The 202,364-nt window shown below is 62.1% G+C and carries 208 protein-coding genes and 2 pseudogenes (1 of these 210 only partly in view); 111 read left to right on the forward strand and 99 right to left on the reverse strand.

Annotated features, from left to right (window positions below; all coding sequences use genetic code 11):
* From NKJ93_RS16955 to NKJ93_RS16995, 9 genes are all read right to left on the reverse strand, one after another.
* Positions 1 to 1,998, reverse strand: partial view of a flotillin family protein gene (locus tag NKJ93_RS16955; protein ID WP_352590289.1) — the 5' portion only. 189 nt of this gene lie to the left of the window's left edge; 1,998 of the gene's 2,187 nt are visible here — the first part of the coding sequence; the start codon lies at positions 1,996 to 1,998; its stop codon lies off the left edge, out of view.
* 79 nt (positions 1,999 to 2,077) lie between these two features.
* Positions 2,078 to 4,333, reverse strand: coding sequence for an ABC transporter permease (locus tag NKJ93_RS16960; RefSeq protein ID WP_352493956.1), 2,256 nt, complete (start codon positions 4,331 to 4,333; stop codon positions 2,078 to 2,080).
* Entirely contained in the window at positions 4,326 to 5,111 is a 786-nt protein-coding gene (locus tag NKJ93_RS16965; protein WP_352590292.1) for an ABC transporter ATP-binding protein, read from the reverse strand. The genes NKJ93_RS16960 and NKJ93_RS16965 overlap by 8 nt, the downstream gene beginning before the upstream one ends.
* A gap of 27 nt (positions 5,112 to 5,138) precedes the next feature.
* Complete coding sequence (locus tag NKJ93_RS16970; RefSeq protein ID WP_352493954.1) at positions 5,139 to 6,386, reverse strand: ABC transporter substrate-binding protein; 1,248 nt, start codon at positions 6,384 to 6,386, stop codon at positions 5,139 to 5,141.
* Between the two features lie 46 nt (positions 6,387 to 6,432).
* On the reverse strand, positions 6,433 to 7,458 hold the full coding sequence (locus NKJ93_RS16975; protein ID WP_352590295.1) for a branched-chain amino acid ABC transporter permease: 1,026 nt from the start codon (positions 7,456 to 7,458) through the stop codon (positions 6,433 to 6,435).
* Complete coding sequence (locus NKJ93_RS16980) at positions 7,455 to 8,456, reverse strand: branched-chain amino acid ABC transporter permease (RefSeq protein ID WP_352590491.1); 1,002 nt, start codon at positions 8,454 to 8,456, stop codon at positions 7,455 to 7,457. The genes NKJ93_RS16975 and NKJ93_RS16980 overlap by 4 nt, the downstream gene beginning before the upstream one ends.
* A gap of 74 nt (positions 8,457 to 8,530) precedes the next feature.
* Positions 8,531 to 9,871, reverse strand: coding sequence for a metal-dependent hydrolase family protein (locus NKJ93_RS16985; RefSeq protein ID WP_352590298.1), 1,341 nt, complete (start codon positions 9,869 to 9,871; stop codon positions 8,531 to 8,533).
* Between the two features lie 54 nt (positions 9,872 to 9,925).
* On the reverse strand, positions 9,926 to 10,705 hold the full coding sequence (locus NKJ93_RS16990) for an alpha/beta fold hydrolase (RefSeq protein WP_352590302.1): 780 nt from the start codon (positions 10,703 to 10,705) through the stop codon (positions 9,926 to 9,928).
* On the reverse strand, positions 10,702 to 11,580 hold the full coding sequence (locus NKJ93_RS16995; RefSeq protein ID WP_023716702.1) for a fumarylacetoacetate hydrolase family protein: 879 nt from the start codon (positions 11,578 to 11,580) through the stop codon (positions 10,702 to 10,704). The genes NKJ93_RS16990 and NKJ93_RS16995 overlap by 4 nt, the downstream gene beginning before the upstream one ends.
* Positions 11,581 to 11,601: 21 nt before the next feature.
* On the opposite strand from NKJ93_RS16995, the gene NKJ93_RS17000 reads away from it, so the two are divergent.
* Positions 11,602 to 12,447 (forward strand): FadR/GntR family transcriptional regulator, encoded by an 846-nt coding sequence (locus NKJ93_RS17000; RefSeq protein ID WP_352590306.1) that lies wholly within the window; start codon positions 11,602 to 11,604, stop codon positions 12,445 to 12,447.
* A gap of 43 nt (positions 12,448 to 12,490) precedes the next feature.
* Here the strand turns inward: NKJ93_RS17000 and NKJ93_RS17005 are convergent, their stop codons facing one another.
* Complete coding sequence (locus NKJ93_RS17005) at positions 12,491 to 13,339, reverse strand: MurR/RpiR family transcriptional regulator (protein ID WP_023716700.1); 849 nt, start codon at positions 13,337 to 13,339, stop codon at positions 12,491 to 12,493.
* A gap of 216 nt (positions 13,340 to 13,555) precedes the next feature.
* Here NKJ93_RS17005 and murA point away from each other — a divergent pair, with 216 nt between their 5' ends.
* From murA to NKJ93_RS17050, 9 genes are all read left to right on the forward strand, one after another.
* Positions 13,556 to 14,812: a UDP-N-acetylglucosamine 1-carboxyvinyltransferase gene (murA, locus tag NKJ93_RS17010; RefSeq protein ID WP_352493949.1), complete on the forward strand. Its 1,257-nt coding sequence runs from the start codon at positions 13,556 to 13,558 to the stop codon at positions 14,810 to 14,812.
* Positions 14,809 to 15,699, forward strand: a complete 891-nt coding sequence (locus tag NKJ93_RS17015; protein WP_352482731.1) for a glucosamine kinase nucleotide-binding domain-containing protein — start codon at positions 14,809 to 14,811, stop codon at positions 15,697 to 15,699. The genes murA and NKJ93_RS17015 overlap by 4 nt, the downstream gene beginning before the upstream one ends.
* A gap of 186 nt (positions 15,700 to 15,885) precedes the next feature.
* Positions 15,886 to 16,791, forward strand: coding sequence for an N-acetylmuramic acid 6-phosphate etherase (murQ, locus tag NKJ93_RS17020; RefSeq protein ID WP_502896899.1), 906 nt, complete (start codon positions 15,886 to 15,888; stop codon positions 16,789 to 16,791).
* A gap of 99 nt (positions 16,792 to 16,890) precedes the next feature.
* Positions 16,891 to 18,411, forward strand: coding sequence for an ABC transporter substrate-binding protein (locus NKJ93_RS17025; protein WP_352590309.1), 1,521 nt, complete (start codon positions 16,891 to 16,893; stop codon positions 18,409 to 18,411).
* 34 nt (positions 18,412 to 18,445) lie between these two features.
* On the forward strand, positions 18,446 to 19,405 hold the full coding sequence (locus NKJ93_RS17030) for an ABC transporter permease (RefSeq protein WP_352547489.1): 960 nt from the start codon (positions 18,446 to 18,448) through the stop codon (positions 19,403 to 19,405).
* On the forward strand, positions 19,405 to 20,244 hold the full coding sequence (locus tag NKJ93_RS17035) for an ABC transporter permease (RefSeq protein WP_352482737.1): 840 nt from the start codon (positions 19,405 to 19,407) through the stop codon (positions 20,242 to 20,244). The genes NKJ93_RS17030 and NKJ93_RS17035 overlap by 1 nt, the downstream gene beginning before the upstream one ends.
* Positions 20,241 to 21,989: an ABC transporter ATP-binding protein gene (locus NKJ93_RS17040; RefSeq protein WP_352493946.1), complete on the forward strand. Its 1,749-nt coding sequence runs from the start codon at positions 20,241 to 20,243 to the stop codon at positions 21,987 to 21,989. The genes NKJ93_RS17035 and NKJ93_RS17040 overlap by 4 nt, the downstream gene beginning before the upstream one ends.
* 72 nt (positions 21,990 to 22,061) lie before the next feature.
* Positions 22,062 to 23,063, forward strand: a complete 1,002-nt coding sequence (locus NKJ93_RS17045; RefSeq protein WP_352590312.1) for a serine hydrolase domain-containing protein — start codon at positions 22,062 to 22,064, stop codon at positions 23,061 to 23,063.
* Between the two features lie 5 nt (positions 23,064 to 23,068).
* Positions 23,069 to 24,193, forward strand: a complete 1,125-nt coding sequence (locus tag NKJ93_RS17050) for an anhydro-N-acetylmuramic acid kinase (protein WP_352547484.1) — start codon at positions 23,069 to 23,071, stop codon at positions 24,191 to 24,193.
* Here the strand turns inward: NKJ93_RS17050 and NKJ93_RS17055 are convergent, their stop codons facing one another.
* Both NKJ93_RS17055 and NKJ93_RS17060 read right to left on the reverse strand, forming a co-directional pair.
* Positions 24,194 to 24,622, reverse strand: coding sequence for a GNAT family N-acetyltransferase (locus NKJ93_RS17055; RefSeq protein ID WP_352482743.1), 429 nt, complete (start codon positions 24,620 to 24,622; stop codon positions 24,194 to 24,196).
* A 49-nt stretch (positions 24,623 to 24,671) separates the two neighbouring features.
* Positions 24,672 to 25,853: an MFS transporter gene (locus NKJ93_RS17060; RefSeq protein ID WP_023716690.1), complete on the reverse strand. Its 1,182-nt coding sequence runs from the start codon at positions 25,851 to 25,853 to the stop codon at positions 24,672 to 24,674.
* Positions 25,854 to 25,901: 48 nt separating this feature from the next.
* On the opposite strand from NKJ93_RS17060, the gene NKJ93_RS17065 reads away from it, so the two are divergent.
* From NKJ93_RS17065 to NKJ93_RS17075, 3 genes are all read left to right on the forward strand, one after another.
* A complete protein-coding gene (locus NKJ93_RS17065) occupies positions 25,902 to 26,441 on the forward strand; it encodes an Lrp/AsnC family transcriptional regulator (RefSeq protein WP_352590315.1) in 540 nt (179 codons plus the stop codon).
* A gap of 138 nt (positions 26,442 to 26,579) precedes the next feature.
* Complete coding sequence (locus tag NKJ93_RS17070) at positions 26,580 to 27,119, forward strand: dihydrofolate reductase family protein (protein WP_352590318.1); 540 nt, start codon at positions 26,580 to 26,582, stop codon at positions 27,117 to 27,119.
* Positions 27,120 to 27,141: 22 nt separating this feature from the next.
* Positions 27,142 to 28,059, forward strand: coding sequence for a sigma-70 family RNA polymerase sigma factor (locus tag NKJ93_RS17075; protein ID WP_352482747.1), 918 nt, complete (start codon positions 27,142 to 27,144; stop codon positions 28,057 to 28,059).
* Between the two features lie 74 nt (positions 28,060 to 28,133).
* Here NKJ93_RS17075 and NKJ93_RS17080 read toward each other — a convergent pair whose 3' ends face one another.
* Genes NKJ93_RS17080 through NKJ93_RS17105 form a run of 6 tightly spaced genes read right to left on the reverse strand, consistent with a single transcriptional unit; the run spans position 28,134 to position 32,507 of the window.
* Entirely contained in the window at positions 28,134 to 29,393 is a 1,260-nt protein-coding gene (locus NKJ93_RS17080; protein WP_023716687.1) for an ABC transporter substrate-binding protein, read from the reverse strand.
* A gap of 48 nt (positions 29,394 to 29,441) precedes the next feature.
* Positions 29,442 to 29,870, reverse strand: coding sequence for a DUF4440 domain-containing protein (locus NKJ93_RS17085; protein ID WP_023716686.1), 429 nt, complete (start codon positions 29,868 to 29,870; stop codon positions 29,442 to 29,444).
* Between the two features lie 8 nt (positions 29,871 to 29,878).
* A complete protein-coding gene (locus NKJ93_RS17090) occupies positions 29,879 to 30,934 on the reverse strand; it encodes an aldo/keto reductase (protein ID WP_352482750.1) in 1,056 nt (351 codons plus the stop codon).
* Positions 30,931 to 31,284: a TIGR04076 family protein gene (locus NKJ93_RS17095; protein WP_352482752.1), complete on the reverse strand. Its 354-nt coding sequence runs from the start codon at positions 31,282 to 31,284 to the stop codon at positions 30,931 to 30,933. The genes NKJ93_RS17090 and NKJ93_RS17095 overlap by 4 nt, the downstream gene beginning before the upstream one ends.
* Entirely contained in the window at positions 31,285 to 31,773 is a 489-nt protein-coding gene (locus NKJ93_RS17100; protein ID WP_352482754.1) for a DUF3830 family protein, read from the reverse strand. It lies immediately after the preceding gene.
* Positions 31,770 to 32,507 carry a GntR family transcriptional regulator gene (locus NKJ93_RS17105; protein ID WP_084642406.1) on the reverse strand — a complete coding sequence of 246 codons (738 nt, stop codon included), beginning with the start codon at positions 32,505 to 32,507 and terminating at the stop codon, positions 31,770 to 31,772. The genes NKJ93_RS17100 and NKJ93_RS17105 overlap by 4 nt, the downstream gene beginning before the upstream one ends.
* 125 nt (positions 32,508 to 32,632) lie before the next feature.
* Here NKJ93_RS17105 and NKJ93_RS17110 point away from each other — a divergent pair, with 125 nt between their 5' ends.
* From NKJ93_RS17110 to NKJ93_RS17135, 6 genes are all read left to right on the forward strand, one after another.
* Positions 32,633 to 33,430 (forward strand): ABC transporter ATP-binding protein, encoded by a 798-nt coding sequence (locus tag NKJ93_RS17110; RefSeq protein WP_352590322.1) that lies wholly within the window; start codon positions 32,633 to 32,635, stop codon positions 33,428 to 33,430.
* Positions 33,427 to 34,176, forward strand: a complete 750-nt coding sequence (locus NKJ93_RS17115; protein WP_023716680.1) for an ABC transporter ATP-binding protein — start codon at positions 33,427 to 33,429, stop codon at positions 34,174 to 34,176. The genes NKJ93_RS17110 and NKJ93_RS17115 overlap by 4 nt, the downstream gene beginning before the upstream one ends.
* On the forward strand, positions 34,173 to 35,081 hold the full coding sequence (locus NKJ93_RS17120) for a branched-chain amino acid ABC transporter permease (protein ID WP_352482758.1): 909 nt from the start codon (positions 34,173 to 34,175) through the stop codon (positions 35,079 to 35,081). The genes NKJ93_RS17115 and NKJ93_RS17120 overlap by 4 nt, the downstream gene beginning before the upstream one ends.
* Positions 35,078 to 36,061 carry a branched-chain amino acid ABC transporter permease gene (locus NKJ93_RS17125; RefSeq protein WP_352482888.1) on the forward strand — a complete coding sequence of 328 codons (984 nt, stop codon included), beginning with the start codon at positions 35,078 to 35,080 and terminating at the stop codon, positions 36,059 to 36,061. The genes NKJ93_RS17120 and NKJ93_RS17125 overlap by 4 nt, the downstream gene beginning before the upstream one ends.
* Positions 36,058 to 37,350 carry an NAD(P)/FAD-dependent oxidoreductase gene (locus NKJ93_RS17130; protein WP_352590325.1) on the forward strand — a complete coding sequence of 431 codons (1,293 nt, stop codon included), beginning with the start codon at positions 36,058 to 36,060 and terminating at the stop codon, positions 37,348 to 37,350. The genes NKJ93_RS17125 and NKJ93_RS17130 overlap by 4 nt, the downstream gene beginning before the upstream one ends.
* A 76-nt stretch (positions 37,351 to 37,426) precedes the next feature.
* Positions 37,427 to 37,573 carry a hypothetical protein gene (locus NKJ93_RS17135; RefSeq protein WP_352465989.1) on the forward strand — a complete coding sequence of 49 codons (147 nt, stop codon included), beginning with the start codon at positions 37,427 to 37,429 and terminating at the stop codon, positions 37,571 to 37,573.
* 51 nt (positions 37,574 to 37,624) lie between these two features.
* Here NKJ93_RS17135 and NKJ93_RS17140 read toward each other — a convergent pair whose 3' ends face one another.
* The 6 genes from NKJ93_RS17140 to NKJ93_RS17165 form a co-directional block, all read right to left on the reverse strand.
* A complete protein-coding gene (locus NKJ93_RS17140; protein ID WP_352482761.1) occupies positions 37,625 to 38,461 on the reverse strand; it encodes a GNAT family N-acetyltransferase in 837 nt (278 codons plus the stop codon).
* Positions 38,462 to 38,466: 5 nt separating this feature from the next.
* Positions 38,467 to 39,207, reverse strand: a complete 741-nt coding sequence (locus NKJ93_RS17145) for an aspartate/glutamate racemase family protein (RefSeq protein WP_023716674.1) — start codon at positions 39,205 to 39,207, stop codon at positions 38,467 to 38,469.
* 2 nt (positions 39,208 to 39,209) lie between these two features.
* Complete coding sequence (locus NKJ93_RS17150; RefSeq protein ID WP_352482762.1) at positions 39,210 to 40,028, reverse strand: ABC transporter permease; 819 nt, start codon at positions 40,026 to 40,028, stop codon at positions 39,210 to 39,212.
* Between the two features lie 4 nt (positions 40,029 to 40,032).
* Complete coding sequence (locus tag NKJ93_RS17155) at positions 40,033 to 40,944, reverse strand: ABC transporter permease (RefSeq protein WP_352590328.1); 912 nt, start codon at positions 40,942 to 40,944, stop codon at positions 40,033 to 40,035.
* Positions 40,945 to 41,141: 197 nt separating this feature from the next.
* A complete protein-coding gene (locus NKJ93_RS17160) occupies positions 41,142 to 42,431 on the reverse strand; it encodes an ABC transporter substrate-binding protein (protein WP_023716671.1) in 1,290 nt (429 codons plus the stop codon).
* Between the two features lie 36 nt (positions 42,432 to 42,467).
* Positions 42,468 to 43,556, reverse strand: a complete 1,089-nt coding sequence (locus tag NKJ93_RS17165; RefSeq protein ID WP_352547462.1) for an ABC transporter ATP-binding protein — start codon at positions 43,554 to 43,556, stop codon at positions 42,468 to 42,470.
* A gap of 258 nt (positions 43,557 to 43,814) precedes the next feature.
* On the opposite strand from NKJ93_RS17165, the gene NKJ93_RS17170 reads away from it, so the two are divergent.
* Positions 43,815 to 44,528, forward strand: coding sequence for a GntR family transcriptional regulator (locus NKJ93_RS17170; protein WP_023676076.1), 714 nt, complete (start codon positions 43,815 to 43,817; stop codon positions 44,526 to 44,528).
* Positions 44,529 to 44,535: 7 nt separating this feature from the next.
* Here the strand turns inward: NKJ93_RS17170 and NKJ93_RS17175 are convergent, their stop codons facing one another.
* Positions 44,536 to 45,633, reverse strand: coding sequence for a lactonase family protein (locus NKJ93_RS17175; protein ID WP_352590331.1), 1,098 nt, complete (start codon positions 45,631 to 45,633; stop codon positions 44,536 to 44,538).
* A gap of 189 nt (positions 45,634 to 45,822) precedes the next feature.
* Between NKJ93_RS17175 and NKJ93_RS17180 the strand changes: the two genes are divergently transcribed.
* Genes NKJ93_RS17180 through NKJ93_RS17190 form a run of 3 tightly spaced genes read left to right on the forward strand, consistent with a single transcriptional unit; the run spans position 45,823 to position 48,701 of the window.
* A complete protein-coding gene (locus tag NKJ93_RS17180; RefSeq protein WP_352590334.1) occupies positions 45,823 to 46,374 on the forward strand; it encodes a MaoC family dehydratase in 552 nt (183 codons plus the stop codon).
* Between the two features lie 3 nt (positions 46,375 to 46,377).
* On the forward strand, positions 46,378 to 47,538 hold the full coding sequence (locus NKJ93_RS17185; RefSeq protein WP_352590337.1) for a CaiB/BaiF CoA transferase family protein: 1,161 nt from the start codon (positions 46,378 to 46,380) through the stop codon (positions 47,536 to 47,538).
* Between the two features lie 20 nt (positions 47,539 to 47,558).
* Positions 47,559 to 48,701, forward strand: coding sequence for an extracellular solute-binding protein (locus tag NKJ93_RS17190; protein WP_352590494.1), 1,143 nt, complete (start codon positions 47,559 to 47,561; stop codon positions 48,699 to 48,701).
* Positions 48,702 to 48,920: 219 nt separating this feature from the next.
* Here NKJ93_RS17190 and NKJ93_RS17195 read toward each other — a convergent pair whose 3' ends face one another.
* Both NKJ93_RS17195 and NKJ93_RS17200 read right to left on the reverse strand, forming a co-directional pair.
* Entirely contained in the window at positions 48,921 to 49,757 is an 837-nt protein-coding gene (locus NKJ93_RS17195; RefSeq protein ID WP_352590340.1) for an amidohydrolase family protein, read from the reverse strand.
* Between the two features lie 67 nt (positions 49,758 to 49,824).
* A complete protein-coding gene (locus tag NKJ93_RS17200) occupies positions 49,825 to 50,613 on the reverse strand; it encodes an IclR family transcriptional regulator (RefSeq protein ID WP_352502210.1) in 789 nt (262 codons plus the stop codon).
* A 158-nt stretch (positions 50,614 to 50,771) separates the two neighbouring features.
* Here NKJ93_RS17200 and NKJ93_RS17205 point away from each other — a divergent pair, with 158 nt between their 5' ends.
* The 8 genes from NKJ93_RS17205 to NKJ93_RS17240 all read left to right on the forward strand — a co-directional run bounded on the left by NKJ93_RS17205 (position 50,772) and on the right by NKJ93_RS17240 (position 58,104).
* The gene (locus NKJ93_RS17205; protein WP_352590343.1) at positions 50,772 to 52,091 is read left to right on the forward strand and encodes a type 2 periplasmic-binding domain-containing protein; all 1,320 of its coding nucleotides are present in this window, start codon (positions 50,772 to 50,774) and stop codon (positions 52,089 to 52,091) included.
* A 142-nt stretch (positions 52,092 to 52,233) separates the two neighbouring features.
* Positions 52,234 to 53,130, forward strand: a complete 897-nt coding sequence (locus tag NKJ93_RS17210; protein WP_352482776.1) for a carbohydrate ABC transporter permease — start codon at positions 52,234 to 52,236, stop codon at positions 53,128 to 53,130.
* A gap of 2 nt (positions 53,131 to 53,132) precedes the next feature.
* Positions 53,133 to 53,999, forward strand: coding sequence for a carbohydrate ABC transporter permease (locus NKJ93_RS17215; RefSeq protein ID WP_352590345.1), 867 nt, complete (start codon positions 53,133 to 53,135; stop codon positions 53,997 to 53,999).
* Between the two features lies 1 nt (position 54,000).
* Complete coding sequence (locus tag NKJ93_RS17220; RefSeq protein WP_023716655.1) at positions 54,001 to 55,098, forward strand: ABC transporter ATP-binding protein; 1,098 nt, start codon at positions 54,001 to 54,003, stop codon at positions 55,096 to 55,098.
* Between the two features lie 4 nt (positions 55,099 to 55,102).
* The gene (locus tag NKJ93_RS17225) at positions 55,103 to 56,215 is read left to right on the forward strand and encodes a mandelate racemase/muconate lactonizing enzyme family protein (RefSeq protein ID WP_352590348.1); all 1,113 of its coding nucleotides are present in this window, start codon (positions 55,103 to 55,105) and stop codon (positions 56,213 to 56,215) included.
* Positions 56,216 to 56,224: 9 nt separating this feature from the next.
* Positions 56,225 to 56,554: an L-rhamnose mutarotase gene (locus NKJ93_RS17230; protein WP_352590351.1), complete on the forward strand. Its 330-nt coding sequence runs from the start codon at positions 56,225 to 56,227 to the stop codon at positions 56,552 to 56,554.
* Positions 56,547 to 57,623 carry a Gfo/Idh/MocA family protein gene (locus NKJ93_RS17235; protein WP_352590354.1) on the forward strand — a complete coding sequence of 359 codons (1,077 nt, stop codon included), beginning with the start codon at positions 56,547 to 56,549 and terminating at the stop codon, positions 57,621 to 57,623. Before NKJ93_RS17230 ends, NKJ93_RS17235 begins: the two co-directional genes overlap by 8 nt.
* A 1-nt stretch (position 57,624) precedes the next feature.
* Positions 57,625 to 58,104 (forward strand): MaoC/PaaZ C-terminal domain-containing protein, encoded by a 480-nt coding sequence (locus tag NKJ93_RS17240; RefSeq protein WP_352590357.1) that lies wholly within the window; start codon positions 57,625 to 57,627, stop codon positions 58,102 to 58,104.
* Positions 58,105 to 58,342: 238 nt separating this feature from the next.
* On the opposite strand, the gene NKJ93_RS17245 is transcribed toward NKJ93_RS17240, so the two are convergent.
* From NKJ93_RS17245 to NKJ93_RS17285, 9 genes are all read right to left on the reverse strand, one after another.
* The gene (locus NKJ93_RS17245; protein ID WP_352547444.1) at positions 58,343 to 59,299 is read right to left on the reverse strand and encodes a C-terminal binding protein; all 957 of its coding nucleotides are present in this window, start codon (positions 59,297 to 59,299) and stop codon (positions 58,343 to 58,345) included.
* 12 nt (positions 59,300 to 59,311) lie between these two features.
* Positions 59,312 to 60,070, reverse strand: a complete 759-nt coding sequence (locus NKJ93_RS17250) for an HpcH/HpaI aldolase family protein (protein WP_023716650.1) — start codon at positions 60,068 to 60,070, stop codon at positions 59,312 to 59,314.
* Positions 60,071 to 60,113: 43 nt separating this feature from the next.
* Complete coding sequence (locus NKJ93_RS17255) at positions 60,114 to 60,827, reverse strand: hypothetical protein (RefSeq protein ID WP_352482785.1); 714 nt, start codon at positions 60,825 to 60,827, stop codon at positions 60,114 to 60,116.
* A 26-nt stretch (positions 60,828 to 60,853) separates the two neighbouring features.
* Positions 60,854 to 62,164 (reverse strand): TRAP transporter large permease, encoded by a 1,311-nt coding sequence (locus tag NKJ93_RS17260; RefSeq protein WP_352482787.1) that lies wholly within the window; start codon positions 62,162 to 62,164, stop codon positions 60,854 to 60,856.
* A gap of 3 nt (positions 62,165 to 62,167) precedes the next feature.
* Entirely contained in the window at positions 62,168 to 62,680 is a 513-nt protein-coding gene (locus NKJ93_RS17265) for a TRAP transporter small permease (protein WP_023716647.1), read from the reverse strand.
* Positions 62,681 to 62,759: 79 nt separating this feature from the next.
* Positions 62,760 to 63,737, reverse strand: coding sequence for a TRAP transporter substrate-binding protein DctP (dctP, locus tag NKJ93_RS17270; protein ID WP_352482789.1), 978 nt, complete (start codon positions 63,735 to 63,737; stop codon positions 62,760 to 62,762).
* Positions 63,738 to 63,829: 92 nt separating this feature from the next.
* The gene (locus NKJ93_RS17275) at positions 63,830 to 64,375 is read right to left on the reverse strand and encodes a flavin reductase family protein (protein WP_352493919.1); all 546 of its coding nucleotides are present in this window, start codon (positions 64,373 to 64,375) and stop codon (positions 63,830 to 63,832) included.
* The gene (locus NKJ93_RS17280; protein WP_023716644.1) at positions 64,375 to 65,469 is read right to left on the reverse strand and encodes an LLM class flavin-dependent oxidoreductase; all 1,095 of its coding nucleotides are present in this window, start codon (positions 65,467 to 65,469) and stop codon (positions 64,375 to 64,377) included. The genes NKJ93_RS17275 and NKJ93_RS17280 overlap by 1 nt, the downstream gene beginning before the upstream one ends.
* The gene (locus NKJ93_RS17285; RefSeq protein WP_352590360.1) at positions 65,469 to 66,185 is read right to left on the reverse strand and encodes a GntR family transcriptional regulator; all 717 of its coding nucleotides are present in this window, start codon (positions 66,183 to 66,185) and stop codon (positions 65,469 to 65,471) included. Before NKJ93_RS17285 ends, NKJ93_RS17280 begins: the two co-directional genes overlap by 1 nt.
* Before the next feature lie 483 nt (positions 66,186 to 66,668).
* On the opposite strand from NKJ93_RS17285, the gene NKJ93_RS17290 reads away from it, so the two are divergent.
* Complete coding sequence (locus NKJ93_RS17290) at positions 66,669 to 66,899, forward strand: hypothetical protein (protein ID WP_352547441.1); 231 nt, start codon at positions 66,669 to 66,671, stop codon at positions 66,897 to 66,899.
* 43 nt (positions 66,900 to 66,942) lie between these two features.
* Here the strand turns inward: NKJ93_RS17290 and NKJ93_RS17295 are convergent, their stop codons facing one another.
* The 5 genes from NKJ93_RS17295 to NKJ93_RS17315 all read right to left on the reverse strand — a co-directional run bounded on the left by NKJ93_RS17295 (position 66,943) and on the right by NKJ93_RS17315 (position 68,473).
* Complete coding sequence (locus tag NKJ93_RS17295) at positions 66,943 to 67,161, reverse strand: hypothetical protein (RefSeq protein ID WP_352482793.1); 219 nt, start codon at positions 67,159 to 67,161, stop codon at positions 66,943 to 66,945.
* A 3-nt stretch (positions 67,162 to 67,164) separates the two neighbouring features.
* Positions 67,165 to 67,344 (reverse strand): hypothetical protein, encoded by a 180-nt coding sequence (locus tag NKJ93_RS17300; protein ID WP_031193315.1) that lies wholly within the window; start codon positions 67,342 to 67,344, stop codon positions 67,165 to 67,167.
* Between the two features lie 138 nt (positions 67,345 to 67,482).
* Positions 67,483 to 67,770, reverse strand: a complete 288-nt coding sequence (locus NKJ93_RS17305; protein WP_352482795.1) for a hypothetical protein — start codon at positions 67,768 to 67,770, stop codon at positions 67,483 to 67,485.
* A 19-nt stretch (positions 67,771 to 67,789) separates the two neighbouring features.
* Positions 67,790 to 68,227 (reverse strand): GFA family protein, encoded by a 438-nt coding sequence (locus tag NKJ93_RS17310; protein WP_352482796.1) that lies wholly within the window; start codon positions 68,225 to 68,227, stop codon positions 67,790 to 67,792.
* A 27-nt stretch (positions 68,228 to 68,254) separates the two neighbouring features.
* Positions 68,255 to 68,473: a hypothetical protein gene (locus NKJ93_RS17315; RefSeq protein ID WP_352547439.1), complete on the reverse strand. Its 219-nt coding sequence runs from the start codon at positions 68,471 to 68,473 to the stop codon at positions 68,255 to 68,257.
* A gap of 145 nt (positions 68,474 to 68,618) precedes the next feature.
* Between NKJ93_RS17315 and NKJ93_RS17320 the strand changes: the two are divergent.
* Positions 68,619 to 70,922 (forward strand): annotated as a pseudogene (locus NKJ93_RS17320) (FdhF/YdeP family oxidoreductase).
* Positions 70,923 to 70,982: 60 nt separating this feature from the next.
* On the opposite strand, the gene NKJ93_RS17325 reads toward NKJ93_RS17320, so the two are convergent.
* Complete coding sequence (locus tag NKJ93_RS17325; RefSeq protein WP_352493917.1) at positions 70,983 to 71,342, reverse strand: response regulator; 360 nt, start codon at positions 71,340 to 71,342, stop codon at positions 70,983 to 70,985.
* Positions 71,339 to 74,443 carry a CheR family methyltransferase gene (locus NKJ93_RS17330; protein ID WP_352590363.1) on the reverse strand — a complete coding sequence of 1,035 codons (3,105 nt, stop codon included), beginning with the start codon at positions 74,441 to 74,443 and terminating at the stop codon, positions 71,339 to 71,341. Before NKJ93_RS17330 ends, NKJ93_RS17325 begins: the two co-directional genes overlap by 4 nt.
* Before the next feature lie 148 nt (positions 74,444 to 74,591).
* Between NKJ93_RS17330 and NKJ93_RS17335 the strand changes: the two genes are divergently transcribed.
* Both NKJ93_RS17335 and NKJ93_RS17340 read left to right on the forward strand, forming a co-directional pair.
* Positions 74,592 to 74,789 carry a hypothetical protein gene (locus NKJ93_RS17335; protein ID WP_352493915.1) on the forward strand — a complete coding sequence of 66 codons (198 nt, stop codon included), beginning with the start codon at positions 74,592 to 74,594 and terminating at the stop codon, positions 74,787 to 74,789.
* Between the two features lie 49 nt (positions 74,790 to 74,838).
* Positions 74,839 to 75,387, forward strand: a complete 549-nt coding sequence (locus tag NKJ93_RS17340; protein ID WP_352547433.1) for a response regulator — start codon at positions 74,839 to 74,841, stop codon at positions 75,385 to 75,387.
* A gap of 29 nt (positions 75,388 to 75,416) precedes the next feature.
* Here the strand turns inward: NKJ93_RS17340 and NKJ93_RS17345 are convergent, their stop codons facing one another.
* Complete coding sequence (locus NKJ93_RS17345) at positions 75,417 to 75,689, reverse strand: hypothetical protein (protein ID WP_023716631.1); 273 nt, start codon at positions 75,687 to 75,689, stop codon at positions 75,417 to 75,419.
* Between the two features lie 238 nt (positions 75,690 to 75,927).
* On the opposite strand from NKJ93_RS17345, the gene NKJ93_RS17350 reads away from it, so the two are divergent.
* Genes NKJ93_RS17350 through NKJ93_RS17385 form a run of 8 tightly spaced genes read left to right on the forward strand, consistent with a single transcriptional unit; the run spans position 75,928 to position 84,884 of the window.
* Entirely contained in the window at positions 75,928 to 77,034 is a 1,107-nt protein-coding gene (locus NKJ93_RS17350; protein WP_352493913.1) for an NAD-dependent epimerase/dehydratase family protein, read from the forward strand.
* Positions 77,031 to 78,110, forward strand: coding sequence for an NAD-dependent epimerase/dehydratase family protein (locus NKJ93_RS17355; RefSeq protein WP_352482802.1), 1,080 nt, complete (start codon positions 77,031 to 77,033; stop codon positions 78,108 to 78,110). The genes NKJ93_RS17350 and NKJ93_RS17355 overlap by 4 nt, the downstream gene beginning before the upstream one ends.
* Complete coding sequence (locus NKJ93_RS17360; protein ID WP_352482803.1) at positions 78,107 to 79,399, forward strand: TIGR04295 family B12-binding domain-containing radical SAM protein; 1,293 nt, start codon at positions 78,107 to 78,109, stop codon at positions 79,397 to 79,399. The genes NKJ93_RS17355 and NKJ93_RS17360 overlap by 4 nt, the downstream gene beginning before the upstream one ends.
* Positions 79,384 to 80,484 (forward strand): glycosyltransferase family 4 protein, encoded by a 1,101-nt coding sequence (locus tag NKJ93_RS17365; protein WP_352482804.1) that lies wholly within the window; start codon positions 79,384 to 79,386, stop codon positions 80,482 to 80,484. The genes NKJ93_RS17360 and NKJ93_RS17365 overlap by 16 nt, the downstream gene beginning before the upstream one ends.
* A 2-nt stretch (positions 80,485 to 80,486) precedes the next feature.
* A complete protein-coding gene (locus tag NKJ93_RS17370; protein WP_352590366.1) occupies positions 80,487 to 81,617 on the forward strand; it encodes a CgeB family protein in 1,131 nt (376 codons plus the stop codon).
* The gene (locus tag NKJ93_RS17375; protein ID WP_352590369.1) at positions 81,614 to 82,708 is read left to right on the forward strand and encodes a CgeB family protein; all 1,095 of its coding nucleotides are present in this window, start codon (positions 81,614 to 81,616) and stop codon (positions 82,706 to 82,708) included. Before NKJ93_RS17370 ends, NKJ93_RS17375 begins: the two co-directional genes overlap by 4 nt.
* Positions 82,705 to 83,814 (forward strand): CgeB family protein, encoded by a 1,110-nt coding sequence (locus NKJ93_RS17380; protein ID WP_352547428.1) that lies wholly within the window; start codon positions 82,705 to 82,707, stop codon positions 83,812 to 83,814. Before NKJ93_RS17375 ends, NKJ93_RS17380 begins: the two co-directional genes overlap by 4 nt.
* Positions 83,815 to 83,837: 23 nt before the next feature.
* Positions 83,838 to 84,884, forward strand: coding sequence for a UDP-glucuronic acid decarboxylase family protein (locus NKJ93_RS17385; protein WP_352547427.1), 1,047 nt, complete (start codon positions 83,838 to 83,840; stop codon positions 84,882 to 84,884).
* Positions 84,885 to 85,135: 251 nt separating this feature from the next.
* Here the strand turns inward: NKJ93_RS17385 and NKJ93_RS17390 are convergent, their stop codons facing one another.
* Positions 85,136 to 86,881 carry a hypothetical protein gene (locus NKJ93_RS17390; RefSeq protein ID WP_352590372.1) on the reverse strand — a complete coding sequence of 582 codons (1,746 nt, stop codon included), beginning with the start codon at positions 86,879 to 86,881 and terminating at the stop codon, positions 85,136 to 85,138.
* Positions 86,882 to 87,127: 246 nt separating this feature from the next.
* Between NKJ93_RS17390 and NKJ93_RS17395 the strand changes: the two genes are divergently transcribed.
* From NKJ93_RS17395 to NKJ93_RS17440, 10 genes and pseudogenes are all read left to right on the forward strand, one after another.
* A complete protein-coding gene (locus tag NKJ93_RS17395; RefSeq protein ID WP_352482811.1) occupies positions 87,128 to 88,231 on the forward strand; it encodes an inositol-3-phosphate synthase in 1,104 nt (367 codons plus the stop codon).
* Positions 88,228 to 88,824, forward strand: a complete 597-nt coding sequence (locus NKJ93_RS17400; protein WP_352482812.1) for a histidine phosphatase family protein — start codon at positions 88,228 to 88,230, stop codon at positions 88,822 to 88,824. The genes NKJ93_RS17395 and NKJ93_RS17400 overlap by 4 nt, the downstream gene beginning before the upstream one ends.
* Positions 88,825 to 88,838: 14 nt before the next feature.
* Positions 88,839 to 89,942, forward strand: a complete 1,104-nt coding sequence (locus NKJ93_RS17405; protein WP_352482813.1) for a CgeB family protein — start codon at positions 88,839 to 88,841, stop codon at positions 89,940 to 89,942.
* Entirely contained in the window at positions 89,942 to 90,742 is an 801-nt protein-coding gene (locus NKJ93_RS17410) for a nucleotidyltransferase family protein (protein ID WP_352590375.1), read from the forward strand. The genes NKJ93_RS17405 and NKJ93_RS17410 overlap by 1 nt, the downstream gene beginning before the upstream one ends.
* Before the next feature lie 2 nt (positions 90,743 to 90,744).
* Positions 90,745 to 91,506 (forward strand): TIGR04290 family methyltransferase, encoded by a 762-nt coding sequence (locus tag NKJ93_RS17415; protein WP_023716617.1) that lies wholly within the window; start codon positions 90,745 to 90,747, stop codon positions 91,504 to 91,506.
* The gene (locus NKJ93_RS17420) at positions 91,499 to 92,431 is read left to right on the forward strand and encodes a glycoside hydrolase 5 family protein (protein ID WP_023716616.1); all 933 of its coding nucleotides are present in this window, start codon (positions 91,499 to 91,501) and stop codon (positions 92,429 to 92,431) included. Before NKJ93_RS17415 ends, NKJ93_RS17420 begins: the two co-directional genes overlap by 8 nt.
* Positions 92,432 to 92,451: 20 nt before the next feature.
* The gene (locus tag NKJ93_RS17425; protein WP_352493909.1) at positions 92,452 to 93,516 is read left to right on the forward strand and encodes a glycosyltransferase; all 1,065 of its coding nucleotides are present in this window, start codon (positions 92,452 to 92,454) and stop codon (positions 93,514 to 93,516) included.
* A 7-nt stretch (positions 93,517 to 93,523) separates the two neighbouring features.
* The gene (locus NKJ93_RS17430; RefSeq protein WP_352590378.1) at positions 93,524 to 94,513 is read left to right on the forward strand and encodes a GNAT family N-acetyltransferase; all 990 of its coding nucleotides are present in this window, start codon (positions 93,524 to 93,526) and stop codon (positions 94,511 to 94,513) included.
* Positions 94,514 to 94,671: 158 nt separating this feature from the next.
* Positions 94,672 to 95,277 (forward strand): annotated as a pseudogene (locus tag NKJ93_RS17435) (class I SAM-dependent methyltransferase); the annotation flags it as partial.
* Between the two features lie 222 nt (positions 95,278 to 95,499).
* Positions 95,500 to 95,718 carry a hypothetical protein gene (locus NKJ93_RS17440; protein WP_352590497.1) on the forward strand — a complete coding sequence of 73 codons (219 nt, stop codon included), beginning with the start codon at positions 95,500 to 95,502 and terminating at the stop codon, positions 95,716 to 95,718.
* A gap of 367 nt (positions 95,719 to 96,085) precedes the next feature.
* Here NKJ93_RS17440 and NKJ93_RS17445 read toward each other — a convergent pair whose 3' ends face one another.
* Positions 96,086 to 96,670 (reverse strand): sigma-70 family RNA polymerase sigma factor, encoded by a 585-nt coding sequence (locus NKJ93_RS17445; RefSeq protein WP_036244131.1) that lies wholly within the window; start codon positions 96,668 to 96,670, stop codon positions 96,086 to 96,088.
* 290 nt (positions 96,671 to 96,960) lie between these two features.
* Here NKJ93_RS17445 and NKJ93_RS17450 point away from each other — a divergent pair, with 290 nt between their 5' ends.
* The 3 genes from NKJ93_RS17450 to NKJ93_RS17460 all read left to right on the forward strand — a co-directional run bounded on the left by NKJ93_RS17450 (position 96,961) and on the right by NKJ93_RS17460 (position 97,955).
* Positions 96,961 to 97,164 (forward strand): hypothetical protein, encoded by a 204-nt coding sequence (locus NKJ93_RS17450; RefSeq protein WP_023676144.1) that lies wholly within the window; start codon positions 96,961 to 96,963, stop codon positions 97,162 to 97,164.
* 127 nt (positions 97,165 to 97,291) lie between these two features.
* Positions 97,292 to 97,585, forward strand: coding sequence for a DUF982 domain-containing protein (locus NKJ93_RS17455; RefSeq protein ID WP_352493907.1), 294 nt, complete (start codon positions 97,292 to 97,294; stop codon positions 97,583 to 97,585).
* Positions 97,586 to 97,655: 70 nt separating this feature from the next.
* Positions 97,656 to 97,955, forward strand: a complete 300-nt coding sequence (locus tag NKJ93_RS17460; protein ID WP_352590381.1) for a DUF982 domain-containing protein — start codon at positions 97,656 to 97,658, stop codon at positions 97,953 to 97,955.
* Positions 97,956 to 97,984: 29 nt separating this feature from the next.
* Here the strand turns inward: NKJ93_RS17460 and NKJ93_RS17465 are convergent, their stop codons facing one another.
* The 4 genes from NKJ93_RS17465 to NKJ93_RS17480 all read right to left on the reverse strand — a co-directional run bounded on the left by NKJ93_RS17465 (position 97,985) and on the right by NKJ93_RS17480 (position 100,308).
* Positions 97,985 to 98,482 carry a hypothetical protein gene (locus NKJ93_RS17465; protein WP_352493906.1) on the reverse strand — a complete coding sequence of 166 codons (498 nt, stop codon included), beginning with the start codon at positions 98,480 to 98,482 and terminating at the stop codon, positions 97,985 to 97,987.
* An 85-nt stretch (positions 98,483 to 98,567) separates the two neighbouring features.
* The gene (locus NKJ93_RS17470) at positions 98,568 to 99,158 is read right to left on the reverse strand and encodes a LysE family translocator (protein WP_352494026.1); all 591 of its coding nucleotides are present in this window, start codon (positions 99,156 to 99,158) and stop codon (positions 98,568 to 98,570) included.
* A 49-nt stretch (positions 99,159 to 99,207) separates the two neighbouring features.
* Positions 99,208 to 99,393, reverse strand: a complete 186-nt coding sequence (locus tag NKJ93_RS17475) for a hypothetical protein (RefSeq protein ID WP_352482822.1) — start codon at positions 99,391 to 99,393, stop codon at positions 99,208 to 99,210.
* 84 nt (positions 99,394 to 99,477) lie between these two features.
* Positions 99,478 to 100,308: an SIR2 family NAD-dependent protein deacylase gene (locus tag NKJ93_RS17480; RefSeq protein WP_502895875.1), complete on the reverse strand. Its 831-nt coding sequence runs from the start codon at positions 100,306 to 100,308 to the stop codon at positions 99,478 to 99,480.
* A 212-nt stretch (positions 100,309 to 100,520) separates the two neighbouring features.
* On the opposite strand from NKJ93_RS17480, the gene NKJ93_RS17485 reads away from it, so the two are divergent.
* The 10 genes from NKJ93_RS17485 (at position 100,521) to NKJ93_RS17530 (ending at position 109,742) form a co-directional block, all read left to right on the forward strand.
* A complete protein-coding gene (locus NKJ93_RS17485) occupies positions 100,521 to 101,297 on the forward strand; it encodes a heme-binding protein (RefSeq protein WP_023716604.1) in 777 nt (258 codons plus the stop codon).
* 71 nt (positions 101,298 to 101,368) lie between these two features.
* Complete coding sequence (locus tag NKJ93_RS17490) at positions 101,369 to 103,162, forward strand: methanol/ethanol family PQQ-dependent dehydrogenase (protein ID WP_502904396.1); 1,794 nt, start codon at positions 101,369 to 101,371, stop codon at positions 103,160 to 103,162.
* Entirely contained in the window at positions 103,143 to 104,012 is an 870-nt protein-coding gene (locus NKJ93_RS17495) for a substrate-binding domain-containing protein (RefSeq protein ID WP_352482827.1), read from the forward strand. Before NKJ93_RS17490 ends, NKJ93_RS17495 begins: the two co-directional genes overlap by 20 nt.
* Complete coding sequence (locus NKJ93_RS17500; protein ID WP_023716601.1) at positions 104,009 to 104,542, forward strand: c-type cytochrome; 534 nt, start codon at positions 104,009 to 104,011, stop codon at positions 104,540 to 104,542. The genes NKJ93_RS17495 and NKJ93_RS17500 overlap by 4 nt, the downstream gene beginning before the upstream one ends.
* A 38-nt stretch (positions 104,543 to 104,580) precedes the next feature.
* On the forward strand, positions 104,581 to 105,555 hold the full coding sequence (gene coxB / locus NKJ93_RS17505) for a cytochrome c oxidase subunit II (RefSeq protein ID WP_352482828.1): 975 nt from the start codon (positions 104,581 to 104,583) through the stop codon (positions 105,553 to 105,555).
* Entirely contained in the window at positions 105,552 to 107,528 is a 1,977-nt protein-coding gene (gene ctaD, locus NKJ93_RS17510; RefSeq protein ID WP_352590384.1) for a cytochrome c oxidase subunit I, read from the forward strand. Before coxB ends, ctaD begins: the two co-directional genes overlap by 4 nt.
* A complete protein-coding gene (locus tag NKJ93_RS17515) occupies positions 107,525 to 108,130 on the forward strand; it encodes a cytochrome c oxidase subunit 3 (protein ID WP_352482830.1) in 606 nt (201 codons plus the stop codon). The genes ctaD and NKJ93_RS17515 overlap by 4 nt, the downstream gene beginning before the upstream one ends.
* A 1-nt stretch (position 108,131) precedes the next feature.
* Positions 108,132 to 108,473: a hypothetical protein gene (locus tag NKJ93_RS17520; protein WP_023716597.1), complete on the forward strand. Its 342-nt coding sequence runs from the start codon at positions 108,132 to 108,134 to the stop codon at positions 108,471 to 108,473.
* Positions 108,470 to 109,348, forward strand: a complete 879-nt coding sequence (locus NKJ93_RS17525) for a cytochrome c oxidase assembly protein (RefSeq protein WP_352482832.1) — start codon at positions 108,470 to 108,472, stop codon at positions 109,346 to 109,348. The genes NKJ93_RS17520 and NKJ93_RS17525 overlap by 4 nt, the downstream gene beginning before the upstream one ends.
* Entirely contained in the window at positions 109,329 to 109,742 is a 414-nt protein-coding gene (locus NKJ93_RS17530) for a c-type cytochrome (protein ID WP_352482833.1), read from the forward strand. The genes NKJ93_RS17525 and NKJ93_RS17530 overlap by 20 nt, the downstream gene beginning before the upstream one ends.
* A 3-nt stretch (positions 109,743 to 109,745) precedes the next feature.
* On the opposite strand, the gene NKJ93_RS17535 is transcribed toward NKJ93_RS17530, so the two are convergent.
* From NKJ93_RS17535 to NKJ93_RS17575, 9 genes are all read right to left on the reverse strand, one after another.
* Entirely contained in the window at positions 109,746 to 110,549 is an 804-nt protein-coding gene (locus NKJ93_RS17535) for a lanthanide ABC transporter permease protein PedC (RefSeq protein WP_023716594.1), read from the reverse strand.
* Entirely contained in the window at positions 110,546 to 111,271 is a 726-nt protein-coding gene (locus NKJ93_RS17540) for a lanthanide ABC transporter ATP-binding protein PedB/LutE (protein WP_352590387.1), read from the reverse strand. Before NKJ93_RS17540 ends, NKJ93_RS17535 begins: the two co-directional genes overlap by 4 nt.
* Positions 111,268 to 112,236 (reverse strand): PQQ-dependent catabolism-associated beta-propeller protein, encoded by a 969-nt coding sequence (locus NKJ93_RS17545; protein ID WP_023716592.1) that lies wholly within the window; start codon positions 112,234 to 112,236, stop codon positions 111,268 to 111,270. The genes NKJ93_RS17540 and NKJ93_RS17545 overlap by 4 nt, the downstream gene beginning before the upstream one ends.
* The gene (locus tag NKJ93_RS17550) at positions 112,224 to 113,402 is read right to left on the reverse strand and encodes a lanthanide ABC transporter ABC transporter substrate-binding protein PedA1 (protein ID WP_352493903.1); all 1,179 of its coding nucleotides are present in this window, start codon (positions 113,400 to 113,402) and stop codon (positions 112,224 to 112,226) included. The genes NKJ93_RS17545 and NKJ93_RS17550 overlap by 13 nt, the downstream gene beginning before the upstream one ends.
* Positions 113,403 to 113,594: 192 nt before the next feature.
* Positions 113,595 to 114,740 carry a pyrroloquinoline quinone biosynthesis protein PqqE gene (pqqE, locus tag NKJ93_RS17555; protein WP_352590390.1) on the reverse strand — a complete coding sequence of 382 codons (1,146 nt, stop codon included), beginning with the start codon at positions 114,738 to 114,740 and terminating at the stop codon, positions 113,595 to 113,597.
* Positions 114,710 to 115,006, reverse strand: coding sequence for a pyrroloquinoline quinone biosynthesis peptide chaperone PqqD (gene pqqD / locus NKJ93_RS17560; protein WP_023716589.1), 297 nt, complete (start codon positions 115,004 to 115,006; stop codon positions 114,710 to 114,712). Before pqqD ends, pqqE begins: the two co-directional genes overlap by 31 nt.
* Positions 115,003 to 115,743: a pyrroloquinoline-quinone synthase PqqC gene (pqqC, locus tag NKJ93_RS17565; protein ID WP_352493902.1), complete on the reverse strand. Its 741-nt coding sequence runs from the start codon at positions 115,741 to 115,743 to the stop codon at positions 115,003 to 115,005. Before pqqC ends, pqqD begins: the two co-directional genes overlap by 4 nt.
* A 14-nt stretch (positions 115,744 to 115,757) precedes the next feature.
* A complete protein-coding gene (gene pqqB, locus NKJ93_RS17570) occupies positions 115,758 to 116,690 on the reverse strand; it encodes a pyrroloquinoline quinone biosynthesis protein PqqB (protein WP_352482839.1) in 933 nt (310 codons plus the stop codon).
* Between the two features lie 87 nt (positions 116,691 to 116,777).
* Complete coding sequence (locus NKJ93_RS17575; RefSeq protein ID WP_352482840.1) at positions 116,778 to 116,876, reverse strand: pyrroloquinoline quinone precursor peptide PqqA; 99 nt, start codon at positions 116,874 to 116,876, stop codon at positions 116,778 to 116,780.
* Between the two features lie 342 nt (positions 116,877 to 117,218).
* Between NKJ93_RS17575 and NKJ93_RS17580 the strand changes: the two genes are divergently transcribed.
* The 4 genes from NKJ93_RS17580 (at position 117,219) to NKJ93_RS17595 (ending at position 119,458) form a co-directional block, all read left to right on the forward strand.
* Entirely contained in the window at positions 117,219 to 117,389 is a 171-nt protein-coding gene (locus tag NKJ93_RS17580; RefSeq protein ID WP_352590393.1) for a hypothetical protein, read from the forward strand.
* Positions 117,390 to 117,418: 29 nt separating this feature from the next.
* Positions 117,419 to 118,414, forward strand: a complete 996-nt coding sequence (locus tag NKJ93_RS17585) for a M20/M25/M40 family metallo-hydrolase (protein WP_352590396.1) — start codon at positions 117,419 to 117,421, stop codon at positions 118,412 to 118,414.
* Between the two features lie 9 nt (positions 118,415 to 118,423).
* Positions 118,424 to 118,855: a zinc-binding metallopeptidase family protein gene (locus NKJ93_RS17590; RefSeq protein WP_352590399.1), complete on the forward strand. Its 432-nt coding sequence runs from the start codon at positions 118,424 to 118,426 to the stop codon at positions 118,853 to 118,855.
* An 81-nt stretch (positions 118,856 to 118,936) separates the two neighbouring features.
* A complete protein-coding gene (locus NKJ93_RS17595; RefSeq protein WP_352482843.1) occupies positions 118,937 to 119,458 on the forward strand; it encodes a ferritin-like domain-containing protein in 522 nt (173 codons plus the stop codon).
* Positions 119,459 to 119,769: 311 nt separating this feature from the next.
* Here the strand turns inward: NKJ93_RS17595 and NKJ93_RS17600 are convergent, their stop codons facing one another.
* The 9 genes from NKJ93_RS17600 to NKJ93_RS17640 all read right to left on the reverse strand — a co-directional run bounded on the left by NKJ93_RS17600 (position 119,770) and on the right by NKJ93_RS17640 (position 126,184).
* Positions 119,770 to 120,684, reverse strand: coding sequence for a hypothetical protein (locus tag NKJ93_RS17600; RefSeq protein ID WP_352590402.1), 915 nt, complete (start codon positions 120,682 to 120,684; stop codon positions 119,770 to 119,772).
* Complete coding sequence (locus tag NKJ93_RS17605; protein ID WP_352590405.1) at positions 120,681 to 121,076, reverse strand: phage holin family protein; 396 nt, start codon at positions 121,074 to 121,076, stop codon at positions 120,681 to 120,683. Before NKJ93_RS17605 ends, NKJ93_RS17600 begins: the two co-directional genes overlap by 4 nt.
* Positions 121,073 to 121,801: a hypothetical protein gene (locus NKJ93_RS17610; RefSeq protein WP_352590407.1), complete on the reverse strand. Its 729-nt coding sequence runs from the start codon at positions 121,799 to 121,801 to the stop codon at positions 121,073 to 121,075. The genes NKJ93_RS17605 and NKJ93_RS17610 overlap by 4 nt, the downstream gene beginning before the upstream one ends.
* Positions 121,802 to 122,072: 271 nt before the next feature.
* Positions 122,073 to 122,546: a DUF2269 family protein gene (locus NKJ93_RS17615; protein WP_023716579.1), complete on the reverse strand. Its 474-nt coding sequence runs from the start codon at positions 122,544 to 122,546 to the stop codon at positions 122,073 to 122,075.
* Positions 122,546 to 123,832 carry an SDR family oxidoreductase gene (locus tag NKJ93_RS17620; protein ID WP_352590410.1) on the reverse strand — a complete coding sequence of 429 codons (1,287 nt, stop codon included), beginning with the start codon at positions 123,830 to 123,832 and terminating at the stop codon, positions 122,546 to 122,548. The genes NKJ93_RS17615 and NKJ93_RS17620 overlap by 1 nt, the downstream gene beginning before the upstream one ends.
* A gap of 36 nt (positions 123,833 to 123,868) precedes the next feature.
* Positions 123,869 to 124,207, reverse strand: coding sequence for a hypothetical protein (locus tag NKJ93_RS17625; protein WP_352493897.1), 339 nt, complete (start codon positions 124,205 to 124,207; stop codon positions 123,869 to 123,871).
* Positions 124,207 to 124,569 carry a hypothetical protein gene (locus NKJ93_RS17630; RefSeq protein WP_023716576.1) on the reverse strand — a complete coding sequence of 121 codons (363 nt, stop codon included), beginning with the start codon at positions 124,567 to 124,569 and terminating at the stop codon, positions 124,207 to 124,209. Before NKJ93_RS17630 ends, NKJ93_RS17625 begins: the two co-directional genes overlap by 1 nt.
* Positions 124,569 to 125,789: an NRAMP family divalent metal transporter gene (locus NKJ93_RS17635; RefSeq protein WP_352482851.1), complete on the reverse strand. Its 1,221-nt coding sequence runs from the start codon at positions 125,787 to 125,789 to the stop codon at positions 124,569 to 124,571. The genes NKJ93_RS17630 and NKJ93_RS17635 overlap by 1 nt, the downstream gene beginning before the upstream one ends.
* A complete protein-coding gene (locus NKJ93_RS17640; RefSeq protein WP_352482853.1) occupies positions 125,786 to 126,184 on the reverse strand; it encodes a hypothetical protein in 399 nt (132 codons plus the stop codon). The genes NKJ93_RS17635 and NKJ93_RS17640 overlap by 4 nt, the downstream gene beginning before the upstream one ends.
* A 218-nt stretch (positions 126,185 to 126,402) precedes the next feature.
* On the opposite strand from NKJ93_RS17640, the gene NKJ93_RS17645 reads away from it, so the two are divergent.
* From NKJ93_RS17645 to NKJ93_RS17655, 3 genes are read left to right on the forward strand one after another with little or no spacing between them, the layout of a single operon-like run.
* Positions 126,403 to 126,615, forward strand: coding sequence for a DUF2934 domain-containing protein (locus NKJ93_RS17645; protein WP_352590413.1), 213 nt, complete (start codon positions 126,403 to 126,405; stop codon positions 126,613 to 126,615).
* A gap of 6 nt (positions 126,616 to 126,621) precedes the next feature.
* Positions 126,622 to 126,750, forward strand: coding sequence for a hypothetical protein (locus NKJ93_RS17650; RefSeq protein WP_280940403.1), 129 nt, complete (start codon positions 126,622 to 126,624; stop codon positions 126,748 to 126,750).
* Positions 126,751 to 126,758: 8 nt separating this feature from the next.
* Positions 126,759 to 126,947 carry a hypothetical protein gene (locus NKJ93_RS17655; RefSeq protein WP_352590415.1) on the forward strand — a complete coding sequence of 63 codons (189 nt, stop codon included), beginning with the start codon at positions 126,759 to 126,761 and terminating at the stop codon, positions 126,945 to 126,947.
* A gap of 17 nt (positions 126,948 to 126,964) precedes the next feature.
* Here the strand turns inward: NKJ93_RS17655 and NKJ93_RS17660 are convergent, their stop codons facing one another.
* The 6 genes from NKJ93_RS17660 to NKJ93_RS17685 all read right to left on the reverse strand — a co-directional run bounded on the left by NKJ93_RS17660 (position 126,965) and on the right by NKJ93_RS17685 (position 132,742).
* Complete coding sequence (locus NKJ93_RS17660) at positions 126,965 to 127,750, reverse strand: GntR family transcriptional regulator (RefSeq protein WP_352590418.1); 786 nt, start codon at positions 127,748 to 127,750, stop codon at positions 126,965 to 126,967.
* Between the two features lie 76 nt (positions 127,751 to 127,826).
* Positions 127,827 to 128,609, reverse strand: a complete 783-nt coding sequence (locus NKJ93_RS17665) for an SDR family NAD(P)-dependent oxidoreductase (RefSeq protein ID WP_352590421.1) — start codon at positions 128,607 to 128,609, stop codon at positions 127,827 to 127,829.
* Between the two features lie 99 nt (positions 128,610 to 128,708).
* Positions 128,709 to 129,623 carry a PfkB family carbohydrate kinase gene (locus NKJ93_RS17670; protein WP_352590424.1) on the reverse strand — a complete coding sequence of 305 codons (915 nt, stop codon included), beginning with the start codon at positions 129,621 to 129,623 and terminating at the stop codon, positions 128,709 to 128,711.
* A complete protein-coding gene (gene uxuA, locus NKJ93_RS17675) occupies positions 129,620 to 130,819 on the reverse strand; it encodes a mannonate dehydratase (protein ID WP_352590427.1) in 1,200 nt (399 codons plus the stop codon). Before uxuA ends, NKJ93_RS17670 begins: the two co-directional genes overlap by 4 nt.
* 154 nt (positions 130,820 to 130,973) lie before the next feature.
* The gene (locus NKJ93_RS17680; protein ID WP_352590429.1) at positions 130,974 to 131,633 is read right to left on the reverse strand and encodes a ThuA domain-containing protein; all 660 of its coding nucleotides are present in this window, start codon (positions 131,631 to 131,633) and stop codon (positions 130,974 to 130,976) included.
* A gap of 11 nt (positions 131,634 to 131,644) precedes the next feature.
* Positions 131,645 to 132,742 (reverse strand): Gfo/Idh/MocA family protein, encoded by a 1,098-nt coding sequence (locus NKJ93_RS17685; protein WP_352590432.1) that lies wholly within the window; start codon positions 132,740 to 132,742, stop codon positions 131,645 to 131,647.
* A 265-nt stretch (positions 132,743 to 133,007) separates the two neighbouring features.
* Here NKJ93_RS17685 and NKJ93_RS17690 point away from each other — a divergent pair, with 265 nt between their 5' ends.
* Positions 133,008 to 133,916 carry a dihydrodipicolinate synthase family protein gene (locus NKJ93_RS17690; RefSeq protein WP_352590435.1) on the forward strand — a complete coding sequence of 303 codons (909 nt, stop codon included), beginning with the start codon at positions 133,008 to 133,010 and terminating at the stop codon, positions 133,914 to 133,916.
* On the opposite strand, the gene NKJ93_RS17695 is transcribed toward NKJ93_RS17690, so the two are convergent.
* The 6 genes from NKJ93_RS17695 to NKJ93_RS17720 all read right to left on the reverse strand — a co-directional run bounded on the left by NKJ93_RS17695 (position 133,917) and on the right by NKJ93_RS17720 (position 136,397).
* Positions 133,917 to 134,318, reverse strand: coding sequence for a DUF1801 domain-containing protein (locus tag NKJ93_RS17695; protein ID WP_352482862.1), 402 nt, complete (start codon positions 134,316 to 134,318; stop codon positions 133,917 to 133,919).
* Between the two features lie 89 nt (positions 134,319 to 134,407).
* Positions 134,408 to 134,878: a DUF1801 domain-containing protein gene (locus NKJ93_RS17700; protein ID WP_023716564.1), complete on the reverse strand. Its 471-nt coding sequence runs from the start codon at positions 134,876 to 134,878 to the stop codon at positions 134,408 to 134,410.
* Between the two features lie 4 nt (positions 134,879 to 134,882).
* A complete protein-coding gene (locus NKJ93_RS17705; RefSeq protein WP_023716563.1) occupies positions 134,883 to 135,113 on the reverse strand; it encodes a hypothetical protein in 231 nt (76 codons plus the stop codon).
* An 86-nt stretch (positions 135,114 to 135,199) separates the two neighbouring features.
* Positions 135,200 to 135,592 carry a VOC family protein gene (locus tag NKJ93_RS17710; RefSeq protein ID WP_352590438.1) on the reverse strand — a complete coding sequence of 131 codons (393 nt, stop codon included), beginning with the start codon at positions 135,590 to 135,592 and terminating at the stop codon, positions 135,200 to 135,202.
* Between the two features lie 74 nt (positions 135,593 to 135,666).
* Positions 135,667 to 136,077 (reverse strand): SRPBCC family protein, encoded by a 411-nt coding sequence (locus NKJ93_RS17715; RefSeq protein WP_352590440.1) that lies wholly within the window; start codon positions 136,075 to 136,077, stop codon positions 135,667 to 135,669.
* The gene (locus NKJ93_RS17720; protein WP_023716560.1) at positions 136,074 to 136,397 is read right to left on the reverse strand and encodes an ArsR/SmtB family transcription factor; all 324 of its coding nucleotides are present in this window, start codon (positions 136,395 to 136,397) and stop codon (positions 136,074 to 136,076) included. The genes NKJ93_RS17715 and NKJ93_RS17720 overlap by 4 nt, the downstream gene beginning before the upstream one ends.
* A gap of 199 nt (positions 136,398 to 136,596) precedes the next feature.
* Between NKJ93_RS17720 and NKJ93_RS17725 the strand changes: the two genes are divergently transcribed.
* From NKJ93_RS17725 to NKJ93_RS17740, 4 genes are all read left to right on the forward strand, one after another.
* Positions 136,597 to 136,839 carry a type II toxin-antitoxin system Phd/YefM family antitoxin gene (locus tag NKJ93_RS17725; RefSeq protein WP_352493885.1) on the forward strand — a complete coding sequence of 81 codons (243 nt, stop codon included), beginning with the start codon at positions 136,597 to 136,599 and terminating at the stop codon, positions 136,837 to 136,839.
* Entirely contained in the window at positions 136,839 to 137,264 is a 426-nt protein-coding gene (locus NKJ93_RS17730; RefSeq protein ID WP_352482869.1) for a type II toxin-antitoxin system VapC family toxin, read from the forward strand. Before NKJ93_RS17725 ends, NKJ93_RS17730 begins: the two co-directional genes overlap by 1 nt.
* 100 nt (positions 137,265 to 137,364) lie before the next feature.
* Complete coding sequence (locus tag NKJ93_RS17735) at positions 137,365 to 137,595, forward strand: AbrB/MazE/SpoVT family DNA-binding domain-containing protein (RefSeq protein WP_023716557.1); 231 nt, start codon at positions 137,365 to 137,367, stop codon at positions 137,593 to 137,595.
* Positions 137,585 to 137,992 (forward strand): PIN domain-containing protein, encoded by a 408-nt coding sequence (locus tag NKJ93_RS17740; protein ID WP_352482870.1) that lies wholly within the window; start codon positions 137,585 to 137,587, stop codon positions 137,990 to 137,992. Before NKJ93_RS17735 ends, NKJ93_RS17740 begins: the two co-directional genes overlap by 11 nt.
* 104 nt (positions 137,993 to 138,096) lie before the next feature.
* Here the strand turns inward: NKJ93_RS17740 and NKJ93_RS17745 are convergent, their stop codons facing one another.
* From NKJ93_RS17745 to NKJ93_RS17785, 9 genes are all read right to left on the reverse strand, one after another.
* Positions 138,097 to 139,314: an RNA polymerase sigma factor gene (locus NKJ93_RS17745; RefSeq protein ID WP_352590443.1), complete on the reverse strand. Its 1,218-nt coding sequence runs from the start codon at positions 139,312 to 139,314 to the stop codon at positions 138,097 to 138,099.
* A 118-nt stretch (positions 139,315 to 139,432) separates the two neighbouring features.
* Positions 139,433 to 139,801 (reverse strand): YciI family protein, encoded by a 369-nt coding sequence (locus NKJ93_RS17750; RefSeq protein WP_352482873.1) that lies wholly within the window; start codon positions 139,799 to 139,801, stop codon positions 139,433 to 139,435.
* A 399-nt stretch (positions 139,802 to 140,200) separates the two neighbouring features.
* Entirely contained in the window at positions 140,201 to 140,983 is a 783-nt protein-coding gene (locus NKJ93_RS17755) for an ABC transporter ATP-binding protein (protein ID WP_352590446.1), read from the reverse strand.
* A gap of 10 nt (positions 140,984 to 140,993) precedes the next feature.
* Positions 140,994 to 141,791 carry an ABC transporter permease gene (locus NKJ93_RS17760; protein WP_352590500.1) on the reverse strand — a complete coding sequence of 266 codons (798 nt, stop codon included), beginning with the start codon at positions 141,789 to 141,791 and terminating at the stop codon, positions 140,994 to 140,996.
* Positions 141,792 to 141,888: 97 nt separating this feature from the next.
* The gene (locus tag NKJ93_RS17765; protein ID WP_352547393.1) at positions 141,889 to 142,890 is read right to left on the reverse strand and encodes an ABC transporter substrate-binding protein; all 1,002 of its coding nucleotides are present in this window, start codon (positions 142,888 to 142,890) and stop codon (positions 141,889 to 141,891) included.
* Between the two features lie 215 nt (positions 142,891 to 143,105).
* Positions 143,106 to 143,837, reverse strand: coding sequence for a histidine utilization transcriptional repressor HutC (gene hutC / locus NKJ93_RS17770; RefSeq protein ID WP_352547392.1), 732 nt, complete (start codon positions 143,835 to 143,837; stop codon positions 143,106 to 143,108).
* Positions 143,838 to 143,868: 31 nt separating this feature from the next.
* Positions 143,869 to 144,891 carry a zinc-dependent alcohol dehydrogenase gene (locus NKJ93_RS17775; RefSeq protein WP_352547390.1) on the reverse strand — a complete coding sequence of 341 codons (1,023 nt, stop codon included), beginning with the start codon at positions 144,889 to 144,891 and terminating at the stop codon, positions 143,869 to 143,871.
* A 15-nt stretch (positions 144,892 to 144,906) separates the two neighbouring features.
* Positions 144,907 to 146,229, reverse strand: coding sequence for a histidinol dehydrogenase (gene hisD, locus NKJ93_RS17780; protein ID WP_352482878.1), 1,323 nt, complete (start codon positions 146,227 to 146,229; stop codon positions 144,907 to 144,909).
* A gap of 80 nt (positions 146,230 to 146,309) precedes the next feature.
* Positions 146,310 to 147,083: an SDR family NAD(P)-dependent oxidoreductase gene (locus NKJ93_RS17785; protein ID WP_023716546.1), complete on the reverse strand. Its 774-nt coding sequence runs from the start codon at positions 147,081 to 147,083 to the stop codon at positions 146,310 to 146,312.
* Positions 147,084 to 147,280: 197 nt separating this feature from the next.
* Here NKJ93_RS17785 and NKJ93_RS17790 point away from each other — a divergent pair, with 197 nt between their 5' ends.
* Positions 147,281 to 149,341 carry a N,N-dimethylformamidase beta subunit family domain-containing protein gene (locus NKJ93_RS17790; protein ID WP_352590449.1) on the forward strand — a complete coding sequence of 687 codons (2,061 nt, stop codon included), beginning with the start codon at positions 147,281 to 147,283 and terminating at the stop codon, positions 149,339 to 149,341.
* Positions 149,342 to 149,396: 55 nt separating this feature from the next.
* Here the strand turns inward: NKJ93_RS17790 and NKJ93_RS17795 are convergent, their stop codons facing one another.
* Positions 149,397 to 150,251, reverse strand: coding sequence for an SDR family oxidoreductase (locus NKJ93_RS17795; protein WP_352493880.1), 855 nt, complete (start codon positions 150,249 to 150,251; stop codon positions 149,397 to 149,399).
* Positions 150,252 to 150,445: 194 nt separating this feature from the next.
* Here NKJ93_RS17795 and NKJ93_RS17800 point away from each other — a divergent pair, with 194 nt between their 5' ends.
* The 8 genes from NKJ93_RS17800 (at position 150,446) to NKJ93_RS17835 (ending at position 156,847) form a co-directional block, all read left to right on the forward strand.
* Positions 150,446 to 150,733, forward strand: coding sequence for a winged helix-turn-helix transcriptional regulator (locus NKJ93_RS17800; protein ID WP_245278483.1), 288 nt, complete (start codon positions 150,446 to 150,448; stop codon positions 150,731 to 150,733).
* Between the two features lie 280 nt (positions 150,734 to 151,013).
* Positions 151,014 to 151,367, forward strand: a complete 354-nt coding sequence (locus NKJ93_RS17805; RefSeq protein ID WP_023716542.1) for a hypothetical protein — start codon at positions 151,014 to 151,016, stop codon at positions 151,365 to 151,367.
* Positions 151,368 to 151,471: 104 nt separating this feature from the next.
* Complete coding sequence (locus NKJ93_RS17810; RefSeq protein WP_023716541.1) at positions 151,472 to 151,834, forward strand: ArsR/SmtB family transcription factor; 363 nt, start codon at positions 151,472 to 151,474, stop codon at positions 151,832 to 151,834.
* Positions 151,815 to 152,333 (forward strand): SRPBCC family protein, encoded by a 519-nt coding sequence (locus tag NKJ93_RS17815; protein ID WP_352590452.1) that lies wholly within the window; start codon positions 151,815 to 151,817, stop codon positions 152,331 to 152,333. Before NKJ93_RS17810 ends, NKJ93_RS17815 begins: the two co-directional genes overlap by 20 nt.
* A 344-nt stretch (positions 152,334 to 152,677) precedes the next feature.
* A complete protein-coding gene (locus NKJ93_RS17820) occupies positions 152,678 to 153,091 on the forward strand; it encodes a hypothetical protein (protein WP_352590455.1) in 414 nt (137 codons plus the stop codon).
* Between the two features lie 102 nt (positions 153,092 to 153,193).
* Complete coding sequence (locus NKJ93_RS17825) at positions 153,194 to 154,408, forward strand: glycosyltransferase family protein (RefSeq protein WP_023716538.1); 1,215 nt, start codon at positions 153,194 to 153,196, stop codon at positions 154,406 to 154,408.
* Position 154,409: 1 nt separating this feature from the next.
* Positions 154,410 to 155,654: a glycosyltransferase gene (locus tag NKJ93_RS17830; protein WP_352482310.1), complete on the forward strand. Its 1,245-nt coding sequence runs from the start codon at positions 154,410 to 154,412 to the stop codon at positions 155,652 to 155,654.
* A complete protein-coding gene (locus NKJ93_RS17835; RefSeq protein WP_352482311.1) occupies positions 155,651 to 156,847 on the forward strand; it encodes a glycosyltransferase family protein in 1,197 nt (398 codons plus the stop codon). The genes NKJ93_RS17830 and NKJ93_RS17835 overlap by 4 nt, the downstream gene beginning before the upstream one ends.
* Before the next feature lie 129 nt (positions 156,848 to 156,976).
* Here the strand turns inward: NKJ93_RS17835 and NKJ93_RS17840 are convergent, their stop codons facing one another.
* Entirely contained in the window at positions 156,977 to 157,648 is a 672-nt protein-coding gene (locus NKJ93_RS17840; RefSeq protein ID WP_031193291.1) for a class I SAM-dependent methyltransferase, read from the reverse strand.
* Here NKJ93_RS17840 and NKJ93_RS17845 point away from each other — a divergent pair.
* The 4 genes from NKJ93_RS17845 (at position 157,634) to NKJ93_RS17860 (ending at position 162,414) form a co-directional block, all read left to right on the forward strand.
* The gene (locus NKJ93_RS17845; RefSeq protein ID WP_352482312.1) at positions 157,634 to 158,098 is read left to right on the forward strand and encodes a hypothetical protein; all 465 of its coding nucleotides are present in this window, start codon (positions 157,634 to 157,636) and stop codon (positions 158,096 to 158,098) included. The genes NKJ93_RS17840 and NKJ93_RS17845 overlap by 15 nt on opposite strands.
* A gap of 17 nt (positions 158,099 to 158,115) precedes the next feature.
* Entirely contained in the window at positions 158,116 to 160,830 is a 2,715-nt protein-coding gene (locus NKJ93_RS17850) for an ABC transporter transmembrane domain-containing protein (protein WP_352590458.1), read from the forward strand.
* 157 nt (positions 160,831 to 160,987) lie between these two features.
* A complete protein-coding gene (locus tag NKJ93_RS17855; RefSeq protein ID WP_254023581.1) occupies positions 160,988 to 161,437 on the forward strand; it encodes a cyclic nucleotide-binding domain-containing protein in 450 nt (149 codons plus the stop codon).
* A 122-nt stretch (positions 161,438 to 161,559) separates the two neighbouring features.
* The gene (locus tag NKJ93_RS17860; RefSeq protein WP_352482314.1) at positions 161,560 to 162,414 is read left to right on the forward strand and encodes an MBL fold metallo-hydrolase; all 855 of its coding nucleotides are present in this window, start codon (positions 161,560 to 161,562) and stop codon (positions 162,412 to 162,414) included.
* Positions 162,415 to 162,504: 90 nt separating this feature from the next.
* Here the strand turns inward: NKJ93_RS17860 and NKJ93_RS17865 are convergent, their stop codons facing one another.
* Both NKJ93_RS17865 and NKJ93_RS17870 read right to left on the reverse strand, forming a co-directional pair.
* Positions 162,505 to 163,281, reverse strand: a complete 777-nt coding sequence (locus NKJ93_RS17865) for a polysaccharide deacetylase family protein (protein WP_352590461.1) — start codon at positions 163,279 to 163,281, stop codon at positions 162,505 to 162,507.
* On the reverse strand, positions 163,278 to 164,366 hold the full coding sequence (locus NKJ93_RS17870) for a glycosyltransferase family 4 protein (RefSeq protein WP_352590464.1): 1,089 nt from the start codon (positions 164,364 to 164,366) through the stop codon (positions 163,278 to 163,280). The genes NKJ93_RS17865 and NKJ93_RS17870 overlap by 4 nt, the downstream gene beginning before the upstream one ends.
* Positions 164,367 to 164,458: 92 nt before the next feature.
* Here NKJ93_RS17870 and NKJ93_RS17875 point away from each other — a divergent pair, with 92 nt between their 5' ends.
* The 8 genes from NKJ93_RS17875 (at position 164,459) to NKJ93_RS17910 (ending at position 175,278) form a co-directional block, all read left to right on the forward strand.
* On the forward strand, positions 164,459 to 165,619 hold the full coding sequence (locus tag NKJ93_RS17875) for a DUF3095 domain-containing protein (protein WP_352590503.1): 1,161 nt from the start codon (positions 164,459 to 164,461) through the stop codon (positions 165,617 to 165,619).
* A 106-nt stretch (positions 165,620 to 165,725) separates the two neighbouring features.
* Complete coding sequence (locus tag NKJ93_RS17880) at positions 165,726 to 167,069, forward strand: nucleotide sugar dehydrogenase (protein ID WP_352590467.1); 1,344 nt, start codon at positions 165,726 to 165,728, stop codon at positions 167,067 to 167,069.
* A gap of 51 nt (positions 167,070 to 167,120) precedes the next feature.
* Positions 167,121 to 168,461 (forward strand): adenylate/guanylate cyclase domain-containing protein, encoded by a 1,341-nt coding sequence (locus tag NKJ93_RS17885; RefSeq protein ID WP_352590470.1) that lies wholly within the window; start codon positions 167,121 to 167,123, stop codon positions 168,459 to 168,461.
* A gap of 165 nt (positions 168,462 to 168,626) precedes the next feature.
* On the forward strand, positions 168,627 to 170,522 hold the full coding sequence (locus tag NKJ93_RS17890; RefSeq protein ID WP_352590472.1) for an ABC transporter ATP-binding protein: 1,896 nt from the start codon (positions 168,627 to 168,629) through the stop codon (positions 170,520 to 170,522).
* Positions 170,519 to 172,417 carry an ABC transporter substrate-binding protein gene (locus NKJ93_RS17895; protein ID WP_352590475.1) on the forward strand — a complete coding sequence of 633 codons (1,899 nt, stop codon included), beginning with the start codon at positions 170,519 to 170,521 and terminating at the stop codon, positions 172,415 to 172,417. Before NKJ93_RS17890 ends, NKJ93_RS17895 begins: the two co-directional genes overlap by 4 nt.
* 2 nt (positions 172,418 to 172,419) lie before the next feature.
* Positions 172,420 to 173,418 carry an ABC transporter permease gene (locus tag NKJ93_RS17900; protein WP_023716523.1) on the forward strand — a complete coding sequence of 333 codons (999 nt, stop codon included), beginning with the start codon at positions 172,420 to 172,422 and terminating at the stop codon, positions 173,416 to 173,418.
* Positions 173,415 to 174,596 (forward strand): ABC transporter permease, encoded by a 1,182-nt coding sequence (locus NKJ93_RS17905; RefSeq protein ID WP_352482321.1) that lies wholly within the window; start codon positions 173,415 to 173,417, stop codon positions 174,594 to 174,596. Before NKJ93_RS17900 ends, NKJ93_RS17905 begins: the two co-directional genes overlap by 4 nt.
* 202 nt (positions 174,597 to 174,798) lie before the next feature.
* Positions 174,799 to 175,278 carry a class I SAM-dependent methyltransferase gene (locus NKJ93_RS17910; protein WP_352493870.1) on the forward strand — a complete coding sequence of 160 codons (480 nt, stop codon included), beginning with the start codon at positions 174,799 to 174,801 and terminating at the stop codon, positions 175,276 to 175,278.
* A 37-nt stretch (positions 175,279 to 175,315) separates the two neighbouring features.
* Here NKJ93_RS17910 and NKJ93_RS17915 read toward each other — a convergent pair whose 3' ends face one another.
* A complete protein-coding gene (locus NKJ93_RS17915; protein ID WP_352493869.1) occupies positions 175,316 to 176,731 on the reverse strand; it encodes an adenylate/guanylate cyclase domain-containing protein in 1,416 nt (471 codons plus the stop codon).
* Positions 176,732 to 176,935: 204 nt separating this feature from the next.
* On the opposite strand from NKJ93_RS17915, the gene NKJ93_RS17920 reads away from it, so the two are divergent.
* The 3 genes from NKJ93_RS17920 to NKJ93_RS17930 all read left to right on the forward strand — a co-directional run bounded on the left by NKJ93_RS17920 (position 176,936) and on the right by NKJ93_RS17930 (position 179,953).
* On the forward strand, positions 176,936 to 177,760 hold the full coding sequence (locus NKJ93_RS17920) for a hypothetical protein (protein ID WP_352547379.1): 825 nt from the start codon (positions 176,936 to 176,938) through the stop codon (positions 177,758 to 177,760).
* Positions 177,761 to 177,834: 74 nt separating this feature from the next.
* Positions 177,835 to 178,359 (forward strand): GNAT family N-acetyltransferase, encoded by a 525-nt coding sequence (locus NKJ93_RS17925; RefSeq protein ID WP_023716519.1) that lies wholly within the window; start codon positions 177,835 to 177,837, stop codon positions 178,357 to 178,359.
* 208 nt (positions 178,360 to 178,567) lie between these two features.
* Positions 178,568 to 179,953 carry a hypothetical protein gene (locus NKJ93_RS17930; RefSeq protein WP_352493866.1) on the forward strand — a complete coding sequence of 462 codons (1,386 nt, stop codon included), beginning with the start codon at positions 178,568 to 178,570 and terminating at the stop codon, positions 179,951 to 179,953.
* 549 nt (positions 179,954 to 180,502) lie between these two features.
* Here NKJ93_RS17930 and NKJ93_RS17935 read toward each other — a convergent pair.
* A complete protein-coding gene (locus NKJ93_RS17935; RefSeq protein ID WP_352590478.1) occupies positions 180,503 to 182,974 on the reverse strand; it encodes an adenylate/guanylate cyclase domain-containing protein in 2,472 nt (823 codons plus the stop codon).
* Between the two features lie 80 nt (positions 182,975 to 183,054).
* Positions 183,055 to 184,149: a branched-chain amino acid ABC transporter substrate-binding protein gene (locus NKJ93_RS17940; RefSeq protein WP_352482327.1), complete on the reverse strand. Its 1,095-nt coding sequence runs from the start codon at positions 184,147 to 184,149 to the stop codon at positions 183,055 to 183,057.
* A 279-nt stretch (positions 184,150 to 184,428) separates the two neighbouring features.
* Between NKJ93_RS17940 and NKJ93_RS17945 the strand changes: the two genes are divergently transcribed.
* Both NKJ93_RS17945 and NKJ93_RS17950 read left to right on the forward strand, forming a co-directional pair.
* Positions 184,429 to 187,728, forward strand: coding sequence for an ATP-binding protein (locus NKJ93_RS17945; protein WP_352590481.1), 3,300 nt, complete (start codon positions 184,429 to 184,431; stop codon positions 187,726 to 187,728).
* Positions 187,729 to 187,747: 19 nt separating this feature from the next.
* Complete coding sequence (locus tag NKJ93_RS17950) at positions 187,748 to 188,428, forward strand: redoxin domain-containing protein (protein ID WP_352590484.1); 681 nt, start codon at positions 187,748 to 187,750, stop codon at positions 188,426 to 188,428.
* Positions 188,429 to 188,733: 305 nt separating this feature from the next.
* Here NKJ93_RS17950 and NKJ93_RS17955 read toward each other — a convergent pair whose 3' ends face one another.
* The gene (locus tag NKJ93_RS17955) at positions 188,734 to 191,706 is read right to left on the reverse strand and encodes a trifunctional glycosyltransferase/class I SAM-dependent methyltransferase/polysaccharide deacetylase (RefSeq protein WP_352482329.1); all 2,973 of its coding nucleotides are present in this window, start codon (positions 191,704 to 191,706) and stop codon (positions 188,734 to 188,736) included.
* A gap of 81 nt (positions 191,707 to 191,787) precedes the next feature.
* Positions 191,788 to 191,919: a glycosyltransferase gene (locus NKJ93_RS17960; protein ID WP_352482330.1), complete on the reverse strand. Its 132-nt coding sequence runs from the start codon at positions 191,917 to 191,919 to the stop codon at positions 191,788 to 191,790.
* 410 nt (positions 191,920 to 192,329) lie between these two features.
* Here NKJ93_RS17960 and NKJ93_RS17965 point away from each other — a divergent pair, with 410 nt between their 5' ends.
* The 5 genes from NKJ93_RS17965 to NKJ93_RS17985 all read left to right on the forward strand — a co-directional run bounded on the left by NKJ93_RS17965 (position 192,330) and on the right by NKJ93_RS17985 (position 199,902).
* A complete protein-coding gene (locus NKJ93_RS17965) occupies positions 192,330 to 192,995 on the forward strand; it encodes a DUF3450 domain-containing protein (protein WP_352482331.1) in 666 nt (221 codons plus the stop codon).
* A 7-nt stretch (positions 192,996 to 193,002) separates the two neighbouring features.
* Positions 193,003 to 195,660, forward strand: coding sequence for an OmpA family protein (locus NKJ93_RS17970; RefSeq protein ID WP_352515649.1), 2,658 nt, complete (start codon positions 193,003 to 193,005; stop codon positions 195,658 to 195,660).
* A 16-nt stretch (positions 195,661 to 195,676) separates the two neighbouring features.
* Positions 195,677 to 196,168, forward strand: coding sequence for a Rab family GTPase (locus tag NKJ93_RS17975; protein WP_352482333.1), 492 nt, complete (start codon positions 195,677 to 195,679; stop codon positions 196,166 to 196,168).
* Between the two features lie 3 nt (positions 196,169 to 196,171).
* Complete coding sequence (locus tag NKJ93_RS17980) at positions 196,172 to 197,254, forward strand: adenylate/guanylate cyclase domain-containing protein (RefSeq protein ID WP_352482335.1); 1,083 nt, start codon at positions 196,172 to 196,174, stop codon at positions 197,252 to 197,254.
* Between the two features lie 347 nt (positions 197,255 to 197,601).
* Entirely contained in the window at positions 197,602 to 199,902 is a 2,301-nt protein-coding gene (locus NKJ93_RS17985) for a mechanosensitive ion channel family protein (protein ID WP_245278482.1), read from the forward strand.
* A 202-nt stretch (positions 199,903 to 200,104) separates the two neighbouring features.
* Here the strand turns inward: NKJ93_RS17985 and NKJ93_RS17990 are convergent, their stop codons facing one another.
* Positions 200,105 to 201,001, reverse strand: coding sequence for a LysR family transcriptional regulator (locus NKJ93_RS17990; protein WP_023716506.1), 897 nt, complete (start codon positions 200,999 to 201,001; stop codon positions 200,105 to 200,107).
* A 268-nt stretch (positions 201,002 to 201,269) separates the two neighbouring features.
* Between NKJ93_RS17990 and NKJ93_RS17995 the strand changes: the two genes are divergently transcribed.
* On the forward strand, positions 201,270 to 202,004 hold the full coding sequence (locus tag NKJ93_RS17995; protein WP_292208972.1) for an SDR family NAD(P)-dependent oxidoreductase: 735 nt from the start codon (positions 201,270 to 201,272) through the stop codon (positions 202,002 to 202,004).
* A gap of 158 nt (positions 202,005 to 202,162) precedes the next feature.
* Positions 202,163 to 202,364 (forward strand): NAD(P)-binding domain-containing protein (locus tag NKJ93_RS18000; protein WP_352590488.1); only part of this gene is annotated, 202 nt, incomplete at its 3' end.

The following is a 202,364-nucleotide window of genomic DNA, read 5'->3' on the forward strand; positions in this document are numbered from 1 at the left end:
ATCGATCACCTCGTCGGTGACGTTGCGGTTGCCGCCCTGCCCGCCATTGATGCCGTCGACGTGCAGGATCTTGATGCCGTCGATTTTCTCCATCGGCTTGACGCTTTCGCGGATGATGCCTTCCATGTGGTCGAGCAACTTGCCGCGCAGGCGACCGGCACGAGCCTCGTTGGAGAGCAGATTGTCGGCCTCGTTGAGCTGACGATGGCCGGCGGCATCAACCTCGTAGCGCTGGGCCGCCGCAAGGGCGTGGATCTTCTCCGCCTCGGCCGCGGCAACAGCGGCGATCTTCTGCGCTTCGGCCAGGCTCTTGGCCGCCTTCATCTCGGCATCTGCGGCCGCGGTTATGCGCAAGGCCTCGCGCTCGGCCTCGCGAGCCGCACCGATCAAGTCGGTCAGCTTGCGGCGCTCGGCGATCTCGCGCTCGCGCGCCGTGAAGGCCTGCTCCTCAGCCTGGATGGCCTTGGCGCGCACCGCCTCGGATGCCGCGATAGCGGAGGAACGCTCCTGCGTCTTTTTGGCGATGTCGATGGCCTTCTGGATTTCGGCTATCTCGATCTTCTGGTCGCGCTCGACGCCGAGCTGGCGGATGTCGCGGTCCTTGATCAGCCGCGCCTCCTCGATGCCGCGCTCGGTGGTGATGCGAGCGCGCTCGACCTCTTCGCCGGCCGATATTTCGGCTTCCTCGAAAGCCTGGCGCTTGGCGATCTGCAGCGCCTCGAGGTGACGCTCGCGTGCAATCCTGACCTCGTCGATGGCACGCTCCTGCCCGATCCGCGCTGTTTCGGTCGCCTGGTTCTCGACAATTTCGGCGCGGCGCTTTTCCGCCTCGGCCCTGGTAACCTCCAATGCCTTTTCCGCCAGCGCGATCTGGCGTTCGAGCTCGGCGATTTCGAGGGCTTTCCTGCGCTGGATCTCGAGCTCGCTCTGCGTGCCTTCGCGTTCGATCCTGGCCTTTTCCAGGGCGAGCTCTAGCGCGATCTGCTCGCGCTCGGTCAGTTCGCGCATTTTCATTTCCGTCTCATCGAGGGCGCGGCGGCGCGCAATCTCGCGGCGCTGCGTGTCTTCCTCGCTCTTGATGCGCTCCTCGGTAATGTTGCGCTCCTGGTTGAGGCGCGATTTCTCGACGGCCTCGCGCGCCGACAGTTGCGCCTGCTCGGCCTCCTGGTCGCGGATCGCCCGCTCCCTGGCGAGTTCGGAGCGCTGCGAGGCGCGACGTATCTCGACCTCGCGCTCCTGCTCGAGGCGGGCGTATTCGGTGTCGCGGTCGATCTCCAGCACCTTGCGCTGGGTGTCGAGGTTCTGGTTGCGGATGTCGACCAGCGTGCGCTGCTCGATCTCGTTGCGCATCCTGCGGCGCGTCTCGATCGATTCCGTCAGTTGGGTGAGGCCTTCGGCGTCGAAGGCATTGGACGGATCGAAATATTCGAGGCTGGTCTGGTCGAGGTCGACGATGGCGACGCTTTCCAACTCCAGCCCGTTGGCGGCGAGCGATTCCGAGGCAAGCTGCCGGACCCTGGCCGCATAGTCGCCGCGCAGCTCGTGCATCTCTTCCAGCGTCATCTGGGCGGCAACGGTGCGCATGGCACCGGCGAACTTGCCCTCCAGCAATTCGCGCAGGCTGTCGGGCTGCAGCGTGCGGCGCCCGAGCGTCTGGGCTGCGGCGGCGACCAGATCGCGGCCGGCGCCGACACGGACGAAGAACTCTGCGATCAGATCAACGCGCATGCGGTTCTTGGTGATCAGCGCAAAGGCATCCTCGCGGCGCACTTCGATGCGCAGGACGTTCATGTTGACCGGCGTGATCTCGTGCAGCACCGGAATGACGAAAGCGCCGCCGTTCACCACCACCTTCTCGCCCATGAAGCCGGTGCGCACGAATGCCGTCTCCTTGGTCGACCGGCGATAAAGCCATCGCAGTATGTAGACGGCGATCACCACGACGATCGCGGCAATGATTAGCCACAAAAGGAAAGCGCCCAAGGTCTGCGCGGCCATCTTTTCTACCCTCCCAAATAGAATGCGGTCAGCCACAGGCTACCGGCACCGATTTTACAATTGCGCGTGCTCGAAGCCATTATGCTCGCCTCTGCAGTTTCGGCGTGATCGCGCGGAACGCATTGACCGCCGCATCGACGAAGAGCGCGTCATTGATGTTCGCACCCACACGCTCGAGATGGCGCTGCGGCGTCTGGCGAACGGTCTTCTCGATCGCCTCGAACAGGGCGTGGTCGGCCTCCGGATCGTGAAACGGCTGGCCTGGTGCATCGAGCGTCGAGACACCGCCCTCCGGCAACAGGAACCGCACCGGGCCATTCATGGCATTGAGCCGCGCACCGATCCATTCGCCAAAGGCGCGGTTCTCGTCGCGGGTTGTCCGCATCAGCGTGACGTTCGGATTATGGATGACGAATTTGCGGCTTCGAAATTTCTCCGGCACGCTGTCGCGCGGGCCGAAATTGACCATGTCAAGCGCGCCGGTCGAGCCGACATAGGGCAAGCCGGTGCGGATTGCGGCGCCAAAGCGGTCTTCAGTCGCCGGAAAAACACCGCCGACGATCATGTCGGCCACTTCCGTCGTGGTCAGGTCGAGGAAGGCCGAGAGCAGCCGCGAATCGCCGAGCTTCTCCATTGCCCGCCCGCCGATGCCGGTGGCGTGGAAAACGAGACAGTCGTAGTCGGCCTCGAGCAGTCTGGTCACCGCCTGCACTGCTGGCGTTGTTACGCCGAACATGGTGATGCCGACTGCGGGGCGCGCCAGCTTGCGCCTGGCCTCCCAGGCTTCGGCATTGGGCAGCTGCGCGACCATGCCCGCCATCGCATGCGCGGCGTTTGACAGCACCTGTTCGGTGATCGAATTCAACCCCTGAACGTCGGCGACCGAATGGAACATCATGATATCGGCACCGCCGACATATTTGGCGACGTCGCCGGCTGCCACGGTCGACACCATCAGTTTAGGGATACCGACGGGCAGCACGCGCATGCCTGCTGTTGCCAGCGTGGTACCGCCGGAGCCGCCTGCCGAGATGACGCCGCCAATACGCGGCTCGCGCTCGATCCAGCGCGCGAAGGCTTCCGCCATAGCGCTCACCGAGCCGCCGCGATCATTGGTGAAAACGGCCGCCGATCCCCGCATATGCATTCCGGCTACCTGCATGGCAGGAACGTCGGCGCTCGACGGTTTTCCGGAGGTGGAGAGGTCGACGGTGCGAACCGGAATGCCGAGGGACTTCAGCCGGTCGGCGACGAACCGCAATTCCTTGCCCTTGGTATCGAAAGTGCCGGCGACGAGCACTGTTCTTCCAATGCGTTCGGCGAAAGGAATTGCAAAGACCTTCTTCAAATCGTCCTGTGGCGCGGCCCTCTCGATAGCCGCTTGCCGCATGGCCGTGACCGGCACGTTCCAGCGGTTGGGCAGTTCGGTGACCGGAAGGTAGGTTCCATTCTGGGTCATCGGTTCGGAACCGGTAGCCGTCCGGTCGATGCGGTAGACTTCAGCCAACTGGTCCTTCGCCTGTGCCGCGGCTGCCGGCGTGACGGACGTCTCGTCGGCATGGCGTCCGACACCAAGCAGCCGTTGCTGCAATTCCCGGTCTGCCGCGAGCGCTGCCGCGTCCATCAGCCGATTGATGCGGCCGTTGACCATGATGGCGACCTGGTTGGAAACCGCGGTCGCCACGCCGATATTCTGCTCGATGACGAGGATCGCCATCTCACCTTCCTCGGCCAAGGTGACCAGCATCCGCTCAACCTGGTCGACAATGATCGGCGCAAGGCCTTCGGTCGGCTCGTCCATGACCAGCAGCTTCGGGTCGCTGAGCAGGGCACGCGAGATCGCCAGCATCTGCTGTTCGCCGCCGGAGAGCTGCGAGCCGCCATTGGTGCGGCGCTCGGCGAGGCGCGGAAATGTCTGGTAGATGCGTTCGACGGTCCAACTCGCATCGCGCCGATTGCCGGCAGCGAGACGGAGATGCTCATCAACGCTCAGGCTTGGCCAGACGCGCCGCCCTTGCGGCACATAACCGACGCCGAGGCGATGGATCTCGTGCGGTTCGAGCGCAGTGATCTCGCGGCCGTCGACGCGGATCGAGCCGGAGCGCGCGCGCTTCAGGCCGACGATGGTGTTGCAGAGCGTCGACTTGCCCATGCCGTTGCGGCCGACCACCGACAGCACGCCGCTTTCCAGCGCCAGCGAGACGCCCTGAAGGGCATGGCTTTCGCCGTAATAGACCTGCAGATCCTCTATTTTGAGGATCGCCTTGCCTATTTTGCCGGAAGAGGCTGGGCCAGAAGGGAGCGTTCGGCCGAGGGGAACGGGGCGCTCAGCCATGCTTGCCCCCGAGATAGATCTCCTGGACCTCCGGGTCGGCCTCGATCTCTTGCGGCGTGCCTTCCTTGAACAGACGGCCGTTGTGCATCATCGACACATATTCCGAAACGCGCAGCGCGACATCCAGATCGTGCTCGATGATAATATAGCCGATATGCTTGGGCAGCGCATTGAGGATCGCCACCAAGTCGCGGCGCTCGGTCGGCGACAGGCCGGCCGCCGGCTCGTCGAACAGGATGAAGCGTGGCGCGCCGGCCAGCGCCAGCGCGATCTCCAACTGCCGCTGCTGGCCATGGCTGAGTGTCGCCACCAGCAGGTCGCGATAGGCCTCGAGATGCACGGCATTGAGGATCGATTCCGCCTGCACCATGTTGACGTCGGTGGCCTTTGGGCGGAGCAGCGAGAACCGTCGGCGTGAGACGCCGCGGCAAGCGAGAAAGATCGAGTCGAGAACCGACAAGCCTTTGAACAGCTGCGAGATCTGGTAGGTCCGCCGCAAGCCCCGCCGGATGCGTTCATGCGGCGGCAAGTCGGTGATGTCCTCGCCGAAGAAGCGGATGCGGCCAACCGTCGGCAGGAAATCGCCGGTCACTGCATTGAACAGCGTGGTCTTGCCGGCGCCGTTAGACCCGAGAACCGCGCGCCGCTCGCCAGCCGCGATCCTCATATCAATGCCGGAGAGCGCCACCAAAGCGCCGAAATGCCGCGCAACGCCATCGAGTTCCAGCGCAAAGGCGCCGGAGCTTTGGAGACGGTTCGCGGCAAGAGTTTCGGTCACGGGCGGATATACTCGCAAGCCACGCGGTTACGGGCAGCTCGGATTGTCGCGGCTGACAGCCCCAAGCTTGGTGAACTCGTCTTCGGGAATGCCCAGCGTCTGGTTGACCTGCGACACGACTTTGACGAGCTTGTTCAAAAGATTGCCGTCCGGCCCCTCGGTCACCTCGGTCAGGTAGATGTCGGCAATCGCGTTGCGGTTCTTGTCCAGTGACACCTTGCCGGTCGGCGTGTCGAAAGACAGTTTCGAGAGTGCGTCACGCAGTTTGGCGCCGCCATCGGAGACATCGCCGCCGACCTGTTCGAGACCGAGCAATGTCGCCTTCATGTTGACGTAATAGCCGTGGGCGAAGAGCGACGGCGAGGGAAAGGCACCTGGCTGCTTCTTGTAGGCTTCGACGAAAGTTTTCCAACTAGGCGCGTCGTTGGTGTCGGCGGTTGGTCCGGCGGAAGGCGTGCCGACCAGCACGTCGCGCAGCTTGCCCTTCGAGGTCAGCACCGTCTGGTCGACGGTGATCGAGCCACCAATCAAGGGGGCCGCGCCGCCGCCCTGCTGATACTGGGTCAGGAAGTTCACGGCGTCGGCGCCGCCAAGCGCGACGTAGATTGCATCGACGTCATCGGGAATGGCCGCGATAACCGAAGAAAAATCCTTGTTGCCGATCGGCACCCAGGATTTGGACGGCACCTTGCCGCCTGCCTTGCAGAACTCGGCCATGAAGCCGAAGACCTGCGTATACGGGAAAGAATAGTCCTCGGCGACCGTAGCGACCCGCTTGTAGCCTTTGTCGTTGAAGGCATAGGTGCCGAGACCCGCCATCCACTGCGCGCCGTCGGTCGAGAAGCGGAAGAAGTTTTCCGCCGGATTGCGCAGCGTCGTGTCCTGCGCCGCCGAGGTGCCATTGATGAAGGTCACGGTCGGCTGGGTCTTGGCATAGTCCTTGACGGCGAGGCCCTCATCGCCCGAAAGCGGGCCGACCAAAACCTTGACACCATCCTGCTCGACCAGCTTGCGCGCAGCGCGCACGGCGCTATCAGGTGAAGCGTCGGACGAGCCTTTGACGATTTCGATCTTCTTGCCGGCAACCATGCCGCTGACCTCGTCGAGCGCCGTCTTCGCGCCGCGCTCGCCGTCTTCGCCGAGCACCGTGAACGGTCCCTCGAAAGTGGCGAGCAGGCCGATCTTGATCGTGTCGTCGGCGGCTAGCGCCAGAGACGGAGCTGTCAGCCCGGTGGCAAGCGCCAGCGCAAGCAGTGTGCGTCGATGTATTCTCATTTTTTCCTCCCTTTGATTGATTGATGCAGTTCATTCCGCTCCGGCGTCACGGACCGGAACGCAAGGACTCCTGAGCTAGCTGCGGCTTGATCCTCCCCCACAACCCAAGAATTCCATCCGGCGAGATGAAGACGATCACCAGGAACACCAGCCCGATCAGCGTGTTGAAACGCTCGGCTCCGACAAGGTCGATGGCAAAGGTCTGCATCAGGACAACGACGAGCGCGCCGAGAAATGGCCCGATCGGGTGGCGCAAGCCGCCAATGACGGCGATGATCAGCACGTCGATGGCTGCATCGACGCCGATCGTGCCGGGTGAGACGCGCCCATTGAACCAGACCAAAAGCACGCCTGCGACACCGGCAATGATGCCGGCCAGGAACCAGGCGAAGACCTTGTGCGCGGTGACGTGATAGCCGAGCGCGCGCATCCGACGCGGATTGTCGCGGATCGCCTGCACGGTCATGCCGAAGGTCGAGCGGGCGCCATAGAGGATCGCCGCATAGGACAGCACCGCCGAACCCAGGCAGAGATAATAGAACGCCCTCGGGTCGCGCCAGTTGACGCCCCAGAACACCGGCGCGCGAATGCCGGCATAGCCGGAGTGGCCGTTGAAGATCGCGTAGTTCTGCTGGGCGAAATAGAAGGTTGCGGTGGCGATCGCCAACGTGATCATGATGGTATAGATGCCTTCGGTGCGCACCGAGATCCAGCCGATCAGCGCCGACGCCACCGCCGCCGCCAGAATGGCGAAGGATGCTGCGACCCACCACGGCCAGCCGAGGCCGAGCACGTTCGAATTGTTCTCGCCGAGGATGGCGATGGCATAAGCGGCGATGCCGGCGACCGTGATCTGGGCAAGGCTGACCATGCCGCCATAGCCGGCCAGCATCATCAGCGACAGTGCGAGCATGCCGAAGATCAGCGAATAACCGCCGATCTGCGTCAGGAAGAAATCGGATGCCACCAGCGGGTAGAGAACCAATGCTACGGCAAGGATGATGTGACCGGCGCCGAGCTTCTCCAGCCAGTTCTGTCGAGGCGCGGCGCCTACGGCGACGGTCAGGCTCATCGCGCTTTCCCCCTGATGCCTTGCGGCCGCACCGACAGCACTACCACCATGATGACGAAGGTGAGCACGATGCCGTAGGTCGGGAAATAGACGAGGCCGATCTGTTCGGCGAGGCCGATCAGCAGCGCGCCGATTGCAGCACCGGTAATCGAACCCATGCCGCCGACGATGACGACGACGAGCGAGGCCAGGAGATAGCGGACGTCCTCGCCGGGCGCAACCGACAATGCCGAGCCGCCGACGACGCCGGCAAAGCCGGCAAGCCCGGCGCCGACGGCAAAGACGATAGCAAAGACCGCGTGTACGTTGACGCCCGAGGCCGACAGCATGGCGCGGTCGTCGACGCCGGCGCGGACCATCATGCCGACGCGCGTCTTGTGCAGCATCAGCCAAAGGCCGATGCCGATAACGATCGCAGCCGCCAGCACGACGACGCGATAAAGCGGGTAGGTGAGAAACACCGAGACGCCGTTAGACCGCACGGCCGTGACCACCGGTAAGGTCAGTGCACCGTCGAGCCATTCCGGCACCGGGATCTGATAGGTGCCGCCGGCCCAGACCGCCAGCATCAGGTCGGCGGCGACGATCGAGATACCGATGCTGACCAGGGTCTGGCGAAGGTCGTCGCCTTCCAGTCGCCGGAAGACGAAGATCTGCATGACGACGCCGACAAGGGCCAGAACGATGAAGCCCGCGGCGACACCCAGCAGCCAGTAGCCGGTGCGGTTCGCCACCTCATAGCCGATATAGGCGCCAAGCAGATAGAGCGAGCCATGCGCCAGGTTGACGTTGCGCATCAGGCCGAAGATCAGGGTAAAGCCGCTGGCGACCAGGAAATAAAGGCCAGCCAGGGTGATGCCGTTGAGGATGGCGCTGACGAATGCCTTCTTGGAAATCAGGATGGCGTTCAGCCAGTCCGGCCAGACGGCAAAGACCAGCCATGCAATGACGGCAGCTGCGAGGAGCCAGAAAAGACCCCACGCCTGTCTGCGCGTCATGCCGCCGCCAGAAATCTCGAGCCCCGAAGTCTTAGGCCGCGAAATGTCGGGCGAAGATGGCCGGTCCAGAATGCTCATGCGGTCAGCCGGCGGCGCTGCTCATTCAAGCGCGGCGCCTTGTGGAACTTGCCGTCCTTCATGATGGCGAGGATGCGGTTCTTGTCCTGCAGGATGCGCACGTCCGATATCGGGTCGCCGTCGATCAACAGCAGATCGGCGAGATAACCTTCCTTGATCATGCCGAGCTCGTCGCCCATCCCCATGATCTGTCCGCCATATTTGGTCCCGGCCTGGATTGCCTCCATCGGCGAGAAGCCAAGCATCTCGACGAAGGTCTGGATGTCCTTGGCGTTGGTGCCTTGCGGCGTCCAGGCAAAACCGTAGTCGCCACCGATGCAGACGCGGATGCCGCGTCGATGCATCTTCTTCATCGTCTCGATGCACATTTCGAGCTCACGCTCATATTCGAGCGAAAGCGGCGAACCAGGCTTGATGCCCCATTGCTCGGCATGGCGCGCGGTGTTGATCAGCCAGGCGATGCCGGGGGCCACGAAATGCTTGTCCTTGGCCGCCTCGAGCATGTCGAGCGCTTCCTCGTCGGCAAACGAAGCGTGGTAGATGTTCTGGATGCCGTGGCGGACACATTGCTTGACCGAGCCGGATGAGCGCGCATGCGCCGACAGCACCTTGTTGCGGCAGCGCGCCTCGGAGGCGGCCATGGCGACCTCTTCCTCCGACATCGGCGTTTCTTCGGCGCCCATGCCGGTGATGCTTTCGCCGGACAGATTGAGCTTGATGGAATCGACACCGTATTTGATCAGCTGGCGCACCGTGCGGCGGATTTCCTCGGGACCGGAGACAACGATGCCGAGATTGAGGCCTTCATGCGGAATGTGCGAAGGCGCGGAATCGCCGAGGCCGCCGACCGTCGTGATCTCGGGACCGGCGGCGAGGTAACGCGGCCCGGGAAAACGCCCCTGATTGATGAATTTCTTGCACACCACGTCGAGCCGCGGCTTGGCGGCTGCGGCGCCGCGGCCGGCAGTGAAGCCGGCGTCGAGTACCAGCTTGGCCATCTCCATGGTGACCAGCATGTGCTCTTCCACCTCCATCATCTGGATCGGGTCGATGCCGGGCGCGTTGTTCCAGGAGAGATGCAGATGCGCGTCGATCATGCCCGGCATCAGCGTCGCGCCCATGCCGTCGATCGTTGTGACACCGCCTGACAAGCCGCTGTAGGAGGACGACACAGCCGGCGAGCCGAAACGCGACGAGCCCTTGGTGATCTGCTTGATACGGTTGCCCTGAACCAGCACTTCGCCGGTGTAGGGGTATTCGCCGGTCGCATCGAGCACGCGCACATTGGTAAAGAGCGTGCTGCCCGAACCGTTTCCGTTCCAGCCGTCGTCTGCCATCAGAAAACCTCCCAAACTGTCGGGCGCACTGTTTTTACGCCCGAATTCCGATCCTCACCTATCAACGCGTCTCAAAAAATCGGTGAGCCTTTGGCTGCTTTCGCGGGGGCACTCCACCGTGGCCCAATGTCCGCACCGATCGAGAGACAAGAATATCGCTCCCTTTATCCTGTCGGCAAGCGCCTGGCCGACGCTCATCGGATTGACCGTATCGGCGTCGCCGGTAACCAAAAGGGTCGGCGCTGAAATCCGGCGCGTATCCACAGCCGTCGCCTTGGCCAGAGCTTCGCAGCTGCGGGCATAGGCTTCCGGGTCCTGCCTGGTGATGGATTCGCGCACGAAGGCGACGGCGGCCAGCGAGGTTTCCCTGGTATGTGCCGACAGCGCATTGGTGACGATCTGGTCCGCGATGTCGGCGATACCGCCCGATCGCGCCAATCGCGCCCGGTTGGCAAGGCCTTGCCGCGTCGCCTCGGCCGGCTCGGCGAGAGCACCGAACAAAACCAGCGACCTGACCAGCGACGGCTGCATCGCTGCGACCAACTGACAGACGATCGTGCCCATGGAGTGGCCGACGAAATGCGCCCGGGTGACGCCCATGCCCGCCATAGCGCGGATGACGGCGTCGCTCATTAGCTCGATCGTCAATGGATCGAGCGGCCGCGGCGAGCGGCCGGATCCAGGCAGGTCGAGGCGGATGACCCGGTAGGCCGAGAGCGCCTCCAGCTGCGGCTGGAACATGTTCGAGGTTCCGCCGAGACCGTGGATCATCACCACCGGCTCGCCCTCGCCGGCGACTTCCGCGACAATCGGACCGACGGTGACAGTTGTCATTGCACCCGCTCCACGATCCGGTTCTCCAGCGTCCCGATGCCGTCGATCTCGACCCGCACAATGTCGCCGGCTTTGAGATATTTCGGCGGATCAAAGCCGATGCCGACACCGACCGGCGTGCCGGTGGCGATGATGTCGCCCGGCTTCAAGGTGATGCCTTGCGAAAGCGTCGATATGATCGTCGGAATATCGAAGATGAGCAGCGATATTTTGGAATTCTGGCGGAGGTCGTCATTGACGAAACAACGTACCGAAGCGTTTTCCAGGTCGAGCTCATCCTTGGTGATCGCCCATGGCCCCATCGGGCAAAACGTATCCTGCGACTTACCGATTAGCCATTGGCTATATTTTCCCTGCAGGTCGCGGGCAGTGACGTCGTTGACAATCGTATAACCCCAGACGTGATCGTAAGCCTCGGCTTTCGAAATGCCGCGTCCACCCTTGCCGATAATGACCGCCAGTTCCGCCTCATAATCGATCGCAATCGATATGGAAGGGTCGATCAGCACGTTCGAATGTGTTGCAACGACCGATTCGGGGACCTTCGAGAAAATGATCGGATGTTGCGGAATGGCGCCGGCACCGGCGCTCGAATCGAAGCCGCTGCGGGCAAACTCGTGGGCGTGTTCATAATAATTCTTGCCGACGCAAAAGATGTTGCGGGCAGGCAAAGGTATCGGCGCCTCGAGCTCGACCTGCGCCAGCGGAACCGGCGACAGCGTGCGCGGCATCCCGGCGCCGTTGCGCCGCAACAGCGCCAGCACGCCAGACAGCGCCTGGTCAACAGGGATATCGAAGGGGGCGACCGACTGATTGTCGACATCGACAACGCCGACGCGACGTTCGCCTGCAATCGAAAACGTCGCGACCTTCATTCGTTCCTCCCTGAACCTTTTATGAGCCAATATAAGCTCTTTCGTTACACGCTATCGCCGATTGGTTTAGGCTGCAAGAGGGTTTTCGTCACTTGTCGCGGTAAATCGGGCCTTGACCTCATCGGGTACTGGACCGGCAGGGCGCCGGCTGATAGTATTGGTTCAACATTGGATCAGATTAAAAGCTCTCAACAAATGCCCAAGCTCGTCGCCAACGACATCGCCACTGTGCTGAAAAAACGGATTTCGGCCGGCGAGTGGCTTCAGGACGGGCGGATGCCGCCCGAGCGCGATCTTGCGGCCGAGTTCGGCGTGGCGCGCAATACGGTGCGTCGTGCCGTCGGCTTCCTGGAGGAGGACGGAACGGTTGTCCGGCATGTCGGGCGCGGCACTTTTCTGACTGCGACCAATCCCGATTCCATCGCGGCGACGGTCACGCGGATGGAAGGCACCAGCCCCGCCGACATGATGGAGATCAGGCAGTTGCTGGAGCCAGCGGCGGCGGCCTTCGCCGCCACAAATGCCAGCATGGCGGAACTAAACGCGGTTCGCGAAGCGCATCAGACCGCATGCGCTGCCGAGGACATGCCGGACTTCGAGCATTGGGACGCCGAGTTCCATCACTGCGTCTTCGCCTGCTGCCGCAATGACTTCCTGAAAGAGATTCACAATCTCATGCGCACGATCCGCAACCAATCGCCGTGGTTCGAAATGAAAAAGCGCTCATTCTCGGAGGAGCGCAGGCGCGTTTATTGCGACGAGCATCAGACAATATTGGACGCATTGCTGCGCCGCGACCCGGAAAGCGCCAACCAGGCGATGCTCGCCCATCTCAAGACAGTCGAGCGCAACCTTCTGGGCCGCTAATAGACGCGCGGCTCAAGGAGAGCGGGTGAGATGCGTCCAACGACTAAGCCTTCAGTACCGAGACGGCCAGTTCGCTGTTGTGGACGTATTCGTTGGCGTCAGGCTGCTTCTGCACGAGCAGGATGAAAAGCAGGTCGGTGAGCGTCAGTTGTGCGTCGCGCGCGGTTATCGACGAAGAGCGCGCGCGCTCTTCATCGGCGATCGTGTGGAGGCGAATGTCGGCAACGCGGCTCAGCGGATTGTCGCGAAGTCCAGTGACGGCGATCACGGTGGTGCCACGTTTGCGAGCCAGTTCGGCTATCCGCAGGGTTTCGATGCTCGCCCCGGAATAGGAGAGCGCGAACAGCACGTCGCCTCGTCCAAGCGTCGAGACATTGGCCATTTGCACATGGCTGTCGCTGTCGTGCAGCACGTTGCGGCCGAGCTTCATCAGCTTGTAGGAGAAATCGCGCGCCACGAGCGAGGATGCGCCGACGCCGGCCAGATGAATGCGGCGCGCCCCGTTCAACGCTTCGAGGGCTTTGCCGATTTCCTGCTCGGTGTTGGCTGCGACGGTCTGTTGCATCGACAAGAGCTTGCTGCCGATCAGCTTGCGCAAGATGACCAGATAGCTGTCGCCGACCTCGATCGAACCGTGGATCATGCCGGCCGGCACGTGCCATTCCTGCGACTTGGCCTCGCTGACGGCGAGCTTGAGCTCCTGATAGCTGGCATAGCCGAGCTTCTGGCTGAACTTGACGACGCTCGACTGACTGCGGCCGATTTCGGCGGCGAGCGCCGCCGTCGACAGGCGCAGCATCTGGTCGGGATTGTCGACGATGTACCGCCCGATCTCGCGATCGCCGGGCGCCATGATCTCGAGCTTGGCCTCGATCTTCTTCAGGACGGACATGCGTTCCCCTGTTGCCAGTCATCGACAATGCCAAGCCAAGGAATAAATTATTCCGTTCCTGATTGACAGCCAAGAATGATCCATCAAATCTCGACCCGTGCGGTTTCGGCCTAGCCATTCGCCCACACCAACGATTCGGACATGCACGGGAATTCGGACATGAAAGATCGCCTGCAAGCGCGTAGACTCGCCGACACCTTGGATTAGGTCAGAGCGATGGATAGATTGCGGATCGTCGGCGGGCACAGGCTTGAGGGCGCGGTGACGATCTCCGGCGCCAAGAACGCGGCCTTGCCGCAAATAGCGGCGGCTTTGCTCAGCCCCCACCCGCTGCAGCTGACCAACCTGCCTGAGGTGACCGATGTCGACAACATGCTTGGCGTCGTCGGCCTTCATGGGGCTGAAGTCACCAGATCGGCGCATGCCGCCACAATCGATGCCAGTGCTGCCGTCTCTAGGGAGACAAGCTACGACACAGTCAGGCGCATGCGCGCGACGGTGCTGGTTCTCGGTCCGCTGCTTGCCCGCTTCGGCCATGCCCGGGTCTCGCTGCCCGGCGGATGCGCGATCGGCGCACGGCCGGTCGACATGCATGTCGCCGCGCTTGCGGCACTTGGCGCCGACATTGCAATCGAAAACGGGCTGATCGTCGCGTCTGCGCCGGGCGGACTGAAAGGCGCGCGCATCGTTTTGAGCTCGCCGTCGGTCGGCGCGACCGAAACTGCAATGATGGCGGCGACGACTGCACACGGCGAGACCGAGATCCTCAACGCGGCCCGCGAGCCGGAGGTGGCCGATCTTGCCGCCTGCCTGAACGCCATGGGCGCGCGGATCGAGGGCGCCGGCACGCACCGCATCCTGATCGCGGGCCGCACAGACTGGCGCGCCGCCACGCACGACATCATCCCGGACCGGATAGAGGCCGGCACCTATGCCGTCGCAGCGGCTATCACCGGCGGTCAGCTCGAGCTGACCCACGCGCGGCTCGAGCACATGGCATCCGTCGTCCAGCTGCTCGAAGCAGCCGGTGTGAAAATATGGCCGGGCGACCGCGGGCTGATCGTGTCGAGAGACGGGCCACTCGAGGCGGTCGACGTGACGACGGAGCCCTATCCGGGCTTTCCGACCGATCTTCAGGCGCAGTTCATGGCGTTGATGTGCTGTGCCGAGGGCGCTTCGCTGTTGCGCGAGACGATCTTCGAGAACCGTTTCATGCATGTGCCCGAACTGATGCGGCTCGGCGCCAATATCAAGCTGCAAGGCACCATGGCGCTGGTGCGCGGAGGCGAGAAGCTGAAGGGCGCGCAAGTGATGGCGACCGACCTGCGCGCCTCCGTCTCGCTGGTGCTGGCGGCGCTGGTGTCCGAAGGCGAGACAACGATCAACCGGGTGTACCACCTCGACCGTGGCTATGAGCAGTTGGACCGCAAGCTCCGCCTGTGTGGCGCCCAGATCGAGCGGATAAGTGGATGAGTGCCGGCGCGGTGTCTCCGCATTATTTCCTGGGCGTCGATGGCGGCGGAACCGGCTGCCGGGCGCGTATCGAAGACGAGGCAGGAACTGTGCTCGGGCAAGGCCTGTCGGGCCCGGCGACAACGCGGCTCGGTATAGAGGCGGCCTGGGCCTCGATTGCCAAAGCCTTTGGCGCGGCGATCGAAGAGACAGGGTTCGCGGCGGTGGAAATCGCCAGGATCCGCGCCGGCATCGGTCTTGCCGGCATCGGCCGCAAGGGTGCGCTCGAGGCGTTTCGTGGCATCGAACATCGCTTTGCGAGCATCGACTTCGTCAGCGACGGCGTCGCGGCTTGCCTTGGCGCTCATTCGGGTCAAGACGGCGCCATCGTCATAGCCGGGACCGGTTCGATCGGGCTCGGCTTTGTCGAAGGGCGCGACCTGCGCGTCGGCGGCTACGGTTTTCCGATTTCCGACGAGGGCAGCGGCGCCGATCTCGGACTAAAGGCAGTGCAGCTTGCCTTGCGTGCCCATGACGGCCGGCATGAGCGGACGGCGCTGCTGACCGAGGTGATGCAGCGCTTCAGGGACGATCCGTTCGAGGCGGTGGCCTGGATGGACCGCGCCAGCGCGACCGACTATGCCGCCTTGGCGCCGATGGTGATCCGCCACGCCGACCAGGGCGATCCGGCCGGACGGCGCATCGTGCAAGGTGCTGCCGAGCAGGTCGACACGTTCGTGCGGGTGCTGTTCGAAAAGGGCGCGCCGCGGGTTACGCTGCTCGGCGGTCTGTCCAGCCCGCTAGAGCCATGGCTCGCTCCCGACGTCCGCCGACGTCTGAAGCCGGCCGATGGCGATGCGGTTTCGGGAGCCATAATCCTGGCTAGGAAATCCCTGTGTCAGCGATAGTGCTCCTGCCTGAAGGAATATTATATTCCTAGTATCCGTTGACACGAGGAATATCGAATTCTAAAAAGTTAACCAAGCAGAAGCAAGTTGCCGGTCGCCGGCTGCGGGCACTGGACGTCGGCTGGCACCGCATCACATTCCTGCTCACAGCAGATTGAAAGCAAGCAAGTGGTCGAACACGGGTTGATGTCGGAGCTGGAGCGATTGGTTTCCGAGGACCGGAATCCGAAGACGATGGACATCGATCTGTTGCCGACCCTCGAGGTGCTGCGCAAGATCAATGACGAGGACAAAGGCGTTGCGGCAGCCGTCGAGAAGGTCATCCCCGACATTGCTGCGGCCGTGGACCGGATCGTGAGCGCGTTCCAGAAAGGTGCACGCCTTGTCTATATGGGCGCGGGCACGAGCGGCCGGCTTGGCGTCCTCGACGCCTCGGAATGTCCGCCGACCTTCGGCGTGCCCGAGGACATGGTGATGGGCCTGATCGCCGGCGGCGTCGACGCGCTGGTGCACTCCGCGGAAGGCGCGGAGGACGATCCGAAGCAGGGAATAAAGGCGCTGCAGGACATCAAGCTGACCGCCGGCGACGTGGTCGTCGGCATCGCTGTCAGCGGACGCACACCCTATGTCATCGGCGGCTTGACCTATGCCAAGCAGGTGGGAGCCACCACCGTGGCGCTGTCCTGCAATCCGCGATCGACCATTGCCGGAATTGCCGATATTGCCATCTCTCCGGTGGTTGGACCGGAGGTCCTCACCGGCTCGACCCGGCTGAAATCGGGAACCGCGCAAAAGCTGGTGCTCAACATGCTGTCGACCGCCAGCATGATCCGCATCGGCAAGAGCTATCAGAACCTGATGGTTGACCTCAATCCAAGCAACAAGAAGCTGATCGCCAGGGCAGTCAGGATCGTGATGCAGACGACCGGCTGCGCGGCGCAGCAGGCACGACAGGCACTCGACCAGACCGGCAATGACGTAAAACTGGCAATCCTGGTGACGATCACCGGCATGGGCGTCGAAGAAGCACGTAAGGCGCTTGCCAATGCGGGAGGTTTCCTGCGCAAGGCGATAGGCGAAAAGACGGTGTAAGACCGCATGGATGCTGGGCCGATGTTCCGGGGCGTGTGTCCCTTTGAAGCGGTCCGGGGAACTGCAAGGCATCAGGTTTAACAATAATGGGAGACGACAATGGTACGGCACATTGGCAAGAAACTGCTTTCCGGGATGACGCTTGCGGCAATGCTGGCCATTGCCGCGGCACCGGTGCAGGCGAGTGCGGCGACGCTGCACATGGCCTGGTCGCAGGACGCCACCGGTCTTGATCCGCACAAGCAGACGGCATTCTCCTCGCTGCGGTTGCTGGAGCTGATCTATGAACCGCTGGTACGGCTCGACGCCAATCTGCAGATCACGCCCGCGATTGCCGACTCCTGGCAGTTCTCGGCGGACGGCAAGGAGCTGAGCTTCAGGCTCAATCCGAAAGCAAAATTCCAGAACGGCGCCGCCGTGACCTCGGCCGACGTCAAGGCATCTTTCGAGCGCATACTCGACGAGAAGACCGGTGCGGCCGCCCGCGCCAACTTTCTCTCGATCGCCAGCATCGACACGCCCGATCCAGCCACCGTCGTGTTCCACCTCTCGCAGCCGGATGTGCCGATCCTGACCGCGATGAGCGACGTCAATGCCGCGATCGTCCCGGCAAGCGAAATCACGGCCGGCTCGATCGGCACGACGACGGTCGGCTCGGGTCCGTTCAAGCTCGAAAAGTGGGATCCTAATTCCAAGGAAGTGCTTGTCGCCAACAAGGATTGGGCGGGCGGCGCGACCGGTGTCGACGGCATCGAGATCAGCGTGCTGCCGGACGAAACGGCGATCCTGGCGGCGATGCGCACCAAGCAGATCGACTTCGCCCTGCTCAACGATCCACTTGTCGCCACGCTGGTGCCCAAGGAAGCCAGCCTGCAGTTGAACCGCGTGCCGGTGCTTGCCTACCACGTGCTGCAGCTCAATCCGTCCCGCAAGCCGATGACCGAACTCAAGGTGCGTCAGGCGATATCCTGCGCCATCGACCGGCAGGAAGTGCTGGACACCGCCTCGCTCGGCGAAGGCAAGGTCACCGGCCCGCTGACCATCCCGGCGCTGGCGACCGATCCGAGCCAGTTGTTCTGCTACAAGCGCGACGTCGAGAAGGCCAAGCAACTGATGACTGAAGCCGGCTTTCCCGACGGCTTTTCGGCGACCGTGATCGGCGCCACCGGCGAGCCGCCGACAGCAGCGGCGGAAGCCCAGGTCATCCAGTCGCAGCTCGCCGAAATCGGCGTCAAGCTCGATATCAAGATGATGGAGCTCAACGTCTATGTCGATGCCTGGCTGAAGGGCGATTTCGACATGGCCGTCGCGCTGAACGGCGGCAGGGCTGATCCCTACACTATGTACAACCGCTACTGGACCAAGACCGGCAATCTGCAGAAGGTGGCGAACTATATCGACGATACGCTGGACGGCCTTATGCAGAAGGGCCGCACCGAGACCGACCCGGCAGCACGCAAAGCGATCTTCGCCGACTTCGAGAAGCACATCACTGAGATGTCGCCCTGGATATGGCTCTACACGTCCTACAGCTACACGGCCCAGCAGAAGAATATCGCGGGATTCGAACCGGTGCCGACAGGTTCGCTGTTCAGCCTCGCCAAGGTGACGATCCAGTAGCTGCTTCGATGCCGGACGAGAGGATATTCTTCGCGTGAACTATCTGATGCGGCGACTGGCGACCTTCCCTCTCGTCCTGCTTGGCGTGTCCATCGTGGTGTTCCTGGCAATCCGGATGGTTCCGGGCGATTCGATCACGGCGATGCTGGGAAGCGAAGCCGGCCTGCTGACGCCTCCTCAGCGCGACGCGCTTGCGGCCTATTTCGGCATCGACCAGCCCTGGTTCATCCAGTACTGGCGTTGGCTGCTTGGTCTTTTCCAAGGCAATCTCGGCATTTCGTCCACCTATGGCAGGCCGGTGCTCGGCGTTATTCTCGAACGCTTCCCGCTGACGCTGGAGCTTGCGCTGCTGTCGATGATCATCGCCCTTGTCGTCGGCATGCCGGCCGGGATCTTTGCCGCCACCCACAATGAGAAGCTTTCCGATCTCGGCGTGCGCGTTGTCGCAATGATCGGACAATCGACGCCGAACTTCGTCCTTGCACTGCTGATCATCTACACGCTGTCGGCGGGGTTTGGCGTTTTGCCGGCGATGGGCGAGTTTTCGCCGCTGTGGCGGGATCCTCTGCGCAATATCGGCCAGCTGTTGCTGCCGGCCGTCACGCTCGGTTTCGCCTTCGCGGCGTCGGTCACCCGTATATCGCGTTCGGCGATGCTCGACGTGCTCAGCGACGATTACGTCAGGACCGCGCGCAGCAAGGGCGTCTCGGCGCGCGGCGTCATCTGGCGGCATGCTTTGCCCAATGCGCTCATCCCGGTCGTGACGCTGAGCGGCATAGAGTTCGGCTATCTCCTGGGCGGGGCAGTCATCGTCGAGCAAATCTATGCACTGCCCGGTCTCGGCCGCATGGTGCTGGATGCCATCCTGCAGCGCGACTACGCGCTGGTGCAGGGAAGCGTGCTGTTTATCGCCTTCAACTTCATGATCGTCAATCTCCTCGTCGACCTCGCCTATGTCGCGCTCGACCCGCGCATTCGGCTAAGCGAACACTGATGGCGACATTGCGGGCTATACTTGCGCACACCAGCGGCCGCATCGGCGGTGCCATCGTTGCGCTTTATCTGCTGCTCGCCGTACTTGGCATGCTGGGGCTGACGCCGCACAATCCGCTGACGCAGCACCGGGTCGAGCGGCTGCATGCGCCTGACAGCACGTACTGGATGGGCACGGATCTGTTCGGCCGCGATGTCGCAAGCCGGCTGATGACCGGGATCGGCCAGTCCTTCCTCGTGGCCTTCTTTTCGGTCGCCTTCGCGACGCTGGCCGGCACCGTGCTCGGGCTGGCGGCAGCCTGGTTCGGGCGCCGCTGGGACGGCCTGGTGATGCGCATCATGGATGTGCTGCTGGCATTCCCGGCGATCCTGCTGGCGCTGCTGATCGTCGCGGTTGCGGGACCGGGAACCTGGACCAGTGTCGTCGCCATTGCCATCGTCTACACGCCGATCTTCACGCGCGTGGTGCGCGGCCCGGCTCTGTCGCTCAAGGCGCGTGAGTTCGTCGACGCGGCCCGCACGTTCGGCAGCAGCTCGAGCTATATCGTGACACGGCATCTGCTGCTCAATCTGGTCGCGCCGTTGACCGTTCAGGTGACGCTGGCGCTGGCCTGGGCACTGCTCACCGAAGCCGGCTTGAGCTTCCTCGGGCTCGGCACGCAGCCGCCCGCCGCGTCGCTCGGCCTGATGCTGAGCGACAGCCGCAACCTGATGGAGACAGCTCCCTGGTTGATGATCTTCCCGGGGGTGGCGATCATGATCAGCATCCTCGGTTTCAACCTGCTCGGCGATGCGTTGCGCGATGTGCTCGACCCGAAGACGCGGAGATCGATCGCATGATCCCGCTGCTGTCCGTCAGCGGTTTGCGCGTCGGCTTCGGCCGAAAGCCGTCAGCCAATGAGGTCGTGCGCGGCGTCAGCTTCGATCTCGCTGACGGCGAAACGCTGGCCATCGTCGGCGAAAGCGGCTCGGGCAAATCGGTGACGGCGCTCTCGATCAATCGCCTTGTCGATTATGGCGGCGGCCGCATCACCGCGGGCTCGATCAAGCTGAAGCGGGCCGACGGCAGCATGTTCGACCTGACCGCCGCGGCCGAGCCGCAGCTGACGAAGATCCGCGGCGGCGAAATCGGCATGATCTTCCAGGAGCCGATGACCTCGCTCAATCCGGTGCTGACCATCGGCAGGCAGATCGAGGAGTCGTTTCGCCTGCATCGCGGCCTGACCGGCCGGCAAGCGACGGCGGCGGCCAAGGACGCGCTCGACCGTGTGCGCATTCCCGACGCAGCACGGCGGCTGAAATACACGCCCAACCAGCTTTCGGGCGGCATGCTGCAGCGGGTGATGATCGCCATGGCGCTCGCCTGCAACCCGCGCCTGCTCATTGCCGACGAGCCAACGACGGCGCTGGATGTTACGGTGCAGGCGCAGATCATGGCGTTGCTCGCCGAGTTGAAGCAGGAAACCGGGATGTCGATGATCTTCATCACCCACGATATCGGCTTGGTTGCAGGTATCGCCGACAAGGTGATGGTGATGCAAAGCGGAGAAGCTGTCGAGCAAGGCGCGCTGAACCAGATATTGGACGATCCGCAGCATCCCTATACGCGGCATCTGCTTCATGCGGTGCCGCATTTCGCCGGCGGCAGTGCGACACGCAAAGACATGCAACGCGAAAAGCAAAAAGCTACCGAGCCGGCGCTGAAGGTCGATGGCCTCGTGGTGCGATTTCCCGTCAAGGGTGGCTTTTTCAGCCGCGCCAGCGGTGCGGTGCATGCGGTGGACGGTGTGGATTTCGACTTGATGCCGGGCGAAACATTGGCCGTCGTCGGCGAGAGCGGTTCCGGAAAATCCACCGCCGCCCGTGCGATTCTGGGGCTGGTGCGCTCGACGCGCGGCACAATCTTGGCCAGCACGCGCAAGGCCGCCGCCGGGCAGAGCGCCCTTCCCGTGCAGATGGTGTTCCAGAATCCCTATGGCTCGCTTAATCCCAGGCTCGCCATCGAAAGCATTCTTGCGGAACCGGTGATCGCCACGGGCGGGCGGATAACTGCTGAGACGCGAGCGAAAATGGCCGCGCTGCTGAACCGCGTCGGCCTGCCGGAAAACAGCCTGCAGCGTTATCCGCACGAATTCTCCGGCGGCCAACGCCAACGGCTGTGCATTGCCCGTGCGCTGATGCTCAATCCCTCCGTTGTCGTCCTCGACGAAGCGGTTTCGGCGCTCGACGTATCGGTGCAGGCCAGAGTGCTGGAGCTTTTGATCGAGCTGCAGAGTGAATTCGGGCTGGCCTATCTGTTCATCTCGCATGACATGGCTGTGGTCGAGCGGATCGCCCATCGCATCGCGGTCATCTATGCCGGCCAGATCGTCGAGATCGGCGATGCCAGATTGGTGCTCTCGGAGCCGAAGCACTCCTATACCAAACAGCTTATCGCGGCCGTTCCCACCATAGACCGGCGGCATGAACGTTTCGAGCTGGACACGCGCCAGGTTCCCTCGCTCGTGCGTCCGCTGGGATTTGAGCCGGGCCCGGCCAAATGGCAGCAGTTCGGGCCGGATCATAGAGTACGGGTGGAAGTGTGATGATTGTCGCCCAGACGGATGCAAGGCCAGAGGGAGTGGGACGGATCGCTGCTTTTCAGACGGAGGCCGCAATTGATCGACCATGATCTTTTCGACCGGGCGTTTGCCCCACTCGAAGCGGCGGTGGCTGCGTCGCGCATTCCCGGCGGGGTGCTCGGCATGGTCGACCTGGACGGCCAACGCGTCGTCCGGGCAATCGGCTCGGCCCAGCGGGTGCCGAAGGTGCGGCCGATGCATGCCGAAACCTGGTTCGATCTGGCATCCCTGACAAAAATCATCTTCAGCACGCCGCGTATATTGGCACTGGCGGAAGAAGGCGTCATCGACCTCGACGCGCCGCTGATTTCGGTCCTGCCCGACCTTCGCCAATATGACGAAAAAGCCTGGGAGCGGACGGTGACGTTTCGCCAGTGTCTCGGCCATCAGACACCGTTTCCCGCCGTCGCGCCGATCTACACCTATGGGCGTGACCCCGAGCTGTTGCGCGCCTTTGTCTTGCAGCGCGAGTGGCAGGTCGGGGAGCCGGTCTATTCCGATATCAACTTCATTCTGCTCGGCTTCGTCCTGGAGCGCCTGTCCGGCAAGACCATTCGCGACATGGATCCCGGTCCGGGCTTCGCGTTCTCCGCCGAACCGGGTCAAGCGGCGGCCACAGAAGATTGCACATGGCGCCATCGCGTGCTGTCAGGCGAGGTCCACGACGACAATTGCTCGGCATTGCAAGGGGCCGGTCACGCCGGGCTGTTCGGAACGGCAGCTTCGGTCCTCGACTTTGCGCGAGGGCTGCTGGACGGGACCGGCGCGTCGCAGCGTTCGATAGCGCTGATGCGCACGCCCTTGTCGGCAACCCGCACCCATGGCTGGGAGCGACCCTACGAAGGCTGGTCCGGCGGCCGGCTGTGCAGCCCCGAAACCATCGGGCATACCGGCTTCACCGGCACCGGGCTTTGGGTCGACTTCGACAAAAGCAGAGCGTGGACCTTGCTCACCAACCGGATCCATCCGACACGTCATTTCAACAGCGGGATCGCAGCGCTTCGCCAAGCGGTCGGCGATCTCGTCAACGGAGCCTGACAATCATGAAAAATGGCGAACCAATGTGGGCCGTCGGCTTGATGACCGGCACCGTGCTGGACGGCAATATCGACGTCGCGCTGATCAAGACCGACGGCGAGCGGATCGCGGATTTCGGCACCTACACGCTGGCCCCCTACCCGCAGTCGATCCGGACCTTGCTGGAAGAGACGCTTAGGCAGGCAAGGAACTGGAATTTCACCGGGCCGGAACCGGCAATCTTCCACGAGGCAGAGGAGGCGCTGACGCGCGCCCAGTCTGCGGCGGTCAAGGATCTTGTCGAAAGCCACGGCCTGACCATGGCCGACATCGGCGTCGTCGGCTTTCATGGCCAGACCGTGCTGCACCGTGCCCCGCAAGTAGGCCGACTGGGCCAGAGTCGCCAGCTCGGCGATGGCGAGCTGATGCATGCCATCCTGGGCACCAAGGTCGCCTATGACTTCCGCTCGGCCGACATGCGCGCCGGCGGCCAGGGCGCGCCGCTGTCGGCGGCCTATCACGCCGCGCTGCTGCGCGAAGCCGACGCCAGCGGCGACACGGCGGTGCTCAATCTCGGCGGCGTCGCCAACATCACCTGGTGGGACGGCAAGGACAATGTCATCGCTTTCGATACCGGACCCGCCAACGCGCCGCTGAACGACTTCATCAAGTCGAAGGGGCTTGGCGAAATGGACCGCGACGGCGCGCTGGCTCGCGTCGGGACGGTCGATGAGGCACGGTTGGCCAAGCTCCTGCAGCACCCGTACTTGACCAAGCCATACCCGAAATCGCTGGACCGTTTCGATTTCGGCGCCTCGATGGCGGACGGGATGAATGCCGAGGATGGCGCTGCCCTGCTGACGGCCTTCACCGCGGCCGCGGTCGGCAAGGCGCTCGATCTTCTGCCGCGCCGGCCGAAGCGGCTGGTGGTCAGCGGTGGCGGTCGCCACAACCCAACGATCATGGCCATGCTTGCCAGCCGCGCCGGCGTCGAAGCCGTGCCGGCGGAGGCGCTTGGCTGGAAGGGCGACGCGGTGGAGGCGGAGTGTTTTGCCTTCCTGGCTGTGCGCGTGCTTAGGGGCTTGCCGATCAGCTTCCCCAGCACGACCGGCGTGCCACAGCCGATGTGCGGCGGACGCCTTGCCGGCTAGTTAAGCCACCAATTTCTTCTGCAGGAAGATACGGCTTCGGCCAATGGGAAAGTCGGCGAGCGCACCGAACGGTCGATAACCTTGGCGCTCATAGGCCTTGGCGGCCTTGGGATTGAACGTGTCGATCCAGGCGCCGTGACAGCCGCGCGCCATCGCCTCCCTCTCGGCTGCCTCGAGCATCCGGCCGGCCATGCGCTGGCCGCGCAGCTTTTCATCGACCCAGAGCCATTGCACATAGAGCCAGCCCCAGGCGGTGTATCCCGAGATGCCGGCGACAATCGCGCCGTGCTCATCGCGCACGAACACGGCCAATGTCTTCCTGCCGGAGGCGCCGACATCGCTGTCGTTGAACGCCGCAAGCCGCTCTCCAAGAAAAGCCAGCTCGTGCGGCAAGGGATTGGCGGTTGTCTCAAGCGTTGTATTGTCCATCCAACGAGCATCTATCGAAGGACCGGGCCGAGACGCAAGCCTTGCTGCGCTATAGCTTCGGCGAACGCCACGCCGCTGCCGCAGCAGCGATCAGCATGAGCAAGGCTGCAACCACCGCCGATGCCGCAAACCCGAACGTGGAATAAAGCGGCCCGAACGCCGTGGTGCCGACGAACACCGCGAGATAGGTCACCGCGCTGTTCAAACCCATGATCGTGCCGCGGCGCGCAGGGTCGAGCGCCGATAGGCGCATCACCAGGACGTTCAGCCCGAAATGATTGGCAAGGCCCCAGACGGCTATCATCGCTATGGTCAGGCCGAAGCTGCCACTTGCCGCAGCAATCGCGACATAGACGAGCGCGACGAGCAGATAGGCAAACGGCATGACCCGCCGCGCGCCCAGACGATCGATGACGCCGTCAAGAAGTGCCGCCGTGCCAAAGCCGGCGCCATAGGCGAGCGCGGCCAGCCCGTTGGCACTGACCGGCCGTCCCAGGCCGTTGTGAAGGTGATCGCCGAGATAGCCATAGACGCCATAAAACGCCGTCATGAAGGCGGCGCAGGCGACCAGAAGCGGCACTATGCCGGGAACACCCAAGGCGCCCAGCGGCGTCGGTGCCGGACCGCTCTTCCTGACGTCGCTGAGCAACGTCAACGTGAGGCTGGCCAATGCGAGTGTTGCGAGCACCGCGACCGCCGCGAACACGGCGCGCCAATGCACCAGGTCGGCAAGTACGGCCGACAGCGAAACGCCGGCGACCATGCTCAGCGTCCAGCCGGTCAGCACGACGCCGATGGTCCCGCTTTCACGACCGGGCGGCGCAATCGCGGCGGAGCTGGCATAGATTGCCGGCATGGCGACACCCGCAGCAATGCCGGCGAGAAGCTGGGCCGCGACCAGCGCCGTCACCGTCGGCGCCGCAGCGCTGGCGACGAGCGCTATTGCCAGCAGCAGCAACGCTCCCTGCAGCATGCGGCGGGCGCCGAGCCGGTCGATGTAGCGCGCTAGGAACAAGGCGCTTGCCGACGTACCGAGCCCGAACGCGGCGGACGCGATCATGACCGCCGGCACGCTTGTGCCGAACGACGCGGCCACCGCCGGTGCAATCGGACCGAGCACAAGCGAGTTCGAGCCGATCACGGCAATGCACCCGGTCAGCAGGTAAGCGAGTGCCGGGATTGGCGGCTTGGGGGCCGCTGCGAATGTGGCGACTTGATCACTGTTCGACATATGGCAATAATGGCCGTATTAAATTCTGCATCAATCGGGAATTTTAATATGGATGAAGAAACAGATGGCATTCCGCAGAACAGGCCTGCCGCCCGCGATATCGATGCAATCGGCCGAAAAATATTAGGCGTCCTGGTCGACGACGCGACGATCAGCTATGCCGAGCTCGGCGACCGCGTCGGCCTTTCGCCGCCGGCAGTCCATGAACGCGTCAAGCGCCTGCGGCGGAGTGGCGCCATCCGCAACACCGCGGCCATCATCGATCCCAAGGCGGTACACAAGCCGCTGCTCGCCTTCGTCCATATCGATACCAAGGGGTGGGGAAAGACGCCGGAGCTGATGGCGATTTCCGAACATCCCGAAGTCGAGGAGATCCATTCGGTGGCCGGCGACACATGCATGCTGATCAAGGTCCGCACCGAGGACACGCGGGCGCTCGAAGGCCTGCTGTCGCGCCTCTACGAAACACCCGGCGTCACCTCGACGCGAAGTTACGTGGTGCTATCGACCTATCTGGAGCGGCCAGTGCAGCCGGGGATTACGACGGAGTGGCCGACGCCCCGGCACATGGCCAAACCGCTCTATTAACTCAAACGATCCTCAAGCGTATCCAAAGTCGAACCGGGAACGTCTTAGGTACTGCATCCTGTGATCATCCATCGGGCCGGTTCGTTTTCGCCGGTTCTTGGGTCTCACGGGACGCCTGTGCGCAACCGGAGATATGCGATGAGAAAATTGATCGTGGGCAGCTTCATTTCGCTGGACGGCGTCATCGAAGCGCCAATGGAATGGGCCTCGCCCTTCTTCGACGAGGAGATGAAGGAGCACTCCTATGAAAAGGCTGGCGAGGCCGATTTTTTCCTGCTCGGCCGCATCACCTATGAAATGTTTTCGGCGCGTTGGCCGCAGGTCAAAGGCAGCAAGTACATGGACCGCATGAATGGGCTGAAGAAGCTCGTTGCGTCGCGCAGCCTCAAGGAGGTGAGCTGGAACGCATCGCTGATCGAAGGCGACGTCGCTGCCGAAATTGCCAGGATCAAGCAACAGGCCGGCGGCAACATACTGAAGTATGGAGTGAGCAATCTCGACCAGACGCTGCTCGCCAACAGGCTTGTCGACGAGTATCAACTCTCGATCGTGCCGACCCGCGTCGGGCGTGGCAAACGCGCTTTCCAGGATGTCGACCCGTCCCTGGTCAAGCTGGAGCTTATAGATACGCACCGTTTCAAGAACGGCGTCATCACGCTGACCTATGTCCCGCTGTGATCCAACGCCAAATTGAATGCCCATGAAGATGCAGCCAAGACTTGACCCGACCGGGCTTTTCGACGTCCGCTACGCCGGCTTCCTGGAGACGGTCGCGCATTTGCGTGGACGGCTGCACCGCTACTGCGCACGCATGACTGGTTCGACACTCGACGCCGAAGACGTCATGCAGGAAGCCTTGTTCGAGGCCTATCGGAAGATCGAGAAGCTGGACGATGCGAGTGCTCTTCGCCCCTGGCTGTTTCGCATTGCACATAATCGCTGCATCGATTTCCTGCGAAGCCGGCAGGTGCGTCAGCATGCGGAGGCCAATTTCGTCGAAGACGAGATCATCCTGCCGGTCGAGCCGGTGGGCAACGGCGCGGATCGCGCGATCGAACGGCTGGTTATCCACCTGCCGCCCAAGGAACGCGCCTGCGTCCTGCTCAAGGATGTCTTCGACTATTCGCTGGAAGAGATCGCCGATCTCGTCGGCTCGACCGTGGGTGGCGTCAAGGCCGCGTTGAGCCGTGGCCGCTCCAAATTGGCCGCCTTGTCAGGCGAGCCAATCGTCCGTTCGGAGCCCCAGCGCGATCCGGAACTTCTGGAATTGCTCAGCCGCTATGTCGAACTGTTCAATCGCCGCGACTGGGACGGGGTACGGGCGCTGACCAGCGCGGATGCCCAATTGCAAGTCGCGGATTGCTTCAAGGGAAGGCTATCGGAATCACCTTACTTCGTTGAATACGAAAGAGCCTCGACGACCTGGAAAATGGCGATTGGCATAATCGATAGCGAGGCGGTGCTGCTCGTGCTTCACCATGGCGAAGACGGTTGGAAGCCGGCCCATCCGGTTCGGATCGAAGCCGCTGGCGGGATCATAAATCGCGTCACCGATTACTATGCCTGCCCCTGGATCATGCCGGCCGCTGGTGCGGTGGTCGTTTCCGGGCCGGCCTAACCGGCAGCAGGACCTGCAAGTGTCCGGCATCGACCTCAATGAAATGGGATCGATGCCGGACGGGGCATAGGCGCTTACTGAAGTTTCGCCTGCAAGGCGTTGACGTCATCCGTCGTCATTTCGCCGTCGGTCGTCACCTTGCCGTCGACGATCTTCCAGAGCCGGAACGGGCCGGTGATGTCGCCATACTTATCGAAGGCGACCGGACCGATGACGCCTTCGTAGCGGATCGGCTTGCCCTCCTTGATCAGGCCGAGCGCCTTGGCGAACTCGTCCTTGCCGGCATAGATCGGCGTGCCGGCCGGGTCGACCGCCTTGTACATCGCGTCCTTGATCTTGGCCGGATCCTCAGAGCCGGCAATGGCGATGGCCAAGCCGACGATGGCGCCGGCATCATAGGATCGATCGGCCGCCGGGTTCGAGGGTTCGATGCCCGAAAATTCCTTGTAGTTTTTGGTGAAATACTCGGTCGATGCGGTCGGGCTGGTGCCGGAGGAAGTGCCGTACGCATCCTTCAGGTAATCCGCGCCAACGGATTCGATGAAGTCCGGGCTGTTCATGCCGTCATTGAGCAGGAACTTCTGGACACCGCCCTGCGAAATCCAGGTGCGGGCGATGGTCGCGCCGTCGACAGGCGTGCTGACGAGATAAAGCCCGTCCGGTTCGCCGGCCATCGCCGCGGTCACTTCCGAGGCATAGCTCGACTGCTTTTCATTGTAGGGCGTGTCGGAGACGATGGTGCCGCCGAGCGCCTTATAGGCGCGTGAGAATTCCGCCACCATGTTAACGCCGAAGTCGTTGTTGACGTGGATGACCGACAGCTTCTTGAAACCCTTGTCGATGGCGTATTTGGCGGCAGCGACACCCTGCAGCGCATCAGATGTGATGGTGCGGAAGAAGATGCCGTTGGTCTTGCCGTCGCGCCCAAGCGCCGTCAGCGTCGGCGACGAGGAAGCAGGCGACACCTGGACGATCTTGGCCGGAGCGGTGACCGAGGTCAGGATCGGGATCGACACCGAGGAAATGATGCCGCCGATGATCACCGGCACCTTCTTGACCTGCACGAGTTGTGTCGCGGCATCGACCGCGATGTTGCCTTGGCTCTGGCTGTCGCGGGTGTCGGTTGCTAGGTCGCAGCCGCGCACGCCGCCCGCCTCGTTGATATCGCGGAAGGCCATTTCGACCGATTTTGCGCCGGCCTGGCCGTATTCGCCGGCGGGACCGGTCAGTTCCATGACGAGGCCGACCGTGATCTTGCAATCCGCGGCCTGCGCTGCACCGGCCGCTGTCACCAGAGCCAGCGCAGTGGTGATCTGAAGTATGGTCTTTTTCATTGTTGTTCCCCTTTCGTTACACGACTCTCATTGACGCCTTGAGCCTGTTCAGTCTTCCGGCATCTGCAGCCAGGTTTCATGCAGATGTCGCCATTCGACGCCGTTGGGCGCCGATGAGCTGGTGGTGAAGACCGCACTCGAGCGGCGGCGGCTGTGCTTGCCCCCGCGCTGCTGTGCTTCGATGTAACAGACGACGATCGTGTCGTCTGACTGCCAGCCGGCCCGGATATCCTCGATCGAGATACTGAAATCGCCATCAGAGGTGGCGCGGCTTGCCCTGACATGGTCGAGCACCGCGTCACGATCGAGGACCTGACCGTCCGGCGCAACCATGCAGAAGCCTTCGCCCATGACGCGTTCGAAGCGGCTGAAATCTGCATTGTCCGCACTCGCCGCATTGAACCAGTCGACGAAGAAGCGGTGGAGATCGACCACTTCGGCACTGGCGCGGGAAAGCAAGGAGGGCTTCTCGTCCATGGCCGCGCTCATTTCCTGCCTGCATTCAAATTGTAATGCATGATCGAGCCGTGGCGGCCGTGACGGTCGCGTTCCAATGTGTAGACGTCGCCCAGCGGCCCACGGCTTTGCGCGATCACGGCAGCGATCCTCGCCCGGTCGTCGGCATCGAGCGCGATGTCCATGATTCTGGCATTGGCAAGGGCGTGCGCCTGGTTGCGGGCGCCGACGATGACGGCCGCCACTTGCGGCTGCTCCAGCACCCAGGCGCTGGCGATGGTGGCGATGTCGACGCCGTGGTGGTCGGCGACGGCCTTCAGTGTGCGAAGCAACTCCTGGAAAAGCTCCCAACCGCCAAAGTCGTCGATGATCAGCTTGTATTTGACCAGCGACCGGTTTTCGAGTGGCGTTTGTGGCTCGGCAACGCCTAGCCATTTTTCGCTGAGGAAGCCGCCCGCCACCGAACCGTAGCAGAGGAAACTGACGCCGTGCTGGCTGGCGAGCGCCGCAAGGCTGTTGGCCGGCCGCTGGTCGAGTACCGAGTATTGCAGCTGTTGGCTGACCAGCGGCACGCCGGCGGCCAGGATCTCGGCCAGCCGCGGCGTGTCGAAATTGGTGGTGCCGATGTTGCGCACCTTGCCTCGGAGACGCAGGTCGTTGAGCCAGCCCATCGCATCGACGTAGCCCGGCAGCGCATAGTCCCACCAATGGAACTGAACGAGATCGAGCCGCTCGGTCTTCAGCCGCCGCAGCGACTGGTCGACGATGCTGCTGATGTAGTCGCGGCTGATGCTGGAAAGCCTTTCGAGGTCAGGCACCAGCTTGGTGTGCACCTTCATCTTGGCGGCGGCGTCGAGGCCGCGCTCATTGGCAAGCCGCAGGCGCGCGGCACCGATCAGTTCCTCGACGCCGGTATAGATGTCGGCACAGTCATAGGTCCCGATGCCGGCGTCGAAGGTGGCGATCAGGTCGGTTACCGCCTGTTGGCGGTCGATCGCGCCGTGCCCGCCGGCAAGCTGCCAGCCGCCACGAATGACGCGCGAGATCGTGTAGCCGGGGCTAAGCTCGAACGCCTTGGCGGTCATCTCTGGTCAGTCTCCTTGGGCAGCGGCACAGCCGTGGTTTCTGAATGACTGAACCACCGCTTGCCGGTCCTGACGATCCTGAGCCGGCTGGCGCAATTGGGATCTGGACAGGCGATCTCGGCATCCGAAGTCATCCAGTCGTTCCTGTGGGTCGGGCGTTGCTTTGCGGCCAGAAGCGGCAACACTGCCGCAATGGAATAGATCGAGAAGCCCTGCCCCGTCGGCATCGACAGCATCTCGCCCTTCAACTCGAAATAGTCGCCGGCCTTGGCACCGCAATAGATCGGCTTGCCCTCGGGGACGACCGCCTCGACGCGAAGGTCGAAGAGTTCGAAACTGTCGTCGGCCATTCAGATCTCCACCCGGGTGAAGGTGATGTCACAGGCGCCGTTGCGGCGGATCGCGCCACAGGCGGCAGCGAATTGATCGCGCTCTTCGGGACGCACCTGCGCGACGACGCTTCCGGCAAGCCAGCCGATCGGGAACAGCAAGCGCGCGCCCGGTCCATAAAACAAGCCGATGTCGAAGATGGCATTCGGGTTGCCGCCCCACATGCGCGGCGGCACGTAGGACAACACGATGTCACCCGGCTGCGGCGTTAGCGTTGCGTTCTCCGCCGGCAAGGGCCTGGCATAGGTTTGGCCCTCAAGTTCGGCTGATGGAACCGGGCAGGAGATTTCCGGCCCGGTCCACATCGCATGGATGCCGGCAACGACGCGCGGCTGCTCGAGATAGGCCAGCAGGAAGGCGGCGTTGTCGGGCGCCTTTTCAGGCAACAGCAGCGCGGTCACGGAAAGCTTCGAGCGTGGCTCGGTGATCCTGATGCCAGGCGTCGTCATGCCCTCAATCCTTCTTTGCTTGCGGATTGGAGCTTGTCGCGCAGGAAGGCGAAGGGCCGGCTGATGTCCGCCACCAGCGCCTCGCGCGCTGCCTGGGCATCCTGCCTGGAAAGCGCTGCGACGATACTACGATGGTAGTGGGCGGTATCGACTTCACCGGCATCGGAAAATGCGTAAATGGCCACGCGAATGCACGGCCCGGATTGCAGCCACAGGCTCTCGATCATCGGGATCAGCACGGCGGAGCCACAGCATCGGTAGATCTCGAAGTGGAAGCTCTGGTTGAGCGTCGCCTCGCGGTCGATATCCTTCTTGTGCTTCAGCGCCCGCATCTCGTCCCATTGGCCCAGCATGGCTTCGACCGTGGCTATCTGGCGCGAATTCATGCGTGTAGCGGCAAGTGCTATCGCTTCGCCCTCTATGAGGGAGCGGGCGCGCAAGAGGTCGTCGATACGCTCCAGCGTGATAGGCGGCACGCGCACCGAGCGGTTGGGAAGCGCCTCCAGCGCCTTCTCGGTGATCAACCGCCCGAGCGCCTCACGCACCGGCATGGTACTGGTGATCAGCGCGTCGGCGAGGCCACGGATGGTCAGCACCTGACTCGGCTCAAAAAGGCCGCCGATCAAGGCACGGCGCAGCTCCGAATAGACGCGATCCTGCACGGTTTCGCGGCCGACCGGCGTAAGCTGGGCTGCGATCGTTTCGTTATTCCGTTCGATGGCGGCCTTCTGCATGGCGTTCCCGGTGGCCATTCGGCCCGTTTTCGGCTTGCGGAAGAAATTAAAGCCGAATAGCGTGATCAAAGCAAGTGTGATCACAAATCATAGGCGGCGAAGATCGCTTTCGGCCAGAGGGATTGATGGGCGACACGACAGAACGGCAGGAGGAGATCCGCACGCCGGTTCTGACGGCCAGGAACGTCGTCAGACGCTTCGGCGGCCTTGTCGCGGTCAACAATGTCTCGTTTGACGTCCAGCCAGGCGAAATACTCGGCCTTATCGGCCCGAACGGCGCCGGCAAGACGACGATGTTCGACCTGCTGGCCGGCAGCATCCTGCCGACCAGGGGCGAAATCCTTCTCAACGGCGTATCGGTGTCGGGGGAAGCTGCCCATCGCCGCATCGGCCGCGGCCTTGGCCGCACGTTCCAGATCCCCCGGCCCTTGCCCAATCTGACACTGATCGAAAACGTCATGCTGGCCGCGCAGGGGCAGGCCGGAGAAAGACTGCTCGCCAATTTCCTGACGCCGCGGCGGGTCGCCACCGAAGAGCGGGCGGCCGAGACGAGAGCCATCGAATTGCTTGAGCTCGTCACGCTCGCCCGCCTGGCGCACGAGCCGGCGCGCGTGCTTTCGGGCGGCCAGCGCAAGCTGCTCGAACTGGCCCGCGTCATGATGGCCGATCCGGCAATCATCCTGCTCGACGAACCTGCGGCCGGCGTCAATGCGACGCTTCTTGAAGTCATCATCGACCGCATCCGCGATATCAACAGAAGCGGCATCACCTTCCTGCTGATCGAGCACAATATCGACATGGTGACGCGGCTCTGCCACCGGGTGCTGGTCATGGCAAGCGGCCAGCTGCTGTGCGAGGGCACTCCGGACGAGGTTGCGCGCGACCCGCGCGTCATCGAGGCCTATCTCGGAGGCGCTGCATGAGCCAAACGGTACTCGACGTCCGCGGTCTCGAAGCCGGCTATGAGCCCGGCGTGCCGATCGTGCGCGGCGCTTCGATCACCGTCGACCAGGGCGAGATCGTCGTCGTCCTCGGTCCCAACGGCGCCGGCAAGTCGAGCCTTATCAAGGCCATCGCCGGCCTTGTCCCGATCACCGGCGGCACCGTGCTGCTGGACGGCAAGGACATCACGGCGGCGCCCGCCCACACCATGGTCCGCCTTGGCCTTGCGTTCGTGCCGCAGACCGAAAACATCTTCCCGCTGATGTCGGTCGAGGACAATTTGAAGGTCGCCTGCGGCATCCTGAGGCCGCGCGAGATCCCTGCCCGCATCGAGGAAATGTATGCGGCCTTTCCCGATCTCGCCCGTCAGCGCAGAACGGCCGCGGGCAATCTCTCGGGCGGACAGCGGCAGATGCTGGCCGTCGCCCGGGCGTTGATCGTCCATCCCACGGTGCTGGTGCTCGACGAACCGTCGGCCGGCCTGTCACCGAAATTCGTGGCGATGGTGTTCGAGATGCTGGCCGGTATCCGCAAATCCGGCGTCACCATTCTGCTGGTCGAACAGAACGCCAAGGCAGCGCTTGCGATCGGCGATCGCGCCTACGTGCTGGTCGAGGGCAAGGACCGGCACCAGGGCATCGCCTCCGAGCTCTGGAACGATCCTGTCGTCGCCGAGCTCTATCTTGGCCAGCGCCGCCCCGACCTTGGAAAAGGAGGCGCGGCATGAACCTGCAATTCGTCGCCGACGGGCTGCTGGCAGGCTCGATGATCGGCCTCGGCGCCATCGGCGTGACGCTCACCTATTCAATCCTGCGCTTCTCGAACTTCGCCCATGGCGACTTCATGGCCTGGGGCGCCTATGCGACGCTCGCCGTGGTTGGCGCTATCGGCGCGATGTTCGGCAAGATCGCGCCGATCGCACCCCTCTCCTTCGGCTGGCCGCTGATCGTCGCGCTCATCATCGGCATGGCGGCCACCGGCCTGCTGGCGCTGGCGCTCGACATGGTGCTGTTCGCGCGGCTGCGCGCCAAGGGCCAGGCGATCATCGTGGTGATGGCGAGCTTCGGCGCCTCGATGGCGCTGAGAAGCCTGCTCGAATTCATCTTCACCTCGCGTCCGACCTATTTCAGCCGGGCGATCCAGATCGCCATGCCGATAGGCTTCGGCATTCGCATCACCCCGGACCAAATCGCGCTGCTGCTGCTGACCGCCGTTCTGGTGCTCGGCGTACATCTTTTGATGACGCGTACCCAGACCGGCCGCTCGATGCAGGCGTTGAGCCAGAACGCGGCACTTGCCCGCATTGTCGGTATCGACGTCGCCAAAGTCGTGCGCGTCACCTGGATCATCGGCGGGGGGCTGGCCTGTGTCGCCGGCGTCATGATCGGCATTCTCATTCAGATCCGCCCGTTCATGGGTTTCGAGATGCTGCTGCCGATGTTCGCGGCCGCCATCCTCGGCGGCATCGGCAGTGTGCCCGGCGCCGTTCTCGGCGGCTTGATCATCGGTTTGGCCGAAGCCGGCGCGGTGCAATTGATCGGCGCCGAATGGCGGGCGGCCATCTCCTTCATCATCCTGATGGCGGTGCTGTTCGTGCGGCCTATCGGCCTTTTCGGAGTGGGGGAACGCTGATGGATCTGCTCGGCTACGGCGCTTTCTTCCTGACCACCGCGCTGATTTTTTCGCTCGTCACGCTCGGGCTCAATTTGCAATGGGGGCTGACCGGGCTTTTCAATGTCGGGGTCGCCGGCTTCGTTGCCATCGGCGCCTACACCTCGGCACTGCTGACCACGCCCGACGATGCCGCGCGACTCGGCGGCTTCGATCTGCCGATCCTTGTCGGCTGGCTCGGCGCCATGCTGGTGGGCGGTGTCGCCGCCGCCATCACCGGCATCGCCACGCTGCGCCTGAGATCGGACTATCTGGCGATCACCACCTTTGGCGTCGCCGTCGTCGTGCAATTGGTGGCTCTCAATGCCCAGACGCTGACCGGCGGCCCGTTCGGCATCGGCTTCATTCCGCGTCCGTTCGGCGGTCTTGCCGAAACCCCATTACTGTTCAACCTGTCGAATCTTGCCGTCGTCTCGGTGGTGACGCTGATCGTCTATCTCGCGCTGGAGCATCTGTCGCGCAGCCCGTGGGGGCGCGTGTTGAAGGCGCTTCGCGAGGATGAGCGGGCCGCGATATCCCTGGGAAAAAGCGCGCGGTTCTACCGGGTCCAGGCCTTTGCCGTCGGCGGCGCCATCATGGGGCTGGCCGGTGCGCTGCAGGCGCATTTCACCGGCTTCATCGCCCCGGACAATTATTTGCCGGCGCTGACTTTCCAGGTCTGGGTGATGCTGATCGTCGGCGGCTCGGGCAGCAATATCGGCGCCGTCATCGGCAGTATCCTGGTCTGGGCGATCTGGGCCGGATCAGGAGCCTTGACGAGTGTGTTGTTCTCGCCCGAACAGCAGGCCCGCGCCGCCTCACTGCAGATCGTCGCCATCGGCGTGATGCTGTGCGTCATCCTTCTGGTCAGGCCGAACGGCCTGTTCGGCGACAGGCCGCGACGCGCAAGGTTCGGCAAGGGCGCGAAAGCGGCTCCGGACGAGAGCGCTGCACGGTCATGAGCAACGTTGCCGTGCCACGCGGCCTTTCGCTATGGCACGCCGTCGGCCGCAACCGCCGCGACCGGCCGGCGCTCGAAGGTGCACTCGATGTCGATCTGGCGATAGTCGGCGGCGGATTTTCGGGCCTTTCAACCGCGCTGCACACCGCCGAAAGAGGCATCTCGGTGGCCGTCCTCGAGGCGGAAATCATCGCCTGGGGGGCAACCGGCAGGACCGCCGGCTTCGTCGTGCCGAATTTCGCGAAAAGAGACCCCGACGATATCATTGCCCAGCTTGGGCCCGAACGCGGCGAACGCCTTGTCGATTTCGCCGCCGGCAGCGCCGACCTCGTCTTTGCCCTGATCAAGCGGCATGCCATCGAATGCGATGCCGTCCAGAGCGGCTGGATACAACCAGCCCATTCACCGGCCGCTTTGCAAAAGACCAGATCGCGCGCCGAACAATGGGCACAACGCGGAAGACAGACTGTCGCGCTGGACAGACAGGCGGTCGAAGAGCTGACCGGGGTTCGCGGTTATCTCGGTGGCTGGATCGACAGATCGGGTGGCGTCCTCAATCCGGTCGAATATGCGCGCGGATTGGCCGACGCGGCGGAAAAGGCCGGTGCGCGCATCTTCGAACATACGCGGGTTAAATCGATCGAGCGGACAGGGGGTGGCTGGACTCTGAAGACGGCCTCCGGTTCGGTCCGTGCCGAAAAAGTGCTGGTCGCCACCAACGCCTATGGCGGACAGCTCGAGCGTACGCTCCAGCGAACCTACTTCCCACTGAAGATCTTCCAGATCGCGACGGCGCCGCTGCCGCGCGAATACCGCACCCGGTTGCTTCCGGGCGGGCAAGGCGTCGGCGACACCAGGCGCAATCTTTTCACCTTCCGCTTCGATGGCGAAAACAGGCTGATAACCGGCGGCATGCATGTTTTTGGCCCCGGTGCCGACACGCGGGTGCCGCGGGCGATCTGGCGACGGCTTGCCAGGCATCTCGATCTCCCGGGAATGCCGCCGATCGACTACAGCTGGTCGGGCATGGCTGCAGTCGAGCCCGACTTCCTGCCGCGCCTCGTCGATCTCGGCCCCGGCCTGGTTGCGGGCTTTGCCTGCAATGGGCGCGGCATCGCCATGACGACTGCCATGGGCAAGGTGCTTGCCGACTGGGCTGATGGAACAAAGCCTCAGGATTTGCCGCTGCCGTTTGGACCGTCGTCGCCGATCCCGTTCCACAGCCTGATGCGGCATGCACCAAACATGGTGCTCCCCTGGAGCATGCTGCGCGACCGGCTGGATGGCTGATCGACGCGCGTGTCCGTCCGTCGTCCTGATACCCGAACTGCTAGACTCGCTCACATCATGTTGTTAACGACAGCGGATGAAGCAGAACTATCTTTATCTCATCATCGGCGCTTTGGCCGTCGCCGTCATTGCCTTGGGCATCTATGTTTATCGCGAGGAGACTAAGCCGAAAGGCGTGGAACTTCGTATCGACGATTCCGGCATTTCGGTTCAGGAAAAATAGACCAGATATTCGTGTTGCCCGACTTTACGCTAGACGTCGGCTTGCACCGTTTCAGCCAAGCTCCAACGTCGTTATCGCAAAAACCCCGGACTGCATGAGCTGCGGCGCCCTTCCCTTGTACATCCGAGCTGTCTCGAAGCCGGGTTGAAGGCCGGCGGACGACAGCAAATCTGCAAATTGCCCGCTGGTCTCGGGCACGTCGAGATGGACGTTTCCGGGACCGGACATGTGCGCGAGTGCGGCGAAGAGACGGCTCGCTGCATCCAGGCTGTCGGCAAAGAGCGGGCCGATCTTGCAGCCGTCCCGGCATTGGCGCGCGACGCCATATCCTGCAATGGCGCCGTGCTTGACGATCGCATGGGCCATATGCGGCGGGCGCAGCCAGTGCTCCAGGAAGGATCGCCTCGGGCCGGGAAAGAAGCGGCGGTCATAGTCCAGTATGTCCGGCACGAGTTCCGGCCCTACGGCGCGAATGTCGCTGCCGGCGGCTGCCGGGGCATTCGACGACCCCATGAGCCGTATCGTCCGGTAGGCCGGCGCAAAACCCATGCTGCGGTAGTTGGCCTGTTGTTCGACGACGCCGTCGAGGCCGATCGTGCGGTTGTCGAGCCGCGCCATGCCGGCATCCCAAACGGCCTTACCATGGCCTTGGCCACGCCTGTCCGGCCGGCAGATATACAGGCCGATGAAGCCGAATTCCTCGCCATAGGCAACGGCTGAAATGCCGGCCGCCATCTCGCCGTCGATAAAGGCGCCGATGAAGCCCTGCGGGTCGGCTGTCTGGAACAGCGCTGCGTCGCTGAGGCCGGGGTTCCAGCCTTCCGCCGCCGCCCAATCGACAAGGGTTTGCATTTCTTCACGTGCGAGCGTTCGGATCGTTCGGGGCATTGCGATCACTCGGCGGCATCAGGCGCGAAGGACTTCAACGCACCATGATAGGGCTTTGCCAATGGGCTTGCATAGGCGCCGCGCTTGGATGTCGTCAGGCCAAGCGTTATCAAGGCCTCGGCCTGCTTGACTGCGGCGCCGACGCCGTCGATGACCGGAAGCCCGAATTCCCGCTGCAGCGCGGCCGCCAAGTCGGCCATGCCGGCACAGCCGAGCACGATCGCTTCGGCGCGATCCTCGTCGATGGCGCGCGCAATCTCGTTGCGCAGCTTCAGGAGCGCATCGGATGCCGGATCTTCGAGGGCAAGAACCGGGATATCGGCAGCGCGCACGCGCGCGCGCCCCGCCATGCCATAGCGCTGCACCAACCCTTCGACCGGCACGTGCGAGCGTCCGGTGGTGGTGACGACGGTGAAGCGCTGGGCGATGAACGAGGCCGTGCTGAGCGCTGCCTCGCAAATGCCGATGACCGGAATGTTGGCCATGGCGCGTGCGGCGTCGAGGCCGGTGTCGTCGAAACAGGCGATGATCGCAGCCTGCGCGCCTGAGCGCTCGCCGGCAGCGATCTCGACCAGCAGGCCGGGTACGGCAAGCGCTTCATCGTAATAGCCTTCGATCGAAACCGGGCCCATCGTCGAGGTGACGGCAACGATCTTCGTCGATTGACCAGCGACCGATCGGGCCGCCGCCGCAATAGTCTCGGTCATGCTGGCGGTGGTGTTTGGATTGACGACGAGGATCTGCACTGTCAGGCACGCTCCCGGCGGCGGCCGACATAGACGATTGCGCCGAGCGTCAGCAGGATCACCAGAAAGGAAAACACGGTCGTCACTGTACCGAGCGCATAGAGCACCGGCGTCGTCACATTCGTCGTCATGCCGTAGATTTCGAGCGGCAGCGTGTTGAAGGTCCCCGAGGTCATCAGCGTGCGGGCGAACTCGTCATATGACAGAGTGAAGCCGAACAGGCCGACACCGATCAGGCTGGGCGCGATCATCGGCAGAACGACATGGGCGAAGGTCTGCCACGACGATGCTCCGAGATCCCGCGCGGCTTCCTCATAGGCCGGCGAGAACCGGTTGAAGACCGCGAACATGATCAGCACGCCGAAAGGCAAGGTCCAGGTCAGATGGGCGCCGAAAGCAGACGTGTACCAGGCGGGGGGGAAGCCGACCTGCTGAAAGACGACGCCGATGCCGAGGCTGATAATGATCGACGGCACGACGAGGCTGGCGACGGCCAGATAGAACAAGGCAGTTGCGCCGCGAAATTTCTGCCGGAAGGCAAGGCCGGCAAGCAGCGACACGACGACCGTGACGATCATCACCATCAGGCCAAGGACGAGCGAGCGTTTGAAACTGCCGCCGAAATCGCCGACCGCCTGGCGCTCGAACAGATTGGCGAACCAGTGCAGCGAAACGCCGTTCAACGGAAACGTCAGACCGCCATTCTCGCCCTGGAAGGACAGGATAAGGATCGCCGAAAGCGGGCCGTATAGGAATAGCACGAAAAGCGCGAAGAAGGCCGCCAGCACGTAGAATTCGAAGGTGCGCTTGTCGTGGCTCATCGCCTCACAGCTCCTTGCGAATATCGACGATGCGCAGGATGCCCGCGACCATCAACAGCACCAGCACCAGCAGCACGACGGCGTTGGCGGCGGCTGCCGGATATTGCAGCAGCGACATCTGGTTTTTCATCATCAGCGCGACAGAGGCGCTCTGGCCGCCGGACATCACCTGCACCGTCGAAAAGTCGGCCATCACCAGGGTGACGACGAAGATGGTGCCGATCGCCATGCCGGGCTTGGCAAGCGGGATGACGACGTTCCACAGAACCTGCCAGCCGGAAGCGCCGGCGTCGCGCGCGGCCTCGATCAGCGATTTGTCGATGCGCATCAGCGTGTTGAAGATCGGCGTCACCATGAACAGCGTATAGAGATGCACCATGGCCAGCACCACGGCGAATTCGGAATAGAGCAACCATTCGATCGGCTTCGGGATCAGCCCCATCTGCACCAGCGTCGAGTTGACCAGGCCATTGCGGCCAAGCACTGGAATCCACGAGATCATGCGGATGATGTTGGAGGTCAGGAACGGCACGGTGCAGACGAGGAACAGCACCATCTGCATGGCTGTGGTTCTGATGTGGAAGGCGAGGAAATAGGCGACCCAGAAACCGATGAACAGCGTCAGCGCCCAAACGATGGCGGCGTATTTCAGCGTGTTCAGATAGGTTTTCCAGGTGACCCAGGAGCCGAGCGAGTCGGCATAGTTGGTGGTCAGGAAATCCGGATACATCGCCGCGAAATCGTAGTCCCAGAATGAGACCACGGCGATCATCAGGATCGGCAACAGGAGGAACGCGCCGAGGATCAGCGCCAGCGGTGCCGCCTGGAGATAGGGTGCGACGCCGGCAAAGGAGCGCCTAGGTCTGGCCGGCTTCGCAGACGTAACGTGCGTGGATTGTTCGAGCGCTACTGCCATCTATCTCTCGGTCCAAGTCGGCGATGCGACTGAGGGGTGTTCCCTTCTCCCCGTGTGGGAGAAGGTGGCCGAGCGAAGCTCGGTCGGATGAGGGGTGTTCCAGCTTGGCACCAACAGTGCTCCGTCCAGCACCCCTCAACCGTCTTGGCGCTGCGCGCCAATCCACCTTCTCCCACAAGGGGAGAAGGCAGAGGGCATCAAGCAGCGATGAACTCGTTCCAGCGCTTTACCATATAGCGGTCCTCGTCCATGACCGAGTTCCAGCAGGCGACCTTGCCCATGCGCTCTTCGAACGAGCCGCCGTCACGCACGGCGCCTGCCTTTTCCATGACCTTGCCGTCCGGCGACAGGATATCGCCCTTTGCTGGCTTACCTTCGATCCAGTAGCCCCATTCGTCCTCGGACATGAACTTCTTGGCCGACACCATGTTGGCCGAGTAGTAGCCCTGGCGATTGAGGTAGCCGCCCACCCAACCGGACGTGTACCAGTTGATGTATTCATAGGCGGCATCGAGTTCGGCGCCGGAGAGATGGGCTGCCAGGCCAAGCCCGCCACCCCAGGACCGGTAGCCTTCCTTGAGCGGCTGGAACCGGCACGCGATGCCCTTGGAGCGGACCGCGGCCACGGCCGGCGACCACATCGACTGGATCACCACTTCGCCTGAAGCCATCAGGTTGACGCTTTCGTCGAAGGACTTCCAGAAGGCACGGAACTGGCCGTCCTGCTTGGCCTTGATGAGGAAATCGATCGTCTTGTCGATCTCCTCCTTGGTCATGTTGCCCTTGTCGGCATATTTGATATTGCCAGTGGCTTCCATGATCATCGCCGCATCCATGATGCCGATCGACGGGATGTTGAGGATGGCTGTCTTGCCCTTGAAGGCCGGATCCATGATGTCGGCCCAGGTGGTGATGTCACGGCCGACGAGGTCGGGGCGGATGCCGAGCGTATCGGCATTGTAGATCGTCGGCACCATGGTGAACCAATTGGTCGGCGCCTTGGCGAATACCTTGCTGTCCTGCGCCTCGACGTAACCGACCGTGTGCGGCGCGGTGCCCTGGGCGATGACGCTGTCCGGCGTCAGCTTGCCGGTTTTGAACAGCGGCACGAGCTCGTCGTAGTATTTCAGCTTGGTGACATCCATCGGCTGCAGGACGCCTGTCGGAAACACCTTCTTGCAGATCCAGTATTCGATATCGGCGATGTCGTAGCTGTCGGGTTGCGTTACCGCGCGCTGGGCGGCGGCATCGGAATCGGTTGCCGTCATCTCCAGCGTGATGCCGAGATCCGCCTTGCACTTGTCGGCGATGGCATTGAGGTTGGACACGCCGGTGCCGAACTGGCGCAACGTGATGTTCGATTGCGCCCAGATGGTCGGAAAGCCTGATATGGCGCCGGAACCGGCGGCAAAACCGACGGCGGCGGCGCCTGTCTTGAGCAGCGAGCGACGCGATATTCCAGTCTTCTTGTCTGTGGTGTTGGTCATGTTCAGTTCCCCTGTTTTGGTTGGTTATGCTGGATTTCAGGAATCGAGACGGCCAAGGACGATCGCGTCCTCGGCGTCCCAGGCGATCGGCACTGCGTCGCCGACGGCAACCGGGCTGGCGAAGAAGCTGGTGTCGTCGACGATCACCGTGAAATCCTCGATGCCCGCGCCATTGACCGAGAGCTTCACGGTCGAACCGCGGTACTCGACGTTTGAAACGATGCCGGTGAAGCCGAGCCCCGCCGCCGGCGGCTCGCCGATCCGCACGTGGTCGGTGCGAATGGCGATGTCGATGGGCTCCCCGGTCGCCCTGCCCTGCCCGCTGGCGGCGAGCGTGACACCGCCGGGCACATCGAAAACAACCATGCCGTCACGACTACCGGTGACGCGGCCGGAGATGACATTGTGGTCGCCCATGAAACGAGCGACGAAGGCCGTGGCCGGCCGCTCGAACACCGTGCGAGGGTGCGCCGCCTGCTCGATACGGCCGTCGTTCATGACCACGATCAGGTCGGCCAGCGCCATCGCCTCTTCCTGGCTGTGGGTGACGTGGACGAAAGTGATGCCGAGCGACGTCTGCAGCTTCTTCAGTTCGGCCCGCATGCGGATCTTCAGGAACGGATCGAGCGCCGAAAGCGGTTCGTCGAGCAACAGCGCCTCGGGATCGGTGATCAGTGCGCGCGCAAGAGCAACGCGCTGCTGCTGGCCGCCCGAAAGCTGCGCCGGACGGCGGCTGGCATATGCCTCCATCTGCATCAGCTTCAGCATGTCGAGTGCCTTGGCGCGGCGCTCCTCCTTGCCGACGCCTTTCATCTTCAGGCTGAACGCGACATTGTCGATCAGGTCGAGATGCGGAAACAGCGCGTAGGATTGGAACATCATGGCAGTGCCGCGCCTGGCCGGCGGCAGGTCGGTGACCACTGTGTTGCCGAGCCGCACATCGCCGCTCGATATGCTCTCGTGCCCGGCGATCATGCGCAGCGTCGAGGTCTTGCCACAGCCGGACGGACCGAGCAGGCAGCAATAGGTTCCCGCAGGGATTTTCAGGCTGATGCCTTCGACGGCAGTCGTCGCGCCATAGACTTTCGAAACGGACACAATGTCGATTTCGGCGGCTTTGGACATCCAGCTTCCCCTTTGGTCGGATTAGCCAAAGCATCATGCGTGCCAGTTCCGCGCCGCCGCACCAACCGACTGAATCCTCGAAGAAATCAGGGCTGCATCGACATGGCTGCCGATATGGCATCCTTGTGCAATGCACAAATTATAGGCGATCGCCGCCGATCCTCGCAAAAATCGCATGCAATCTTTTTCATCCCTGTATTCACTTTGTCTCTCGTCCAAGCGATGCGATTCAGGGTAGAAGTACGCAGGATCCCCGCCATGAACATTGCCGACCAGACTTTCCCTGCTATCGAGGCCGCCAACGAGGATCGCGCGCAGGCGATCCGCGACCAGTTGCGCGACGCGATCGTCGATCGCCGGCTGGCGCCCGGAACCAAGCTTTCCGAAGGCGAAGTCGGCACGCTGTTCGATGTCAGCCGCACCGTGGCGCGCGCCGCACTGCAGATGCTTTCCTTCGAGGGATTGGTGCGCACCGAGCGCAATCGCGGCGCCTTCGTCGCCAATCCGTCGCCGGAGGAAGCGCGGCAGGTCTTTGCTTCGCGCCGGCTGATCGAACCCGGCATCGCGATTGCCGCCGCCGGGCGGATGACGCCGGCGCATGTCGCCGCGTTCAAGGCCCAGCTCGACGAAGAAGGCCGTTTCATCGCCGAACGCGGACCGAACGCAAGGCGATCGGAGATCAAGGCGTCGGGGGATTTTCACCTGCTGCTGGCGTCGGTCGCGGGAAACGTCATCCTGCAGCGCTTCATGGAGGAATTGGTCGCTCGTTCATCTCTGGTGATCGCGCTCTATGGCCGCTCGGGTATCTCGAGCTGCGGCCACAACGAGCACACGCAGATCCTCGAGGCGCTGGAAAATGGCAATGCCGAACGCGCCAGCGCGCTGATGCTGCACCACATCGACCATATCGAGGCCGACCTCGATTTGCGCGTCAGGAGCGGCCCGGCACTCAGGCAGGCGCTCGAGTTCTGAGATCGCGTCAACGCACGATCCTCACGCACATCGGCGTGCCAATGCCGATGGATCGGCCGGTGTCGGTCAGCCGGCCGGTTGCGGCATCACGGGCGAAAATCGAGATGCGGTCGGCATTCTGGTTGGCCGAGAACAGATGGCCGCCCGAGGGCGTCAGTGCCAGATTGCGCGGCGTGGCACCGCCGCAAGGCGTATAGTCGACAAGGGCAAGCCTGCCGGTTTGCTGGTCGATCGAAAACACGGCGATGCTGTCATGGCCGCGATTGGAGCCGTAGAGAAAGCGGCCGTCGGGCGAGATCTGGATGTCGGCACAGTGATTGCCGTCGCGTGCCTCGGCCGGCACGGCCGGCTTGCTGTCGACCACTGTAAGCTTGCCTGATGCTTCGTCCAGCGCCAGCGAGACGACCGTCGAATCCAGTTCGTTCATGACGAACACGAAGCGGCCGCCCGGATGCAGCGCGAGATGGCGCGGACCTGCGCCGGGCGCAAGCGCCGACTCGGCCAGTTTGGTCAGGCTGCCGTCTGAGCCGATGCGGTAGGACACCAGCCGGTCGATGCCGAGGTCGGCGACGATCGCAACACCGCCGGCAATCGTCTCGGTTACGCTATGGGCATGCGGCCGCTCCTGGCGTGCGAGGTCTGGTCCGGTCCCGCTATGGGCGACGCTCGACAATGGCGCGGCCAGGCCGCCATCGTCGCGCAGCCCGAAGACCACGACCGAGCGATCGGGGCCACCCTCGCCCATGCCGTAATTGGCGACCAATAGCTTCGTCCGGTCGCGCGTGATGGTGTTGTGCGCCGTTATGCTGCCCAGCGTCGGCTGCTTATTGATGTAGGACAGCGTGGCGGCCTGCCTGTCGAAACGGTAGGCCGAGACCACGCCTTCGCGCCAGGTGAACACTTCGGAATTGGCGTAGATGTAGGAGCCATCCGGCGTCACCGACAGGAAGGTCGGATTGTCGATGCCTCCCGTCTCGGCCAGTTTCTTCGTCTCCAGCGCCCCCTCGTCGAAACTATAGACGCCCAGCCCGACGCCGCGCGCGCCCTGAAAATATGGGGCGTCGCGATTGAGGCTGCCGACGAAAACCAGACAGGCATTCTGCATCATTTCCTCCTGTTCCGCCGGCGTTGGCCGCCGCGGATCGCAGCAAAATTTCGCCGAGACTCGCTTGCAACACAACCCCATATGTGAAAATACTATTCACAAAAGAAGATTGACGGGAGGATCGATCATGCATTTCGCTGGTCTGCGGCGCGCCCTGATGGACGATTCCCGCTGCCCGGGAAAGTCGTCATGAGCGGTTTCGCGCCAACCGTGGGCGTGGCATCGACACACCCCGCCAACATGCCGAAGGAACACGCCGACCTTCCCGTCTGGAACGCGGAGAACTGGTTCTACGAAGACTGGCCGGTCGGCCAGAAGATCCGTTCGCTGCGCCGGACCATTGCCGAGGGCGACAGCCATCTCTTCAATACGCTGGTGCTCGACATCCATCCATACGTGCAGGACCAGATGTTCGCCGAAACGGAAGGCATCTTCGGCAAGCGGCTGGTCGCCGGCGCCTTCGTGTTCTCGGCCGGGCTCGGGCTCGTCGCCACCAATTGCATCAACGCCTTTTCGTATGGCTACGACAAATTGCGCTTCATCAAGCCGGTGTTCATCGGCGACACGATTTATTCGATCCGCTCCAACCTCGACAAGAAGCCGAAATACAAGGAAATGGGGCTGATCCGCGCCAGCTATGAAGTCTTCAAGGGCGAAGGCGAGCTCGTGCTTTATTGCGAGCACCTGCAGACGGTGAAGTACCGCAATCCGGCCGATTTCGCCGGCAAGACGGAGAGATAGGCAATGGCGGCCATTGCCGAACTGCCGCTGACCGGGCTCATCGTCGTCGATATGAGCCAGTTCCTGTCCGGGCCTTACTGTTCACTTAGACTGCTCGACCTCGGCGCGCGCGTCATCAAGATAGAACGGCCGGATGGCGGCGACCTGTCGCGCCGGCTTTATCTCAGCGACACCGAGATCGGTGGCGATTCCACCATTTTTCATGCCATCAACCGCGCCAAGGAAAGCCTTGCCATCGACTTGAAGGACGAGGCCGATCTTGCGGCGCTGCGCGGCCTGCTGGCCAAGGCCGACGTGCTGATCCAGAATTTCAGGCCCGGCGTCATCGAACGCCTGGGCTTCGATTACGAGGCGGTGCGCAAGATTAATCCGCGCCTGGTCTATGCCTCGATCAGCGGCTATGGCGAGGAAGGCCCCTGGGTCAAGCGGCCCGGTCAGGATCTGCTGGCGCAGGCCCGCTCCGGCGTGATGTGGCTGAACGGCGACGAGGACCAGGGGCCGGTGCCCTTCGGGCTGGCCATTGCCGACATGCTGGCCGGCTCCGCCGCCGCGCAAGGCATCCTTGCCGCACTGGTGCGGCGCGGCGTGACCGGCAAGGGCAGCCATGTCGAGACCAGCCTGCTCGAAGCACTGGTCGACTTCCAGTTCGAGGTGCTGACGACGCATCTCAATGACGGACGCCGGCTGCCGCGGCGGTCATCTTTCCGCAGCGCCCATGCCTATCTGTCGGCGCCCTACGGCGTCTATCCGGCCAAGGACGGTTATCTGGCGATCGCCATGACGCCGATATCGAAGCTGGCCGATCTTCTGGGCCTCGAAGAGCTTGCGCCCTACCGCGATCAGCCGTCGACCTGGTTCACCGCCCGCGACGAGATCAAGGCGATCATCGCGCAAAAAATCGCGACCAGGACGGTGGATGAGTGGCTCGGCATCCTCGAGCCCGCCGACATCTGGTGCGCCAAGGTTTTGACCTGGCCGGAAATGATGGCCAGCGAAGGCTTCCAGGTTCTCGACATGCTGCAGACGGTGACGCGCGAGGATGACGTTTCGATCCTCACCACGCGCTCGCCGCTCAGGGTCGACGGCATCCGCGCCAAGGTCGAGCGGGCCGCGCCACGCATCGGCGAGCACAGCGCAAAAATCCGCGAGGAGTTCGGGCTGTGAGCGACGTGACGCTCAAAGGCATGACCTGGAGCCATCCGCGCGGCTATGATCCGATGGTCGCCTGTTCGGCGCTGTGGACGGAACGCACCGGCGTCGCCATCGAATGGGACAAGCGCTCGCTGCAGGATTTCGAATCCTTCCCGGTCGAGGAATTGGCCCGTGCCTATGATCTGATCGTCATCGACCATCCGCATGTCGGCCAGATCACCGCCGAGAATTGTTTGACGCCGCTCGATGCGGCCGGCCGGGACGCCGAACGTGCAGCACTTGCGACGGGCAGCGTCGGCCGGTCCTATCCAAGCTACAACTGGCAAGGCAGGCAGTGGGCGTTTCCGATCGACGCGGCCAGCCAGGTGGAGGCCTGGCGGCCGGACATGCTTTCGGCTGCAACGGCGAACTGGGCCGATGCGCTCGATCTGGCCCGGCAAGGCCACGTGCTGTTGCCGCTCAGGCCGCCGCATGCGCTGATGGTGTTCTACACGCTTGCCGGCAATCTCGGCCGGCCCGCCGGCGAAGGCCCCGGCGACCATGTGGATCCGGCAACGGGCAAGCAGGTTTTCGGGATGATGCGCGAGATCGCGGCCCTCGTCGATCCGGCATGCCTTGGCATGGATCCGATCGCGGTTCTGGAGCAAATGGCCGGATCGGGATCACGGATCGCCTGTGCACCGCTGATCTATGGCTATGTCTCCTATGCCATCGCCGGGTTTCGACCCAACCGCCTGGCTTTCGCGGATATCCCGGCCGCGGGCAATGCCGGCCCCAAAGGCTCGGCGCTCGGCGGGACCGGCATTGCGGTGTCAGCTTTTTCGAAGGCCAGGCAGGCGGCCATCGACTTCGCCTACTGGATCGCCAGCGGTGACGTGCAGCGCGGCCCTTACGCCTCGGCCGGCGGCCAGCCCGGCCATGCGGCAGCCTGGGAGGATGCCGCCGTCAACGCTGCCACCGGCAATTTCTACAAGGACACCCGAGCCACGCTCGAAGGTGCCTGGGTCAGGCCGCGGCACGACGGCTACATGTCCTTCCAGCAGGCGGCGTCAGATCGCATCAATCTCGGCCTGAGCGAAAGGCACAATGCCGCTCGCGTCGTTGCCGATCTCAATCGCCTGTTTCGGGAAAGCCTTTCGACGCAGGTGTCCGGCGTTGCCGGCGGAGGAGCCTGAAAACAACCGAACGGAGGAGAACATGAACAGCCTGATCCGCGGCCTTATGGCCGCAACCGCACTTGCATCGGTCACGACCATAGCCTGCGCACAGGACGTGTCCTGATCGGCCTCGGCTTCCGGCCCTCGACCGTGCAGGCGGCACTTGGCCTGGTCATCGTGCTCCTGGTTTCGCTCTACGGCCGCGAGCGGCACGTGTCGGCGACGATCTGAAGCTGCTTACAAACTCCACAGCCGCTTGGCGTTGCCGGAGAGCAGCTTTTGCCGTTCATCGATGCTGGTGCCGGCAAGCAGCGCGTGCGTTGCCGCAATCCAGGTCGCAAGCCCGCCGCCAAGCGTGCAGACCGGCCAGTCGCTGCCCCAGACGACGCGTTCCCAGCCGAAGCATGCGATGGTGTGCTCGACATAGGAACGCAGCGTATCGACAGTCCAGGATCCGGCATCCGCATAGGCGACCACACCGGAAATTTTGCCGACGACGTTCGGGCGCCGCGCGATCTCCGCCATATGCTCGCGCCAGGGGTGCTCGGCACCGCCCTTGATGTCGGGCACGCCGCAATGGTCGAGCACGAACTGCACATCCGGCGCGAGATCGGCGAGTGCGATCGCCTTGGGGATCTGGTGCGGCAGAACGACAAGATCGAAGGTCAGGCCGCTGCCGGCTAGCCGCTTGATGTTTTCGCGGAACAGCGCGCCCTCCGACAGCTCATCGGGCATGACGTGCAGCACACGGCGAAAGCCCTTGACGAAAGGATCTGCGCGCTGCGTTTCCAAATAAGCGGCAAAGCCGGGCTCCTCCGGACGGCAGGAGGCAATCGCTCCCCTCAGCAAACTGCCCTTTTGCCGCGAGAGCGCTTTGACATGGCCGGTTTCGGCCTCGATATCGGCTGGATCGACATCGACCTCCATATGGAACGCGCCGTCGATGCCAGCGCGACGGGCCTGGACTGCATATTCGTCGTAGGGGAAATCGCGGTTGAGCGCCGGCACGCCGGCCAGCCATGGATAGCGCAGGGCGGACTGGTCGATCAGGTGCAGATGGGTGTCGAAGATCATGGCGGCGCGCTCCTCCTTGGCGACTTCGAGATCATCTCACGGAGAAATTCTTCATTCAAATAAGAATTCATCGCGATTGCTTGACAGTCGATCCCGCCAGTTGCGACAGCTTTTCGGTCGCTGCCAGCAGCAGCTCTATCGTCCTGGTGATGTCGGGCGCCTTGGGTGCGTTGACCAGGGTTATGTAGGGGATCGACAGTGCGGCGATTGCCTTGCCGTCCGAGCCGAGAACGGGTGTCGACAGGTTGAACACGCCGGCCGTCTGCATCGACGCCATCATCTCGTAGCCGCGTTCCCGGATCTGATCGAGGCGAGCGAAAAACTCTGGCGATTGCGGTGGCTTGTCGGTGCTGCGCAGATGTTCGGAAATCATCATCTGCCGCTCTTCCGGCGGGCGGAACGCCAGCAGCACATGGCCGGACCCGGTGTCGAACAGGCTGATATGCGAGCCGACGCGGATGGAGATGCCCCAGTAATCCGGCGCTTCCTGCTGGGCAATGACCACGGCGGAGCCGCGATCGAAGACGACGAGCTGGTTTGCCTGCTGTGTGGTTTCGGCCAGTTCGCGCATCAGCGGCGTCGCATAGGAAACCAGCCGGCGCACCGGCGCGTGCAGCTGCGCCAGGCCAAACAGCTTGAGCGTCAGCGAATAACGGTCGCCATCCGGCCGCGTGACGTAGCCGCGACGCACCAGCCGATCCAGCATGCGGTAGAACTCATTCGGGCTGCGGTCGAGTTTCTTGGCGATTTCCGCCTGCGTCAGGCCGCCGTCGACGCCGGCCAGCAGCTCGAGGATGTCGAGCCCCTTGTCCAGCGCCGGGGCTCGATACCGGTCGTCTTCCTCGTCCTCTGCCATTGCGCCTCTCCAGTGAATTTCACTTTTCATATACGCAACAGCCTTGCTTCCGAAAGAACTTTCGGCTTGACGATCCTATAAATGTTTTGTTTGTATATGAATGAAGCTGCCGATCGACCTCGCTACGCGATCGATGCAGGCTCTTTGGGAGGATACCAATGACGAAACTGTTTTGCGGCCTGTCGGCCGGCGTAACGCTACTCGCGTTTGGTGCTAGTGCTGCCCTTGCTGCCGAACTGCCCGGCAAATTTGACGGCGTCACCATCGACGCCAAGCTGATCGGCGGCCAGCAATATGAAGGGCTCTACGCGCGGATCGGCGAATGGGAAAAACTGACCGGCGCCAAGGTCAACGTGATCTCGAAGAAGAACCACTTCGAGCTCGACAAGGAGATCAAGTCGGACATCGCCTCCGGCAGCATCAACTGGTGCGTCGGCTCGAACCACTCGTCCTTCGCGCCGCAATATCCTGATATCTACACCGACCTGAACAAGCTGCTGCCGAAGGAGGAGATCGACGACTTCGTGCCGTCGACGATCAAGGCCTCGACGCTCGACGGCAAGCTGGTAATGCTGCCGCGCGCGCAGTTCGATGTCTCGGCGCTCTATTACCAGAAGAGCCTCTATCAGGATGAAGCCAAGAAGGCCGCCTACAAGGCCAAGTACGGCAAGGAACTGACACCGCCCGACACCTGGGACGAGGTCGCCCAGCAGGCGGAATTCTTCGCCAGCCCGCCCGATTTCTATGGCACCCAGTTCGCCGGCAAGGAAGAGGCGATCAACGGCCGTTTTTACGAGATGCTCATCGCCGACGGCGGCGAGTACCTCGACAAGGACGGCAGGCCCGCTTTCAACTCGGAGGCCGGCGTGCACGCGCTCGACTGGTTCGTCAATCTCTACAAGGCCAAGGCGGTGCCGGCCGGCACCACCAACTATCTGTGGGACGATCTCGGCCAGGGTTTTGCCTCGGGCACGGTCGCCATCAACCTCGATTGGCCTGGCTGGGCAGGCTTCTTCAACGATCCGAAGTCGTCGAAGGTCGCCGGCAATGTCGGCGTGAAGGTGGCGCCGAAGGGATCGGCCGGCATTCGCACCGGCTGGTCGGGGCACCACGGGTTTTCGGTCACCGAAAACTGCGCCAGCAAGGAAGCGGCCGCTTCGCTGGTCTGGTTCCTGACCAATGAGGACAGCCAGAAGCTCGAGGCGGCAAGCGGACCTCTGCCGACCCGCACGGCGGTGTGGGACTGGGACATCCAGCAGGCGGCAAACGATCCTTACAAGAAGGAAGTGCTGGCGGCTTTCCAGGAAGAGGCAAAGCACGCTTTCGCCGTGCCGCAGACACCTGAATGGATCGAAATCTCCAACGCCGTCTATCCCGAATTGCAGGCCGCCATCCTTGGCGACAAGACCTCCAAGCAGGCGCTGGACGACGCTGCCGCCAAGGCCACCCAGATCCTCGAGGACGCCGGCAAGCTTTGACCATTCTCCCAAGGGGGCGCCGCGCTCATTGAAGAGCGGCGCCCCCGAACTTTTTTCGAACCATGCGCAACCCGCTTTGTCTTGATCCCAGCTCGCCGATGGCGGGCTTCGGTGTCCGGGCACCAACCAGAACCGGATCGCCATGAAAGGCTGGAGACCCTCGCCACCATTGCTGCTCCTGCTGCCGGCGGTGATCGTGCTGGCGGCCGTGGTGGTGGTGCCGTTGCTGCTGTCGCTCTACTCCAGCTTCACGCCGTTCCGGCTGACCAGGCCTGAGACGTTCTGGGTCTTCATCGGCGCCCGCAACTACGTCACCATCCTGACCAGCCGCGATTTCTGGATCGCCTTTGCCCGTACCGTGGTGCTGCTGACGGTGGCGCTCAACCTGGAAATGCTGATCGGTCTCGGGCTGGCCCTGCTGGTGGAAAAAGCCTCGCGCGGCCAGCGGGTCCTGCGCACCATCATGATGTTTCCGATGATGTTTTCGCCGATCCTCGTCGGCTTCCAGTTCAAATTCATGTTCAACGACAATATCGGCCTGGTGAACAACGCCCTGCAGGCGCTCGGCCTGACCGATCGCGCCATCCCGTGGCTGATCGACGGCAATCTCGCCTTCATCGCCATCCTGACCGCCGAGATCTGGTCGTCGACTTCGGTGTTCGCGATCCTCATCCTAGCCGGGCTGCTGGCGATGCCGCGCGAACCGGTCGAGGCGGCCCGCGTCGACGGCTGCACGCCATGGCAGACATTCCGCTATGTCACCTGGCCGTTCATCATGCCGTTTGCCTTCATCGCCATGACCATCCGCTCGCTCGACGTCGCGCGCGCCTACGACATCGTCAAGATCATGACCGACGGCGGCCCTGCCGGCCGCACCGAGCTGGTCTGGACGCTGGTCGCCCGCACCGCCTATGGCGATGCCAGAATGGGCATGGCCAATGCCATGGCCTATTTCTCGATCCTGCTGTCGATCCTGTTCACCGTCTATTTCTACCGCAAGCTCGCCGCGGCGCGCACGCAGATCGCGGCGGAGTGGTGAGGATGGACCAGAACAGCCTGCATCGCGCCGGCAACAAAGCGCTTCGGATCGTCCATGGCATCGGGCTGTTCCTGGCCATGCTGGTCATCTGCCTGCCCGGCATCTGGATCGTGCTGTCGTCGCTGCGGCCGACTGTCGAGATCATGGCCAAGCCGCCGGTGTGGATTCCGCAGCAACTCTCGCTCGATGCCTACGTCGCGATGTTCAGCGGCGTCGGCCAGGGCGGCATTCCGGTGCTCGACTACTTCCGCAATTCGCTGATCATCTCGGTGACCTCGACGCTGATCGCCATCGTCATCGGCATGGCCGGCGGCTATGCCTTTGCGCGCTATCGCTTCCGCGCCAAATCGGCGATGTTCCTTGGCCTGATGCTGACGCGCACGGTGCCCGGCATTGCGCTGTCGCTGCCGCTGTTCTTCGTCTTTGCGCGGCTCGGCATCATCGACACGCATTTCGGGCTGATCCTGGTCTATGTCGCGCTCAATGTGCCCTTCACCATCTGGCTGATCGACGGCTTTTTCCGCCAGGTACCGAAAGACCTTGCCGAGGCGGCGCAGATCGACGGCTGCACGCGCTGGCAGGCCTTCTGGCAGGTCGAGTTTCCGCTCGCCGGGCCCGGCATCGCCTCGGCCGGAATCTTTGCCTTCCTCACCTCGTGGAACGAGTTCGCGCTGGCCTCGCAGCTGACACGCTCGATTAACTCCAAGACCCTGCCGGTTGGCCTGCTCGACTATACGGCCGAATTCACCATCGACTGGCGCGGCATGTGCGCGCTCGCCGTGGTCATGGTCATACCGGCGCTCACGCTTACCTTCATCGTCCAGAAACACCTCGTCGGCGGCCTCACTTCCGGCGCGGTGAAAGGCTGACATGGCAACCGTATCGCTCAAGAATCTCACCAAAAGCTACGGCCCGGTGGCGGTGGTGCACGGCATCGATCTCGAGGTCGCCGACCGCGAGTTCATCGCGCTGGTCGGGCCGTCCGGTTGCGGCAAGTCGACAACCCTGCGCATGATCGCCGGCCTCGAGGCGATCAGCGACGGCGTCATTGAGATCGGCGGCCGCATGGTCAACGACCTGCCGCCGCGCTCGCGCAACATCTCGATGGTGTTCCAGTCCTACGCGCTCTATCCGCATATGACGGTGCGCGAAAACCTCGGCTTCTCGCTCAAGATCGCGGGCGCCGCGAAAGAAGAAATGGACCGTCGCGTCGCCGAAGCGTCCGGCATTCTCGGCCTCGACCAATTGCTCGACCGCCGGCCGTCGCAGCTGTCCGGCGGACAGCGCCAGCGCGTGGCCATGGGCCGCGCCATCGTGCGCGATCCCGATGTCTTCCTGTTCGACGAGCCACTTTCCAATCTCGACGCCAAGCTTCGGACGCAGATGCGCACCGAGATCAAGAAGCTGCACGCCAAGGTCAAGTCGACGGTGATCTACGTCACCCATGACCAGGTCGAAGCGATGACATTGGCGGACCGCATCGTCATCATGCGTGACGGTTTTATCGAGCAGGTCGGCACACCCGACGAGGTGTTCCGCCGGCCGCAGACACGCTTCGTCGCGGGCTTCATCGGCTCGCCACCGATGAACCTGCATGAGGCGGTTGTCGACGACGGACAGCTGCTGTTCGCCAGCGGCGAGAAGCTGCCTCTGCCCAGCCAGTTCAAAGCCAATGTCGAAACCGGCGACAAGGTCGTGTTCGGCCTCAGGCCCGACGACATCTATCCGACCGGACACGGCATCAGCTCCGGCGAAGATGTCGACGTCCACCAGGTCGAGTTGCCGGTGACCGTCACCGAGCCGCTCGGCAATGAGACGCTGGTGTTCGCCGAATTCAACGGCAGCGACTGGGTATCACGGATGCTCAATCCAAAGCCGCTCAAAGCCGGCGACCGGGTCAAGATGAGCCTGGACCTGTCGCAGGCCCATCTGTTTTCTGCTGAAACGGGCAAGACATTGCGAGGTTAAAATCATGGCAAAGATCGAGAAAGTCGAACTGCGCATGGTCGACTTGGTGCCTAAGGTCAAGCGCACCGATGCCATCCAGAGTTTTGTCAGCCAGGAAACACCGATCGTCACCATCACCGATGCCGACGGCGCGGTCGGCTCCGGCTACAGCTACACGATCGGCACCGGCGGCTCGTCGGTGATGCGACTGCTGGCCGACCACCTTGCGCCGCGGCTGATCGGCCGCGACGCCGACATGATCGAGGCGGTCTGGCGCGAGTTGGAGTTCGCCACCCATGCCACGACGATCGGCGCGATCACGGCAATCGCGCTGGCGGCCATCGACACTGCTCTTTGGGACCTGCGGGCGAAGAAACAGAGACTGCCGCTGTGGAAGCTGGCCGGCGGCGCCAAGGACCGCTGCCCGCTCTACACGACCGAAGGCGGCTGGCTGCATATCGAAACCGAGGCGCTGGTCGAGGATGCGCTGGCCGCCAAGGCCAAGGGTTTTCGCGGCTCGAAGGTCAAGATCGGCAAGCCGCACGGTTCCGAGGATCTTACTCGGCTGACGGCGGTGCGCCGGGCGGTTGGAGACTCCTACGAGATCATGACCGACTGCAACCAGGGCTTTTCGGTCGACGAGGCAATCCGCCGGGCCGAACGCTTTCGCGACCTCGACCTCGCCTGGATCGAGGAACCGCTGCCGGCCGACGACATTGACGGCCATGTGCGGCTGTCGAGTGCGACGTCGACGCCGATCGCGGTCGGCGAGTCGCTCTATTCGATCCGGCATTTCCGCGAATATATGCAGAAGGGCGCGTGTTCGATCGTGCAGGTCGATGTCGGCCGCATCGGCGGCATTACGCCGTGGCTGAAGGTGGCGCACGCGGCCGAGGCGTTCGACATCCCCATCTGCCCGCATTTCCTGATGGAACTGCATGTCAGCCTGACATGCGCCGTTCAGAACGGCAGATATGTCGAGTATATTCCCCAGCTCGACGAGCTGACCGGCAAGAAAATGCGTATCGAGGACGGGCACGCATTGGCGCCGGACGAGTCCGGCATCGGCATCGACTGGGACTGGGATGCGATCAAGGCGAAGAGCATCGCGGAATTCACCACGACGATAGTGAAATAGGAGGCGGACATGCAGCGAATGGGAATGGTGCTCGGCCTCAAGCCGGAGAAAGTCGCCGAGTATGTGCGGCTTCACGCCGCCGTCTGGCCGGACGTCCTCAAGATGATTTCCGCCTGCAACATCAAGAATTATTCGATTTATCTGAGGGAGCCGGAGCACCTTTTGTTCAGCACCTTCGAGTACCACGGCACCGATTTCGCCTCCGACATGGCCAAGATGGCGGCCGATCCCACGACGCAGGAATGGTGGGCGCTGTGCATGCCATGCCAGGAGCCGCTGCCGACCAGCAAGGAGGGCGAGTGGTGGGCGTCGATGGACGAAGTCTTCCATTATGACTGATGACATCTTCGATCCTGCCTCGCTTTCCCAGGCCTGGGCACAGCCGTCAAAGCCCAGGCCGATCGTGATTTTCGGCGCCGGCTCGATCGTCGGCGATGCGCATTTCCCGGCCTACGGGAAAGCCGGTTTCCCGGTTGCCGGGCTTTTCGACCCCGACCTGGCCAAGGCCGAAAAACTGGCGCAGAAATGGGGCGTCACCGCTTACCGGTCGGTCGAGGAAGCTGCTGCGATCAAGGACGCCGTCTTCGACCTGGCGACACCGCCGGCCTATCATGCCGGCGTGCTCAGGGCGCTGCCCGATGGTGCGGTGGCACTGATCCAGAAGCCGATGGGCAGCAATCTCAGCGAGGCGACCGAGATCCTCGAAATCTGCCGCTCCAAAGACCTCCAAGCGGCGGTGAACTTCCAGCTGCGCTTCGCGCCGATGATGCTGGCGCTCAGGGATGCGATCGCCAAGGGCTGGCTGGGCGAAGTGGTCGATTTCGACGCATGGCTGGCGCTGGCGACACCCTGGCAGCTCTGGGAATTCCTGTTGCAGGCGCCGCGCGTCGAGATCGCCATGCATTCGATCCATTATCTCGACCTGATCCGGCAATTGCTCGGCGACCCCAAGGGGGTTCACGCCAAGACGCTCGGCCACCCCGGCCACAAGGTCGCGCAAACGCGCACCAGCGCGATCCTCGACTATGGCGACACCGTGCGCTGTGCACTGTCGATCAACCACGATCACAAATTCGGTCGAAAACACCAGGCCTGCGAATTCCGCATCTGCGGCACCGAAGGCGCCGCCTACCTCAAACTGGGCGTCAACCTCGACTATCCGCGCGGCGAGCCGGACATCCTCGAAATCTACCCCAAGGGCGGCACGGACTGGATTGCGGTTCCACTCGTCGGCGCATGGTTTCCGGACGCCTTTGCCGGCCGCATGGCCAATGTCCAGCGCTACGCATCTGGCGAGGACGCCGAGCTTGTCAGTTCCGTCGAGGACGGCTGGAACACCATGGCGCTGGTCGAAGCCGCCTACCAATCGAGCGCGGCGCCGGCAACACCGATAGCGGCGAGGCCCTGACATGGAGCAGACTGTCTATTTCGAGGACTACCAGATCGGCTCGTCGCGCATGACCAGCGGGCGCACCATCACCGAGACCGACTTCGTCGTCCATGCCGGCCATACCGGCGATTTCTTTCCCCACCACATGGACGCCGAGTTCATGAAGACGACGCCGTTCGGCCAGCGCATCGCCCACGGCACGCTGGTCTTTTCGGTCGGCGTCGGGCTGACGGCGAGCGTCGTCAACCCGGTCGCCTTCTCCTATGGCTACGACAGGCTGCGCTTCATCAAGCCGGTGTTCATCGGCGATACGATCAGGACCCGCACCACCATCTCGGCCAAGGAAGACGACCCGAAGCGACCCGATTCAGGCCGGGTCGTCGAGCGCTGCGAGGTGATCAACCAGCATGGCAACGTGGTGCTGGTCGCCGACCACATCTACATCGTCGAGCGTCGCGACAAGCCGAGCAGGGCGTCGACGGACGGCCCCGAAACCTGAAACAAAAAAACCGCCTTGCGGCGGGTCCTCAGTGCGAATCAGCACCATACGTAAATTAGTAGCATAGCTGCCGGCACAAAGCAAGAACAAAATGTGGCGCTGTCGGCAAAAAATGCGAATTCACTTCACCCGTTCCCGTCTTTATCCGCTTGCCGAGGTCGCGCTCAAGGCTGCCTGCCCCGGAACGTTAAGGTGGAACTGCCGGCAGGCAGCGGATGATGCCGACATCGGGAATTGGTCACACCCGGTTGACCGGATATACCGCCTTGCCGCCGCGCAGGACCGCTGCGACATCGGCAAACACCTTGTTGCGAACCTCCGCGTAAGACTGCGTCGAGTAGTGCGCCGCGTGTGGACTGACCAGGACGGTGTCCAGCGCCAGCAGCGGATTGTCGGGCGAAGGCGGCTCCTGCTCGAACGTGTCGATGCCCGCGCCTGCCAGATGGCGACGCCGGATCAGATCCGCCAACGCGACCTCGTCGACGAGGCCGCCGCGGGACACGTTAATGAATATCGCTCCTTCCTTCATCCGCGACAGGGCATCCGCCGACATGATGTTTCTGGTCTCCGGTGTCGCTGGAACGTGCAGCGAGACGATGTCGGCCCTGGCTAGCAGCTCGTCGAAGCCGACCGGTTCGGCACCGCCGGCCGTGATGCGCTCTGCCGGCATATGCGGGTCGTAGGCGATGATATGATAGCCGAAGACCCGCGCCCGCTCGGCAGTCAGGCGCCCGATCTGGCCGAAGCCGATCAGCCCGAGAATCTGCCTGTCCGGCCGCGTGATGCCGGCACCGTCGGTCATCGCCGCCCAGCGGCCGGCGCGCACCGCGCTGTCGAACTGCTTCAGCCTGCGCGCCAAGGCCAGGATCAGGGCCATGGCGTGGGTGCTGACTTCCACCAGATTGGCGTCCGGCACGTAGGTTACCTGAACACCGGCACGGCTAGCGGCCTCGACGTCGATCGAGTCGAGCCCTACGCCGAACCGCCCGATGACCTTGAGGTTCTTCAGTTCCGCCAAAACGCGAGCCGTGATCGGCTCCCGCAATACCATCAATGCGTCGGCGTCGCGGCAGTGTTCGATCAGGGCATCTTCTGTGAGCAGCGTCTTTTCGACAAACTCGGCGCTCAAGCCGTCGAGGTAGCGCAGCTGCTCCTCCTCGACTGACAGCACACCGTCGGTCTTGATGATCTTCATGGCAAACTCTTGCTATGAGGCGCTGCGCGCCGAGGCGACGCCGGCGGCAAGGCCGGCGCCGAGAAACATCGTGTCGCTGGCCAGCATGTAGAAGCTGATGCCGTGCCGCGACCATTTGCCGACATCATCCGCCGAAGGGCGAAAGATGCCGACGGCCTTGCCGGCCGCGCGCGCTACGGCCGCAATCCTGGTAATCGCGGCATTGAGCTTGTCCTGGCCGGCCGGCCCCATGGCGTCGATCGAGACCGACAGGTCGCCGGGGCCAATGAAGACCACGTCGACGCCGTCGACCTGGACGATGTCGTCGATGTTGGCGAGGCCCTCGGCCGTCTCGACCTGGATGGCGACCGTCAGGACCTCGTTGGCCGATTTGAGGTAGTCCGGAATCCTGTAGCCATAACCGGCGGCGCGGCCTGGACCGACACCACGTGCGCCGACCGGCGGGTAACGGCAGGCCATGACCACCATGCGGGCTTGCTCGGCCGTCGAGACGCGGGGTACCAGGACGCCCGACGCGCCGGCGTCGAGCGCGGCCGCCATCCATTCCGGCGTGTGGCCGGGAACGCGCACCATCGCGGGAACCTTGTGGACATCGGCGGCGCGAACCAGATCCTCGAGCCGTTCGCGGCCGATCTGCGAATGCTCCCAGTCGATGCACAGGAAATCGACCCCGCTGGCGGCCGCCACTTCGACCGCCACCGGGTGCGGGATGGCGCAGAACGTGCCGATGAGGCGATCGAGAGAGACACATTTCTTGCGAAAGTCGTACATGAAATCTCCAGAGATTTTTCGGCGTCGGCAAAACCTGTTTGCGCTATGTGGCCCGCGGCAAAGGATGCACGGCTTCCGTCGACATCGGGAAATGCCGGCTGCCGCCTGAAAACGGCGGGAAAGTCTTGTAGTCGGCGCGCATCTCCAGCCGCGCCGGCGACTGCAGGGCGTGCGTCAATGCCGCGGGGCTGTCGAACATGACCCGGTTGCGCTGCATATGGTCGATGCGCGGCCAGGGCAGCGAACCGCACCAATCCAGTCGCGACAGAACCTCGATGTGGCGAATGCCGGGGAAGCCCCGCATCAATTGCGGATGATGCGTCACATAGTGGTAGAGCCAGACATTCATGTCTTCGGCCGGCCCGGGATAGTGGACAAGATAGCTGCAGGGGAGCCCCGACGTCTGGACGCCAGCGTCGTCGACGGGAAACGGACGCACGCACATAGCCTGTTGCGTCGGCCTCGAACCGGCGACGCTCGACAGCATACCCGGTGCGGCAAGCGCCTGCAGATGGCCGGACGGCGCCAGCGCCGCCTCCATGTCCGCCAATTCGTCGAAATAGAGCTGGAAGCCAAAGACCGGCGGTGGGCCATCCTTGTTGAACATGTCCGTCGCCACTTCGGGCAGATAGATGTTTGCAAGCGCAAGGCCCGGCGTCGATGCAATCACCCCCCGCACGGCATCAACGTCTTCACCGGCGATGGCCAAATTTGCCTCGCGGTCATCATGGAAGAAAGCAAGATAGGCAAAGCGCATTTGGACACCTGCTGGATCGAGTTCGACTAGATCAAATTCGGAAGAAAGAGAGCGATCTGCGGAAAGAGGACAATCAGCAGGATCAGCAAAAGCGTCAGCGCGATGTAGGGTGCCGCTGACATGGCAACCGTCTTGAGCGATGTGCCTTTCGGCGCAACACCGATCATGATGAACAGCAGCAGACCAAACGGCGGCGTGGTGAAGCCGACCTCGTAGGCGAGCAGCAGGATCAGCCCGAACCATACCGGCTCGTAGCCGAATTGGTGGGCGATAGGCAGGAAGATCGGCAGCGTGATCAGCATCATCGAGACCTGATCCATGAACATGCCGAGCAGCAGGATGACGAGCACCATCATGAGCAGCATGGGATACGGTCCAAGATCATAGCCGACGATGAACTGGATAAAGCCGTTGGAGGCGCCGGAGAAGGCGAATATCTGCGAAAACGTCGTCGAAGCCGAGATGATCAGGAAGGTCATGCCGGTGACCTTCATCGCATCGTCCAGCGACTTCCAGACAACCGACCAGCTGAACCGCCGGTAGACAAACAACAAGGCGAACACGGCGGCACAGCCGAGCCCCGCCGATTCCGTCGGCGTCGCTATTCCAAGGATGATCGTGCCAACCACCATGAACACGATGACGCTCATCGGAATGATGTTGACGGCAACCGCCCTCACCTTCTCGGCCGCAGGAACGGCGGGCACCGGATAGTGCGGAGCGGCGTCCGGATCGATCTTCGTCTGTGCGAAGATCAGCGCCGCGTACATGACAACGAGGAGCAGCCCGGGCAAAGCCCCCGCTATGAGCAGCGCGCCTACGTCGATCTGGGCCAGCGAGCCGAGCAAGACGGCCAGCGAGGATGGCGGGATGATGACGGCAAGGCTTCCGGCGCCAAGCACCGGGCCGTAGGCCATATGCGGCTTGTAGCCCCGCTTCAGCATCTCCGGCACCATCAGCGAACCCATCATGCCGGTATTGGCGAGGCTCGAGCCCGACAGCGCGGAAAAGATGGTGCCGGCGGCGAGAACGACATAAGCGAGGCGTCCGCGCAGATTGCCGATGCACAGGTCGAGCGCGTAGATGACCTTCTCGCCGAGGCCGGAGCGGAAGAACAGGCTGCCCATGACAAGAAACATCGGCAGCGGAGCGAGCGCATAGGTCGAGACGGCGTCGGAGAAGTTGGCGACCATCTGCGTCACGCCGATCGAACCGCCGAAGAACAGGTACAGCCCGATCACATTGGTGACGAAGAAAGCGAAGGCGACCGGCAGCCCAAGCCCCATCAACACGAGGATGGTGCCAACAAGCACGGCGAATGGAAACAGCCAGGCCACCGGTCAGAGCCCTTCCATTTCCAGCGGATCGAGCGTGTACAGCGTGTCACGGCCGAGGAGATATCTGAGCCATTCCAGCGCAGAGAGGTAGAAGGCGAGCATGATGGGCAGAAAGACCAGCCATTTCGGCATGTCGAAACTGCGCGTTTCATATTCGCCGCCCGCCACGGCGCTTGTCAGGGAAAACAAGGCGACGCTGCCAAGGTAGAGGCTGACGCCGATGCAGGCGAGATAGACCAGTTTTTCAAGCACCGCCCGAGCCCGCATCGGCAGCGCCTTGCGCAGGAACTCGACGAAGACATGGCCCTTGCTGTGGACCAGCCAGGGCATCGGCAGGAATGCCGCGTAAAGCAGGCCGTATTCCGTCGCCGATACTGCCCAGGCAAGCGGCCTCAGGCCCAGATTGCGGACGCATACATCAGCAACCACCGCGACGATGATGAGGCCAAGCACCACTTTTGCCGTCGCCGCCAACGCAAGGCTCAGCTTCGCAATCGCTGCAAACAATCTGTCCATGTCCGACGACCCTCATGTCCACCGTTGCCCCGCTTTTGCCCAGCTTTGATGGAGGGCTTACAAGGCAGCCTCCGCTCGGCTACTGGAAGAATTTCTTCAACTGATCGATGTTGGTGGGATCGCGTTTGGCCATTCTCGCCCAGCTCGCCTGCGTGGCAGCCGCCAGGAATTTGTCGCGGCCGGCACCGGTCAAGCTGATCACCTTCTGCCCGCCGTCGATCATCGCCTGTGCCTGCTTTTCCGACTCGGCAAGATTGGCGTCATAGCTCGCGCGCTCGTATTCGACGGCCGTGTCGGCAAGCAGCTTCTGCGCCTCGGGCGACAGCGTGTCCCATTTGGCCTTGTTGATCGAGATCAGCACGTCGGTTTTGAAGAATTGCGGGTCGACACGGTATTTGGTGAACTTGTCCCAGCCGAACGACGCATAGCCAAACACGGTATAGGCGTTGGCATTGACGACGCCGCGCTCGAGCGAGGTGTAGACGTCCCCTGGCGCTTGCACGATCACCGTTGCGCCCAGGGATTCAAGGAAATCGCGATAGAGCGGCGACGAGCGGATCTTCAGGCTGCTCCAGTCGATGCTGCCTTCGCTGTTGAGCTTGGGTTCGTCGATGGTGAAGACGTTGAAGCCCGAGCCCGCGTCGACATGCGCCAGCAGATGGGCATTGGCCTTCTTCTCGAAAATTCCGCTGATGAAGTCCCAGCCGCCATTCTCGCGAACCTCCCACGGCGTCTTTGTCGATGCGGAGAACACCTCGCCTTCGGGCACGAGCTCGAGGAACTGCCCTGCCGGCGTGTCGATCACGTCGATCAGGCCGCTCCTGAGCGCCGCGCCCTGCTGGATCGGCGGAATGACCTCCGGCCCGCCACGCACGTTGATCTGGACCACGCCCTTGCCCTTTTCGTTCACCTTCTGAACGAACTTCAGGAAGCTCTGGGCGTAGCCGTTCTGCGTCGGCGTAAAATGCACCGCGTTGAGGACGACCTCGTCGGCCGTGGCGATACCCGCCACACCCGACATGAGTGCAGCCAGAACAAGGGATTTCCAAATGCGCATTGCCGTACTCCCTTTGATAGTTCGCCCATGATCCGGCCCATGATCGGGCCGATCTGAAAATTACAATCGCTGCGCCGCCACGCGAACGGCGGTTAACTGGCATCATCTCCTACTGTCAGGAACCGTCCATGTGCGTAGAAGACCGGCGATCGGTCAGCGCGGTCCAGCGCGACGCCTGAGACGATGCCGATGACGATCATGTGCGACGCCCGCACAATGATTTCGGCCACCCGGCATTCGAACATTGCCCGCGCGCCGACAAGCAAGGGCGCGCCGGTTTCGCCACGCACCCATGATCCGGACGAGAACCGCGCGGCCCCCTTGGCTTTGGTCATGCCGCCAAAGGCACGCACAACGTTCTCCTGGTCGCCGGCTGGCAGATTGACCGAAAAGGGCAAGCCTTCGCGAATGGCCGAGGCAAAGGTGCTGCTGCGGTTGACGCAGGCCAGCAGCGAAGGCGGCTCGGCACTGAACGAGCAGAGTGCTGTCGCCGTGATGCCGCAAAAGCCGATCTCGTCATGTTCCGACGCGAGGATGGCGACCGAGCCCGCCACGGCCCGCATTGCCTGCTTGAAGGCGCGCGGATTGATGGCGTCGTGTCCATCCACCCACGGCGTCGGAATGGCGGCCGCCGGCATCAATTTACTCGAAGCCCGGCCTGGCGCATCAGCGGCAGCACGCGGTCGCAGAAGAAGGGCAATTCGTAGGTATAGTTGACGAATGTGAGGGCGGCGCCGGAATAACCCTGGTCCATGATCGCAGTGAGGTCGTCGACGATCTTTTCCGGCGTGCCGATGAGCGGGAAAGTTCCAGCACCGCCGGCGAACCTTTGCCGATATTCGGTGAAGGCCTTCGCATCATGCGAGTTCGCGAATTCCTTCTTCTTGCGCATATGCTCGTCGACGGCGCCCTCGTCCGCGCATTCCAGCGCGTAATGCCGGTAATAATCCTCGGCTTCCTGCTGGGTTTCCCGGCAGACGACGTGACAAACCGTATAGACGCCGACTTCGCGTCCGACTTCGGCCGCTCGGTTGGTGATGTCGACCACATGCGCACGGCCGTCGGCAATTTCGGAAAAAGTCGAAAACAGGTAGTCGCAGTGGCGCGCCGCATAGTTGCGCCCCGGCGCGCCGAAGGCGGCGTTCATGGTCACCGGTCGCGGCGCCTGCAGGCTTGGCGGGCGGCTGACGACCCCCTTCAGATCGTAGAACTCGCCGCTGAAGTCGAACGGCTCCCTCGATTGATAGGCACGCACGATGATGTTGATCCATTCCTCGGCCTGATCGTAGGTCCGCTCGCCGACCGTCTGCCCGAACATGGCGAACTCGTCCGGGTTCCAGCCGCAGACGATGTTCAAGCCGGCACGCCCGTTGGAGATGTGGTCGACCGTCGCCAGCGCTTTTGCAGCCTGCAGCGGATGAACCAGCGGCACATGCACCGTCATGAACAGGCCGATGTTTTCGGTGGCGACAGCAAGACCCGCCGCCCAGGTGAACGTCTCGAACGACCATTCCCGCACATGCGTCAAACCGCCGAAGCCGCGCCAGCGGGCGATCGGCAGCAGAAACTCGAGGCCGGCGCGATCGGCGATGCAGGCGGAGTTGAGGTTGTCTTCCCAGCGGGCACGCCAGCGCTCGGGGACGGTGGTCATTGCCAGGCCGCCATCGGCGTTCATGGAAAAGACGCCGAGCTTGAACCTGTTCGGCCCTTTCAGCGGGTGCTGCTTCCTGATCATGATTTCCCCCGCCGTGACATGCTCTTGCCCTCGCCGTCGGAGTTTTGAAACGGTGGGCTCAGCTTCATGAAACGCTCCTCGGCGTTCTGAATGAAGTGCGTCATGCAGTCGTAAGCGGCGACGGCGTCGCGCTTGACGAATGCCTCGTAGATGGCGCGCATGCCGGCCACGATCACGGCCTGCGTCGGCTGGTGCGACAGCGTCCTTAAACGGACGACGAGTACATGGTCGGCGAAGCGGGCAATCGTTTGTGAAAGACGCTCGTTCGCGACCGCGCCAAGCCAACAATTCCTGAATGCCGAATTGGCCTGGAAAAAGCGGTCGGCATCGCCATCTGCGGCCGCAGCCTCTGCCTCCCGGAGCGCGGCTGCCAGGGTCTTGAGGCCAGCGGCGTCAAGTGTCCGTGCGGCGTGCGCGGCGGCCCGCGGCTCGAGCAACCGGCGGACCTCGAAGATGTCGGCGACATCCGTTGCGGTAAGCGTGGGCAGCGTGAAGCCGCGTGTGGTGCCGACGAGATAGCCCTCATGCACCAACTGCATCAAGGCGTCGCGGACAGGCATTCTGGAAATGCCGACCCGGGCGGCAATATCGACATCGACCAGCTTCTGGCCAGGCGCCAATTCGCCATGCTGTATCGTCAGCCGGACTTGTTGATAGACCTGGGCACGCAGATTGCCATCGCCAACCCGTTTGAGCTCTATCGTTTCCGTCATCCACGCCTTCCCATGCGAAGATTTCGTATATCGTTTGAGGCTGTGATCTCGCAGTCGTGCCGTTGAAATGCAGCCATATATCGGCAGAAATCGACCTGTCAGCCATGTTCCCGGCTCAAGTGGAGCACAGGCTGGATCACCTGGCAAGATATTTCAAGTCTATAATGTATACTGTTTGAGCTCGCTGTCCGGAGGGCAGAGGATCGCGCCGTCTGTGCTGCCGCGCCGCGCGACGGCGGGGACAGCTAACGATCCGCGCGGTTCGGTAAAAAACGTACAGACGTTTTTCCGTGACACATCGAAGTTGGCGGATTTAACTAAAATTACTTGCGATCTGCGCGCGCCGGCACGCCCACCCCCGATCCCCTCGCCGGTGCGCATTACTGGATCGCCCGCCGTATCGAAAGGTGCGGCGGGCTTTTCGTTTCGTTTGGCGGGGAGGCGCTTATGCGAGACTTGCCCAGGAATATCGACGCCGACGTCGTGATCGAAATCAGCAAGTTGCTCGACGACCGGGCGAAGTCCGTGCCGGTGCCGGTGCACAAGCTGGCGGCGATGATCCGGCTGGGCGTCGAAACCCTTCTGACCGATCACTCCATCGAGGAGCTGATCGTGGAAATGGCCGCGACGCGGGGGCTTCCGATGCTGTTCGATTTGCCGGTGATCAATGTCGACAACGTCGTGCCGATTGCCTTGGCGCGCCGTCCCCGCTGACATTTCGCTCGAGCCCCATCGGTAGTCGCGTCGCCGCCCGACTTCACTTGTCCTGATGCGCCGGCCGAGTGTCGCCTTTCTTTTCGGGGTCATGGGTATGGTGGCTGTCGCGTTCGCCGCCGCCGCCGGAGACCTTGCTGTGGCTGCGCAGGTCTGAATCGGCCGGCGGCTTTTCGACGCTCAGCGGCTTCTTGGCGTTTTCGTGCGCGGCGCCGGGACCGCCCTGGCGGATGCTGGCAGGAGTTTTCTTCGACGTGGACATGGCCTAGCGATCCTGGACGTTGCCTTGATGAGTGGTGTTGACCTTCGTATTGCCTTGCTGACCCTGCTTGTCGGGATCGGGGACGGTGGATTGCGGTGCCTGGTCGGCTGCTACCGATTTTTTGTCACCGGCGCCCTTTGGGCTCAGATTCTTCGGCGGCACAGGGGGAGGTTTCGTGCTCATGGCGTTTCTCCTTCCGCCACCCAAACAAGCGGCTCGGGAGAAAGGTTCCCGAGGGTCCGATACGAACGGCGATTGCCGCAACGAGCCGGGTCCACAGGCCGTGGCTTGGGGCCGGCGGGGTGCCCGCACAATCCAGGATTATTTCTTGATGATGTTTCCGTTGTTCAGATCGAAGGCCTGGGCACCGAACGCCTGCCTGAAGAAGTCCTCCTGCAGATCGCCCCATTCGCCGAGATAGGCGCCGCAATTGCTGCAATAGATCGGTGTGGAATCCTTCGGGTTGTCGGGAATCTCCATCAGGATCGTCCCGCACGCCTTGCAATCGAGCTTGTCATCCAAACGGCGGCCCATTGACACATGATCGCGCGTTTTCAGCCGCGCGCCAATTGTTGTTTTCGTACGAAGCCCGAATGGCGCGTTTTCCAACCAGCAAGGGGATCGAAAGCTAGCGTTCCGCCGGATTTCCGAAGGCCGGATCTCGCCGCCTCGAATACATCCCCACCCGCGGCAGCTCGTCTGGAAAGTCGACCCAGGGTAACCTCATGTCCCAGTATGCGTGGGCCTGTGGCGGAAACCGTTCGGGGTGATCGAGAAAGCCGATCGCCAGATAGAGTTCGTCGGGCAGGCCCTGGTCGACATAGCCGATCGATGTTCCGCAATCCGCGCAGAAGGACCGGAGCACACCGGGGGTTTTCGAAAAGGTCTTCGGTATGCCGGTGAGCAAGGTGAATTCAGAAGGCCGATAACCGACCCACACCGTTAGCGGGCTTCCTATCGCCTTGCGACAGTCGTCGTCGTGATCGGAGCAAACCCAGAACGGCTCGCCGCGCATTTGCGCCGTTATGGCGCCGCAAAAACAGGAACCCGTTTCAGTTCGTGGCATTGGCTAACTTCATGGCTGGACTCGCCTTCACTGCTGGCCCGGCATTTCGGTATTTTCCTTGGGGTTCTTCTTGATGCCGGCGGCAGGCGAGGTATCGGCCGGAGCATTGCCACCCTGGTTCTGTTCAGCGGCTCTTTTGAGCGGCGAAGTCTGCCAGCCCATATCGCCGTACAAAAAGCCTATGAGGAAGCCGACGATGATGATGGCCGAAATCACAATTGCAATTAACGCGTTACGTCGCTCCATTTCGCACGGCTCCTTTCTTTGAGCCGAACAAACGATGGCGGAAATGGTTCCGGTTAGACGGACTGCGTGACGGGACGGAGCCGGCCGGGAACATTCAGCCTCACGGCGGGTTCGTATGAGTGCTCTTCTACAGGGAGTGGCTTGCATGAAACCCGCGGTAACCGATCGCATTGAAACCAAGAAATACGACCACCCGACAGGCGGCTGGGATCGCTCAAATCGCTGGTCCGCAAGGCGCGTGGCGAAGGCCTGCTATTGTCCGGGATATGGAGCACGCTGCTCAAGCAGAACAAGGCCGACGGCTATATGTGCGTGTCTTGCTCATGGGCGAAGCCAGCTCAGCCGAGGCCTTTCGAATTCTGTGAAAACGGCGCCAAGGCGACGATGTGGGACCAGACCAAGCTGCGCTGCGAACCCGCTTTCTTCGCCGAGCATTCGGTGGCGGAATTGCTCGATTGGCCGGACGACGATCTGGAGAAACAGGGCAGGCTTACGGAGCCCATGCGCTACAATGCCGCCGTCGACCGTTACGAACCGGTTTCCTGGGACGATGCATTCCGCGACATAGCTGCCGAATTGCGACGGCTCGATCCCAAATCGGTGGTATTTTACACGTCCGGCCGCGCCTCGCTCGAGGCCTCGTTCATGTATCAGCTTTTTGCGCGGATCTACGGGTCTTCGAACCTGCCCGATTCGTCCAACATGTGTCATGAATCGACCTCGGTCGGCTTGCCGGAATCGATCGGCTCGCCGGTCGGGACCGTGCAGCTCGAAGACTTTGCGAAATGCGACATGATGTTCTTCTTCGGGCACAACACCGGGGTGACGGCGCCGCGCCTGTTGCATCCGCTGCAAGAGGCACGTCAACGCAACGTGCCCGTCTTCACTTTCAATCCCTTGCCCGAGCGGGGACTGAAGCGCTTCAAGAATCCGCAAAACCCCATCGACATGCTATCGCCCGGACCGGGCACCAAAATGTCCAGCGACTTCTTCCAGGTCCGTTCGGGCGGCGACATCGCCACGATAACGGGTATTCGCCAAAGCGTTGCTGGCGCTCGACGATGCCGCCCGCGAAAGCGGCAGGACGCGTGCCCTCGATACGGCTTTCATCGCCGAGCACACGCATGGCTTCGCCGAGTTCGAAGCCTTCCTGCGCAACACCCAGTGGAGCGATATCGTCGCCCGATCGGGCATTGCGCAGGCCGATCTGGAGCATGTCGCCGAGGTCTACAGCCATGCCAACGCGGTGATCGGCAATTACGGCATGGGCCTGACCCAGCATCGGCACGGCACCGAGAACGTCCAGATGCTGTGCAACCTTTTGATGATGCGCGGCAATATCGGAAAACCCGGCGCCGGTATTTCGCCGCTGCGCGGCCATTCCAATGTCCAGGGACAGCGCACCGTCGGCATATCGGAAAAACCCGAGCTCGTCCCGCTCGACAAGTTCGCCGAATTCTACGCCTTTGAACCGAAGCGTGAGAAAGGTCTCGATACGGTCGAGACCTGCGAAGGCGTCATGGACGGATCGGTCAAGGGCTTCGTCGGGCTCGGCGGCAATTTCGTGCGGGCCGTGCCGGAAACCGGCCTGGTCGAGAAAGCCTGGCGTGGGCTCGACCTGCATGTCGAGATCGCGACCAAGCTCAACCGCAGCCACCTCATCGCCGGCCGGACAACCTATCTGCTGCCTTGCCTGTCACGGCTGGAAAGAGATCATCAGGCGAGTGGCGATCAAAGGGTGTCGATAGAGGATTCCACTGCCTGTATCCATGGTTCGTTCGGATCGCGACCTCCGGCTTCGCCGCATCTGCTTTCCGAGCCCAGGATCGTCGCCGAACTTGCCAAGGCGACGGTGCCGGGCAGGAGTTCGATCCCTTGGGATGAATGGGTTGGCGACTACTCCCGCATCCGTGACGAGATCGAGCGCTGCTACCCCCAGCATTTCCGCGACTTCAACAAGCGCTTCCTGACGCCCGGCGGCTTCCATCGCGACATCAAGGCGAGCAAGCGGGTGTGGGAGACGCCGAACAAGAAGGCCAATTTCAAGCTGCCAACTGGCCTTGAAACCGATCCTGACATCGATGTCGTCGGCCGCGATGTGCTGACACTGATCACGGTCCGCCGCTCCAACGATCAGTTCAACACGACCGTCTACGGCTACAACGACCGGCTGCGCGGCATCAGCGGCACACGCATGGTGCTGTTGATGAACGAGAAGGATATCCAGCGCCTCGGCTTGAGCGCGGGACAGGAGGTCGATCTCGAAGCCAATGCGCAGGATGGCGTGGAGCGCCGCGTGCGCGGGCTGCGCATCACGCCTTTCTCAGTGCCGGAGGGAAATTGCGCCGGTTATTATCCCGAGCTCAACCCGCTGATTCCTCTCTGGCACAGAGCCGAGAAGGCTCATGTCCCGGCCGCCAAATCGGTACCGGTGCGGATTGTTGCCTAGGCGTTCGTTGTTCGCGGCAGGCACGCACTATGCGGATGTGGCTTGGTTCAAATCATGACCTCAGCCGGCTCGCGCGAGTTCGTCCACGGCATTCAGGATCGCACTCTGGCTCGCCGGCTTCTGCACGATCCTGCAAGCGCGGAACCCGGCCGGAATCTCGCGTTCGCCATACCCGGAGAGGAAAGCGAACGGCACGCCTCGCCCCCGCAATGCCTCCGCGACCGGATAACTGGTTTCATCGTTCAACTGGATATCCAATAGCGCCGCGTCGATCCCGCCTTCGCCAACGAGCCGGAGGGCCGCCGTCACCGACGAAACCGGCCCAACCACCTGATGGCCGGCCTTGCGCAGGTAAGCCGCCGCGTCGTCGGCGATCAGCCATTCATCCTCGACGATCAGCACACGCACCTTTCCGGTCACGACGAGCCCTCGCGGGTCAGAGGGAATGCAATTTCCACCTCCAAACCATTTGAGCGGAAACTTGTTTCAACTTTTCCGCCCAGCCTGTAACCGATTTCTCCACGCAGAAGGGTAAGGCCGAAGCCGCTGTCGGTTGGCTCCTTGATGCGGGGGCCGCCCTTCTCGCGCCAGACGAGCTTGAAGGTGCCATCCGCCACCGACCATTTGACAACTATCCGCCCGGCAGGTTTCGACAGTGCGCCATATTTGGCGGCATTCGTCGCCAGCTCATGAATTGCCATGCCGAAGGAGAGCCCTTGCACAGGCTTGAGGCTTACCCGCTTGCCATCGAGCTCGAACCGTTCGGCCCCAAAGGGATCGAGTTCATGGCGCAGCAGTTCCTCGACGGAGGCTTCCGTCCAGCTTTCTCGCGAGAGCAGACTGTAGGCTCGTGACATCGCCTGCAGCCGGCCGATCAAGGCTTCGGCGAACTCGTCTTTCGAGGCCGAGTTTTCACGCGTCCGGTTGGTGATGCTGGCGACGACCGCCAGCATGTTCTTGACACGATGGTTCAGCTCCGAGATGAGCACCTGCTGACGCTCTTCAGCCTGCGCCAGCGTCGTCACGTCGATCAGGGTCACGACCACGCCCTGGATGCTGCCGCCTTTGTCCCGGTAAGGGTTGATGCGAACCAAGTAGAACCGGCCCTTGTCGTCGCGCGCAAGGTGATGGTTCAGGGTCTCTCCCGTCTCGAACACCGCCTGGATGTGCCGCTTCAACTCGGGGTAGTCGAGCTGGCTCGAAAGATCGGTCAGCGGTCGGCCGACATCGGACGGACGCAAGTTGAAGAACGACGACGCGGCGGGAGTGAAGGTCCGCACCACAAGATTGCGGTCGAGGAAGATGGTGGCGATTTCCGTGCTTTCGAACAGGTTTCTGAGATCGCTGTTGGCGCGGTCGAGTTCCTCTATCTTGCCAGTCAGCTCTGCGTTGATGGTGTTGAGCTCTTCGTTGAGCGACTGCATCTCCTCCTTCGAGGCCTCAAGCTCCTCATTGGTCGACTGCGCCTCTTCATTGACGGAGACGAGTTCCTCGTTCGAAGACTTTACTTCCTCCAGCGCGGTCTCGTATTCCTCGATGGTCGACTGCAGCCGCTCGCGCGTGTCGCGCAACTCCCGTTCGAGATCGGTCGTATCTTCGGCGCCGCGGCTTTCGCGTGCCGGATCGGAGCGGATCTGGGCCTGTCCCACCGGATTGAACAGGACGAGGTAGAGGGGCTCGCCATTGCCGCGTTCCGTGTACGGCTCGACCATCAGTGTAATGAACTGAAGCTGTCCGTCGTCTTCTTCGACCGCTATGTTCTCCCGAACGACCGTGCGGCGCGTCGTGGCTGCCTCCCGCAACGCGGCGCGCAGCTCAAGTCTCAGCCCGCGGCGGGCCAGTGTCAGCAACTGCCGGCTCGGGGCGCCTTGCGGTGCTTCCAGATATTTGCCCGTCCTCGCCGAATAGTAGACGATGTCGCCATCGCCATTGACCAGAACGTGAGGCGGGGCGAACCGCTCCAGCACCTGAGCCTCGATCGCCTGGCGTAGTGAATGGCTGGCGGTATCCTTCGTCGAGCCGCCGCGTCCGACCGGAAGGGCACCCGTGGGGCCATTGCCGATCAGAACCAGCGGCCGCGGCGTGGAATGTTCCCGCGCCTGGAAAATCCGATGCTTCTTGTCGACCGTGGCAAAAAGGTCGCCGTGCTGACCGACGCTTTCCGAGGTGCCGAGGAACAGATAGCCGCCCGGCCTCAGCGCGTAATGGAAGATTGGAATCACCCGGTTCTGGATCTGCGGGCCGAAATAGATCAGCAGGTTGCGGCAGGAAATCATATCCATGCGCGAGAAGGGAGGATCGCGGATAATGCTGTGCGGCGAAAAGATGCACAGTTCGCGCACCTCGTTGCCAAGCACGTAGCTCGCGCCGTCGCTGTTGAAAAAGCGTTGCCTACGCTGTGGCGAAAGCCCGTGCAGCAGCGCTTCGGGATAACGCGCCGCACGCGCCACCGCGAGCGCCGGCTCGTCGATGTCGGTCGCGAATATCTGGACGCGCGGCGGCGCGGAAAGCTTCTCCATACGTTCGCGCATCAGCATGCCGATCGAGAACACTTCCTCGCCGGTGGCGCAGCCGGGTACCCAGACACGCACCGCATCGGAGGCGTTCTTGCCTTCGAAAATCTGCGGTAGGATCTTGTCCTCCAGCAATTTGAACGCTTCGGCGTCGCGGAAAAAGCTGGTGACGTTGATGAGCAGGTCGCGAAACAGCTTCGCCACCTCGTCGGGATCCCTCTTCAGCCGTTCTATGTAGGTGGTGATCGACTGCAGCTGGGTGATCTGCATGCGCCGCTTTACGCGACGCAGGAACGTCTTGGTCTTGTAGCCGGAAAAGTCGTGACCGGAATGGCTGCGCAAAATGGCGTAGATTTCATCGCGGGCCCGATCCATCCCGGCCTTGTGTTCGTCGTCCGCCTCGGTCAGTCCGTGCAGCACATCGAAGCCGCGGGCAAACGCCTGAAGCTTTGCACCGATCTGCTCGGCGGGCGCCGCTATGTCGATCAGGCCGCTCGAAATCGCGCTCTGCGGCATGTCCGGATTGCGTGGGGCGGAACCGTTGGACGCCTGGGCAATGGTCAGCCCGCCATGCTCCTTGATTGCCCTGGCGCCGAGCGTGCCGTCCGAATCACCACCCGACAAGATAATGCCGACGGCATACTCGCCCTGGTCCTCGGCCAATGCGCTGAAGAAGATGTCGATCGGCTTGCGCTCGCGGTTGAGCGTGTTCGGCCTGCGCAGCGAAAGCGCGCCCTTGCGGATGGTGAGGACGACGTTTTGCGGCATCACATAGACCTGGTCGGGTTGGACCGCTGCGCCCTCCTCGGCCACGACGACCGGCATTTCGGTATAACGTCGGATGACCTCGTGCAGCAGGCTTTCCCGCTCCGGGCTGAGATGGGTGACGACGACGAACGCCATGCCGGTGCCGCCGGTCAGTCCTTTGAACAGGCCCTCCATCGCGGGAATGCCGCCGGCCGATGCGCCGACACCGACAATGGGAAATCTTCCATTCTGGGATGCCACGCCACGCCCCTGACAACCGCCGCGAACACAAAGCCGCCAAATCGGGCCTTAGACTAAGACCGCGCCGAGCCTCCGGCCAGCGAATAGTCTACCAACGGAACAAAGCACCGTCGGTGGGCATTAACATTTGACTTTGGAGGCGGTTCCAATGGCAAAACGACCACCTGAAATAAAGCCGGCCAAGCGCATCCTGTTGCCCTCGCCGGACCTGACCAAGTTCCCGGTGTCTGAGAACATTCCGCCTCGCCTGCTCGCGCTCGCGGAACGGTTGCAAGAGGTTCTGGCCCGTCACTTTGAACAAGTCTGCGCCGACAGCCGTAAAACCCGCAGGAAGAAGGATCAATGAGGTGCGCGACCTGCAAGGCTTGCATATCCTGATCGTCGAGGACGAATGGATGCTGGCGGGCGATCTTGCACGTTATTTCAGCAAGATGGGCGCCGTCGTACTTGGCCCCGTGGCGACGGTCGAACAGGCGTCGAAACACACGGAGGAGGCGGAAGCTGCGATCCTGGACGTCAATCTCAACGGAAGACGGGTATTCCCGATAGCGGACGAACTGATGCGCCGTGGCGTGCCGTTCGTGTTTTTCAGCGGCGATGAAGACATCGTTATTCCTGAGCGCCTTCGATATGCCAGCAGCCTCAGAAAGTCCTCGGACGGCCAGGCTGTTTTCGACGCTCTTTTTCCGGCCGAGACGTCGGCATCGAAAGGAGGCCGAGCGTCCGAGCCCTCAGACGACGTATTTTCGCTTCTGCCTAAGCTCCGGCTCGCGGCACGTCTGCTGCTGGGAGACATGGATGCTTCCGACCGGCTGGTCGAGCGAACGCTCGAGCAGGCCATCGGCGAAATCGACAACAGACGATCTGGTTCCTCGACAGAGGATTGGCTCAACGGCATCATGCGAAACATCGTCAAGGCACGTGGAGCAAACCTGCTGCACTAACCACGGCCGCCGCCGGCAACTAGACGATGTTAGCTTTTCCGGCTGCGCTCGACGAATTTGTTGAAGCGGCTGGTCTTTCCGCCGCTGGTCTCATCCTGGTAGAGGAAGGCCAGTTCGTTCTCATCGAAGATCCTGAAGAACTCGTCCCATTCAACGGGCTCAAACGTCTCTTCAGGCTCGCCGAAGTCGATGCGCAATATGCCGCCCTCGCCCTTGGTGCGCACCACCGCCGGCCGCCCGTCGCGGTCCTCGGCCCAGCGGCGGATTTCGTCGTGATCGGTGGTCGTCTTCGATTCAGACATCGCAATCTCCCTTCGATTCCACCGCGAGATCCCCCGCGTTGCACAACCAGCAGATGCATCGCTGCCCGGCATGTGCGCGCGGTTGGTCGAACATGGCTCCTAACACCAAGCAGCCTTCGATGTTCCCACGCCTGGTTGAAACCTACCCCGGCGAGCCTCCTGAACTTTGTTGAAGCAAGGGAACAAACCTTTCGCCCGGAAGTTTGGGGCGGCAAAGCCATTCGTATGAGGAGCTGTCGTGAAACGTATACTGGTCACGGGAGGCTGCGGTTTCATCGGCCGCCACGTCGCCCAGGAACTCGTTGAACATGGCTATGGGGTTTCAATTCTCGATGCGCTGCTGGATCAGGTGCATGGCGGCGAGGCAATCAGCCTGCCGCCAGGTGCCAAGCTGATCAAAGGCGACGTTCGCGATCGCGACGCCATCGCCGAAGCCGTCGAAGATGTCGACTCGATCATTCACCTGGCGGCTGAAGTGGGCGTCGGCCAGTCCATGTACGAGATCGCCCGTTATGTCGGCGCCAACGACCTCGGCACTGCCACGTTGCTGGAGGCGCTGATCAAACGCCCGATCGAACGGATCGTCGTTGCGTCATCGATGAGTGTCTATGGCGAGGGTCTCTATGCCACGCCGGACGGCCGGCGCATCGACAATGCAAAACGGCAGCCGGACGACATCCGCAGCGGCCAATGGAATCCCCTGTCGCCGGAAGGTGAAGTCCTGTCGCCGTTGCCCACCGACGAGCAAAAACCGGTCGACCTCGCCTCGATCTACGCGCTGACAAAATATGCCCAGGAACGTGCCGTGCTGATCTTCGGCGAAGCCTATGGCGTCGACGCGGTGGCGCTGCGCCTGTTCAATGTCTTCGGCGCAGGACAAGCGCTCTCGAACCCATATACCGGCGTGTTGGCGAACTTCGCCTCCCGCATCGCCAATGGCCAGCGGCCGCTGATTTTCGAAGACGGCGAACAGCAGCGCGATTTCGTTCATGTACGCGATATTGCCCTCGCCTTCCGGCTGGCGCTGGAACAGCCCAAGGCGTGCGGCCACGTCATCAACATCGGCAGCGGGCGCGCCTACGCGGTCAGCGAGGTCGCCCGGCTGCTTGCCGAGGCGATGGGCGTGCCCGGCCGCCAGCCGGAAATCCTCGGCAAGGCACGCTCCGGTGATATCCGCAACTGCTTTGCCGATATCTCGAAGGCGCGCGAACTGCTCGGCTTCCAGCCGCAGTACCGGCTGGAGCATTCGCTCGGCGATTTCGTCGCATGGGTGCGTAACACGGTCGCCATCGATCGCAGCGCCGAGATGAAGCGGGAACTCGAAGTGCGAGGGCTGGTGTCATGAGACCGGATTCACGCAATTTTCGCGAAGCGCCCATCGCCATTATCGGCGGCAGCGGCTTTATCGGCTCGAACCTCGCCGACAGCCTGTTGTCGGACGGCGAGCCGGTGCTGGTCATCGACAATCTGAGCCGTCCCGGCGTCGAGCAGAACCTCGAATGGCTGACGCAAAAGCACGGCAACCGCCTCGCCGTCGAAATCGCCGATATCCGTGACGCAAAGGCGCTCACGCCGCTGGTCGCAGGTTCGAAGGCAGTTTTCCACCTTGCCGCGCAGACCGCCGTCACCACGAGCCTGGTTCGGCCGGACGAGGATTTCGACATCAACCTGCGCGGCACGTTCAACGTCCTGGAAGCCGCTCGCTGCAGCGGCAAGCGCATCCCCGTCGTTTTCGCCAGCACCAACAAGGTCTATGGCCGCCTCGCCGACCTCGCCATGCGCGAAGAGGACGGCAACTACGCGCCTTGCGATGCGGGCATCCGTGTGCACGGCGTCGACGAGACGCGCGGCCTCGATTTCTGCACGCCCTATGGCTGCTCCAAGGGCGCGGCGGACCAGTATGTCCTCGACTACGCCAAGTCATACGATCTGCCGACCGCGGTGCTGCGCATGAGCTGCATTTATGGACCGCGCCAATTCGGGACGGAGGATCAGGGCTGGGTCGCCCATTTCCTGCTTAGCGCGTTCTCCGACCGGCCGATCACCATCTATGGCGATGGCAAGCAGGTGCGCGACATCCTGCATGTTGCCGACGCGGTCGCGGCTTATCGCGCTGTGCTGGACCGGATCGAGGCGGTCAAGGGCCAGGCATTCAATCTCGGCGGCGGACCGGAAAACGCTGTCAGCCTGCGCATGCTGCTGAAGGAGATCCGCGACATAACGAAACGGGACGTTCCGATTCGTTATGACCGCGAACGCACCGGTGACCAACCGTTCTTCGTCGCCGACACGCGCGCGATCGAGGCGGCGCTGGGGTGGAAAGCGCATGTCTCGTGGCAAAACGGCATCCGCGACCTCGCCGACTGGCTGCAGCGTCATCGCCTCGACCCGCATCCCGAACCGGCGAGGTACGTGGCATGAAGGTCGCCCTGGTCAATCCGTCCTGGACCTACCAGGACAGCATCTATTTCGGCTGCCGCCAGCCGCATCTGCCGCTCGAACTCGGCTATTCGAAAGCGCTGCTCGAAGCTGCCGGCCACGAGGTGCTGATGCTGGACGGGCAGATCCAGAAGCTCGACAACGCCGCGCTCGCCGATCGCGCCGCCGCATTCGAGCCTGACATAACCGTCGTCAGCACCGCGCCGACCTACCTGTTCTGGCGCTGCGCACCGCCCGAGTTGCGCGTGCCGGCCGATTTCCTCAATCATCTTGCCGGGCGCGGCGGTCGCACCGTCGCCGTCGGGCCGCATGGCTCGGCGACGCCGACGCCGACTTTGCGCAAGCTTGGCGTCAACATTGTCGTGCGCGGCGAATGCGAGGAAGTGGTCGCGGAACTTGCCCGGCGCGACGACTGGACCGCGGTGCCGTCCACCGCCCATTTCGAGGATGGAGAACTGGTCTCGAACGGCGGCGTGCATGCGAGCTCGTTCATCGATCACCCGCCGCTCGAATGGCCATCGGACTGGATTGCCGCGCATTCGCACCACCATCACCGCTTCGACGACAACCAGGTCGGTTTTGGCGCGGAGGTCGAGGCGTCGCGCGGCTGCCCGTATAATTGCAGTTTCTGCGCCAAGATCGATTTCCGCGATGCCTATCGCCGCCGGAACCACGAAGCAGTGATCGCCGAGATCGACCGGCTGATCGCACAGGGTGTCGGCTACATCTACTTCATCGACGAGATCTTCCTGCCGCAAAAGGCATTGCTGGAGGCGCTGGTCGATCGCGATGTGAAGTTCGGCGTGCAGACCCGTATCGACCTCTGGAAGCCGGAATTGCTGAAGCTGCTCGGTGCCGCCGGCTGCGTCTCGATCGAGGCGGGCCTCGAAAGCCTGACTGTGGAAGGCCGCGCCATGCTGGCAAAACGCTGCCGGCTGGGCACCGAGGAGCTGGCCGCGCTGCTGGTCGACGCAAGGCGCCACGTGCCGTTCGTGCAGGCCAATCTGATCGGCGTGGTCGAGGACGATCCCGCGCTCGTCGATTATTGGCGAAAGCACCTGATCGACAACGGCGTTTGGGCCAACGAACCGGTGCCGCTCTATCCTTATCCGAGTTCGCCGAGCTACCGCGAACTTTGGGGCGAGCCCGACGACCTCGCCTGGGAGCGCGCGCATGAACATTACCTCGCATCCTTCCGAACGTTCAGCGACATCCAGGAGAAGCGGCCGCGTCCGCTGGCCGAATTGGAGGCCACATGTTGCGGACACTGAGCCCGCCGCGTCGCATACTGATGACCGTCGATGCCGTCGGTGGCGTCTGGCGCTATACGCTCGATCTGGCCGGGCAACTGGTCGCCGGCGGCGACAGCGTCGTGCTTGCCGGGCTTGGTCCGGAACCGTCCAGGCAGCAAGCCGAGGAGGCCCAGTCTTTCGCGGCGCTGACATGGCTCAACACGCCGCCGGACTGGATGACCCGCAGCGAGCACGTTCTCGACACATTGCAGCAGGAGCTGCGCCCACTCATACGTGACTACGCTGTCGACGTCGTCCATCTCAACGCGCCGACGCAGGCGGCGGCGCTCGACGTGCCCTGCCCCATCGTTGCGGTATCGCATTCCTGCGTCGTGACATGGTTCCACGCCGTCAAGGGACAGGCGGCGGACGGCGAGTGGGCCTGGCAAAAGGACCGTAACCGGCGCGGTTTCGACAAAGCAGGCATGGTCGTTGCACCGAGCCGCAGCCATGCCGACATGCTCGAAACCTGCTACGGGCCGATCGCGCGGCTGAGCGTCGTCGGCAACGGCGCACGGCCGGGCGCGAAGGGCGAAAGGCGGGAATCGGTGGTTTTCGCCGCCGCGCGCTGGTGGGATGAAGGAAAGAACGCGGCAGTGCTTGACCAGGCCGCCTCCCTAACGCAATGGCCGGTCTTCGTCGCCGGTTCGCTGCAAGGGCCGGACGGCCAGCATGTTGGCTTCAGCCACGCCGTTCCCGTCGGGCCGGTACCACACGAGGAAGTGCGCTCGCTGATGGCGCGGGCCGGCATTTTCGTATCGCCGTCGCTCTACGAACCGTTCGGCCTGGCCACGCTGGAAGCCGCAATGTCGGCGACGCCTTTGGTGCTTGCCGATATCTCGACCTACCGCGAATTGTGGGACGGGGCGGCCATGTTCTACGACGCGCGCGATCCGGGCGATCTCGCCAGATGCATCAATGGTCTTTGCAGCGACACGCAGCGCCGGCGAGAACTCGGTGAGGCAGCCGCCCGCCGAAGCCGCAGATTTTCATTGGCAAGACAGGCGACCGCCATGCGCGGCGTCTACGACAAGGCGGCCCTGGCCACCATGGCGGATAGTTGATTATGCGGTTTTTATTCTACACCCATTCGATCGTTTCCGACTGGAACCACGGCAACGCACATTTCCTGCGCGGCATCATGCGCGAGCTGGTCGCGCGTGGGCACCAGGTGATTGCGCTGGAGCCCGCCGACGGCTGGAGCCGGTCGAACCTGCTGGCCGAGAAAGGGTCCTTCGCGATCGAGCGATTCCGGAAAGATTTTCCGGAGTTGATGACGGTCACCTATGACGCCGCCTTCGACCACGAAGCCTGGATCTCCGATGCCGATGTGGTGATCGTGCACGAGTGGACCGCGCCGGACCTTGTCGCGCGGCTGGGCAGGGCGAAAGCAATTGGCGGCCGTTTCACGCTGCTGTTTCACGACACGCACCATCGCGCCATCTCGGCCACGCAAGCGATTTCCGCCTTGCAGCTTGAACATTACGATGGCGTGCTCGCCTTCGGCGAAGCGCTGCGGGAAAGCTATCTTCGCGCCGGATGGGGCAAGCGGGTCTTCACCTGGCACGAGGCAGCCGATGACCACCTGTTCCAGCCGCATCCTGAAATCGAGCGTAGCGCCGACCTGATCTGGATCGGCAATTGGGGCGACGACGAGCGCAGCACCGAAATCAGGGAGTTCCTGGTCGACCCGGTGCATGAACTTGGCCTGAGCGGCACTGTCCACGGCGTCCGCTATCCACGCGAGGCGCTCGCCGACCTCGCCACCGCCGGCCTGCGCTACGAAGGCTGGATCGCCAATGCCGACGTGCCGAAGGCATTCGCGGCGAACCGCATCACGGTTCACATCCCGCGGCGTCCATATCGCGAAAGCCTGCCCGGCATCCCGACCATCCGCATGTTCGAGGCGCTCGCCTGCGGCATCCCACTCGTTTCGGCGCCGTGGTCCGATGTCGAACGTCTGTTCAGGCCGGGCACCGATTTCCTGTTTGCAAACACCGGCTTCGAGATGCGGCATCATCTTCGCGCCGTGCTGCGTGACGCGGATCTCGCCGCTTCTCTGGCGACATCGGGCCTCGAGACTATTCGCTCACGGCACACGTGCCGGCATCGGGCGGATGAATTGTTCGGCGTGCTCGCCGAATGCGGGCACCGCCAAGCCGCCGATACGATCCTTGCAAAGGAGGCCGCCGAATGAAGATCGCATTTTACGGGTCGAGCCTGCTGTCGTCCTATTGGAATGGCGCGGCGACTTATTACCGCGGACTGCTCAAGGCTCTGGCCAGGCTCGGCTACGACATCATCTTCTATGAGCCGGACGTCTACGATCGCCAGAAGAACCGCGACATCGAGGCGCCGGACTGGTGTGCCGTCGTCGTCTACGAGGCCACCCCGAATGCGCTCATGCAGGTGGCGGCGCGGGCGGCCGACGCGGACATCGTCGTCAAGGCGAGTGGCGTCGGTTTCGCCGACGACGCGCTGCTGCGGGCGGTGCTCGATCACGCCCGTGCCGATGCGCTGACCGTGTTCTGGGATGTCGATGCGCCGGCGACACTTGGCCAGTTACGCGACGAGCCCGACCACCCGCTGCATCGCGCGCTGCAGGAAATCGACCTGGTGCTGACCTATGGCGGCGGCGATCCCGTGGTCTGGGCCTATCGGGCCATGGGGGCCGCCGAATGTGTGCCGATCTACAATGCGCTCGATCCGGAAACGCATCATCCTGTCGGCAAGGATATGCGCTTTGCCTGCGATCTCGCCTTTCTCGGTAACCGGCTGCCGGACCGCGAGGCGCGCGTCGAGGCCTTCTTCCTCGACCCGGCCAGCCGCCTGGCCGATCAGCGCTTCCTGCTCGGCGGATCGGGCTGGGGCGACAAGCAGATGCCCGCCAATGTCCGATGGCTCGGCCATGTCGGCACGCGTGACCACAATGCACTGAACGTCACGGCCAAGGCGGTGCTGAACATCAGCCGCGACAGCATGGCGGCCAACGGCTTTTCGCCTGCGACGCGCGTTTTCGAGGCCGCGGGCGCCGGCGCATGCCTCATCACCGACGCCTGGCTCGGTGTCGACCTGTTCCTGAAACCCGGTGAGGAAATCCTGGTCGCGCGCGATGGCGACGATGTCGCCGAGATCATGCAAAGCCTTAGCGCCGAACGGGCCAAGGCGATCGGGGCATCTGCGCTTCGGCGGGTGCTTGGCGAACATACTTATACGACACGGGCCGTTTTGGCCGACGCCATTTTCAGGCGCCATTTCGAGCGTCCGACCGTGGAGGCGGCGGAATGACAAAGCCACTCGACATCGTCTTTCTTGGCCTGTCACTCTCGTCGTCCTGGGGAAACGGCCACGCCACCACCTTTCGGGGGCTGCTTAAAGGTCTCCGCGAACTCGGCCACCGCGTCACCTTTCTCGAACGCGACGTGCCGTGGTACGCAAGTCACCGGGATCTGCGCGATCCCGATTTCTGCGCCTTGCGCTACTATGAAACGACCGATGATCTTCGCCGCAATTTCGCGCGCTGCCTGCGCGAGGCCGATATCGTAGTCGTCGGGTCCTTCGTTCCTGAAGGCCCTGAAATCATCGACGTCGTGGCGTCGCTGTGCACGGGTCAGTTCTGCTTCTACGATATCGACACGCCGGTTACGCTGGCGAAACTTTCAACCGATGATTGCGAGTACATTGCCAGGCGGCAGGTCCCGTATTTCGACGTCTACTTCTCGTTCACCGGCGGACCGACGCTTGCCCGTCTGACGGCGGAATTCGGCGCGAGGCGGGCCGAGCCGCTCTACTGTTCCGTCGACCCGGAACGGCACCACGGAACCGGTGATCCAATCCGCTGGGATCTCGGCTATCTCGGCACTTACAGCCCCGACCGCCAGGCGACGCTGGAGGCGCTGTTGTTCGAACCGGCGCGTCGCATGCCGGAGCGCCGCTTCGTCGTGGCCGGCTCGCAATATCCGCGTGAAATTGCCTGGCCGGACAATGTCGATCGCATCGAACACCTGCCACCGGCAGATCACGCGGCCTTTTACAGCCGCCAACGTTACACGTTGAACGTCACGCGCAGTTCCATGATCGCGGCCGGATGGTCGCCCAGCGTGCGACTCTTCGAGGCAGCCGCCTGCGGCACGGCGATCATCAGCGATAGCTGGGCCGGACTGGACAGCCTGTTTCCAGAGCGGACGATCCACACGGCGCGCAGGACCGAGGACGTGATCGGCATCCTGTCTGGGGAATCCGACGGCGCCCGGCTTGCCATGGCCAGGCAAGCGCGCGTGCTCATCCTGGCAGCCCACACCAGCACCGCGAGAGCCCGCGAATTCGTTTCGCTGCTGGCGCGGGCCAAATCGCCACGTTCTGCTCTCGATCTGGATGTCGAGAGTGCAGCATGACCCGCAGACGGGAGAAAATAGAGATGCAGCTATCAAGAAAGGCGCAACGGACCAGGACCGTGCTTGTCGCCGGCGGCGCTGGCTTCCTCGGTTCGCATCTTTGCGAGACATTGCTCCAGGCCGGCTGGCGCGTGATCTGCGTCGACAATTTCCTGACCGGCCGTATGGAGAACATAGCATCGATCGCCGATCGTCCGGATTTTCGGCTGATCAAGCAGGACATTTGCCGGCCGTTGGAGCTTGGCGAACGGGTGGACCGCATCTTCAACATGGCGTGCGCGGCCTCGCCGCCACGCTATCAGGCCGACCCGGTCCACACGACGCGGACTTGCGTCATCGGGACGCTCAATCTGCTGGAGCTCGCCGCCCGCAATGGTGCCCGCTTCCTGCAGGCGTCCACCAGCGAAGTGTATGGCGATCCAGAACAGCATCCGCAAAGGGAGGACTATGTCGGCCATGTGAACTGCATCGGCCCCCGCGCCTGCTATGACGAAGGCAAGCGCACCGCCGAAACATTGTGCTTCGATTATTTGAGAATGGGAAAAGCCGATATCCGCGTCGCGCGCATCTTCAACACCTATGGTCCCAGGATGGACCCTGCGGACGGACGGATTGTTTCCAATTTGATCGTGCAGGCACTCGAGAGACGGCCGCTGACGATATTCGGCGACGGGCTGCAGACCAGGTCGTTCTGCTACGTTTCCGATCTGGTCGACGGCTTGATCCGGTTGATGGAGGTCAATCCCAGCCCGCGCCAGCCGGTCAATCTCGGCAATCCGGGGGAGTTCACCATCCTGCAATTGGCGGGCCTGGTGAGGCGCATGACCAGAACCGGATCGGCCTTGAAATTCCTGCCGCTGCCGCAAGACGATCCTCGTCGTCGGCAACCCGACATTTCCCGTGCAAAGAAGCTTCTCGGCTGGTCGCCAAAAGTGCCGCTCAGGCAAGGTTTGATGCATACAGTCAGCTATTTTACCGAGCTTGAGACGACGCAGACGGTCGACAGAACACGGCGAATTGCCACCAGCGTGCATTCTGCATCAGGCCGGCTGCAAAATCTGCCGGCCTGACGGCAGTATTTGCCACGTTCCCCTCGGAGATCACGGTCGTTTCGCGCCGATCGTCGGTCACTTTTTCTCGTCGCGGGAACAACCCGTCCAGCTTCCGGTTCGGCCAGGGTACCGGCACGGAGACGATTTGTGCATCCGAAGCGATCCGCCAAAGACATTGAGCAAATGGCCGCAAGAGAGACGGCTGCCTTCCTGCGGCGCGCCTCCATCACCTATCTGGAATGTTGCGTGAGCCTGATGCTGACGCATCTTCAGCGGGAAGAGGTAGCCGCCATCCTCGAAAAGGAAGCGGATATGCTTCGCCGGCTGGACTGATCCTGCTCGAAGGGCCGCAGGTGCCCTTGGGTATCCAGGAACCGAAGCAACATCGCCGTATAACGTCTTGCCGCGGCCGCCAGCCGGATCTGTTCCCGATCATCGCCAGATCGTAAAGCCATGCTCCACAAGCCAAGCTGGAAGGCGAGATAGCAGGGCTCGTAGTAGTGGACCAGATTGGCATCGACGGGACGGGAAGCTCTCGCTTCCACAGCCTTGCAAAGCGCCGCAGTCGCCGCGTCCGAGAGGCTATATTCGACGCGGGCGCCGGCAATGTCCCAGGCGATGTCCTGACAGCCGACCAGATCGTGCGACCGGCAATGGTCGAGGGCGTCCGTCTTGATCAGCGTTCCGCCGCGCGAAAGGATGAACTCCCACGGATGAAGCCGCCCGTCGATCTCGACCCGCTGCATATTCTTGGGTGGAGCCTGTGTCGAAAACCAGTTCTGCAGTTCCGCCGCGCGGCTTTCGCCCAGCGCCTCACTTGTATTCCGCACGGCCATGTCGGCAAGCGCCTCCAGCGAGGCGCCCGGCTCAGAGGCGGGCAGATTGGCTGCGCGCCAGGCCAGATAGCGCGCGAGATGAGCGACCACTCTTTCTTTCGAAAGCCTTGCCCGGCCCAGCGTTGTACCGTCGATCCAGCGTTCGACGAGAAAGCCATGGCACAGCCCGGCGACTTCCGGACCAAAGCCTGCATCGTGCAGCGTCCTGGCGGTCTCGGCCTTGTGCATTCCGATTTCGCCGAGGCCAACGAACTTGACCGACCATTTTTCCCGGCCCGCAGAAGCGAGGAACTTTCGCCGCTCGAAGCCGCGGTGAACGGGTGGCCAATGATCCTCCGTCCTGTCTCGAAAGCGACGCCACTCTCCGCCGGATATTTCGGTCAGGCTGACCGCTGTGCTGCCGATCGTCCGGGCTACCCAGTCCCGCAGCGTCGGGACAGCGGATCCAGCTGGGAAAGTGCGTTCGAAATCCACGGTTTGTTTTTGGCAAACCGTCCATGCCTCGCGACTGTCCGCCGAAGCCTCGGGACCCGGGCCACCCAAATGGCTTGGGAACAGATGGATGCGCCCGGCATCGATGCCTAGCCCTTGCAGCCATGCGACCACGGCGTGGAACGAACTGCCGGACAGGCCCGGGCCTTCGTCGACGATGGCAAAGCGGGCCGACGGTTTCGTCATCCAGCCACCGATCAGCTCCGGATCGGCGGCAAGCCGCCTGCGAAACGGGTGGCCGGTCGGACGGACGCTGACGGGTGCTGGTGCGCCGATGGCTGCAGCCACCATCGCTGCAAGCCCCAGGCCGATGCTGCGGATGCCGATTACGCATGTGTTCGCATCGAGACCCGACTGCCGCGCGGCGACGAAATAGCTCTCCGGATAAAGCGCGTAATGGGCGTAGCCCTCAGCCGAGCCGGTCAGGATGTCGCCATCGCATTCGAGTTCGGCCAACATTCGCGGCACGTCTGCCTCGACCGGGCCATCGATCGTGAACCCGGCCTCCCACGATCTACCCACGTGCCGGGCCAAGCCGACCAGGAGATTTGCGCCCGCGATCCGCTGTGGGGAATTCCGGTCCGTGCCGTTGGCCTCGAATTCAGCATCGGCAAGGCCCTGGACCAGTTCCGAGGCCCTGATGAACAGGCCGACCAGGGCTGCGTGGCGCTCGATCCCACTTGGCATGTCCGCAATGTGCTCGGCCGCTTTGCACGCTGAGCCGCGAACAAGTTGCGCGCTCTGCATTTGCTTGTGGTCGCCATAGACGATCATTGTCCCGTCCTGGTTGGCCTCACCCCTCGCTGCACAACTCGGCGGGCGCTACTTTGATCCACTATCGGTTGCACGATTTTTGCAGCCGGCAAGGAACAATCCGGGAGGAAGGCGGTTTGGCACGAAGAACTTACCTTCAACAGCATAGGCAGCGGTTTCGTGGGATCGAAGAAAGTTCGAATCGGTATAGTCGGCGTCGGCAACTGCGCTTCCTCCCTTGTTCAGGGCATTACCTATTACCGCGACGCAAGGAGCAATGAGCCCATACCCGGGCTGATGCACGCCGATCTTGGCGGCTACCATGTCAAGGACATTGAAGTGGTCTGCGCATTCGACGTCGCCAAGGGCAAGGTCGGACGCGATGTGGCAGACGCGATCTACAGCGCGCCGAACAATACTTTCCGCTTTGCCAATGTGGCGCCTACCGGCGCTCGCGTCGAACGCGGACCGACGCTGGACGGCATCGGCAAATATCTGCGCGACGAGATCGAGGAGGCCGACGAGCCGGTCGCCAATGTCGGCAAGATCCTCGCCGACAGCGGCGCCGAAATCCTGGTGTCCTATCTGCCAGTCGGCTCGGAGGAGGCAACGCGCTTTTATGCCGAGTGCGCGCTCGATGCGGGCTGCGCCTTCGTCAACTGCATACCAGTCTTCATCGCCTCGCGGCCGGAGTGGCGCCGCCGCTTCGAGCAACACGGCCTGCCGCTGATCGGCGACGACATCAAGAGCCAGGTCGGTGCGACGATCGTACATCGTCTGCTTGCCAACCTGTTTCGTGAGCGCGGCGTGCGTATCGATCGCACCTACCAGCTCAATTTCGGCGGCAACACCGATTTCCTCAACATGCTGGAGCGCGAGCGGCTGGAATCGAAGAAGATCTCAAAGACGCAATCCGTCACCAGCCAGATCGACGTTCCCTTGGCGCCCGGCAACATTCATGTCGGGCCGAGCGACCATGTGCCTTGGCTGACCGATCGCAAGTGGGCCTATATCCGGGTCGAAGGCACGACCTTCGGCGGTGTGCCGCTGAATGCCGAGCTCAAGCTGGAAGTGTGGGATTCGCCCAACTCGGCCGGGGTCGTGATCGATGCGGTGCGTTGCGCCAAGCTGGCGCTCGACCGCGGCATCGCAGGCGCGCTGACCGGTCCCTGCAGCTATTTCATGAAATCGCCGCCCGAGCAGTTCACCGACGCGGAAGCCCGCCAGCGCACGCTCTCTTTCATCGCCGGTAAGGACGAGCCGATGCTCGATGCCGCGGAATGACGACGACGTTCTTTCTGGTCCGCCACGCCGCGCATGACAATGTCGGCTGTTATCTTGCCGGACGGATGGCGGGCGTTTGCCTCGGCGAAGCCGGCAGGGCACAGGCCTCGCATCTGGCTGACCGTATGGCACGCGAGGCGATAGCGGCAATCTTTTGTAGCCCGCGCGAACGCACGCAGGAGACGGCCAATCCGATTGCACTCGCCTGCAATGCCGGTGAAATCGTGATCCGCGAGGAACTCGATGAGATCGACTTCGGCACCTGGTCGGGAAAGACCTTCGAGGAACTGAACCAGGATGCCGACTGGCGGGTGTGGAACGACCAGCGCCAGCAGGCGAGAACACCGAGCGGCGAGACCATGCTGGACGTGCAGCAACGTGTCGTCTCGCTGATCGAGCAGGTCCGCGGAACATACCAGAACCAGTGCGTTGCACTGGTCAGCCATGCCGACGTCATCAAGGCCGCCGTGTGCAAAGTGCTCGGCCTGTCGCTGGGGAACTGCTTTCGTTTCGATATCGACCCAGCATCGATCACCACAGTTGTTTGGGGAGACTGGGGGTCGAAGCTGGTCAGACTCAACGAAGCTGCCTGACGAGGAATTGCCGGATGCGCATGGTCATTTTCGGTCTTACCGTGACATCGTCTTGGGGCAACGGGCACGCCACGCTGTGGCGCGGATTGATCCGGGCGATGGCCGGGCTGGGCTGGTCCATCACCTTCTTCGAACGCAACACTCCCTATTATGCCGGGACGCGCGACCTCGACCAGTTGGATGGCGGCAGCATTGTCCTTTATCCGGACTGGCAGGACATCCAGAGCGTTGCCGAGCAGGCGATGAATGAGGCCGATGTCGTCATCGTCACCTCCTATTGCCCCGATGCGGTGAGCGCATCGCGCCTTGCCCACCAGGCCTGTCGGGGGCTGAAGGTCTTCTACGACCTGGACACGCCGGTGACGCTGGCGCGAATCGAACAAGGTGAGCCTCCGGCCTATTTCGGGCCGGAAGGGCTTCGGGATTTCGACCTCGTGCTGAGCTACACGGGAGGAACCGCGATCGATGCGCTGAAGACGATGCTGGGCGCGCGCCGCGTCATGCCACTCTACGGCCATGTCGATCCAGAGCGACACCGGCCGGCCCCGCCCAAGCCGGAGTTTGCCGGCGACCTTTCCTATCTCGGGACGTATGCGGCAGACCGCCAGACCGGGGTCGAAAGGCTGCTGGTCAGTCCGGCTGCGCGCCTGCCGGATCGCCGTTTCATCATTGGCGGCGCACAATATCCGCAAGAATTCCCGTGGAGCGACAATATTTTCTTCGTCCGTCACCTGCCGCCCGCCGAACACCCCGCCTTCTTTTCATCATCACGGCTGACCCTGAACGTGACCCGCGAGGCGATGGCCGAAAGGGGCTGGTGTCCTTCCGGCCGGCTATTCGAAGCCGCCGCGTGCGGTGCTGCGATGGTGAGCGACACGTGGCCGGGACTGGAGGCCTTCTTCCGGCCCGGCGAAGAGATCGTCGTGGCCAACAGCACCGACGACGTGGTCGCCGCGCTCGACCTGCCCGACGCCGAGCTTGACGCGATCCGCCGCCGGGCGCGCGAGCGGGTGCTGGACGAACACACCTCGGCGCGGCGGGCGAAGGAATTCGACCGCATCCTGTCCGATGCACTGCACGGCTCCACGCGTGGCGAGCCGTTGAAGGAGGCAGTTTGATGTTGGGCATTGTGCCCGCCGCCGGGCGGGGAAGCCGCATCCAGCCGCTCGGCTTTTCGAAGGAACTGCTGCCGGTCGGCAGCCGCATCGACGGCAACACCGAGCGGCCTTGCGCGGTGAGCGAATACCTGGTGCGCCGCATGGTGCGCGCGGGGGCCGACAAGATCTGCTTTGTCATCGGTTCGGGTAAGTCGGATATCCTCGAATATTATTCTGCCGGCTATGCCGATGCGGCGGCGCTGTTCGTGGTGCAGCCCTCTCCAGTCGGCCTTTGCGACGCCATCTTCCGCGCCGCACCGCTCGTCGGAGCCGACGAGACCGTTCTGGTCGGGCTTCCCGATACAATCTGGTTTCCCGAAGACGGCTTCCTGGCTCTCCCGGACGACGGCCTGTCCTTCCTGCTGTTTCCGGTGGACCAGCCGGAATTCTTCGATGCCGTCGTTGTCGACCAGGACGACCGGGTGAAGCAAATCCAGGTCAAGCAGCAGAATGCCGCGTCGAACTGGATCTGGGGTGCGTTTAAGATGCCCGGCCACACCCTTCACCGGCTTGCCGCGCTGTGGCGGGAGCGGGACCGGTGCGACGAATATATCGGCACGCTGGTCAATGCCTATCTGGCCGCCGGGGGTGAAGCGCATGGCATCAAGGCTGGCACCGCCTATGTCGACGTCGGTACCTTCAACGGCTATCGTACGGCACTTCGGCTGCTCGAAAGCGCCGCCGGTACCAAGGACGACCAAGCCGCCATGACGCTGCCCGGCCACCAGCACGTCCCTATCCTCGCAGGCGAAGGAGGCTAGCCATGCTGCATTCCGATGCCGAAATCCGCCGCCGCATCGATGCGCTCGGCCCATGGTTCCACAATATGGAGCTGGCCGGCGTGGAAACGGCTCCCGATCATTTCCTCGGCAATTACCCGCTGATCAAATGGCGCAAATTCGCCGACGCCATTCCCGCCGATCTTTCCGGCAAGGCGGTGCTCGACATAGGCTGCAATGCAGGTTTCTACTCTATCGAGATGAAACGCCGCGGCGCCGGTCGCGTGCTCGGCATCGACTTCGACGAGGCATACCTTGCGCAGGCGCGCTTTGCCGCTGAGGTTGCGGACTGCGACATCGAATTCCAGCAGCTCTCGGTCTACGACGTTGGCGCGCTGCGTGAGCGGTTCGACATCGTGCTGTTCATGGGAGTGCTCTACCATTTGCGCCATCCCTTGCTCGCTCTCGATCTGATCCGGGAGCACGTTGCCGACGACCTGATGATTTTCCAGTCGATGCAGCGCGGCAGCACCGACGTGCCGGCACTCGAGCAGAATTATCATTTCTGGACGCACGACCTGTTCGACCGGCCGGAGTTCCCAAAGCTGCATTTCATCGAGCATCGTTATGCCGACGACCCGACCAACTGGTGGATTCCCAATCGCGCCTGCACCGAAGCCATGCTGCGCAGCGCCGGCTTCGAGATCGTGCTGCAACCCGAGCAGGAGGTCTATTTCTGCCGCACCGCCGACGTACCGGCCGGCGGCGGCGCCATCTACCCGTCGAAAGGACAGATAAATGATTGAAGCCGCGATGATCTGGAACGAGCCAAACAACAAATCCCACTGGGATCCAGAGCTCGATCCCGACTGGAGCCGCTTCGCCAACATGGCAATCCTGGCCGCCGACGCGATAGCGTCGGAGAATCCGGCCCTGACCAAGGTCCTTGGCGGCATCTCGCCGATCGACGCCGCCTTCATAACACGGATGCAGGAATTCGGCGTGCTCGATCATGTCGACGCGGTCGCCGTGCACGGCTTTCCGCTCGACTGGAACCTCTGGCAGATCCACGAATGGCCGCAGAAGATTGGCGAAATTTCGGCTGTCACCGATCTTCCGGTATGGGTCAGCGAGGTCGGCGTGTCGACCTTCGGTGCCGAGGAGGTACAGGCCTGGGGCCTGCGCCGGACAGCGGAACTGCTGATCGGCAACGCACCGCGCATCCAATGGTATAGCCTCTACGACCTGCCGCGCGAATGGGAAGCGACGACGCGCCATCGCGAGGCGGAAGGCTCTTCCTACTACCGCCATTTCTACATGGGCCTGCTGCGCCAGGACGGCACGCCAAAGCCCGCGCTCGAGGAATTCCTGCACCACGCGCCGGCAATGGGACTGGTGCAGTGGTTCCATTTCGAAGATCACCGGCTGGATGACGCCGTCGCCTGGATGAAACGGCTCGGCGTCACCAATCTGCGCACCGGGCTTTCCTGGGCCGACAGTTTCAGGCCGAACGCACTTGACTGGTTCGACCGGCAAATGGAGGCGTTGGCCGACTTCGACGTGACGGTCACCTTCTGCTTCACGCCGGAACACCGCGGAATGATGCCGCACCACGCCAGCCCGCCGCTGGTGCCGGCGGAATTCGCCGAATTCTGCGCGGCAATGACGCGCCGCTATGCCGGCAGCATCGCTGCCCCTTCCGCCGGCAGGCAGCGCGCCTCCGCAGCGTGAGGAGCTTCGGCTCGCCAGCCATGACGCTCACCGTCCTCAACGTCGCCTATCCCCTCGCCCCGGTCGGGCCGGATGCGGTCGGCGGCGCCGAGCAGGTGCTGTCGATGCTCGATCAGGCGCTCGTACAGGCCGGACACCGTTCGATCGTGATCGGCTGCCAGGGCTCGCGCGCTGCGGGTGTCCTCATCGAGACGCCGGCCGAACCGGGCGTGCTCGATGAAGCGGCGAAGCGCCGGGCCCAGCGTGCTCATCGCGCAGCAATAGCTACCGCACGCGCACGCTGGCCAATCGACGCGGTTCATTTGCATGGCATCGATTTCGATGCCTATCTGCCGGGCGATGGGCCGACATTGGTGACCTTGCACCTGCCGCTCGACTGGTATCCGGCCGATGCTCTCAGTCCGGCGCGAGAGGATCTGTGGCTGCATGCGGTATCGGCGGCTCAGCAACGAACCGCGCCACCGGGCGCCAGGCTGATCGGGCCGATCCCCAACGGAGTGGACATCGACGCGCTGAGCGAGCCACAGGTCAAGCGTGAGTTTGCGCTCGTGCTCAGCCGAATCTGCCCGGAAAAGGGCATTCATCTGGCGCTTGACGCAGCCAAGAAGGCCAACGTACCGCTGGTCATCGGCGGCAAAGTCTATCCCTACGAAACCCACACAGCGTATTTTCGCGACGAGGTCGAGCCGCGGCTGGACAGTCGGCGCCGCTTCCTCGGTCCGCTCGGCTTTGTCGCCAAGCGGCGCCTGCTCAACACAGCCCGCTGCCTGGTCGTCCCGAGCCTTGCCGCGGAAACCAGTTCTCTCGTCGCCATGGAGGCACTCGCCTGCGGCACCCCCGTGGTGGCCTTCCCGAATGGCGCACTGCCGGATGTGGTCGAGCATGGCAAGACGGGGTATCTCGTCAGAGATGTCGACGAAATGGCGGAAGCCATCGTTGCCGCACCCGGCCTGGACCCTGAGACCTGCCGGGCCGAGGCGCGGCGCCGCTTTTCACTCGACCGCATGGTCTCCTCCTACATGGACGCCTATCGGGCGCTGGCACGGCTCGGCACAGACAGCGGACAGCTCGCGGCGGCGAAGTGAGCGGGACATGCTCCGCAGCGAGATCATCGACGATGCGGCGGGCCTCGAAGCCCTCGCGCCACACTGGTGGGAACTCTGGTCGCGCAGTCCCTCGGCGACGCCGTTCCAGTCTCCCGCATGGCTGGTGCCGTGGTGGCGGACATTCGCTCCTGGTGAGCTTGCGACGGTCGCCGTCTGGAGTGGCGATGACCTGGTCGGCTTGGCGCCACTCTATCTGGAACACCGGGAAGCCGGCGCGCGATTGCTTCCGCTCGGGATTTCGTTGAGCGACTATCTGGACCTCCTTTGTCTTCCCGAGATCGCCGAACCGGTCGGCGCCGTCATCGCCGGCTCGGTTCTTTCCATCGGCTGGTCACAGTGGATCTTGCCGGATCTGCCGGCCGGCGGTGCCGGCCTCGCCATCTGCCATGCCGCGCTCGAAACAAGCCAGGCTGTCAGCCACGCTGCTTGCCCGGTGCTTTCCCTCACGGGCGATGAGACGCTTCTCAGCTGTGTTCCGGCGCGGCGACGGCGCCAATTGCGCCGCGCCCATAGAGCTGCTTCGAGACGTGGCCGGGTCTCCATCGAACCCGTTTTGTCCGATCCGCAGACATTCCTCGATCATTTGATCCGCCTCCACCGCGCGCGCTGGGCCGGAAACGGCGACGGCGTCCTGTCCGATACCCGCGTGGAAGAATTCCACCGTCAGGCGCTGCCGCTGTTGGCTGCTCAGGCACTTGCCCGATGCTGGCTTGTCGCCATCGGTGGCGCGATCGTGGGCGCCTATTACGGGTTTCATCATCGGGGCCGCGCTTACGCTTACCTCGGTGGCTTCGATCCGGCCTATGCGGAGGACAGTCCCGGCGCGCTGCTCATCGGCCAGGCGATAAGGCAGGCGATCTGCGAAGGCGCGGAAGAGTTCGATTTTCTGCGCGGACAAGAGGCCTACAAATACAGCTGGGGCGCCGTCGACCGGTGGACGATGCGCAAGATCTGGACGCGGAGCAAAGGGCGATGAGCGCGACCCAACCGGGATCTCGGTGGTCGACATCAGCAAGGCGGGTGCTGGAGGAATGCATGGCAGATGGTGCCGGCGTCGAAGCCGTCATCGCCAGGCTGGCTCTCCGTTTCGAGACAGGAATCGAAGCCGCAGAACTGGCGAAGATTGCGCAAAACATGCACTCGGCCGAACCGCGAAAGACGGCAAAACTACAGCGGATTGCCGACCTGCTTCAGCGCAGGCCCGAGATCTTCGCCACGCTGCGCAAAACGGGTGCTGCCGTTCGGCACGAACGCGGTGAGGGAGAGACCGGCGATGCGGTCGTCAAGCGGCTGGCAGCCGGGTTTGACGCGGCGGCGGCGATCTCCCCGGCGGCGAGCGTCCAGCTGTCGTCGCTGGGCAACGAGGAAAAGCTCTCGGCCGCTACGGCTGAGATCGTTGCATGGCTGGAGAGGCGAGGTTTTAGCGGCGCAAATAACGACATCCTGGATATTGGCTGTGGTATCGGTCGCTTCGAACAGGCGCTCTCCGCTCTATCGCACCGGATCGTCGGCATCGACATATCCGCGGCGATGATCTCGATCGCTCGCCGGCGATGCGCCGGGCTCGGCAATGTGGAATTTCGCCCTACCCAAGGTTTCGATCTTGCCGATTTCGGCAATGCGAGCTTCGACCGCGTGCTGGCCGTCGACAGCTTTCCCTATCTGGTGCTGGCCGGCCTCGCCGAACGGCATTTCGTGGAAATCGGGCGCGTGCTGAAGAGGCCGGGCATGGCCGTGCTTTTGAATTATTCATATCGCGGATCGCCGGCGCTGGATCGCGCCGACGTTCATAACTTCGCCAATGCAAATGGCATGCAAATCCTCGTCGACGGCGAAAAGCCGTTCCGGCACTGGGACGGCGATGCCTTCCTGCTTACGATTTCCAGCGGAACATTGTGGCCCAACGCTGGTTCGGATGCCGAACAGGAAAAGCCGCTATTCGACAGTATGAAGGAGGATAAGATGGCGTCCGGCAGCAAGAAGCACATCGGTCGCGGCAGTCATGGCAAAGGCGCTGGCGCTGGCGCAATGACCGATCTTCCCAAGGACAAGATCGGAGAGAACGCTGTTCTGTCCAACAGAGACAAGAAGCAGCACAGCAAGGAGCGTGGGCTCGACGGCAATCGGGTCAAGTCCGAGCAGTACCAGGATCATTCAGGGGATCGACGGCCTGAAGACTGATCGTTGCGGCGGCATGTGGCTTGCAGCCGGTGAGCAATTGAAAACGCAGCGAGAGCCAACCGCTGACGAAGCTGTGCAAGGACCGAAGCCGGTCGCATGGATAGCTTGCAAATTCTTGCAAACTCGCACTGTTGCCACCAGAGTGAGGTGAAGGGACTAACATTTGCCAAGAGAACGCGATGTCTCGCTCAAGGGAAGATTCCGTCAGCACGCGTGCCGATCTGAGGATAGACCGGGAAATCGCTTCCTTGCTTGCGGCCATCGAACAGGAAAGGGTTCCTGACCGGCTGACCAAACTTGCGATTGAATTGCAGAACGCGCTTGTGGAAAGACGATTGCGCGAAACCAGCAATTAGCGTGACATGTATTAGCGGCGCCTCTCGGCTTCGAAGTCCAATTGTCCTTCGGATAGATAGCTGCGCCTTTCCATCAGCGTTTGCGAGGAACTTTCGCCAAGGTATTCCAGCACGCCGGCGCGTGCGCGGTTGAGCCGGCTTTTCACGGTTCCCACCGCGCAACCGCATATTTCGGCAGTCTCCTCATAACTGACGCCCAGCACGCCTATCAGCATCAGAACCTCGCGCTGGTGCTCGGGAAGGCTCTGGATGGCCTGGTGGACTTCCTTGCCCTGTACGGACCATTCCTGCGTCGCTTCCGAGATCGGCCGCAGCGAAGCGCAGTCGAGCAGGCCAGGCGCTTCCCTCACTGCGGCTCTGACACGCGTGTAGTAGGTGTTGCGCATGATGGTGAAGAGCCATGACTTCATGCGCGTTCCAGCCTCGAACTTGTCGATGTTGGCCAGTCCCTTGGTCAGCGTCTCCTGGACCAGGTCGTCTGCATCATCGGGGGTGCGGCAGAAAGTACGCGCGAAAGCCCTTAAGGCGGGTATGAGGTGGACGATGGAAACTTCTTCGGTTTCGCGGGTCGCGAAGGCGTAGGCTGTGGGTGGCAATGGTCCAGCTCCCGTCCAGAATGAGTTCGTGAGCGCAGACCAGTTAAATGCATTGGGCGAAAGATCGTTCCGGCTGGCGAAAATCACCCGGCTCCAGAAACCGGAGAGGCTTGGCTGGGCACTCCAGCCGGCGGCGATATTTTTGACGGAACAACCACCGGTATCGCGGAGTTCGAAGCGAGGTCGTCCGAAAATCCGGGGGACCGCCATTGGCGCGTCGAAACGCGATTCGCAGCGAGCCTTGGCCGCCACCTCAAGGACAGTCCGCCACCTCAAAACAGGAGGAATCCATGACAGGAAACAAGCACGCCAAAGGCAAAACGCCGGCCGATAGCGACCTTGCCAACGATCCCGGCATCGGCAGTTCCAAGGGCACGATCAAGGAGGGCGACCGGCTCGATCAGGGCGACAACACGTTCGAAGGCGATGTCGAGAACGACACCACGCCTCAAGGCGGTATCAATCCCCGGCAAAAGATGCGGACCAACAAGTGACGCCAGCATCGGCCGGCGCACGATCGAACAAATCCGCTGCAACCCGTGCACCAATCCCGCGTTAACGGGCATCGGCCTCGTGTCCGCATCGAGCGTTGATGCGACAGGCACTTTCGCGGAGACACAGATGACAAAAAGCTCGTTTGGCCGCCCCGTTCCAATTCTTGTCGGCCTTGGTTTCCCTCGCCATGTCGAAAATATGTGGCAGGCCTATGACGTCTTAAACGAATGGCCGAGCCGCGGCCCGGCGCACATGGCGGCGTTCAACGCCTGTCGCGCCGGGCTGGCTGACGAGGTCGATGCCGAGACGGTGCGCGCGGCGTTCGAAGCATTCGCCCAAAAAGCGGGCATTCTGGCGCACGATGTCGCCGCCGAAATACCAGCAGGCACCAATCCCACTGAGGTTCGCGATGTCGGCTAAAATGCCCAGCAGGCCATGTGACCCGCTGAGGCTAATTTATATCAAGGGTGGTTAAATCGGGAGGACCGCCATGCTGGAGATAAAGTTCGATGCTCCGGTTTGCATCTACTTCGGCAAGCCGGGCCGATCGCCAATGGTCAGCTCCGTTTTCGAGGCTTCTTACTGCCTCAAAAGCGAGAAATGGCCTGCCCGCAATGCCCCGTTGTCGCTGATGGCGGCAGATGCATTGGATGGCGCCCAGATCGGCCAGATTACGGCAGCGGAAGCCCGCGAAGCATTTATCGACGCGGCTTTGGAAGCGAAGATTCTTGTCGAAGGCGAGCCGCATGACACGCATGCCCCGACAGCCTTCATGCCGGACGGCGGGTGAGCTGGCAGGCTGCTTCCCCGCAGTGCCGTTTATCGCGAATGGCTGGCTTCCTCGGCCTTTTTCTTCCGCTGCTGCCTGAGGACCTCGTCGGTTCCGACCAGCTTCTTCGATCCGCCGGGGATCGCGGTGGAAACAACAGCCGGCGGGTCGCTTGCCGGGAAAGAATCCTCCAGACCCGCCTGCAGCTGGTCTTCTAGCGTCTGCGGCTCCTCCGAGCGGCCAGGGGTCCTTCGGGTGTCTACATTCTCCAGCGGCTGTGTCATGTCCGGTGAAGACCTGACTTCTCGAATCCAGCCATAGAGCTGTTCGATGGCAAATTCCTTCATTGTGTCGAAATCGGCCTTTTCGTCACGCGATGCCTCGATTTGGTCGACCATGGTCTTTTCGAACCGTTCGAGGCTCTCGCTTCCACACGCCCGGCAGAGACGCACCAGTGCCTCGCGCAATATGAGCGGCGCAAAGTGCGCTGTCGCCTCGAGCCTGAGCTGCTGCAAACGCTCCGGGGTGGCGGCTTGGACCTTCGACATGCTCGACCTCTTCGCCTTGTGGAGCATGTCAACGAAAATTGTCGGCGGATGTTCCATGACGCACCGCCGGTGCATCGCTCGATCCTCAGCGGTGTGCGCCACCACCGAGTGCCATGCGGATACCGAGACCGACGACGAAGCAGCCTGCCACGCGCTGCTGCCAGAGCCTTACCTTCGGTCGCCTCATGATCCAGGCCCCGAGCGTGCCGGATGCGAGCGCATATGTGCCCAGCACCAGCACACCGGTCATCTTCTGGGTGCCTCCGAGCAGCAGCAATTGCAGTGTAACCGATCCGCGAGCCGGATCGACGAACTGTGGAAGGAAAGCCACCATGAAGGTTATCGGCCAGGGATTTACCAGATTGGCGATCATCCCTTCGCGCGCAGCCGCGAGCGGCCCGACGGCCGCAGGCTTCTCGACTTCGACCCCGTCCGACGGCAACAATACCAAACGTGATCCAAGCCAAACGAGATAGGCCGCGCCCATCCAGCGAAGCATGGCAAAGGCAAGGGGCGACGCCTGGAGCAGCGACGATATGCCGAGGGCAAGGAGCGGCAACTGGACCATGCCGGCGCCGAGGGTCATGCCCAGAACGGTTAACAGGGCAACCTCCCGGCCCTGCCCGATGCCACGCGCCATCACCAGCAGACTGTCAGGCCCCGGCGGCATCTGCATCAAGATGACCGTCCCGAGAAAGGCCGCCCAAGAGGCGTGATCCATGCCGCTACTTCGCCCAGGTTTGGTAAGATGCCTTCGCGCTATCCTTCAACCGACCGGCATCTCGCATCATCTTGAGCGCTTCATCCCTGGTCAGGCCGCATTTGCGGGCAAAGAAATTGATCTCATAGACCTGCTCGGCCGACAGGCCATGTTTGATATGCACTCTTCGCTTGTGTTTGCGTTCGTTCATACAGGCTTGATCCCGTGAGACTTAGCCTCCCCAACTCACATCGGGCCGGCCGGTTCCCCACAGCTTCGTCACGGCGCAGGCTTTTCAGGCGCCGTCTGGCCGGCCGACCCTGTCCTTGAGTTCGTTCAGGAATGCGAGCAGCGCGTCCTCCGGATCGTCGGCCTCTTCGGTCAGCATATCGATGCCCCAGCGGCCGAGAACAGCCTCCTGGACGATGCTCGGCTGCGACATGAAGATGAAGGATTTCGGACGGCTCTTCTCGTAGCCCGACCGCTGCCAGGTCTGCCAAAGCCTATGCAGCAGCAGACGGATGTTCATGTCGGACATGCTGTAGCCGATGAACAGGATGGTGCGCCCCAGCGCGTCGGCCCGAAATTTCACATCGAGCGGCGAATCGAACGACAGCCGTTCAAAATAATCGGTCTCCGCCAGAACCAGCGATTTGTCGTCGTCGAAATCGCCGTGGAATTTGATGATCTGGGTGACCTCGCCTGTTGTCTTGGGCAAGTCCTTTGCATTGGCCACTTTCACAAAGGGCCGGCCATGGATCTCGAAGGCAACCTCGAGGTTGCGATCATAATTGGTGGTGTAGATGATCGGAAAATCGAGCGACACGATAAGCTTGTGGATCGCCGAGCCCCGCACTTTTTCCCGCGATACGCTCCATTCGCGATCCATCCAGCTGCGCAAAGGGCCGAGGCTCCCCTGCTTCAGCCGGTAATATTCGGCAAGGGCCTGATAGTTGGCCTCCGGTGCGCCGATCATGTCCTCGTCGAGGCCGAGCTCGTTTTGCATGTGCTCGATGAGCTTTTGCCAGGACGGTAAGCCGACGCTCATCGATACTCCGGCGCCAACGAACAAGACCGCTCGCCGCTCTTTCACCGATTGAGCCAGTTGCTCGACTGCAGACAGCATCCGACACAACTGCGAACAGCGCCCTCCGTTCCGGCCGAGCCCGGACCACCGCGGGAATAACTCCAATTTGCGGTTGAATGAGAACGCCCGGATCAACTATCCCGAGCGCCGGCCGCCGAGTTTGGCCGACGGAATCCGACATTTATTTCATTCCATTTGGCACTTCTGCGCCTCTCGCGCGTTGGGAGTGTTCAACAAAGACGGCGCAGCTAATGGATCGCCATCGGATTGTCTCAGTAGCATTATGTCTGTTCCTGCTTACAATCGGCGCCGTCCAGCAAAAGGCTTGGGCTCAAGCACCTTGCCCGGCCGACCATGACAAATTGCTGGCCGCCCTCAAGGCCAACGTCAAAGCCAGCGGCGGCCCCGGCAATGGCGGCTTCGATACCAATGAATGGGCGGCAATCGTGGCTCGCGACGGAACTGTCTGCGCCGTCGCCTTCAGCGGGCCTACCGCCGACGCCCAGTGGCCCGGCAGCCGACTGATCGCCGCCGAAAAAGCCAATACGGCCAACGGGCTCAGCCTCGCGCAGATGGCTTTGTCCACCGCGAACCTCTACGCGCCGGTGCAGCCCGGCGGTCCTCTATTCGGCCTCCTGGCCACCAATCCGGTCAATCAGGCGGCAGCCTATGCGGGCGATCCTTCTACGTATGGAAGCTCCAGCGATCCATTGCTGGGAAAGCCCATCGGCGGTGTCGTCGTGTTTGGCGGTGGCCTGGCTCTCTACGACGGCAAGGGGATCGTCGGGGCCCTCGGGATAAGCGGCGATTCCTCTTGTGCCGACCACAATGTCGCCTGGCGGGTGCGGGCCGCACTCGGGCTGGACAAGGTACCGGCCGGCGTCAACCCAAACCGCAAGGACGCTATCATTTTCGACCTCGATCCCGGCGGCAAGAGCGCTTCCGGCTGGGGCCATCCATTGTGTGCCGGAACCGAGGCGGACGTAGCCGCAGAGCTTGGCGCCGGTGTCGGCGGGTCGATACGCTAATGAGGCAAGTGCGACAGGTGGCAGCGAAAACCAGTGTGTCAGCCAAAAGGGGAGAAAGGCCAATGGCTGCGATGCTGGGATGGACGCTGCTGGCAGGCTTCGCGCTAGTTACCACGGCGGTTGCTCAGTCAACGTCAAGCTTTGCGATAAATCCGCCGTCCGCAGCTGCTCCGCCCGACGACGGCCAGTGGGCGATGCCGGCAAAGAACTACGCCTCGACCCGCTACAGCGAACTTGCGGAAATCACCGAGGACAACGTCAAGAACCTGCAGGTGGCCTTCACATTCTCCACTGGCGTCAACAAGGGCCAGGAGGCTGCGCCCCTGGTCGTCGGCAACACGATGTACATCGTGACGCCGTTTCCCAACATCCTCTACGCGCTTGACCTTACCAAGCCCGGCGCGCCGATGAAGTGGAAATTCGAGCCCAATCCCGAGCCTGCGGCGCAGGGCGTTGCCTGTTGCGACGTGGTCAACCGCGGTGCGGTCTTCTTCGACGGGCGCATCTATTTCAACACGCTCGACGGCCATACCATCGCCGTTGATGCAGCCACCGGCAAACCGGTCTGGAACACCCATATCGGCAACATCAATATCGGCGAGACCATCACCATGGCGCCGCTGGTGGTCAAGGACAAGGTGCTGGTCGGCAATTCCGGCGGCGAAATGGGCGTGCGCGGCTGGATCAAGGCGCTCGACGCCGGCGACGGGCACGTCGTCTGGACGGCCTACAACACCGGCCCGGACGCCGAGGTGCTGATCGGCCCCGATTTCAAGCCGCATTACGACATGGACAAGGGCAAGGATCTCGGCGTGACGTCATGGCCGCCCGATGCGTGGAAGATCGGCGGCGGCAATGTGTGGGGCTGGATCTCCTATGATCCGGATCTGAACCTTATCTTCCACGGCACCGGAAATCCCGGCCCGTGGAATCCGGATCTGAGGCCCGGCGACAACAAATGGACCGCCGGCATCTTTGCCCGCGATCCCGACACCGGCGCAGCCAAATGGTTCTATCAATGGACCCCGCACGACCTCCATGATTACGACGGCATCAACGAGCAGGTGCTGCTCGACATGACTTGGCAGGGCAAGCTCCGCAAGGTCCTGGTCCGACCGGAACGCAACGGCTATGTCTATTTGCTGGACCGCACGACGGGGGAGGTATTGTCGGCGGTGCCGTTCGGGCCTGTCAATTCCAGCAAGGGCGTCGACCTCAAGACCGGCCGGCTGATTGTAAATCCCGACAAAAAAACCGGCACCGGTAAGGTCGTGCGCGACATCTGCCCCACCGCATCCGGGCTAAAGGACTGGCAGCCTTCGGCGTTCTCGCCAAAGACCGGCCTGCTCTACATTCCGCACAATAACATGTGCATGGACGAAGAAGGCGTCGAGGTGAATTACATCGCCGGGACGCCCTATGTCGGCATGAACGTGCGCATGATTCCGGGGCCGGGCGGCAATCGCGGCGCTTTCACCGCCTGGGATGTCGCCGCCGCCAAGCCGGCGTGGAGCCTGAAGGAGAACTTTCCGGTGTGGAGCGGCGCCGTCGCCACCGCCGGCAATGTCGTGTTCTATGGCACGATGGAAGGCTGGTTCAAGGCGGTCAGCGCCAGGACCGGCGCGCTGCTTTGGCAGTTCAAGACGTCGTCCGGCATCATCGGCCAGCCGATCACCTATCGCGGCCCAGACGGGCACCAATATGTCGCGGTCCTTTCGGGCGTTGGTGGCTGGGCTGGGGCGATCGTATCCGGCGATCTCGACCCGCGCGACGCCACCGCCGCGCTGGGCTTCGTCAACGTCATGAAGGATCTGAAGGATGTAACCACGCCGGGAGGTACGCTGTATGTGTTCCGGCTGCCTTGAGACGATCGGCCGAGTTGCGCGGCCACGGAGAACGCGACCGCGGCGGCTTGCCGCCGCGGTCGGTGCACTGGCGCTCTCGCTTGTTGCCCCCCTTGCCGATGCGCGCGAATTGAGAATCTGTGCCGATCCCAACAACATGCCGTTCTCCAATGCCGCCAGGGAGGGCTTTGAAAACAAGATTGCCGAACTCGTCGCCGAGGAGCTTGGTGCGACTGTTTCCTACACATGGTGGGCACAGCGGCGCGGCTTTGTGCGCAACACGCTGAAAGCCGGCCTGTGCGATCTGGTGCCCGGCACACCCGCCAATCTCGAAATGCTGCGCACCACCGCGCCCTACTACCGGTCTTCCTACGTCTTCGTGACACGAAAGGATGCGCCGGAAATCACGTCCTTCAACGATCCTCGCCTGCGCGATCTGCACATCGGCGTCCAGCTGATCGGCGACGACGGCGCCAACTCGCCACCCGTCCAGGCGCTCGGGCGCCGCGGCATCGTCGGCCATCTCATCGGCTTCCCGGTCTATGGCGACTATTCCGCGCCAAACCCGCCAGCGCGCATCATCGAGGCGGTGGCGAATGGCGACATCGATGTTGCCGTCGTCTGGGGACCGTTGGCCGGCTACTTCGCCGCCAGGCAAAAAGCTCCGTTACGAATTACGCCGGTTGCGCCGCGTATCGACGGTCCGCTGCTGCCGATGATCTACGACATCTCGATGGCCGTGCGCCGCGACGACGATGCACTGCGCGGTGAGGTAGACGCAGCTATTGCCAAACACCGCGCCGAGATCGATACGATCCTGGCGGAATATGGCGTGCCTCGCCTCGACGGCGCCGGGGCGGCAGTGCGATGAACCGCGGCCTTCCATGCTTGCTGTCGGCGATGCTCGTCCTTGCCGCTTGCCAGCGCGAGGAACGCGACACGCGTCCACAGTCGGTGCTCGGCTCGGGCGACCAACCGGCGGCCGTGACGGCCCTCGAGCCGGGCGGCCAACGGCCGGCCTCGTCCGACAACAAGGCCGGCGTGTTCGAGGCCAACGCCTTCCACCTCAGCGAGGGCAAGCGTCTGTTCAACTGGTTCAACTGTTCCGGCTGCCATGCCAATGGCGGCGGCGGCATGGGCCCGGCCCTCATGGACCAGAAGTGGCTCTATGGCAGCTCGATCGAAAGCATCCACGCCACGATCAGGGACGGCCGGCCGAACGGCATGCCGAGCTTCCGCGACAAGATCCCTGACGACCAGATCTGGGAGCTTGCCGCCTTCGTCCGCGCGCTGAGCGGCAACGCGCCAAAGTCCGCTGCGCCGAGCCGCGACGACGACATGATGCCCCATCCATCCGAAAATCGCCTGCCGGACGCCGCGACGCTGGGGAAGTCGCCGTGAACCGCCTTCTTTGCAGGGTGTGCTGCAGCACAGCCTGCATGCTGCTCCTTGCAGGATGCAGCGGCTGGCAATCCGCGCTCGACCCGAAAGGCCCGGCCGCGGGCGAGCTTGCATGGCTGATCTGGTTCTTCACCGCGCTGTGCACGGCGGTCTGGCTTCTGGTGATGGCCGTGCTGATTACGCCATTGGCCCGGCGCCCGGCGCCGCTCGGCGATCCGCTTGTCCTCGACGCTGCCGCCGAGCGCAGCAAGATGCGAATTGTCGTCGCCGCACTCGCCGCTACCGCCCTGATCCTGGTCGGCCTGACGCTGCTGAGCTACTTCGCTAACCGGACGCTCGCCGCCATCGGCTCGGATGCGGCGCTGACGATCCGGGTGACCGGGCATCAATGGTGGTGGGAGGTGCGCTACGAAAACGATCAGCCGAACCGCATCCTGACGACCGCCAATGAAATCCACATCCCGGCGGGGGAGCCGGTGCGGCTTGTCGTGACCTCGACCGACGTCATCCATTCCTTCTGGGTGCCGAACCTCTCGGGCAAGCTGGACCTCATTCCAGGCCACGAGAACGTTCTCGATCTGAAGGCGGACAAGCCCGGCGTCTATCGCGGCCAGTGCGCCGAGTTCTGCGGCGCGCAGCATGCCAATATGAGCACCTTCATCGTCGCCGAACCCCGGCCCGTCTTCGACGCGTGGCTGAACGATCAGCTGCGGCCGGCGGTCGCTCCTGCCTCTGGCGAGGCAAAAGCCGGCCATGACCTATTCCTCAAACGGCCTTGCGTGATGTGCCACAAGATCGGCGGCACCATCGCCGGCGGTACGGTCGCTCCCGACCTTACACATATCGCAAGCCGGCAGACGCTCGCTGCCGGAACGCTGGCGATGAGCCGCGGCAATCTCGCAGCCTGGATAGCCGATCCGCAAGGGATCAAGCCAGGTGCCCACATGCCCGTGGTGGGACTAAACGGGGACGAGCTGAATGCGATCGTAGCCTATCTCGAAGGCCTGAAATGAGCAGCGCCGACCTAGCCCATGAGCGTGACCTCGCCCAGCAACGCGCCGCAGCACAAAAGGGTGACCTAGCTCCCGAGCACGACGGTCCTCGCGATACCGGCCTCGACGACGCCAGCCTTGACCGCTGGCTGGCGCGGACATGGCAGACGGCACCGGGCATCATCGGTGCGCTCTCGAGCGTCGACCACAAAATTGTCGCGCGGCGCTACCTGATCACCGCCTTCTTCTTCCTGTGCCTCGGTGGCCTCAGCGCCGTTGCCATGCGCATCCAACTGTCGGGGCCGGAGCGCGGGCTGATCGGGCCCGACCGCTACAACCAGCTGTTCACCATGCATGGCGTAACCATGATGTTCTTGTTTGCAGTGCCGATCGTTCAGGCGACTGGCATCTACCTCGTGCCGCTGATGGTCGGCACCCGCAACATCGCCTTTCCGCGCCTCAATGCATTCAGCTTCTGGATTTATCTCTCCGGTGGCCTCTTCGCCTGGGTGTCGTTTGCACTCGACATGGCGCCCGACGTCGGCTGGTTCTCCTATGTGCCGCTGTCCGGCCCTGAATTCGGGCCAGGCAAGCGTTCCGACGTGTGGGCGCAGATGATCACCTATACCGAAGTGTCGTCGTTGGCGGTCGCGGTTGCCACCATCGTCACCGTGCTGAAGCAACGCGCGCCGGGCATGTCGCTGGACAAGATTCCGCTCTACGTCTGGGCGCTGCTGGTCACCTCCTTCGTGATCGTGTTCGCCATGCCGGCGGTCATGATCACGTCGACGTTCCTGATCCTCGACCGGCTGGTCGGCACCCATATCTTCAATCCCGCCGAGGGTGGCGACGTACTGCTCTTCCAGCACCTGTTCTGGTTCTTCGGCCACCCCGAAGTCTACATCATTTTCCTGCCGGCCACCGGCATGGTGTCCTCGATCATCGCCGCTTTCGCCCGGCGTCCGGTATTCGGCTATCTGGGCATGGTTCTGTCGCTGATTTCGGTCGGCTTTCTGTCGTTCGGCCTGTGGGTCCACCACATGTTCGCAACCGGCTTGCCGAAGCTCGGCGCGAGCTTCTTCACCGCGTCGAGCATGCTGATCGCCATCCCGAATGGGCTGCAGATCTTCTGCTGGCTGGCGACATTGTGGGACGGAAAGCCGATAGTCAGGACGCCGCTGCTGTTCGTGTTCGGCTTCTTCTTCACCTTCGTCGCAGGCGGCCTGACCGGCGTGATGCTGGCCTCGGTCCCATTGGACCTGCAAGTGCACGACACCTATTTCGTGGTCGCGCATTTCCATTACGTGCTGATCGGCGGGTCGGTGTTCCCGCTGCTCGGCGCGACCTATTTCTGGTTCCCCAAGATCACCGGCCGGATAATGAACGAGCGTCTCGGACGCTGGCACTTCTGGCTTGCCTTCATAGGCTTCAATGCGGCGTTCTTTCCGATGCACATTGTCGGGCTGTGGGGCATGCCGCGCCGGGTCTACACCTATCCGGCGGAGCTCGGCTGGGGCAACATCAACCTGTTCATCACAGCCGGCGCGGTCGTCCTGTTCCTGAGCTTCGTGCTGTTTACCATAAACCTGGTTCACAGCGCCTTGAGGGGCGCGCCGGCCGGGGACAATCCCTGGAATGCGGGCACTCTGGAATGGGCGACAATGTCTCCGCCGCCTAACTACAATTTCGCCCATATTCCGGTGGTTACACATGCCGAGCCGCTGTGGGCCGAACGCGATACGCTGCCGGTGGCGACTGGGCTTCGTGTCGACGTGCGCGAACTTGTTATTTCGACCGTGGCAGAGGCGCATCCCGATGTGCGCGAGAAGTCGGCGACGCCATCGATCTGGCCGTTATTCGCCGCCCTCGCCGTGGGCGCCACCTTTCTCTATTCGATCTTCAGCCCGTGGGCGGTGGTCTGGGGAGCCGGGCCGATCGCCATCACCTTGATCGGCTGGTTCTGGCCGAAAGGCGATCCGGAGGACGAGGAATGAAACAGCGCCCGGCCGCGGATCTTTCCGAACTCCCGACCTTCGGGCTCGGACCGCGCAGCCCGACCTGGTGGGGCACCCTCGCCTTCATGGCGCTTGAGGGCACTGGTTTCGCGCTCGCCGCAGGCGCCTATCTCTACCTTGCCTACCTGTCCCCCGAATGGCCGCTCGGCGTGCCGCCGCCCAACCATTGGCCGGGCACCATCGTCATGCTGTTGCTGCTCGCCAGCGTGGTGCCCAACCACATACTGAACCGCTACGCCGAAGCCTGTGCCATGGTGCCGGTGCGCATCGGCCTGCTGGTGATGTCGCTGCTCGGCATCGCACCGCTTGTCGTGCGCTGGTTCGAATTTCCGGCCCTCAACATTTATTGGGATACCAATGCGTATGGCTCGATGCTGTGGGTGCTGCTCGGCCTCCACACCACACATCTGATCACCGATGTCGGCGACACGCTGGTGCTGACGGTTCTGATGTTCACGCGCCATGGCTATAGCGGCCGGCGTTTCGGGGATGTGGGCGACAACGTCTTCTACTGGGATTTCGTGGTCGCGACCTGGATCCCGATCTATCTGTTTATTTACTGGACGCCGAGGCTGGGTTGAGATGCGTGCGGTTCGGTACGGAACTTCCTGGGGTGGGCTGTTGTCGGGGCCATTGGCCTGGGCGGTATCGACGCAACTGAACTACGCGGTTGTCGAGTGGCAGTGCGCTCACAGGATTGCGATCATCCCCGTCATTGCGTTGGTGTTGGCGGTGCTGGCCTTGCTCGGCGGCGCGCTTTCGTGGCGGGCGCGACAGCAAGGCGGCGCCGCCTTCAAACCGGAGCGTACGCGCGGCACCGAAGATTTCGTCGCCAATGTCAGTATTCTAAGCGCGGTGCTGTTTACGCTGGTAATCGTCATGCAGGGCGCTGCCTCGCTCATTCTTGACGGCTGCATACGATGAGCTTCGAGGCGCTCTTCTCGACCTCCATCTGCTACGGTGCCGGCGCCCCTCAGGCCGGTTGGACGCTGGCGCTGCCAATTACGCTGCCGTTGGCAGCGATCGCACTGCTTTACACCGCTGGAGCCGCTCGGTTGTGGCGGCGGAGTGCTCGCAGCCGCCCGTTGCGGCTGTGGCAAGCCCTGCTGTTCGCGGCCGGCTGGGTCATTCTGGCAGCAGCGCTGGTCAATCCGCTCCATGCATTGGGTGAGCGCGTTTTCACCGCCCATATGATCGAACATGAGCTGCTGATGGCGGTGGCGGCGCCCTTGCTGGTCGCCTCCTGTCCGGCCGCGGCGATGATGTGGGCATTGCCGATCAAGCTGCGGCAGGCGCTGGGCACAGCCGGGCACGCCAAGATGCTGCGAGCGGTTTGGGTCGCCATCAGCCGCCCTGCAGCCGCCACCGTCCTGCACGGCGTCGCGATATGGGCGTGGCACGTTCCGGCCCTGTTCGAGGCAGCGCTTGGACAGGGTGCCCTGCACTATGCGCAACATGCCAGCTTCCTCGGTAGCGGCCTGCTGTTCTGGTGGGTGCTGCTGCCGCGCCCCGGCCGCGAACAAGCCTATGGCAGCGCGGTCATGCACCTTTTCTTCACCTCGCTGCACACCGGCCTGCTCGGAGTGCTGCTGCTGGTCTCGCCAAGGCTGTGGTACCCGGAAAACGCCGCCGGCGCAGAATTGTGGAGCCTTAGTCCGCTCGAGGACCAGCAACTCGCCGGTTTGGTGATGTGGGTTCCGGCCGGCCTGATCTATGGCGGCGCGGCGTTGCTGCTGGCCGGCCTGTGGATCCGCTCGAGCAGCCGAAAGGAGGCGCCGCATGCGCTTCACGCTGTCTAAAGCCATAATCGGCGCTGCGGTAATTGTCGTGCTCGTTGCAGCCCTGGCCGGGATTGCGTTGTACTTCGAGCAAAGCCGTCGGGTCGAGCAGAAGGCCGACGATGCGACCGGCGGTGTCGGCGCCCGCGCCATACCGATCATGATGGCCAATGGCTGCGCCGGTTGCCACACCATCACCGGCGTTCCCGGAGCGCAAGGGCTGGTCGGCCCGCGCCTCGACGCCAGCTTGGCCAACCGGGTTTACGTCGGCGGCGTCTTGTACAACAAGCCGGAAAACTTGATCCGCTGGATCCGTGCGGCAAGGGAGATCAGCCCGCATACGGCAATGCCTTCGACCAGAATTTCCGAGCAGGAGGCGCGGGACGTGGCTGCCTACCTCTATTCGCTCAAATGAAAGTCATTGCTCGCCGCGTCGCGACCACAGGCCACGACCGGGATCATAAGCGGCCGCCGCGGCGAGGAAGAACACGACGAGGCAGGCCAGAACTACTTGGCATGAGACCGGCTCGAAGCGCAGATAGAGCGCGAAGCGGATCAGCTCGACTGCATGGCTGAACGGGTTCAGCGCTGCGACCGTCGCAAGCACCGGACCAGCCTCGGCAAGTCGCCACAGTGGATAGAGCGCGGTCGAGGCGAAGAACATCGGAAAGATGACGAAGTTCATCACCCCGGCGAAATTCTCCATCTGGGCCGATACTGACGAGACGAGCAGGCCGAAGGCGCCAAGCATCAGCCCGGACAGCACCAGCGCCGGCAGAACCGCGAGATAGCCGAGCATCGGTGGCCGCACGTCCCAGTAGCGCGCGATCAGCAAGAACAGGTACACGAGCGGCAGGCCGACGACCACACTGGCGAGCAGGCGAGCGCCGAGCAGATACCAGCGCGGCAGCGGCGCGGTCAGCAACAGACGCATGCTGCCCATTTCGCGGTCATAGACCATTGCCAGCGAACTGGCCATGGCGTGGAACAGCAGCATCATCGCGGCCAGCCCGGGCACCACATAGACTTCATACAGCACATAAGTCTGGTAAGGCGGCGTGATCGACAGGCCGAGCACGGAGCGGAAGCCGGCGGCGAAGATGGCCAGCCATACCAATGGCCGGGCAATCGCCGAGATCAGGCGGCCGCGCTGGCGCAGCGTGCGAAGCAGTTCTCGCTGCAAGATGCCGATGAGCGCCCGCAGCGCATGACGGGTTATCATGCCGACTCCGTCAAGCGAGCGAACGCGTCTGCCATGCTGCCGACGCCGAGTTCGGCGGTAATGCGATCGGCGCGGCCTGCCCATCGCACACGGCCGCCGTGAAGCACGACAACATCATCTTCGGCAGTCACCTCCTCAAGGAAATGCGTCGCCCACAATACCGCAATGCCGCGTTCGCGGCATAAGCCGCGAACATGCTGCGCCAGTGCCCGGCGCCCGGGCACGTCCAGTCCGGTGGTCGGCTCGTCGAGCAGGAGAAGGCGCGGCTGGTGCATGAGCGCACGGGCGATCTCGACACGCCGCCGCTGGCCGCCCGACAATGAGCGGATGGGATCGCCGAGCCTGTCGAGGACTTCGAGGCGGCCGAGTTCCTCGCGTGTTCGGACCTTGGTAACGTGGGCGGCAAGACCATGCAGGGCGGCGTGATAGCGTAGGTTCTCGCCCGCCGTGAGATCGAGATCGAGCGTCTGCTGCTGGAAGACGACGCCCATCTGGGCGAGCGCGGTCGCAGGGTCGGTGCGCATGGCGTGTCCGAACACTTGCACCGAGCCAGAACGAGCGTGATAGAGACCGGTAATCAGCGAGAACAAGGTGGTCTTGCCGGCGCCGTTGCGACCAAGCAGGATGCACATCCTGCCCTGCTCGACCGAGAAGGAGATAGCGTCGAGCACCCGCCGGTCCTTGAAACTGTGCCCCAGATTGTCGAGCGACAGCGCTTTCATGGCCCAACCACGACGCCCCACGGACCGCGCCCGACCGGCAGCGATTTGACCACCTCTTCATTCTCAAGGTCGATGACCGAGATATCGCCGGAATTGCCGTTGGCGCTGAATAGGCGTCTCTGATCGTCTGCCAGCGCGACGTGCCATGGCCGCTGGCCGACAAGATAAAGGCGGCGCACCGCCAGCGTGGCCGTGTCAATCTCGGCGATCCGGTTTGCGGGACCCAGCGCGACATACGCAGTGCCGCCGTCACGCGACATCTCGATGCCGACGGCCTGGACGCCTTCGCGGCGAATACCCGGCACCTCAAACTGGACCTTGCCGGTTTCAGCCCGTGTTAAGGTGTCGAAGACCGTCACCGTGCCGCGGATCTCGGAAGAGACCCAAAGCCGCTTTGCGTCCGGGGAGAACGCCGCGGCGCGCGGTCGCGTGTCGACCAGCAAATTATCCACGAGATCGAGCGTGCCGGCGTCGATGAGATGCAGCATGCTCGTCGTCTCCGAGGTGCAGGCGACGTAACGGCCGTCCGCGCTGACCGCCATTCCCTCGGGCTCGACACCGACATCGACGTTGCCGATGACCTTGGCCGAGGCGATTTCCACTACCGAGACCAGATTGTCGTTCTCATTGGCCACAAACAGCCGCTTGCCGTCGGGATGCACGACGAAGAATTCCGGATCGGCTCCCGAAGGCAGTTGGCCGACCACTCGTCTCTTGGCAAGGTCGACGACATCGATGCGATTGTCGTCGCCGACAGCGACAAAGAGGGTCTTCTTGTCAATGGAAAGCGCCAGTCCGCGCGGCCGCCGTCCGACGTCGATCGTTGCCGAGAGGCTCATACTTGCCCCGTCGACGACGGCAACCGCATTGTCCTGTTCGTTCGACACGTAGACGGTTTCGGCAGCAACAGGACCGACCGAGATAAGCACGGACACCACCAGGAGGATTGCGGTCAAAAGCGGCATGCGCTCTCCTCGAGATCGATGCCAAGCGTGTCGAGCGGCGTCCGCTGATGCAGGAAGCCGGGCTGCGGCGAGGCGGAGACCAGCAGGCGAGGCCCAGCAATCAGGATCGGCTGCCGCAGTTGCCCGTCCCATGGACGAAAATTGAGCCCTTGGCCTTTGAAACCGGGGAGAAGAAAATCGTCGCCGCGCACGTAGCCGGCGATGGCTGACGGATCGACGCTGCGCAGCCGCGTCGCGGCCTCGCCGACGCTGCGCACGGCGAGCCAGGCGGCATAGTCGCTCGGCGTCATCCATCGCCCCGCCTGCTTCCGGAAGCGGTCCTGCAACTGCGTCGCTCCCCATTCCTCGGTGACGGCGCTCCAACCGGCCGCAACCAGCCCTTGCGTGCCGGCGACCGGTCGCGGCAGTGCCGTGCGGTCATCGAGATAGGCGCCGAATTCGTCAGCCTCGTCGGCGACGACCAATACATCATAATCGGCGACCTGCGTGGCTGCCGGTATTTCTGACTGCAGCGTGACATGGCCGGTATCAGCGCGTCCGTTCGCCGGACGGAACGTCCATGGCTGGTCGACGGTGATTTCGGCCCCGAAACGTTGCGCCGCGCGGCGAAAAGCGGCGGCCATCGCCTGGTCGGCAGAATGCGTGCCGACAAGCAGGAACCAGCGCTGCCAGCGCTTCCACACCAGGTACTGCGCCAGGCCGTCGGCGAGCATGGCGCGGCTTGGAATGGTGTGTAGCAGGTTCTTCCTGCAGTCCTGCTGGCGCAGCGCATCGTCGGTAGCGCGGCTGTTGAACAGCAGCATCTTCTCGGCGCCAGGCGCCGCAAGCGCCTGCGTGAGCGGCACAGCGTCAAGATCGGCGACGACAAACGCAAGGCCGGCGCCAGCGAACTGGCCTATCGCGTCCGATGCCGCCTCGGCGGGCTTCAGCACTCGCTCCTCCAGCCGGAAATGCTGGCCGAGAAAGCGCCCGGTCGTATTGTCGTCGGCGATGCCAAGACGTGCGCCTTGCAGCCCGTCATCTGTCGCGAACTGGTCCAGCGGACCCAACTGTAAGGGCGGCTTGCGCGACTGGCCGAGATAGCCGATTACCACCGTCTGAGGCTCGGCAAGACCGGGAGCAGCGACGAAAAGCAACAGGGCAAGAACAGCAAGCGCCAGCCTCATTCCGCTGCAGCTCCCTCTCCCGCAGTGACTGACCGAGGCGGAGTTGGATTAATTCCCCGCCATTGAAAAGGTTCCACTCTGGATATTCACGGCCTTGTGGTGACGGCTGGTCAGATCTGGATCGGCCTCACCTCGACTGTTCCTTCCAGCCGCCGAGTGAGAACGAGGGTGGCCCCGGACTCTTGATCGAGATCATGTGCGGCCGATACGGCGAAAGGCAAAGGGCGGGATGAGGTCTCCGCCGGTCCTCGCATCGGACGGCGGAAGCGTCTCCTCGAGCAGCATCGCCATCCGGGCATGGAGGGGCGACCTGACGCATACGGGATCGGCCGCCGCAGCATCGCCGGCCAGCGCCAGCGCCTGGCAACGGCAGCCGCCCCAGTCGACATCACGGCGCTCGCAGCTGCGGCAGGGTTCCAGCATCCAGTCCGTCCCACGGAAGGCGTTGAATGCCGGCGAGTCCCGCCAAATGTCGGCCAGCGGCCGAGAGCCGAAGCGCTCGAATCGCAGCGATGGAATGGTCATCGCAGCATGACAGGGCAGCACCAAGCCGTCCGGTGCGATGACGAAAGCATCGCGCCCCCAGCCGCCCATGCAGGGCTTGGGATAGGCCGCAAAATGATCCGCCACCACGAAATCGATCTCCAGCACGCCGACAAGACGTGCCCGTGCGGCCTCCACGGTCGCGACCTGATGCTCTATCGAGGCGCCGTCGGGCAGCAGATAGCGACGATTGAGCAACGCCCAGCCGGCATATTGCACGTTGGCAATCTCCAGCCGCTCGGCGCCGAGCGAGAGCGCCAGGTCGATGTAATCGGGAATTTCCGCGATGTTGTGCCGATGGATCGGCGCATTGATCGTCAGCGCCAGTCCGAGGGCCCGCGCATGTCTGGCGGCAGCGAGCTTTTGCGCGTGGGCGCCGGAATGGCGTCCGATCCGCGCGGTGGTTTCGGCATTGGCACCCTGGAAGCTCACCTGAACATGGTCTAGCCCCGCGCTGGCAAGTGCTTCCAGACGGATGCCGGCAAGGCCGACGCCGGCCGTGATGAGGTTGGTGTAGACACCGGTTTGCGACAGCGTTGACACGAACTGTTCGAGGTCCCGGCGCAGCGTCGGCTCGCCGCCCGAAAGATGCACTTGAAGAACGCCCATAGCCGCCACTTGCTCGAACACGTCGAGCCAGCGTTCCGTCTCCATTTCACGGTCGGCTTTCAGCAAATCAATGGGATTGGAGCAGTAGGGGCACTGCAGAGGGCAGCGATGCGTCAGCTCAGCCAGCATCGCGATCGGAGGGAACGGCGCCTGCGTCACAGCCGCACCAACAGCCGGTCTGCCCATTCCTGCAGGAAGGCGCCGACGTCGGCGTCGATTTCCTGGCCCTGACCGTCATATTCGCAAGCAAGCTCCCTCACGATGGCACTGATTGACGTCTTGCCGTCACAGCGCCGGAGGATGTCCAGTCCGATTGCATCGGGCCACAGAACGCGCTCGGGTGCCAGCACCGCCCAGGCATTCCGGACGGGATCGAAACGCAGGCGTACATAGGGCGCGAGGCGCGGGCGAGATTGCGCCGATACAATCCCTCTCCGGCGGTCCGCTGTCATCCGTTGGTCTCCGGCCGGAAGCAGCCAGGGGGTATGACGCCGTCACGCCCATATGCGTAGTCGAGCGCGTCGAGCATCGCCCAGAGCACATCGCACTTGAAGACCAAGGCGTCGACAACCTTCTGCTGACGTTCCGGCGTATCGGCGTAGCGAAGCACGTAGCCCAGCGCGAAATCGGAATCGCGTGCGGCCTGATCGGGCCGCCGATCGAAATAGGCGAGCGTGTCGGCCCTGACGAAGTCGTATCGCGCCAGCATCGCTGGCACGCGTTCTGCGATAATATCGGGCGAGAAGAGTTCGGTGAGGGAGGAAGCAACTGCTTCGAGCAGCGTATGGGACGCGCAGAAATTGACATACGCCTGCACCGCGAAGCGTGTTGCCGGCAGCGCCAGCCTTTGGCTTTTCACCTCTTCCGACTCAAGGCCGAGCGACGTCGCGAGATGCAGCCAGCGCGCAATTCCGCCACTCCGGCCGTCCTCGCCGTCATGGTCCTCGATGCGCTTGCGCCATGCGGCCCTGAATGCCGGATCCTCGGCGTAGGACAGGATGGTGGCGTCCTTGCGCGGGATGGCCGCCTGATAGCAGTAGCGGTTGAGCGCCCAGGCCTGCAGCTCGGTCTTCGACATCGCTCCCTCCACCATTCTGCGATGGTAGGGGTGTCGGTTGTGATAACGCTCGCGGCCGACCTGCAGAAGGACTGTGCGCAAATCTTGTTCATTGAGGCCGCGGCCGACCACGTCGGAAAAATCGTTCACAGCATGAGCTCCATCCGGTCTTGCGCAATCTCCCATCCAGCTGCGCGCACCGCCGCGTGTTCGGGCGATTCCTCGTCCAGAACCGGATTTGTGTTGTTGATATGGATGAAAATCCGGCGGTCGACCGGCAGGTGGTTCAGACATGCGATCGCACCGTTCGGTCCGGACATGGCGATGTGTCCCATGCGCGCGCCGGTCTTCACGCCCACGCCGGCCGTGATCAGCTCGTCGTCCGTGAACACTGTGCCGTCGAGGAGAACCATGTCGGCGCCGGCAATCCGTTGCCGCAGCGATTCATCGACGGCTGTACAAGCGGGAATGAAGAGCAGCGAGCGGCTCCCCTCCATCAGACGAACCCCGATCGTGCCGCCATCGGCGGAACGGAGCTCCGGATCCTGTCGGCCGCCATCTTCAAGAAAGAGCGCCACCTTGCCAGGAACGGAAAACACCTCGATGCGGATGCCGATTTCCGCGCCCTCGGCATCGCAAAGATCGATGAAGCCTTCAGGAGGAAGGCAGCGGCGCGAAACAATCTGAGCATCGAGGACATCGAAGATCGAATTGGAGGCGATAACCGCCAGAACCTGCTCCGTTGCATAAAGAGCGAAGGGTTGCCGCTCACGCAAGCTGAGGAGCCCCGAAATCTGGTCGATCTCGGCGCCGGTCAGGACGACGGCTGCCAGCGGTGTGGCGCGTGCCGACATCTCCGGATGCGGTTGGAGTTCAGGGTTTTCAGCAATCTGCTGGCGGATATCGGGAGAGGCATTGAAAAGCACCCAGTGTCGCCCGTCTGGAGATGCCGCAACACTCGTCTGAAGACGCGGGCGGACCCCAGGATTACCCGCCCGCGCGGCCCTGTTCAGCCTGTCGTTGGCGTTCCACTGAGGAAAACCGCCACCCGCGGCGGACCCGATGATCCTAATCCACACGCCGTGACAAACTCCGCGTTTCTCTATTCCAGCAATGTCGCGAACCGGTCGAGCACAGCCGATGCCGTACCCGCCGGTTGCGTAATGTCATTTCTTTGTGGTGATTTCGGCAGGCAAATAGCGCGATATCTCCATTCCCGCCGCGACTTCGCACATGACGGGCTTCTTCCAAGTCTTCTTCTTCATGTCTTTCTCCGATCTGGCTGCCTTGGAAATACCGCAGCCAATCCCATAAGCACGCAGCCCAAGCTTTGTTCCCGACAGGGTATGCGAGGGGTGCTCTTTCGGATTGGGCGTCGGACGCTCGCGTCAAAGAAAAGACAGATCAACCGAAAGCGGAACCGGGGTGGCGGATGTTCGCGCGAAGCTTACAGCATCGGCCGGCCACCTGTGACCAGAAGCAAGCCCCGGTGAAACAACCGGCTTCTGACGAAGCCAGGAGGATGTAAGCCGGCGCAACGCAACTCTTGAGGAAATCGCCCTGCTGGCGCTAAGCTCGTTCTCCTGCATCTTGTATCGGGCACAATGATGAACGGTGAGGCGAAAAGCAGCCTGTCCGGGCGCGCCATGCGCTGGGCCATCGCATTGACCGAGCAGAAGAGCGTCACCGGGACCGGCGGCGAAGCCTCGTTCGGCCCGTGGCTGGCAGACGAGTTACGCCGCGAAGCCGCGTTTCGCCACGCGGAACCTGGACCATAGAGGTCGAGCCGGAAGATGGCCGCCATTGCGTGGCGATTCTGGTCCGCGGTACTGGCCGCGCCACCATCGTGCTGACCGGTCACTACGACACCGTCACGACGCGCGACTATGGCGATCTGGAGGATCTGGCCACCCAGCCGCAACAACTCACCCAAGCGCTAAGAAAAACTTTGGCCATGGCCGAGGCGCCTGCCGTGAGGCGGGCGCGGGACGACTTCGCCTCGGGGGAGTTTCTCGCCGGCCGCGGGCTGCTCGACATGAAGGCCGGTTTGGCCGCCGGGCTGGCGGTTTGCGCCGCATTCGCCGAAAGCACCAACGCGGCGGGAAACTTTCTGTTTATCGCGGTTCCCGACGAAGAGAACAATTCTGCCGGTGCGCGCAAAGCGGCACAGGTTCTCACCGAGATAGCCGGCGAGCACGAGTTGGACATTTTCGCGGCGATCAATCTCGATACGATCGCCGACGACGGGGACGGCAGCAAGGGTCGCGTCATCGCGCTTGGAACGGTCGGCAAGCTGCTTCCGACGGCCCATGTCGTCGGCGTTCCCGCGCATAGCGGCTTTCCGTTGAGTGGCCTGAATGCGGCGACCATTGCCGCGGCCATAGCCGCCCGGGTGGAATGGGCATCGGAGCTGACCGACGACTCCCGGTCGCTTCCGGGTACACCGCCGAGTCTGCTCAGCATTCGCGACGGCAAGTCCGGCTATGACGTGACCACGCCGGCTGCGGCGTTCGCCACCTTCAACGTGCTGAGCTATCGCCGGACGCCGGATGAGGTGCTCGAACGCTTCGACCGGCTTTGCGCCGATGCTGCTTCGGCCTGCCTGGCGGAGTTGAAGCGGCGGCGGCACTTCCAGCACGGCAGCGCCGCGATCGATCTCCTCGAAACAATCCCCCTGCATCGTTACGAGGCAGTGCTGGACCGTCTCGACGCGGAGGCAAGATCGAGGCTTGGCGCCGTTGGGGCTTCGCTTGCCGCCCGCGATGTTCCACTGCCGGAGCAATGCCGGCTGGTCACCGACTAGGCATGGCGATTGAGCCGCTTGCCGGGACCGGCAATCGTCACCGGCTTCGGCTCGATACCTTACTTGCCGACGAACCTTTCGGACCGGCCGGCAGCGGCGCGGCTGCGGGCGATCGCTTCGGACGTCGCGGCCGACGCAAGCGCCCGCTATGGCTCGGCAATCGGCTGTGCGGATTATTTCGCCGGCATCTCGGATATGAGCTTCTTTGGCGAGGCGGCCGAGTCCGGTCTCAAGGTCGTCGCCCGCAACACGCCGATGTGGCGGGACGGCATTCGCTGGCCGAAGTCAGGTGGGCTAGCCAACATTCCCACCATCAATATCGGTCCGTGGGGACGAGACTACCACACGCCGCCTGAGCGGCTTCACATCGGCTATGCTTTCGACGTCCTGCCGCAGGTCGTGAGCGATGTTTGTGCAGCGCTGCTTAAAGAGCAAGGATAGGTACGAGTCCATCAAATCTCGCCAGGAACAAATCGGCGAAGCCGAGGTTTGGTTCTACAAATCAAATCGCGAGGAAATCCTATGGACACTGACGTCAACTCCGAAACCCGTTCGATCTTCATTGTTGGGCTGCGCAACGCCCACGCCATGGAGAACCAGGCACTTTCGATCATGAAGCCTCAGGTCAAGCGGATCGAGAACTATCCGCAGGTCGCCGATCGCCTGCAGCAGCATATCACGGAGACCGAAGGGCAGATCGCCCGGCTGGAATCCATTCTGGATGGCCTCGGCGAGGACCATTCCACATTGAAAGACACGGCCATGTCGATGGTCGGCAGCATGGCGGCGATGGGACATTCCGTAGCCGGCGACGAAATCCTCAAGAACAGCTTCGCCAACTTTGCATTCGAAAATTACGAGATCGCCGCCTACAACTCATTGCTCGTACTCGCCGAAGCCGGAGGGTTTAGTCAGGCAACCAACTCTCTTCAGCAGAATCTCAGCGAAGAAGAAAAAATGGCCGACTGGTTGAAGCAGAACCTTCGCGCCGTCACCTTGCAATACGCCAGGCTGCGTGAGGCGGGAGAGACCGCCAAGAGTTAGGCCGCCCCGCTGGGGAAGAGGAATTCCTGACAACCACCCCAGCCGAATTGACGGGGTGGTTGTTTTTTCTGGGATCGGAAGTGCTGCTAAGGACCGCGCGCCACGCGTCGGCCAGACACGCTTCCTTGGAGCCCGAAGAACCGAACGGATTCAGAGCTAAGAATCCGAACGGATCGGAGCGCCCCGGTTCTGATGGCTTGAACGCCGCGATCCCATTTGTCTGCGGAAGGTTGCGGACTCCTGGCCGACTTCGATGTTCCCACCGCAAGGCGACCCGCGGTCGAAATCACCAGGAACGACCGGTGGCAGCGCTATGACGTCGATTTGGGAGACTCGTCGGTCTCCGGCAAACGATCGCGAATGGCTTCCTCGGTTTTGCTTGCCGTCTTTTTCACGACTTTCTCGACGCGGTCGACCAACGTCTCGGCGTCGCCGCTGGAACCCTGTCGGTCAGCCTCTTCCTTTACAGTCTCATATGCTTCGGCGGCAACCTGCTTGGCTTGCTCCACGCCTTCTTCAACGACTTCTTCGGCACTGTCACGAAGCTTGTCGCGGTAAGGGCCGAGTTGCGCGTCTTCCGCGGCGGTGTGAGGCAGCATCACGCCGATGGCTGTGCCCACGGCAAGGCCCACCGCGGCCATTGCCAGAGGTTCGCGCTGGAACAGGTCCTGCGCCGACTGCCGCACCCGCCCCGTCATATCGGTGGCGGCCGAGCCGACCTGCCCGGCTGTGCTTCTCAATCTTTCTTTGGCGCCGCTCGCAACGTCTGCCACAGCCTCAGTCGCACCGCCTGCCACGGACGCAACCGAACGAGCGGCATCGGAGAGCATGGAGCCGGCGGAACCTTCGCCCTCGGCACCGTACTCATCGCCGCGTGAGTCCTGCCAGGCCCCGCCCAAGCCCCTCTGGTCAGAGAAGTTTCGGGTGCCGTCAGGCTCCCTGCCGGTCGAATAGGCATCAAGTGCTGAACTGTCTACCGACGTGCCCTTGCCAAGCATCAGCCAGGCTAGGCCCGCGCCGACCAATGTAAGCGGCAACGGATTGTCCCTGACCTGAGTCTTAAGATTGCTGAGCATGGCGGATCCCTCGCCGCTGAACATCCCGGTGAATTCGTCGATCAGTTGGCCCGGTGTCATCTTGCTGCGGATCGTGTCTGCGGTATCTGCCACTCTGGCGCGCGCAATATCAGCATCGCGTTCCAACTCGGCTGCGGATTTCTCGGTCATCTTATCTGTTCCTTGATCACGCGTGCGTCGCGTTTAAGTTGGTCTTGTGTCCGGTCGGGGGTCAACTCGGAGGGAGCCATGCTTGCCTTGCCCGAGCGCAAGAGTATGACGCCCAGTACTGCCACCACGACGCCGACGAGCAGCGAGGACCATCCGGCTCCCAGGCCGGCGCTCGCCAAGGCAATCACCAGCGCCTGCAAAAGCACCATCAGGGCGGCAAGCAGGCAAATGACGCCTCCCATTACCTCCACGGCGCCGGCGCCGACCTTGCTTACCTTTTCCGACATTTCAGCCCGCAACAGCCTGCTTTCGGTTTGAAGCAGTGTTGTGACCTGCTGTGCCAGATCGCTGACAAGGGTTGTCAGGCTGCGAGTGTCCTGATTGTCAGTCATGGGTTTCGCTCCAGGCTTGCATTGGCCCAGTCATCGCCGGACTGATCGGATCCTAGCGGGGCCGGCTCAACTGCCTCTGCCGATTGCCATCCGAACTCATTCGAGCGAGGACCCGTCTCGGGCGCCCGGCCTGTTTCCGACTGGCCCGGTGCTCCGGTTTTGGCAGAGGGTGGCGAGCTCTTGATGAACCGTCCCAGCGCCAGGCCTGCCAATACCGAACCGGCGATCAGCGCGCCCGAGTTTTCGCGGCCGAACGACTGAATTTCGCCAAGCACCTCGTCGAACGGTTTATCCTTCAGGGACGAGGAAAGCCGCTCGAGCCCGCCTGCGGCGTCAAGGGCGAATTTCGAAGCGGTCCGTTGATCATTGTTGGCAAGATGCTCGCTTGCCGCGCGCAATGCGCCGCTGAAGGCCTTGAGGTTGGCGCTCACGTCGCGCTGCGTTCCCTCCGCCTTGTTGAACAATGCTTGCTTTGCTTCCGATGCGTAATCTCCGGCTTTCCTGGTGATCTCGTCACGCGCATCGTGGAGCGCTTCCGTCGCGGTCTGCTTTTCCCGTTGTAGTCTTTCCGAAAGCTCGCTTCTGGCTGTCTCGAAATCGGCCGGCTGACGGCCCTGATCGTCCTGGTCCTGCATGGTGTCTCCTAGTGGAATCCGAGGAAGGAGAGGATCGCAAGCACAACGACGACGAGGCCGATGAGATAAATAACACTGTTCATGGCGCAATCTCCTCCACTGCGCACCGAACTTGCCTGTGCTTCCCGTGTTCCCTCCGACGTCATCTTTTTTGGTAAGCGAAGCCTAACCCGCCTCAAGACGGGATCTTGTCCTGTGCCGATGGCGGTGAGCGCGCGGTTGGGAATGATACGGGACCGGACTCCGGTGCGACTTACGGGTCGAGGCGCAGTTCCTTTCCGGCAGATATTCGTGCTGCATGGGCCGGAATTTTTCCGCAGTGCTTTGACTGCGCATTATCGCAGTGGGACCTGCCTGCGACCTACCACTCGATTGCTGGCCGCGCGATCATCAGCCAGAAAATTCCGAGTACGGCAGCGAAGGCGGGGACGCCGAAGGCGAACCACAGCCAGAAGAGCCGATGATAGCGTGGCGGCAACGGCGCGCCTGCAGCGGCGGCTTGCGAGGCCAGCTTGCGCATCTCCATCTGCATCCAGACGACCGGGAGCCAGAACATTCCGGTGAAGACATAGAGCGCGATCGAAAGCACGATCCAGCCCTCCGACAGCGAGTAGCCTGCCTGCCAGGCGAGCGCAGCGCCCGTCAGCGGCTGCGCGACGACGGCCGTCGCTGTGAAAAGAAAGTCGGCTACGACAACCATGCGCGCCACCGCCGCAACCGTTGCCGTATTGCCCGTCCTGTGGGCGAGCAGCATGAAGAACGCGATGCCGGCGCCGGTGCCAAGCAGCACGGCCGCGCCGATGACATGCAGAAATTTCAGCAGGAAATAGTGCATCAACGCTCCTCCAGCACTGCCAAGGCTACAAAGTGCAGCACCAGGATCGGCAACACTTTGAGGAACGGCCCAAGCGGTTCGTTCCACAGCTCCGGGCGCAGGAAACTTCCGACGGCCAAATAGAGGAGCGAGAGCGCGATGCCGCCATAGAGGCCTTTTCGCGTCGTCGACCGCCAAGCTATGAGCGCGCCGATGGCGATGTCAGCAAGAGCGCCGGCGATCACGATCGGCGCCGACAAGATGCCAGCCACTGTGCTTTGCATCAGATCGATGCCGCCGTTATAGCCGGTGGTCAGCGACAGAATACCCGTCGCGATCCAGAAGAACGGCAGGACGACGAAGATCGCAGGCTTGATGAAATACAGCCGGGCAAACCATTTTTCCTGCACCGTTGCCGGATTGAGCGCGAGGAAACCCGCCAGGGTTTGCGGCCGTATGCCGGTCAAGGCGGTCCAGTTGGAGGGATCTCCAACCGCCCCTCGGGCGATCTCCCTGGCCGCGTTGGTACGCATTGGTGGGCGCCAGCCGAACATCGCGGCAAGATCGCCGAGGCGGTAGAGAAGCCTTGCAACAGCCGCCGGCAAGACAAAGCTAACTGCCGGAGCCCAGCCGAGCCATCGGCGATAGCTGCCGACGACCTCGTCCATGCTCAGCGGTTCGGGACCGACAAGTTCCAGCACGACGCGAGACGGACTGGCGGGAGCGAGAAGGAAGACGACGGTTGAGACCACGTCGTCGAGTTGTACCACCTGGAGCCGGCCGGTGTCGGGCATGGACGGCAGCACCGGCAGCGAGGCGAGACCCCGAAACAATGCGCTGGCTCCAAACACCGGCCGCCCGAGCACCACGGACGGGCGCAGGATCAACCAGTCCAGATCAAGCGCCATAAGCGCTTGGTCGCCGGCCAGTTTCGTCGCCGAGAACGTCGAAGGCTGCGTCCGATCGACGCCTATCGCCGAGAAGTGGATCACCCGGGCAACCCCTGCCCGCGCACAGGCGAGGAAGAGTGCTGCCGCCGCATCGCGATGGACTTCCCGCGTCTTTTCACGGGGGCTGTCCTGCAGAACGCCGGCACAATTGACGACGGCGTCGATGCCCGTGAGATGCGGCAACCAGTCTTCGGGCTGCAGCGCGACCGCCATGTCCAGCACCAGCAACTGATAATTGCCGGCCCGGTTTGCGCCGGAGCTGCGGACCAAGCCGATCACCTCATGCCCTTCGGAAAGAAGGCGTGCGACGACCGAGGCACCGATCAGGCCGGTGGCGCCGGCAACCAGAACTTTCACACTGGACCCCATTCTCCGACGGCGGGGAAGTATCGTTCATTCCCGCTTATCGCCCTCGATACTCCCCTTCATAGCGGAAAGTTCTTCCTTCGTGCATAACAACCGCGGCCGCGCCGGGTCGGAGATGTCGAGCTTGTCCCAGGGAATGCGGTACATGCTGTCGCGACTGCGCATTCGAAAGACGTCGAGGACCGCTGTGCCGATGGCAGAAGCGGACAGGCGCTCGAATGCTGCGTAGATGCCGACATGGTACTCGGTAACCACGAGGTCATCGCCATCCGGTTCGGCGCGTATCTCCTCGATATGGCCGATGCTTTTGCCGCGCTGCGAAAGCACATTCCTGCCAGCCAATTGCTCAAGATTGACGGTGGCCATCATCCAGCTCCCGGGATACGCCCAATGACATGATCGCGCAGCCAGTCCTGCCAGTCGAAAATCGCCGTTTCGCGGACGTCGATATCGAACTCGATGTCGACGCCGATGTCGCGCACCTTGTTCCATGCGATGCGGTGCGGCTCGGCATGGCGCCTGCCGCCGAGCCTTGCCGCAAGCCGCGCCATCCAGCGCCCGGGCCGCTCGCCAAGCCGGCGCGCCAGCGTGATCGAACCGAGCTCGACCGCAATAATTTTTGGCGGCTTGCCTGGCCTGAGTTCGGCCACCAGCCCGTCCACCTTGCCGATCTTGACCTGCTCGCGGTCGACCACTTGCTTGTCCAGGATGTCGCGCAGCAAATCCATCAAGTGCCTCCGAATATCTGCAAAGGAATAGTCACGACTGCGAGCACGAAACCGAGCGCTATGATGAAGATGACCGCGGCATTCGCGATCAGGCCATTGCGGTGCTCGCCGACATAACGCTCGTCGTTCAGCAGGAAGAGGAACGGAACCACGGTCAGCGGCAGGCTGGCGGCCGTCAGAGCCATGGAAAAGATGGTGAGCTTCAGCGGATCGAGACCCAATGCGATCGGAATGGCGGCGAGAAACAACGAGATCGTATAGACGGTGCTGAAGCCGGGATCGTCGCGCGGTTTCAGGTCCTCGCCCCAGGTCCAGCCGAAACCCTGCGCCACAAGGTACGCTTGCTGCAGCCCGATTTCGAGCGCGGCACCGAAGCAAGCTATGCCTAGTGAAGCAACGAACAGGACGAACCCCCAGAAACCGAAGATCGGAATCAGCATCAGCGGCAGTTGGTGGTAGTCATCGATCTGCTCAATGCCGTGCGCTGCCAGCACCAGCGCTGCCACGATCAACACACCGATAGCGATTGTGCCGCCAAAACACATGCCCAAGCCGGCAATGGCCCGATTGGCTCCGAGATAGCTCTTGTCCCATTGGTCCTCGATCGCTCCCGACGAATAGAACATGAACAAATAGGGCGAGATCGACGCACCAAGAATGCTGACCGCCATGAACCAGTAATTGGCCGCGTCGTGCTCGGGCAGAGTGGGCACGGCACCGGCCGCAACCTGCCCCCAATCGGGCTTCAGCATGACGGCGCCAACCACGAAGCACAGCGTGACCAGCCCGAGGACCGCGACGCCTTTTTCGATGAATCCGAACGTGCCTTTCCAAAGGAACAGCCATGCCAGAAAAGCGACCGGCAGCGCCCACCACTGAAAGCCGATGCCGGTGGCGAGCTCGAGCGCAATGGCAACACCGCCGATTTCGGCTGCCATGACCAGGAAGTTGACCAGCAAAGTCGCAAGCAACGGCCACAGAAAGGCGTTGAAGCCAAACCGTTCCCGGATCCCGTCGGCTATGGTGTGATGACTTACGGCGGCGAAGCGGCCGGCCATCTCGACCAGGAAGATGATGCAGATCACGCCCAGAACGACGGCCCAGATCAGCTGGAATTTGAACGCCGCGCCGGCCTGAGCGGCGGTCGCCATCGATCCGACCTCGAGAAAGCCGCCAACGCTGGTGACGACGCCAAGCGATATTTCGAGCAGCTTCTTCATGGTTTCGGCGCGAAATATCTGGCGTAGGACGCGCTCAGATCGGCGGCGGCGGCCCGAAGGTCTTGCTGCGCGTGTTCCACGTCCGAGCGGTTGCCGTCCTGCACTGCGGTCGCTGCGCGTGTCACCGCCGCCGAAAGCCGTCCGACCGCCGTCGTCAGACCGGCTTGCTCGCTGGGCTCAGGCGACTTGGCGGACTGGATTTGCGCACCGGCATCGGCGAGCGCCTTGCCGACCGATTGCAACGTGCGCGACGTGTATTTCGAAGGGGCTGCCCCAGCGACCCAAGCCTCCAGGACCAGCGATGCGGTCTGTGTGGCGGAAGCCGCGATTTTCGACTGCTGCTCGACCTGGTCGGAAGGCGTGCATGCCGTCAGTACAGATATTATCAGCAGCAAGCACAGGCGGTCTGGTCGAAGACCGACGGCTGTAACGGCATTTACAATACGTGCTTGTAGCGTTGCTGCCACACGATTGTTCTCCCCGCACCAAGCGACTTCGGCGTGAAGTTTGATCTAGAGCGCCCGGTAATCACGTCAACTGAACCGGATGAACGGCGCTGGCAGCGCGGAACAAACCAGCGATCGCCGGATTAGGTGACGAGGAGGCAAAGGCCATGGACAGGGAAGAGCGTATCAGGCAGCGAGCCCATGAGATCTGGGAGCGCGAAGGCCGTCCGCAAGGACGCGAGCGCGAGCATTGGGATCAGGCCGTGCAGGAGATCGAAGCTGAGGGTTCCGAGGCCGAACGCGGTCCGGTCGTGCCCGATCCAACGGTCGGGGCCGGCTCCAATCCAGAGGCGCGCGGCAGCAAGCGGCGGGGGAAGTGAGGTCCAATGCCTCGTCTCGTCGCCTGGATCGTGGTCGTACTGGTCGTGCTGTTCGCCGCCTGGCTGATGATCGGACGCGACAGAACCAGTGGCGGAGCTCAGCCCACGCCGCATGCAATAGATCAGAATGGATAGGAGCTGACATGGCGGGAACCGATACTCATCCTGAACAGGACCCTGCCGAAGGATCGCGATCGACAGTGGAAAAGCAGCTCCGCAAGGAGGAAGGCGGCGAGGGTCAAAATCGCAAAGCCGAGCCAGCTTCCGACAAATCCGGCAGCAAGACCAAGACGCCTTCGGAAGCGCGCAAGAAAGGCTCAGGCTTGGATTGAGCCGGCTGACAGCGGGCTCACACCGCTGGTTGACGTTCGACCGAACTGCCGCCATCTGCTTCGGTCCTCTTTCCCGCAGGGCCGTTTGCCTCGAAATAATGGGGATAGCGCTCCTGGACGATTTCGAGGACCTCGAAGATACGGCGAAGATGCGTTCGCATTGCTTCTTCTGCCGCAAGCGCGTCGGCCTGCTCGAGCGCATCGACAATCCGCCGATGCTGGCCGAGGACCACCGACATGCTGTCGAGGCGCGGGAAAGACAGAAAGCGGAAGCGGTCCATGTGCAGCTTCGCCGCGCTGATGTCGGCCCAGATTCCGGGGAACCCGGCATGGCTGGCGATGTGCTGGTGGAACAGCTCGTCCGACTTGAAGAAGCGCCTGTCGTCCGCAATGGAGGCGAACGTCTCCTGGACCGCCAGTTCGCCTTTGAGCACGGCAAGCAGGTCGGCACGGCGCAGGCTCTCGACCGCACGATTGATCAGGCCGACTTCGAGCGATTCGCGCAGGAACTGCGATTTCTCGAGATCGGCGATCCGGAGCGGCGCCACCATGCTGCCGCGCTGCGGATAGATGTCGATCAAGCCAAGACCGGCCAGCCGGGCGAGCGCCTCCCTGACAGGTGTGCGACTCACGCCGAGGGCTTCCGACATCGCCTTTTCAGAAATCAGCTCGTGCGGCTTCAGGCGGAAGGTCAGGATCTGGTCGAGCAGGACCTCGAACGTCCTGGCCGCAACTGAAGCGCCGGGGCCGGTTTCGCCCAGCCGCCCCTCGGTGAGGGTCCGCATTCCCAAAAGCCCTGCCATCGGCGATCCCCTTATAGGCTCTGCAGTTTCAAGCCGTTCATGAAATGCCTGCGCAGCAGCAAGAACAGCGCCGGCGTTATTCCTTGCGCGGAGAACCGCCGATGCGCGCCAGCAGCCCGCCATCGACGCGCACGACCTCGCCGGTGACGAAGGAGGCATCGTCGGACAGCAGGAAGGAAACGACGGCGGCAATCTCTTGCGGTCGGGCGGTGCGGCCGAGCGGATGCATGTTGTCGAGGATGCGCAGTATCTCGTCGGGCTTATCGTTGAGCTTGACCGCATCCCGCAGCATCGGCGTGTCGACGGCGCCCGGAGCGACGGCATTGACGCGCACGCCGAGGGGCGCGTAGTCGACGGCCATCGATTTGACGAGGCCGATCAGGCCGTGCTTGGCCGTGCTGTAGGCCAGAACCCCTTCCTGGCTGGCCAGGCCCTGTACCGAGCTCATATGGACGATGGCACCGCGGCTTTGGCGCAGCAGCGGCATCGCCGCACGCGACAACAGGTAGGCAGCCTTGAGGTTGACGTTCATCACCTCGTCCCAAAGCGCCTCGTCCGTAGTCTCCACTGTTCCGTAACGCTGGATGCCGGCATTGTGGGAGAGCATGTCGAGCCCGCCGAACACGGACCGGGCAAGCTCGACGGCGCGGCCGCAGGCTTCTGTGTCGGCGGTTGAGCCAAGCACGGTGCGCACGGTCACGCCGCGCGCCGAAAGCTGCGCCGCGACCTCATCCAGCTGATCGCCCGCCCGGTCGAACAGGATAAGGTCGACGCCTTGCTCGGCCAGCCTTTCGGCGACAGCACGGCCGATGCCCATGGCTGCCCCGGTGACCAGTGCGCGTTTTCTGAATTCAGCCATTTATCCTCCCAAGAACAGTTGCCGATCGATTACCATGGTAGTCGATCGGCGCAATTTGACGCGCTCTTTTCCGCGGAGCCGGCCCAAGCGTGTCCGGCATCATGCCGATCCTTGCATGAAAGCCAGCGTTTCCGCGCGCGTCGGTGCGCCAACACGTCCGCCAAAGCGCAGGCATTTCAGGGCGGCGGCGGCGCTGGCCACTGCTATGGCCCGCTCTTCGTCCCAACCTTCGGCCAGACCGAGGGCGAAGGTGCCGTGAAACACGTCGCCTGCCGCCAGGGTGTCGACGGCTTCGACCCGCGGCGACGGCAGGTGACGGACATCATTGCCACCCGGGTGCTGGAACGCGGTGCCGTTCGCCCCATCGGTGACGGCCACGAAGGCGCCGGTCCGTTCGCCGAGGATAGCAACGGCAGAACCGGCGGATATCTCCGGACCGCAAAGGATGCGTGCCGCCGGCAGCGAAGCAACGACATGCGAGGCGATCGGCAGCAGCCGGTCGAGCACCGGTCGCGACGCGACATCTGCGTCAAGGACCGCCGGAATGCCGTATTCACGAGCTTTCGCCAGCGCCAGGGCGGCGGCTCCGGGCCAGCGGACATCGACCAGCACGGCGTCGAACTGGGAAAAATCCGCGGGTGGAAGGCGGTCCGGATCGGCTTGCGTGACGGCATCGTAGAAGGGCACGATCATACGTTCGCCGGCGGCGTCGACCAGGATCGTAGCAATGGCCGAGCGGCCGCCCTCGACCCTGCGCACCAGCGAACAGTCGACCCGCTCCGCCTCCATCTGGCCAATGACATCGCGGCCGACGGCATCGTCGCCGACGCTTGCCCATAGCCAGACCTGTCCGCCCTGGCGGCTGGCCGACGCGGCGGCGCTGGCCGCCATGCCGGCCGCGATCTGCACGGCCTCGCTTGGCAGGAACTTGCCGGCGCCGGAGGGCAGGACATCGAGGCGCAAGATCGTGTCGTAGGTGAGCGCGCCGACACAAAGCAGGCGGGGCGCCGTCATTGCAGCCGGTAGCCGCGCTGATGGGCAATCGCCGTCATCACGCCTCTCAGTTCGGCAAGGCCGCGAAGACGGCCGATCACGGGGTAGCCGGGATGGGTGTGCCGCGCGGCGTCATCGATCAGCTCGTGGCCATGATCCGGGCGAAACGGCAGCAGCGCCGCCGGTTCGCCGGCATCGCGGCGGCGTTGCTGCTCGTCGAGCAAGATCGAGACCACCGAGACCATGTCGACATCGCCGCTCAGATGCTCCGATTCCATGAACGAGCCGTCCGGGTCCTTGCTGACATTGCGCAGATGCACGAACTTGACCCTATGCGCAAAGCGCCTGGCGATGGCAGGCAGGTCATTGGCCGGATTGGCGCCCAGCGACCCCGTGCACAAGGTAAGGCCGCTATGGGCCGATGGCACGGCATCCAGGATAAAGGCAATGTCTTCGGCGTTCTTGACGATCCGGCACAGGCCGACGAGATCGCGCGGCGGATCGTCCGGGTGGATCGCCAGCGTGACGCCCGCCTCTTCGGCCGCCGGCAGCACGTTTTCGAGAAAACGGACGAGGTTCTCGCGCAGCCGCTCACGCGACAGGCTCGACTGCTCGGCCACCACTTCGCGCAATTCCATTATATCGTAGCGCTTGAAGGCGCCCGGCAGGCCGGCCATGATGTTGGCGAGCAGACGCTCTTTTGCCGTGTCCGGCGTCGTCTCGAACCATTCGCTCGCCCGCTGGAGAACATCGGACGCATAGTCGCGCTCCGATCCCTTGCGCTGCAGCATGTAGCAATCGAATGCGGCAAGCTCATGCATGTTCATGCGGAGCGCCCGTCCGCCGCCCGGCAGCGGCGCAGCCAGGTCTGTGCGGGTCCAGTCGAGGATCAGCATGAAGTTGTAGCAGACCGTGCGCACGCCGGAGGCGCCGAGATTGCGCAAGGTCTGCCTGAAGTTGTCGTAGAGCCGGTCGAGATCGCCGCGGCCGAGCTTGATGTCCTCGTGCACGGGCACACTCTCGACGACGCTCCATTTCAGGCCCATCGCCGGATCCGCCTCGATCAGCGCCTGACGCTGCCTGATGGCGTCGATCGGCCAGACTTCGCCGTAAGGGATGTCGTGCAGTGCCGTCACGATGCCGGTCGCGCCGGCCTGCCTGGCATGGGCAAGCGTTGCCGCATCGCCCGGGCCAAACCATCGCCACGTCTGCTCCATTCGACCTCCAGCTACGGAATTCCCCGATGACCGCCGGTGTATTGGATGCTACCATGGCAGTCAATCGATTGCAGGTAACCCCAGCGAGGTACCGTCGGGGGCGGCTTTGCTCCTCGAAAAGACTGCAACGAGATGTGGCGTTCAGATCGAACGGCTACGCAAGGTCCGAGTTTCGGCTGGCCCAAATCGCGCCGCGTTCGAACATCGTGCGCATTTGCGGCACGGCGAACTCATCGGCGGTGTGGCCGAGCGCGCTGTAGAAGACGCGGCCCTTGCCGTAGCGGCGCTTCCAGACGACCGGCATGACGACGCCGGCGATGAAGTCGAGATGCTCGCCGGTAAACGTCGTTGTCGCCAGCACCGCGTTGGTCGGATCGACATGCATGTAATACTGCTCTGAACGGTACGCAAAACTATCGATGCCTTGCACGATCGGATCGTCTGGACTGGTGATATCGACGTGATAGTCGATGATGTTGCCGGGATGGGCGACCCACTGGCCGCCGGTCATGAACTGGTATTCCGGCTCATTGCGGAAGCTGTCGCACATGGTGCCGTGAAAGCCCGCAAGGCCGGTGCCGGCCCCGACGGCGCTGATCAGGTTTTGCAGCTCCGGCTTTTCGATCGTCGACATGGTGATCACCGGGACAATGAGATCGAGCTTGGCCAGTTGCGGATCGGCGAGTGCCGAAGTCCCCTGTTCCAGCCGCACGTCGAAGCCATTGCCGGTCAGCATCTCCTTGACGATTTCGGTGCTTCGGGCCGGGGTGTGACCTTCCCAGCCGCCCCAGAAAATCAGTGCCGTCTTGCTCATCGCATTATTCCCTATTCCAGAATTCCGAAAGGCAGATCGGCGTGCATCGGCGCCGGCCGGGCGCAGCCATATCTCAGGTCGATACGCTGGCCTATCTCTGCTGAAGAGATGATCGATTCCATGATTTCCAGGACATGGAGGGAAAGATCGAGGCTGGCGCGGTGTTGCCTGCCGGAGACGATCGCCTGCGCCATGTCGGCGAGGCCGAGGCCCCGGTAATTGCCGTCGCCATAGGAATGGATCTGATCGGCCACCGTCCAGTCGCCCTTGCGCTGGCTCGTCCTGACGTCGCCCTGGAACTGGTTGGGGTCGGAGACGATCATCGAGCCGGTGGTGCCGTAGAGCTCAATGTGATTGTGATCGTGCTTCCAGACGTCGAAGCTGGTGGTGATCGACACCGCCGCGCCATTCTCGAATGCGAGCAGGCCGGAAATATGGGTCGGCACCTCGACCTGGATGGTTTCGCCCTGGCGCGGTCCAGAACCGATGGTACGAGTGGCATAGGATGACTTCGCCTGCCCGGTCACCGACTTTACCGGGCCTAGGAGATTGACCAGGCAGGTCAGATAGTAAGGTCCCATGTCGAGCATCGGCCCACCGCCGGGCTGATAGTAGAAATCTGGATTGGGATGCCAGAGCTCGTGGCCGGGCACCTGCATGAAGGCAGAGCCGGCGACAATGCTTCCAACGGTGTCCTCATCGACCAGCCGCCGCGCCGTCTGGTGGGAGCCGCCAAGAAAGGTGTCGGGTGCGCAGCCGATACGCACGCCCTTTTCGCGTGCGGCCGCGACGAGCCGCTCCGCGTCGCTGAGCGTCGTTGCTAGCGGCTTCTCGGAGTAGACGTGCTTGCCTTGCCCGACAGCCTGCAAACCGACCGGCACGTGATGCTGCGGCGTGGTCAGGTTGAGCACGATCTCGACGCGGGGATCGGCTAACAGCGCCTCGATCGGCATGGCAGCCAGGCCGTAGGCCGCTGCCTTGGCCTCAGCTGCCGTCCGGTTGATGTCGGTGACGCCGACAATGTCGAGCACCGGGAATTGTGGCGACGCCTTCAGATAGGCGTCTGAAATGTTGCCGCAGCCAATGATGCCGACACCGATCCTCCGCATGGGCTTCTCCTCAAAAGGCGGCATTGATGAAACAGCAGAACTCGTTTGTCACCCCCTTTTCGGCCAGGCGATGTTGTCCCGTGAAAAGGATTTACCTCGAGAGCCTCAGAACCGCGGCCCGATCACAATCGCGCGCCTATGCGCGAGCCGCTTGCTTTCGAGGTCGAACGCCCGGTACTCAGCAACACTGCTTCATGTAGCTTGCTCGACATTCTTGATGCCGGCGTTGAGCACTGCACCGATTTTCACCGGTAGAAGGACGCACATGATCCGCCCACAAGGAACCATCGCACCGATCCTGACGCCGTTCGAAAACGACGGCCGCATTGCCCGCGACCTCTGGATATCACACGCCAAGTGGGTGCTGGATCAGGGAGCGCATTTCCTGTCGCCGTTCGGTACCACGGGCGAGGCGTTGTCCGTCTCGTTGCGCGAGCGCATGCAAGCGCTGGAGTGGCTGGTCGAGGCCGGCATTTCGCCAAGCCATCTGATGCCCGGCACCGGTGTCACAGCACTTGCCGAAACCGTCGAGCTGACGGCGCATGCGGTCGGTCTCGGCTGTGCCGGGGTGATGGTGCTGCCGTCGTTCTTCTATACGGCCGCCGGCGACAACGGACAGGCCCGCTACTACAGCGAGCTGATCGAACGGGTGGCGAACCCGGCGATGAGGATGATCCTCTACCACATCCCGCAGAATTCCGGCGTACCGGTGAGCCCGGCGCTGACCGCCCGGCTGAGCGAAGCGTTTCCCGATGTCGTGGTGGCCTACAAGGACAGTGCCGGTGACTGGAACAACACCGCGGCGGTCATTGCGGCAGCCCCAAAGGTCGCGGTGTTTCCGAGCTCGGAAGCACAGCTGACGAAAGGCCTCGCCAACGGTGCTGCGGGGTGCATCTCGGCGACGGTCAATCTGAATGCGGCAGCGATCCGGGCCCTCTATGACGCAACGCTGGCGGGAGAGGACATTACTGACGCGGAGGCCGGCATCAAGGCGTTCCGCAAAATCATCCAGGATGCCGGCCTCATCGCTGCGATGAAGGCGGTCCTGTCAGCACGATCGGGCGACAGGCGCTGGCTGAACCTGCGCGCGCCGCACGAGAATGCAACGCAGACCAGCGGCGAAGCTTTGCTCGCCGCTCTCGGCCCGCTAGCCGACCATATCGGCCGGAGCTGACTATCGGGCAGCGTTCAGGGCGGCAGCAGCGCGTATCAGCGCCTTGAACGCATTCTCATTTATAGCCTCGCCCTCACGGATATCGATGGCGCGCCTGGTGTTGCCTTCGAGGCTGGAGTTGAACAGGCCTGAAGGGTCCTGCAGCGAGGCGCCCTTTGCGAAGGTCACTTTCACGACGTTCTTGTAGGTCTCGCCAGTGCAGATTATTCCGGCGTGCGACCACACCGGAACGCCTCGCCACTTCCACTCCTCGACCACTTCCGGGTCGGCCTGCTTGACGAGAGCGCGGACATGCGAAAGCGTCTGGCCTCGCCAATCGCCCAGCTCGCTGATCCTCGCATCTATCAGCTGAGAGGGAGAGTTGCCTGCATTTCCTTCCATCGAGCCACTCTTCATCGTCATTGTCGCTTTCCCTAGGGTTGTTGCCGCTCGCCCGTCACATGAATACCGCTAGTCGGCACCTGGTTTGCGGGAATGACTGGCATTCCCACTCACATTCGCTCGCCCGGCAATTGGCTGGCTTGCTTCACCCAGGCGGCCAGTTGAGTTTCGTCCAGCTGGTCGTCCTGGCGGATATCGAGGTAGCGCACGTCCTTGTGCTTGGACTCGCCTGGAGGGACAGGATGCAGCGACGCGCCGCGGAAGAAAGCCAGCTTGATGTACTTTGTGAAGCAATGGAAGTTGAGGAACCAGCCTTGACCCTCTACGCCATAGAAGGGCGAGTTCCATTTGACGGCCTTGCGCACGTTGGGCACGCTGCGCACGATGAGCGCGTCGAGGCGGCGCCCGACGTCGCGTTTCCAGCCCGGCATGGCCGCGATGTAGGCTTGCACAGGGGCGTCGCCATCGGCCTTCGCTATCTGCGGGTTGCCGCCTGCGAGGAGGACCGGCTTGGCAGCGGCAGGGTTGGCGGCGGGCTTCTTCGCGACCGCCAATGACCTGATGGACGTCTTGTTGGCCATGCGTTCACTCCAATGCGCCGGTGCCCCCTGCGTTGCGCCACTTGGGAGCGTAAGGCAGCACGAACATGTACAGACCGGTAAGCAGGAGCAAGCCGAGCGGAAACAGCGGCAAAAGGTATACCCAGTAGGCGGGTTCCTTGCCTGCTCCCAGGCTGATGAAGATAGCGGCGACGACCGCCGCAAAGATAATCGACAGCCAGCGGTGGATCTGCCGAACCCATTTGTTCCAATCCATTGAGACCTCCTCTGAAGACGAACCGAAGCGGATCGGCGGCCCGTTTGGCGACTCCCGCCGGGCAGCCACGCCACTGAACGCGTGCCTTACCAGCGCGCCAGCTGGGTGATTTGAACGACATTGCCGCAGCCGTCGTTCAGCTGGGCGATGGTCGAGCCGGTTACTTCGGTCGGCGGCATGGTGAATTCGGCGCCGCGCGCTTTGATACGCTCGTAGTCGCTCTTGATGTTGTCGCTGAAGAACATGACCGCGGGCTGGCCCTGCTGGAACATGGCTTTCTGGTAGGTCTTTGCGGCCGGGTTGTCATTGAGCGCGAGTTGCAGCTCGGCACCGGCCGGCTCGTCGGGTGATGCGACGGTCAGCCAGCGAAACGGCCCATTGCTGAAATCGGCCTTCTTCGTAAAGCCGAGCGTTTCGGTGTAAAAGCCCAGAGCCTTTTCCTGGTCATCCACGTATACTTTGGTCAACTTGATCTTCATTGGCTTGCCTCCATTATCGCCCCGCCATCTGCCGCTCTGTAACAGAGCCCGTGCTTGAATAGCGCCCGCGGACCTCAGTCCGTCCGCGCCAGAACCTGCTCCAGATCGTCAAAGAACCTCGGCCAGCCGACTTTGGCACCCCGGAAGTAAGGCTGCTGATCCGGCCGGAAGCCCGACTGCTCCATGCGCAAGCGGACCCCGGTACTCGTGGGGGTGAGGGTCCAGGAGACGACACTCTTGAGATCCTTGGTATCCCACGTGTAAGTCAGCGTTCTGTTCGGCTCGACCGTCTGGACCTGACATTCGACGGAGCCCCAGGCTGCGTGAAGATTAAAACGGTGGTCCGCGACAGGCTTGAAGTCGTTTTTCATGAGCCACTCCTCGATCAAGTGTGGTTGCGTGAGCGCGCGCCAGATCTTCTCGGGCGGATAAGCGATCTCCCGTTCGACAACGACGGAGAGTGTTTCGGTCGACGTTCGGTTCACTGGTCCATCCTTTTGAGCAGGTCTTCGAGGTCGTCGAACCGGCTCTGCCAGAACCCGGTCATCTGGCTTGTCCAGTCGATCAGGGGGGCAAGCGCAGCAAGCTGCGCGCTATAGTGGGTCTGTCGTCCTGCATGGCGGTCGCGCACCAGCCCCGCCTGCCTCAAAACCCCGAGATGCTTCGACACGGCCGGTTGCGAGATCCCGGCCTGAGCCGTCAGAGCCCCGACCGTCTGCTCTCCTTCGCGACACAGTCGCTCAAAAATAGCGCGCCGAGTCGGATCGGCAAGCGTTCTGAAGAGTACATCGTGAGCGTTTGGCATTGGGATCGATAACCCTTCGGCTATTGATCGATGTATAACCATTGGGATATGTATTAGTCAAGCGGAAAGCGGCATAATTCTCGTTGCAGGAGCGATCACCTGCTTCGCTCACGCAGCCAGTTGCTCATTCGCCGTACTCTGCGCTGGAATCGTCAAGCGTGATGCGCTATATGACCATCTACATGGTCAGGAGCGTGACATGGACGTGGTCAATCTGGCGGACGCCAAGGCACATCTGAGCGAGCTCGTCGACCGGGTCGAGGCTGGAGACTCGATCGACATCACCCGGCGTGGCAAGCCGGTCGCCCGACTCACGGCCGTGGCCCGCCCCCGCAGGCGGATCGACGCCGTCCTGCTCCAATCCCTGACCGCAACCATGCCTCTGCAGGCTCAGGCCGCCGCCGATCTGGTGCGATCGATGCGAGATGGCGATCGCTATTGATGCTTTATCTCGACACTTCGCTGATCGTAGCAGCGCTATCCAACGAAGCCATGACCGCGCGCGTTCAGGGCTGGCTGGCGGAGCAGGACCCAGCGCAACTTGTGATCAGCGACTGGACCATCACCGAGATGTCCTCCGCCATGGCGATCAAGCTTCGGACCGGACAGATTGACCTGGAGCAGCGCGCAGCAGCGCTCGCGATGTTCAACAAGCTGGTCGCCGAGAGCTTCACCGTGCTGCCGGTGACGGGCGGGCATTTTCGGGTCGCCGCGAAATTCGCCGATCAGCATACGCTCGGGCTTCGTGCTGGCGACGCCCTGCACCTCGCGACGGCGTCCGAGCATGGCGCCACGGTGCGAACCCTCGACCAGCGGCTCGCCGAGGCAGGGCCGATACTCGGCGTGCCGACGCAGTTGCTGGCATGATCAAGGCTCCTCCTTCAAATGCATATATCCCAAGTTGCCTTGATCTCGACCACTTCTGGATATACATTTCTCCTGGCGTATATCTAGGAGAGGAAGTGGCATGCAGGTCGCCAAATGGGGAAACAGTCTTGCGGTCCGCCTTCCCGCCGCTGTGGTCGAAGCGCTTGAACTCAGGGAAGGCGATGAGATCGAAATCCATGTCGCTGACGCCCGCCAGCTTGGCGTGGCGCGGAAGCCCGGGCGCGAGGAGTTGCTGAAGCGTCTCCGCGCCTTCCGTGGTCGGCTCCCCGCTGACTTCAAATTCGATCGGGACAAGGCGAATGCCCGTTAGTTTTTTTGATACCAATGTCCTACTTTATATCGCGTCAAGCGATACGGCGAAGGCTGATCGGGCCGAGGCGGCCATCGCTGCTGGCGGGGCGATCAGCGTGCAGGTTCTCAACGAACTCGCCAACGTCGCGCGTCGGAAGATGCAAATGTCATGGACCGACACGCATGCGCTGCTGACCACGCTGCGCGGCCTGTTGACGGTTCATCCGCTCACGCTCGAGACCCACGAAACAGGATTGAGGCTCGCCGAGCGGTACAGCCTTTCTACCTATGACGCGATGATCGCGTCCGCGGCGATTCACGCTGGCTGCGATACACTTTTGTCAGAGGATATGCAGCACGGAATGGCGCTCGGCGATGGCTTGCGCATCGTTAATCCCTTTCGCGTTGCGGGTTGATCTCGCTCATTGAAGGCGGCTTTCGGCCTTGCCGAGCGGCGTTTCAGGCACCGAGGGCGATGCTTCAACCACAAGCGTCGGCGCGGGCGAGGAGAAAGGCCGCTTCACGTACGTTGCGGGGTGAGCTTGGCCGCCGCCCCGAATTCGGCGCGGGCCTCGGCCAGCCGGCCGGCCCGAAACAGAAAGTCGCCCCTCGCTGCCGGCAATGGCGCATAGTTGCGCAGGGCGGCGGCGCCGGCAATCTCGTCTACCAGCCGCAGGCCCGCCTCAGGCCCGAAGGCCATGCTGTGGGCGACCGCTCGATTGAGATCGACCACCGGCGAGGGCATCACTGCTCGCAGCCGGTCGTAGAGCGCTGCGATGCAGGACCAGTCGGTATCGGCCGGATTGCGTGCCCGCGCATGGCAGGCTGCAAGCGCGGCTTGCAACGTATAGGGGCCGTCGCCCCCGAGGGCTTCGGCGCGGGCCAGCGCGTCAAGGCCTCGGCGGATCAGCAATTGATCCCAGCGTGCGCGATTCTGGTCGGTCAGGGTCAAGAGGGCGCCGTCCGGCCCGATGCGTGCGGGCAGGCGCGATGCCTGGATTTCCATCAGAGCCAGCAGGCCGAGCACCTCGGCATCCTCGGGCATCAGCCCCGCCAGCATGCGGCCTAGCCGTTGCGCCTCCAGGCACAGGCCCGGCCGGACAAGGTCATCGCCGGCCGTGGCAGCATAGCCTTCATTGAAGATGAGATAGATGACCTCCAGCACCGAGGACAGACGCGCCGCACGCTCGGCACCGCGCGGCACCTCAAAGCTGAGCCCGGCCGTTCCGATCGTCTTCTTTGCGCGGACGATGCGCTGGGCGATCGTCACCTCGCTCGACAGGAAAGCACGGGCGATCTCGTCCGTCGTCAGACCGCCGATGACACGCAGCGTGAGCGCCGCGCGGGCGTCGGCCGAAAGTACGGGGTGGCAGGCTGTGAAGATGAGGCCCAGCAGCTCGTCGCCAAGATCGTCGTTGATGGCCATTTCGATCACCTCGGCCGCGCCGTCGCACTCGCCGTCAAGCTCCCGCGCGATCTCCTCATGCTTGCGCCCGCGCATCTTGTCGCGACGGATCGCGTCGATGGCGCGGCGTTTGGCGACCGTCATCAGCCAAGCGCCGGGATTGGCCGGCACGCCGGCCCTGGACCATTCGGACAGAGCTATGACCAGGGCGTCTTGCACCAGTTCCTCTGCAAGGTCGACATTGCGCACGAGGCGAACCAGACCCGCGATGAGCCGGGCCCGTTCAATGCGAAAAATCGCTTCGATCGCCTGGTGCGTCTCGCCTGCAGTCATGCTGCCTTGTCGGCCAAAGCCATAACGGAGGCAAGCAGATTGCGGCCGACAGTCTCGGTTGCCGCTGAGCTTCTCGCGCGTTCGGTCATGGATTTCCGTGACCTCCGGCATCAGATTTTCATTGCCAATCAGCCATCTCGTACAGCGGCCGGATTTCGATCTCGCTCGGTCCCGGCATGGGATTGGGGCAGCGCTTCACCCAGGCGACCGCCTCGTCCATATCCTTGACTTCCCAAAGCCAAAAGCCGGCGACCAGCTCGCGGGTCTCGGCGAAAGGCCCGTCGATGACGGTGCGGCGGGAACCATCAAACGCAACGCGCTTGCCCTGCGAGGAGGGCTTGAGGCCGTCGGCGTCGAGCAAGATGCCGGCATTGCGCAGCTCATCGTTAAATCTGCCCATCGCCTCCATCGCCTCCTTAGCCTCGGGCGTGGGGAGAAAGCCCTTTTCGCTGTCCTCGGTAGCCTTCACGAGCACCATCACACGCATCGTCTGTCTCCTTGTTTGAGCCGGCCTCATAGGCCGGCATCGGAACGACGAACGAAGTTTAGGAAATCGACATTGTCCTGCAAATTTTTTTCGACGGTTGAGGCGCGGGACGCCAATGGCCGCTTCCGGGTCAGGAATCGCGACGGTGCGATATTGAGATTGGGCGCTTGACGGGCGCCCGAGTCACAAGCTCGAACACGAGTTTCATGAACGCCTTGATCGGGCGAAGCTCCTGCTACCCTTCAGACGGCCGCGAATGAACCTGTGAACCGGCTTGTGATCGGCAATCCGTAGCGGCATCAGGCGTCATCCGGCTGAAACTCCGTCTTCCGAGACGATCCCCGCGCCCAGCCGCGTTCGTTGCGCTGCTCTTGGACCTGACACGCATGAGTGACCCGCCTAAACCATTTCGGGACGTTTTGAAGCCTCGCGGATCGCCTTGTGCACGCTGCGCTGCAAATCCATGAAGGCCGGGGTTTCCATGACCTCTTCCCGGCGCGGGCGCCCGATGTCGACATTGAAGGTCTGCATGATGCGTCCCGGGCCGATCCCCATCACGACGATGCGGTCGGACAGGTAGACGGCTTCTTCCACATCATGGGTGACGAAGAGCACGGTGAGCCTGTGCTCCTCCCAGATCTGCGTCAGGAGTTCCTGCATCTGATGCCTGGTCAAGGCATCGAGCGCGCCAAAGGGCTCGTCCATCAGAAGCATTTTGGGTCGATAGGAAAGAGCACGCGCTATAGCCACACGTTGCTTCATGCCGCCCGAAAGCTCAGACGGATAGCGATTGGCGCTGTGCGGGAGCTTGACCAGATCGAGATGCTCGCGTGCTATCCTGCGGCAGGTCGCGCGATCATGACCCGCGGCCTTGAGCGCGAACTCGATATTCTGCTGCGCCGTCAGCCAGGGAAGCAGGGTGTAGGACTGGAAGACGACGCCGCGGTCGAGACCCGGCTGCAGGATCGGCGAGCCATCGATGGCAATATCTCCTGCGTCGAAATCCTGCAGTCCGGCAACGATCGACAGCAGCGTGCTCTTGCCGCAACCCGACGTGCCTACCAGCGAGACGAACTCGTTGTCGGCAAGATCGAGATTGATATCGCGCAACACTTCCGTGCGCCGCGCGCCCGTGCCGAAGCTCTTGTGGAGACCTTTGATCCCCAATTTGGGCAAACTCATCGGCCCGGCCTCATTGCACGTGGCCCTCCTGCCGGAACAACACTTTTCCCAGTGCCTTCATGACCTGGTCGGTGATGAGACCAAGCACGCCCAGCAGCAGGATGTAGCCGATGATGGTGTTTGTCTGGAAATAGCGCTGGGACACGGTGATGCGGTAGCCGAGGCCTGATGTCGCCGCGACAAGTTCCGCCAACACCAGCCAGGTCCATGCCCAGCCGAGACTGATGCGCAGCGTATCCCAGATGCCTGGCAAGGCGCTGGGAACCACGATGCGCGTCAGGATCTTGCGATCCGGCAGGCCGAGCGTCCTGCCAAGGCCAATGAAATCAGCGGGAACCCGCTTCACATTGTCCATGATCATCAGCACCTGCTGGAAGAAGGTGCCGATGAAGATGATCAGGAACTTCTGCGCATCGCCCGTCCCGGACCACAGGATGGAGAGGGGCACGAACGCGACCACCGGCATGTAGCGGATGAAATCCACAAGCGGCTCGATCGCCGCTTCCCAGGTCCGGAAGCTGCCGATCAGCACGCCAATCGGAATCGCCAGGGCCGAGGCGATGAGGAAGCCAATGGAAATACGGTATATCGAGGTCCTGAGATCCAGCCACAGCGTGCCGTCACCCGCGAGCTTGCCGAGTTGGGTCACCACGCTTCCCGGCGAGGGCAGGAAAATCGGCTTTACCAGCCCCAGCGCCGTTGCCGCCCACCAGGCGAGGCCGAGGCCGGCAAAGACGGCCACCGCTATCATCAGGAAGCGCGAGCGTGCGATAGGCGCGCCGATCCCGGAGGATCGGCGACGGCGCATCGGCTGTTTGGTCACCGGCCCCGGTGCTGCGTGAGACGGGCTTGGCTTGGTCGCACGCTGCTCGGACATTTGCGTCACCACCGCGAGCCGGCCCTCGTCATTTCGCGGCCTTGACGAATGACGGGTCGATCATCTGCTCCGGCGTCACGTCCGCCTGAAGCAGCCCGGCGTTCTTGGCGGCCGCCTCGACATCGGCGAATGTCTTGGTGGAAAATTCGCCCGTCAGCGCATCCTTGTTTTCGGCGAGAGTATAGTAACGCACGCCATCAAAGGCGGTGTTGAGGTCTTCGACGCTCGAACCGACCGCCTTGGAGATGATCGCCCGGCCGTCGGGCGTGTCGGCGTTGTAGGCCTTCAGGGCCGCATCCCAGGTCTTGATCATGGCAAGCACCTGGCCGGGACGCGACTCGATCACCTCATCGCGCACCACGAACACGTCGCTGATCAGGCCGGGATCTTCGCCCGCGGTGAAGAGCAGCTTGACATCCTTGTTCTGCGCCCTGGCCGCGGTGAGATAGGGCTCATAGGTAACCGCGACCGGCACCTGGCCAGCGATCAACGCACTGCCGGCATCCGCCGCCGGCATCGGAACCGGCTGGACATCGGCGATGGACATGCCGTTCTTGGCCAGCGCGTATTTGAGCAGGATGTCGCTCGTCGTGCCTTCCTCGAAAGCGACCTGCTTTCCCTTGAGGTCAGCGACGGAGGCGATGTCCTTGCCGGCGATCATGGCGTCCGCCGTCATGCTGACGTCGAGCAGAAGCACGATCTTCACCGGCAGGCCGGCCGCAACCATGCCCATGGCCGTGTGGGTCGCGATATTGGCGGCATCGAGCTGGCCGCTGGCCAAGGCGGCGTTGATGTCCTTGTCCTCGGCGAAGTTCACGATCTGTACGTCGGACAGCCCGTTTGCCTTGAACAGACCCTTGGCTTCGGCGACGTGCCACTGGCCGTAGCCAAGCCATGGCTCGATGCCGATCTTGAATGTTCCTGCCTCAGGCGTCGCCGGAATGGTTGTATCGGCCGCGTAGGCCGCCGGGGCGAACCCGACGGCAGCAACCATAACGAGTGCCCGAAATTGTCCTGCTAGGTTACGCATCGTCTTGTTCCCCTTGATGATCAGGCCGCTTTTTTTGAACCAAACATCCGGCCTGGTGAGAATGTGGGCTTCTGCTCTTGCGGCACCGTGCCTCGGCATCTTAGCGTCAGTTCAACCGAAGTGCGACGACACTTCAACGTCAGCAACAGCGGATGTCAAGGCTAAATACATACATGCATATACAAGTCAGACCTCTCTGAATCGCTTCACTGCGATCAGGTTTTTTTGGACGGAGAATACCGACTGCCAAGCGAGTAGCGGCTTCCAACGTAAGTCAGCTTGCTGATCGTGGCAACGACGGCGCCCGTCCATGTCCGGCGATGCAGAAGCAGGCAGCAGCTGCCGGCATCGATGCCCAGATGCCGCGCCGTTTCGGCATCGGCAGGGGTCGCCGAAATGATATGCTCGACCTCCGTCACCGGGGTTTTCTGCATGAGATAGTCGTAGGTTGCTGTCCTGGAAAAATCCTGCTTGTCATAGTCGGGTATCAGGCCCGGGTTGACGAAGCGCTCTTCCAGTTGCACAGGCAGGTCGTTCTCGAAGTTGACGACAATGGAATGATAGATCGACGCGCGCTTTGCGAACTCGAACGAAAGCGCGAGTTCCTTTGTCGGCATGATCTCTTCGAGGACGATAACCGCGGAGCGATGCCTGTTTCCCCGCGCGACAATTTCCGCTGCGATGTTGTTGATTTCGATCAGTGCGGATTGCGGTCGAGGTGGCGCGATGAATGTGCCGACGCCCTGGAGCCGGATCAGAAAACCCGCAGAGGTCAACTCCCGCAAGGCACGATGGACCGTCATCCGAGACACGCCGAGTGTCGCCACGAATTCATTTTCGGACGGCAGCTTCCGATCCTTGCTCCATCGCCCCGTTCCGATGTTCGTCAGGATGTAGTCCTTGACCTTCTCGTAAAGAGGGCTGGCGGTGTCGGGCAAAGTGATCATTTCAAAAATCCTTTCCGGCAACGTTCGGAAATCACACGCGCCCGGCAGACCGCATCCGGATGATTGTTTTCAAGCCATCGCCCTGCCCCGCCAACAGCCGCTCATAGGCTGCGGGAACATCATCCAGACCGATCTCGCGGTCGATCAGTTCGACCATGGGCTCGGTCAATTCGCCGAGCATCCGGATGGCGTCGGGAAGCTCATCTGCAAAGGCGTGGCATCCCAGCAATGTGATTTCGCGTTCAACCAGGATGTTGGGATCGATATCGAGGCGCCTATGGAATATGCCGACCATCGCAACGGTGCCGCCGGCATCGAGAACGCCGAGCAGCTGGCTGAGTGCTGCGATACTGCCGGTCGCTTCGACGGCAGCGAGCAAGGGGGCATCCGCGGTCGCCGCGGCAATGGCGTCCCGGTTCAAGTCGACGATGCTGGCGTCTGTCACCCGCGCCACCCGGGCGCATCGGCCAGGGTTGCGATCGGCGACGAGCACGGTACCTGCGAAGGTTCGAGAGAGCAGCAGCGCGGCAAGACCGCCAATGGTGCCGCAGCCGACGACAAGAACGGAGCCGACCGTTTTCGGCAGACGCCGCACTGCATGCAACGCTACAGCCAGCGGCTCGGCCATCGCCGCGACCCGTTCGTCAAGCGCGGTATCGACGACGTGCAGCAGGCGTGCGGGCAGGACCGCTTGTTCGGCAAATCCGCCGTCGCATATTTCGCCAACAAAGCCCAGCGACGTGCAAAGATGCCGCCTGCCTGCATGGCATTGCGCGCACTCTCCGCACCAGAAGCGGGAATCGGCGACCACTCGGTCGCCAACAGCGACGGTATCCACGCCCTCGCCGATGGCGATCACCGTGCCTGTCAGTTCATGGCCTGCCGTCGAAGGCGACCGGCTTATCCACTGGCCCGTGCGGAAGTTGTGGAGATCGGAACCGCAGATGCCTGCGGCATCGACCCTCAGCTTCACCCAGCCCACCTCGGGAGCGCCTGGCGCGGCGATATTCTCGACGCGCAAGTCGCCGGGTCCATGGAGTCGTGCCGCCCTCATCATCATCGTTTCCGCTCAGCCGGCGAGATAGCGATCGCGGATCTCCGAAACCGCGTTCTCGTGCGAGCTGAACCCTTCGTAACGGGCGAGCCTGCGGGCATGCAGTGCGAGTTCCGGATAGGCGGCCGAGGTCACATAGCCGACTGATGATCTCTTGACGAAATCCGTCACAGAAAGCGGTCCGAAGGTTCGCGCCCACCGGCTGGTCGGCAGCACCGCATTGGGCCCGAGGACGAAGTTGGCGAGGGTCACCGGGGTATGCGGCCCCATGAGGATCTCGGCGGCTTCTGTGATACGTCCGAGATGCGCAAATGGCTCCGTTGACAGAATCTCGAGATGCTCCGGCGCATAGTCGTTGATGAAGCGGTAGCTGTCCTCCAGCGATTCGGTCAGCACAATACCGCCGCGTTTTCCGGTGAGCACGGCGCGCGAGAACTCCACGCGCTGTTCGGTCATCCGGGACCAGTGTTCCGGTATCGCAATCAACGCGGCTTCGGCGACCTTGCGGCTGTGCGTCACCAGATAGGCGGACGAATCCGGCCCGTGCTCGGCCTCGATCAACAGGTCAAGAGCGGCCAGGCCGCCGTCGATGCTGTCATCGGCAAAGATGATCGCTTCGGACGGACCGGCGGGGAGACCCGTGTTGACGATCGGGGACAACACGCTCTTTGCCGCCACTACCCACGGGCTCCCCGGTCCGACGATCTTGACGGCGGGCTTCACAGTCTCGGTTCCATAGGCGACAGCGGCGACCGCATGGGCGCCGCCGCACTTGTACACGGTCTCCACGCCGGCGAGGCGGGCGGCAACCAGCGTCGCGGCATCGACGGAACCATCCGAAGTCGCAGGCGTCACGATCGCGATCTGCGGAACCCCGGCAATCACCGCCGGAACCGAGGTCATCATCGTCACCGAGGGGAAGGCGCCTTTGCCGCGCGGAACATAAAGCGCAACCGAAGCGATCGGTGTGTATCGGTCACCCGCATAGGCGCCAGGCCGAACTTCCTTGAGCCACATCGTCTCCGGGCGCTGCTCCTCGTGGAAATGCCTTATGTTCTCGATGCCAAACCGGATACTCTCCACGACATCCTTGTCGACCTTGTCGAATGCCGCATCGAACTCCGCTTCCGAAGCTTTCAGTCCACCGTCGGCAACATCGGCTTTGTCGAGCTCGCGCGCAAACCGGAGCAAGGCCGCGTCACCTTCATTCTTGACGGCCTGGATGATTGGACGGACCTTTTCGATGAAGGAAGACAGATCTCCTTCGGCGCGTTTAAGTAAATTGGCGCGCTGATCGACACTGAGGGATGACAGGCGGTGGAAGCTGACGTCAGACATGGCGGCTCCTTTTCTTAGTACGCAATCACGGTTAGCGCTTGTCGATCACTTCTGGGACACGTCTCCAGTCCCTGAAGCCCTCAAATCGATGCGAGAAAGCCTCCATCCACGGGAATGGACTGGCCCGTTATGTAGGCTGCCGCATCCGAAGCGAGGAACACCGCGATTCCGTGCAGGTCCGAGAGATCACCAAAACGGCGCTGCGGAATCTTGGCGAGCATCGATTGCTGCCATGCCTCGTTGCTGTAGAACACGTCTGTCATCGCTGTCCTGAAATAGCCAGGCGCGATGGCGTTGACCCGGATCCCGAGATCGGCCCACTCCGCCGCAAGCGCCCGCGTCATGCCGAGGAGGCCTGATTTCGACGAGCCGTAAGGCACCGCCGTGGGAATCCCGACCTCGGAGGTCAACGAGCAGAGATTGATAATGACGCCGGGCCGTCCGGCGTCTCTCATCTGCCGCGCGGCGGCTTGGGCGCAGAAGAAGGCGCCTTTGAGATTCGTATCGACAATCCTGTCCCACAAGGCCTCGTCGACATCGAGCGAGGGCCGGACCTCTTCCACACCCGCATTGTTGACGAGAATATCGAGACCTCCGAGCAGGCTGCCGGCCTCGGCTGTCGCCGCCCGGCATTGGTCGACATCGGTGACGTCCAGGGCGATGGCATGCGCGGCCCCGCCGGCAGTGCGGATGGCGGCCACCGTCTCCTCGAGCGAGGCCACGCTGCGCGCCGTGATCGCGACGTCGGCGCCGGCTGCGCTGAGCGCCTCGGCGATGCTGCGCCCGATGCCACGGCTTGCGCCGGTTACAAGCGCCTTCCTGCCTGACAGGTCGAAGAGAGATGCGTTGCGCATGTCATCCTCCTTGGTAATGTCGCGCTTGGACCGATCGCGTCGAGACTATCCGAATGCAGCTTATCTATACAAGCATGTACATCATGGCGGTAGTGCGCCATGCGCAACTTTGCTTGTCAGAGCGGCAGCGTATTGGCCGGCATCGGACCGGTCTGCGCGGTTCGCCGCAGCCCATCTGGAGTTCATCGGGAGGATAGATGAAGCGCGCAGTAGACCACGACGCGATGAGCGTGGTTGGTTATACCACCCCCTGGAGTGCCAAAGCAGGCCAGCAGATCAACCTCAGCCTGTCATGCGATCGGCCGATAAAGGCCACACGAATTTGCCGACTCGACAAGCCGGCTCCGGAATTTCTGGCCTGGCCCATCGAAGCGGTGGGTGAACCACGGCATCGGCATTTCGACCAAGGGTCGTTCCTGTTCGTGCGAGCCGGCGAACTGGCCAAAGTACAAGCCGTCCACGGCATTCGTTTTGAGCTGTTCCTCACGCGCAACGGAGGTGCGCGTACGATCCTGGAAGCAGGCGCCCTCAAGCTGCGCCTCCGCGACGGCGCATTTGCCCTGGAAATCGGCGGCGAAACCTTTGTCGAGAGGAAGGCGCCAACTGGTGTGTGGCTCACTGTCGAGTTGGATCTGCGGCAGGAGCAGCCGCGTCTGCGGATCAAATCGCATGATCTCCTCGCGCCTTACGAACTTCGTGAAGGTTTTGGCAGCCCTGCGCGGAACCTTCAAGCGCACGGCATCCATTTCGGCGCAAGTGCTACTCACCACGAACCTACCCTCAACGCGAAATTTGCCGCGATCCGGCTCGAGACACCGCAGGGGACCATTGCCTGGGATTTCCCGACGCTGTTACCAACGCAGCCGATCCTGTCGTCGGGCAGAGCAGATCCGCTGCTCCTCGATGTGATCAATCAGCCAGCCTTCTGCATGACTTCGGCACGCTGGGACGGATCGAGCTTCGAACCTCGCTTCGTGCCGTCGCACTACGACGCTATCCATTGCCACGACGACGACATCGGCCCGCTTGAGTGGCCGGCATCGCACTGCGTGACAATCCCTGAAAACGCACGCCCAGGCGTCTACGCGTTCCAGATCGAATGGGAGGATAGCTACGAACGCGTGGTGTTCTTCGTCACCTCATCACAGGTTTCGTCGCCGCTGTTGTATCTCGTGCCGACGGCCACCTATCTCGCTTATGCGGACGAATATCTCCCAGATCATCTTTATGAATGGAAAAGCGACGACCGGGGACATCGCTTCGCGGTCGCCAACAATCTGAAGTCTCTTTACGACTACCACTCCGACCTTAGCGGCGTTTCTATCTGCTCCTACAAAAAGCCGAAAGTGACGCTCAGGGACGATTACGATTATCCCCTCTGCGGCTGCCCACACAATTTGCCGGTCGATCTGCACTTCCTCCGATTCTGCCACGACAATGGAATCGTGTTTGACGTCATGACCGATCATGATTTGCACGAATGCGGTATAGACGGTCTGCGTGGACACCAAGCGGTCGTCACCGGCAGTCATCCCGAATATATGTCGATCGAGATGGAGCAGGCGCTGCGGCAGTTTGTGGCCGAAGGCGGCAGCATCGCCTATCTCGGCGGAAACGGCTTCGCCGCCACTGTGGCTTTCAAGGACGATCTGATGGAGCTGCGGCGCTCGCCGCTGGAGGCCGGCCGCACGTGGGACGGCCCGGTCGCCGAACAAGCGCTGTCGATCACCAACGAACCAGGCGGCTATCTCCGCTCCCGTGGCCGCGGCGAATTCTCGCTGATCGGTGGCGCGATCTCACTGATGGGATTCGAAGGCGCACGCCCCTTCACGCGCACTGACGAAAGCCATGAAGCAGGATGCGCATGGCTGTTCGAAGGCGTTGAAAATGCGACCTTCGGTTCGGACGGCATCGTGCTGGGCGGTGCCGCGGGCTACGAAGTGGATGCGACGGATCCAGCCCTCGGCACATCCGCGGACACCGTCGTGATCGCGCGTGCGACGGGATTTCCCGACAGCTTCTTCCAGGATCCGACGCGCTGGTGCGAGGGCGGGGATACGCAACGCATCGCCCGCCGCTGCGCCGAAATGACCCTGCGAAAGCTCGCAGCAGGCGGCTTGATCTTTTCGGCAAGCTCGGTTGCCTGGTGCGGCGCGCTGCCAGCCGCAGGCGCCATGAACGATGTCGGCAGGATCACGTTTAATCTGCTTAACCGCCTCGGCGCGACGAAAGGAGAACCCGGCCGAGAAAATCGATAAGCTGATTGGTCTCATTACGAGAAAGACCGCATCCTCAAGTCGCTGAGCCCAGCCTTCAACCGCGCAATGCGGCCGCGACGAGGCTTTGCATCGAAGTGGTCGGACGACCGATCAGCCGCCCGAGGGCGCCTCCGTCATCGAACAACGCTCCGCGTGAGGCTGCGGCGTCGGTATCGGCCAGAAGCGCAGCGAGGTCGGCCGGCAGCCCGGCCCCCGCCAACACATCCTGATAGGCGGCTTGGGAAAAATCGTTGTAGGCGATAGCCTTGCCCGACTGCCGCGAGACCTCCGCCGCAAGCTCGGCGAGCGTAAAGGCTTGGTCTGCGGCGAGCTCGTACGTCTTTCCCGCATGGTCGTCGGTCGTCAGCACCACGGCTGCGGCCTCGGCATAGTCCCGCCGCGCTGCGGACGAGAAACGCCCGTCTTTCGCGGCGCCGACGAAGGCGCCGTGCTCCAGAGCCGCCGGAAGCGCCAGCAGATGGTTCTCGGTGTACCAGCCATTGCGCAGGATGACGGCGGGAACGCCCAAGTCCGCGATGACCTCCTCCGTCTGCCGGTGCTCGATTGCGAGCGTTGCGGAAGACGTGTCGGCATGCAGCATGCTGGTGTAAGCGATCAGCGAAACTCCGGCGCGTTGGGTTGCCTCGATCACCGCCCGATGCTGCGGCAGGCGGCCGCTGACCTCGGTCGACGAAATCAGTAGCAGTTTCTGGACGCCGGCGAAGGCCGGGGCGAGCGTGTCGGGACGGTCGTAGTCCGCCTCCCTTACGATCACACCGAGCTCCGCCAGATCGCTGGCCTTTGCCGGATTGCGAACCGCCGCGACGATCCGGTCGGCGGGAATGGTCTTCAGCAGTGCCTCGATCACGAGACGGCCAAGCTGTCCTGTTGCTCCAGTTATTGCATACATCGTTCAGTCCATTTCGTGGTTGTGTGATTGGAGAGCCTTCGAATAGCGGCCATCGTTACCATTGGAAACCACGTATCTTGCGGTTACCGCCATTTTCCGGTAACCAACTGGAAACTCCTCGAGAAGGGTGTGCGATGGTTCTCAAGGCGCGAAAGAAGGTGAAGGCTCCCCCCGGCTGCCCCATGTCGAGATGCATGGCGCTGCTTGGCGGCTGCTGGACACCCGAGGTGCTCTGGTCCCTGAGCGAAGGCCCGCGTCGGTTCTCGGAACTCCGCCGCGATATCCCAGCCGTTTCGGCGAAGGTACTGACCAGCAGACTGCGGGATCTCGAGGAGCGCGGCGTCCTCGGTCGCAACGTGATGGCGACCTCGCCGCCGACGGTGGAATATGAGCTGACCTCGTTGGGGCAGGAGCTGCTGCCGGCTATCAGGTCTATCGTGGAGGTCGGGTCGCGCCTGCTGCTCGGTGATTCTGTTCTTTAGAGAATCGCGAGCACATCAGAGAATCGCGAGTTTGTGGCGTCGACACTACTTTCGGCCTGCGCTTAACAACGAGGATGACGCTTGATGTGCGTGTTGATCTGGTGGTGGAGCAGTTCCGCCCGCCCAGGTCAGCGTTCAAAATAGATGGCCAACCTTAGCCTCGGGTCATCATTTCGGACTGAAAGATACGGAGCGCCAAAGGGTGGTAATGCGCAGTGACTTGGGCCCTCCAGGAGTCTAAGCTAGCATGCTTCTGCCAGCACGAAGAAAAAACCGCCGCATGCCCCGCTTTCTTGCCGTCTACACCATGAAGCCCGAAGACCTCGCCCGCTTTCGCAGCCTGCCTAAGCCCGAGCAGGATACGATTGATGCCGTCGGCTTACAGCTGTGGGCGGACTGGGAGGAGAGAAATGCCGCATTTTTCCCCGATCGCGGCGGCATGGTCGGTAAGACGAGGCGCGTTACCAGGGACGGCATCGCCGACGCCGTGAACCCTTTCTGCGGCTATATTGTCGTCGAGGCCGATACCATCGATGCCGCCGCCCGCCTGTTCGAGAACCACCCGCATTTCACCGTCTTCCCAGGAGACGGCGTGGACATCATGCCCTTCCTCACCGACCCTGCTCCGACTTGAACATCCGCTAATCGCTTGCGATTTACCAGAAGGGGCGGCCGGCAACGCAGCCCACTCGGTCTCCCCTTGCACGCCGCCAGCCCGTCCATTAAATACTGAACCATATGGTTCAGTATTTAATGCCCCACCTCGATGCCTCATTCGCCGCGCTCTCGGACGCCACCCGGCGCGGCGTTTTGGAGCAACTCGGACGAGCAGACGCCTCGATCACGGACCTTGCCGAAAAGTTCCACATGACCCTCACGGGCATGAAGAAGCACGTCGGCGTCTTGGAGAAGGCGGGGCTCGTCACCACGGAGAAGGTTGGGCGCGTGCGGACCTGCAAGCTTGGCCTACGCGCACTGGAGGAAGAGGCGGCATGGATCGAGAGGCACCGCCAGCTCTGGGACGCACGCTTCAACGAGTTGGACAAGGTTGTCGAGGAATTGAAACGGAAGGAGAAAGTCGATGGACGAAACAAGAGCTAGTGAGCCCACCCCCATGCAGAACCGCACGATGGTGGAACGGAAGTCCGACCGGGAGCTGGTCGTTACGCGAACCTTTGACGCGCCGGCACGCACCGTGTTCGAGGCTTGGACCAAGCCCGAGCTGTTCATGCGGTGGTGGGCACCGAAGTCGATGGGCATGTTCCTGCGTTCCTGCGAGATGGATGTTCGTGTCGGGGGCAGGTACCGTTTGGTATTCGGCCACGATGCCTCAAACCCTGACGAGTTCTTCGGTAGGTATATCGAAGTGACACCGCACTCGCGCCTCGTCTGGACCAATGACGAAGGTGGTGACGGTGGACCCATCACCACGGTGACCTTCGAGGAAATAGGTGGCAAGACGCTGCTGGTCATGCACGAGCTCTATCCCTCAAAGGAAGCTCTCGACGCTGCCGGCACCGGGGCGGCGGATGCGATGGGCGAGACGTTCGAGCAACTGGACGAGCTTCTCGTCACGCTAGGCGCGAGCGTGCGACGGTGATGAAGTCGTCGATCTCCCGGTCGGCAGCCTGGATCTTCAACTAGGCGGAAGAGAACCCCGACGAGATCGTCGCCGCCCTCTGTGAACCTACGAGGCCAATCATCAAACTCATTGAGGTTTCGCCAACTATCGGGACCAATCGAGTGATTTTCGCACCTCGCGACGTTCGGCGACGCGCTCAGGTCGTCTCAAAAAGGACCGTCACCGCCCCAGCTAAGGCATTAGCCAGAGGCCATAGCGATAGACAAGTAACCGGTGTTGCACACACTCTGCCGCAGGCGGTGTGTTGTGAGCGCTGGCGTCCACTCGATTCCTGCCGAAATTCCGGCTAGCTTGGGCGATAGATGGCTCAGTTCTGGTCGGTGAATCATAATCAGACCGCCCGTCAAGAGATTGATGGGCAGCACTTTTGGTCCCCCAAGACCGAGAGCAATGGCGCGCGAAATGAGTTCTACAACAACATGCGCCGTGCGACGCCCGGTGACCCTGTCCTTTCGTATACCGATCAAGCAATTGACTATATGCGCAGGATAGCGGAATTCGCTTTCACCGCTCGGAAACCAATCAAGTTCGGAGAGGCCTTATTGGAATCAAGAGCGATGACTTCTGCCGATCTTTTGGACACCGCTTTCCCCTTCGATCCCCAAAACAACAACAGGGAGTCTCGACCCGCTCCCGCCGAGGCGATATTCGCCAATCCATCTAGTTTCGGACTCAGGCAATCAGAAAGTTATCTGACAGGCATTCCACAGAAGTAATACAAATTGAAAATCGCGGCCTCATGTTTCAAAACCTGATGGTTTCGAAGCCGGCGGGTCGCTCACGGTCCTCAAAGCGAGAATTCTAAGAGACGTTCAACAATGACCCAGCACGCAGAAAACGCTCGAATTCTCATGTACAGCCACGACACGTTCGGGCTCGGCCATTTGCAGCGCTGCCGGACTATCGCGCATTCGCTGGTCGAGGATTTCCGCGGACTTCAGGTGCTTATCATTTCGGGTGCGACTATCGCTGGCGCCTTCGACTACCGCGCCCGTGTCGACTTCGTGAAGATCCCCAGCGTCATCAAGCTGCGCAACGGCGAATACACCTCGCTGGAAAAGGACATCGATCTGCATGAGACGCTAAGGATGCGCCAGTCGATCATCCGCCATACAGCTGAGACCTTCCGGCCGGATATCTTCATCGTCGACAAGGAACCGCTCGGCCTGCGCGGTGAGATCGAGGACACGCTGTCCTACCTCAAGACGCGGGGCACCACTCTCGTGCTTGGCCTGCGCGAGGTAATGGATGCGCCGCATCTGCTCGAAGCAGAGTGGGCACGCAGGGATGTGATGCGCAAGATAGGCCTGTTCTACGACAAGGTCTGGGCCTATGGCCCGCCGGATTTCTACGATCCGTTGACCGGCTTGGATGTGCCGCCGGCTGTCAGGGCAAAGATGAGGTTCGTCGGTTTCCTGCAACGGAGCCTGCAGCGGAACGAGTTGCCCGGCCACCGGCCCGAGGGCGACTATATCCTCGTTACTACCGGTGGCGGCGGTGACGGCGCCGAACTGATCCACGACGTCATCGATGCCTATCAGCAGGATCCGCAATTGCAGCATAGGGCCCTGATCGTGCTTGGGCCTTACATGCCGGCGCGCAAGCGCAACAAGCTGCTCAAGAAGGGGTCCAAGATCCCCTACATCAAGATCATCGAGTTCGACAACCGCATGGAAGACCTGATTGCCGGCGCCAAGGCGGTAGTGGCGATGGGCGGTTACAACACCTATTGCGAGATACTGTCTTTCGACAAGCCGGCGCTGATCGTGCCGCGCGTCGAGCCCCGCCAGGAACAACTGATCCGCGCTCGGCGCGCAGCCGAACTTGGCCTCATCGAGATGCTTTTGCCGGAGGAAGCCAAGGATTCCCAGCGGTTTGCCGATGCACTGGTGGCGCTGCCGGACCGGCCCCACCCATCACAGAGCAATCCGCATCTGACGCTGGAAGGGCTGCCTCATATTTCCGAAATCGTCGCGGAACTGCTCGACCGGCGGGCCGGCCATCACCTTTCGGTCATTGAAGGAATGACCTGAATTGCAACATCGCAAGATCGTCGTGGTTCTGAAGGGCTATCCGCGGCTGTCCGAAACCTTCATCGCGCAGGAATTGCTCGGTCTGGAGCGTGCAGGGTTCGACCTGATACTCGTCGCGCTCAGGCGGCCGACCGACGAAAAACGCCACCCCGTGCATGACGAGATCAAAGCGCCGGTCCATTATCTGCCGGAATATCTGCATGAAGAGCCGCTGCGCGTGCTTCGCTCGCTGTTTGCCTATCTGCTGCGGCCGTGCTTCTGGCGCACGCTCGGATCGCTGGCTGCCGATCTCCCCCACGACTTTACGCGCAATCGCGCGCGCCGCTTCGGGCAAGCGCTCGTGCTGGCGGCCGAATGGCCGGAAGACGCGGGCTGGCTGCATGCACATTTCGCGCACACACCGGCATCGGTGACGCGCTATGCCAGCCAGCTTCGTGGCCTGCCCTGGACCTGCTCGGCCCATGCCAAGGACATCTGGACTTCGGCGGACTGGGATCTGGCCGGCAAGCTTTCCTCGGCGCGCTGGACGGTCACCTGCACGAAAACCGGCTTCGACCGTCTGAAAAAACTCGCTAACGGCAACTCGTCTATACATCTGAGCTATCATGGGCTCGACCTTGATCGCTTCGGCAGTTTCGGCGAGGCGCGAAAGCAGCATGACGGCTCGGCGCCGGACGAACCGGTTGTCGTTCTGAGTGTCGGGCGCGCCGTTGAAAAGAAAGGTTACGATACGTTGCTGCAGGCCCTTGCCCTGTTGCCCGGTGATTTGGCGTGGCGTTTCGAGCATATCGGCGGCGGCGAGGAACTGGAGCGGTTCAAGGCGCTGGCGCAAAAGCTCGGACTGGATGGTCGCGTCTCTTGGAAAGGCGCGCTTGCGCAGGAGGAAGTGCTTGAGCACTACCGCCGCGCCGACATCTTCGCCCTGGCCTGCAGGATCACCGCAAATGGCGATCGTGACGGTCTGCCGAATGTTCTGGTGGAGGCGGCCAGCCAGCGGCTTGCCTGCGTGTCGACCGATATTTCCGGCGTGCCGGAGCTTTTATCGCCGGATGAAACCGGGCTGCTGGTTCCGACGGAAAACCCAATTGCCCTGGCACAGGCGCTGGAGCGCCTGATCCGTGATCCCGTACTGCGCGCCCGCCTCGGCGACGCCGCAGAGCGGCGCGTGCGCGGCAATTTCGATCATATGGCAAGCATTGGACAGCTCAAGGAACTGTTCGAGCGGGAGTGGCGGGCCGCCGAATGAAGCGGCTGCGCGCTTTCTTCTATGTCCAGCACCTGCTCGGCATCGGCCATCTTGCGCGCGCCAGCCGCATTGCGGCGGCTCTGGTCGATGACGGGTTTGACGTGACCGTCGTGACCGGCGGAGCGCCGATCGCCGGGTTTCCGGGACTCGGTGTAAAATCTGTAATCCTGCCACCTGTCACCTCCGGTGATGAAGGATTTTCCGGACTTGTCGACCTGGAGGGCAACCCGATCGACGATGATTTCAAGAAATGGCGTTCAGAGATGCTGCTGCAGGCATTCCGGGATTGCAGGCCTGATATCGTCATTCTCGAGGCGTTTCCATTTGGACGCCGACAGATGCGTTTCGAACTCTTGCCGCTGATCGAGGCCATCGACGCGACGTCGCCCAGACCGCTGCTGGCGACGTCCGTCCGTGACATCCTTCAGGAGCGCGTCAAGCCGGGCCGAAACGAGGAAACGGTCGATCTCATCAACAGGCATTTCGACCTTGTTATGGTCCACGGCGATCCGGCGTTCGCAACCATCGACAAGACATTTCCGCTGGCTGGGACGATCAGGGCCGAGGTCACCTACACAGGGCTCGTTGCCGCGCCGCCCTCACCCGCGGCCTCCGAGCGCTTCGACGTTCTGGTGTCGGTTGGCGGCGGGGCTGCCGGAAAGAGCCTTGTCAGCTCCACCATCGCAGCGGCGCGGAATGCCAACAACGCTCGGAAATGGTGTTTGATCACCGGCCCAAACCTGCCGAAAGACGAATTTGACGCGATCGCACGCGATGCCACGCCGGGCCTGTCCATCTTCCGGTTCCGCGAGGATTTCGCCAGCCTGCTGACAGGCGCCCGCCTGTCAGTCTCGCAGGCGGGTTACAACACGGTCTGCGATGTCCTGCGCGCGGGTTGTCGCTCCCTGCTCGTTCCATTTGCAGCCGGCGGGGAAACCGAACAGACGGTTCGCGCCCTGATGCTCGAAGAACTCGGTCTTGCAACGGTGCTGATGGAAAAGGACCTAACGCCTGAAGGTTTGGCGCAAGCGATCGAACAGGCGCTTGTGAGACCGACGCCATCCGCGCATCGTCTCGATCTGGAAGGCGCGCGTCGCTCCGCGCAAATCCTGCACGAGCGGTATCGAACATGGTCCCTAAAAGTGGAGCCCGGTTTCGGAAAAGCTCATGATCAAACAGACGATAGATCCTAGTCCTACTGCGTTACTGACTCAGTAGGACTAACGCACGTCGCGTCTGGTGAGTTTCGTGCGACGCGCTTCAAGTCCTGTTTTATGCATGTCGTTGTCCGAAAACCGCTACGCACTTTTGGGCGAAATACATTAAACAGTTCCAATCAGCATGAAGCGCGTATAATTTTTTGTCGGCAGTTCGCCGGAGAACCGCACCTCCCGTAGCGCCGCCATTGCTTCGAAGGTTGCAAGTGAAGCCACGCAGTTGATGTGCGTCGGCTCGCTGAAATAATCGTTCGATTGCAGCAGTACATTCGTGCCCCGCGGAAGCAGAGCAAGCCAGGCGCGCAGATCGGCTATGTGTTCGCAGCTCGTATTGACTATCAGGTCGGGCCGGACGGCCGCATAGTCGAGTGCGTACATATCTGCCGTTAGCGCCCGGAACCGGTCGCCGGCTTCCCGGTTGAGGGTCCGGGCGACCGGCGCGACTTCGGGATCGATGTCGATGCTATCGACCGCCGCGATGTCGAAGCGGGCGTCGTTGAAAAGCATTGCCGGCAATACGCCGTACCATCCACCCAGAACCCATATGCGCCCGAACCGGCCGCCGCAGCTTTCGAACAGCCTGTCGAGCGCCCACATCTTGCAGGCGACCTGCTTGTGGTTGAAGGCGTTGGCGATATCGGCCTTCGGATGCTTGGTGACGACGCGCGCCAGCCCTGCCACGAGAGGGCAGTTGACATAAGCAGCAATTCCCCGCGTGAGGTCCAAGGCTTGCTCGTGCCAGTCCATACCGGCATTGCGTGGTTGCGTGACATCCATCATATTTGTCTTGTATGTTGGGATTTCGGGCGACACAACGCAATCTTGCCTCCCGCAAGACTGTTTGATTCCGCGGACGTGATTATGCTGCAAGCCGCTTGGCTATTGCCCGGTGCCGGAGAGAGCCTGTTGCATCTGTCCGGATCATCGGCGTCCATCCGCCAGCACCAGCCGCCCAGCTGCGGCCTCGTGCTGCTCGGCTATTCGCCAACGCCCTGCGGAAGCCGCGAACCGTCTGGCCAGCTGCCTTCTTCGCTGATCAACAATGCCCATGTCGTTGTCATCGACCATGCGCCGGAACTGGATCGCGCCGCCTCGCAGGTTCCTTGCATCGTTGAGCGCAGGACAATGTCCGTGCACTGCAGCTTCGACTTTGTCGTTGGCGACGAAGAAATTGCCGATACGCCATTCGCCAGCAGGTGCGTTTACATCCTGCATCCTTTCAACTGAAGGGTCCGCAGTCGCATATGGAACCCAGCCTAGCCCGCTACATCTGGACGCACACCAAGAAGCAGCAGCTCTGGATATTGATGATCGTCGTGCTTTCGATGGTCCCGTATTTCATGTCCTTCGACCTACCGAAGCTGATCGTCAACGGCCCGATCCAAGGTAGGGGCTTCGAGCAACCGGGCGCGACCCAGCCATTCATGAGGCTACACTATAACCTGCCGTTCATTGGAGAGGTCCAGTTCTTCTCCGGTTTTCAGCTCGACCGCAAGGAGACCCTGTTTGCCCTGAGCCTTGTGTTCCTCTTGCTAGTCGTCATCAACGGCCTGTTCAAATTCTACATCAACACCTACAAGGGCCGCCTCGGCGAACGCATGCTGCGACGTATCCGCTTCGATCTGGTGGACCGTGTGCTGCGTTTTCCGCCGGTCTACTTCAAGCGGGTGAAATCCGCCGAAGTGGCGACCATGGTGAAGGACGAGGTAGAGCCGCTGGGCGGCTTCATCGGCGACGCCTTCCTGCAGCCGGTACTGCTCGGCGGCCAGGCGGTGACGGCCATGCTGTTCATCATGATCCAGAACGTCTGGCTCGGAATGATAGCGGTCGTGATCGTGGTGATCCAGATCGTACTCATCCCGCGAATGCGGCGGCGGCTGATCGTGCTCGGGCGCCAACGGCAGTTGACGGCGCGCGCGCTTTCGGGCCGGGTTGGCGAAATCGTCGACGGCATCGGCGCGGTTCACGTCCACGATACATCAAACTACGAGCGCGCCGACATAGCTGCCCGGCTCGGGCTCATCTTCAAGATCCGCTTCGATCTTTACCAATGGAAATTCATGGTGAAGTTCCTCAACAATTTTCTCGCGCAGCTCACGCCCTTTCTGTTCTATATGATCGGCGGGTATCTGGTCATCCAGGGGAGGCTGGACGTCGGCCAGCTCGTGGCCGTGATCGGCGCCTACAAGGACCTGCCCGGACCGATGAAGGAACTGATCGACTGGGATCAGGATCGGCAGGATGTCCAGGTCAAATATCAACAGGTCGTTGAACAGTTCACCGTCGAGGGTCTCATCGCGCCGAAAATCGGGGCATTGACGATCGACGATCCTGATCCGATGACCAATCCCCTATCGGCGATCAATCTGTCTATAGCAGACGATGGCGGTGCAATGCTCCTCAACCGTATCTCCCTCCAGGTCAAGCCGGGTGAGACGGTGGCGCTGGTCAGTACCGCAACAGGTGGAGCGGAGGCGCTTGCAGAAGCCTTCGCGCGGCTGAACTGGCCGGACAGCGGAAGGGTCGCTTCGGGCACCGACGACCTGCTTGAACTTCCCGAGGCAGTGACCGGCCGGCGCATGTCCTATGCCTCGTCGGATGTTTTCCTGTTCCAGGCAAGCCTCCGCGACAACCTGCTCTACGGGTTGAAGCATGCGCCGCTGACATCGGTGCCTCATGACGGTGCCGCGGCAGACCAGCACCGCTGGAATATCCACGAGGCGCGCCGGTCGGGCAATCCGGATCTCGATATCCACAGCGACTGGATCAACTATGCTTCCGCCGGGGCTACCGGCCCGCACGACCTCTTTGAAGCCGTGCGCCGGGTGCTCGACGCGGTTGTTCTGTCGCGCGACATTCTGGATCTCGGCTTGCGCTCTTCGGCCGACCTCACGCGTCACACGGAGCTTGCCAGGCGGATCGTTGAACTGCGTGCGGCGCTGCGAACCCGGCTGGAACAAGAGGGGCTGAGCGGACTGGTGGTTCCTTTCGAACCGGGCGCCTACAACAAGGAAGCAACGATCGGCCAAAACCTGCTCTTCGGCGCTGCCGCCGGCCCCGAACTGGCCGACAGGGCCCTGGCGGCCAATCCCTATTTTGCTTCTGTGCTGAGGCAAGCCGGCCTCGACCGCACGCTCTACGAAATGGGCTTGGAGATCGCCAAACAGGCGATCGAGCTGTTTGCCGACCTGCCGCCCGATCACCAGTTCTTCCAGCAGCTCGCCTTCATGAGCGCCGAGGAGATACCCGCCTACGAAACCTTGCTACAACGGCTCAAGAACCGTCCTCACGAGGCGGTTTCAGAGAACGATCGCGCCATGATCGTCACCTTGAGCTTTGCCTACATCGAGCCCCGGCATCGCTTCGGCCTGCTGAGCGACGAGCTGATGAGCAAGATCGTCGCTGCACGCAGCCGGTTCTATGAAAACCTGCCGCCCGAACTGCAAAATGCGGTCGAACGGTATGACCCTGCCAAATACATTGCCGCGGCCACCGTCATGGATAACGTCCTGTTCGGGCGTGTGGGCAACAACCATCCCGACGCACCGGACCGCATACGCTCCATCGTCTATGACATTCTTGACGAACTGGGGCTTTATGCCGAACTTCTGGATGTCGGCCTGGACTTCAACGTCGGCTCCGGCGGCAGGCGGCTGACCGGTGGACAGCGACAGAAGCTCGATGTTGCCCGGGCCCTGCTCAAGCGTCCGGATTTTCTCATTCTCAACCGGCCACTTTCGGCGCTCGACCAGCGCATGCAGGACAAGGTGCTGCGAAACGTGCTCGAGGAAGCCAGGCGCGACGGCCATTCGCCGGCAATTGTATGGGTCGTGACGAATCCGGCAATGGCGATGATGTTCGATCGCGTTATCGTCTTCGACTCGGGTCAATTGGCGGAAGACGGAACACACGAGGCACTTTTGGCAGGGAACGGTATCTTCAAGGAACTGTTGTCATAGAGCAACGGACATTCAGATGGGATCATTCTGCCGGTGCACGACATCGGGCTCGCCACCTTTCGCGTGGTTTGTCTCGCCGTCTCGAAAAGAGAATTGATTCCATCTGGGCGTCCGTTGCTCTAGTCTGGCAAACGCGAATTTTGGAAGGTTTGCGACAATGCTGCTCAAGGATGAAGTTGGAATGCTGCAACGCGTTCCCTTGTTCTCTGCCATCGAGCCGACAAAGCTCAAGCTGCTTGCGTTCACATCCGATCGTGTGAGCTACAGCGCCGGCCAGATCCTTTTCCGGCAGGGCGACGAGGGAGACGCCGCCTATGTCATCCTTTCAGGCAGGGCGGATATTCTTGTCGATTCCGACAGCGGACCGATAAAAGTTGCCGAACTGGAGCCAAATTCGATCGTTGGCGAGATCGCCATATTGTGCAACAGCTCCCGCACTGCCACCGTCAGAGCGGCAAGTCCGCTGGAAGTCCTGAGAATCCGCAAGGATCATTTCCTGAGGCTTATGAGGGAGTTCCCGGAAATGACCATCGAGATATTGCGGGTTCTTGCCGATCGCCTAAGCCATACAACCGCGGATCTGATCGACGCACGAAGCGCCAAATAACGAAGGACGTGCGCTCGATCCTCGCCGTCGTGACGGCACTGTCCTCTCGCTGAGAAGATCACCCGGAGAAAGCCTGTCTCGCCTAGCAGCAGTTGTTTGGATATGATGGGCGAAGGGGTAGCATGGACGACAACGTTTTCCTGGTCAGGTTTTGGGGTGTCCGCGGCAGCATTTCGGTATCAGGGCCAGAATTCTCTCGCTATGGCGGCAACTCAATCTGCGTCGAGATGCGATGCGGTAAGCATACGCTTCTGTTCGACGCAGGCTCTGGCCTACGGCCTGCCGGCGCGGCGCTTCAGGCGTTGGGCGTCACCGATTTCGACCTGCTTTTCACCCATTGCCATTACGATCACATCATCGGGCTGCCGTCTTTTGCGCCGATCTATGACCGGGGCGCCAAGGTTACGCTTTGGTCCGGGCATCTTGCAGGACACATGACCACCCGGCAGATGATCGATGAGTTCATGCGGCCGCCGTGGTTTCCGGTGAAACTGGAGATCAGCAAGGCAAGCCTCGACTATCGCGATTTCGTATCCGGAGACGTGCTTCGCCCGCGCGAAGGGGTGGTGGTCCGAACCGGCAGTCTTATCCATCCGGGCGGCTGCATAGGCTACCGGGTCGAATGGGGCGGCCGCGTCGTGGCGGTGATCACAGACACTGAGCACGAGCCGGACAAACTCGATCAGACGGTGCTCGGCCTGATCGAAGATGCCGACCTCGTCATTTACGATTGCACCTACACCGAGGAGGAAATGGAACGCCGCCGCGGTTACGGGCACTCGACATGGCAACAGGGCGTCAAGCTCTGTGAGGCGGCCGGTGCGCGGGGGCTTGCGCTGTTTCACCACGATCCGACACGCACCGACAAGGAACTGGACAAGATCGAGAAACTGGCCAAGGACAGGTTTACCGGCGCTTTTGCCGCGCGGGATGGCCAGACGCTCAAACTTCCAGTCTCATTGCGCAAAAAGCGCTGAGCTATTTTCCTCTAGAGCGCTTCACCGTTTCACAGAAACGGCGAAGCGCTCTATCTCTTTGTTTTGACGCAATTCCAGACGGAAAATCGTTCACACTTTTCCTGGAATTGCTCTACCGGCGCTGCGCCCGATCAATGTCCTGATCGGAAGCCATGCGCAGGCTTCAGTCCGTGCGGTGACGGCGAACAGCCGTTCGAGGAAAAGCCAGGCCGATTCATCGTGTACGAGATGGTGGGTGAGCAGACCGACCGGTTCGCCGCCATCGAATGCATGCTGCAATTGCGCGATGATAGCCTGAACCAATAGGCCGTGATCGCGGCAGCCGCGCGTGCCATGCCAATCCATGATGTCGACATTGCTGTTGATGACCGCCAGTGAAGCACGCCTCGGCGGCCCATAGACCGACAATGCCGCAAATCCTATCGATCCAAGGTCGGATACCAGGCCGGCGTCGATCCTGTTCCAGGGTGGCACCAGCATCGGAACGGTACGTGCGCCGTGCAGGCCGGTTACGTGCGACAGCCCGCGAGCCAGATCATTGAGCACCGCCTCGCGTGGCCGATGCGCGCCGAGCTCCTGCTTTTTCTGGTCCTCGGGCGCATGATTTCGGTGCGCCCAGCCATGGATGGCGACCGTGGCATGCGGCGCCTCGTCAAGCCGGACGACAAGCTTCTCATCAGTCAGGGCCGGAATGACGGCCAGAGTCACCGGAACCGCGAATTCACCGGTGAGGTCGAGCAGCCGATCAAGCGCAGGCGTCGGATCCACGGCGTCATCGTCGCGCAGCCAAAACTCTGCCTTGCGATCTGCCCGTTGCCGGCACGCCAGTTCTTCCACCAAGGGCTGCCAGATCTGATCGGATGTCATGAAACCGGGATCTTCGCAAGGAGTTCGGCCAGCCGCGCCACTGCAGCACCGAGGGAACGTTCTTCGAGGATGAAACGTCTGGCTTCCGCGCCCATGATGGTTCTTTCGTCGTTACGGGCCAGAAGCCTTTCAATGGCAGAAGCGAACGCCGCCACATCGCCCGGCGGGGTGAGAAACCCGGTCTGGCCATCCCGCACGACCTCCGGCACGCCGGCGATGTCCTGAGCCACCACCGGAAGGCCGGCGGCCTGTGCTTCAAGATAGGCAACGCCATAGGCCTCGCCGCAACCCGGCCAGACGTAAATTCCCCCACTGTAGAGGACATCCGGCACGGCGGCTGGCTCAATCGCGCCAAGCCATTCGATACGGTCGGCGGGCAAGCCGGCGAATTGCGCTTTGACCTCGTCACGGGCAGGCCCATCCCCGACGACCGACATGGTCCAGGGCAGATGGCCGATCGGACCGAGCGCTTGCGCCAGCATGCGATAGCTTTCGACTTTGTCGCCCGGGCGCATCATGGCGACGGTAACGAGGCGCGTCGGACAACTCCGTGCCGGCGTTTCCCGGAATACCGATGTGTCGATGAAGGGCGAAAGCATGCCGAAAGCGGCGTCGGGAATCGCATCTGCCAGTCCCTGACGATCCCTTTGCGTGAAGCAGATGTTCAGCGCTGCCTGTTCGACGGCTCGCGCCACCAACGCTTGCGTATCGGCCCACAAACCGGTGTTGCGCCGCCTCGAATAGGAGGCTTCCGCTGTCACATAGGGGACACCAAAGGCCAACGCCAGCTCGGGCCCGATCAGGTCGGGCGCCTTGTAATAGGGATGATAGGTGAACCACAGACCGGGCTTGCCGTCACGATCCCAAAGCCTTGCCAGCCGCGCGGCTTCCTCCCGGGCCTCGATCTTGAGCGCGTCGAAACTTTTCGAATCCGGTTCGCGTAGATAGAAGCGTAATTCGGATGCTAGTTCGACGCTATGCCCTCCATGCTCCAGCGCCTTGACCAGCATCCGTGCCATCTGGCGGTCGCCGGAGGCAACGGGATGATTGGGCGACTTCAGCGGCGCGTAGAAGGCAATTCGCATCGCCGGACCCTATCATCGGAAAGCCTGCGCAAGTCAATTTCGAAGCATGATCGACTTCACCTTCAAGCAGTGGAATGTGCTATCTGATGCTCATGGAAACAGCTGCCGCGTCCGATCCGTTTGTCGCTTCCCTGCCGGTCTTCGCAAAGTTCGAAAGCGTTGCCGATATCGATAACTATCGGCCTCTCCCCGATGGCTGGGCGCTGGCCACCGCCGACATCGTCGGCTCGACCAAGGCGATCGGGGCTGGGCGCTATAAAACCGTCAATATGGCCGGTGCCAGCGTCATTTCGGCGCTGCTCAATGCGCTGGGTCGGCAAGATCTTCCCTTTGTCTTCGGCGGCGACGGCGCGCTCGTGGCATTTCCCGGCTCGGCGCTGGAGATCACCCGCAACGCGCTGGCGGCTGTCCAGAGATGGGTGGCGGACGAACTCGACCTGACCTTGCGTGCCGCAATCGTGCCGATAAAGGATATCAGAGCGCAAGGCCTCGACGTTCGCGTGGCGAGGTTCCAGGCCTCCGAAGCGGTCTTCTATGCCATGTTCGCCGGCGGTGGCGGCAGTTGGGCGGAAGCCGAGATGAAAGCGGGGCGCTACCGCATCGATCCTGCGCCGGCCGGCGCGCGGCCGGATCTGACCGGCCTCTCGTGCCGCTGGAACCCGATCGAAGCCCGGCATGGCGAAATCGTCTCGATCATAGCCATACCGGGGGCGTCGCGCGACGTGCGCGATTTTCAGTTTCTGGTTTCCGACATCATCGCCCTTGCCGGCAGGCAGGAACGCGATGGCCACCCGGTGCCGGTGAACGGACCGGACTACAGTTTGCTGCCCGCCGGCCTCGATATCGAGGCGCGCGCCACGGCGCCGGCAGGACGGCGATGGCTGTCGAAGCTGTGGATAGTGTTCCTGATGACGCTTACGGCTGTTACCGATAGATATGGCTGGACGATCGGCAAATTCGATCCGAAGATCTACAAACGCGACGTGGCCAGCAATTCGGATTTCCGGAAGTTCGACGACGGCTTGAAGATGACCATCGACGTTGACGCGGATGTGTTGCAACGGATCGAGAACCGGCTGAAAAAGGCGGAAGAGGCGGGCATCTGCAACTATGGCCTGCACCGCCAGAAATCGGCCTTGATGACATGCCTCGTCGCCTCGCCGCTGCAGCGCGATCACGTTCATTTCATCGATGGCGCCGCCGGCGGCTATGCGATGGCTGCAGCAAGCCTGAAGGCGAAGGTGCCGGTCTGACAGCTTGCGGACATCGATTTTCCGCAATATGCCTCGGGGTTCTTGGGACCAAGTGAGCCTCGCCATGGAAGCGGACGGTCTGTCCGAATTAAGGGAAAGCAGATTTTTGGACGCCTCACGATCGACATATGACTGTCTTCTGAACCGGATTTCGACGCGCGCCGCGCAAGTCGGCGTGATCGGACTGGGGTATGTCGGGCTGCCGCTGGCGGTTGCGATCGCACGCGCCGGCTTCCCGGTTTCCGGCTTCGACGTCGAAGCCCAGAAGGTCGAGAGCCTGAACAACGGCCAATCCTATATCGAGGCGGTGACCTCGACAGCCCTTGCCGGCCAGGTGGCGAGCGGACGGTTCCGCGCCACTGCGGATTTTGCTGAACTGGCCGTCTGCGATGTCATCATCATCTGCGTTCCGACACCGCTGACGAAAAACCGTGAGCCGGACCTCTCCTTTGTCAGGAACACGGCAGGCACCATCGCGAAGCATCTGCGTCTCGGCCAGCTGATCGTGCTGGAATCGACCACCTATCCCGGCACCACCGACGACGTGATCAAGCCCATACTGGAAGAAACCGGCTTGCGGTCGAAGATAGATTTCTTCCTCGGCTTCTCGCCCGAACGCGAGGATCCCGGCAACCGAAGCTTTGAAGTCGCGACGATCCCCAAGATCGTGGCAGGCGACGGCATTGAAGCGGCGACACTCGTTCAGGCTTTCTACCAGGGCGTGGTCAAGACCGTTGTTCCGGTTTCCACCACGGCGACCGCCGAGGCGGTCAAGCTGACGGAAAACATCTTCCGCTCGGTCAACATAGCCCTGGTCAACGAGTTGAAGGTCGTGCTCGGTGCGATGGGCATAGACATCTGGGAGGTGATCGAGGCGGCAAAGAGCAAGCCCTTCGGCTACATGCCTTTCTATCCCGGCCCCGGACTTGGCGGCCACTGCGTTCCGATCGATCCCTTCTACCTGACGTGGAAGGCGCGCGAATATGAACTGCCGACCCGCTTCATCGAGCTGGCGGCAGAGATCAACACGGCGATGCCGCGTCATGTGGTCGATGAACTGGCGAAGGCGCTGGACCGGCGCTGCGGCAAGGCGCTCAGCCGCTCGCGCATTCTCATCATCGGGCTCGCCTATAAGAAGAATGTGCCCGACATCCGCGAAAGCCCCTCATTGCGGCTCATTGAACTCATCGAGGAATGGGGCGGCAAGGCGGAATTCCACGATCCGCATGTTACGGAGATCCCGACCACACGGGAGCATATGGCGATCAAGGGGCGTCGCTCGGTCGAATTGACCGAGGCGGCCTTGAAGGATTTCGATGCTGTCGTCGTTGCAACCGACCACGACGCGATTGACTATCAGGCGATCGCGGATCACGCTCTTCTGATCGTCGACACACGCAATGTTTTTGGCCGCCTCGGGCTAACCCGAGAGACGGTGGTGAAGGCCTGACGGCGTCCGAGCCGGCGAATTTGTGGCGGATCAAGGAGATTTCGAGATAGCATGAGCACAGCGCAAGCAGAAATTTCTGCCATTCTCATGGATAAGGTTGCCGATTGGCTGACCCAATCGGCGCTGGCGGGCGACGACCTGGAAACATTGGTAAAGGGCTTTTGTGAACGGCTGGCTGCTGCCGGCCTGCCGCTGAGGCGGGTGCATTTGAGCTTTTCGATGCTTCATCCGCTTTATGACGCGCTTGGCTTCACCTGGCTTCGCGGCCAGGGCTTGGAAGTAGAAGGCTTCCGTCATGACGACGGCGTTCCTTCCGACAGATTCCTGACCAGCCCATACTACCATCTGCTCAGCCACAAACTCGACCATCTGCGGCGCCGGCTCGACCCGTCGGTGCCGTCTGAATTTCCTGTTTTCGATGACCTCAAGCTTATGGGCGTCACCGATTACATGGCTTTCGTCCATCCCTTCAGCGGCAACACCAGTCAGGGCATGATCGGGTCTTGGTCCACCGACAGTGCTGCAGGCTTCAGTGACAACATGATTTCGGCGCTGCTGCGGATCCAGAACCATCTCGCTATCGCAACCAAGATGGCGGTGCTCACCAAGCTCGCCGACAACATGATGACCACTTATCTCGGCGGCGACGCCGGCAGGCGGGTGCTGGACGGCCAGATCAAGCGCGGCGAGGGCGACACAATCCGGGCTGCACTGGTCATGGCCGATATGCGCGGGTCGACAAGGCTTGCCGAAACCTCCGGCCGCGAAATCTATATCGATACGCTGAATCAGTTTTTCGATGCCATTGCTGCACCTTTCAATCGCAGAGGCGGGCAGATCATGAGTTTCCTGGGGGATGGCTTCATTGCCGTCTACCCTTGCGAAAGGCACCGTGCGCAGTCCGAGATCGCCTGCCGGGCTGCCCTTGCGGCAGCGCACAAGGCCACCGGGCGCATGATGGATCTCAATCTGCGCAGAAAGGAGCAGCGGTTGGGCGACATTAAATTCGGTATCGGCCTGCATGTCGGCAATGTGATGTTCGGCAATGTCGGGCTTTCCGACCGGCTCACATTCTCTGTCTTCGGCTCGGCTGTAAACGAGGTCCAGCGCCTTCAGACCCTGACCAAGAAATATTCGCACAGCGTTCTCGCCAGCGAAGATTTCGCCGGCTATTGCAGCGCCAATAACTGGCTGACGCTCGGCAAGGAGGAACTGGCGGGCATCAAGCAGAAGCTGACGGTGCTTTCACCCGATTTGTCGGGTGCTCTTGCACTCGATGAAGACGGTGCGCTGGAGCCGATTTACGACCGAATATCGGACGCCGAGCAGGTCATGCTGCTTCATCGCGATGCCGCGCGGCTGTCGGCGGGCGACCCGAGGAAGCTCCAGTAACCGTCACGATCTGATCCGAACGCCTTTGGTATGCAGTCCGGTCGCCGGTTCCGCCGGGGAACTGGCGACTGTTTCGAATCCAAGTTGCTCTAGGCTGGCAATGCGCTAGTCTCGCTTTTCTGGGCCTGCCGACCGGCAGGCCGCCAGAGTGGGGCTGGTGTGAGAATGAATTCGAGCGTTGATCTGCTGCGGATCGAGGATGTTGGCATCTCTTTTGCCATTATAGGGGGACCGTTGCATGCCGTCAGGCGTGCAAATCTTCGCGTCCTGCCCGGCAAGGTTACCGCGCTTGTGGGCGAGTCCGGTTCCGGAAAATCGGTTCTCAGCCAGGCAGTTATGGGCATTTTGCCGAACACAGCCCATCTCCGCGGCCGTATCCTGTTTTCCGATCCTGAAAAGCCCGGCACGACGCAGGATATCCTGCAAATGCCGCGTGACGGACCCGAAATCCGGGCGTTGAGAGGCAGCCGCATCGGCAAGATCTTTCAGGAGCCGATGACATCGCTGTCGCCGTTGCACACGATTGGCAATCAGGTCAGCGAATCCCTGCAGATTCATACGCCCATGGCTCGGGTGGAGCGCAAGGCGCTGACCAAGGAAATGCTCGGCCTTGTCGGCTTTCCCAACCCCAAGCGCGCCTATGACATGTATCCCTTTGAACTTTCGGGAGGATTGCGTCAACGCGCAATGATCGCCATGGCGCTTATCTGCCGGCCCGCCCTGTTGATCGCCGACGAGCCGACGACGGCGTTGGACGTCACCATCCAGGCGCAAATCCTGCAATTGCTGCGCGAGCTTCAGACGAAGCTGAACATGGCGATGCTGCTGATCACGCACGACCTTGGCGTGGTCGCCAATGTCGCCGACGAGGTGGTGGTCATGTACCATGGCGAGATCATGGAAGCGGGACCTGTGGAGGCGATATTCCGCCGGCCAGGTCACCCTTACCTGAAGGGCCTGATGGCAGCCGTTCCGCATTTCGACCTGAAGCCTGGCGAAAGGCTAAAGGCGCTCCGCGAGGTGCCGGTGAATGTCGGGAACCTGCTCGGCAAGCAGACGGCGCTGGCATCGAAGGGGCCGGACGACATCCTGCTGTCGGTCAGCGATCTGACAAAGACCTTCACGATCCGCAAGTCCGGATGGTTCGGCGGAGATCATCAAACCCCTGTTCGCGCCGTGGACGGCGTGAGCTTCGATATCAGGCGGGGTGAGTGCCTGGGTCTTGTCGGCGAAAGCGGCTCCGGCAAAACCACGGTCAGCAAGATCCTCATGCGGGCTGTCACCCCTAGCGGCGGCTCTGTGATCTTCAACGGCCGCGATGGTCCGATCGACGTCTTGGAAGCCGAGGGAGACGCCCTGCGCCTGCTGCGCGCGAAAATCCAGATGGTCTTCCAGGACCCGGTTTCGTCGCTTTCACCTCGCATGACGGTGGAGAACATCTTGAGCGAGCCGCTGGAAATCCATCAACGTGGCAATGCCGCGTCCCGACTCGCCACGGTCAAGAGCCTGATGCAGGCAATCGGGCTCGATCCGCGCTTCATAAAGCGTTATCCGCACAGTTTCTCCGGCGGGCAGCGTCAGCGTATCGGCATCGCGCGCGCGTTGGCGCTGGGACCTGAACTCCTGATCTGCGACGAGCCGGTTTCGGCACTCGATGTCTCTGTCCAGGCGCAGATTCTGAACCTTCTGAAGGACCTGCAGAAGGAACTGGGCCTGACCTACCTGTTCATATCCCACAACCTGGCGGTGGTGGACTACATGGCAGACCGCATCGCGGTGATGTGCGGCGGGCGTATCGTCGAGCTCGCGCCGCGCGAAATTCTGCTTAGGAAACCTATCCACCCCTACACGCGCTCACTGGTCGCCGCAGTACCTTTCCCCGATCTCGACAGGCCGATGGATTTCAAGACGCTGAAGCTCAGCGGCGCTTCCGACACCAGCGCATGGGGACCGCAATTCCGCGACGAGGGCGACGAGGATATGCTGTTGCCGCTCGATCTTGGCGGCGGCCACCTCGTGCTGGCCCGACGTTCGGCCGATGTCAGCGAGCTACGCCATTGATCAGCCGGCGCACCGTCCTTGGGCTCATGGCTTCGGCAATTCTGCCGGGCACGTTGCGCGCCGGCGATCTGGAGCCGGAATTTCTTCAGCCGCAGCTGAAGGCCAGGGCGCTGCCGGCCCTCGCCGAACGCCTGCCCAAGCGCCCGCGCGCATTGAATCTCGCTGCGATGGGTCGGCAGCCCGGCCAGTATGGCGGCACGCTGCGCACGATCATCGGCAGCCAGAAAGATATCCGGATGATGACGATCTACGGGTACGCTCGCCTGGTCGGCTATGACGAAAAGCTTAACTTGCAAGCCGACATTCTCGAAAGTTTCGATGTAGCGGATGATCGTGTCTTCACTTTCAAGATACGGGAAGGACATAAATGGTCTGACGGTAGCCTGCTGACGCCGGAGGATTTTCGCTATTGCTGGGAAGATGTCTGGCTGAACGATGAGCTTTCGCAAGGCGGGCTCGCCCCGGCCCTGCTGGCGGATGGCAAGCCGCCACGCTTCGAGATCGTCGATCCGTCGACGGTCCGCTATAGTTGGGATGCGCCCAATCCCGACTTCCTGCCCAAGCTCGCCGCTGCTTCGCCGATATCGCTTGTTCTGCCAGCCGCCTATCTCAAGCAGTTCCACAAGAAATACCAGGATCCATTCCGGCTCGCCGGCCTAATGAAGGAGAACCGGGCCCAGAAATGGACGCTCCTGCATATCCGCATGTCGCGGCAGTATCGCCCGGAGAACCCGGAACTGCCGACGCTCGATCCCTGGCAGAACCGGACCAAGCCGCCGGCCGAGCAATTCGTCTTCGAGCGCAACCCGTTCTTTCATCGAATAGACGAGAATGGCCGGCAACTGCCCTATGTTGACCGGATCGTCATGAATGTCAGCTCGTCGGCGATCATCTCCGCCAAGACCGGTGCGGGCGAGAGCGACCTGCAATGTATGGGAATTGACTTCAGCGATTACTCCTTCCTGAAAGACGCGGAGAAGCGCTACCCTGTGAAGATGCATCTCTGGAAACGCACACAGGGTTCGCGGCTGGCGCTGCTGCCCAATCTGAATTGTGCCGACCAGGTGTGGCGTGGCCTTTTTCGTGACGTGCGAGTGCGCCGCGCACTTTCGCTCGCTGTGGACAGGCGCGAGATCAATTTGGCTGTGTTCTACGGATTGGCGCAGGAAAGTGCCGATACGGTCCTGCCGGAGAGCCCGCTCTACCGGCCGGAATTCGCGAAAGCCTGGGTCGCCCATGATCCCGACCAGGCCAATGCCCTGCTCGACGAGGTCGGGCTTCAGGCGCGTGACGATGACGGCCTGCGGATACTTCCCGACGGACGCCCGGCGCAGCTCGTAGTGGAAACGGCCGGCGAAAGCACGCTGGAAACCGACGCGCTCGAGCTCATCACCGATCACTGGCGCAAGATCGGCATCGCCCTGTTCATCCGGACTTCGCAGCGCGACATCTTCCGCAGCCGCGCGCTTGGTGGCCAGATCGTGATGTCGATGTGGTCGGGCATCGACAATGGCGTACCGACCGCCGACATGAACCCGTACCAACTGGCCCCCACCGTCGACGACCAGCTGCAATGGCCGCTCTGGGGTGCTCACTACTTGTCTCATGGCAAGGTCGGTGAAGCGCCCGATCTTCCGCCTGTGGTCGAGTTGATGGCTTTACTCAAGCGCTGGAACGCATCGACCGAAGCCACGGAGCGCGCCGAAATCTGGAATTCAATGCTGTCGATCTATACCGATCAGGTGTTTTCGATCGGCACGGTGAACGGAACGCATCAGCCGATTCTGGCGTCCTCGCGGCTGCGCAATCTGCCTGACAAGGCGCTCTACGGCTACGACCCGACCGCCTATTTCGGTGTCTACATGCCGGATACATTCTGGCTTGGAGAGTCCTGAGCGTGCTTCGATATTTTGTCTGGCGCATCGCCGTGATGGTTCCAACGCTGCTGGTCATATCGGCACTGGTGTTCACGATCATCGAACTTCCACCAGGCGACTATTTCGACAGCTATGTTGCCGAGCTTCGGGCTCAGGGCGAAGCGGTGGATTCCGATCGCATCGAGATGATGCGCAAGGAATATGGTTTCGACCAGCCACCGGTCATTCGCTACTTCTACTGGGTCGGCGGGATGCTGCACGGCGATTTCGGCTATTCCTTCGAATATGAGCTGCCGGTTCGCGACGTCGTCGGGGACCGAATGTGGCTGACCGTGCTGGTTTCCTTCGTCACGATCATCTTTACCTGGCTCATAGCCTTTCCGATCGGCATGTACTCCGCCACGCATCAATACAGCTGGGGCGACTACGGCCTGACTTTGTTCGGCCTTCTCGGCCTTGCCATTCCGAACTTCATGCTGGCGCTGATCCTGATGTATTTCGCCAACATCTGGTTCGGCACGTCCATCGGCCATCTCATGGACCAGCAATATCTCGGCGAGCCGATGAGCTGGGCCAAGGCGAAGTCGATCCTCGCCCATCTCTGGATCCCGGTCTTGATCATCGGCACCGGGGGCACGGCAAGTATGATCCGGCGGCTGCGCGCCAATCTGCTCGATGAGCTACATAAGCAATATGTCGTGACCGCGCGCGCCAAAGGCCTTCATCCCTTCAGGGCGCTGGTCAAATATCCGCTGCGCATGGCGCTCAATTTCTTCATTTCAGACATCGGCTCTATCCTGCCGGCCATCATCTCCGGCGCCGAAATCACGGCGATCGTGCTGTCTTTGGAAACGACCGGGCCGATGCTGATCAAGGCGCTCCAAAGCCAGGACATGTATCTGGCAGGGTCGTTCCTGATGTTCCTCGCCTTCCTGACGGTCATCGGCGTCCTGATTTCCGACCTGGCGCTGGCGCTACTTGATCCGCGAATTCGTTTGCAAGGCGGCAGCACCAAATGAACACGCAATCGCCGCTGCCCGCTCCGGGTGCCCCACTGCAACACTACGTTTCCATCGCGCCCTTTGACCTGCAGTCGGTCGAGGTGATGACGCCGGAGCAGTCGAAGGTCTTTCAGGCGTCGCAGTTGCGGCTGATGTGGTGGAAATTCCGGAAGCACCGGCTTGCCGTCATATCCGGCATATTCCTGGCGGCGCTTTATTTCGGGATACTGATCTGCGAGTTCCTGGCGCCCTACAATCTGCACACGCGCAACATGGACTACATCTATTCACCGCCGCAGCGGGTGCACCTGTTCCACAACGGCCAGCTCGTCGGGCCGTTCGTCTATGGCCGTCAGATGACGCTGGATATGGACACGCTCAAGCGGAACTACATCGAGAAACAGGATGATGTTCAGCGGATCCGTTTCTTCTGCAAGGGCGACAGTTACCGGTTCTGGGGCCTGATCGAAGGTGACAGGCATTTTGTCTGTCCTGCCGAAAACGGCCAGCTCTTTCTGGCGGGCACTGACAGGCTGGGGCGCGATGTGCTCTCGCGCATCATCTATGGTGCACGCATTTCACTGACAATCGGCCTCGTCGGCATCAGTTTCAGCTTCCTGCTCGGCATTGTCATCGGCGGACTGGCCGGCTATCACGGCGGTATCTTCGACCTGATCGTTCAACGGATAATCGAAGTTCTGCAATCGATCCCCAGCATTCCGCTATGGCTGGCACTGGCGGCGATCATGCCGATAACCTGGAGTCCGATCCTGATCTATTTCGGCATCACCGTCATCCTCGGGCTGCTCGACTGGACCGGACTGGCGCGGGCCGTGCGTTCAAAGCTTCTAGCCTTGCGCGAGGAGGATTACGTTCTGGCCGCGCAATTGATGGGCGCCAGAAGCAGCCGCATCATCGGGCGGCATCTCATTCCCGGCTTCATGTCGCATCTGATCGCGACGGCGACGATCTCCATACCCGGCATGATCCTGGGCGAGACGGCGCTGAGCTTCCTCGGGCTCGGCCTGAGGGCGCCGATAACCAGCTGGGGCATCCTGCTCACCGAGGCGCGCAGCGTCAGCGTCATCGCGTTCTATCCATGGCTGCTTTTGCCGATGCTCCCCGTCATTCTCGTCATCTTGGCGTTCAACTTCCTCGGCGACGGCTTGCGGGACGCCGCAGACCCCTACAAGTGAGATCGCTATTCCGCCGCGCGCCGTGCCGCCGACTCGACCCGGTATGGTCCTTGTCAGCGGCCTGTTCGCTTGTTGCAATGTTCATCGTTCGCCTCGGCAAGACTCGATCTGGGTTTAACACGTCGGCGTCGGGTTTCAGCCGCGAAACGCTCTGGTCGGGGGCAGTTGATTTCGTGGACTGGTTCAGGACATACAATCGCACATGAGTCGCCTCGACAGTTTCATCCGGAGGATGACCGCACAGCGCGACATACTCGATCATGTCTGCGCCGAGGTGGCGAAAATGGAGGGGCCTGTGCTCGAGCTCGGCCTCGGCAATGGCCGGACGTTCCACCATCTGCGCGAGCGCCTGCCCGGACGCCGGATCGTAGCGTTCGACCGCGCACTTGCCGCACACGCCAGCTCAATTCCCGAAGCGGAAAATCTCGTGCTCGGCGAAATACGCGAGACCGCGAGCAGGTTCATTGGCATCGACGCCGCTCTTGTTCATGCCGACATCGGCACTGGCTATGAAGATCGCGATGCAGTGACCCTTACCTGGCTTCCCGATCTGACCGCGCGCCTGCTTCGCGTCGGCGGCATCGCGGTCAGCGGCATGCCGTTAGATCATCCGCAGTTGCAACGCCTCCCGCCGCCGCCTTCGGTGCCCGCCGATCGTTATTTTATCTGTAGGCGCGTGTGAGGGGCCGAGACGATCCAAATCTTCAGGGGCCAAGCCTTCAGGGGATCGTATATACTGCTATCTCCCGCTCAATGCCGCGCAGCGAGACCTCGTGGGGCACGGGCGTCAGCGCCTTCCTGTGCAACAGATCGGCGGTGAGATTGTCGTCGACCACCGCCCGAGTGGCGAAGATCGCCTGTGCGTTGGCAAGGTTCTGGACCCGCGAAGCAATGTTGACCGTCTGGCCGAAATAGTCCTGTCGGTCGTTCATAGACACAGCAATGCAGGGGCCGGCGTGGACTCCGATCTTGAGCAGCAGATCCTCGCGCCCGCTCTTGTCGTTGAGCGTACGCATGGCATCGCGCATCCTGAGGGCGGCAGCAATCGCACGATCAGGCGTCACGAAGGTCGCCATCACCGCATCACCGATCGTCTTCACTACCGCGCCTGCCTCCGCTGCGACGATCTCGTGCAGAACCTGGAAATGCACGCGCACGAGATCGAAGGCTGAAAGGTCGCCCACCCGCTCGTAAAGCTCGGTCGATCCGCGCAGGTCGGTGAACAGGAACGTCAGGCTGGTGATCTTCAGGCGCTGGTTAATGTCGAGTGTATCCGTGCGATAGAGATCGCGGAATGTCTGGTTGGTGAGCAGGCGCTTGGCGGTCAGGAAGGGCCGGCGTTTTCCCAGGAAATCATGCAATGCCTGGCCGGCTATGAAGACCGTCGGCAGCACGCGGGTGTCGGTCCTGTTTTCCAGCGAAATGCGCAACGGGCCGGGTTGCATCTCCAGCGTCTGGTTCTGGACATGGTCGCGGTCGAAGGCCAAAGAGAGGCTCCGGCGCTCCTTTGTTGGTTCGCCCTTCCCGTCGATGAACTGCGCTGAATGGGTGACCGGCTCGAAGACGATGATGAATTCGGACGGAAGCTGTATGGGCAGAACCGCCTTTTCACCGGGCGCAAGCTCGATATCCTCCAGCGAGAACGCTTCCATCTTTTCCGCGAAATCCTCTTCCGGCAGATCGACGCCGGACGCCCAGTAGATCTGGCGGAAATATTCCGCCACCGGCAATTCGTGTGGATTGTGGGCGGCAATCCTGCGCACGCGGGGACTGACGGTGAATGTCACCTCGACCATCTCGTCGAGGGTGGGCGAATAGCCCTCGGAGCACAGCGCGCAGGTGTATTCGTCCTTCTGCAGGGTTTTCAGCGTGGCGTTGGTGTCGAGCACGCCGCCACAGCCGGGGCACAGAACATTCCAGGAAATGTCGAAGATGCCCACCCGCGCCGCATGGAGAAAGGCGCTTATGGCGCGCTCCTCGTCGAGGCCATGCTTGCTGGCGAAGGCTGGCGCATTGATGCGGCAAAGTTCGCGGTCCTCGCCCTCCGCGATGGTTCGCTTGATCGCGTCGATCGCCTGTGGATCGACATCGGCCGATTGTCGCAGAAGCGAGAACAGATCCTGAGCTTCGTTCATCGTGCAGGTTCCGGAAAATGCGCCCCGAGGCGGGTTGACCGGACCGGTCTTTGGTCCGAGTGCTCCATCTTACTTCGAAACAGATCGTACGGCCATTCGAATGGATAAGCCTGGTGACCGTCCAATTTCCATTCGGCGGATTTTCACCGGCCGCAAGCAGCACTATGATGGTCCATGGAGCATTCATCTTTGGGATTTTCTCCCATGCCGACATCCAACAACCCGCCATTTCCCGCGGCCCTGCGCCTTTTCTCTGCGGTGGTCATCATCGTCCTGATCGTAGGCGCCGGCCTGTTTTTCGTGCCTGTTCTGGTCAAACCGGGCTGGCCTTGGGCCGTCACGCCGTTCAATGCGCGCTTCCTCGGTGGCTTCTACACCGCCGAAATGGTCGTGATGGCGGCGCTGCTGGTCTGGAATCGCTGGTCGCCCGGCAGGCTCGTGCTCGTCATGGCCTTCATCTTCACCGTCATCGTGTCGGTGGCTTCGTTCATCAATCTCGGTTATTTCAACTTCGAGCGCAAAGCGCCCTGGCTGTGGTTTTTGGTCTATCTTGCTTCGGTCGCGGTATCCGGGCTGTTCCTGTGGCGGGCCAGGGCCCGTCCTTCTGCAAAAGGCGTGACCTTAAATCCCGCATGGCGCGGCTACATGCCGGCGGAATCCGCGATCCTTGGGCTCTATGGCGTCGGCCTGTTGCTGTTTCCCCTGACATTCAGTGGCATCTGGCCATGGCCGATCGATGCCTTCCACGCTCAGGTCTACAGCGCCGTCTTCCTCGCCGGTGCGGGCGGTATATATCTGGTCTGGAGAAGCGCGCCGCGCGAGGAACTGCTGGTGCTCGGCTTGGCGCAGTTTCTGGTTGGCCTGCTTGCCATCCTCGGCGTCGCCATCACCGACGCTGCGGTGCACCGGATCGACTGGACAGCGACCGGGACATTGTGCTGGCTCGTCCTTTTCGGCTGGATCGGCATCAGCGGCGTCTTCAAACTCTACGCCGCCTCCCGGTATTTTAGCTCGCAATCGGCATCATAGGTTGCAGAGACGGCTGGATTTTCAGGTGACGTCCGGTGCATCGTACCGGGCCGATTGCCTTCGCCGGGAACGCCATGACCAGCACGACCTCGCCACCCTCCGAGAAAATCCAGCCGCAGCTCCGGTCCGTCCGGCCAAGCGATGCGGAGGCGCTTTGCGCTATCTTCAACATGCCGGGCTTCCGCTGGGGCACGCTCAGGATGCCTTTCGAGATGGTGGAGCAGGTGGCGCGGCGTATCGCCAAGTCCGGCCAGGAAACCACCTGGATCGTTGCCGAGCTGGACGGCAAGGTCGTCGGCCATGGCAGCCTGGTCGTGCAGGGTTCGCCGCGCCGTTCGCATATCGGCGAGATCAATATCGGCCTTGACGATGCCTTTGTCGGCAAAGGTATCGGCTCCGCCATACTTGGCGCGCTGCTTGACGTAGCCGACAACTGGCGCGCCCTGAAGCGGGTCGAATTGACCGTCTATGCCGACAACGAACCCGCCCTCCGTCTCTACAAAAGCCACGGCTTTGAGGTCGAAGGCCGGCATGTGAAGGCCGGCTTTACCGACGGGCAGTACCACGACCTCCTGAGCATGGCCCGCCTGCGGTTTTAAGATCCGCTGGTTTGGCCTTAACTGTTTAGCCAACCTAACAATTCGTGCCGAGTCGGCGAACAGGCGGTTGCTTATGGAGAACTCCGTAGGAGACGGTCATTTCGGCTCACACCATCTTGATCGAGTTGACGATCTATGTGTGGGCCGGCCGCATCCAGCAAGTCTGGTCTCCCTTGGCGTTTGCACCGCAAGCGGCTAGACGGGACCAATGACCGCCGTCCTTGACCCAACGCCTACGCCTCCGGTGGAAATTCTGGCTGTGCTGTCGCTGCTCTGCCCGGAGGTCGTGCGCGACATCGAGCAGAACTGGAATGCACCGGTTTCCGATTACGCCCGCCATCTGTGGCGGCCGGTGGCAAGGCCTGCATCGGCCCCGGCGATCGCTGCCCGATCGATCCTGCGCGAAGTCTTGCATCAGCGCCTTGGTGTGATGATGCAGCCTGACGAGATCGGCAAGACCCTCGACGAGTTCGAGTACAGACCGGTGATTCAGTCCGGCCTGCACTGCCTGCTTCTGATGGACCGGATCACCTTCGATGCCCTCCTGCTTGCCTGGCTCGGCGCGGTCGAAAACGGGCTGTCGGCCTTCTTCGGCTTCATGGGAACGACGATGACCATGGAGACAATTGGCCGGGAGGGGCCGGGATGGCTCGATGTCGGCGACGACAAGGTCAACCTGTTTGGCATCGGGCGCCACAAACTGTGCCGCAAAAGCGCCTGCGTGGCCGGTCCCGTTTCCCTCAACAAGCGCGCGCTTGAGGCGGTGGGCGATGAAACGGATGCCAGCCGCTGGCTGGGCACACTGCTTGCCAGCCAGGACAAGGTGTTTGGAACCGCCGCCGATGCGCTGACAGCCCTCAACGAGGATCTGGTCGCCAATTGGGATCGTGCCGGCATGGCCCTGCCGGTTTTCATCGATGATCGGCTCGCCGCGGCTGCCATGGCACGGCATCTAGAACATGACGGCAGCCTTCTTTCCAGGCTGCTCATTGAACCCGCAAGACGCCAGCGTCTCGAACATGCCTTGCAAGAGGCCGCATCGAGCCCGTTTGGCAGATTCCTGCCCAATGCCACGGACTATTTCTGGGGCATCCGCGAGGAGCGCGTGCGCAAGCTCGTCCTCGAGAACGGGCACCTGATCGAGCCTGACAGGCCGCATGGTCTTTTAATCCCGTTCGAGCGGCTGCATCTCAAGCAGGGGCTGCTGGACGGCGTGCTGCTGCCGAACTTGTTCCTGACGTTCCTCGTCCTTGCCATATTGCCGCGCGTGCGGGTCGTGGGCGGCCTGAGACAGATTGGCTATGTAGCGCTTTTCCACTCGATCCTTCTGGCCGTGCTAGACGAAAACGCGCCGGAAGAGCGCGATCTGGCCGCTGAGCTGCAGGTTCGGGAAAATGCCTGGGGCATGCGGGTCATCGATGAAAAGATCTCGGTCCGGGAGCAGCTTGCCGGCCTGCCGGAAGGGGCGCTCTTCCCGGACCTGCTCCGACAATACCGTTTGCGGACATTTGCCGAGACGACCGACGACCTGAAACTGGTTCGCGAAAACGCCCGATGGCGCAAGATCGGCCGGGCAGAGATCAAGCCGACCTGAGCCTCACTTCAAGCCTTATTTCAGGTTGATTTTCTGGTGAGCAACCGCAAGCGACGGCGACTATCGGTGAGCCTCTGGCGTCTGGTCCGGCCGCTTTCCTTGACGCTGATGCGTTTTGGGATTTCGACGACGGCTTCCGCCTCGACAGTCATATGGCTTGCCTGAGAGCCGTCTGCAGTTCAAGGCCTGACCTGACATGGCCTCACCTGTCATTGCACGACACCGGCCTTGCGGAACCCGTCCACAGCGAGTTCGAAATCGGCAATGACTGCTCTATCATGCTTTCGGACGTTCGACACTGTCACGCCGAGCGGCCGCTCTGGGTCAAACTTTGCCGTTTAAGGCGGCGCCCCGGAACGGGCAACTTGCGCCATATCCGGACCTTGCCAGTGATGCCGTGAATGTTAAGTCTCGGCTCCGATGCGGACGTTCCGCCCGAGTTCAAAGACTGACCGCGACCGTTCTGTGGCCTTCGCATCGACAGCGCCAATAAGCTGCGTCCCACATCCTACTCCTTGCGTCCATGGAAGGGTCGTTGTGAACCAAGCCCTACTGCCCGGGCTTGTGGGAAAGCCGATCCAGCGCGTCTCGAAGCGCAGTGGCGGCATCGTCACGCTCGTCAGCGGACATCAGCTCCGGTTCAAGTTCCAGCCTGAAGTGCGGCAGCTCGGTTCGAACGGCGTGACAAGCGCCGGCTAGATTGGCCTTCAGATCGATGACGCGGTAGGTGGCGACGGGATAGGCGATCCCCTTGACCTGGACATGCCCCATCTCCTCACAGTCGATCGTGTTCTTCACTTGCGCAAACGTCTCGTAGGAAATGAGGACGGTCCCCGGTGGCGCCTCCTGTTCCAGGCGCGAGGCGAGATTCACGGCGCCGCCGATTATCGTGTAATCCATCCGGTCCTCGCTGCCGAAGTTACCGACAGTGCAGTAGTCGGTATGGATGCCGATGCGGCAGCGCAGCGGTGTCTCAATTCCAATGTCACGCCAGATTTCGGCAAGTTCGCTCATCCGCTTTTGCATGGTGAGAGCCATCTGCACACACGCCAGCGCGTCCTCCTTGACGCCGCGCGTCTCAGGGTCGCCGAAAAACATCAGGATCGCGTCGCCGACATATTTGTCGATCGTCGCGCCGTGATCCGAAGCAATTTTCGACATTTCCGTCAGATAGTGATTGAGGAGCTGGGTGAGATCCTCGGATTCCATTTTGTCAGTGGTCTCGGTAAAGCCGGCGATATCGGAGAAGCATATTGTCAGTTTCTTCCGCTGGCTGGCGATTCTAACGTCTTGGCGGCCGGCGAATATCGAGCTGTACACTTGCGGCGCCAGGTATTTGGCCAGCTTGTTGGAAAGCGCCTCGAGAGCCGTGGATTTCTCTGCGAGGTTCTCCTCTCGTTGCTTCAGCTCAGTGATGTCCGAATAGACCGCGACCGTGCCGCCGGCGGTGATCCGCCGCTCGCTTATCATGATCCATCGCCCGTCGCCTCGCCGCTGCACCCACGGTTCGCCTGGGTTGCGGTGCCGGGAGAGCCGCTCGGCGACCCATTCCTCGAGCCGCCCCTCGGCATCCTTGATGTAGCCGCGCTCAGCGGATCGGCGAATAATGTGCTCGAATGTCGTGCCGGGCATCAGTTCGATCGCAAGGTCGCTGTAGAGCAGTTCGCGGTAGCGGCTATTGCTGAGGACAAGCCGGTCCTCCCCGTCGTACAGCGCGAATCCCTCGGAGATACTCTCGATCGCATCGATGAGCCGTTGGCGCGCCTCAGCGACATCGCGCAGGTTCTTTTCCTCGACCTCGACTGCGGTGTCCCGGAAGAGCCTAAGCGCTTCGGCCATCCGGCCGATCTCGTCGCGGCCCGCGGCAGGCAGCGGCGCACGAAGATCGCCGCCGGCGATTGCGAACATGCTTTGGCTCACCTCTCCCAGACGGGCGAGAAGGCTACGGTCGACATAGAGCCAGACAACCAGAACGGAACTCAAGAGGGTGAGAAAGGCGGAGCCAAGGACAACTCCGGTACCGTAGCGCTGGACCGTCGCGGCTTCGAGACCGGACGCGGTGATCTCGCGGTCTGCCGCGGCGACCAGGCGATCGACGGCAGCGGTGAGACTGCGCGACAGCCGATTGTTTTCGGCCAGAAGCTTTTCGCCCTCTGCGAGCACTGCTAGCTCGTCCTTGCGCGCCTTCGGGATGCTGTTCCCGCCGTCGATCAATGCCTTGAACTCGCCGACCCGCTGTTGGAAACGGGTTCGCAGCCTCTCGTCGATCTCGGTGGAAACCGTGTCGAGAACGGCGAGCGACCGGCGCAGCGGAAACAGGATCAACGTCAGATCGTCTGGCGTTGGCGCGTCCGTCGTCTTGACCAGCACGTCATTGACCGCCGATATCTCCTGCTGCGCTTTCTGCTGCGGAATGTAGGCCGCAATTGCCTGGACCAGGTCGGCCGCCGCCGCCGCACCGCGATCCGGCGCGAGCGACGTGTCGGCTGTAACCGCCTGCCATTGCTGGAGCTTGGAATTCATCACGAGGATACCGGGCGCCACAAGACGCTGGCTTGCATTTGTCGTAGCCGACAAGCGGCGTAACAGTTCTTCTTTGCGCGCCACCACTGTGAGGCGGGCGACAACAAGGTCGTCGAGGGCGTTGAGGTTGCGCCGCAGACCAAGAACTGCAGCCTCGATCTCAGCCACCACCGCCGTGCTAAGCGTGGCACCTTTGAGTGCGGCAAGCAGTTCCTCGAGGCGCGTCATCTCGACCCCGACCGCGGCGGAAACCTCGCCGTGCTGAGCTTTGCTGGTCGAAGTAAGTACGGCGGGCGCAGAGGCGGCTACCCGCTCTGCCTGGCGCGACAGCTGGAGGGACGCGAGCGCCAACGGTACCCGATCCTTGGTGATGCGGTCGACGACCTCTCCTACCTGGAGGAAGGCATAGAGAGCGGCCGCTGTCGCGAGTACGGCGAAGGTGCTGATGCCGAAAAAAGCGAGCAACAGACGGCCACGTATGCCGAAGCGTTCAAGCATAACGGCGACACATAGCTCTGAACGGTCCAGCTAACTCGATCTCCATCAGCTGTCTCAAGCGGCGACGGCATCGGCGGTCCTTATTCGACCGGCACGTACTCTCCACCTCGCCAGACGTACCATACCCAGTTTTGGCTCGTGAGATCGCCCTTGTTGTCAAAGTCGATACGGCCCAACACAGTATCAAATTGATTGCCGCGCAGCGCCGCTATCACGGCTTGGAGCTCTAGTGAGCCGGCCTTGTCCACTGCCTGCGACCAGGCCTGGACGGCGGCGTAACTGAGCAGCGTGTAGCCTGCGGGCTCGAAGTTTTCAGCCCGGAACCGCTCGACGACCGAGGCGGCTTCGGGATTTCGGCGAGCGTCCGCGGGGAACGTGAAGAGGGTACCCTCAGCCGCGGGGCCGGCGATCAAAGCAAATTCCTCGGTCGCCATGCCATCGCCTGAGACTAGCTGAACCGTGTAGCCGCGGTCGCGCGCAGCGCGAACCATGAGTGCGACCTCGGCATGATATCCGCCGACATATGCCACGGCGATGTTCGCAGCCTCTAGCGCAGCGATCTCGGCCGAATAGTCGTTCTTCGCGGGTGTGTATTCCTCGTAGATCGCTTCGACTACGCCGCGCTTGTTCAGCTGTTTTCGAGTCTCGTCAGCAAGACCCTTTCCATAAGTGGTGCCGTCATGAAGGATCGCAATCTTGCTGTTGCTCCAATGCTCGGCCAGGTAGTTGCCGGCCACGATCCCCTGCGTGTCGTCGCGACCAATGACTCGAAAAACGTTGGCGCGGCCTTGTTCAGTCAACAGCGGATTGGTTGATCCTGGTGAAATCTGCAAAACGCCCGCCGCCTCGTACACCTTCGATGCTGGGATCGAGGCTCCAGAGCAGTAGTGCCCGACGACGAGCACCACACCATCACCCACCAGTTTCTGGGCTGCGGCGACCGCTTGCTCGGGATCACAGAAGTCGTCGGCCGTGATGAGCCTCATCTGCTGGCCGAGTACGCCACCCGTCGCATTGATGTCGGCCACGGCCATCTCGGCGCCACGCTGCGCCTGCTCGCCGAACCAGGCGAGCCGTCCCGTCATCGCAGATGAAACCCCAATCAGCACCTCCGCCCGCGCGGAGCTGAACGCGGCCGCGAGAACTAAGATCGCCATGGCGATGATGCGGTGCATGTGTGCACCCCCTTAACTGTAGCTTACGCCAATCCCGTCAGAGCCGACAGCCCCTTCGGCAAGCGCGGCTGTCTCGGCGGCGTTCGCGGATCCGACAACTATTGCGCCTTCAACAATGCCTGCCCGCAGCGCCCTGCCACCGGACCCACACTGATCGCTCGATGCCCATTTGCGCTCCCGCTTGCCGGTCGACGACTATCGGTGCATCCTTGCGAATAGCCTGGCCGTGAAGTGCGTGGCGAGGTCACGCCGGGACGGCCTCTAGTGAGGTCTTGTTCGATGGACTGCTCGGGCTGCGGTTTCGAGGTTGAGGGCGGTTACGCCTTCTGTCCGAGGTGTGGCAGGCGCCAGCCCGTGCCATGCGCCAGTTGCGGCTACCCCTGCGCACCTGATTTCGAGTTCTGTCCGAAATGTGGGGCAAACGTCGGTGCGCCCGCAAAAGTCGTCGAACGGCCTGCTCCGACACCAAGCCGGACCATTGTGCCGCCTTCTCGAACTCCATCGATGCTTCCGGACATCGAAAGCGAAGAAGGGCTGCATCCCTTCTCTGACGCCGATCGCCGGACGGTAACGGTCCTGTTCGCCGACCTTTGCGGCTTCACGACGCTCAGCGAGCAGCTCGACCCCGAGGTCATGCAAGCGCTGCAGAACAAACTGTTCAAGGAATTGACGGCGGCCGTGCGAAACTTTGGTGGTTTCGTCGACAAATTCATCGGCGATGCACTGCTCGCGTTGTTCGGTGCGCCGGTCGCGCATGAGGACGATCCCGAACGTGCGCTTCGCGCCGCTCTCGACATGATCGCCCGGACGGCGCGGCTCGGCGAAAGCACCCCCCACTCCGGCTCGCCTCTGTTGCTCCACATCGGCATAAACACTGGTCCGGTCGTTACTGGCGGATTGGGCATCGGCACCGCCAAATCCTATTCGGTGACCGGCGACACAGTGAATACGGCGCAACGCCTGCAATCGCTGGCCGCACCGGGTGAGGTGCTGGTAGGCGAGCTCACTCACAGACTGACCCGGCATGCCTTCTCTTACGAGTCGCTGGGTGATGTCGTGTTTCGCGGCAAGGCTGGCAGTGTGCTCGTCCATCGACTGGATGCACCGCTTGCGACGCCGCGTGCAGCGCGTGGGCTCGAGGCGCTCGGCCTCAGTGCGCCGATAATAGGTCGTGGTGCGGAGCTCAGTAGAATGATGGCGAGCCTTGACCAGGCGTGCAGCGGCTCGGCCCAACTCGTCCGCCTCGTCGGAGAAGCCGGTATCGGGAAATCGCGGCTGGTGAAGGAGTTCGTCGCCCGCGTCGGCGACGAGGATCGTTTTCGCAACGTCGCCGTGCGGCTGGCCACGTGCTCACCGCTGGGCGAACAATCATTTGGCGCCTTGGGCGCAGTGGTGCGCAGCGCTGCCGGGATGATGCAAAACGACAATGGGGACGAAATGCGGGGGAAGCTCGCAGGCTTGCTTACCGATCTCGGCCTGCAGGGCGAGGAGGCGAAGCGGCTGATGCCTTTGCTCTACCATGTGCTCGGCCTTGGCGACCCCGATGCCACCTTGCAGCATGTCGAACCCGAGCAGCTGCGGCGGCAAATTCTCTACGCAGTCCGCACAATCATCGAACGGCGGCTTGCGTTGTCGCCGCTGTTGATTGTCGTCGAAGACCTGCACTGGGCCGACGCCGTGTCGCTTGAGGCACTACGTTTCGTGATGGACAGGTTGGAGCGCACGCGGTTGATGTTGCTGGTCACGCATCGTCCGGCGCCGGATAACGACCAGCTCGACTCAAGTCGGGTCAGTCACACAGCGCTCAGGCTTCCGCCGCTCAGCAGTGATGACGGACGCAGCCTGCTGGCGGCGCTTTTCGGCGAGAGCTGGGTAAACTCCGCAGGAGGGCTTCTCGACCAGATTCTCGAGCGCGCGGGCGGCAACCCCCTTTTTTTAGAGGAGATCGTTCGCGGCCTTATCGATCGCGGTGTACTGATGCGAGAGGGCCAGCGATGGCGGACTGTGGCAGGCGAAGTCGCAACCGGCATCCCCGCCACTATCCAGGCAATGTTGCTTGCCCGCGTCGACCGGCTGCCCCAAGAGGTGCGCCGGTTGGCCCAGGAGGCCGCGGTAATCGGCCCGCGCTTCGATGCCACACTTCTGAAAACTGTGACAACCGACCCCGGCCGGCTCGAAGCCGGCTGCGAACTGCTTTGCGATGCGGAAATCATCGAGGAAGTTGCCGGATCAGGCTCGGTCTCGTCGCAAAGCTACCGCTTTACGCAAACATTGCTGCAGGACGTGATCTACCAGAATCTACTCCTGCAACGGCGGACCGACATCCACGGGCGGGTCGGAGCTGCCTTGGAGCAACTGTGCGGCGACAAGCCGGAGCGGCTCGAGGATTTGACCGTGCTCGGTCATCATTTCGCACAGAGCGCCGAGCGGGAGAAGGGCGCGCATTACCTGCAGGCGGCGGGCGATCGCGCTCGCATGATATACGCCAACGACGACGCCCTTCGTTTCTACGAGCGAGCACTGACTGCGTTGGGCGCGATCGGGCAAACACCGCTCAAACTGGCAATTGCAGAGCGCATTGCCGATTTGAGCGGCCCGGCAGGCCGCCGCGAGATCGCGCACCACCATTACGAAACGGTGTTGCAGGTATACCGCGAGTCGGCCAATCGCGTCGCGTCGGCGCGAGTTTTACGCAAGATCGGTCGGCTGCTCTGGGACGTCGGCAAGCGGGACGACGCAGAATCCCGCTATGCTGAAGCGGCAGCGCTCCTCGATGGAGCGGATGCCCCGATCGAGCAGGCGCATCTCTGGCAAGAACGTGGCCGACAGGCGTTCCGTAGCGGAGATCACGCTCTCGCGGCAAAATGGGCAGACGCGGCGCTGGATTGCGTACGCACTCTGACAACGGAGCATGTCTCCGAGGTAGGGCGTGATGCCACCCTTGTGACCGCCGAGGCACTCAATACCAAGGCTGTTGCGCTGGCTCGCCTTGGGCGAAACCGTGAGGCCGTGCGTCAGGTTGAGCATAGCATTGAATTGGCCGAAGCCGCCGGTCTACTGGGCGCGGCCTGCCGCGGCTACACCAATCTCGGCGTGCTTTACACGACCATCGATCCGGCGCACGCGATGGAGGTCTGTCGGCGCGGTCTTGAAGTGGCGCGCCATATTGGTGATTTGGGTTTCCAGGCGCGCCTCCTCGCCAATCTGGCGGTCGCTTGTTGTACTTTCACGGATCGCTGTCCAACGGAGGGCGTACCTGCTGCCGAGAAGGCCATCGAGATCGACCGGGCGCTCGACCAGCGCGAGCACCTGCCGGTGCCGTTGATCGTGCTTGGGCAGATCCACCAGTGCAACGGGCGTCCGGAGCTGGCGGTTGGCTTGTTCCACGAAGCACTGGACGTAGCCCGCGAAACGGGCGAACCCCAACTGCTGTTTCCGTGCTATGATGGTCTTGCAACGCTTAATCTCGACCTCGACAATCTGGCCGAGGCCGAACGCTACTTTTCCCTGGCGCAGGGTATATGCGCCCAGCACGGGCTCGACCCGGAAGCGCTTGTGGTGCTGCCTTTTCTCGACTAGCCGGGGTTGGAGGTGGAAAATGTCCGCGCGTAGTGACTTGGTACCGCTTCAACCGGGCGACCGTGCGCCGAACTTGATACTCGACGCCATTACCCAGGAAGGCAAGATCGCGCTTGACGACTTTCGCGGCCAAAAGCCGGTGCTGGTCGGCCTGTTTCGAGGTCTGCATTGTGCGTTTTGCCGGCGCCATATCGCCGCCCAGGCGCGGCTTGATCCGGAGCTGCGCGAAAAGGGCGTGGAGAGCCTGACGGTGGTCAACACGCCAATCGAACGGGCGCGTCTCTATTTCCGCTACCATCCGATGCCGAATCTGCTTGCGGCCTCCGACCCTGAACGCGCTTCACATCGTGCTTTTGGACTGCCCAATCTCGAATTCACCCAAAACGAGACGAACTGGCCGTACAAGGTCTCGATGGCAGCGGCAAAGGATATGCGGGTCGATATACCAGGCGAGTTGCCCGGTCCTATGGACCCCATTGCGGCCAGCGAAATCCTTAATAAGAGGGACCATTACGAACTGACCGAAGCCGACGAGCAGATGATGGCAACGGGACACGGACAACTGGTCGGTCAGTTCCTACTGGATCGGCAGGGGATCGTCCGCTGGAGCTTCACGGAGGTTCCAGAGGGCGGGCGATACATGTTTGGGGCGCCAGGCCCGCAGGAGCTGATGTCAGCCGTGTCCCAAGTGGCCCAATAGACTTGCGAACGAGGTAAACGGGCGCGGCACTGAACAAAAAGCGGAACCAATTTGTTACAAATCTAACATTGGCCTCGACGAGCCAGAATGTACGGTCCTGGCAATGCTTTCTGTCGCCTCTGGACTAGCGATGTCCTCTGTGGATGGCTCCTGTATCGTGGGGTGGCTGCGACAGCACCCCTTCCAACCGTCAGAACGCTGTCGTCAACAACAACAATCTCGAAAGAGCGCGCAGCTGCGGAGCGTCTCGTCGATTGTATCTTGCGCATTGTGAGCGGGAATGATGACACTGACAAGCTCACCGTTCATTCGAGCACGGCCTCGATACGGGCAACAAAGTAATCGAGCGAGCGATCCCCGCGAATCTCGATCCGCGGAAGGTCGATGGGATCGCAATCGAGGTCCGCCGGCCCGTGTCTGCCGCCGAAGCCGATCCGATAGCCGCACTCCTTGGCCAGCCTGCCAAGCCGTCGGTCGGTGACCGAGAAGGGTGCCGCGAACGCCGTGGTTGGCCGACCGGTCCACCGTTCGATGAACATACGAGAGCGCAGGAGTTCGGCGGCCAAGTCAGAGCTCGACAGACCATCGATCGCGCGATGCGTCGCCAGATGGCTTCCGAAGAACGCACCTTCGCCGGCGAGGCGTCGCACTGTCCTGGCGTCCATAAGCTGCGTCGGCGGGCCACTGTAGGCGTCCCACTGTGCACTTTCACCCACCAGGTCCGTCACCAGGAACACTTCCGCGGTCAGGTCGTTCGCGCGCAAGGTCGGCCAGGCATGGTCGGCAAAGTTCTGGAAGCCGTCATCGAAGGTGATGAGCACTGGGCGGCCAACGAAAGGCTGACGGTTGGCGATGAACCATTCCAGCTGCTCGGACCTAATCGCGTGAAAGCCATTGGCGCGCAGCCATGCCATCTGGCTGGCGAATGCGGCGGGCGTGAGCCGAAAACGGGCGAGCGCGGCTGGACCTTCATCGGAGACGCTGTGATACATGAGGACAGGGATACGCTGTCGCCGCTCGCTACGTGCGACGTCGCGGCGCAAGGCCCGCGCCCCGCCCCAGACGATTTTCCGCGCGACCCCGATTTCGACGGGCGCGCGGATTGGCACGTGATCAATCATCGGTTCCGTCGCCACGTCGCCTGGTGACAGGCGGCGGAAGCGGTCTATGCGGTAGAGCTCGGTCTGGATCGATTGCTCGAGGACGAGGCCGTCGGTCGCTGCCAGCGTCTCTGAGATCGCTTGTGCACCGAATGTGTTCCAGTCGAAGCCCGTCCTTTCGATATTGTCACGTAGCACGAACGCGTGTGCGCTGATGAAACTGCCGCCAGGCGCCAACGCCTCAACGAGTTTTTTGGCGATGCGCCGCAACTCGGCGAGATCATCCAGGTAGTAGAGCACTTCCGAACAGACGATCAGATCCATCTCACCCGGCAGCGTGTCGGCGGAGAAATCCAGTACGCCGAACTCAACGTTCGGCTGATCGCCGCATCGCGCGCGCGCCCGCCCGATGGCTACGGCGGAGATGTCAGTTGCGGTCAAATGGCCCACCCGCGGCGCCAGCTGACGCGTGAAGTGGCCCTCCGCGCAGCCCAGCTCAAGCGCCCGTCCGATGGGACCGGCAGGCAAAATTTCGAGCTGCCGCTCATATTTTTCCTGCTCATAGGGCGAGCCGTAGTTCCAGGGATCCTCGGTCGCGAAATGGCGATTCCAGAAAGACGTGCGATCATTGTCGTGCCCATCCGCGGCCCGTGCACGGCGCGGCGCTGCAAGAGGCTCTTTAGTTTCGGCGCTCGACCCAACCAGCGCCTGCGCTTCCGCGGCCAATCCCGCGAGTTTGCCGAAATGGCTGTCCCGATCAGACCCGCGTCCCGCTATGGACAACAATGCCTCGGCTGCAAATATGTCTGACTTGTCGGCACCGACGCCCTTTTGCGGTGCATGCATAGGCGATCGCCTCGCAAGCGGCGCGGCACTGTGCATAAGCCGCTCAGGGGGCACGAAATTCAGGATCAATTCAGTCCAATGACGCCTTGTCACTTTCCCGAGTACGCCGAACTGTACGAAAGCCTCGATCTGGCCATCCATCATCAGATAGGCATAAATTTGATCGATTCCTTCCGGAAGTTCGATCGAGGTCGGATTTCGAGCGTCGACGCGAATTCCGAGTGTCCGCGCCAGTCTGCGCGGTGCGGCAAGGTCGTCGAAGTCGAGAAGCATTTGCTCAAGGTGATACTGGACGCGGCGACCCGCTACGGGATCGTCCCAGACCTTGCCGAGTTCGATGATCAATTCGGTGAGGGAGCCGCCGAACCTGTCCCACCTGGCAGCCAATTGCGCTGGCACCGACAGGCTTCCTGCCATAAGGCCATCGAAGACCACCTTGGCGATCTCACGCGCCCACTTACGTCCTGGCGGGAGCGCGCGCAGGGACTGCGGGTTGATCGAGGCCGAGCCGCAGCCGCAATCCGACGCGGCGTTCCACAACGCGAACCATGCGAGTGCTTCGGAAGCGGTGCGGCCGTTCGCCTCGATCGCTCCATTGGCGTGAGCCGATGCTGGGTGTTTGACCCTGGGATCAGCAGAAAAACCGCGGGTGATCACGATTTCCGCATCCGCCAGCATCTGCGTCGAATTGCGGCTGAGCGAGTTGGGGCTGATCCGACGGAAAGCGAGCGGCTCGTCGACCATCACCCAATTTTTGCCTAGACGTGCGAGGCGCTGCCACAGATCCCAGTCCTCGCAGGTGCGCAGCGACACATCGAAACCGCCCAACTCGACAATTGTCTCCCGGTCGACCAGCAGCGCGTGAATGGCGATGGCACACCGGCGGGCGAATGTCTCGAAGGGGTGGATCGCAACGTCCGTTGTGATGCTCGACGGGGTGAGTTCGCCATCGGGCATCACGCGCCGGGAACCGCAATAGGCGGCGACCGCATCGGGCGCGGCTTCAAGTGCGGCCAGCATTTTAGCAAGGAAGCTGGCATCCACCCAATCGTCCGCATCCAGAAACATGAGCCAGTGGCCGCGTGCTGTCGCCATCCCGCTATTGCGCGCGCCGGCGGCGCTATGCGCGCATGAGCTCAACATCCGAAATCGGGCATCGTGCTGCACATAACCGGCGATGATCGCGGGGGTGCGGTCCGTGGAGGCGTCGTCGACGATGATCGCCTCCCAATCCACAATTTCCTGATCGAGAAGGCAATCGAGTGCGCGCGCCAGCGTTACCTCCGCGTTGTGCGCAGGAACCACGATTGAAACCAAGGGATTATGCGCCACGCCGTCTTACCCGCGCCTGGTTCGAAGGTAGCACAAGATGCGTCGATCTTTCTCGGCGTAGGCCGTCACAATCGACGCCAATCAGTCCGTCGACCCATCGTCTACCACGACTATATCCAGTATCTGGTAGGTCTGCCGGCGGATGCCGGCGAGCGCTGCGCCGACGGTTTGCTCGGCATTGACCCTCGGTACCACACCGCCTTGCGGTAGCATTGTCCTGGATCATCGAGCTTTCGTTTTCTTCGGCAAGAGTCGGCGAATGTCAAAACCGGATGACGGCATCGGCTGGCAGCACTGCCCTGTCAAGATCGGGGCGAATTAGAGGCAGGCGAAAAAGACTTGAAGACAGGCCGAATGGCAAGCGCGCATGCCCGACGGCTTAGAACTGAGGCCGATGCGCTGGGGCATTTCCTTTCGCGCATTTCATCTGCAAAAAGATGATCGCGGGCGAGACGGGAGCGTAAGCTGATCCGGATCGACCCCCATGTCGAAATCTACCCGAATGGGGACGCACGAACCGACTTAAGCCGAGAAGATTCCGGCTTGCGGGTTGGCTATTTTGCTGACATGTTTATCAGTTGCTAAATTAGCGCTGTGACAATGTTCAAAAGAAGGGGCATGGGATGGCCAAGGAATCTTCGAGTACCGCTTCTTCGGCAAATAAAGCGGACGCAAATCTGATAAGTAATGCAGACGGAAACGGGCTGACCTTCATGGCGGGCCAGGCTCGCGAGAGCGGGGCCCCCGGCGACGCTGTAGGTGTCGACAAGATACGTGATCTGCTGTTCGGCAACCAGATGCAGGACTATGACCGCCGCTTTTCCAAGCTTGAAGAACGGGTCTTGCAGCGCTTCAAGGATGTCGAATCCGAGGCCAAGCGCAATCTTGAAATGTACGAGTCAAATGCAAAGAAGCAGGTCGACTCGCTTGCGGCACAATTGCGGAACGAAAAAGACGCGCGAGCCGACGCCGACAAGGAGATTGACCGGAATCTTCGCGAGCAAAATCAGGCGCTTGAAAAGCAGGTGCGCGCGTTGTCGGATCAGTTGAGCGAGCTTGAGCGCGAAGTTGCGGACCGGATAAATCGAAACGACCATTTGCTGCGTGAGGAAATCAAGCAAAAGAATGAAAGCATTCAGATGCTGATGGAGAAAATGTTTTCCGATCTCGGCAATGTCAAGACCGACCGAAATCTTTTGGCTGGCCTGTTTGTCGAGGTTGCAAAATGCTTAAATCAGGATCCCGTCGGCAGCAAGAGCAACTCGGAGCGTAGCTGGAAAGTGAGTTGATCGGAACTTGACGTCAACCGTCGACCCAATCAGCCTTCCTCAAAGAACAGCTTCGAACGATACAGAGATTGATCGCGAGGCTCTGGCTCGCCTTTTGATCGAAATTGCCCGGAACGTTGATCCGGACTATCGTGCGCGTCTCGACGGAATCCCGACCGCCGATCCTCGCATGGAAACGCTTCGCCAGTTGCTGGTCGGTCGCGAAATTTCGGAGCTTTCACGAGTTACGCACCTGCTCGACGAACCCGAACAGCTTGCGGCTGCACTGGGGAGCGTTCTCCCCAGTGCAGCCGCACGTGCGCTTCATGCGCAACTCGGAGAGGCCCTTGCGCCGGCTGTCGAGAGGGCCGTGCAACGGTCCATCCAGAAGAGCCCGCGTACGCTTACGGATATATTGTACCCGGTGTTTCTGCCGGCTATTCGCAAGTCGATCGGCGAAAAGATCGACCAAACCTTTCAATCGCTGAATGAAACTTTAAGACATATATTTACCTGGCATGGACTCAAGTGGAGACTTGAAGCTTGGAGAACAGGAGCAAGCTTCTCAGAAGTTGTTCTTAAGCATTCTCTTGTCTATCGTGTGGAACACGTCTTCCTCATCAATCGCAATTCCGGGCTTTTGATAGCGCATGTAACTGCCGATAATGCAACTAGCGAAGATCCTCAACTCATTTCTTCTATGCTTAGTGCAATTCAAGATTTTGTAAAAGACTCATTTAACGAGAAAGAACAGAGCGGCCTGGACACTATTCGTTTCGGGGAGCTTCGTCTCTGGTCGGAAGTTGGACCGTTTGCGACCTTGGTTGCGGTGATCCGGGGAAATCCGCCGGAGGAATTACATGAAATAATTCGCGATGTATTGCTTCGCATCCATGATGAATGCTCACAGGCTCTAGAGCAGTTTGACGGCGACAGTTCGCAGTTGGCCGGCGTAGAGACGCAGTTGCAGACCTGCGTTGAACTGAAGCAGGAGGAATCAAACCAGGGATTTCCGTGGCTGGTAGTGGCTGCAGTCCTGCTGGTTTTGATTCCCGCAGGCGGTTGGTTCTTTCTTTCCTGGCAATCCGGGCAGCGCTGGCAGGCGTATGTGTCGCGACTGGGGACCCAGCCGGGCATCATCGTTGCCGAACAAAAGGTGCGCGATGGCCAATTCTATATTGCCGGCCTGAGAGACCCGCTTGCCGCCGACCCGCAGTCGCTGTTGGCCGGAACGCAGGTCGATCCTGCCCGCGTTCATTCACGCTGGCAATTCTATCAGAGCCTTGATCCGGAGTTCGTGTTGAAGCGGCTGATGGTGTCGCTGACCCCGCCGAAATCGGTTCGGCTTTCGATCGTCAATCATCGCATCGTTGCCGAGGGTGAGGCTTCCGACAGCTGGATAGATCGCGCACGCGCAGCGGCCCGACAGCTTTCGGCAGGCGGACCGGAATTCGACATCTCCAGAGTTCGTGATGTGAGCCCCGAAGCACGCGCGGCGGAGCACTGGCAGACTTATGTGTCGCGACTGGAGGCCCAACCGGGAATCATCGTCGCCCAACAAACGGTGAGGGGCGGACATTTCTATATTTCCGGCCTGAGAGACCCGCTTGCCGCCGACCCGCAGGCTCTGCTGTCCGGAACGGAGGTCGATCCCGCCCGCGTTCATTCGCAGTGGCAATTCTATCAGAGCCTTGATCCGGAGTTCGTCCTGAAGCGGCTGATGGTGTCGCTGACCCCGCCGAAATCGGTTCGGCTTTCGATCGTCGAGGATCGCATCGTTGCCGAGGGTGAGGCTCCCGACACCTGGATAGATCGGGCGCGCGCAGCGGCCCGACAGCTTTCGGCAGGCGGACCGGAATTCGACATCTCCAAGGTTCGTGATGTGAGCCCCGAAGCACGCGCGGCGGAGCACTGGCAGACTTATGTGTCGCGACTGGAGGCCCAAGCGGGCATCATCGTCGCCCAACAAACGGCGAGGGGCGGACATTTCTATATTTCCGGCCTGAGAGACCCGCAGGCCGCCAACCCGCAGGCTCTGCTGTCCGGAACAGGGGTCGATCCTGCTCGCGTTCATTCGCAGTGGCAATTCTATCAGAGCCTTGATCCGAAGTTCGTGCTGAAGCGGCTGATGGCGTCGCTGAGTCCGCCGGATTCGGTACGGCTTTCGATCATCAAGGATCGCATCGTTGCCCAGGGTGAGGCTCCTGCCGCCTGGATAGATCGGGCGCGGGTCGCCGCCCAACAGCTGTCCGCGGACGGACTCTCTCTAGAAATCTCCGAGCTGCGTGAGTTGACCCCTCCGGAACTCACTCATTTGAGGGAGGCTATTCAAGCGGTCGACATTTTCTTCGATTCTGGCAAGGCTGTACCGGGACCAGAGCAACTGCCGGTTCTCGACAAATTGGCGAATCAGTTGAAGCAATTGGCCAAGGACGCCCGCAAGGCAGGCGTAACAGCACAGTTCATGTTGACCGGCCATTCGGACGAGACGGGCCGTGAAACGGCCAAATTGTCCATCAGCGCCGCGCGCGCGGAAACAGTTCGTGCGCTTCTCAAGAAGCGCGGCGTCGATCCGGAATTGCTCTTGGTTCGCGGCGCGGGCACCTTTGAGCCAGCGGAGACTGAAAATAGCCGAACCGGGAGCTCGGCCAATCGCAGAGTTTCGGTTACGGTAAACTTCCACTAGGGCGGAGCCCAGGATATTGCAAAAGAAGATCTGCATGTTGGGCGGGTTCGCTGTCGGAAAGACGAGTCTGGTTCGCAGGTTTGTGCAAAGCATCTTTTCCGAAACCTACTTGACCACGGTGGGAGTGAAAATCGACAAGAAGAGTGTCGCATTCCCGGACAAAACCGTGGATCTGATTTTGTGGGATTTGGCCGGCGAAGACGATATCGGCTCATTCCGCGTCAGCTATGTGCGAGGTGCGAGCGGGCTCGTGCTTGTCGTCGATGGAACCCGCGCCGCTACTCTTGCCGTGGCGCTCACGTTGCGCGAGCGGGCCGAGGCGGAATTCGGCGCTATGCCGTTTGTATTGCTGTTCAACAAATCCGATCTGGTCGATCGGTGGGCAATATCGGATAGTGAAATTAACGAACTGAGGCAACTTGGATGGCAAATCTATCTAACAAGTGCGCTTTCGGGTGAACATGTTGATGATGCGTTTCGTCATCTTGCTTCGATGGTTAGCAAATAGACCATGCATGAATTGCCACGAGAAGTCAGAAGCTGGATTTACGATTTCTTCGACAACGAGCACTCCGTCGCATATCTGAAAATCGACGCCCAGCTTTGCATAGCTGCGAAGGGCGGTAACGTTGAACATTACGGACTCTCATCAGTTCGCATAGGTAAGCCTGTTGCCGAGCAGCTTGAATTCATGGAAGGTTTGCTGCCCTGCCCGGAGCTTCCATATCATATGGCCATGGTCGAACTGCCCAGCGGGCGTGTCGCGGACCTCCATCTTTTTGCTGACAATGCCTGCGTGTGGCTGCTCTTTCTTGACGCCACTGCCGAACGCGACAATAGGCAGCGACTTCAACAGAAGGCTTATGAAATGACGCTCCTGCAAGAGAGGGAGCGTCAACTCAACGAGAAATTACAATCGATGAACGAGGCGTTGAGGGCGAGCCAAGAGGGATTGTCGCGTGAATACCAGCGCGCCGAAGCCCTGCTCCTCAACATTCTTCCGGCGTCTATCGCGGAGCGGCTAAAAGCGCACGAAGAAATTGCAGACAACTACGCAGAGGTGAGTGTGCTTTTTGCCGACATCGTCGGTTTTACGGAAAGAGCGCGGAACGTCGGAGCCGTGACGACGCTCGCTATTTTAAATTACTTCTTCAAGGCGGCGGATCTGCTCTCGGAGCGATACGGCTGCGAAAAGATCAAGACAATCGGCGATTGTGTGATGGTGGTCGCTGGCCTGCCCGCCGCGCGATCCGATCATGCGGAAGCCCTTGCGCACTATGCACTTGAACTGCGGAAGGCGGTTAAGCTCGAACGCTTCGCAGGAGAACCGATAAGACTCAGAATTGGAATTCACTCAGGACCAATCGTGGCGGGCGTCATAGGCAAAAGGCGGTTTGCATATGACCTATGGGGCGACACCGTTAATCTCGCCGCACGTATCCAAACGTCCGCGGAGCCCGATGAAATCCGTATTTCGGATGCAACTCACAAACTGCTTGGACCAAATTTTGCTTGCGACCCACTCGCGGAAACGGAATTGCGTGGTACAGGTCGTGTGCGAATGTGGCGGCTCCCGGGGGAAATCGGATCCTGATATCTGACGTCGCCATCGTTCTTCCCTGCACGGTCATGCGCCCAGTTTCCATCACATAGCCTCGGTCGGCGATGCCCACCGCGGCATACGCGTTCTGGCCTGGGGGATCCTGGTGCCGGGTCTTTTACGCCCAGCATCACGGATGCGCAGTTCATATAACGGCTGGAGGCTGGGCCTAGGTCGGAATGCCCTCCCCCGGCGGCTAAGTAGACACCGCGAAGTACCCGGCGTAACGGTCTGGGTCGAAACGATGACGTCTTGCACCGCAACATCGGTTTCTTCAAGGTAGGGCAACAACGGACATAGATGTCGTTGCTAGCCGATCTGACCGGAAGGTTAACAGCACGATGCCACGCATCATTCGACGATTGGGGGCCAGGAACCTGGCGCGCCTGGCACGGCGTCTCGGAGACCTGACTGCGATGTTTGCCCTGATTGCCAGGCCGCTCGTCTTTGGGATCGCCCTTTTGTTGACAGGTCAGGCACAGGCGCAGGCGCCGGCGACCGCCCCGCCTGAAAGGGTCAAACAGCTGCTCGAGCTTCTCGACGATCCATCAGTGAAGGCCTGGGTGGCCGAACAGCGAAATCAGGACGCCGGGTCAACGGGAGCGCCTGCCGAGACAGGAGCTTCGCCGACCGACGCATCGTCCGGCGCCGTGGCCGCACCCGGCCAGATGAATACGATGGCATCCTCGACGCTTGATGGGATCAGGCATCATATCGAAAGAATCGTGCGAACTTTGCCCTTGCTGCCAGGCCAGTTCGCGCGCGTTCGGGCAGAGACGATGGAGGATATGTCCAGCAAGGGGTCAGCCGCCGTATTTGTGCTGATTGCGATGTTCATCGCTGCCGGCCTGGCACTCACTTGGGCAACGTTCAAGTTCACCCGTCCATTTCGTCTTTGGATTATCGCGCAACCGAAGGATACGCCGATTGGGCGAGCCAAGAAGATTGGTGGTCGCATGCTTTATTCCAGCATGCTGATCGTCTCTTTCGCACTGGGCAGCGCCGGCGCGTTCATGTTGTTCGACTGGCCAATGCTTATCCGCGAGATTGTACTGACATTTCTGATGGCGGCAGTCGTTACATGGGGTGTGCGCATGTACGTCATGGCCATGCTCGTCCCTTCCTTCATGAATGTCGAGAATGCCGTCGAGGTTCGTGCTTTGCCGATCACCAACGAAGCGGCTGACCATTGGTCCTATTGGCTACCCCGGATCGTCGGCGTCTTCGCCTTCTTCGGCGCCGCGTTTATCCTCTTGCCAGGTCTCGGCATCGATCAGGACGGAATGATGGTCCTGTCACTGGGCGCCGACTTCGTGCTGCTGGTGCTCCTGCTGCTCGCGGTTTGGCGTCGGCCAAGAACGCAGCGAGACGGTGCGCGCCACATCGGTCACACGGAAGCGACATGGCTATTGACTGCTTATTTCGTCGTCCTGTTCCTGCAGCGCATCGCCGGCCTTTATACATACTTCTGGTTTACCTTCGCCGCATTCTTCCTGCCTTTTGCAATCGTGATGACGCAGCGCGGGGTTAATTTCGTTCTGCGACCAGGTTCGGAAGATGTCGGCCGGCCTACGATCCCGGCGGTGACGATCGCTGTCATCGATCGCGCAATCCGAATGATTTTCATCTTGGCGGCGGCTTACTTTCTCGCACGTGTCTGGGGTCTGGACATGCAATCCATGCGGGACAGCGATACGACGACGACGTTCATATTGCGCGGCTTGGTCAATGTCGTGGTCATTGCCCTAGCAGCCGATTTCGGCTGGTCGATCATCAAAGCTTTGATCGAACGAAAGCTGGGCATCGAAACACCGCACCCTGTGATCAGCGACGAGGATGTCCCGGTCCTCGATCCGCAGCAGGCGCGGCTGCACACGCTCTTGCCGATCCTCCAGAACATTCTGCTCGCATCGATCATCGTGATGGCGGTGCTTATGATGCTCGCCTCGCTGGGTATCCAGATCGGCCCGCTGATCGCCGGCGCTGGCGTCGTCGGCGTCGCCGTGGGCTTTGGGGCACAAACCATCGTCAAGGACGTCATTTCAGGCGTGTTTTTCCTGCTCGATGATGCGTTCCGTGTCGGCGAATACATTTCATCGGGCAATTACAAGGGTACTGTGGAAAGCTTTTCGCTGCGCTCGGTGAAGCTGCGCCACCATCGTGGTCCGCTGTTCACGATACCTTTCGGTGAACTCGGGGCAGTCCAGAACCAGAGTCGTGACTGGGTTATCGACAAATTCAACATCACCGTTGGTTATGACACCGATATCGACTTCGCTCGCAAGCTGATCAAGCGGATCGGCCTCGAACTGGCGGAAGATCCCGAGTTCAAACACTGGGTGCTCGACCCGATCAAGATGCAGGGCGTACAGGAGTTCGGCGAATACGGCATCGTATTGAGGGTCAAGGCCACAACCAAACCGGGAGGCGCCTTCGGTATGAAACGCAAATTCTATGTACGCCTCCGCCAAGTCTTCAAAGAGCAGGGCATCGAACTCCCATTTCCGACCGTCCAGGTCCAGGGGCTACAGAACCCACATGGGGCAGAGAATGCGCCGTTGGAGATCACACCCGAGTTGAAAATGGCCGTTGCGCAGTCGCACACTATTCGGCGCAGAAAAAAAGCCAGCACACCGGAGTAGGAAAGCTGTGACACCTGCCGGTCACAGCGTCGCTTTCCGCGCATCGCCCGTGGCAGGGATACTCTTCTATCTTCAACCGTTAAGACGAAAAAGACGGTCACGAGGCAGTCTACAACCAGAGTCCGTCCCGAGATTTACATCGGGCTGCGTAAGTTGATACAGCGGTACGTTCGAGACAGCGCCATCGGCTACCTGCCGCGCGTCAGTCACGCGATAAGGACCGTCCCGCGAGAAGCGGCGCGTACGCGGCGAGCCTGCGGGATACGAACTCGGTGAAGAGCCGCACGCGCTTCGTCTTGCGTGTCTCCCCCTGTGTGAGAAGCCAGAGCGTTCCGTACATGTGCAGGTCGGTGCCCGGCACCCTCACCAGTAGGGGGTCGGCATCTCCGACGAAGCACGGCAGTGTCGTCATCCCGAGCCCTTGCCGTACTGCAACGATCTGCGCCTCGCCGTCCGTGGTCCTGAACGGAACCCCCGTGGTACGAACCTCACCCTCGCTGGCCCAATCCGGGATGCCATGAATGCTTATGACGATCCACCGGATGGGATCAGGCGCGCCCGCACGCCACGCGGCTAGTCGATCGCGAGACATGTAGACGCCGCCGAACAGCTCCGGTCCCTTCAGGCCGTGAAGATTGAGCGGCAGGGTTTTGCGGTCGTAGACGACGCGGATCGCGACGTCGGCCTCCCGGTTGGTCAGATTTGCCAGCTCGCCGGACGACAAGATTTCCATCTCGATGTCCGGATGCAGACGCGCGAAATCGGCGAAATCCGGCATGAGCAGGTGTGTCGCGAGGGGCGGTGCCAGCGTCACCCGCAGAAGCCCGCGCACGCTCTGGTCGCGCCCGAAGACGCGCGTCTCCAGCAGGTGCGACGACACTTCCATCTGGTCCGCGAACTCGAGGACCTCCTCGCCCGCAGCCGTCAGGCGGTAGCCCGAAGGCAGCTTTTCGAACATGTGCACCCCGAGGCGTTCCTCGAGCTGGGCGACGCGTCGCAGCACGGTCGAGTGGTTCACACCGAGGCGCTCGGCGGCAGCCCGCACGGAGCCTCCGCGCGAGACGGCAAGAAAGTAGCGAACGTCATCCCAGTCGATCATGGTGCAATCCGGCACCGCGCGGTGCGCCTTCCAAAGCCCGTATTTAACACATCGAACAGCAGTACGGGCGGTCATCATAGCCTATGTCGACGAGCGCGGCCCAATTTCGAACGGCGGACGCCGATCGTCGCGGCTGGCCTCAGTCGTCCAGCCGGATCGATTTCGCACCACCGATGTGCGCGCTTCCGCACTCAACACCTGACGCCGGCGGACCCATTTCGAGGTTCTCGGAGGCAGATGCTGTCCCGACACCACGAAAGGAGAAGTCATGGGAAAGCTTGAGGGTAAGGTTGCAGTCATCACGGGTGGATCGAGCGGCATGGCGCTGGCGAGCGCCAAGCGGTTCGTTGAAGAAGGCGCCTATGTTTTCATCACGGGCCGGAGACAGGAGGCGCTGGACGAGGCCGTCAAGCTGATCGGCCGGAACGTGACCGGCGTGCGCGGCGATGCGGCCAATCTCGATGACCTCGACCGCCTGTTCGATACAGTCAAGCGGGAAAAGGGCAAGATCGACGTCCTGTATGCGAGCGCCGGCACGGGCGAAGCCGTCCCACTGGGCGAGATTACTGAGCAGCATTTCGATGCGACCTTCGGCCTGAATACGCGCGGCACGCTGTTCACGGTGCAAAAGGCGTTGCCGCTGTTCAACGATGGCGGATCGATCTTCATGACCGGATCAGTTGCTTCGGTGAAAGGTTTTCCTGGTTACAGCGTGTATGCGGCGAGCAAGGCGGCGTTGCACGCATTCGCACGCGGGTGGCTCAACGAGCTGAAGGGAAGGAATATCCGGGTGAACGTGCTGCACCCGGGGCCGATCGCCACACCGATGCAGGACCAAGTTCTCGACGAGGAGGGGAAGCGGATGTTCGAATCCCTGATCCCGCGGGGAAAGATGGGGCGTCCTGAGGAAATTGCGACGGCCGCGCTGTTTCTTGCTTCAGACGATTCGAGCTTCGTGAATGGGCTGGAGTTGTCTGTCGACGGAGGCTTCTCGGCCATCTGAAATCGCGGCGGATCGCGGGAAGCGGCTGACCGGCGGGAACTAGCGTGTCCATGATGGAACGCCGGGACGTCTACGCAAAGGACGCCACACAGTAGAACGGATAACCCAGCGCCGTTGAGGGCCGGGGAATCAAGACCAATACGGATCGGAGAAGCACTATGAGCTACGCTATTGTAGGATTCGGTAAGATAGGCCAGGCCCTCGCCCACGCCTTCGCCCGTAAAAACATCGACGTGACCGTCGCGAGCCGCCGGCCGCCCGAGGCGCTGGCGCCGCAGGCTCGGGCGATTGGACCCACGGTCGTCGCCAAGTCGCTGCGGGATGCACTCGAGGCCGACACAATCATCTTGGCGGTCCCGT

The sequence above is a fragment of the Mesorhizobium sp. M0028 genome (assembly GCF_040323855.1).
Taxonomy (GTDB): Bacteria; Pseudomonadota; Alphaproteobacteria; order Rhizobiales; family Rhizobiaceae; genus Mesorhizobium.

Bases quoted from the DNA above. Each gene is read 5' to 3' on its own strand.
- NKJ93_RS16960 (WP_352493956.1), bottom strand. From the start codon at position 4,333: ATGGCTGAGCGCCCCGTTCCCCTCGGCCGAACGCTCCCTTCTGGCCCA.
- NKJ93_RS16970 (WP_352493954.1), bottom strand. From the start codon at position 6,386: ATGAGAATACATCGACGCACACTGCTTGCGCTGGCGCTTGCCACCGGG.
- NKJ93_RS16975 (WP_352590295.1), bottom strand. From the start codon at position 7,458: ATGAGCCTGACCGTCGCCGTAGGCGCCGCGCCTCGACAGAACTGGCTG.
- NKJ93_RS16980 (WP_352590491.1), bottom strand. From the start codon at position 8,456: ATGACGCGCAGACAGGCGTGGGGTCTTTTCTGGCTCCTCGCAGCTGCC.
- NKJ93_RS16985 (WP_352590298.1), bottom strand. From the start codon at position 9,871: ATGGCAGACGACGGCTGGAACGGAAACGGTTCGGGCAGCACGCTCTTT.
- NKJ93_RS16990 (WP_352590302.1), bottom strand. From the start codon at position 10,705: ATGACAACTGTCACCGTCGGTCCGATTGTCGCGGAAGTCGCCGGCGAG.
- NKJ93_RS16995 (WP_023716702.1), bottom strand. From the start codon at position 11,580: ATGAAGGTCGCGACGTTTTCGATTGCAGGCGAACGTCGCGTCGGCGTT.
- NKJ93_RS17000 (WP_352590306.1), top strand. From the start codon at position 11,602: ATGAGCCAATATAAGCTCTTTCGTTACACGCTATCGCCGATTGGTTTA.
- NKJ93_RS17005 (WP_023716700.1), bottom strand. From the start codon at position 13,339: ATGTCCGTCCTGAAGAAGATCGAGGCCAAGCTCGAGATCATGGCGCCC.
- murA (WP_352493949.1), top strand. From the start codon at position 13,556: ATGGATAGATTGCGGATCGTCGGCGGGCACAGGCTTGAGGGCGCGGTG.
- NKJ93_RS17015 (WP_352482731.1), top strand. From the start codon at position 14,809: ATGAGTGCCGGCGCGGTGTCTCCGCATTATTTCCTGGGCGTCGATGGC.
- murQ (WP_502896899.1), top strand. From the start codon at position 15,886: ATGTCGGAGCTGGAGCGATTGGTTTCCGAGGACCGGAATCCGAAGACG.
- NKJ93_RS17025 (WP_352590309.1), top strand. From the start codon at position 16,891: ATGGTACGGCACATTGGCAAGAAACTGCTTTCCGGGATGACGCTTGCG.
- NKJ93_RS17035 (WP_352482737.1), top strand. From the start codon at position 19,405: ATGGCGACATTGCGGGCTATACTTGCGCACACCAGCGGCCGCATCGGC.
- NKJ93_RS17040 (WP_352493946.1), top strand. From the start codon at position 20,241: ATGATCCCGCTGCTGTCCGTCAGCGGTTTGCGCGTCGGCTTCGGCCGA.
- NKJ93_RS17050 (WP_352547484.1), top strand. From the start codon at position 23,069: ATGAAAAATGGCGAACCAATGTGGGCCGTCGGCTTGATGACCGGCACC.
- NKJ93_RS17055 (WP_352482743.1), bottom strand. From the start codon at position 24,622: ATGGACAATACAACGCTTGAGACAACCGCCAATCCCTTGCCGCACGAG.
- NKJ93_RS17060 (WP_023716690.1), bottom strand. From the start codon at position 25,853: ATGTCGAACAGTGATCAAGTCGCCACATTCGCAGCGGCCCCCAAGCCG.
- NKJ93_RS17065 (WP_352590315.1), top strand. From the start codon at position 25,902: ATGGATGAAGAAACAGATGGCATTCCGCAGAACAGGCCTGCCGCCCGC.
- NKJ93_RS17070 (WP_352590318.1), top strand. From the start codon at position 26,580: ATGAGAAAATTGATCGTGGGCAGCTTCATTTCGCTGGACGGCGTCATC.
- NKJ93_RS17075 (WP_352482747.1), top strand. From the start codon at position 27,142: ATGAAGATGCAGCCAAGACTTGACCCGACCGGGCTTTTCGACGTCCGC.
- NKJ93_RS17080 (WP_023716687.1), bottom strand. From the start codon at position 29,393: ATGAAAAAGACCATACTTCAGATCACCACTGCGCTGGCTCTGGTGACA.
- NKJ93_RS17085 (WP_023716686.1), bottom strand. From the start codon at position 29,870: ATGGACGAGAAGCCCTCCTTGCTTTCCCGCGCCAGTGCCGAAGTGGTC.
- NKJ93_RS17090 (WP_352482750.1), bottom strand. From the start codon at position 30,934: ATGACCGCCAAGGCGTTCGAGCTTAGCCCCGGCTACACGATCTCGCGC.
- NKJ93_RS17095 (WP_352482752.1), bottom strand. From the start codon at position 31,284: ATGGCCGACGACAGTTTCGAACTCTTCGACCTTCGCGTCGAGGCGGTC.
- NKJ93_RS17100 (WP_352482754.1), bottom strand. From the start codon at position 31,773: ATGACGACGCCTGGCATCAGGATCACCGAGCCACGCTCGAAGCTTTCC.
- NKJ93_RS17105 (WP_084642406.1), bottom strand. From the start codon at position 32,507: ATGCAGAAGGCCGCCATCGAACGGAATAACGAAACGATCGCAGCCCAG.
- NKJ93_RS17110 (WP_352590322.1), top strand. From the start codon at position 32,633: ATGGGCGACACGACAGAACGGCAGGAGGAGATCCGCACGCCGGTTCTG.
- NKJ93_RS17115 (WP_023716680.1), top strand. From the start codon at position 33,427: ATGAGCCAAACGGTACTCGACGTCCGCGGTCTCGAAGCCGGCTATGAG.
- NKJ93_RS17120 (WP_352482758.1), top strand. From the start codon at position 34,173: ATGAACCTGCAATTCGTCGCCGACGGGCTGCTGGCAGGCTCGATGATC.
- NKJ93_RS17130 (WP_352590325.1), top strand. From the start codon at position 36,058: ATGAGCAACGTTGCCGTGCCACGCGGCCTTTCGCTATGGCACGCCGTC.
- NKJ93_RS17135 (WP_352465989.1), top strand. From the start codon at position 37,427: ATGAAGCAGAACTATCTTTATCTCATCATCGGCGCTTTGGCCGTCGCC.
- NKJ93_RS17140 (WP_352482761.1), bottom strand. From the start codon at position 38,461: ATGCCCCGAACGATCCGAACGCTCGCACGTGAAGAAATGCAAACCCTT.
- NKJ93_RS17150 (WP_352482762.1), bottom strand. From the start codon at position 40,028: ATGAGCCACGACAAGCGCACCTTCGAATTCTACGTGCTGGCGGCCTTC.
- NKJ93_RS17155 (WP_352590328.1), bottom strand. From the start codon at position 40,944: ATGGCAGTAGCGCTCGAACAATCCACGCACGTTACGTCTGCGAAGCCG.
- NKJ93_RS17160 (WP_023716671.1), bottom strand. From the start codon at position 42,431: ATGACCAACACCACAGACAAGAAGACTGGAATATCGCGTCGCTCGCTG.
- NKJ93_RS17165 (WP_352547462.1), bottom strand. From the start codon at position 43,556: ATGTCCAAAGCCGCCGAAATCGACATTGTGTCCGTTTCGAAAGTCTAT.
- NKJ93_RS17170 (WP_023676076.1), top strand. From the start codon at position 43,815: ATGAACATTGCCGACCAGACTTTCCCTGCTATCGAGGCCGCCAACGAG.
- NKJ93_RS17175 (WP_352590331.1), bottom strand. From the start codon at position 45,633: ATGCAGAATGCCTGTCTGGTTTTCGTCGGCAGCCTCAATCGCGACGCC.
- NKJ93_RS17180 (WP_352590334.1), top strand. From the start codon at position 45,823: ATGAGCGGTTTCGCGCCAACCGTGGGCGTGGCATCGACACACCCCGCC.
- NKJ93_RS17185 (WP_352590337.1), top strand. From the start codon at position 46,378: ATGGCGGCCATTGCCGAACTGCCGCTGACCGGGCTCATCGTCGTCGAT.
- NKJ93_RS17190 (WP_352590494.1), top strand. From the start codon at position 47,559: ATGACCTGGAGCCATCCGCGCGGCTATGATCCGATGGTCGCCTGTTCG.
- NKJ93_RS17195 (WP_352590340.1), bottom strand. From the start codon at position 49,757: ATGATCTTCGACACCCATCTGCACCTGATCGACCAGTCCGCCCTGCGC.
- NKJ93_RS17200 (WP_352502210.1), bottom strand. From the start codon at position 50,613: ATGGCAGAGGACGAGGAAGACGACCGGTATCGAGCCCCGGCGCTGGAC.
- NKJ93_RS17205 (WP_352590343.1), top strand. From the start codon at position 50,772: ATGACGAAACTGTTTTGCGGCCTGTCGGCCGGCGTAACGCTACTCGCG.
- NKJ93_RS17210 (WP_352482776.1), top strand. From the start codon at position 52,234: ATGAAAGGCTGGAGACCCTCGCCACCATTGCTGCTCCTGCTGCCGGCG.
- NKJ93_RS17215 (WP_352590345.1), top strand. From the start codon at position 53,133: ATGGACCAGAACAGCCTGCATCGCGCCGGCAACAAAGCGCTTCGGATC.
- NKJ93_RS17220 (WP_023716655.1), top strand. From the start codon at position 54,001: ATGGCAACCGTATCGCTCAAGAATCTCACCAAAAGCTACGGCCCGGTG.
- NKJ93_RS17225 (WP_352590348.1), top strand. From the start codon at position 55,103: ATGGCAAAGATCGAGAAAGTCGAACTGCGCATGGTCGACTTGGTGCCT.
- NKJ93_RS17230 (WP_352590351.1), top strand. From the start codon at position 56,225: ATGCAGCGAATGGGAATGGTGCTCGGCCTCAAGCCGGAGAAAGTCGCC.
- NKJ93_RS17235 (WP_352590354.1), top strand. From the start codon at position 56,547: ATGACTGATGACATCTTCGATCCTGCCTCGCTTTCCCAGGCCTGGGCA.
- NKJ93_RS17240 (WP_352590357.1), top strand. From the start codon at position 57,625: ATGGAGCAGACTGTCTATTTCGAGGACTACCAGATCGGCTCGTCGCGC.
- NKJ93_RS17245 (WP_352547444.1), bottom strand. From the start codon at position 59,299: ATGAAGATCATCAAGACCGACGGTGTGCTGTCAGTCGAGGAGGAGCAG.
- NKJ93_RS17250 (WP_023716650.1), bottom strand. From the start codon at position 60,070: ATGTACGACTTTCGCAAGAAATGTGTCTCTCTCGATCGCCTCATCGGC.
- NKJ93_RS17255 (WP_352482785.1), bottom strand. From the start codon at position 60,827: ATGCGCTTTGCCTATCTTGCTTTCTTCCATGATGACCGCGAGGCAAAT.
- NKJ93_RS17265 (WP_023716647.1), bottom strand. From the start codon at position 62,680: ATGGACAGATTGTTTGCAGCGATTGCGAAGCTGAGCCTTGCGTTGGCG.
- dctP (WP_352482789.1), bottom strand. From the start codon at position 63,737: ATGCGCATTTGGAAATCCCTTGTTCTGGCTGCACTCATGTCGGGTGTG.
- NKJ93_RS17275 (WP_352493919.1), bottom strand. From the start codon at position 64,375: ATGCCGGCGGCCGCCATTCCGACGCCGTGGGTGGATGGACACGACGCC.
- NKJ93_RS17285 (WP_352590360.1), bottom strand. From the start codon at position 66,185: ATGACGGAAACGATAGAGCTCAAACGGGTTGGCGATGGCAATCTGCGT.
- NKJ93_RS17295 (WP_352482793.1), bottom strand. From the start codon at position 67,161: ATGTCCACGTCGAAGAAAACTCCTGCCAGCATCCGCCAGGGCGGTCCC.
- NKJ93_RS17300 (WP_031193315.1), bottom strand. From the start codon at position 67,344: ATGAGCACGAAACCTCCCCCTGTGCCGCCGAAGAATCTGAGCCCAAAG.
- NKJ93_RS17310 (WP_352482796.1), bottom strand. From the start codon at position 68,227: ATGCCACGAACTGAAACGGGTTCCTGTTTTTGCGGCGCCATAACGGCG.
- NKJ93_RS17315 (WP_352547439.1), bottom strand. From the start codon at position 68,473: ATGGAGCGACGTAACGCGTTAATTGCAATTGTGATTTCGGCCATCATC.
- NKJ93_RS17335 (WP_352493915.1), top strand. From the start codon at position 74,592: ATGGCAAAACGACCACCTGAAATAAAGCCGGCCAAGCGCATCCTGTTG.
- NKJ93_RS17340 (WP_352547433.1), top strand. From the start codon at position 74,839: ATGCTGGCGGGCGATCTTGCACGTTATTTCAGCAAGATGGGCGCCGTC.
- NKJ93_RS17345 (WP_023716631.1), bottom strand. From the start codon at position 75,689: ATGTCTGAATCGAAGACGACCACCGATCACGACGAAATCCGCCGCTGG.
- NKJ93_RS17355 (WP_352482802.1), top strand. From the start codon at position 77,031: ATGAGACCGGATTCACGCAATTTTCGCGAAGCGCCCATCGCCATTATC.
- NKJ93_RS17360 (WP_352482803.1), top strand. From the start codon at position 78,107: ATGAAGGTCGCCCTGGTCAATCCGTCCTGGACCTACCAGGACAGCATC.
- NKJ93_RS17365 (WP_352482804.1), top strand. From the start codon at position 79,384: ATGTTGCGGACACTGAGCCCGCCGCGTCGCATACTGATGACCGTCGAT.
- NKJ93_RS17370 (WP_352590366.1), top strand. From the start codon at position 80,487: ATGCGGTTTTTATTCTACACCCATTCGATCGTTTCCGACTGGAACCAC.
- NKJ93_RS17375 (WP_352590369.1), top strand. From the start codon at position 81,614: ATGAAGATCGCATTTTACGGGTCGAGCCTGCTGTCGTCCTATTGGAAT.
- NKJ93_RS17380 (WP_352547428.1), top strand. From the start codon at position 82,705: ATGACAAAGCCACTCGACATCGTCTTTCTTGGCCTGTCACTCTCGTCG.
- NKJ93_RS17385 (WP_352547427.1), top strand. From the start codon at position 83,838: ATGCAGCTATCAAGAAAGGCGCAACGGACCAGGACCGTGCTTGTCGCC.
- NKJ93_RS17390 (WP_352590372.1), bottom strand. From the start codon at position 86,881: ATGCCAAGTGGGATCGAGCGCCACGCAGCCCTGGTCGGCCTGTTCATC.
- NKJ93_RS17400 (WP_352482812.1), top strand. From the start codon at position 88,228: ATGACGACGACGTTCTTTCTGGTCCGCCACGCCGCGCATGACAATGTC.
- NKJ93_RS17405 (WP_352482813.1), top strand. From the start codon at position 88,839: ATGCGCATGGTCATTTTCGGTCTTACCGTGACATCGTCTTGGGGCAAC.
- NKJ93_RS17410 (WP_352590375.1), top strand. From the start codon at position 89,942: ATGTTGGGCATTGTGCCCGCCGCCGGGCGGGGAAGCCGCATCCAGCCG.
- NKJ93_RS17415 (WP_023716617.1), top strand. From the start codon at position 90,745: ATGCTGCATTCCGATGCCGAAATCCGCCGCCGCATCGATGCGCTCGGC.
- NKJ93_RS17420 (WP_023716616.1), top strand. From the start codon at position 91,499: ATGATTGAAGCCGCGATGATCTGGAACGAGCCAAACAACAAATCCCAC.
- NKJ93_RS17425 (WP_352493909.1), top strand. From the start codon at position 92,452: ATGACGCTCACCGTCCTCAACGTCGCCTATCCCCTCGCCCCGGTCGGG.
- NKJ93_RS17430 (WP_352590378.1), top strand. From the start codon at position 93,524: ATGCTCCGCAGCGAGATCATCGACGATGCGGCGGGCCTCGAAGCCCTC.
- NKJ93_RS17440 (WP_352590497.1), top strand. From the start codon at position 95,500: ATGGCGTCCGGCAGCAAGAAGCACATCGGTCGCGGCAGTCATGGCAAA.
- NKJ93_RS17450 (WP_023676144.1), top strand. From the start codon at position 96,961: ATGACAGGAAACAAGCACGCCAAAGGCAAAACGCCGGCCGATAGCGAC.
- NKJ93_RS17455 (WP_352493907.1), top strand. From the start codon at position 97,292: ATGACAAAAAGCTCGTTTGGCCGCCCCGTTCCAATTCTTGTCGGCCTT.
- NKJ93_RS17460 (WP_352590381.1), top strand. From the start codon at position 97,656: ATGCTGGAGATAAAGTTCGATGCTCCGGTTTGCATCTACTTCGGCAAG.
- NKJ93_RS17465 (WP_352493906.1), bottom strand. From the start codon at position 98,482: ATGTCGAAGGTCCAAGCCGCCACCCCGGAGCGTTTGCAGCAGCTCAGG.
- NKJ93_RS17470 (WP_352494026.1), bottom strand. From the start codon at position 99,158: ATGCAGATGCCGCCGGGGCCTGACAGTCTGCTGGTGATGGCGCGTGGC.
- NKJ93_RS17475 (WP_352482822.1), bottom strand. From the start codon at position 99,393: ATGAACGAACGCAAACACAAGCGAAGAGTGCATATCAAACATGGCCTG.
- NKJ93_RS17480 (WP_502895875.1), bottom strand. From the start codon at position 100,308: ATGCTGTCTGCAGTCGAGCAACTGGCTCAATCGGTGAAAGAGCGGCGA.
- NKJ93_RS17485 (WP_023716604.1), top strand. From the start codon at position 100,521: ATGGATCGCCATCGGATTGTCTCAGTAGCATTATGTCTGTTCCTGCTT.
- NKJ93_RS17490 (WP_502904396.1), top strand. From the start codon at position 101,369: ATGCTGGGATGGACGCTGCTGGCAGGCTTCGCGCTAGTTACCACGGCG.
- NKJ93_RS17495 (WP_352482827.1), top strand. From the start codon at position 103,143: ATGTGTTCCGGCTGCCTTGAGACGATCGGCCGAGTTGCGCGGCCACGG.
- NKJ93_RS17500 (WP_023716601.1), top strand. From the start codon at position 104,009: ATGAACCGCGGCCTTCCATGCTTGCTGTCGGCGATGCTCGTCCTTGCC.
- coxB (WP_352482828.1), top strand. From the start codon at position 104,581: ATGCTGCTCCTTGCAGGATGCAGCGGCTGGCAATCCGCGCTCGACCCG.
- ctaD (WP_352590384.1), top strand. From the start codon at position 105,552: ATGAGCAGCGCCGACCTAGCCCATGAGCGTGACCTCGCCCAGCAACGC.
- NKJ93_RS17515 (WP_352482830.1), top strand. From the start codon at position 107,525: ATGAAACAGCGCCCGGCCGCGGATCTTTCCGAACTCCCGACCTTCGGG.
- NKJ93_RS17520 (WP_023716597.1), top strand. From the start codon at position 108,132: ATGCGTGCGGTTCGGTACGGAACTTCCTGGGGTGGGCTGTTGTCGGGG.
- NKJ93_RS17525 (WP_352482832.1), top strand. From the start codon at position 108,470: ATGAGCTTCGAGGCGCTCTTCTCGACCTCCATCTGCTACGGTGCCGGC.
- NKJ93_RS17530 (WP_352482833.1), top strand. From the start codon at position 109,329: ATGCGCTTCACGCTGTCTAAAGCCATAATCGGCGCTGCGGTAATTGTC.
- NKJ93_RS17535 (WP_023716594.1), bottom strand. From the start codon at position 110,549: ATGATAACCCGTCATGCGCTGCGGGCGCTCATCGGCATCTTGCAGCGA.
- NKJ93_RS17540 (WP_352590387.1), bottom strand. From the start codon at position 111,271: ATGAAAGCGCTGTCGCTCGACAATCTGGGGCACAGTTTCAAGGACCGG.
- NKJ93_RS17545 (WP_023716592.1), bottom strand. From the start codon at position 112,236: ATGCCGCTTTTGACCGCAATCCTCCTGGTGGTGTCCGTGCTTATCTCG.
- NKJ93_RS17550 (WP_352493903.1), bottom strand. From the start codon at position 113,402: ATGAGGCTGGCGCTTGCTGTTCTTGCCCTGTTGCTTTTCGTCGCTGCT.
- pqqE (WP_352590390.1), bottom strand. From the start codon at position 114,740: ATGGGCAGACCGGCTGTTGGTGCGGCTGTGACGCAGGCGCCGTTCCCT.
- pqqD (WP_023716589.1), bottom strand. From the start codon at position 115,006: ATGACAGCGGACCGCCGGAGAGGGATTGTATCGGCGCAATCTCGCCCG.
- NKJ93_RS17575 (WP_352482840.1), bottom strand. From the start codon at position 116,876: ATGAAGAAGAAGACTTGGAAGAAGCCCGTCATGTGCGAAGTCGCGGCG.
- NKJ93_RS17580 (WP_352590393.1), top strand. From the start codon at position 117,219: ATGAACGGTGAGGCGAAAAGCAGCCTGTCCGGGCGCGCCATGCGCTGG.
- NKJ93_RS17595 (WP_352482843.1), top strand. From the start codon at position 118,937: ATGGACACTGACGTCAACTCCGAAACCCGTTCGATCTTCATTGTTGGG.
- NKJ93_RS17600 (WP_352590402.1), bottom strand. From the start codon at position 120,684: ATGACCGAGAAATCCGCAGCCGAGTTGGAACGCGATGCTGATATTGCG.
- NKJ93_RS17605 (WP_352590405.1), bottom strand. From the start codon at position 121,076: ATGACTGACAATCAGGACACTCGCAGCCTGACAACCCTTGTCAGCGAT.
- NKJ93_RS17615 (WP_023716579.1), bottom strand. From the start codon at position 122,546: ATGCACTATTTCCTGCTGAAATTTCTGCATGTCATCGGCGCGGCCGTG.
- NKJ93_RS17625 (WP_352493897.1), bottom strand. From the start codon at position 124,207: ATGGCCACCGTCAATCTTGAGCAATTGGCTGGCAGGAATGTGCTTTCG.
- NKJ93_RS17630 (WP_023716576.1), bottom strand. From the start codon at position 124,569: ATGGATTTGCTGCGCGACATCCTGGACAAGCAAGTGGTCGACCGCGAG.
- NKJ93_RS17635 (WP_352482851.1), bottom strand. From the start codon at position 125,789: ATGAAGAAGCTGCTCGAAATATCGCTTGGCGTCGTCACCAGCGTTGGC.
- NKJ93_RS17645 (WP_352590413.1), top strand. From the start codon at position 126,403: ATGGACAGGGAAGAGCGTATCAGGCAGCGAGCCCATGAGATCTGGGAG.
- NKJ93_RS17650 (WP_280940403.1), top strand. From the start codon at position 126,622: ATGCCTCGTCTCGTCGCCTGGATCGTGGTCGTACTGGTCGTGCTGTTC.
- NKJ93_RS17655 (WP_352590415.1), top strand. From the start codon at position 126,759: ATGGCGGGAACCGATACTCATCCTGAACAGGACCCTGCCGAAGGATCG.
- NKJ93_RS17660 (WP_352590418.1), bottom strand. From the start codon at position 127,750: ATGGCAGGGCTTTTGGGAATGCGGACCCTCACCGAGGGGCGGCTGGGC.
- NKJ93_RS17665 (WP_352590421.1), bottom strand. From the start codon at position 128,609: ATGGCTGAATTCAGAAAACGCGCACTGGTCACCGGGGCAGCCATGGGC.
- NKJ93_RS17670 (WP_352590424.1), bottom strand. From the start codon at position 129,623: ATGACGGCGCCCCGCCTGCTTTGTGTCGGCGCGCTCACCTACGACACG.
- uxuA (WP_352590427.1), bottom strand. From the start codon at position 130,819: ATGGAGCAGACGTGGCGATGGTTTGGCCCGGGCGATGCGGCAACGCTT.
- NKJ93_RS17680 (WP_352590429.1), bottom strand. From the start codon at position 131,633: ATGAGCAAGACGGCACTGATTTTCTGGGGCGGCTGGGAAGGTCACACC.
- NKJ93_RS17685 (WP_352590432.1), bottom strand. From the start codon at position 132,742: ATGCGGAGGATCGGTGTCGGCATCATTGGCTGCGGCAACATTTCAGAC.
- NKJ93_RS17690 (WP_352590435.1), top strand. From the start codon at position 133,008: ATGATCCGCCCACAAGGAACCATCGCACCGATCCTGACGCCGTTCGAA.
- NKJ93_RS17695 (WP_352482862.1), bottom strand. From the start codon at position 134,318: ATGACGATGAAGAGTGGCTCGATGGAAGGAAATGCAGGCAACTCTCCC.
- NKJ93_RS17700 (WP_023716564.1), bottom strand. From the start codon at position 134,878: ATGGCCAACAAGACGTCCATCAGGTCATTGGCGGTCGCGAAGAAGCCC.
- NKJ93_RS17705 (WP_023716563.1), bottom strand. From the start codon at position 135,113: ATGGATTGGAACAAATGGGTTCGGCAGATCCACCGCTGGCTGTCGATT.
- NKJ93_RS17710 (WP_352590438.1), bottom strand. From the start codon at position 135,592: ATGAAGATCAAGTTGACCAAAGTATACGTGGATGACCAGGAAAAGGCT.
- NKJ93_RS17720 (WP_023716560.1), bottom strand. From the start codon at position 136,397: ATGCCAAACGCTCACGATGTACTCTTCAGAACGCTTGCCGATCCGACT.
- NKJ93_RS17725 (WP_352493885.1), top strand. From the start codon at position 136,597: ATGGACGTGGTCAATCTGGCGGACGCCAAGGCACATCTGAGCGAGCTC.
- NKJ93_RS17730 (WP_352482869.1), top strand. From the start codon at position 136,839: ATGCTTTATCTCGACACTTCGCTGATCGTAGCAGCGCTATCCAACGAA.
- NKJ93_RS17735 (WP_023716557.1), top strand. From the start codon at position 137,365: ATGCAGGTCGCCAAATGGGGAAACAGTCTTGCGGTCCGCCTTCCCGCC.
- NKJ93_RS17740 (WP_352482870.1), top strand. From the start codon at position 137,585: ATGCCCGTTAGTTTTTTTGATACCAATGTCCTACTTTATATCGCGTCA.
- NKJ93_RS17745 (WP_352590443.1), bottom strand. From the start codon at position 139,314: ATGACTGCAGGCGAGACGCACCAGGCGATCGAAGCGATTTTTCGCATT.
- NKJ93_RS17750 (WP_352482873.1), bottom strand. From the start codon at position 139,801: ATGCGTGTGATGGTGCTCGTGAAGGCTACCGAGGACAGCGAAAAGGGC.
- NKJ93_RS17755 (WP_352590446.1), bottom strand. From the start codon at position 140,983: ATGAGTTTGCCCAAATTGGGGATCAAAGGTCTCCACAAGAGCTTCGGC.
- NKJ93_RS17760 (WP_352590500.1), bottom strand. From the start codon at position 141,791: ATGCGCCGTCGCCGATCCTCCGGGATCGGCGCGCCTATCGCACGCTCG.
- NKJ93_RS17765 (WP_352547393.1), bottom strand. From the start codon at position 142,890: ATGCGTAACCTAGCAGGACAATTTCGGGCACTCGTTATGGTTGCTGCC.
- hutC (WP_352547392.1), bottom strand. From the start codon at position 143,837: ATGATCACTTTGCCCGACACCGCCAGCCCTCTTTACGAGAAGGTCAAG.
- NKJ93_RS17775 (WP_352547390.1), bottom strand. From the start codon at position 144,891: ATGAGGGCGGCACGACTCCATGGACCCGGCGACTTGCGCGTCGAGAAT.
- hisD (WP_352482878.1), bottom strand. From the start codon at position 146,229: ATGTCTGACGTCAGCTTCCACCGCCTGTCATCCCTCAGTGTCGATCAG.
- NKJ93_RS17785 (WP_023716546.1), bottom strand. From the start codon at position 147,083: ATGCGCAACGCATCTCTCTTCGACCTGTCAGGCAGGAAGGCGCTTGTA.
- NKJ93_RS17790 (WP_352590449.1), top strand. From the start codon at position 147,281: ATGAAGCGCGCAGTAGACCACGACGCGATGAGCGTGGTTGGTTATACC.
- NKJ93_RS17795 (WP_352493880.1), bottom strand. From the start codon at position 150,251: ATGTATGCAATAACTGGAGCAACAGGACAGCTTGGCCGTCTCGTGATC.
- NKJ93_RS17800 (WP_245278483.1), top strand. From the start codon at position 150,446: ATGGCGCTGCTTGGCGGCTGCTGGACACCCGAGGTGCTCTGGTCCCTG.
- NKJ93_RS17805 (WP_023716542.1), top strand. From the start codon at position 151,014: ATGCCCCGCTTTCTTGCCGTCTACACCATGAAGCCCGAAGACCTCGCC.
- NKJ93_RS17810 (WP_023716541.1), top strand. From the start codon at position 151,472: ATGGTTCAGTATTTAATGCCCCACCTCGATGCCTCATTCGCCGCGCTC.
- NKJ93_RS17815 (WP_352590452.1), top strand. From the start codon at position 151,815: ATGGACGAAACAAGAGCTAGTGAGCCCACCCCCATGCAGAACCGCACG.
- NKJ93_RS17820 (WP_352590455.1), top strand. From the start codon at position 152,678: ATGGCTCAGTTCTGGTCGGTGAATCATAATCAGACCGCCCGTCAAGAG.
- NKJ93_RS17825 (WP_023716538.1), top strand. From the start codon at position 153,194: ATGACCCAGCACGCAGAAAACGCTCGAATTCTCATGTACAGCCACGAC.
- NKJ93_RS17835 (WP_352482311.1), top strand. From the start codon at position 155,651: ATGAAGCGGCTGCGCGCTTTCTTCTATGTCCAGCACCTGCTCGGCATC.
- NKJ93_RS17840 (WP_031193291.1), bottom strand. From the start codon at position 157,648: ATGGATGTCACGCAACCACGCAATGCCGGTATGGACTGGCACGAGCAA.
- NKJ93_RS17850 (WP_352590458.1), top strand. From the start codon at position 158,116: ATGGAACCCAGCCTAGCCCGCTACATCTGGACGCACACCAAGAAGCAG.
- NKJ93_RS17855 (WP_254023581.1), top strand. From the start codon at position 160,988: ATGCTGCTCAAGGATGAAGTTGGAATGCTGCAACGCGTTCCCTTGTTC.
- NKJ93_RS17860 (WP_352482314.1), top strand. From the start codon at position 161,560: ATGGACGACAACGTTTTCCTGGTCAGGTTTTGGGGTGTCCGCGGCAGC.
- NKJ93_RS17865 (WP_352590461.1), bottom strand. From the start codon at position 163,281: ATGACATCCGATCAGATCTGGCAGCCCTTGGTGGAAGAACTGGCGTGC.
- NKJ93_RS17870 (WP_352590464.1), bottom strand. From the start codon at position 164,366: ATGCGAATTGCCTTCTACGCGCCGCTGAAGTCGCCCAATCATCCCGTT.
- NKJ93_RS17875 (WP_352590503.1), top strand. From the start codon at position 164,459: ATGGAAACAGCTGCCGCGTCCGATCCGTTTGTCGCTTCCCTGCCGGTC.
- NKJ93_RS17885 (WP_352590470.1), top strand. From the start codon at position 167,121: ATGAGCACAGCGCAAGCAGAAATTTCTGCCATTCTCATGGATAAGGTT.
- NKJ93_RS17890 (WP_352590472.1), top strand. From the start codon at position 168,627: ATGAATTCGAGCGTTGATCTGCTGCGGATCGAGGATGTTGGCATCTCT.
- NKJ93_RS17905 (WP_352482321.1), top strand. From the start codon at position 173,415: ATGAACACGCAATCGCCGCTGCCCGCTCCGGGTGCCCCACTGCAACAC.
- NKJ93_RS17910 (WP_352493870.1), top strand. From the start codon at position 174,799: ATGAGTCGCCTCGACAGTTTCATCCGGAGGATGACCGCACAGCGCGAC.
- NKJ93_RS17915 (WP_352493869.1), bottom strand. From the start codon at position 176,731: ATGAACGAAGCTCAGGATCTGTTCTCGCTTCTGCGACAATCGGCCGAT.
- NKJ93_RS17920 (WP_352547379.1), top strand. From the start codon at position 176,936: ATGCCGACATCCAACAACCCGCCATTTCCCGCGGCCCTGCGCCTTTTC.
- NKJ93_RS17925 (WP_023716519.1), top strand. From the start codon at position 177,835: ATGACCAGCACGACCTCGCCACCCTCCGAGAAAATCCAGCCGCAGCTC.
- NKJ93_RS17930 (WP_352493866.1), top strand. From the start codon at position 178,568: ATGACCGCCGTCCTTGACCCAACGCCTACGCCTCCGGTGGAAATTCTG.
- NKJ93_RS17935 (WP_352590478.1), bottom strand. From the start codon at position 182,974: ATGCTTGAACGCTTCGGCATACGTGGCCGTCTGTTGCTCGCTTTTTTC.
- NKJ93_RS17940 (WP_352482327.1), bottom strand. From the start codon at position 184,149: ATGCACCGCATCATCGCCATGGCGATCTTAGTTCTCGCGGCCGCGTTC.
- NKJ93_RS17945 (WP_352590481.1), top strand. From the start codon at position 184,429: ATGGACTGCTCGGGCTGCGGTTTCGAGGTTGAGGGCGGTTACGCCTTC.
- NKJ93_RS17950 (WP_352590484.1), top strand. From the start codon at position 187,748: ATGTCCGCGCGTAGTGACTTGGTACCGCTTCAACCGGGCGACCGTGCG.
- NKJ93_RS17960 (WP_352482330.1), bottom strand. From the start codon at position 191,919: ATGCTACCGCAAGGCGGTGTGGTACCGAGGGTCAATGCCGAGCAAACC.
- NKJ93_RS17965 (WP_352482331.1), top strand. From the start codon at position 192,330: ATGGCCAAGGAATCTTCGAGTACCGCTTCTTCGGCAAATAAAGCGGAC.
- NKJ93_RS17980 (WP_352482335.1), top strand. From the start codon at position 196,172: ATGCATGAATTGCCACGAGAAGTCAGAAGCTGGATTTACGATTTCTTC.
- NKJ93_RS17985 (WP_245278482.1), top strand. From the start codon at position 197,602: ATGCCACGCATCATTCGACGATTGGGGGCCAGGAACCTGGCGCGCCTG.
- NKJ93_RS17990 (WP_023716506.1), bottom strand. From the start codon at position 201,001: ATGATCGACTGGGATGACGTTCGCTACTTTCTTGCCGTCTCGCGCGGA.
- NKJ93_RS17995 (WP_292208972.1), top strand. From the start codon at position 201,270: ATGGGAAAGCTTGAGGGTAAGGTTGCAGTCATCACGGGTGGATCGAGC.